The 230686-nt window shown below is 59.7% G+C and carries 205 protein-coding genes, 2 tRNA genes, 1 other RNA gene, 1 pseudogene and 1 riboswitch (2 of these 210 only partly in view); of the genes and pseudogenes, 75 read left to right on the forward strand and 134 right to left on the reverse strand.

Annotated features, from left to right (window positions below; genetic code table 11):
• On the forward strand, window positions 1-1531 hold the 3' portion of the coding sequence (locus P792_RS29680) for an efflux transporter outer membrane subunit (RefSeq protein WP_023978975.1). Its footprint begins 8 nt before the window's first position; the window shows 1531 of its 1539 coding nt (coding positions 9-1539); its start codon lies beyond the left edge, outside the window; its stop codon occupies window positions 1529-1531.
• A 95-nt stretch (window positions 1532-1626) separates the two neighbouring features.
• Here the strand turns inward: P792_RS29680 and P792_RS36620 are convergent, their stop codons facing one another.
• The 49 genes from P792_RS36620 to P792_RS29920 form a co-directional block, all read right to left on the reverse strand.
• Complete coding sequence (locus P792_RS36620; RefSeq protein ID WP_023978976.1) at window positions 1627-1800, reverse strand: DUF1328 domain-containing protein; 174 nt, start codon at window positions 1798-1800, stop codon at window positions 1627-1629.
• Between the two features lie 87 nt (window positions 1801-1887).
• Window positions 1888-2301, reverse strand: a complete 414-nt coding sequence (locus P792_RS29690) for an ASCH domain-containing protein (protein WP_023978977.1) — start codon at window positions 2299-2301, stop codon at window positions 1888-1890.
• A gap of 73 nt (window positions 2302-2374) precedes the next feature.
• Window positions 2375-3688, reverse strand: a complete 1314-nt coding sequence (locus P792_RS29695) for an MFS transporter (protein ID WP_023978978.1) — start codon at window positions 3686-3688, stop codon at window positions 2375-2377.
• Window positions 3689-4044: 356 nt separating this feature from the next.
• On the reverse strand, window positions 4045-4470 hold the full coding sequence (gene rplQ, locus P792_RS29700; RefSeq protein ID WP_023978979.1) for a 50S ribosomal protein L17: 426 nt from the start codon (window positions 4468-4470) through the stop codon (window positions 4045-4047).
• 38 nt (window positions 4471-4508) lie between these two features.
• Window positions 4509-5528, reverse strand: coding sequence for a DNA-directed RNA polymerase subunit alpha (locus P792_RS29705; protein WP_023978980.1), 1020 nt, complete (start codon window positions 5526-5528; stop codon window positions 4509-4511).
• 156 nt (window positions 5529-5684) lie between these two features.
• On the reverse strand, window positions 5685-6077 hold the full coding sequence (gene rpsK, locus P792_RS29710; protein ID WP_023978981.1) for a 30S ribosomal protein S11: 393 nt from the start codon (window positions 6075-6077) through the stop codon (window positions 5685-5687).
• 92 nt (window positions 6078-6169) lie between these two features.
• Entirely contained in the window at window positions 6170-6547 is a 378-nt protein-coding gene (gene rpsM / locus P792_RS29715) for a 30S ribosomal protein S13 (protein ID WP_023978982.1), read from the reverse strand.
• Window positions 6548-6770: 223 nt separating this feature from the next.
• Window positions 6771-7346, reverse strand: a complete 576-nt coding sequence (locus tag P792_RS29720) for an adenylate kinase (protein ID WP_023978983.1) — start codon at window positions 7344-7346, stop codon at window positions 6771-6773.
• Window positions 7343-8722, reverse strand: coding sequence for a preprotein translocase subunit SecY (gene secY / locus P792_RS29725; protein ID WP_023978984.1), 1380 nt, complete (start codon window positions 8720-8722; stop codon window positions 7343-7345). The genes P792_RS29720 and secY overlap by 4 nt, the downstream gene beginning before the upstream one ends.
• Window positions 8723-8829: 107 nt before the next feature.
• Window positions 8830-9315 carry a 50S ribosomal protein L15 gene (rplO, locus tag P792_RS29730; RefSeq protein WP_023978985.1) on the reverse strand — a complete coding sequence of 162 codons (486 nt, stop codon included), beginning with the start codon at window positions 9313-9315 and terminating at the stop codon, window positions 8830-8832.
• A 1-nt stretch (window position 9316) separates the two neighbouring features.
• The gene (gene rpmD, locus P792_RS29735) at window positions 9317-9502 is read right to left on the reverse strand and encodes a 50S ribosomal protein L30 (protein WP_023978986.1); all 186 of its coding nucleotides are present in this window, start codon (window positions 9500-9502) and stop codon (window positions 9317-9319) included.
• Window positions 9495-10076 carry a 30S ribosomal protein S5 gene (rpsE, locus tag P792_RS29740; protein WP_023978987.1) on the reverse strand — a complete coding sequence of 194 codons (582 nt, stop codon included), beginning with the start codon at window positions 10074-10076 and terminating at the stop codon, window positions 9495-9497. The genes rpmD and rpsE overlap by 8 nt, the downstream gene beginning before the upstream one ends.
• Window positions 10077-10089: 13 nt before the next feature.
• Window positions 10090-10452: a 50S ribosomal protein L18 gene (rplR, locus tag P792_RS29745; RefSeq protein ID WP_023978988.1), complete on the reverse strand. Its 363-nt coding sequence runs from the start codon at window positions 10450-10452 to the stop codon at window positions 10090-10092.
• Entirely contained in the window at window positions 10452-10988 is a 537-nt protein-coding gene (gene rplF, locus P792_RS29750; protein WP_023978989.1) for a 50S ribosomal protein L6, read from the reverse strand. The genes rplR and rplF overlap by 1 nt, the downstream gene beginning before the upstream one ends.
• Before the next feature lie 10 nt (window positions 10989-10998).
• Window positions 10999-11397 carry a 30S ribosomal protein S8 gene (gene rpsH, locus P792_RS29755; protein ID WP_023978990.1) on the reverse strand — a complete coding sequence of 133 codons (399 nt, stop codon included), beginning with the start codon at window positions 11395-11397 and terminating at the stop codon, window positions 10999-11001.
• A gap of 11 nt (window positions 11398-11408) precedes the next feature.
• Window positions 11409-11714: a 30S ribosomal protein S14 gene (gene rpsN, locus P792_RS29760; protein ID WP_023978991.1), complete on the reverse strand. Its 306-nt coding sequence runs from the start codon at window positions 11712-11714 to the stop codon at window positions 11409-11411.
• Window positions 11715-11829: 115 nt separating this feature from the next.
• Window positions 11830-12396 (reverse strand): 50S ribosomal protein L5, encoded by a 567-nt coding sequence (rplE, locus tag P792_RS29765; RefSeq protein WP_023978992.1) that lies wholly within the window; start codon window positions 12394-12396, stop codon window positions 11830-11832.
• A gap of 10 nt (window positions 12397-12406) precedes the next feature.
• On the reverse strand, window positions 12407-12727 hold the full coding sequence (rplX, locus tag P792_RS29770; RefSeq protein ID WP_023978993.1) for a 50S ribosomal protein L24: 321 nt from the start codon (window positions 12725-12727) through the stop codon (window positions 12407-12409).
• Complete coding sequence (gene rplN, locus P792_RS29775) at window positions 12727-13095, reverse strand: 50S ribosomal protein L14 (protein ID WP_023978994.1); 369 nt, start codon at window positions 13093-13095, stop codon at window positions 12727-12729. The genes rplX and rplN overlap by 1 nt, the downstream gene beginning before the upstream one ends.
• A gap of 14 nt (window positions 13096-13109) precedes the next feature.
• Entirely contained in the window at window positions 13110-13391 is a 282-nt protein-coding gene (gene rpsQ, locus P792_RS29780; protein ID WP_023978995.1) for a 30S ribosomal protein S17, read from the reverse strand.
• Window positions 13392-13404: 13 nt separating this feature from the next.
• Complete coding sequence (rpmC, locus tag P792_RS29785) at window positions 13405-13638, reverse strand: 50S ribosomal protein L29 (protein WP_023978996.1); 234 nt, start codon at window positions 13636-13638, stop codon at window positions 13405-13407.
• A 2-nt stretch (window positions 13639-13640) separates the two neighbouring features.
• Window positions 13641-14057: a 50S ribosomal protein L16 gene (gene rplP / locus P792_RS29790; protein ID WP_023978997.1), complete on the reverse strand. Its 417-nt coding sequence runs from the start codon at window positions 14055-14057 to the stop codon at window positions 13641-13643.
• 47 nt (window positions 14058-14104) lie between these two features.
• Window positions 14105-14782 carry a 30S ribosomal protein S3 gene (gene rpsC, locus P792_RS29795; RefSeq protein ID WP_023978998.1) on the reverse strand — a complete coding sequence of 226 codons (678 nt, stop codon included), beginning with the start codon at window positions 14780-14782 and terminating at the stop codon, window positions 14105-14107.
• A gap of 1 nt (window position 14783) precedes the next feature.
• A complete protein-coding gene (rplV, locus tag P792_RS29800; protein WP_023978999.1) occupies window positions 14784-15215 on the reverse strand; it encodes a 50S ribosomal protein L22 in 432 nt (143 codons plus the stop codon).
• A gap of 2 nt (window positions 15216-15217) precedes the next feature.
• Complete coding sequence (rpsS, locus tag P792_RS29805; RefSeq protein ID WP_023979000.1) at window positions 15218-15496, reverse strand: 30S ribosomal protein S19; 279 nt, start codon at window positions 15494-15496, stop codon at window positions 15218-15220.
• Between the two features lie 17 nt (window positions 15497-15513).
• Entirely contained in the window at window positions 15514-16344 is an 831-nt protein-coding gene (gene rplB / locus P792_RS29810) for a 50S ribosomal protein L2 (protein ID WP_023979001.1), read from the reverse strand.
• A gap of 16 nt (window positions 16345-16360) precedes the next feature.
• Window positions 16361-16657 (reverse strand): 50S ribosomal protein L23, encoded by a 297-nt coding sequence (locus P792_RS29815; RefSeq protein WP_171840724.1) that lies wholly within the window; start codon window positions 16655-16657, stop codon window positions 16361-16363.
• A gap of 41 nt (window positions 16658-16698) precedes the next feature.
• Window positions 16699-17313 (reverse strand): 50S ribosomal protein L4, encoded by a 615-nt coding sequence (rplD, locus tag P792_RS29820; protein ID WP_023979003.1) that lies wholly within the window; start codon window positions 17311-17313, stop codon window positions 16699-16701.
• 12 nt (window positions 17314-17325) lie between these two features.
• Window positions 17326-18009: a 50S ribosomal protein L3 gene (gene rplC / locus P792_RS29825; protein ID WP_023979004.1), complete on the reverse strand. Its 684-nt coding sequence runs from the start codon at window positions 18007-18009 to the stop codon at window positions 17326-17328.
• A gap of 10 nt (window positions 18010-18019) precedes the next feature.
• On the reverse strand, window positions 18020-18328 hold the full coding sequence (gene rpsJ, locus P792_RS29830; protein ID WP_007282720.1) for a 30S ribosomal protein S10: 309 nt from the start codon (window positions 18326-18328) through the stop codon (window positions 18020-18022).
• A gap of 123 nt (window positions 18329-18451) precedes the next feature.
• The gene (gene tuf, locus P792_RS29835; protein ID WP_023979005.1) at window positions 18452-19642 is read right to left on the reverse strand and encodes an elongation factor Tu; all 1191 of its coding nucleotides are present in this window, start codon (window positions 19640-19642) and stop codon (window positions 18452-18454) included.
• 105 nt (window positions 19643-19747) lie between these two features.
• Entirely contained in the window at window positions 19748-20224 is a 477-nt protein-coding gene (rpsG, locus tag P792_RS29840; RefSeq protein WP_023979006.1) for a 30S ribosomal protein S7, read from the reverse strand.
• Between the two features lie 14 nt (window positions 20225-20238).
• Window positions 20239-20610, reverse strand: coding sequence for a 30S ribosomal protein S12 (gene rpsL / locus P792_RS29845; protein WP_023979007.1), 372 nt, complete (start codon window positions 20608-20610; stop codon window positions 20239-20241).
• Window positions 20611-20976: 366 nt separating this feature from the next.
• On the reverse strand, window positions 20977-25227 hold the full coding sequence (rpoC, locus tag P792_RS29850; RefSeq protein WP_023979008.1) for a DNA-directed RNA polymerase subunit beta': 4251 nt from the start codon (window positions 25225-25227) through the stop codon (window positions 20977-20979).
• 88 nt (window positions 25228-25315) lie between these two features.
• Window positions 25316-29491, reverse strand: a complete 4176-nt coding sequence (gene rpoB, locus P792_RS29855) for a DNA-directed RNA polymerase subunit beta (protein ID WP_023979010.1) — start codon at window positions 29489-29491, stop codon at window positions 25316-25318.
• A gap of 238 nt (window positions 29492-29729) precedes the next feature.
• Window positions 29730-30104, reverse strand: a complete 375-nt coding sequence (gene rplL / locus P792_RS29860; RefSeq protein ID WP_023979011.1) for a 50S ribosomal protein L7/L12 — start codon at window positions 30102-30104, stop codon at window positions 29730-29732.
• Between the two features lie 78 nt (window positions 30105-30182).
• Window positions 30183-30701, reverse strand: coding sequence for a 50S ribosomal protein L10 (gene rplJ, locus P792_RS29865; protein ID WP_023979012.1), 519 nt, complete (start codon window positions 30699-30701; stop codon window positions 30183-30185).
• 298 nt (window positions 30702-30999) lie between these two features.
• Window positions 31000-31692 carry a 50S ribosomal protein L1 gene (rplA, locus tag P792_RS29870; RefSeq protein ID WP_023979013.1) on the reverse strand — a complete coding sequence of 231 codons (693 nt, stop codon included), beginning with the start codon at window positions 31690-31692 and terminating at the stop codon, window positions 31000-31002.
• A gap of 4 nt (window positions 31693-31696) precedes the next feature.
• A complete protein-coding gene (gene rplK / locus P792_RS29875) occupies window positions 31697-32131 on the reverse strand; it encodes a 50S ribosomal protein L11 (protein ID WP_023979014.1) in 435 nt (144 codons plus the stop codon).
• 138 nt (window positions 32132-32269) lie between these two features.
• Window positions 32270-33892, reverse strand: coding sequence for an efflux transporter outer membrane subunit (locus P792_RS29880; RefSeq protein WP_031240979.1), 1623 nt, complete (start codon window positions 33890-33892; stop codon window positions 32270-32272).
• Window positions 33889-35172 carry an efflux RND transporter periplasmic adaptor subunit gene (locus P792_RS29885; RefSeq protein WP_023979016.1) on the reverse strand — a complete coding sequence of 428 codons (1284 nt, stop codon included), beginning with the start codon at window positions 35170-35172 and terminating at the stop codon, window positions 33889-33891. Before P792_RS29885 ends, P792_RS29880 begins: the two co-directional genes overlap by 4 nt.
• Window positions 35169-38339, reverse strand: a complete 3171-nt coding sequence (locus tag P792_RS29890) for an efflux RND transporter permease subunit (RefSeq protein WP_023979017.1) — start codon at window positions 38337-38339, stop codon at window positions 35169-35171. Before P792_RS29890 ends, P792_RS29885 begins: the two co-directional genes overlap by 4 nt.
• Window positions 38340-38686: 347 nt before the next feature.
• Window positions 38687-40141, reverse strand: a complete 1455-nt coding sequence (locus P792_RS29895) for a HAMP domain-containing sensor histidine kinase (RefSeq protein WP_023979018.1) — start codon at window positions 40139-40141, stop codon at window positions 38687-38689.
• Window positions 40128-40853, reverse strand: a complete 726-nt coding sequence (locus P792_RS29900; protein ID WP_035439996.1) for a response regulator transcription factor — start codon at window positions 40851-40853, stop codon at window positions 40128-40130. The genes P792_RS29895 and P792_RS29900 overlap by 14 nt, the downstream gene beginning before the upstream one ends.
• Window positions 40854-40901: 48 nt before the next feature.
• Window positions 40902-42134 carry a DNA recombination protein RmuC gene (locus tag P792_RS29905; protein WP_031240985.1) on the reverse strand — a complete coding sequence of 411 codons (1233 nt, stop codon included), beginning with the start codon at window positions 42132-42134 and terminating at the stop codon, window positions 40902-40904.
• A 162-nt stretch (window positions 42135-42296) separates the two neighbouring features.
• On the reverse strand, window positions 42297-42542 hold the full coding sequence (locus tag P792_RS0119185; protein ID WP_031240987.1) for a hypothetical protein: 246 nt from the start codon (window positions 42540-42542) through the stop codon (window positions 42297-42299).
• An 84-nt stretch (window positions 42543-42626) separates the two neighbouring features.
• Complete coding sequence (locus tag P792_RS29910) at window positions 42627-43163, reverse strand: type 1 glutamine amidotransferase domain-containing protein (RefSeq protein WP_031240988.1); 537 nt, start codon at window positions 43161-43163, stop codon at window positions 42627-42629.
• Window positions 43164-43262: 99 nt separating this feature from the next.
• Window positions 43263-44441 carry an aminoacetone oxidase family FAD-binding enzyme gene (locus tag P792_RS29915; protein WP_023979023.1) on the reverse strand — a complete coding sequence of 393 codons (1179 nt, stop codon included), beginning with the start codon at window positions 44439-44441 and terminating at the stop codon, window positions 43263-43265.
• Window positions 44442-44458: 17 nt separating this feature from the next.
• Window positions 44459-45127, reverse strand: coding sequence for a glutathione S-transferase family protein (locus P792_RS29920; protein WP_023979024.1), 669 nt, complete (start codon window positions 45125-45127; stop codon window positions 44459-44461).
• A 132-nt stretch (window positions 45128-45259) separates the two neighbouring features.
• On the opposite strand from P792_RS29920, the gene minC reads away from it, so the two are divergent.
• The 4 genes from minC (at window position 45260) to P792_RS29940 (ending at window position 47589) form a co-directional block, all read left to right on the forward strand.
• Window positions 45260-45997: a septum site-determining protein MinC gene (gene minC / locus P792_RS29925; protein WP_023979025.1), complete on the forward strand. Its 738-nt coding sequence runs from the start codon at window positions 45260-45262 to the stop codon at window positions 45995-45997.
• A 110-nt stretch (window positions 45998-46107) separates the two neighbouring features.
• Window positions 46108-46923 (forward strand): septum site-determining protein MinD, encoded by an 816-nt coding sequence (gene minD, locus P792_RS29930; RefSeq protein ID WP_023979026.1) that lies wholly within the window; start codon window positions 46108-46110, stop codon window positions 46921-46923.
• Window positions 46920-47192 carry a cell division topological specificity factor MinE gene (gene minE / locus P792_RS29935; protein ID WP_023979027.1) on the forward strand — a complete coding sequence of 91 codons (273 nt, stop codon included), beginning with the start codon at window positions 46920-46922 and terminating at the stop codon, window positions 47190-47192. The genes minD and minE overlap by 4 nt, the downstream gene beginning before the upstream one ends.
• Window positions 47110-47589 (forward strand): YidB family protein, encoded by a 480-nt coding sequence (locus tag P792_RS29940; protein ID WP_408734841.1) that lies wholly within the window; start codon window positions 47110-47112, stop codon window positions 47587-47589. The genes minE and P792_RS29940 overlap by 83 nt, the downstream gene beginning before the upstream one ends.
• A 674-nt stretch (window positions 47590-48263) precedes the next feature.
• Here the strand turns inward: P792_RS29940 and P792_RS29950 are convergent.
• Window positions 48264-49445 (reverse strand): SMP-30/gluconolactonase/LRE family protein, encoded by a 1182-nt coding sequence (locus tag P792_RS29950; RefSeq protein ID WP_023979030.1) that lies wholly within the window; start codon window positions 49443-49445, stop codon window positions 48264-48266.
• 245 nt (window positions 49446-49690) lie between these two features.
• Here P792_RS29950 and P792_RS29955 point away from each other — a divergent pair, with 245 nt between their 5' ends.
• Window positions 49691-51997, forward strand: a complete 2307-nt coding sequence (locus P792_RS29955; RefSeq protein ID WP_023979031.1) for a TonB-dependent receptor — start codon at window positions 49691-49693, stop codon at window positions 51995-51997.
• A gap of 35 nt (window positions 51998-52032) precedes the next feature.
• On the opposite strand, the gene P792_RS29960 is transcribed toward P792_RS29955, so the two are convergent.
• From P792_RS29960 to P792_RS0119190, 12 genes are all read right to left on the reverse strand, one after another.
• Window positions 52033-52803, reverse strand: a complete 771-nt coding sequence (locus tag P792_RS29960; RefSeq protein ID WP_031240991.1) for a glycosyltransferase family A protein — start codon at window positions 52801-52803, stop codon at window positions 52033-52035.
• Window positions 52800-54413, reverse strand: a complete 1614-nt coding sequence (locus tag P792_RS29965) for a hypothetical protein (RefSeq protein WP_152530211.1) — start codon at window positions 54411-54413, stop codon at window positions 52800-52802. The genes P792_RS29960 and P792_RS29965 overlap by 4 nt, the downstream gene beginning before the upstream one ends.
• A gap of 247 nt (window positions 54414-54660) precedes the next feature.
• A complete protein-coding gene (locus P792_RS29970; protein WP_023979034.1) occupies window positions 54661-55593 on the reverse strand; it encodes an ABC transporter ATP-binding protein in 933 nt (310 codons plus the stop codon).
• Window positions 55590-56591: an ABC transporter ATP-binding protein gene (locus P792_RS29975; protein ID WP_023979035.1), complete on the reverse strand. Its 1002-nt coding sequence runs from the start codon at window positions 56589-56591 to the stop codon at window positions 55590-55592. Before P792_RS29975 ends, P792_RS29970 begins: the two co-directional genes overlap by 4 nt.
• Window positions 56581-57561 carry an ABC transporter permease gene (locus P792_RS29980; RefSeq protein ID WP_023979036.1) on the reverse strand — a complete coding sequence of 327 codons (981 nt, stop codon included), beginning with the start codon at window positions 57559-57561 and terminating at the stop codon, window positions 56581-56583. Before P792_RS29980 ends, P792_RS29975 begins: the two co-directional genes overlap by 11 nt.
• Entirely contained in the window at window positions 57558-58520 is a 963-nt protein-coding gene (locus P792_RS29985) for an ABC transporter permease (protein ID WP_031240993.1), read from the reverse strand. Before P792_RS29985 ends, P792_RS29980 begins: the two co-directional genes overlap by 4 nt.
• A 151-nt stretch (window positions 58521-58671) precedes the next feature.
• Entirely contained in the window at window positions 58672-59682 is a 1011-nt protein-coding gene (gene holA / locus P792_RS29990) for a DNA polymerase III subunit delta (protein WP_023979038.1), read from the reverse strand.
• Between the two features lie 6 nt (window positions 59683-59688).
• A complete protein-coding gene (locus P792_RS29995; RefSeq protein WP_031240995.1) occupies window positions 59689-60339 on the reverse strand; it encodes an LPS assembly lipoprotein LptE in 651 nt (216 codons plus the stop codon).
• A gap of 4 nt (window positions 60340-60343) precedes the next feature.
• Complete coding sequence (gene leuS / locus P792_RS30000; RefSeq protein WP_023979040.1) at window positions 60344-62941, reverse strand: leucine--tRNA ligase; 2598 nt, start codon at window positions 62939-62941, stop codon at window positions 60344-60346.
• Window positions 62942-62988: 47 nt separating this feature from the next.
• A complete protein-coding gene (locus P792_RS30005; RefSeq protein ID WP_369794246.1) occupies window positions 62989-63423 on the reverse strand; it encodes a DUF3576 domain-containing protein in 435 nt (144 codons plus the stop codon).
• A gap of 217 nt (window positions 63424-63640) precedes the next feature.
• Entirely contained in the window at window positions 63641-65752 is a 2112-nt protein-coding gene (locus tag P792_RS30010; protein WP_023979042.1) for a BTAD domain-containing putative transcriptional regulator, read from the reverse strand.
• An 834-nt stretch (window positions 65753-66586) separates the two neighbouring features.
• Entirely contained in the window at window positions 66587-66871 is a 285-nt protein-coding gene (locus P792_RS0119190) for a hypothetical protein (protein WP_146926470.1), read from the reverse strand.
• A 305-nt stretch (window positions 66872-67176) separates the two neighbouring features.
• On the opposite strand from P792_RS0119190, the gene P792_RS30015 reads away from it, so the two are divergent.
• Window positions 67177-68409 (forward strand): dicarboxylate/amino acid:cation symporter, encoded by a 1233-nt coding sequence (locus P792_RS30015; protein ID WP_235075472.1) that lies wholly within the window; start codon window positions 67177-67179, stop codon window positions 68407-68409.
• Between the two features lie 18 nt (window positions 68410-68427).
• Here the strand turns inward: P792_RS30015 and P792_RS30020 are convergent, their stop codons facing one another.
• Window positions 68428-69834: an amino acid permease gene (locus P792_RS30020; RefSeq protein WP_023979045.1), complete on the reverse strand. Its 1407-nt coding sequence runs from the start codon at window positions 69832-69834 to the stop codon at window positions 68428-68430.
• Window positions 69835-70300: 466 nt separating this feature from the next.
• Between P792_RS30020 and P792_RS30025 the strand changes: the two genes are divergently transcribed.
• Entirely contained in the window at window positions 70301-71938 is a 1638-nt protein-coding gene (locus P792_RS30025) for a dihydroxyacetone kinase subunit DhaK (protein WP_023979046.1), read from the forward strand.
• 85 nt (window positions 71939-72023) lie between these two features.
• Here the strand turns inward: P792_RS30025 and P792_RS30030 are convergent, their stop codons facing one another.
• On the reverse strand, window positions 72024-72827 hold the full coding sequence (locus P792_RS30030) for a GntR family transcriptional regulator (RefSeq protein WP_161630845.1): 804 nt from the start codon (window positions 72825-72827) through the stop codon (window positions 72024-72026).
• A gap of 111 nt (window positions 72828-72938) precedes the next feature.
• Entirely contained in the window at window positions 72939-73943 is a 1005-nt protein-coding gene (locus tag P792_RS30035) for an alcohol dehydrogenase catalytic domain-containing protein (protein WP_023979048.1), read from the reverse strand.
• Window positions 73944-74250: 307 nt separating this feature from the next.
• On the opposite strand from P792_RS30035, the gene P792_RS30040 reads away from it, so the two are divergent.
• Window positions 74251-75033, forward strand: coding sequence for a class I fructose-bisphosphate aldolase (locus tag P792_RS30040; protein ID WP_023979049.1), 783 nt, complete (start codon window positions 74251-74253; stop codon window positions 75031-75033).
• A 47-nt stretch (window positions 75034-75080) separates the two neighbouring features.
• Window positions 75081-76448, forward strand: a complete 1368-nt coding sequence (locus P792_RS30045; protein ID WP_023979050.1) for an FGGY family carbohydrate kinase — start codon at window positions 75081-75083, stop codon at window positions 76446-76448.
• A gap of 46 nt (window positions 76449-76494) precedes the next feature.
• Here the strand turns inward: P792_RS30045 and P792_RS30050 are convergent, their stop codons facing one another.
• The 3 genes from P792_RS30050 to pstS form a co-directional block, all read right to left on the reverse strand.
• Window positions 76495-77343: a fructosamine kinase family protein gene (locus P792_RS30050; protein ID WP_023979051.1), complete on the reverse strand. Its 849-nt coding sequence runs from the start codon at window positions 77341-77343 to the stop codon at window positions 76495-76497.
• Window positions 77344-77358: 15 nt separating this feature from the next.
• Complete coding sequence (locus P792_RS30055; RefSeq protein WP_031241004.1) at window positions 77359-77826, reverse strand: low molecular weight protein-tyrosine-phosphatase; 468 nt, start codon at window positions 77824-77826, stop codon at window positions 77359-77361.
• A gap of 238 nt (window positions 77827-78064) precedes the next feature.
• Complete coding sequence (pstS, locus tag P792_RS30060) at window positions 78065-79057, reverse strand: phosphate ABC transporter substrate-binding protein PstS (RefSeq protein ID WP_023979053.1); 993 nt, start codon at window positions 79055-79057, stop codon at window positions 78065-78067.
• Between the two features lie 138 nt (window positions 79058-79195).
• On the opposite strand from pstS, the gene P792_RS30065 reads away from it, so the two are divergent.
• Window positions 79196-79567 carry a DUF4870 domain-containing protein gene (locus P792_RS30065; RefSeq protein ID WP_023979054.1) on the forward strand — a complete coding sequence of 124 codons (372 nt, stop codon included), beginning with the start codon at window positions 79196-79198 and terminating at the stop codon, window positions 79565-79567.
• A 270-nt stretch (window positions 79568-79837) separates the two neighbouring features.
• Here P792_RS30065 and P792_RS30070 read toward each other — a convergent pair whose 3' ends face one another.
• The 7 genes from P792_RS30070 to P792_RS30100 form a co-directional block, all read right to left on the reverse strand.
• Complete coding sequence (locus P792_RS30070) at window positions 79838-80911, reverse strand: cell wall metabolism sensor histidine kinase WalK (RefSeq protein ID WP_023979055.1); 1074 nt, start codon at window positions 80909-80911, stop codon at window positions 79838-79840.
• A gap of 84 nt (window positions 80912-80995) precedes the next feature.
• Window positions 80996-81691, reverse strand: coding sequence for a phosphate regulon transcriptional regulator PhoB (phoB, locus tag P792_RS30075; protein WP_023979056.1), 696 nt, complete (start codon window positions 81689-81691; stop codon window positions 80996-80998).
• The gene (gene phoU, locus P792_RS30080) at window positions 81688-82404 is read right to left on the reverse strand and encodes a phosphate signaling complex protein PhoU (RefSeq protein WP_023979057.1); all 717 of its coding nucleotides are present in this window, start codon (window positions 82402-82404) and stop codon (window positions 81688-81690) included. Before phoU ends, phoB begins: the two co-directional genes overlap by 4 nt.
• A gap of 31 nt (window positions 82405-82435) precedes the next feature.
• Window positions 82436-83242 (reverse strand): phosphate ABC transporter ATP-binding protein PstB, encoded by an 807-nt coding sequence (pstB, locus tag P792_RS30085; RefSeq protein WP_031241007.1) that lies wholly within the window; start codon window positions 83240-83242, stop codon window positions 82436-82438.
• A gap of 19 nt (window positions 83243-83261) precedes the next feature.
• The gene (pstA, locus tag P792_RS30090) at window positions 83262-84131 is read right to left on the reverse strand and encodes a phosphate ABC transporter permease PstA (protein ID WP_031241008.1); all 870 of its coding nucleotides are present in this window, start codon (window positions 84129-84131) and stop codon (window positions 83262-83264) included.
• Window positions 84128-85102, reverse strand: coding sequence for a phosphate ABC transporter permease subunit PstC (gene pstC, locus P792_RS30095; protein ID WP_023979060.1), 975 nt, complete (start codon window positions 85100-85102; stop codon window positions 84128-84130). Before pstC ends, pstA begins: the two co-directional genes overlap by 4 nt.
• A 137-nt stretch (window positions 85103-85239) precedes the next feature.
• On the reverse strand, window positions 85240-86178 hold the full coding sequence (locus P792_RS30100; protein WP_023979061.1) for a glycosyltransferase family 2 protein: 939 nt from the start codon (window positions 86176-86178) through the stop codon (window positions 85240-85242).
• A gap of 150 nt (window positions 86179-86328) precedes the next feature.
• Here P792_RS30100 and P792_RS0119195 point away from each other — a divergent pair, with 150 nt between their 5' ends.
• Entirely contained in the window at window positions 86329-88833 is a 2505-nt protein-coding gene (locus P792_RS0119195; RefSeq protein ID WP_031241010.1) for a glycosyltransferase, read from the forward strand.
• Window positions 88834-88915: 82 nt separating this feature from the next.
• On the opposite strand, the gene P792_RS30105 is transcribed toward P792_RS0119195, so the two are convergent.
• Window positions 88916-90091, reverse strand: coding sequence for an MFS transporter (locus P792_RS30105; RefSeq protein WP_031241011.1), 1176 nt, complete (start codon window positions 90089-90091; stop codon window positions 88916-88918).
• A gap of 86 nt (window positions 90092-90177) precedes the next feature.
• Between P792_RS30105 and P792_RS30110 the strand changes: the two genes are divergently transcribed.
• The 3 genes from P792_RS30110 (at window position 90178) to P792_RS30120 (ending at window position 93053) form a co-directional block, all read left to right on the forward strand.
• Window positions 90178-90555 (forward strand): AtzH-like domain-containing protein, encoded by a 378-nt coding sequence (locus P792_RS30110; RefSeq protein WP_023979064.1) that lies wholly within the window; start codon window positions 90178-90180, stop codon window positions 90553-90555.
• A gap of 231 nt (window positions 90556-90786) precedes the next feature.
• Window positions 90787-91323, forward strand: a complete 537-nt coding sequence (gene dps, locus P792_RS30115; protein ID WP_023979065.1) for a DNA starvation/stationary phase protection protein Dps — start codon at window positions 90787-90789, stop codon at window positions 91321-91323.
• A gap of 299 nt (window positions 91324-91622) precedes the next feature.
• Complete coding sequence (locus P792_RS30120; protein ID WP_023979066.1) at window positions 91623-93053, forward strand: hypothetical protein; 1431 nt, start codon at window positions 91623-91625, stop codon at window positions 93051-93053.
• Between the two features lie 125 nt (window positions 93054-93178).
• Here P792_RS30120 and P792_RS30125 read toward each other — a convergent pair whose 3' ends face one another.
• The 4 genes from P792_RS30125 to ahpC form a co-directional block, all read right to left on the reverse strand.
• Window positions 93179-94162 carry an aldo/keto reductase gene (locus tag P792_RS30125; RefSeq protein WP_023979067.1) on the reverse strand — a complete coding sequence of 328 codons (984 nt, stop codon included), beginning with the start codon at window positions 94160-94162 and terminating at the stop codon, window positions 93179-93181.
• 58 nt (window positions 94163-94220) lie between these two features.
• Window positions 94221-95333 carry a DNA topoisomerase IB gene (locus P792_RS30130; protein WP_023979068.1) on the reverse strand — a complete coding sequence of 371 codons (1113 nt, stop codon included), beginning with the start codon at window positions 95331-95333 and terminating at the stop codon, window positions 94221-94223.
• Window positions 95334-95472: 139 nt separating this feature from the next.
• Window positions 95473-97032, reverse strand: coding sequence for an alkyl hydroperoxide reductase subunit F (ahpF, locus tag P792_RS30135; protein WP_023979069.1), 1560 nt, complete (start codon window positions 97030-97032; stop codon window positions 95473-95475).
• An 83-nt stretch (window positions 97033-97115) separates the two neighbouring features.
• Complete coding sequence (gene ahpC / locus P792_RS30140; protein WP_023979070.1) at window positions 97116-97679, reverse strand: alkyl hydroperoxide reductase subunit C; 564 nt, start codon at window positions 97677-97679, stop codon at window positions 97116-97118.
• 143 nt (window positions 97680-97822) lie between these two features.
• Here ahpC and P792_RS30145 point away from each other — a divergent pair, with 143 nt between their 5' ends.
• Entirely contained in the window at window positions 97823-98764 is a 942-nt protein-coding gene (locus tag P792_RS30145) for a hydrogen peroxide-inducible genes activator (RefSeq protein ID WP_023979071.1), read from the forward strand.
• A gap of 112 nt (window positions 98765-98876) precedes the next feature.
• On the opposite strand, the gene P792_RS30150 is transcribed toward P792_RS30145, so the two are convergent.
• Window positions 98877-99488 (reverse strand): hypothetical protein, encoded by a 612-nt coding sequence (locus P792_RS30150; RefSeq protein WP_031241014.1) that lies wholly within the window; start codon window positions 99486-99488, stop codon window positions 98877-98879.
• Between the two features lie 636 nt (window positions 99489-100124).
• Window positions 100125-100337 carry a hypothetical protein gene (locus P792_RS30155; protein WP_023979073.1) on the reverse strand — a complete coding sequence of 71 codons (213 nt, stop codon included), beginning with the start codon at window positions 100335-100337 and terminating at the stop codon, window positions 100125-100127.
• 178 nt (window positions 100338-100515) lie between these two features.
• Between P792_RS30155 and P792_RS30160 the strand changes: the two genes are divergently transcribed.
• The gene (locus P792_RS30160; RefSeq protein ID WP_031241016.1) at window positions 100516-100893 is read left to right on the forward strand and encodes a hypothetical protein; all 378 of its coding nucleotides are present in this window, start codon (window positions 100516-100518) and stop codon (window positions 100891-100893) included.
• Window positions 100894-100996: 103 nt separating this feature from the next.
• Here the strand turns inward: P792_RS30160 and P792_RS30165 are convergent, their stop codons facing one another.
• Together P792_RS30165 and thyX are read right to left on the reverse strand one after the other, a co-directional pair.
• Window positions 100997-101242, reverse strand: coding sequence for a hypothetical protein (locus tag P792_RS30165; RefSeq protein ID WP_023979075.1), 246 nt, complete (start codon window positions 101240-101242; stop codon window positions 100997-100999).
• Between the two features lie 4 nt (window positions 101243-101246).
• On the reverse strand, window positions 101247-102155 hold the full coding sequence (thyX, locus tag P792_RS30170) for an FAD-dependent thymidylate synthase (RefSeq protein ID WP_023979076.1): 909 nt from the start codon (window positions 102153-102155) through the stop codon (window positions 101247-101249).
• A gap of 171 nt (window positions 102156-102326) precedes the next feature.
• Here thyX and ssrA point away from each other — a divergent pair.
• Window positions 102327-102659, forward strand: a transfer-messenger RNA (tmRNA) gene (ssrA, locus tag P792_RS36625).
• 248 nt (window positions 102660-102907) lie between these two features.
• The gene (locus tag P792_RS30180; RefSeq protein WP_023979078.1) at window positions 102908-103432 is read left to right on the forward strand and encodes an SspB family protein; all 525 of its coding nucleotides are present in this window, start codon (window positions 102908-102910) and stop codon (window positions 103430-103432) included.
• A gap of 106 nt (window positions 103433-103538) precedes the next feature.
• On the opposite strand, the gene P792_RS30185 is transcribed toward P792_RS30180, so the two are convergent.
• Entirely contained in the window at window positions 103539-104069 is a 531-nt protein-coding gene (locus tag P792_RS30185) for a TetR/AcrR family transcriptional regulator (protein ID WP_235075473.1), read from the reverse strand.
• Between the two features lie 104 nt (window positions 104070-104173).
• Between P792_RS30185 and P792_RS30190 the strand changes: the two genes are divergently transcribed.
• The 3 genes from P792_RS30190 to P792_RS30200 are packed head-to-tail and all read left to right on the forward strand — an operon-like array spanning window position 104174 to window position 106302.
• Window positions 104174-104740 carry a hydrolase gene (locus P792_RS30190; protein ID WP_023979080.1) on the forward strand — a complete coding sequence of 189 codons (567 nt, stop codon included), beginning with the start codon at window positions 104174-104176 and terminating at the stop codon, window positions 104738-104740.
• Window positions 104737-105876: an AbrB family transcriptional regulator gene (locus P792_RS30195; RefSeq protein WP_051395896.1), complete on the forward strand. Its 1140-nt coding sequence runs from the start codon at window positions 104737-104739 to the stop codon at window positions 105874-105876. The genes P792_RS30190 and P792_RS30195 overlap by 4 nt, the downstream gene beginning before the upstream one ends.
• A 33-nt stretch (window positions 105877-105909) precedes the next feature.
• Window positions 105910-106302 carry a VOC family protein gene (locus P792_RS30200; protein ID WP_023979082.1) on the forward strand — a complete coding sequence of 131 codons (393 nt, stop codon included), beginning with the start codon at window positions 105910-105912 and terminating at the stop codon, window positions 106300-106302.
• A gap of 81 nt (window positions 106303-106383) precedes the next feature.
• On the opposite strand, the gene P792_RS30205 is transcribed toward P792_RS30200, so the two are convergent.
• The 5 genes from P792_RS30205 to P792_RS30225 all read right to left on the reverse strand — a co-directional run bounded on the left by P792_RS30205 (window position 106384) and on the right by P792_RS30225 (window position 109427).
• Complete coding sequence (locus tag P792_RS30205; protein ID WP_023979083.1) at window positions 106384-106608, reverse strand: hypothetical protein; 225 nt, start codon at window positions 106606-106608, stop codon at window positions 106384-106386.
• Between the two features lie 151 nt (window positions 106609-106759).
• Window positions 106760-107386: a YceI family protein gene (locus P792_RS30210; protein WP_235075474.1), complete on the reverse strand. Its 627-nt coding sequence runs from the start codon at window positions 107384-107386 to the stop codon at window positions 106760-106762.
• Window positions 107383-108009 (reverse strand): cytochrome b, encoded by a 627-nt coding sequence (locus P792_RS30215; RefSeq protein ID WP_023979085.1) that lies wholly within the window; start codon window positions 108007-108009, stop codon window positions 107383-107385. Before P792_RS30215 ends, P792_RS30210 begins: the two co-directional genes overlap by 4 nt.
• A 157-nt stretch (window positions 108010-108166) precedes the next feature.
• Window positions 108167-108784, reverse strand: a complete 618-nt coding sequence (locus tag P792_RS30220) for a YceI family protein (RefSeq protein WP_023979086.1) — start codon at window positions 108782-108784, stop codon at window positions 108167-108169.
• A 31-nt stretch (window positions 108785-108815) separates the two neighbouring features.
• Window positions 108816-109427, reverse strand: a complete 612-nt coding sequence (locus P792_RS30225) for an FMN-dependent NADH-azoreductase (RefSeq protein ID WP_023979087.1) — start codon at window positions 109425-109427, stop codon at window positions 108816-108818.
• A 171-nt stretch (window positions 109428-109598) separates the two neighbouring features.
• Between P792_RS30225 and P792_RS30230 the strand changes: the two genes are divergently transcribed.
• The 5 genes from P792_RS30230 to P792_RS30250 all read left to right on the forward strand — a co-directional run bounded on the left by P792_RS30230 (window position 109599) and on the right by P792_RS30250 (window position 114177).
• Window positions 109599-110612: a LysR family transcriptional regulator gene (locus tag P792_RS30230; protein ID WP_023979088.1), complete on the forward strand. Its 1014-nt coding sequence runs from the start codon at window positions 109599-109601 to the stop codon at window positions 110610-110612.
• Between the two features lie 81 nt (window positions 110613-110693).
• Window positions 110694-111731 carry a tRNA preQ1(34) S-adenosylmethionine ribosyltransferase-isomerase QueA gene (gene queA, locus P792_RS30235; protein WP_031241022.1) on the forward strand — a complete coding sequence of 346 codons (1038 nt, stop codon included), beginning with the start codon at window positions 110694-110696 and terminating at the stop codon, window positions 111729-111731.
• Window positions 111728-112900: a tRNA guanosine(34) transglycosylase Tgt gene (gene tgt / locus P792_RS30240; RefSeq protein WP_023979090.1), complete on the forward strand. Its 1173-nt coding sequence runs from the start codon at window positions 111728-111730 to the stop codon at window positions 112898-112900. The genes queA and tgt overlap by 4 nt, the downstream gene beginning before the upstream one ends.
• A gap of 13 nt (window positions 112901-112913) precedes the next feature.
• A complete protein-coding gene (queG, locus tag P792_RS30245; RefSeq protein WP_023979091.1) occupies window positions 112914-113975 on the forward strand; it encodes a tRNA epoxyqueuosine(34) reductase QueG in 1062 nt (353 codons plus the stop codon).
• On the forward strand, window positions 113968-114177 hold the full coding sequence (locus tag P792_RS30250) for a ribbon-helix-helix domain-containing protein (RefSeq protein WP_023979092.1): 210 nt from the start codon (window positions 113968-113970) through the stop codon (window positions 114175-114177). Before queG ends, P792_RS30250 begins: the two co-directional genes overlap by 8 nt.
• Before the next feature lie 73 nt (window positions 114178-114250).
• On the opposite strand, the gene P792_RS30255 is transcribed toward P792_RS30250, so the two are convergent.
• Together P792_RS30255 and P792_RS39680 are read right to left on the reverse strand one after the other, a co-directional pair.
• Window positions 114251-114502 carry a hypothetical protein gene (locus P792_RS30255; RefSeq protein WP_023979093.1) on the reverse strand — a complete coding sequence of 84 codons (252 nt, stop codon included), beginning with the start codon at window positions 114500-114502 and terminating at the stop codon, window positions 114251-114253.
• A complete protein-coding gene (locus P792_RS39680; RefSeq protein WP_200863478.1) occupies window positions 114499-114999 on the reverse strand; it encodes a DUF2778 domain-containing protein in 501 nt (166 codons plus the stop codon). Before P792_RS39680 ends, P792_RS30255 begins: the two co-directional genes overlap by 4 nt.
• A 226-nt stretch (window positions 115000-115225) precedes the next feature.
• Here P792_RS39680 and P792_RS30265 point away from each other — a divergent pair, with 226 nt between their 5' ends.
• The 3 genes from P792_RS30265 (at window position 115226) to P792_RS30275 (ending at window position 120479) form a co-directional block, all read left to right on the forward strand.
• Window positions 115226-118423 carry a response regulator gene (locus P792_RS30265; RefSeq protein WP_200863479.1) on the forward strand — a complete coding sequence of 1066 codons (3198 nt, stop codon included), beginning with the start codon at window positions 115226-115228 and terminating at the stop codon, window positions 118421-118423.
• A gap of 32 nt (window positions 118424-118455) precedes the next feature.
• Window positions 118456-119283, forward strand: a complete 828-nt coding sequence (locus tag P792_RS30270; RefSeq protein ID WP_023979095.1) for a TerB family tellurite resistance protein — start codon at window positions 118456-118458, stop codon at window positions 119281-119283.
• 176 nt (window positions 119284-119459) lie between these two features.
• Window positions 119460-120479 (forward strand): sulfite exporter TauE/SafE family protein, encoded by a 1020-nt coding sequence (locus tag P792_RS30275; RefSeq protein WP_023979096.1) that lies wholly within the window; start codon window positions 119460-119462, stop codon window positions 120477-120479.
• Between the two features lie 150 nt (window positions 120480-120629).
• Here the strand turns inward: P792_RS30275 and P792_RS30280 are convergent, their stop codons facing one another.
• Window positions 120630-121781 (reverse strand): aldose epimerase family protein, encoded by a 1152-nt coding sequence (locus P792_RS30280; protein ID WP_023979097.1) that lies wholly within the window; start codon window positions 121779-121781, stop codon window positions 120630-120632.
• 359 nt (window positions 121782-122140) lie between these two features.
• On the opposite strand from P792_RS30280, the gene P792_RS30285 reads away from it, so the two are divergent.
• The 3 genes from P792_RS30285 to P792_RS38005 all read left to right on the forward strand — a co-directional run bounded on the left by P792_RS30285 (window position 122141) and on the right by P792_RS38005 (window position 124177).
• Window positions 122141-122986 carry a VacJ family lipoprotein gene (locus P792_RS30285; protein ID WP_023979098.1) on the forward strand — a complete coding sequence of 282 codons (846 nt, stop codon included), beginning with the start codon at window positions 122141-122143 and terminating at the stop codon, window positions 122984-122986.
• 12 nt (window positions 122987-122998) lie between these two features.
• Window positions 122999-123616 carry a phospholipid-binding protein MlaC gene (locus P792_RS30290; RefSeq protein WP_031241026.1) on the forward strand — a complete coding sequence of 206 codons (618 nt, stop codon included), beginning with the start codon at window positions 122999-123001 and terminating at the stop codon, window positions 123614-123616.
• A gap of 321 nt (window positions 123617-123937) precedes the next feature.
• Entirely contained in the window at window positions 123938-124177 is a 240-nt protein-coding gene (locus tag P792_RS38005) for a metallophosphoesterase (RefSeq protein ID WP_023979101.1), read from the forward strand.
• A 191-nt stretch (window positions 124178-124368) separates the two neighbouring features.
• On the opposite strand, the gene P792_RS30300 is transcribed toward P792_RS38005, so the two are convergent.
• From P792_RS30300 to P792_RS30310, 3 genes are all read right to left on the reverse strand, one after another.
• Complete coding sequence (locus P792_RS30300) at window positions 124369-124887, reverse strand: GNAT family N-acetyltransferase (protein ID WP_023979102.1); 519 nt, start codon at window positions 124885-124887, stop codon at window positions 124369-124371.
• 68 nt (window positions 124888-124955) lie between these two features.
• Window positions 124956-126635: an energy-dependent translational throttle protein EttA gene (ettA, locus tag P792_RS30305; RefSeq protein ID WP_023979103.1), complete on the reverse strand. Its 1680-nt coding sequence runs from the start codon at window positions 126633-126635 to the stop codon at window positions 124956-124958.
• Window positions 126636-126718: 83 nt separating this feature from the next.
• Window positions 126719-126792, reverse strand: a tRNA-Ile gene (locus tag P792_RS30310).
• 271 nt (window positions 126793-127063) lie between these two features.
• On the opposite strand from P792_RS30310, the gene P792_RS30315 reads away from it, so the two are divergent.
• From P792_RS30315 to P792_RS0119210, 3 genes are all read left to right on the forward strand, one after another.
• Window positions 127064-127381: a SelT/SelW/SelH family protein gene (locus tag P792_RS30315; RefSeq protein WP_235075476.1), complete on the forward strand. Its 318-nt coding sequence runs from the start codon at window positions 127064-127066 to the stop codon at window positions 127379-127381.
• Between the two features lie 153 nt (window positions 127382-127534).
• The gene (gene ppa / locus P792_RS30320; protein WP_023979105.1) at window positions 127535-128056 is read left to right on the forward strand and encodes an inorganic diphosphatase; all 522 of its coding nucleotides are present in this window, start codon (window positions 127535-127537) and stop codon (window positions 128054-128056) included.
• 212 nt (window positions 128057-128268) lie between these two features.
• Window positions 128269-129738 (forward strand): carbohydrate porin, encoded by a 1470-nt coding sequence (locus tag P792_RS0119210; RefSeq protein WP_081866847.1) that lies wholly within the window; start codon window positions 128269-128271, stop codon window positions 129736-129738.
• Between the two features lie 66 nt (window positions 129739-129804).
• On the opposite strand, the gene P792_RS0119215 is transcribed toward P792_RS0119210, so the two are convergent.
• The 6 genes from P792_RS0119215 to P792_RS30345 form a co-directional block, all read right to left on the reverse strand.
• A complete protein-coding gene (locus tag P792_RS0119215; protein WP_031241028.1) occupies window positions 129805-131028 on the reverse strand; it encodes a glycosyltransferase in 1224 nt (407 codons plus the stop codon).
• Between the two features lie 164 nt (window positions 131029-131192).
• Complete coding sequence (locus tag P792_RS30325; RefSeq protein WP_023979107.1) at window positions 131193-132113, reverse strand: hypothetical protein; 921 nt, start codon at window positions 132111-132113, stop codon at window positions 131193-131195.
• 114 nt (window positions 132114-132227) lie between these two features.
• Entirely contained in the window at window positions 132228-135167 is a 2940-nt protein-coding gene (locus P792_RS30330; protein WP_023979108.1) for a glycosyltransferase, read from the reverse strand.
• Window positions 135160-136917 carry a tetratricopeptide repeat protein gene (locus tag P792_RS30335; protein ID WP_023979109.1) on the reverse strand — a complete coding sequence of 586 codons (1758 nt, stop codon included), beginning with the start codon at window positions 136915-136917 and terminating at the stop codon, window positions 135160-135162. Before P792_RS30335 ends, P792_RS30330 begins: the two co-directional genes overlap by 8 nt.
• Before the next feature lie 30 nt (window positions 136918-136947).
• A complete protein-coding gene (locus P792_RS30340) occupies window positions 136948-138402 on the reverse strand; it encodes an HlyD family type I secretion periplasmic adaptor subunit (protein WP_023979110.1) in 1455 nt (484 codons plus the stop codon).
• A 3-nt stretch (window positions 138403-138405) separates the two neighbouring features.
• Window positions 138406-140568, reverse strand: a complete 2163-nt coding sequence (locus P792_RS30345) for a peptidase domain-containing ABC transporter (protein WP_081866848.1) — start codon at window positions 140566-140568, stop codon at window positions 138406-138408.
• Window positions 140569-140873: 305 nt separating this feature from the next.
• On the opposite strand from P792_RS30345, the gene P792_RS37080 reads away from it, so the two are divergent.
• The 6 genes from P792_RS37080 to P792_RS36035 all read left to right on the forward strand — a co-directional run bounded on the left by P792_RS37080 (window position 140874) and on the right by P792_RS36035 (window position 150299).
• Entirely contained in the window at window positions 140874-141203 is a 330-nt protein-coding gene (locus tag P792_RS37080) for a hypothetical protein (protein WP_152530213.1), read from the forward strand.
• A 269-nt stretch (window positions 141204-141472) separates the two neighbouring features.
• Window positions 141473-144973 carry a methionine synthase gene (gene metH / locus P792_RS30355; protein ID WP_369794241.1) on the forward strand — a complete coding sequence of 1167 codons (3501 nt, stop codon included), beginning with the start codon at window positions 141473-141475 and terminating at the stop codon, window positions 144971-144973.
• Window positions 144974-145120: 147 nt separating this feature from the next.
• Window positions 145121-145873, forward strand: coding sequence for a YdcF family protein (locus P792_RS30360; protein WP_023979115.1), 753 nt, complete (start codon window positions 145121-145123; stop codon window positions 145871-145873).
• Between the two features lie 263 nt (window positions 145874-146136).
• Window positions 146137-146976, forward strand: coding sequence for an FkbM family methyltransferase (locus tag P792_RS30365; protein WP_023979116.1), 840 nt, complete (start codon window positions 146137-146139; stop codon window positions 146974-146976).
• Window positions 146977-147050: 74 nt separating this feature from the next.
• Window positions 147051-148298, forward strand: a complete 1248-nt coding sequence (locus P792_RS30370; protein WP_152530214.1) for a hypothetical protein — start codon at window positions 147051-147053, stop codon at window positions 148296-148298.
• A 3-nt stretch (window positions 148299-148301) separates the two neighbouring features.
• On the forward strand, window positions 148302-150299 hold the full coding sequence (locus tag P792_RS36035) for a glycosyltransferase (RefSeq protein ID WP_084331098.1): 1998 nt from the start codon (window positions 148302-148304) through the stop codon (window positions 150297-150299).
• 398 nt (window positions 150300-150697) lie between these two features.
• Here the strand turns inward: P792_RS36035 and P792_RS30375 are convergent.
• Both P792_RS30375 and P792_RS30380 read right to left on the reverse strand, forming a co-directional pair.
• A pseudogene (locus P792_RS30375) lies at window positions 150698-150925 on the reverse strand (IS5/IS1182 family transposase); the annotation flags it as partial.
• Between the two features lie 353 nt (window positions 150926-151278).
• Window positions 151279-152358: an alkene reductase gene (locus P792_RS30380; RefSeq protein WP_023979120.1), complete on the reverse strand. Its 1080-nt coding sequence runs from the start codon at window positions 152356-152358 to the stop codon at window positions 151279-151281.
• A 124-nt stretch (window positions 152359-152482) separates the two neighbouring features.
• Here P792_RS30380 and P792_RS30385 point away from each other — a divergent pair, with 124 nt between their 5' ends.
• Complete coding sequence (locus P792_RS30385; protein ID WP_023979121.1) at window positions 152483-152779, forward strand: helix-turn-helix transcriptional regulator; 297 nt, start codon at window positions 152483-152485, stop codon at window positions 152777-152779.
• 111 nt (window positions 152780-152890) lie between these two features.
• The gene (locus P792_RS30390; RefSeq protein ID WP_023979122.1) at window positions 152891-155065 is read left to right on the forward strand and encodes a hypothetical protein; all 2175 of its coding nucleotides are present in this window, start codon (window positions 152891-152893) and stop codon (window positions 155063-155065) included.
• A 108-nt stretch (window positions 155066-155173) separates the two neighbouring features.
• Here P792_RS30390 and P792_RS30395 read toward each other — a convergent pair whose 3' ends face one another.
• Window positions 155174-155557, reverse strand: a complete 384-nt coding sequence (locus P792_RS30395; RefSeq protein WP_023979123.1) for a hypothetical protein — start codon at window positions 155555-155557, stop codon at window positions 155174-155176.
• 33 nt (window positions 155558-155590) lie between these two features.
• Between P792_RS30395 and P792_RS30400 the strand changes: the two genes are divergently transcribed.
• The 3 genes from P792_RS30400 to P792_RS30410 all read left to right on the forward strand — a co-directional run bounded on the left by P792_RS30400 (window position 155591) and on the right by P792_RS30410 (window position 158764).
• The gene (locus P792_RS30400; RefSeq protein WP_023979124.1) at window positions 155591-156574 is read left to right on the forward strand and encodes an RluA family pseudouridine synthase; all 984 of its coding nucleotides are present in this window, start codon (window positions 155591-155593) and stop codon (window positions 156572-156574) included.
• Window positions 156575-156886: 312 nt separating this feature from the next.
• Window positions 156887-157801 (forward strand): RNA polymerase sigma factor RpoH, encoded by a 915-nt coding sequence (gene rpoH, locus P792_RS30405; protein ID WP_023979125.1) that lies wholly within the window; start codon window positions 156887-156889, stop codon window positions 157799-157801.
• A 306-nt stretch (window positions 157802-158107) separates the two neighbouring features.
• Entirely contained in the window at window positions 158108-158764 is a 657-nt protein-coding gene (locus tag P792_RS30410; protein WP_023979126.1) for a CPBP family intramembrane glutamic endopeptidase, read from the forward strand.
• 81 nt (window positions 158765-158845) lie between these two features.
• On the opposite strand, the gene P792_RS30415 is transcribed toward P792_RS30410, so the two are convergent.
• The gene (locus tag P792_RS30415) at window positions 158846-159721 is read right to left on the reverse strand and encodes an NAD(P)-dependent oxidoreductase (protein ID WP_023979127.1); all 876 of its coding nucleotides are present in this window, start codon (window positions 159719-159721) and stop codon (window positions 158846-158848) included.
• 123 nt (window positions 159722-159844) lie between these two features.
• Here P792_RS30415 and P792_RS30420 point away from each other — a divergent pair, with 123 nt between their 5' ends.
• Complete coding sequence (locus P792_RS30420) at window positions 159845-160627, forward strand: helix-turn-helix domain-containing protein (RefSeq protein WP_023979128.1); 783 nt, start codon at window positions 159845-159847, stop codon at window positions 160625-160627.
• A gap of 175 nt (window positions 160628-160802) precedes the next feature.
• Here P792_RS30420 and P792_RS30425 read toward each other — a convergent pair whose 3' ends face one another.
• The 8 genes from P792_RS30425 to argC form a co-directional block, all read right to left on the reverse strand.
• Complete coding sequence (locus P792_RS30425; RefSeq protein WP_023979129.1) at window positions 160803-162437, reverse strand: Hint domain-containing protein; 1635 nt, start codon at window positions 162435-162437, stop codon at window positions 160803-160805.
• An 11-nt stretch (window positions 162438-162448) separates the two neighbouring features.
• Window positions 162449-163453 (reverse strand): hypothetical protein, encoded by a 1005-nt coding sequence (locus P792_RS30430; protein WP_023979130.1) that lies wholly within the window; start codon window positions 163451-163453, stop codon window positions 162449-162451.
• A gap of 838 nt (window positions 163454-164291) precedes the next feature.
• Window positions 164292-165581: an adenylosuccinate synthase gene (locus P792_RS30440; protein WP_023979133.1), complete on the reverse strand. Its 1290-nt coding sequence runs from the start codon at window positions 165579-165581 to the stop codon at window positions 164292-164294.
• 12 nt (window positions 165582-165593) lie between these two features.
• Entirely contained in the window at window positions 165594-166733 is a 1140-nt protein-coding gene (locus tag P792_RS30445) for an ATP phosphoribosyltransferase regulatory subunit (RefSeq protein WP_023979134.1), read from the reverse strand.
• A gap of 2 nt (window positions 166734-166735) precedes the next feature.
• Window positions 166736-167896 (reverse strand): phosphoserine transaminase, encoded by a 1161-nt coding sequence (locus tag P792_RS30450; RefSeq protein WP_023979135.1) that lies wholly within the window; start codon window positions 167894-167896, stop codon window positions 166736-166738.
• A 129-nt stretch (window positions 167897-168025) separates the two neighbouring features.
• Window positions 168026-168109: transfer RNA gene (locus tag P792_RS30455), tRNA-Leu, on the reverse strand.
• Between the two features lie 105 nt (window positions 168110-168214).
• Window positions 168215-170188 (reverse strand): bifunctional diguanylate cyclase/phosphodiesterase, encoded by a 1974-nt coding sequence (locus P792_RS36040; RefSeq protein WP_023979136.1) that lies wholly within the window; start codon window positions 170186-170188, stop codon window positions 168215-168217.
• A 206-nt stretch (window positions 170189-170394) separates the two neighbouring features.
• A complete protein-coding gene (gene argC / locus P792_RS30460; RefSeq protein WP_023979137.1) occupies window positions 170395-171300 on the reverse strand; it encodes an N-acetyl-gamma-glutamyl-phosphate reductase in 906 nt (301 codons plus the stop codon).
• A gap of 67 nt (window positions 171301-171367) precedes the next feature.
• Here argC and P792_RS30465 point away from each other — a divergent pair, with 67 nt between their 5' ends.
• The 9 genes from P792_RS30465 (at window position 171368) to P792_RS0119235 (ending at window position 180638) form a co-directional block, all read left to right on the forward strand.
• Window positions 171368-172744, forward strand: a complete 1377-nt coding sequence (locus tag P792_RS30465; RefSeq protein ID WP_235075478.1) for an amino acid permease — start codon at window positions 171368-171370, stop codon at window positions 172742-172744.
• Window positions 172745-172845: 101 nt separating this feature from the next.
• Complete coding sequence (locus P792_RS30470) at window positions 172846-173697, forward strand: class I SAM-dependent methyltransferase (RefSeq protein ID WP_023979139.1); 852 nt, start codon at window positions 172846-172848, stop codon at window positions 173695-173697.
• A gap of 54 nt (window positions 173698-173751) precedes the next feature.
• Window positions 173752-174579, forward strand: coding sequence for a nucleoside triphosphate pyrophosphohydrolase (gene mazG / locus P792_RS30475; protein ID WP_023979140.1), 828 nt, complete (start codon window positions 173752-173754; stop codon window positions 174577-174579).
• Between the two features lie 681 nt (window positions 174580-175260).
• Window positions 175261-175887, forward strand: a complete 627-nt coding sequence (locus P792_RS36630; protein WP_023979142.1) for a spore coat protein U domain-containing protein — start codon at window positions 175261-175263, stop codon at window positions 175885-175887.
• Window positions 175888-175897: 10 nt separating this feature from the next.
• Complete coding sequence (locus P792_RS30485; RefSeq protein ID WP_023979143.1) at window positions 175898-176377, forward strand: spore coat U domain-containing protein; 480 nt, start codon at window positions 175898-175900, stop codon at window positions 176375-176377.
• Window positions 176371-176937, forward strand: coding sequence for a molecular chaperone (locus tag P792_RS30490; RefSeq protein ID WP_051395901.1), 567 nt, complete (start codon window positions 176371-176373; stop codon window positions 176935-176937). Before P792_RS30485 ends, P792_RS30490 begins: the two co-directional genes overlap by 7 nt.
• Entirely contained in the window at window positions 176925-177131 is a 207-nt protein-coding gene (locus tag P792_RS36045) for a hypothetical protein (RefSeq protein ID WP_051395902.1), read from the forward strand. The genes P792_RS30490 and P792_RS36045 overlap by 13 nt, the downstream gene beginning before the upstream one ends.
• A 229-nt stretch (window positions 177132-177360) precedes the next feature.
• Window positions 177361-179658, forward strand: a complete 2298-nt coding sequence (locus P792_RS30495) for a fimbria/pilus outer membrane usher protein (protein ID WP_161630846.1) — start codon at window positions 177361-177363, stop codon at window positions 179656-179658.
• Between the two features lie 11 nt (window positions 179659-179669).
• The gene (locus P792_RS0119235) at window positions 179670-180638 is read left to right on the forward strand and encodes a spore coat protein U domain-containing protein (RefSeq protein ID WP_051395903.1); all 969 of its coding nucleotides are present in this window, start codon (window positions 179670-179672) and stop codon (window positions 180636-180638) included.
• 114 nt (window positions 180639-180752) lie between these two features.
• Here the strand turns inward: P792_RS0119235 and P792_RS30500 are convergent, their stop codons facing one another.
• Window positions 180753-182018, reverse strand: a complete 1266-nt coding sequence (locus P792_RS30500) for an autotransporter strand-loop-strand O-heptosyltransferase (protein WP_081866741.1) — start codon at window positions 182016-182018, stop codon at window positions 180753-180755.
• A 224-nt stretch (window positions 182019-182242) separates the two neighbouring features.
• Window positions 182243-182788, reverse strand: a complete 546-nt coding sequence (locus P792_RS30505; RefSeq protein WP_031241046.1) for a TetR/AcrR family transcriptional regulator — start codon at window positions 182786-182788, stop codon at window positions 182243-182245.
• 266 nt (window positions 182789-183054) lie between these two features.
• Between P792_RS30505 and P792_RS30510 the strand changes: the two genes are divergently transcribed.
• Window positions 183055-183801, forward strand: coding sequence for a glucose 1-dehydrogenase (locus P792_RS30510; RefSeq protein WP_023979148.1), 747 nt, complete (start codon window positions 183055-183057; stop codon window positions 183799-183801).
• Window positions 183802-183899: 98 nt separating this feature from the next.
• Here the strand turns inward: P792_RS30510 and P792_RS30515 are convergent, their stop codons facing one another.
• Window positions 183900-185708, reverse strand: a complete 1809-nt coding sequence (locus P792_RS30515) for a DUF885 family protein (RefSeq protein WP_023979149.1) — start codon at window positions 185706-185708, stop codon at window positions 183900-183902.
• 189 nt (window positions 185709-185897) lie between these two features.
• Entirely contained in the window at window positions 185898-187487 is a 1590-nt protein-coding gene (locus tag P792_RS30520; protein ID WP_023979150.1) for an FAD-dependent monooxygenase, read from the reverse strand.
• Between the two features lie 50 nt (window positions 187488-187537).
• On the opposite strand from P792_RS30520, the gene P792_RS30525 reads away from it, so the two are divergent.
• The 4 genes from P792_RS30525 (at window position 187538) to P792_RS30540 (ending at window position 191603) form a co-directional block, all read left to right on the forward strand.
• Window positions 187538-188224 carry a TetR/AcrR family transcriptional regulator gene (locus tag P792_RS30525; protein ID WP_023979151.1) on the forward strand — a complete coding sequence of 229 codons (687 nt, stop codon included), beginning with the start codon at window positions 187538-187540 and terminating at the stop codon, window positions 188222-188224.
• Between the two features lie 166 nt (window positions 188225-188390).
• Window positions 188391-189344 carry a metallophosphoesterase gene (locus P792_RS30530; RefSeq protein ID WP_023979152.1) on the forward strand — a complete coding sequence of 318 codons (954 nt, stop codon included), beginning with the start codon at window positions 188391-188393 and terminating at the stop codon, window positions 189342-189344.
• 181 nt (window positions 189345-189525) lie between these two features.
• On the forward strand, window positions 189526-190803 hold the full coding sequence (locus P792_RS30535) for an anthranilate synthase component I family protein (RefSeq protein WP_023979153.1): 1278 nt from the start codon (window positions 189526-189528) through the stop codon (window positions 190801-190803).
• Window positions 190800-191603: an aminotransferase class IV gene (locus P792_RS30540; protein WP_023979154.1), complete on the forward strand. Its 804-nt coding sequence runs from the start codon at window positions 190800-190802 to the stop codon at window positions 191601-191603. Before P792_RS30535 ends, P792_RS30540 begins: the two co-directional genes overlap by 4 nt.
• A 47-nt stretch (window positions 191604-191650) precedes the next feature.
• Here P792_RS30540 and cls read toward each other — a convergent pair whose 3' ends face one another.
• Both cls and P792_RS37085 read right to left on the reverse strand, forming a co-directional pair.
• Window positions 191651-193099 carry a cardiolipin synthase gene (cls, locus tag P792_RS30545; protein WP_023979155.1) on the reverse strand — a complete coding sequence of 483 codons (1449 nt, stop codon included), beginning with the start codon at window positions 193097-193099 and terminating at the stop codon, window positions 191651-191653.
• A gap of 118 nt (window positions 193100-193217) precedes the next feature.
• Window positions 193218-193730 carry a hypothetical protein gene (locus P792_RS37085; protein WP_152530215.1) on the reverse strand — a complete coding sequence of 171 codons (513 nt, stop codon included), beginning with the start codon at window positions 193728-193730 and terminating at the stop codon, window positions 193218-193220.
• 243 nt (window positions 193731-193973) lie between these two features.
• Here P792_RS37085 and P792_RS0119240 point away from each other — a divergent pair, with 243 nt between their 5' ends.
• Genes P792_RS0119240 through cyoD form a run of 4 tightly spaced genes read left to right on the forward strand, consistent with a single transcriptional unit; the run spans window position 193974 to window position 197974 of the window.
• Complete coding sequence (locus P792_RS0119240; protein ID WP_152530216.1) at window positions 193974-194906, forward strand: cytochrome c oxidase subunit II; 933 nt, start codon at window positions 193974-193976, stop codon at window positions 194904-194906.
• Between the two features lie 37 nt (window positions 194907-194943).
• Complete coding sequence (locus P792_RS30555) at window positions 194944-197007, forward strand: cbb3-type cytochrome c oxidase subunit I (RefSeq protein WP_023979158.1); 2064 nt, start codon at window positions 194944-194946, stop codon at window positions 197005-197007.
• On the forward strand, window positions 197007-197660 hold the full coding sequence (locus P792_RS30560; RefSeq protein WP_023979159.1) for a cytochrome (ubi)quinol oxidase subunit III: 654 nt from the start codon (window positions 197007-197009) through the stop codon (window positions 197658-197660). The genes P792_RS30555 and P792_RS30560 overlap by 1 nt, the downstream gene beginning before the upstream one ends.
• A complete protein-coding gene (gene cyoD, locus P792_RS30565) occupies window positions 197657-197974 on the forward strand; it encodes a cytochrome o ubiquinol oxidase subunit IV (protein WP_023979160.1) in 318 nt (105 codons plus the stop codon). Before P792_RS30560 ends, cyoD begins: the two co-directional genes overlap by 4 nt.
• On the opposite strand, the gene P792_RS30570 is transcribed toward cyoD, so the two are convergent.
• The 4 genes from P792_RS30570 to P792_RS30585 form a co-directional block, all read right to left on the reverse strand.
• A complete protein-coding gene (locus P792_RS30570) occupies window positions 197971-200073 on the reverse strand; it encodes a Hint domain-containing protein (protein WP_023979161.1) in 2103 nt (700 codons plus the stop codon). The two genes, cyoD and P792_RS30570, sit on opposite strands and share 4 nt — an antisense overlap.
• Before the next feature lie 467 nt (window positions 200074-200540).
• Window positions 200541-201419, reverse strand: a complete 879-nt coding sequence (locus tag P792_RS30575) for an SDR family oxidoreductase (RefSeq protein ID WP_023979163.1) — start codon at window positions 201417-201419, stop codon at window positions 200541-200543.
• A 181-nt stretch (window positions 201420-201600) separates the two neighbouring features.
• On the reverse strand, window positions 201601-203223 hold the full coding sequence (locus P792_RS30580) for an NAD(P)/FAD-dependent oxidoreductase (RefSeq protein WP_023979164.1): 1623 nt from the start codon (window positions 203221-203223) through the stop codon (window positions 201601-201603).
• 200 nt (window positions 203224-203423) lie between these two features.
• Entirely contained in the window at window positions 203424-205112 is a 1689-nt protein-coding gene (locus tag P792_RS30585) for a M28 family metallopeptidase (RefSeq protein WP_023979165.1), read from the reverse strand.
• A 738-nt stretch (window positions 205113-205850) separates the two neighbouring features.
• On the opposite strand from P792_RS30585, the gene P792_RS39685 reads away from it, so the two are divergent.
• The 5 genes from P792_RS39685 to P792_RS30605 all read left to right on the forward strand — a co-directional run bounded on the left by P792_RS39685 (window position 205851) and on the right by P792_RS30605 (window position 210477).
• Complete coding sequence (locus tag P792_RS39685; RefSeq protein ID WP_369794243.1) at window positions 205851-206015, forward strand: hypothetical protein; 165 nt, start codon at window positions 205851-205853, stop codon at window positions 206013-206015.
• A complete protein-coding gene (locus P792_RS30590; RefSeq protein WP_369794244.1) occupies window positions 206006-206893 on the forward strand; it encodes a cation diffusion facilitator family transporter in 888 nt (295 codons plus the stop codon). The genes P792_RS39685 and P792_RS30590 overlap by 10 nt, the downstream gene beginning before the upstream one ends.
• On the forward strand, window positions 206887-207786 hold the full coding sequence (locus tag P792_RS30595; protein ID WP_023979167.1) for a cation diffusion facilitator family transporter: 900 nt from the start codon (window positions 206887-206889) through the stop codon (window positions 207784-207786). The genes P792_RS30590 and P792_RS30595 overlap by 7 nt, the downstream gene beginning before the upstream one ends.
• Before the next feature lie 140 nt (window positions 207787-207926).
• A complete protein-coding gene (locus P792_RS30600) occupies window positions 207927-209363 on the forward strand; it encodes a chloride channel protein (protein ID WP_035439999.1) in 1437 nt (478 codons plus the stop codon).
• A gap of 118 nt (window positions 209364-209481) precedes the next feature.
• Window positions 209482-210477: an LLM class flavin-dependent oxidoreductase gene (locus tag P792_RS30605; RefSeq protein WP_023979169.1), complete on the forward strand. Its 996-nt coding sequence runs from the start codon at window positions 209482-209484 to the stop codon at window positions 210475-210477.
• 138 nt (window positions 210478-210615) lie between these two features.
• Here the strand turns inward: P792_RS30605 and P792_RS30610 are convergent, their stop codons facing one another.
• The 8 genes from P792_RS30610 to P792_RS30645 form a co-directional block, all read right to left on the reverse strand.
• Window positions 210616-212448, reverse strand: coding sequence for a glycoside hydrolase family 15 protein (locus tag P792_RS30610; protein ID WP_023979170.1), 1833 nt, complete (start codon window positions 212446-212448; stop codon window positions 210616-210618).
• Between the two features lie 111 nt (window positions 212449-212559).
• Entirely contained in the window at window positions 212560-214086 is a 1527-nt protein-coding gene (locus P792_RS30615) for a carbohydrate porin (protein WP_152530217.1), read from the reverse strand.
• Window positions 214087-214291: 205 nt separating this feature from the next.
• A complete protein-coding gene (locus tag P792_RS30620) occupies window positions 214292-216742 on the reverse strand; it encodes a TonB-dependent siderophore receptor (protein ID WP_081866751.1) in 2451 nt (816 codons plus the stop codon).
• Between the two features lie 136 nt (window positions 216743-216878).
• Window positions 216879-217517 carry a histidine phosphatase family protein gene (locus P792_RS36635; RefSeq protein ID WP_081866745.1) on the reverse strand — a complete coding sequence of 213 codons (639 nt, stop codon included), beginning with the start codon at window positions 217515-217517 and terminating at the stop codon, window positions 216879-216881.
• Between the two features lie 14 nt (window positions 217518-217531).
• Window positions 217532-218851 carry a cobyrinate a,c-diamide synthase gene (locus P792_RS30630; RefSeq protein WP_023979174.1) on the reverse strand — a complete coding sequence of 440 codons (1320 nt, stop codon included), beginning with the start codon at window positions 218849-218851 and terminating at the stop codon, window positions 217532-217534.
• A gap of 90 nt (window positions 218852-218941) precedes the next feature.
• Entirely contained in the window at window positions 218942-222289 is a 3348-nt protein-coding gene (cobN, locus tag P792_RS30635) for a cobaltochelatase subunit CobN (protein WP_023979175.1), read from the reverse strand.
• Window positions 222290-222292: 3 nt separating this feature from the next.
• Entirely contained in the window at window positions 222293-223306 is a 1014-nt protein-coding gene (cobW, locus tag P792_RS30640) for a cobalamin biosynthesis protein CobW (protein WP_023979176.1), read from the reverse strand.
• Window positions 223303-223719: a DUF1636 domain-containing protein gene (locus P792_RS30645; RefSeq protein ID WP_023979177.1), complete on the reverse strand. Its 417-nt coding sequence runs from the start codon at window positions 223717-223719 to the stop codon at window positions 223303-223305. Before P792_RS30645 ends, cobW begins: the two co-directional genes overlap by 4 nt.
• Window positions 223720-223860: 141 nt before the next feature.
• A riboswitch (cobalamin riboswitch) is annotated at window positions 223861-224066 on the reverse strand.
• 155 nt (window positions 224067-224221) lie between these two features.
• Between P792_RS30645 and P792_RS30650 the strand changes: the two genes are divergently transcribed.
• The 3 genes from P792_RS30650 to P792_RS30660 all read left to right on the forward strand — a co-directional run bounded on the left by P792_RS30650 (window position 224222) and on the right by P792_RS30660 (window position 227271).
• Window positions 224222-224938, forward strand: a complete 717-nt coding sequence (locus tag P792_RS30650) for a response regulator (RefSeq protein ID WP_081866746.1) — start codon at window positions 224222-224224, stop codon at window positions 224936-224938.
• A complete protein-coding gene (locus P792_RS30655; protein WP_023979179.1) occupies window positions 224935-226362 on the forward strand; it encodes a HAMP domain-containing sensor histidine kinase in 1428 nt (475 codons plus the stop codon). The genes P792_RS30650 and P792_RS30655 overlap by 4 nt, the downstream gene beginning before the upstream one ends.
• Window positions 226363-226503: 141 nt before the next feature.
• Window positions 226504-227271: a DUF3313 family protein gene (locus P792_RS30660; protein WP_023979180.1), complete on the forward strand. Its 768-nt coding sequence runs from the start codon at window positions 226504-226506 to the stop codon at window positions 227269-227271.
• A 453-nt stretch (window positions 227272-227724) separates the two neighbouring features.
• Here P792_RS30660 and P792_RS0119245 read toward each other — a convergent pair whose 3' ends face one another.
• Entirely contained in the window at window positions 227725-228696 is a 972-nt protein-coding gene (locus tag P792_RS0119245) for a Hint domain-containing protein (protein WP_023979182.1), read from the reverse strand.
• Window positions 228696-229226: a hypothetical protein gene (locus P792_RS30670; RefSeq protein WP_023979183.1), complete on the reverse strand. Its 531-nt coding sequence runs from the start codon at window positions 229224-229226 to the stop codon at window positions 228696-228698. Before P792_RS30670 ends, P792_RS0119245 begins: the two co-directional genes overlap by 1 nt.
• A 683-nt stretch (window positions 229227-229909) precedes the next feature.
• Between P792_RS30670 and chvE the strand changes: the two genes are divergently transcribed.
• Window positions 229910-230686 carry the 5' portion of a multiple monosaccharide ABC transporter substrate-binding protein gene (chvE, locus tag P792_RS30675; RefSeq protein ID WP_023979184.1) on the forward strand. Its footprint extends 303 nt past the window's final position, so the window shows 777 of its 1080 coding nt (coding positions 1-777); the start codon lies at window positions 229910-229912; its stop codon lies off the right edge, out of view.

A 230686-nucleotide genomic window follows, 5' to 3' on the forward strand; every position in this document is an offset into this window, starting at 1 on the left:
CTCCCCGTCTCGCTCAGCCCGACGCCTGTCCCTCCTTGCTGCATGTTGCACGCCCCTGCTTTCAGGCTGCTTCATGGTGGGGCCTGACTACCATCGTCCCCATGCGGTGATTTCGGCCAAGTTCAAGGAAGCCCCCAAGCCGCCTGCAGGCTGGGGTGTCGCCCAGCCCCAGTTGGCCGAGGCGCCAAAAGGTGCGTGGTGGGAAGTCTATCACGATCCCCAGCTGAACTGGCTTGAGTCGCAGGTCGCGATCTCCAACCAGAACGTGAAGCAATATGAGGCGCAGTATCGCAAGGCCGAGGCGACCATCGATTCCATTCGCGCCCAGCTCTTCCCCACGCTTTCCGGCTCATTCAGTTTCAGCCGTAACGCCCAGGGTAGCGGCTCACGAAGCGCCAGTTCCGGGTCTGTGGTCAATTACTCCACCACGACCACAGTCAATACATGGAATACCGGGCCTTCTGCCTCCTGGACGCTCGATGTCTGGGGCCGTATCCGTCGCCAGATCCAGCAGCAGGTGACGGCCACCCAGGCGAGCGCGGCTGATCTCGCCAATGCGCAGCTGTCCTATCAGTCCCAGCTGGCCAATGCGTATTTCAACCTGCGTTATCAGGACAGCCTGAAGAAGCTCTACCTCGATAATGTGGGCTATTTCCGTCAGGCGCTCAGCATCGTGCAAAATCAGGTCGATGCCGGCGTAACGGACCCGAGTGCGCTCTGGCAGGCACGGTATCAGTTGCAACAGACCGAGGCGCAGGCCACTCAGGCCGGGATCACACGGGCCCAATACGAACATGCCATAGCCGTTCTGATTGGTCGCGCCCCTGCCGATCTGACCATTCCCGTCGGGGCTCTGCCCCTTACCCTGCCCACAGCGCCCAGTGCCGTGCCGTCGGTGCTTCTGCAGCGCCGCCCCGATATCGCAGCCGCCGAACGCAATATGGAAGGGTATAATGCCGAGATCGGCTATTATATCGCCGCCTTCTATCCAGAGATCTCGGTCAGCGCGACCTATGGGTATAGCGGCAACCCGCTTCAAACGCTGATCCAGGCAGCCACGCGCTTCTGGTCGCTCGGCGCGTCATCGACCGAGACCCTGTTCAATGGCGGCGCACGCAGCGCGGCCGTGCTCAGCGCCCGGGCCGATTACGATGCCTCGGTGGCGACCTATCGCCAGACCGTGCTGAGCGCGCTGCAGGGTGTTGAGGATAATCTGTCGAACCTGCGTATCCTTGACGAGCAGCTGGCTCAGCAGGATGTCGCCGTCAAGTCCGCTCAGGAAGCCGTCCGTGTCTCTCTCAATGAATACATGGCCGGTACCCAGACGTACACGACCGTCCTGACCAGCCAGCAGAATGCCCTGAATTACGAAGTTCAGGCTCTTGGTATTCACCAAAGCCAGGCGATCGCCCATGTTGATCTGATTGTGGCCCTCGGCGGCGGCTGGGATGTCTCGCAGCTCCCCAGCAAGGCCTCACTGCAGACCAATAACCCGCTACTGCCGGAATTCCTGTCCAAGACGAAGCAGTAAGCCCCATCCCGCGTTTTCGGCTCGGCACTACGAGCAAATAAAAAAGGGGAGAGCCTCTCGGCTCTCCCCTTTTTGCTGTGGGATCACTGATAGGCTCAAGTCACGGCCTTGCCGACAAAGACGGCAATGACCAGGAAAAGCACAAACAGGGCGATGAAGAGGAAGAACAGGATTTTCGCGATCCCCGCCGAAGCTGCCGAGATACCGGTGAATCCGAAGAGCCCTGCAATCAGGGAGATGATCAGGAAGAAGATGGCGAGCTTTAGCATAGCGAAACCCTTTTTAGTTCTGTCCGGGGTCAACGCGAAGTCGCAACGAAAGTTCACCCTGACGCCGTACTGGTGACAGACGCCCGGTCAGTGCGTGTGAGGAAACACAAACACGACAGCAAATTCCTCGCACCATAGCTCCATCGTCTCGCTGAATTGGTTTAGACGACGGAAATAACGCTCATGCTCGCCCCGCCAATAGGCGAGGCTCCGGTCGCCCTCGCCTTCCTTGGCCGCAAAAACTTCATCCACGTCACAATAGCGTCGTTTCTCGAGAGCCACCGTGCGGGTGATGACACGGGGCTGGTCCCTGCCGTCACAGACGACGCTCAACTTCCCGATATGGGTTTGCTGCCCGTCGCAGGCGGCCCAGCATGTACCGGTCTTGATCCCGCGGATAACGAGGCCAAGAAGTTCATCGGCAAGAGCCGGACTGTCGCCGAAGGAAAAGCGATCGAAGCTTTCCCATCCTGACGGCGGTGAAGAGACAGGGTCAGTCATCCAGACAAAGAAAAGGCGCCGTCGACAGATGTCAACGGCGCCTCGCCATGTCGGTACAGGAGGAATTGAACCCTTAGTGTCCGACGGCCGTCATGTTCTCACCACGGGCGAGCGCTTCCTGCGTATAACGACGCGCCTCATCCGAGATACGGAGCGTGATCGTCATACCGGCGGCTGCCAGATAGATCAGGGCAAAGGCCCAGATGATCCCTTCCATGCCAAAACCGAACACACTCTCGCAGATGCCGGCAATGGCCGGGCCAACCCAGGTGCTCGCACCGGCACCCAAACCAAGGATCGAAAGCGCAGCCGCCTTCTCCTTGGGGCAAATCTGCGGCATCAGGCCGGAGAGCGGAACGAAGGCAGCGACGGTCGCGCCGTAGAAAATGCCAACAGCCGCAGCAGCCGCGAAGTTACCGGGATACCAGACCGGGATATAATAGAAGAGCGGGATCGAAACGAAGCCACCGATACCACCGAACACCGAGACGATGAAGCGGTGTCCAAGCGCATCGGCCAGCATACCCGAGACGAGATTGAACAGGATGTTGCTGAGGAAGATCAGCGACAACAGGTTCAACCACTGGCCCTGTGTAAAACCAAGGTGATCGATGAAGAACGCCGGCATGATCGCGAGGAACGCGTATTCCGACGACGTGTCGATGGTGCGCACGATACCGGCGATCAGTGTCTTGGGCTCGCGCCACATGATGCTGATCGACCCGAAGAAAATGTCGCGTGTGCTCACATGATCGGGCAGCAGACGCTTCTTCCCGGTTGGTTCATGGGTAAAGAGCAACGCCACCAGACCGCCAAGGATTACGAGACCAAGCGAGCACCAGAACGTTGCCAACTCGCCAATTGCGGGGATGGCATAACGGGCGAACTGCGAACCGAGTGTGGGCAGACCGGCGGAGAAGGAGAACCAGAACCAGCCAGCCGCCGAGCCCAGCATCGTAGCCGGTGTCGCAGCCGCGATCCAGACGAGGAACCCGTAGGCGAAGAGCGGATAGGCGAAGCCGCGCAGCGTGTAGAAGAGGAGCGTCATTGTGAAGTTGTTCGGGCCAAGACCCAGAGCAAGAAGCCCAACCTCAAGCACGGACCAAAGGATCAATCCAATCCACATCACACGCTTTGGGCCGTAGAGGTCCGACAGCGGCCCGGAAAACCAGGCCGAAATCATGACCGTGATACCATAGGTCGTGAAGAGAAGATTCACGTCGCCCTGGGTGTGCCCGTTATGGAGCATGAATGTATCAAGGTATCCCGCCTCGACACCGTCACCGATCATGAACAAAAGTAGACCGACGAAGCCGAAAAAGAGAGGGCGTGGAATACCGAGGATCTCTGCGATCCCGCGTCTCTGGGTGGTGCTTGCCTCAGACAAAGAAGCTCTCCTGTATCTACACGCAGCGCGAGCGTACCGGGCCTCATTGCCCGGATCGGCATGGGATGCGCGGTGACTGGTCCTACGAGAGTGCTCGGACCGTTGAAAAAGCCAGATCCCGCCAACGCAGGAAAACGTCCGGATATCCATGCAGAATATCGAAACTGGCCCCCCGACCCCATGATAGGAAGGATCGGTATCGAAACTGATCAAAAATCCTGCTTTGAAAGGTAGGATTGATGTGTTTGCGTATTGGAGGATTGTTTAAACGATTGGACAGAATTTTGTAAGTCCAAATGAAAAAGGCCGGGCAGTTTCCTGCCCAGCCTCTCCATTGGCGTTCCGATCCTTCGGGATCAGGCAGCCATCGGCTCTTCACCGGACTGGTTGAACACCGGGCCGCTATCCTTGCCCTTGGCATCAGCGTCACGGTCGACCATCTCGACAACGGCCATGTCAGCGTTGTCGCCGTAGCGGACGCCGGCCTTCAGGACGCGGGTGTAACCACCCGAGCGGCCCTGATAGCGCTCTGCAATGGTCGAGAACAGCTTGGTGACGATGGTTTCGTCGCGCAGCTGTGCGAAAGCCTGACGACGAGCGTGCAGCGTGCCACGCTTGCCGAGGGTGATCAGCTTCTCGACGATCGGGCGAATTTCCTTCGCCTTGGGCAGCGTCGTCGTGATCTGCTCGTGCTTGATGATAGCCACGGCCATGTTGCGGAACATGGCTGCGCGGTGGGTCGAGGTTACGTTGAGCTTACGCCCAGCAACACCATGACGCATGATAGGGTTTCCTTACTCTGCTTTCTACCGGATAGGGCTCAGAACGTCTCGTCGAGACGCTTTGCCAGATCCTCAATGTTCTCGGGAGGCCAGGCCGGAACATTCATGCCCAGCGACAGACCCATGGAAGTCAGGACTTCCTTGATTTCATTCAGCGACTTACGACCGAAATTCGGCGTACGCAGCATTTCCTGCTCAGACTTCTGAACCAGATCGCCGATATAGACGATGTTGTCGTTCTTCAGGCAGTTGGCGCTACGCACCGACAGCTCGAGCTCATCAACCTTGCGAAGCAGGTTGCGGTTGAACGGCAGATCGTCACGCGGCTCTTCCTGACGCACCGGACGCGGCTCGTCAAAGTTGATGAAGAGCTGGAGCTGGTCCTGCAGGATGCGGGCGGCCAGAGCCAGGCTGTCTTCCGGGGTAACCGCGCCATTCGTCTCGACCGTGAGCAGCAGCTTGTCATAGTCGGTGACCTGACCCACGCGGGTCGGCTCAACCTTGTACGACACCTTGCGCACCGGGGAGTAGATCGCATCGATGGGGATGAGCCCGATCGGCGCGTCTTCCGGACGGTTGGCAGCGGCCGGAACATAGCCCTTGCCCATGTTCACGGTGAATTCCATGCCCAGCTTCACGCCGTCATCGAGCGTGCAGATGACCAGGTCGGGGTTCATGATTTCGATGTCATGACCGGCCTGGATCTGGCCTGCACGCACCTCGCCGGGGCCCGTAGCCGTCAGCACCATGCGCTTGGGGCCTTCGCCATGCATGCGCAGGGCAAGCTGCTTGATGTTCAGCACGATGTCCGTCACGTCCTCACGGACGCCCGGCACGGACGAGAACTCATGCAGCACGCCGTCGATCTGGATCGCGGTGACGGCAGCGCCCTGCAGCGAGGAGAGCAGCACGCGACGGATCGCGTTGCCGAGCGTCATGCCAAAACCACGCTCCAGCGGCTCGGCAATCACCGTGGCTGTCTGCGTGGGCACGGAGCCGGGCGCGACTTCCAGCTTTTCCGGCTTGATAAGGGACTGCCAGTTCTTCTGGAGGACCAATGTCGTGGCCTTTCAAACAACTTGTCCCGCTGGGGACCAACGGAACATCAACCGCGCCGGAGCGCGGTCAGAACGTGCCGGTGGCCTCCCCCGAGAGAGAAACCACCTACGGACGGGTGGTGACAGACAACCGGCCCCCGAAGGGGCCGGAGCCAATCAGACGCGACGACGCTTGCGCGGACGGCAGCCGTTATGCGGCACCGGGGTCATGTCGCGGATCGACGTGATGGAGAACCCGACGGCCTGAAGGGCACGCAGGGCGCTCTCACGGCCCGAACCCGGACCCGAAACTTCGATTTCCAGCGTCTCCATGCCGTGGTCGCGTGCTTTGCGGCCTGCGTCTTCGGCGGCAACCTGTGCGGCATACGGCGTGGACTTACGCGAGCCCTTGAAGCCCTGCGCGCCAGCCGAAGACCATGCAATCGAGTTGCCCTGGGCGTCGGAAATGGTGATCATGGTGTTGTTGAACGTCGAAAGAACGTGCGCGACACCGGAGATGATGTTCTTGCGCTCCTTCTTACGGATACGCGGAGTTGCGGCCTTGGCCATGATGAGGTCGTCCTGTCAAACTTGGCAATGAGCGAAGGGCAGAGGACAGCCTGAAGGCCGCCACTCGCCACGATCCGCCTAAGATGCGCGAATTAGCGCGTCGCTTTCTTCTTACCGGCAATCGCCACGGCCTTACCCTTACGGGTACGGGCATTCGTGTGCGTACGCTGGCCGCGCACCGGCAGACCACGACGGTGACGCAGACCACGATAGCAACCAAGGTCCATCAGACGCTTGATGTTCATCGCGGTTTCGCGGCGGAGGTCACCCTCGACGCGGTAATCGCCATCAATCAGTTCGCGGATCTTCACGATCTCATCGTCGCTCAGCTCGTTGACGCGCTTCGCTTCAGGTACTTCGAGCTTCGAGCAGATTGCCTTCGCCGTCGACGGACCAATGCCGTAGATGTAGCTCAGGGCAATGACTACCCGCTTGTTCGTCGGAATATTTACGCCGGCAATACGCGCCACGCCACTCACTCCCTGCCTGACCGGAAGGTCAGGCTCTCTTTCTGCTTCGACCCATGTCATGGGCCAGTTCAATCGAAACTGTTCAATCCGCCAAAGAATCGAACGCCTCACGGGCGACGATTAACGCGACTGACAGCACCTGTGTCGAGGGCGCGCAATATATCGAGCACCCCCCTTGAGTCAAATAAAACCGTTCACTTTTGAGTGATCGACCCTATCCGACTTATTTTGTAAGCCCAAGAGCCGCGACGATAGCCTGATGCACCGTCTCGACATTCTGCATACCATCAATGCGACGCAGACGCCCCGCATTCTCATAATAGGGCAGAATAGGCGCCGTCTGGTCACGATAGACCTGTATACGACGACGGACCGTGTCAGGTTCATCATCGGCACGTCGTGAGCCATCCGGCGCACGTCGCTCAGCCAGCCGGGCCACGATCTGCTCGGCATCGACTTCGAGCAGCAGCACCGCATCGATTTTCATGTCGCGCGAGGCCAGCATCGCGTCCAGCGCCTCTGCCTGGCTCTCGGTGCGCGGGAATCCATCGAGGATGAACCCGTTCGCGCAATCGGCCTGCAGGGTGCGACTTTTGATCAGGTCGATCATCACCGGGTCCGGCACAAACTGTCCGGACTCGACGATCGACTTCACATTGAGACCCAACGGCGTTCCTGCGGCCATCTCGGCGCGCAGCATATCGCCCGTCGAGATCTGCTTCAGGCCGTATTCCTGCTCGAGACGCTGGGCCTGCGTTCCCTTGCCCGCGCCAGGCGGGCCAAGAAGGATGATGTTCATCGACGGCGCACTCCCCTGCCAGCCTCAGCCTTGCCGTTCCCACGACCACGCTGCTTGCGGATAAGGCCCTGATAGCGATGAGCCACCAGATGCGACTGTACCTGCGTCATGGTGTCGATCGTGACCGACACGATAATGATCAGACTCGTTCCACCGAAGTAGAAAGGCACGTTGTAGCGGCTGATCAGAATCTGAGGCAGCAAGCAGACCGCAACGAGGTAGAGCGCACCGATGGTCGTCAGGCGTGAGAGGATACGGTCGAAATAACGCGCCGTGTTCGAGCCGGGTCGAATACCCGGCACGAAGCCACCCTGCTTACGCAGATTCTCGGCAGTCTCTTCAGGGTTGAAGGTCACCGCAGCATAGAAATACGAGAAGAACAGGATCATTGCTGCATAGAACAGCATGTAGAGCGGCTGCCCCTGCCCCAGTTCCTGACCTAGCGTGTTGAGCCAGCCCGGAAGCCCCTTGCCGTTCATGAAGCCTGCAATCGTCACAGGAATCAGCAGGACAGAGGAGGCGAAGATGGGCGGGATTACGCCAGCCGTATTGACCTTGAGCGGCATATGCGACGAATCGCCGCCAAACATACGGCTGCCGACCTGACGCTTGGGATACTGGATGACCACCCGGCGCTGCGCCTGCTCCATGAACACTATGAACGCAATGGTCGCCCCGGCAAGCACCAGGAACAGCAATACGAAGAACGGCGAGAGAGCGCCCGTGTAGCCAAGCTGGAACAGGCTGGCGAGCGCGTGAGGCAGGTTAGCCACGATGCCGGCAAAGATGATCAGCGAGATGCCGTTACCCACACCACGCGACGTGATCTGCTCACCCAGCCACATCAGGAACATGGTTCCGCCCACAAGGGTCACCACGCAGGACAGGATGAAGAACGGGCCGGGCGCCACGACCGCCAGCGCACCGGTCTTGCTGGTCATGTGCTCAAGCCCCATGGCGATGCCATAAGCCTGAAACAGGGCGATCAGCACAGTCAGGTAACGCGTGTAGGCGTTGAGCTTCTTCCGGCCCTGATCACCCTCTTTCTTAAGTGCCTCAAGCGAAGGCAGCGCCGTCGAAAGCAACTGCACGATGATCGATGCGCTGATGTAAGGCATGATGTTCAGGGCGAACACAGTCATACGCCCAAGCGCACCACCGGTGAACATATCGAACATGCCGATGATGCCGCCCTGATTCTGGTTCAGGAGCTGACCCATCACGGTCGCATCGACGCCGGGAACCGGGATGTAGGTTCCCAGACGATAGATGATGAGCGCGCCCAGGGTGAACCAGATGCGCTTTTTGAGCTCGGTCGCCTTGGAGAACGAACTCAGATTGAGATTGGCGGCAAGCTGCTCGGCTGCGGAGGCCATCCACCGGTCCTTTCAACAAAAACAGCGTCGCCGCAGGCGCGGGACGCTGTTCAGGATTACCGTCGTTCGTCGCGCACGAAAAGGTGCGCGATGAGCGTTTCGGGCGATCAGGCTTCTGCCGGAGCTTCAGCCTTGGCGGCAACCTTGACAGAGCCACCAGCCTTCTCGACAGCCGCAATCGCGGTTGCCGAAGCGCCGGAAACTTCAACGGTCACGGCGCGGGTCAGCTCGCCCTTTGCCAGCAGGCGGATACCGGCATACTTGCCAGTGCCCACCAGACCAGCGGCGCGCAGAGCCTCTTCCGTGATCGTCGCGTCTGCCTGAAGCTTGCCATCAGCCAGTGCACGGTCGATCGCACCCAGGTTCACAGGAGCAAATTCCTTGCGGAAAATGTTCTTGAACCCACGCTTCGGCATACGACGGTACAGCGGAAGCTGACCACCCTCGAAGCCGTTCAGCGAGACGCCTTCACGAGCCTTCTGACCCTTGACGCCACGACCGGAGGTCTTGCCTTTGCCTGAGCCGATACCACGGCCCAGACGTTTCTTGCGGTAACGCGCACCGGCGTTATCGCGCAGTTCATTGAGGTTCATATCAACCCTCCACCTGGATGAGGTGGGCAACCTTGCGGATCATGCCGCGAACCGAAGGCGTATCCTCCAGTTCACGAACACTGCCGATGCCGCGCAGGCCCAGACCCACGAGGGTCTCAGCCTGGCCGGGCTTGCGCCCGATAGCCGAAGCGATCTGCTTGACGCGAACAGTCTTGTTCTCAGCCATTGGTCGCCTCCACTGCCTCGTCAGACGATGCATCACGCTTTGCAAACAGCTCAGAGGCCTTCTTGCCACGGCGGCTTGCGACAGCGCGGGGGCTGCTGCAACGCTCGAGAGCGGCAAAGGTCGCCTTGACCATGTTATGCGGATTACGGGTCCCGAGGGACTTCGCAACAACGTCATTCACGCCCAGCGATTCAAAAACGGCGCGCATCGGGCCGCCTGCGATGATGCCGGTACCGGCTTCAGCTGCACGAACCACGACCTTGCCAGCACCGAAATGCCCGTAGGAATCGTGATGCAGCGTGCGGCCTTCCTTCATCGGAACGCGGATCATCGTGCGCTTAGCGCGCTCGGTGGCCTTGCGGATCGCTTCCGGCACTTCACGGGCCTTGCCCGCACCGTACCCGACGCGACCCTTCTGGTCACCAACGACAACCAGGGCAGCAAAAGCGAAGCGACGTCCACCCTTGACCACCTTGGCCACGCGGTTGATCGTTACCAGCTTGTCGACCAGATCGTCGCCTTCGCGTTCCCGCTCGCGACCACCACGGCCGCCTTCTCTTGGCTCACGTGCCATGTGTGATCCTTCCTTAGAACGAAAGGCCGCCCTCGCGGGCAGCTTCGGCCAGCGCCTTGACGCGACCATGATAGAGATACGCACCGCGATCGAACACGACCGCCGTCACGCCAGCGGCCAGAGCACGCTCTGCAACCAGCTTGCCGACAACCGAAGCCGCATCGACATTTGCACCCGTCTTGCCGGACTCGCGAAGAGTCTTCTCAAGGGTGGAAGCGCTGGCGAGGGTAACGCCCTGAGCGTCGTCGATCACCTGTGCGTAGATGTTCTTGCCAGAACGGAAGACCGACAGACGCGGCCGGCCACCGCTCTTGCGGCGAAGCTGGAAGCGAAGCCGCTGACGGCGCCGTTCCTGCAATCCATGCTGCGTAGCCATTATTTCTTCTTGCCTTCCTTACGACGGAGAACTTCGGTCTCGTAACGCACGCCCTTGCCCTTATAGGGTTCCGGCTTGCGGAAGTTACGGATGTCGAGCGCAACCTGACCAACACGCTGCTTGTCGTTCCCTTCGACCGTGATGGCCGTGGGACGGGGCGTGGTGATCTTCACGTCGGCGGGGATCGGATAGACGACGTCGTGGGAATAACCCAGGTTCATCACCAGGTTCGAACCCTGCACACTGGCGCGGAAACCCGTACCGGTGATTTCGAGCGTCTTGCTGAAACCTTCGGAAACGCCCTTGACCAGGTTGGCGACGATCGCGCGGGTTGTGCCCCACATCGTCCAGGTCTCACGCGAACGGTTACCCACCGGAAGGATCGAAACCTTGCCGTCTTCCACCTTCGCCTGAACAAAGCGGGTCAGAGGCATGCTCAGCGAACCGCGCTTGCCCTTGGCGGTCAGGGACCCGTCAGCAATGGAAACGTCCACGCCAGCAGGAATGACAACCGGATACTTGCCTACTCGTGACATGTGATCCTCCTCAGAAGACGCGGCAGAGGACTTCGCCACCGACATTCGCGGCGCGAGCCTCGATATCCGAAAGGATACCGCGCGGGGTGGACAGGATCGACACGCCGAGACCGGCATACACGCGCGGCAGTTCCTTGATCTTGGAATACACGCGACGGCCCGGCTTGGACACGCGGTGGATTTCCTTGATCACGGGCTGGCCGTCTGCATATTTCAGCTCGATGCGCAGCTGGGAGACGCCGGCGCGCAGTTCTTCCGTGGTGTAGCCACGGATGTAACCTTCGCGACGCAGCGCTTCCAGAACGTTCGCACGCAGCTTGGAAGCTGGCGCGATGCAAGCCGCGTGACGTGCACGCTGGGCATTGCGAATGCGGGTGAGCATATCACCCAACGGATCGGACAGGGACATTCGCTTCTACCTTACCAGCTCGACTTGACCATACCGGGGATCTGGCCGGTGGAGGCCAGGTCGCGCAGGGCGATACGGCTCAGCTCGAACTTGCGATAGTTCGCGCGGGGACGTCCCGAAACCTTGCAGCGCAGACGGAAACGAACACGCGACCCGTTGCGCGGCATTTCTGCCAGCTTCAGGGTTGCGTCGAAACGCTCCTCTACCGGAAGGCTCCGGTCCTTGATGATATCTTTCAACGCGGTCCGCTTCGCCTTATCGCGCGTCGCCATGTAGGCACGCTTGGCGTTGCGGTTCACGGCGGAGATTTTTGCCATGCTAAATCTTCTCCCGGAACCTGTCGGGCCAATCCCAACGGTTTTCCAAACAGCGTGTGTATATAGGGAGCCGGGCTTCCTTTGGAAAGGAAAAAACCCGGCTCAACCCGATAAATCAGGCAGTGAAGGGCAGATCGAACGCCTTGAGCAGCGCTTTTGCCTCTTCATCGCTCTTCGCCGTGGTGACGAAGATGATGTCCATGCCGCGTACGGAGTCGATCTTGTCGTAGTCGATTTCCGGAAACACGATCTGCTCCTTGATGCCCATGGCGAAGTTGCCACGACCGTCAAAGCCCTTGTTGGGGGGCAGACCGCGGAAGTCACGAATGCGCGGCATCGCGATCGTCACGAGACGATCGAGGAATTCGTACATGCGTGCGCGACGCAGGGTCACCTTACAGCCAATCGGCAGGCCTTCACGGATCTTGAAGCCGGCAATTGCCTTGCGGGCAACCGTCTTGACGGGCTTCTGACCGGAGATGGCTGCCATTTCGGCAACGGCGGCATCGAGCTTCTTCTGGTCGCCGGCGGCCTCGCCAACGCCCATGTTCAGCACGATCTTTTCCAGCTTGGGAACCTGCATGGCGTTCTTGTAGCCAAACTGCTCACGCAGCTTGTCACGGAGAACGTCGTTGTAACGCTGCTGCAGGCGCGGCTGGATGCGGGTAATGGTCTCGCTCATTGTCGCCCCCTTAGCCTTCGATCACTTCGCCGGTCACCTTGGCGACACGGACCTTGCGTCCATCCTCAAGCTGACGGAAACCGACGCGAGTCGGCTTACCGCTCTTCGGATCGACGAGCTTCAGGTTGGACAGATGAACCGGCATTTCCTTGACGATGATACCGCCTTCCTGGTTCATGCGGGTCGGCTTCTGGTGACGCTTAGCCACGGCAACGCCACGCACGATGGCCTTCTCGACCTTCGGCAGAACGGCCAGGACTTCGCCACGCGTGCCGCGCGATGAGCCGGAGAGGACCAGAACCTGGTCACCCTTCTTGATACGAGCAGCCATTATAGCACCTCCGGAGCCAGGGAGATGATCTTCATGAACTTGCGCGCACGCAGCTCACGAACCACCGGGCCAAAGATACGCGTGCCGATCGGTTCCATCGACTTGTTGATCAGCACAGCCGCATTCTTGTCGAAGCGGATGGCGCTGCCGTCAGCACGACGAACGGGGTAGGACGTGCGAACGATGACGGCCTGATGCACGTCACCCTTCTTCACCTTGCCGCGGGGAATCGCTTCCTTGACGGACACGACGATCACGTCGCCGACCGAGGCGGTCTTCCGCTTGGAGCCGCCCAGCACCTTGATGCACTGCACCTGACGTGCGCCGGAATTATCGGCGACGTCCAGATTGGTCTCGGGATGGATCATTTCTCAGTCCCCTCTTACGCTGACGCCTGAGCCGGTGCCGCAGCTGCTGCCTCAAGGGCCGCACCGTTGCGGGTAATCACCGTCCAGGTCTTGCGCTTGGAAATCGGTGCGCATTCTTCGATGCGCACCGTGTCTCCGATCTTGCACTCGTTCAGCTCGTCATGCGCCGCGTACTTCTTGGAACGACGAATGAACTTCTTATAGAGCGGGTGCATGATACGACGATCAACAAGAACGGTAACCGTCTTGTCCATCTTGTCGCTCGTCACTCGCCCTGTCAGGACGCGCCTTGGCATCGTCCGTCTCCTCTCAGGACTCTGCGGCGGACGTTTTTGCGCCCGCCTTGTTCTTCGATTGATGCGCCACCGTCTTGATGCGAGCAATCGCACGACGGAGAACGCGAACGCGTCCGACTCCCTCTGACTGGCCCGTGGCAGCCTGGAACCGGAGGTTCAGCTGCTCACGCTTCAGGTCCAGAAGAAGGGCCTGCAGTTCATCAGGGGACTTGGCGCGAAGATCGGCTACCTTGTAAGCGTCAGCCATTCTTATGCCTCCCCGATACGGGTGATGAACTTGGTCTTGATCGGCAGCTTCGCTGCGCCAAGAGCCAGGGCCTCACGTGCCACTTCAGGCGGCACGCCTTCGATTTCAAACAGCACGCGGCCGGGCTTCACGCGGGCCACCCAGAATTCGGGCGAGCCCTTGCCGGAGCCCATGCGGACTTCGGCAGGCTTCGTGGAAACCGGCAGATCCGGGAAAATCCGGATCCACACGCGACCGGCACGCTTCATCGCACGAGTGATCGCACGACGCGACGCCTCGATCTGGCGTGCGGTGATACGTTCGGGTTCAAGAGCCTTAAGGCCGAACGCGCCGAAATTCAACGTCGTTCCGCCCTTGGCCAACCCATGAATGCGGCCCTTGTGGGCCTTGCGAAACTTAGTCCGCTTCGGGGAAAGCATGGTGTCGTATCCTCATGCGCCTCGCGGCGCTTGTCATAATCTACTGCTCAGCGCTGCGGCGCTTGTTCCGCTGCACGACGGTCCTGAGCCATCGGATCATGGGCAAGGATTTCACCCTTGAAGATCCAGACTTTCACACCGCACGTACCATAGGTCGTCTTGGCAGTGGCGATACCGTAATCGATGTCGGCGCGCAACGTGTGAAGTGGCACGCGACCTTCGCGATACCACTCGATACGAGCGATTTCCGCGCCACCGAGACGGCCGGAGCAGTTGATTCGGATACCCTGCGCGCCAAGACGCATGGCAGACTGAACCGCACGCTTCATCGCACGACGGAAGGCCACGCGGCGCTCCAGCTGCTGTGCAATGTTCTCGGCAACCAGGGTTGCGTCGATTTCGGGCTTGCGGATCTCGACGATGTTCAGCGCAACGTCGGTCTTTGCCAAGCGGCTCAGATCCTTGCGCAGAGCGTCGATGTCCTGACCCTTCTTGCCGATGACGACGCCCGGACGCGCTGCATAGATCGTGACGCGCGGCTTCTTGGCCGGACGCTCGATCACAACGCGGGAAACGCCTGCACCCGAGAGCTTGCGACGCAGGTACGCGCGCAGCATCAGGTCTTCATGCAGCAGACGGGAATAGTCATTGCCGGCGTACCAGCGGCTATCCCAGGTGCGGTTTACGCCGAGCCGGAGCCCGATCGGATTGACTTTGTGTCCCATATCAGGCTGCCTTCTGCTCTGCTGCGTCCTTGCCCTTGCCCTTCGGCGCAGGCGCTTCGTCTGCAGCGCGCTCGGCAACGACGATCTTCAGGTGGCTGAAGAACTTCTCGATGCGCGAGGAACGACCACGGCCACGAGCGTGGAAACGCTTCATGACGATCGACTTGCCAACTTCTGCGGTCTTGACCACGAGCTGATCGACATCGAGCTGATGATTGTTCTCGGCGTTGGCCACGGCGCTCTCGAGGGTCTTGCGAACCTGCTGAGCGATACGGCGACGCGAGAACGTCAGCGCTGCGATTGCCTTGTCAGCCGGCTGGTTGCGGATCATCGCCGCAACCAGGTTCAGCTTGCGCGGGCTGACGCGGATGTTGCGGGCGACTGCCTGCGCTTCCGTATCAGCGAGTGTGCGAATGTGCTTCGGCTTGCTCATGATCAGCCCCGCTTCGACTTCTTGTCGGAAGCATGACCCGGGAACGTGCGTGTCGGCGAGAACTCACCGAACTTGTGCCCGACCATGTTTTCCGTCACCTGCACCGGCAGGAACTTGTGGCCATTATAAACGCCGAACGTGAGTCCGACGAACTGCGGCAGGATGGTGGAACGACGCGACCAGATCTTGATCACCTCATTACGACCCGAAGCGCGCGACGCTTCAGCCTTGCCGAACAAGTACCCGTCAACGAACGGGCCCTTCCAGACGGAACGTGCCATCTCTGTTTGCCCCCTTCTTACTTGCCGGTCTTGCGGCGACGGATGATCAGGCTGTCCGTCTTCTTGTTAACACGAGTCTTGTACCCCTTGGTCGGCTTGCCCCACGGCGTAACCGGATGACGGCCACCGGAGGTACGACCTTCACCACCACCATGCGGATGGTCGACCGGGTTCATGACGACGCCGCGGTTATGCGGACGACGCCCGAGCCAACGGTTACGACCGGCCTTGCCGAGATGCTGGTTCATGTTGTCGGGGTTCGAGACCGCGCCAACAGTGGCCATGCATTCGCCACGGACGAGACGGAGCTCACCGGACTGCAGCTTGATCTGGGCGTAACCGGCGTCCTTACCGACCAGCTGGCAATACGTGCCAGCCGAACGGGCGATCTTGCCGCCAGCACCGGGCTTCAGCTCGATGTTGTGCACGATCGTACCGACAGGCATCGAACCCAGCGGCATGGCATTGCCCGGCTTCACGTCGGTGCGTTCGCCAGCGATAACCTGATCGCCAACCTTAACGCGCTGCGGTGCCAGGATGTATGCCAGCTCGCCGTCTTCGTACTTGATCAGCGCGATGAAGGCGGTGCGGTTCGGGTCATATTCCAGACGCTCGACCGTACCGGCAACATCGAACTTGCGACGCTTGAAGTCGACATAGCGGTAGGACTGCTTGTGCCCGCCGCCACGGAAACGCGACGTGGTACGGCCGTGGTTGTTACGGCCGCCCGTCTTGTTCTTGCCTTCGGTCAGCTGCTTGACCGGCTTGCCCTTGAAGAGCTCGCTGCGGTCGATCAGTACCGTGCCACGTGTGCTCGGCGTCGTGGGATTAAAGTGCTTGAGTGCCATGGTATCCTATCCCGCGTCAGCCCAGCTTCGCGGTGAGGTCAATGGACTGACCTTCCGCAAGCTGAACATACGCCTTCTTGATGTCCGAACGGCGACCAGGACGGCCCTTGACCATCTTGGTCTTGCCCTTCTGCACCAGCGTGTTCACGGAGACGACCTTGACGCCGAAAAGCGTCTCGACCGCAACCTTGATTTCCGGCTTCGCGGCGGTCATCGCCACGCGGAAAACAACCTGGTTGCGCTCGGAGAGGGCCGTCGCCTTCTCGGTGATGAGCGGCGCGCGAACGATGTCAAACATCGCTTCACGCGTCATGCGCTGCGCCTTTGTGCGGCGCGCAAGAACGATGCCCGTGGTCATGCCAGGCGCTCCTTGAGACCCTCGAGCCCTGCGCGCGTCAGCACGAGAACATCGTGGTTCAGAATGTCATAGACGTTGGCGCCGATCGTGGGCAGCACGTCGATCTTGGGCAGGTTGCGCACAGCGCGACCGAAAGCCACATCAACGGCACCGTCGACGATCAGGGCGGAGGACCAGCCGAGAGCAGCCAGCTTCGCAGCGGCTTCACGGGTCTTGGTCACACCAGCAGCCTGGTCGATGACGATCAGCTTGCCAGCGGCAGCCTTCTGCGACAGCGCAGAAATCAGGCCGAGGCGACGCACCTTCTTGGGCAGGTCATAGCCGTGGTCGCGAACGACCGGACCATGAACGACGCCACCAGTGCGGAACTGCGGTGCGCGCAGCGAGCCCTGACGTGCCGAGCCTGTGCCCTTCTGGCGGTACGGCTTCTTGGTCGTGCCAGAAATCTCGCCCATGCCCTTGGTGCGGTGCGTACCAGCGCGGCGCTTGGCCAGCTGCCAGTGAACAACGCGTGCCATGATGTCCGCGCGCGGGGTGGCGCCGAACAGTTCCTCTGGCAGGGTCACCGTTCCGGCGCTGCCATTATCGAGGGTTTTGATATCGTATTCCATCGCCCTCAGTCCTTAACCGGCGGCCGCCGCAGTCGCTGCCGGGTACGGCGCATCTGCATGGCGGGCCTTCTTGATCGCATCGCGGATCATCACCAGGCCATTCTTGGCACCCGGAATCGAACCACGAACCATGATCAGGTTGCGTTCGGCGTCGACGGCTGCCACTTCGAGATTAAGCGTCGTGATGCGCTCGTCACCCATGTGACCGGCCATTTTCTTGCCCTTGAAGACCTTGCCCGGATCCTGGCGCTGACCCGTCGAACCATGCGAACGATGGCTGATGGACACGCCGTGGGAGGCTTCAAGACCAGCGAAGTTCCAGCGCTTCATGACGCCGGCGAAGCCTTTGCCCTTGCTGGTGCCGGTGACGTCGACCTTCTGGCCAACGACGAAATGGGCCGCAGAGAGCTTCGTGCCAGCCTCAAGCACGGCATCTTCTGCCACGCGAAACTCGACGAGAGTCTTCTTCGGCTCCACCTTGGTGCGAGCATAATGGCCACGCATCGGCTTGGTGACATTCTTCACCTTTGCCTTGCTCATGCCGATCTGTACTGCCGTGTAGCCATCACGCTCCTGCGTGCGGGCGTCCACAACCTCGACCTCGTCGAGATGCAGCACTGTGACCGGCACATGTGTGCCATCTTCCTTGAATAGCCGGGTCATACCCAGCTTCTTTGCGATCAATCCGGTACGCATCGTCTGGACCTTAAAGTTTGATCTCGACATCAACGCCAGCGGCGAGGTCGAGCTTCATGAGGGCGTCCACGGTCTGCGGTGTCGGCTCAACAATGTCGAGCAGGCGGCGATGAGTCCGAATCTCGAACTGCTCGCGGCTTTTCTTGTCCACATGTGGGGAACGGTTCACGGTGAACCGCTCGATATGCGTCGGTAGCGGGATAGGACCCCGAACCCGCGCACCCGTACGCTTCGCCGTGTTTACGATTTCCTTCGTGCTGTTGTCGAGCACGCGGTGATCGTACGCCTTTAGGCGAATGCGGATGTTCTGGTTGTCCATCTTACCAATAATCCAACTCGTTGGGGTTCGGGTCTTACCCTGCTCCCTCCTGGCCCCTCCTAAAGCCGACCCCGGCCGGATTACTCCGACCGGGGCCAGCCAAATCAGGGCCCGTGCTTACAATCAGGCGCTGATCGAGGAGACCACGCCTGCGCCGACGGTGCGGCCGCCTTCACGGATAGCGAAGCGGAGACCTTCGTCCATGGCGATCGGAGCAATCAGCTCGACGTCCATGGCAACGTTATCGCCCGGCATGACCATTTCCGTGCCTTCCGGCAGCTGAACGACGCCCGTGACGTCGGTCGTGCGGAAATAGAACTGCGGACGGTAGTTTGTAAAGAACGGAGTGTGACGTCCGCCTTCTTCCTTCGTGAGGATGTAAGCCTCAGCCTTGAACTTCTTGTGCGGGGTGATCGAACCCGGCTTTGCAAGAACCTGACCGCGCTCAACGTCTTCACGCTTCGTGCCACGAACCAGCGCACCGATGTTGTCACCGGCTTCACCGCGATCGAGCAGCTTGCGGAACATCTCGACGCCCGTAACGGTCGTCTTGACGGTGTCCTTGAGGCCGACGATTTCGACTTCGTCACCCACGTTCACAACGCCACGCTCGACGCGACCCGTGACAACCGTACCACGACCCGAGATCGAGAACACGTCTTCGATCGGCATCAGGAACGGACGGTCAACCGGACGCTCCGGCTGCGGGATGTAGGTGTCAACGGCTTCCATCAGCTCGAGCACGCGGTCTTCACCGATTGCTGCGTCGCCGTCTTCAAGCGTCACCAGAGCCGAACCCTTGACGATGGGGATATCGTCGCCGGGGAACTGGTAGGACGACAGAAGCTCACGGACTTCCATTTCGACGAGCTCGAGGAGCTCGGCGTCGTCAACCTGGTCAACCTTGTTCAGGAACACGACCAGCGCCGGAACGCCAACCTGGCGAGCAAGCAGGATGTGCTCACGCGTCTGGGGCATCGGGCCGTCAGCAGCGGACACAACCAGAATCGCGCCGTCCATCTGGGCGGCACCCGTGATCATGTTCTTGACGTAGTCAGCGTGGCCCGGGCAGTCGACGTGGGCGTAGTGACGGTTCTTGGTCTCGTACTCAACGTGAGCGGTGGAGATCGTAATGCCGCGAGCGCGCTCTTCAGGAGCAGCGTCGATCTGGTCATACGCACGGAAGGTCGCGCCGCCGGACTTGGCGAGCGTCTTCGTGATTGCAGCCGTCAGTGAAGTCTTGCCATGGTCAACGTGACCGATGGTGCCGATGTTGCAGTGCGGCTTCGTCCGCTCAAATTTAGCCTTAGCCATCATTCTCTCCATAACCCACCGCCGAAGGTGCGGCGGGGAAGATTGCTAATTCGTACCAGGCACCCCCGAAGGAGGCACCCGGGAAAATCGGTTAGCCTTTTAAGCTTACCAACGATAGTGGCTGAATGCTTTATTTGCTTCAGCCATGCGATGCGTGTCTTCGCGCTTCTTGACGGCGGAGCCGCGATTGTTGATCGCGTCCATCAGCTCGTTGGAAAGGCGTTCCTGCATCGTGTTCTCACCGCGCTTGCGCGAGGCGTCGATCAGCCAGCGGATGGCGAGGGCCTGACGGCGCTCGGCACGGACTTCGACGGGGACCTGATAGGTCGCACCGCCGACGCGGCGGGAGCGAACCTCTACGGCCGGCTTCACGTTGTCCAGAGCCGCATGAAACATGGCGACCGGGTCGGCCGTGGCACCACCACGACGACGCACGGACTCAAGCGCACCGTAAACGATACCCTCGGCTGTGGACTTCTTACCATCGTACATCAGGGCGTTCATAAAACGCGTGATGACGACATCTCCGAATTTCGGATCGGGAAGGATCTCACGCTTTACAGCGCGATGACGGCGACTCATGCCTGAATTTCCTCTTACTTCGGACGCTTCGCGCCATACAGCGAACGGCGCTGACGACGCTTGGCGATGCCCTGCGTGTCAAGCACGCCGCGCAGGATGTGATAACGCACACCCGGCAAATCTTTTACACGGCCGCCGCGGATCAGCACGACGCTGTGTTCCTGCAGGTTATGGCCTTCACCCGGAATGTAGCTAACGACCTCATACCCGTTGGTCAGGCGCACCTTTGCCACCTTACGCAGGGCCGAGTTCGGCTTTTTCGGGGTAACCGTATAGACGCGCGTGCAGACGCCGCGCTTCTGGGGGCAACCCTGGAGGGCCGGCACTTTATTCCGCTTGGCGGCAGGCTCACGGCCCTTGGCGATCAACTGGTTGATGGTCGGCATACGCCCTTCCCGATCCTTGCTCACTGCTAGACCGAGCGACGCCCGATCTGCTTGCTTCCAACAAAATTCAGCGCGCGGCAGAATGCCGCCCGCTTTTGACTCTTTCACTACCGGCCTGAGCCTCACCCGAAGGCGGCGGCACCGTTAGCGTTTGATGCTGTCTATCAACGGCTCAGACGCCTTAGGAGACGGGGGTAGCCGAGGGCGCGGACCCTATGACCGTTCTGAATGAAAGTCAAGCATACTCTAGCGTTCTGCCCGATTCTCGTCCGATTCCCGTCTCGAATCGCCGGATACGAAATCGGGCGGGTATTACCCCGCCCGATCTCAAACGTAAACTAGTTTTTCCCAGGCTACAGCGGGGTCTTACTCCGCTGCGTCGTCCGTTACCTCGGGAGTTGCCCGGCTGACACGCTGACGATCCTGAGAGGCCGCCATAGCGCGCAGCTTGTTCATCACGCTGCCCGTACCTGCGGGGATCAGACGCCCGACAATCACGTTCTCCTTCAGGCCGTTCAGTGTGTCGACCTTGCCGGCTGTTGCCGCTTCGGTCAGCACACGTGTGGTCTCCTGGAAGGAAGCCGCAGAGATGAACGACTGTGTCTGCAAAGAGGCCTTCGTGATGCCCTGCAGGATGGGCATGCCGCGTGCAGGCTCCTCACCCATCTTGACGCGCTTCTCGTTCTCGACCTCGAACTCGATGCGGTCCACCGTCTCGCCGATCAGATACGTCGTATCGCCCGGCTCGAGGATTTCCACCTTCTGCAGCATCTGACGAACAATGACTTCAATGTGCTTGTCATTAATCTTCACGCCCTGCAGTCGATAGACGTCCTGGATCTCGTTGACGAGATAATCGGACAGCGCCTCGACACCCATGACCTTGAGAATGTCATGCGGCACGCGGGGACCGTCGACTAGCGGATCGCCCTTCTGTACGAAGTCGCCTTCCTGCACCGACACATGCTTGCCCTTGGGAATGAGGTAGTTGGTCTCTTCCCCGGTCTCGTCGTTCTTCACGATGATGCAGCGCTTGGACTTGTAGTCCTTGCCGATCTCGATCCGGCCTTCGGTTTCCGCGATGATCGCGTGATCCTTCGGGCGACGGGCTTCAAACAGTTCGGCCACGCGCGGCAGACCACCCGTAATGTCACGGGTCTTCGAGCCTTCACGCGGGATACGGGCCAGCACGTCACCGGCATGGACCGTGGCGCCATTCTCGATCGACAGCAGCGAGTCGGGCGACAGGAAGTACCGCGCCTCGTTGCCGTTCGCGAGTCGGACCACATTGCCCGCCGCATCCTTGAGCTGCAGGCGCGGACGCAGGTCCACCCCCTTGCTGCCCTGCTTGTAGTCAACGACCACCTTGGAGGTCAGGCCCGTCACTTCGTCCATACGCTCGACGAGCGTGATGGAGTCGATCAGGTCGAGATATTCGACCGTACCGGCCTGCTCGGTGATGATCGGCAGGGTGTAGGGGTCCCACTCGGCCATTTTCAGACCGCGCGTGACTTCCTGGCCCTCATTGACCATCAGGCGGGCACCGTAAGGCACGCGGTAGCGTGCACGCTCGACACCCTTCTCGTCCGTCAGCAGGATTTCGCAGTTACGCGACATCACGATGGTGACGTTCTGGCTGTTCTGGACCACGTTGCGGTTGCGGATGGTCACCTTGCCGTCACGCGACGCCTCGACCATCGACTGCTCTGCACCACGCGTAGCCGCACCACCGATATGGAAGGTACGCATGGTCAGCTGCGTGCCGGGCTCACCGATGGACTGTGCAGCGATAACGCCCACGGCCTCGCCGATATTGACCGGCGTACCGCGTGCAAGGTCGCGGCCATAGCAATGACCACACACACCAACGCGACTGTCACAGGTCAGCACCGAGCGGATCAGCACGCTTTCGACGCCTGCCTTCTCAATGATCTCTGCCTCGGCTTCCTCGATCAGCGTGTTGCGCGGGAAGAGAACCGCACCGCTCACCGGATCCGTCACGTCAGCCGTGAGGGTACGACCCAGGATACGCTCGGAAAGCGAGGAGATCACCTCACCACTATCCATGACCGCACGGATCGTCAGGCCACGCTCGGTGCCGCAATCGTTTTCGACGATGATGCAATCCTGCGCCACGTCGACGAGACGACGCGTGAGGTAACCCGAGTTTGCCGTCTTCAGCGCCGTATCCGCGAGACCCTTACGGGCACCGTGAGTGGAGGTGAAGTAATCGAGAACCGAGAGGCCTTCCTTGAAGTTCGCGATGATCGGCTGCTCGATGATCTCGCCCGAAGGCTTGGCCATCAGACCACGCATACCAGCAAGCTGCTTCATCTGGGCTGGCGACCCACGCGCACCGGAGTGGCTCATCATCCACACCGAGTTTGTCGGCTTGCCGATAACCTGACGGGAAATTTCCTTCATCATCGCCGCCTGGACTTCGTCCGTGCAACGCGACCAGGCATCAACCACCTTGTTATAGCGCTCGCCAGCCGTGATCAGACCGTCCTGATACTGCTGCTCGAATTCCTTGATCTCGGCCTGCGTACGCTCGACCAGCTCCTGCTTCTCGACCGGGATGATCATGTCATCCTTGCCGAAGGAGATACCGGCGCGCGCGGCGTGGCGGAAACCGAGGCCCATGAGACGGTCACAGAAAATGACCGCTTCCTTCTGGCCGCAGTGACGGTACACGGCGTCAATCACGTCCGACACGTTCTTCTTGGTCAGCTGCTTGTTGACCAGCGAGAACGGGATGGCCGCGTTGCGCGGCAGGATCTGCGCGATCAGCGCACGGCCCGGCGTGGTCAGCATGGTCTGACGAACGGGCTTGCCGTCGGCATCCAGCGTATCCATGCGCAGACGGATCTTGTCGTGCAGCTTGAGCGTGCCCTCGTTCATGGCGAGCTCGATCTCGGCCACCGACGCATAGGCAGACGGGCCAGCCTTTACCAGGCGACCTTGTGCATCATACTCGGCCTGATCCGGCGTCGTGTGATACTCGGGGACCTCAAGGCTCAGATAGTACAGGCCAAGCACGATATCCTGCGACGGCACGATGATCGGCTTGCCGTTCGCGGGGCTGAGGATGTTGTTGGTCGACATCATCAGCACGCGGGCTTCAAGCTGGGCTTCGAGCGACAGCGGCACGTGAACGGCCATCTGGTCGCCGTCGAAGTCGGCATTGAACGCGGTGCAGACCAGCGGGTGCAGCTGGATCGCCTTGCCTTCAATCAGCACGGGCTCGAAAGCCTGGATGCCGAGACGGTGAAGGGTCGGTGCGCGGTTCAGCATCACGGGATGCTCGCGGATGACCTCTTCAAGGATATCCCAGACTTCCGGACGCTCCTTCTCCACCATGCGCTTTGCAGCCTTGATGGTGGTGGCGTGACCGTATTTTTCGAGCTTGCTGTAGATGAAGGGCTTGAACAGCTCGAGCGCCATCTTCTTCGGCAGGCCGCACTGGTGCAGCTTCAGCTCGGGTCCGACCACGATGACCGAACGGCCCGAATAGTCGACGCGCTTGCCGAGAAGGTTCTGACGGAAGCGGCCCTGCTTGCCCTTGAGCATGTCGGAAAGCGACTTCAGCGGGCGCTTGTTGGCACCCGTGATGGCGCGACCACGACGGCCGTTATCGAACAGCGCGTCAACGGCTTCCTGAAGCATGCGCTTTTCGTTGCGGACGATGATGTCCGGCGCACGCAGCTCGATCAGGCGCTTCAGTCGGTTGTTACGGTTGATCACGCGGCGATAGAGATCGTTCAGATCGGACGTCGCGAAACGACCGCCGTCCAGCGGCACAAGCGGGCGCAGCTCGGGCGGAATGACCGGGACGAGGTCGAGAATCATCCATTCCGGGCGTGAACCGCTCTCGGCGAAGGCTTCGAACAGCTTCAGGCGCTTGACGAGCTTCTTGCGCTTGGCTTCCGACGTGGCTTCACGCAGGTCTTCACGCAGCAGATCGCCGTCAGACTTGTCCTGATCGCGACCGTCACGGTCGATCAGGCCCGGACGATCGGTTTCAGTGGAAAGCAGACGGGCCTTCCACAGGATCTTCTTGACCGCTTCGGCGCCGATACCGACTTCCAGGCCTTCATCAGCATAGTCGTCCATCGCGTCGAAATACTGGTCTTCCGACAGCAGCGAATAGCGCTTGAACGGGCTCGTGCCGGATTCGAGAACGATATAGCTCTCGAAATACAGAACCTTTTCGAGGTCCTTCAGCGTGATGTCGATCATCGTCGCAATGCGGCTCGGCAGCGACTTCAGGAACCAGATATGCGCAACTGGCGATGCCAGTTCGATATGGCCCATGCGCTCGCGGCGAACCTTGGCGAGCGTGACTTCCACGCCGCACTTCTCGCACACGATGCCGCGGAACTTCATGCGCTTGTACTTGCCGCACAGGCACTCATAGTCCTTGATCGGGCCAAAGATACGCGCACAGAACAGGCCGTCGCGCTCGGGCTTGAACGTACGGTAGTTGATGGTCTCCGGCTTCTTGATCTCGCCGTAAGACCAGGAGCGGATCTGCTCGGATGAAGCGAGCTGGATTTTGATCTGGTCGAAAGACTGGGTCTGGCCCGTCTGACCAAGGATCTTCATGAGTTCGTTCATGCGCCGAAATCCCATTTCACGGAGCGGGCCGGAAGACCGGCCGCGCCCGCGTTAGCAACAAACACAGAGGAGGCAGAGACAAAGCGCATCAGATTGCGCTCTGCTCCAGATCGACATTCAGGCCGAGCGACTTCAGTTCCTTGATCAGAACGTTGAAGCTCTCGGGGATACCGGCTTCGAAATCGTCCTGCTCACGCACAATGGCCTCATAGACCTTCGTACGGCCGGAAACGTCATCGGACTTGACCGTGAGCATTTCCTGCAGGGTGTAGGCGGCACCGTAAGCTTCAAGAGCCCAGACTTCCATTTCACCGAAGCGCTGGCCACCGAACTGCGCCTTACCACCCAGCGGCTGCTGCGTGACGAGCGAGTAGGGACCGATCGAACGGGCATGGATCTTGTCGTCAACAAGGTGATGCAGCTTCAGCATGTAGATGTAGCCGACTGTGGTGCGACGCTCGAAAGCCTCACCCGTACGGCCGTCGATCAGCTGCGACTGGCCCGACTTGTCCACACCGGCCTTCACCAGCATATCCTCGATATCCGGGATCGACGCACCGTCGAACACCGGCGTTGCGATCGGCACGCCCTTGCGGAGGTTACCGGTCAGCTCGAGAAGCTGCTCGTTCGGCAGGGTTGCGATATCGCTCTCGAACACGGCATCGCCATAGACATCACGCAGGCTCTCAAGCAGTTCGAGCTTGCGCTCACCCGTGCGCTGGTAATCATCGGCAATCTTGCCGATGTTCTGGCCGATATTGGCACAGGCCCAGCCCAGATGGGTCTCGAGAATCTGACCGACATTCATGCGCGACGGCACGCCCAGCGGGTTCAGAACGAGATCGACAGGCGTACCATCTTCGAGGAACGGCATGTCTTCAACCGGCACGACGCGCGAGACGACACCCTTGTTACCGTGACGACCGGCCATCTTGTCACCCGGCTGCAGCTTGCGCTTCACAGCCACGAAGACCTTGACCATCTTCATCACGCCCGGCGGCAGCTCGTCACCGCGCTGCAGCTTCTCGACCTTGCTGTCGAAACGGGCCTGAATCTTGCCAACGGCAGCGTCGTATTCGCGGCGCAGCGTTTCCAGCTCGGACATCACGCTGTCATCGCTGACCGTGATGTTACGCCATGCGCCACGCGGATGCTCGTCCAGAACCTCGTCGGTGATGACGGTGCCTGCACGGATACCCTTGAAGCCGGCAGCCGCTGTCTGGTTGAGCAGACGCTCACGCAGACGGGCTACGAAGCTGCGCTCCTGAATGGCGCGCTCGTCGTCACGATCCTTGGTCAGACGCTCGATCTCGGCGCGTTCGATCGCCATAGCGCGCTCGTCCTTGTCCACGCCACGGCGTGAGAAGACGCGCACGTCAACGATCGTACCGCTCGTGCCCGGGGGCAGCTTGAGCGAGGTGTCGCGAACGTCAGAAGCCTTTTCACCGAAGATGGCGCGCAGAAGCTTCTCTTCCGGCGTCATCGGGCTCTCGCCCTTCGGTGTGACCTTGCCGATCAGGATGTCGCCCGGGTTCACCTCGGCGCCGACATAGACGATACCGGCTTCGTCGAGGTTGCGCAGGGCTTCCTCACCGACATTAGGAATGTCGCGGGTGATTTCTTCCTGACCCAGCTTGGTGTCACGGGCCATGACTTCGAATTCTTCGATATGGATCGAGGTGAACACGTCATCACGGGCGATACGCTCGGAGATGAGGATCGAGTCTTCGAAGTTGTAGCCGTTCCAGGGCATGAACGCGACGAGCACGTTGCGGCCCAGAGCCAGTTCACCCAGTTCGGTGGACGGACCGTCAGCAATGATGTCACCGGCATGAACCGTGTCACCCACGCGCACCAGCGGACGCTGGTTGATGCAGGTGGACTGGTTCGAACGCATGTACTTGCGCAGACGATAGATATCGACGCCCTGGGTCGACCCTGCTTCGTCGGTAGCACGCACGACGATACGCGCACCGTCGATCTGGTCGATCACACCATTGCGCTTGGCAACGATGGTCGCACCCGAGTCATGGGCCACAGCAGCTTCCATGCCCGTACCGACCAGCGGCGCATCGGCGCGCACCAGCGGCACGGCCTGACGCTGCATGTTCGAGCCCATCAGTGCGCGGTTGGCGTCATCGTTCTCGAGGAACGGAATGAGCGCTGCGGCGACTGAAACAAGCTGCTTGGGCGACACGTCGCAGGCCGTGACCTGCTCGGGCGGCACCAGGCGGAAGTCACCCGAACGACGGACAGAAACGAGTTCGTCGGTCAGACGGCCCGTGCTCTTGTCCTGCGCGGCATCAGCCTGGGCGACGATCAGCTTGTCCTCTTCCATGGCGGAGAGGTACTTCCAGCCGGCCTGCAGCACACCGTCCTGAACAAGGCGGTACGGTGTTTCGATGAAGCCGTATTTATTTACCTTCGCATAAGTCGAGAGCGAGTTGATCAGACCGATATTCGGTCCTTCAGGCGTCTCAATCGGGCAGATACGGCCGTAATGCGTCGGATGAACGTCGCGGACTTCGAAGCCTGCACGCTCACGGGTCAGGCCGCCCGGGCCAAGCGCCGAAAGACGACGCTTATGCGTAACCTCAGAGAGCGGGTTGGTCTGGTCCATGAACTGGCTGAGCTGCGACGAGCCAAAGAACTCACGCACGGCAGCAGCAGCAGGCTTCGCGTTGATCAGGTCATGCGGCATGACCGTATCGACATCGACCGAACCCATACGTTCGCGAATGGCGCGCTCCATGCGGAGCAGACCGACGCGGTACTGATTTTCCATCAGCTCGCCAACGGAGCGGACGCGACGGTTACCGAGATTGTCGATATCGTCGATCTGGCCGCGGCCATCCTTGAGCTCGCACATGATCTTGACGGTGCGCAGGATGTCTTCCTTACGCAGCACGCGCATGGTGTCCGGCGCATCGACTTCAAGACGCATGTTCATCTTGACGCGACCCACAGCCGAGAGGTCGTAGCGATCGGCATCGAAGAACAGGCCCTGGAACATGGCTTCTGCCGTTTCCGGGGTCGGCGGCTCACCGGGGCGCATGATGCGATAGATATCGATTAGCGCTTCGTCGCGGCGGTTGTTCTTGTCCACGGCCAGCGTGTTGCGAATCCAGGGGCCATGCGAGGAGTCGACGGCAAGCATCGGCAGCTCGGTGACGCCCGATTCCTCGAGCGCTTCGAGGCGCGCTTCGGTCAGCTCTTCGCCGGCCTCGGCGTAGATCTCGCCGGTGTTCTCGTTGACGAGATCCTGCGCGATGAAGCGGCCCAGCAGATCGGCGCGACCAACGAGCACGTCCTTGGTGGTTTCCGCGATCTTGCGGCACATGCGCGCGGTCAGCTTGGCGTCAGCCTCGGCCACGACTTCACCGGTATCGGCGTCGTACAGCGGCTCAAGCAGCTTCATGCCACGGAAGGCTTCGGGGTCGAACGGACGGGCCCAGCCCTTCGGCATGCGCGTGAACGGCACGGTGCCATAGAAATAGGCCAGGATTTCATCCTGATCCATGCCACGGATGCCAAGCGCCTCGACATCACCACCCTCGGCAGCCTTGGCGGCGCGGGCAGCTATGGAGTGCTCGCCCTCAAGGGCATAGAGCAGGGTCGTGACCGGCAGCTTGCGCTTGCGGTCGATACGCACATAGATCAGATCCTTGGCGTCGAATTCGAAATCGAGCCACGAACCACGGTACGGAATGACGCGGGCAGCGAAGAGATACTTGCCGGAAGAATGTGTCTTGCCCTTGTCGTGATCGAAGAACACGCCGGGGCTGCGATGCATCTGGCTGACAATGACGCGCTCGGTGCCATTGATGATGAACGTGCCGTTATCGGTCATGAGCGGCATGTCGCCCATGTAAACCGGCTGCTCCTTGATGTCGCGGATCGAGCGCGAGCCCGTATCCTCATCCACATCCCAGACGATCAGACGCAGAATAACCTTCAGCGGCGCGGCAAAGGTCAGCCCGCGCTGGATGCATTCCTCGACATCATATTTCGGCTCTTCGAGTTCATAGGAAACGAACTCGAGACGGCCACGTCCCGCAAAATCGTTGATCGGGAAAACCGACCGGAACACTTCCTGAAGACCCGTCTGCTGACGGCTGTCAGGCGCCACGTTCATCTGAAGGAACGTCTCATAGCTTGCGCGCTGCACGTCAATCAGGTTGGGCATCGGCGCCACTTCGGGGATCCGCCCGAAGCTCTTGCGAATCCGCTTGCGTCCTGTGAACGATTTGGTGATTGCGTTCATCTATCCCTGCCCTCTCGCACCAGACCTTCGGGTCGTCCACATGCCAGGAGACCTGTCATGGCGGGCGACCGGAACGACCGGTACCGTGAATTCAAATTGTTGTTGCGTGACAACCGGCCCTTATACAGGGTTTGTCCGCAACGGCAAATCGGGCGGAAACCCGAAAGGATTTCCGCCCTGACCTGTCTCAATCCACAACCGGCCCCGCCCAAAGGCGAGGCGCGGTCCGTGGGCTTGATTACTTGACTTCGACCTTGGCGCCGTTGTCTTCGAGCAGCTTCTTGATCTTGGCTGCCTCGTCCTTGGAAACGCCTTCCTTGACGGTCTTCGGTGCGCCTTCGACCAGGTCCTTGGCTTCCTTCAGACCCAGGCCCGTGATGCCACGGATTTCCTTGATCACGTTGATCTTCTTGTCGCCGGCTTCGGCGAGGATCACGGTGAACTCGGTCTGCTCTTCAGCAGGAGCAGCGGCAGCAGCCGGGCCAGCAGCAGCAACGGCAACCGGAGCGGCAGCGGAAACGCCCCACTTCTCTTCGAGCAGCTTCGAGAGTTCAGCAGCTTCGAGAACGGTCAGAGCGGACAGTTCGTCAACGATTTTGTTCAGATCGGCCATGATGATGGTCCTATATGGTAACTGGTTTTCGATTCACAACCCGCGCTCCTGAAGAGGAGCGGTGCTGCGTGAGACAATTCAGGCGGCTTCGCCGGTCTTGGCATAGGCGCCGAAAACGCGAGCAAGCTGGCCGGCCGGAGCCTGGACAACGCCTGCGATACGCGTAGCGGGGGTAGAAATCATACCCACCAGCTGCGCACGCAGTTCGTCCAGCGACGGCAGTGCGGCAAGAGCCTTGACACCATCCGCATCGAGCGTCTGGCTACCAAGGGCGCCACCGAGCACCACAAGCTTCTCATTCGTCTTGGCGAACTCGACGATCGCCTTCGCGACTGCAACCGGATCCTCAGACCACGCAAGCGCGGTCGGGCCCTTCAGCAGCGGAAGAATCCCGTCGAATTGGGTCCCATGCAGAGCGAGGCTGGCCAGCCGGTTTTTCGCAACCTTGTACGTCGCACCCGCCGCACGAACGCGTCGACGCAGCTCCGTCACATCAGCTACCGTGAGACCTTTGTTTTCGGTCACGACAACCATGGACGTGCTGTTGAACACGTTGGCGAGGAATTCGACGAAGGCCCGTTTTTCCTGACGGTCCAAATCCATTCTCCTCGTCAGTCCGGAAACCTTGGCTTCCAGACCGGGTTACCCATGGCACTTCCCCGCAATTGGAAAAGTACCGCTCGCCTGTCCATTCAATCGGAACCCAGCATTCCGGCAGGTTGCCCCACCCTTGTCTGCTGGCGCCCCGTCTCCCGCTCGCGGATCTCTCTCAAGATCCCTTAGACTGCCCCTTGGAACAGCACGCCCGGTCTCGGACAGGTTCGGAAGCGAGGGATTTCCCCCCCCCCGCCCCTGCGCCACCGCACGACCAGGTCGCGCGGTGTCATCTCTCAAATCAGGCCGTGAACGACGCTACGTCGACGCGTACGCCCGGACCCATCGTGGAAGACAGGGCTGCCTTCTTCAGATAGGTACCCTTGGCGCCAGTCGGACGAGCCTTCTGGACGGCATCGACCAGAGCCTTGATGTTCTCAACCAGCTTGTCTTCACCGAAGGAAGCCTTGCCGATACCGGCATGGATGATACCGGCCTTCTCGGCGCGGTACTCGACCTGGCCGGACTTGGCTGCCTGAACGGCACCCTTCACGTCCATGGTCACCGTGCCCAGACGGGGGTTCGGCATCAGGCCACGCGGGCCGAGGATCTTACCCAGACGACCGACCAGTGCCATCATGTCCGGGGTCGCAATGCAGCGATCGAACTCGATTTCACCGTTCTGGATCTTCTCGGCCAGATCTTCTGCGCCAACAACTTCCGCACCGGCTGCCGTGGCTTCTTCAGCCTTCGGGCCGCGGGCGAACACGCCAACGCGCAGGGTCTTGCCCGTACCGTTCGGCAGCGAGATCAGACCACGAACCATCTGGTCAGCGTGGCGAGGATCGATGCCGAGGTTCAGCGAGATTTCGATGGTCTCGTCGAACTTGGCCTTGGCGTTACCCTTGACCAGGGCAACAGCTGCGGACAGGTCGTACTGCTTGTCGGTGTCAACCGTCGCGCGGGCGGCGTTCAGCCTCTTGTTCTTGGCCATAGGATCAGCCCTCCACCACGTTCAGACCCATCGACTTGGCCGAACCGGCCAGCATGCGCACAGCGCCGTCGATGTCATTCGCGTTCATGTCCTTGAACTTCTCTGCAGCGATCTCGCGCAGCTGCGCGGTCGTGACAGAACCAACAGCGGCAGCCTTGCCGACTGTCTGGCTGCCCTTGGAGACCTTAGCGGCCTTGAGCAGGAAGTAGGTGTTCGGCGGGGTCTTTGTGACGAAGCTGAACGTACGATCCGCATAGGCCGTGATAACGACCGGGATCGGCATGCCAGGCTCGAGAGTCTGCGTCTTGGCGTTGAACTCCTTGCAGAACTGCATGATGTTCAGGCCGCGCTGACCCAGGGCCGGACCAACTGGCGGCGACGGATTCGCCTTGCCTGCCGGGATCTGCAACTTGATGTAGCCAACGACTTTTTTGGCCATATCCGGGACTCCTTGATGGTTTGCCCGAACCGCGGTTCCAGTGAGGCGTTTGCGATCTCGCGACCGCTCATGCCTCTCCCGCGTTCCGAATGGGAGCGGCCCCTTAACGCCCTGCGGTTGGGGCTGTCAAGTCTTTCATCATCGCGCGGTGCCCGTTGCCGACAGGGGAGTGACCGCCGGAACGGCGGGTGTCGCACCGGTCAGGTTCACATCGCTGGCGCTGTTGCGCGTATCCACATCGCCTGCGGGTCGCGGGTGATGCAGCCCGTCATATTGAAGCACACCGAACGGATCGATGGACTTGACCGAAGGCAGGGCCGAACGATCCCAACCACCGCCAAGCGCCTTGATAAGGCGGACACTGGCCTGAAGCTGGATCGTCTGGGCCTGAACCGCATCAATACGCGCCACAAGGGCCGCCTGCTGCGCCACAACCACGTCGAGGTAATTGGTCAGCCCGCCCGTGTAGAGCGCCATGGTCATGCGCTGCGTCCGCAACGCTGCGTCCACCGCCGCATATTGCTGCTTCTGCTGGTCAGCAAAGGCACTTGTCTGCGAGAGGCCGTCTTCCACATCCTGAAAAGCGGACAGCACGGTAGAGCGATAATGATCGGCACTTTCGCGATACTGGGCCCAGGCACGCTGCAAAGCCGCACGACGCAAGCCTCCGGTAAACAACGGCTCCACGGCCTGCACGCCGTAACTCCACATCGAGTTACCAAGACTTGCGAGGTCGAAACCGTTATTCATGAAGCCACCATTCAGGCTGAAGGTGACATCCGGATAGAACGCAGCCCGCGCAACGCCAATGGCGCGGCTGTTCGCCGCCAGATTGCGCTCGGCGGAGGCAATGTCAGGGCGTCGCTCCAGAAGCTGCGAGGGCAATCCGCTCGGGATACGCAGGATGGAATACGGCAGAACCTGCTTGTTGGTCGGGGCGATCTGGAAGCTGCCCGGAATGGTGTTCACCATCACCGCTATGGCGTGCTCCAGCACCTGACGCTGGGCACGCACATGGCTCTGAGAGGCCATCGTGGCGTAGAGCTGGTTCTCGGCTCGCGAGACGTCGAGCCCCGCCGCAATTGCTCCGGCCTGACGAAGCTGGGTGATCTTCACGGCGGTCTGATAATAGCGAATCGAGTCGGCATACACGGCATACTGGGCATCCAGCCCGCGCAACCCGAGATAGTTCGATGCCAGCTCCGCCTCGAGCATCAGGCGCAGATTGGCGTAGTCGGCCGCACTGGCCTGCGCCATGTTCTTTTGCATACGTGTGGAATTGCGGATGCGGCTGAAGAAATCAGGCTCCCATGTCGCGGCACCGCTATAGAACACGCTCGACTCGGTTGTCGGCGAATTGGCATTGGCCCCGCGCCACAGACGGGTGAGCGACGTCTTGTTGTTCGACATCCCCGCTGAGCCATTGAGCTGTGGCGCCAGTTGCGCCTCTGTCTCCCGTGCGATGTCGCGTGACTGCGTGAACACCTCCGCCTGAGCCTGCAGGTCAGGATTGGAGGCCAGCATCTTTTCTTCAAGGGCGTTCAGCTGGGGGTCATGAAAGACCTCCCACCATTTACCCTTGGGCACATCGTCGGCCGGTCTGGCGTCCACCAGAACCCCCTTCCCTTTCCATCCATCGGGATAGATGAATTTCGGGGCCTGGTAGTGCGGCGCGAGATCGCAGCCGGAAAGCAGGGCGAGGCTGAAAACAGCACCAGCGGCACTGCCACGCAAGGCGCGGCGCCTGGATCCTGCCCTCATCGACGCGCCCCGTTCTCGTTGGTGCCACCATCGTCATCTTCCGGAACCGGCTGATGCGGCGCAGGAGCCACATTCTTGCGCGGTGCGGCTGTCGCATCGTTATAGCCGCGCGTTGCAGGCACCACCTTCACCTCGTCACCTTCGAGCATATCTGCCGTGGGATTGGCCACGATCTGGTCCTTGGCCGCAATGCCGCCAAGGATCTGGATCGTCATGCCATAGTTGATGCCCGTTTTCACGTCGATCAGATGAATACGGTTATCGACCACCGTGGCGAGCTGTGTGCCTTGGGCGCGAAAGATCAGCGCATTGACCGGCACGATCAGGACACCAGGTTCGCCGGGAGCGGTGAAATGGGCGGTAGCGTAGGAATCCGGCCAGAGCGACCCATCCTTGTTATCCAGCTCAAGCTCGGTCGTGACCGTTCGCGTCGAGGCATTGAATGCCTGCGCGGTGGCCAGAAAGCTTGCATTGTAAACGCGACCGGGGAATTGCGGCAGGGTGAGCTTGGCCGCGAGCTTGTCGGAAATCACAGCCGCATAATCCTGCGGCACCGACACGAAAACACGCATGCGATGCGTATCCGCCACCGTGAAAAGCTCGGACGCACTCCCGCGGGAGTTCAGATCACCGCCGCCTGCATTTACGTAGTCGCCTACATTCACCAGACGCGACGTTACGATACCATCGAACGGTGCCACGATGCGCTTGAAGTTTTCCAGAGCTTCAAAGCGCTCGACCTCATGCTGTGCCTGATCGACCTGCGCCTTCTGTGCCGCAGCGTTAGCAGCCTGCACATCCACTTCCTGACGCGACACGGCCTGTGTGTCACGCAGATCAGCCCAGCGCTTGGCGGTAATCACGGCCAGCTTGTAACGGGCCAGAACCACGTTGTAATTCGCCTTGGCGGCCTCGTACTGGGCATCAAGGCTTGGCGTACTGATCTCGGCCAGCAGGTCGCCCGATTTCACATGCGCGCCGTAGTCCTTGTACCACATCTTCACGTAGCCCGAGACCTGCGCATAGATCGGTGCCTGATACCAGGCGGCCAGATTGGCTGGCAGATCGAGATGCCGCTCGGCCGGGCCGGCCTGCGGGTTGATCAGGCTCACACGCGCTCGGGCATTGTCGTCTGCCTCCTCGCGCAGGGTGCCGTAATGCATCGAACGCTCGACGATTCCCCAGACGGCCAGAAGAACGGCAACACCCAGCACGATGAGAATGATAAGGCGGCCCCGCTTGCGGTTCGGCTCGGCACCTTGTTTTGGGTGCTGGGTCATGCGTGGGCTCCCTCATCTCCGCGTTCACGCGGCTTTCTGTAATGGACAATGGCAAAAACACAGGGGACGAACAGGAGTGTCGCCGCCGTCGCCACCAGCAGGCCACCGATCACGGCCTTGCCGATCGGGGCATTGTCGGAATTGCTTATGGACATCGGCACCATGCCGATAATCATGGCCAGCGCTGTCATCAGCACGGGGCGGATACGCTCATAACCTGCTTCGAGCGCCGCCTTGAGCGCGTCACCATGGATCTCCATCCGCTCACGCGCGAAAGAGATGACAAGAATGGCGTTGGCCGTGGCTGTACCCATGCACATAATGGCGCCCGTCAGAGCGGGTACCGAAAGCGAGGTATGGGTCAGGAACAGGCTCCAGGCGATGCCACCGAGCGCTCCGGGAAGCGCTGTGATGATCACGAACGGATCCAGCCAGGACTGAAAGTTCACAACGATAATCAGATAAACGAGCGTGATCGACATAGCGAGGCCGACGATCAGCTGCGAATACGCATCCGTCATCGTCACCGCCTGACCACGAACCACCAGATGCGAGCCGCGCGGCAGCTCCGAACGCATCGAGTCCGCAACGCGCTGTACGGATTTGGCCACAGTGCCAAGATCGATATTTTCGTTGGCTGCGTAGATATCGAACACCGGCATGATGTTATAGTGTGCAACCTCCGCCGGGGTGCCTGTCTGCTCGATTTCGGACAAGGCGCCCAGAAGCTGGGGCTGGGCATTGGTCGGGTTACCGTCACCACGGTCAATCGGCACGGTCTTGAGATCATTGAGCGTCTGCAGATAATTCGCAGGCGTCTGCACGTCGATCAGCTGGGCGACACCTGAACTGTTCAGGAAGTACACCTGCCCGACCTGCGCCGAGCCCGAGAGCACGACGAGCGCGTTCTGGGCGATATCCTGCTCGGTAATACCGGTGCCCAGAGCAAAGCTCCGCTTCGCGTTGATACTGAGCGTAGGCTGCGTCATAGGCTGCTGGATCGAGACATCGGTGATGCCCGGGATCGTGGCCAGCTTGCGGCGGAGCTTTTTGGCAAAGGCGAAATTGCCATAAAGGTCACGGCCCACAACCTGCACGTCCAGCGGCGCAGGTAGCCCGAAATTCAGGATCTTGGCCGTGAGGTCGGCAGGCTGGAACGTGATCTGTGTGCCGGGGAAGGCCTCGATCAGGCCCGCGCGAATCTTGCGACGGTACTCGGCGGTCGGGCTCTCGTCATTCTTGAGCGAGACAGTGATATCGCAGTCTTCGGTCCCTACGGTGGGGGTCGGGATAAAGGCCTGATTCAGCTGCGAGAACGGCAGGCCGCAATTGTTCAGTACGGCGTCGATCTGCCCGGGCAGGATCTCGTGCATCTTCTTCTCGATCAGCACGGAAATCTTGCCGGATTCCTCCAGACGCGTCCCGATGGGGGCACGCATATGGAGTTGCAGTGTGCCGGACTTGATTTCAGGGAAGAAATCCTCACCCACGAAGTAGTAGAGCCCCGTAGACAGGATCGACACGCCCATGAAGAACGGGACGAACTTCACACGTTCCTCGATCAGACCGGCCAGCACGATCTTGTAGCGCTCGCGGAAACGAAAGAACCCGCTCTCGAAGCCGCGCTGGAAGCGGCCGAAAAATCCCGGCTCCCTGCCGTCATCACCATGCTCATGCGCGGCGACCTGCGCGGCCAGCATCCAGTTGGCCATGGTCGGCACCAGCGTTCGCGACAGGATGAACGAGGCGATCATGGCGAAGATAATCGCCTCGGCCATCGGCATGAACAGCCAGCCCGCAACACCTGTCAGTTCGAAAAGCGGAAGCCACACAATGCAGATACAGGTTGTCGAGACGAAAGTCGGGACCACGATCTGATTGGCCGCATCGATAATGGCCATTTCCAGATCCTTGCCCATTTCGAGATGAGCATCGATATTCTCGATCATGACGGTCGCGTCATCGACGAGAATACCCACCGCCAATGCAAGACCGCCAAGCGTCATCACATTGATGGACTGACCCGCAAGACTCAGCCCGATGACCGAGCAGAGAATGGCGAGAGGGATGGAGGTCGCGACAATCAGGGTGGAACGCCATGACCCGAGGAAGAGCAGCACGGCAAGAGAGGTCAGAAGCGCGGCGATGATCATCTCGCGCACCACGTCCTCGACCGAATCCTTCACGAAGCCGGAGGCGTCGGTCAGGATCTTGATACTCGTTCCCTTGGGCAGCGTATCGATAACCTGAGGCAACAGTTTTTTGACGCCTGCCACCACATCGAGTGTCGAGGCATCGCCGCTTTTCATGATGACCATCATGACGGCCTGACGGCCCTTCACCAGCACCATGTTGGCCTGTGGCGGGCCACCGCGATGCACATATGCCACATCACGCAGATAGACGACTGAATTGCCAACCTGCTTCAGCGGCAGGTTGTTGAAGGTCTCCACCTCGCGGGGCTGCGCATTGGTCCGCACCATGTAGTCGAACGGCCCGATACGCTGATCGCCCGCTGGCAGCACGATGTTCTGCTTGTTCAGCGCCGTACTGACATCCACCGCGGACAGGTTATGCGCCATCAGCTTGGAGGGATCGATATCGACGGTGATGTAAGGCGCCAGACCACCATAGGGATTCGGTATCGATACGCCGGGTACGGAAACGAGCTGGGGCCGGATCAGGTTGGATGCCATGTTGTACAATTCGGAGCCATTGAGCTTGTCCGAATTGATCTGCAACGTCAGCACCGGCACCGAGGAGGCGTTATAGGCCAGAATCAGCGGTGGCGTCGCCCCGGTGGGTAATTGCTTGATAACCGTCTGCGAGACCGAGGTGATCTGGGTCTGCGCCACCGAGGTATCGGTACCGGGCTGGAAATAGACCTTGACGATACCGCGGCCGTAATAGGAGCCACTTTCGATGTGCTCGATATTATTGACCGTCGTGGTCAGGGTTCGCTCGTAGTAATAGACGACACGCCCTGACATGTCCTCGGGCATCAGACCCAGATAGGACCAGACGATCGCCACAACCGGAATATTGATGTTCGGGAAAACGTCTGTCGGCGTCTTGAGAACCGAACGCACACCGAAAATGACGATGAAGATGGACAGGACAACGAAGGTGTAGGGCCGCTTAAGCGCGGTAATAACAACCTGATTCATGCAGTCGACCCATCACGCAGTATGGAAACCGCCCTTCGCCTGTGCTGATTGCCCGGCGTGAGGAGTCCCCATCCGTTTCCCGATATCATCAAGGACATTCCTTTTCCTGTTACGGCCAGAAATACAAATACGTCGGATGCCGACAAGGAAAATTCCTTTTAAGTTCCGGTTTGGAACGACCTTTCACCTGACTGTCACATAGCGCGGCCAGTCATCGTCCCTTAAGCTCCTGTGCCCCCCAAGCCCCTCGGTAGAGAAAGGGCGACGCCATAAGAAAGAAGCCCTGTCATCCCGAAAACGCCTATGTCACGAGGTTTTTCTCGACTGGCATAAGACAGGCATCGATATCAGCAGGCTGTTTCAGGCGACTCCGAAACTGGAAACACCATTTCAAAGGCACAGCCCGGACGTTCGGCCGCTCCATCACCATCCGCGATTGCCAGATCAACCCCATGCAACCTCAATATGGCCATGACGAGGCTGAGTCCGAGGCCGCTTCCCGGGACATGGCGACTCTTGTCCGAACGGTAAAAACGCCCGAGAACCGCCTCTCGTTCCGCTGCCGGAATACCAATGCCGGTATCGGCCACGCGCAACTGGATAATCCCCGGCCCGGGAACGGCTGAAATCGTGACACGCCCGCCCGAAGGTGTAAATTTCATCGCATTGTCGAGCAGGTTGGCCAGCACCTCCACCAACAGATCGCGATCACCGAATGTGATCATCGGGTCAGGCACGCGCTCGCCCGGCCGGGTCGATGCGGCAGATGGCAGAACCGGCATGACCGCATTGGTCAGAACGAGACCATTGGTCTCGGCAATCGGCTCGTAAAGATCGACAATGTCCGCCACCAGATCAGCAAGATTGACGTATCCAAACCCGGCACGACGCCGGCCATTCTCGATCTCGCCAATACGCAGCAGCGCCGTAATGACCGAAAAGCACTGATCGAGGTCCATCGTGGCGCGCTCGATCACCGAATTCAGATAATCGGCATCGTGCGGGCTCGATGTGGCACGCTCCAGCCGGGCGCGCACGCGTGTAAGAGGCGTACGCAGATCATGAGCAATATCGTTGCCGACATCGCGTATCTCATCCATCAGGTATTCGAGGCGGTCGAGCATCCTGTTGACCGAACCGGCCAGACGTTCAAGCTCATCCCTCTCGCGCGCTGCGGGCAGACGCTCATGCACATCGCCCTGCATGATGCGATCAATGGCCTCGTGCATGGTCTTGACGCGGGCCAGCGCCCGATGGCTGAGCACGACACCTGTCAGCAGCGCAAACATGACGACCGGGAAGACCGACAGCAGCGCGCCACGACGTATCATGTAGTGAAGTTCGGACAACAGGTGCAGCGAATGGGCCAGCACCAGTATGCGACCGCCCGGCACCTTGACCGCCAGAAAACGCATCTCGTAGGGCGCGTCATCTGTGGGTGAGAGCGTCAGGCGGTGAACCTTGCCATCAACCTCCAGCCCCTCGGGCCAGGCTTTGAGGTCACCCGCGATATGGTGATAGTGACCATCGAACAATCCAGCCCAGTTGATCACCACGCGCAGTTCGTTGCTTGCTCGCTCGCGTACCTGATATTCCAGACGCTCGGGCGTTTCCTGCACCAGTACATCGGCCTCCCGATGCAGGATACCGCTCGATCTCTCAGCCTCGAAATGCGTCATCTGCACGAAAAGCAGAACGAATTGCAGCACCATGCCGCCAATGATGGCGGCCACGAAAGCCAGCGTCAGACGGAAGGTCGCGGTACGGAAAACGCCAAAGCGCGGATTGTCAGAGAGCGACACGCAGCATGAACCCCGATCCCCTGATGCTGTGGATCAACGGCGTTTCACCGGTGGCATCGATCTTGCGACGCAGCTTGCCGATATGCACGTCAACCAGATTGGTCTGGGGAATGAACCGGTAGTTCCAGACATCCTCGAGCAGCATGGTGCGGGTGAGCACCTGGTTCGGCCGGCGCATCAGATATTCGAGCAAGCGGAACTCACGCGGCAGCAATTCGATCTCCCGCCCTTCGCGGGTCACGGTGCGGTCGATGAGGTCCATGTCCAACGGCCCGACGCGCAGCATTGTCGCGCGCGTGTCGTTGGGCCGCCTCAGCAGGGCCTCGATGCGCGCTACCAGTTCATCCATGGCGAAAGGCTTCGTGAGATAATCATCGCCACCGGCCTTGAGACCGGTCACGCGATCATCCACGGCCGAGAGTGCCGACAGAACAAGCACAGGCGCGTGGATGTTCTGGTTGCGAAGCTTCTCGATAACTGAAAGCCCATCGAGCAGGGGCAACATGCGATCAAGAACCATCAGATCATAAGCGTCGCTCGTGGCTGCCTCGAGCCCGGCCTGACCGGTGGAAACGTGCGAGACAGCAAAGCCGCGCGCGGCCAGTTCCTCAACAACTTCTTTTGCAAGCGTGTCATCATCCTCAACAAACAGGATGCGTGTTTTTGCAGACAGCTCTGGCGAAGCAGAAGAGAGACTATGATCCGGTTTCATGATGTCATTTCTGCCTAATCCCGCCCCGCTTCGATAGTAAAATTCAGCTTAAAGCTCATCCAGCGTTTCAAGGTCGTCACCCGGCCCCTGCCCGTCAAGCCCACGAAGCTTGCGCCCCAGAACACGGGTGCGCCGCCTCGCCTCATCGATCGTATTGCTCATGGCACCTGCGCCACGGGAGAGTTTTTCAAGCACACCGTCCATGCGCAGCATTTCCTGCCTGGTGAGCCCCAGAAGCCGTGCGATGGCGTCCGTGCGTTCCTCCAGCGCCAATGTCACATATCCGAGATGGACTGTACGCAGCAGGGCGGGAATGAGGGAAGGCCCCATGATGATAACGCGGTGCACACGCCCAACCTCATCGATCAGCCCCGGTATGCGCGCAACCTCCATGTAGAGCCCATCCGTTGGCAGGTAGAGCACGGCGAACTCGACGGTAAGCGGTGGATGGATATATTTCTCGGCAATCTTGCGCGCCTCCAGACGCACCGCGTTATCGAGCGCGCGCCGCGCGATACGCTCTGCTGCCTGATCGGCGCGATCCACCGCATCGATCAGACGCTCATAGGCTTCGGTGGGGAATTTGCTGTCGATAGCTAGGCGCGGCGGCGTGGCGCTGCGCACCGGCATGCGCAGGGCAAACTCCACAACCTCACCACCATCGCCGATCCGGTAGTTACTGTCGTAGGATTCTGCGGGCAGAATATCGTCCAGTATCGCGCGCAGCTGGGCTTCACCCCAACCGCCACGCGTCTTGACGTTGCCAAACAGCCTTTTCAGATCGCCAATTTGGGCTGTCACGGCGGAGACTTCGCCGATGGCCTTCTGCATGGCTGAAAACTGCTCGACTACACGCTGGAACGAGGTCTGCATCTGTTTTTCAACAGTGACGTGCAGCTGCTCACTCACAGAGGCCCGGATCTGGGCAAGCTGCTCAGCATTTTCACGCATCATGTCGCGCAGCATCTGCGCCTGAGCCAGCCGTGTCTCGGCAAGCTCCTGACCGAGGCGATGACTCAACCCGGCCAGACGATCGCTCATATCGCTACGCTGCTGTTCGAGACGCGAGGACAAAACCCGCTCGGTCTCGATCAGGGCACTACGATGGAACTCACTCTCGCTGCCGCGTTCGGCTGCGTCACGCTCAAGCAGCACGTAGATGCGTGAGAGAAGGTCCCTGTCAGTGCCACGGCGCGAGAGCCGTGACCACAGAAACACCGAGATAGCCAGGGCGATGACAGCCACCAGCCAGGGGAAAAAACTGAAGAAATCCTGCGACAAATCCGGCTCCGCTTTACCTCCCCTGTATAGGAACAAAATAGGAATAGCGGAAGGTGTTTCGCTGCAAGCCTTTCTACCTCAGCCCGCGGCGGCCAGATTGATTACAGCAGGGATAGAGCCTCCCTGATGCAGATAATCAGCAGAGAGGCCCTTCAGGCAGAATCAGTGGATATTGCCGTAGGAGGCGGCACCAATACCCGGGCAGGAACATGGATTACCCAGCGGCACCTGTGTCGGCATCTTGCAGGTATAGATACCTGCCTTGCAGGTATAGCCGTACCCAACGACCTGCGCACCCGGCGGCGTGGGGCCAGGTGCCGCCGTTCCCTCACAGGCGGCAAGCATGAGCAATCCGGCAAGGCCGCCGAGAACACGGGCAGAACGTCTGAAGTTTGTCGGGTTCGTCATGGTTTACACCTTTCTTGTTTGCTCCCGGCTCTGAAAGTCGCCGGTTTTCTCGTTGGCCAGAACGACGCAGAAACAAGGCAGTTTTCAGGCGGATTTGTCACGATATTGCGCCACCAGCGCCTCGCAGAATGCCGGGAGATCGTCGGGATTACGCGATGTGACCAGATTGGCATCGACCACAACCTCGCGATCAACCCAGTTTGCCCCGGCATTGAGCAGATCCGTCTGAAGTGACGGCCACGACGTCAGGGTGCGGCTTTTGACGCCACCCGCCTCAATCAGGGTCCATGCACCGTGGCAGATGCTCGCGATTGGCTTTCCCTGAGCAACGAACCCGCGCAGGAACGCAATTGCGGCCTCGTTGATACGCAGCGCATCGGGATTCGTTGTCCCGCCAGGGAGAAGGATGCCAGCGAACTCCATATCGGCAGCCTCGCCGATGGTCGCGCCAACCTCGATGGTCGAGGCCGGGTGCACGTCGCCCTTCATGGACTGGATGGTGCCTTTCTCTGGGGCGACGACCAGCGTCCTGAAGCCATTTGCCTCAAGAGCCTGGCGTGGCTGGACAAGCTCACATTCTTCAACGCCATGTGTGGCGAGGATGGCAATGCACGGATTCATGAGATGATCTCCTGATACGACGCGCCCACAGCCCGGCATTGAGCCTTGTCAGCGCATGATGTTCTGCCATGACGCTGCACAGGCTCGAGGGTTCGCTACTCAGCGCTTTGCGGCAATCGCCCGGCCGGCGGCCACGCCACTCGACCACGCCCACTGGAAATTATAGCCGCCAAGCCAGCCAGTCACATCCACCGCTTCCCCAATCGCGAAGAGACCCGGCACATCGCGGGCCTCCATGGTCTTGGACGACAGTGCGCGCGTATCGATCCCACCCTTCATGACCTCGGCCTTGGCGTAACCCTCTGTACCCGACAACCGGGGTCGCCAGGACGCAATCCGGGCAGCCAGCTCGACGATGCGTTTGTTTGGCAAGTTTGCAAGGGTGCAGGTCACATCCGCGAGGCTGATCCCCGCAATATGACGCGCCAGACGTTGCGGCAGGTCCGCCAGCAGCGAGGCAGGCTCGGCGCGAGGTCGTGCCTTCTTGATGGCACCCAAAGCCTCGCGGGCATCCTTGCCCGGCATCATGTCGATCAGCGGCGCATCGAGCGGACCGTCCTGATAGGAGGAAATCTGTAATATCGCGGGACCGGAAAGACCTCGATGGGTGAACACCATCCCATCCGTGAAGCCGGTTTTGCCAAGGCTCGCGCGCACAGGCAGCGACACGCCGGCAAGATCGGGCAGCGGCGTTTCCAGCGTAAGAGGCACGAGGCCGGGCACCGTCGGCACCACATCCAGCCCGAATTGCCGTGCAAGACGCAGCGAAAGATCGGTCGCACCAAGCTTGGGGATGGAAAGCCCCCCTGTTGCCAGCACCAGATTGCGACCTTCGATCTCACCCCGGTCTGTCCTGACGATAAAAGTCTCGCCTTTTGTGACCGCCTGGATGCGCGTGTCGAGATAGAGCGTGCAGCCCTCGGCCTCACGCAGCAGCAGCGTCACGATGTCACGGGCCGACTCGGCACAGAAAAGCTGGCCTTCCGCCTTCTCCTGCCAGCCAATCCCGTGGCGCTCGACAAGAGCCAGAAAATCGCGCGGCGTGTAGCCTGCCAGTGCGGAGCGCATGAAATGACGATTGGCAGAAAGGAAGTTCTCGGCGCGCGCATCCAGATTGGTGAAATTGCAGCGCCCACCCCCTGAAATCAGGATCTTGCGGCCGGGCTCGGACGCATGGTCGAGAATAGCCACCGACGCCCCACCCTTGTGGGCCGCCGCCGCCGCCATGAGCCCGGCAGCGCCGGCGCCGAGAACGACCGCATCAAACAACTTGTCCATCTGATACCCTGCGTCGCTCAGAAATCGAGATCGGCGTAATGCGCGGGCGGATTGAATCCGTTGACCCGGTCATTAAGCAGGGAGCGGAAGCTTGGGCGTGATTTCATGCGCGCATACCAGTCCTTGGCCGCAGGTGCCTTCGACCAGTCGATATCTCCAATATAGTCGAGGCAGGACAGATGCGCTGCTGCCGCAAAATCGGCCATCGAGAGCATGTTACCTGCCAGCCAAGCGCGTGTTTCGGCCAGCCACCCGATATAATCGAGATGAAAGCGCATATTGGCATAGCCCGCACGCAGGGCCGTTCCGTCCGGATTACCGCGCCCGGCCAGACGCTTGTCGACCTTTTCACCCAGAAGATTGCGCGAGACTTCATGGCCGAACTTGCCCTCGAACCATGCCATGAGGCGACGGACCTCGACGCGCTCTGCCAGGGTGCGCCCCATGAGCGGCGTGTCGGGATAAGCCTCCTCAAGATATTCGCAGATCACCCATGCGTTCGGGATGGAAAGGCCGTTCTCCTCCACCAGAAGCGGGACATCACCCGCCGGGTTCAGGGCGAGATATTCAGGACGGTTTTCCCAGACCTTTTCGGTCTTGGGTTCATAGGGTAACCGTTTCTCGGCAAGAACGAGCCTGACCTGACGGCTTTGCGGCGAGAGCGGCAGATGATACAAAATGCGCATGCAGTATTCTTACGCATCTGCCATGCCGTGAAGCAAGAGAGCTGCAGCGTTCCTTTGCGCCATTTTCTGCCCCATCTTCGATCCTGATCTCTCAGGGTCTCCCCAGAGCGTCCCCCGATCATGACAGACCAGATGACCCGCGCTGAAACCGACCTTGCCGCCGCTACTGCACCCATGCGTATCCGGGCGCGTGGCCGCTCTTTTCTCGCCCTTGTCCTGTCACCCGAGGCCCCGCTGGCCGACTGGCTGCTGGGGCTGGATAACCAGATCGCCCGCTCGGTCGGTTTCTTTGCCGGTCGCCCCGTCATTCTCGATCTCGGCCTTCTTGCGCCAGAGGCCGAGGGGCTGGACAGCCTGCAGCAGGATCTGGAAGCGCGCGGGATACATATGATCGGCATCGAGGGAGCCGATCGCAGCTGGGTGCAGCTTAAGGAATGGAATTGGCCTGCCGCGCTTGGAGGCGGCAGAGCCAGCGGCGCCGTCGAGTTTCCCGAGGCCGAAGGCGATACCCCTCCCCCCGTTATGGCCCCGACGCAACGCGCCGAGACCCTGATTATCGATCGGGCAATACGCTCGGGTCAGAGCATCATGCATCTGGATGGCGATATCGTGATCATCGGCTCAGTGGCCTCCGGGGCCGAACTGATCGCCGGAGGCTCCATCCATATCTACGGGGCGCTGCGGGGTAGAGCCATCGCCGGTGTGGGCGGCCAGCCCGGCGCACGCATCTTTGCCAGCCGTATGCAGGCGGAATTGCTGGCTATCGACGGGTTTTACATGATTGCCGAGGAGATTGCCCCCGACCTTCATGACCAGTCGGCCCAGGCCCTCCTCAGCGAAGATCGCGTGATCGTCACCCGACTGGGCTGATGGAACTATTTGCGATCTGGTGATTGCGGCACGAACCTATTCGTCAGTAGTATTGTCTCTGGTCGCCTGACGAACGCGCGATCGTTTCATGGAAGTTTGGTGGAGCGCACATGGCTAAGGTGCTGGTAGTCACATCCGGTAAGGGCGGGGTCGGCAAAACGACCACGACAGCAGCACTGGGTGCCGCGCTTGCCCAGTCGGGTCAGAACGTGGTGGTGATCGATTTCGATGTCGGGCTGCGTAATCTCGATCTCGTCATGGGTGCCGAGCGTCGCGTTGTTTTCGACTTTATCAATGTGGTGCAGGGCGACGCCAAGCTCTCACAGGCGCTGATCCGCGACAAACGCGTTGAGACCCTTTCCATCCTTCCCGCCTCGCAGACACGCGACAAGGATGCACTGACCGCCGAGGGCGTTGCCAAGGTCATCGACGAACTGCGCGAGAAATTCGACTGGATCATCTGTGATAGTCCCGCCGGTATCGAGCGTGGAGCCCAGATGGCCATGTACCATGCAGATATCGCAGTCGTCGTGACCAATCCCGAAGTCAGTTCCGTGCGTGACAGCGACCGTATCATCGGCATGCTCGACAGCACGACCGAGAAGGCGAAGAATGGCGAGAAGGTCGAGAAGCATCTTCTGATGACGCGCTACGACCCGTCGCGTGCCGCCAAGGGCGAGATGCTCAACACCGAAGACGTGCTCGAAATCCTGTCCATCCCGCTGCTTGGCATCATTCCCGAGAGCGAAGAGGTCCTGCGCGCCTCGAATGTCGGTGCTCCTGTCACCCTTTCGAACCCTGAATCGGCCCCGGCGCGCGCCTATTTCGATGCGGCTCGTCGCCTCCAGGGCGAGAAGCTCGAAATCCAGATACCGATCGAGCGCAAGGGCATACTCGACTGGCTGTTCAAGAAGAGGGTCGCATGAGCCTGTTCGGACTTTTCACCAAGCGCAATACAGGCGCTGTGGCGCGTGACCGCCTTCAGATCCTTCTGGCGCATGAGCGTTCCGGTAATGGCAACTCTGAACTGATCAGCCAGTTACATCGCGAGATCCTTGAGGTGATCAAGCGCCATGTGGCGGTCGATCAGGACAAGGTTCAGGTCAAGCTCGATGGCGGCCTCGACGGATGTTCGGTGCTTGAAATCGATATCGAGATGCCGCAAATCGACAAGGAAACACGACGCTCGGCCTGAATTTACAGGCCAGCGTCAAGACTGGAGACAGGGATTGAGCGGTTTTTTTGGGTCGATGATCAACTCTGCGCTTGGGTCCATGGGTGACAAGCTCAAGGAAAAGCTGGGCGGCAGTATCGGTGAGTATCTCACCAGCGAGCAGGGTATCCAGACCCTCGTCGAGCAGGCCCGCAAGGCCGGTCTTGAGGACAAGGTAAGGTCGTGGATTGGCTCCGGTGAAAACCTGCCGATCTCTGCGGACGAACTGCGCGCCCTGCTCACCGACGATCAGATTCAGATGCTCGTTTCAAAGACAGGTCTCCCTGCCGGTGCATTGCTCCCGGCGCTCGCACAGTTCCTGCCTGGCGTGGTGGATCACCACACAAGTGAGCAGGATCAGCCCCCAGCCGCAGGCTGAGGCCCCGCCATTACTTCACCAGACAGTATGGTCTGATAAGCAGCCGGGTCGGATATCGATCCGGCTGTTTTGCCGTTCACGGTCTTTATCCACCGCGCTTCAGACCACCGGCAGCCGACCTGACCTGCCGCCTGGTCAATCGCTCCGGGGACTTCTCTGCCTCATGGACATACCCAATCGCGCCATGAAATGCATCGAGGCTGCCCTGGCGAGAGAACTGAGAAGTCGCAACCGTGCCAGGCTCGCAACCCTGGCCAGCATGATCATTGCATCGAGCCAGATGCTTACCTCAAACGTCGTTAGCCAGGTAACAACCTCCGGGAGAGCACTGGCGGTAGTACGCATTATGTCGCGCTGCCCATACCAAATAATCATGCTCCCGAGACACAAACCGATAACCATGGCGAGCCCGTACAGGGGTGTGATCCGGCTTATCAACGCGGCAGGCAGGACGACCATCAGATGACCCAGAAATTCTGCTGTGGACGTTCCGCGAGATACGGCCAACATGGACCAGAGTGTGAGGAAAACCGCCAAAGCCATCACAGCATCTCCTGCGTCATGTTTACCTGCTCCTCGCCGCTCTACCCGCTTCCGTCCTCGCCTGTCCCGTATCAATCTTCAACTTTGCTGAGCTACCTGACTGTAGGAGTCGCCGCAGCGTTCGAGAAACCTTATCGCTGTGAAGAAGCCGGAAGCGCATCGAGGGGCGTGAGCGGCTCGACAGGAAAACGGATCAGCAGATAAGGCGGCTCACGCCGGTTATGGCCCTCATTGAATGACGGCAGGCGATTCCACTGCCCAAGCGTACAATAGATCCAGTCACGCGTGGCACAGATGCCATCAGGTGACAGGATACGCGCATCCCTGACAGCCATCGCAAACGACCCGTCGGAGTCACGGCGCAGGATGCAATCATGCTCGTAATTCGTGGTGTAGAGCCGGCCATGCTGATCGAAACATAGGCCATCGGCTGTGCCCTTTTCGCCCTCATCCCGTATCTGGGCAGCCAAGGCCTCATCCGACAGGCTTTGATCGGCCAGTGTGCGCGTCGGTATGCTGTAAAGGCGCCGGCTTGTCAGCGGTGCGTAATACAGGCGGGATTCGTCAGGCAGCAAGGCAATACCATCCGCCCCCCCTGACACCATCTGGGGATGATGCGGCACGTAGCGTCTGGGCTCTCCTTCCACAATTGCCATGAACCCCGGTACGGCCTGGGTCGAAACATGATGCGCCAGAACCCGCTTGGTCTGGCCAGTGGCAATATCTGCAACAATCATGGCAGGCTCATCGCCGAATGAGGAATCCGTCACGAAGACGGTTCCCTTGGCACCGACCGACAGGGCAACGCGCAGATCATTCATATGACTGTTCGGCAGCATGACCGGGGATTTGAGCAGGATCTTGTGCGTGACGCGGTTGCTAACCGGGTCGATGCAAACAATCTTGGCCGCCCCTTCAGGAATGTCGTGGCCCGCAAGTTTGCCATCATCGATCACCCATAGCCGTCCGGCAGAATCATGGGCGATGCCATGGACAGACATCAGGCGATCTGCCGGGGCCCTGTCGGATGGGAGGCTGAGCTCGGCTGACGGATAGGGCACCACCACGCCCCCCTTGACCTCACCCAGTGTGGCACCGGCATGGTTATCGGCGTGACGCGGAAAGCTGACGAACATGCGGCCATCGGGCAGCACGGCAACGCCAGATGGCCCCGGTCCAACAAACTTGGCGACAATGTCGAACTCACCGCTCGAACTCGTCCCATCATCGGCATTGCCTGAGGCAAGGGCCGGACCAGCCACCCCCAGCAGCGGTGCAACGGAAGCAGCAGAAAGAAAGGACCGGCGTTTCATGGCAGGATTCACCTCGATCAGGACGGGACGACTTGCTTGAAACGCTATGCGACGGGTGCGGCTTCGTCCTTAAAATGCTTTTCATAAGGGGCTGAATCCCCCTTTGGCTACCCCCCTCACCTGTCGCCAATTTGTCACAGTTCGCAACAGAGCCGGTAGACGGAGATTAAGAAAGAGTTGTTATGTTATATCATACAGAATAGGAACGAAGGCGATTTGTTCCGTCTTCAACCTGTTGGGTAGTCATGATGTCATCCCGATCCCTGTGGTCGTCCAGCCTGTTTCTGTCATGCTCGGTTCTGGCGCTCACCACGCCCGTTCACGCTCAGACTGCAGTGCCCTCCCCAACCACGACGACCCCGGTTGTGACGCCCGTGACAACCCAGTCTGGCACGCCAACGAGCGACCAAGCGTCCAGAACCTCCTTTGACAACACAGGTGATACAGCTTCGCAGGGCGTGAACGCCCAGAAGGAAGAGCATATCATCGTCAATGCGCGCCTCGATGAAATCCGCTCCTCGCTCCAATCCTCCACGGGTGCGACAACCTATCGCTTCACCCGCCGTGATATCGAGAATAACCCGGGCGGCGATAATGCGCCGCTTAACACACTGCTCCTTCAGGCACCTGGCGTCGCGCAGGACAGCTTTGGCCAGATTCATGTTCGCGGCGATCACAACGAGGTCCAGTTCCGCCTCGATGGCGTGCAGCTTCCTGAAGGGCTGAGCGTTTTCGGTCAGGCGTTGATGACACGCTTTGCCCATTCCGCCTCGCTCACCACCGGCGCGCTACCCAGCGAATATGGTTTTCTGCAAGCCGGCGTGATCGACATCACCACCAAGAACGGTAGCGCCGATCCGGGTGGCGATGCCTCGATCTATGGTGGTGCGCGCGATTATTTCTTCCCGTCGCTGCAATATGGGGGCCATGCCGGGAAATGGGATTTCTTTGCCACCGGTGACTTCGTGCATAATCGGGTGGGTGTTGAAAACCCGACATCGAGCTTCAACCCGATTCACGACCTGAGCAACCAGTATCATGCGCTCGGTCATCTGCGTTACACGGCCGATGAGAATACCCGTATCAGCCTCACCGGAGGTGTGTCGAACGCTCAGTATCAGCTCCCCAACAACCCGGGTCAGCAACGCCAGTTTGCCAATCCGAGCTTTCTCGATTCTGCCCTGTCACAACAGGTTTATGGCAGCGTGGACAGCGCCAGCCTGAACGAGCGCCAGAAAGAGATCACGGATTTCGGTATTCTCTCGCTCCAGAAGGACATGGGCAAGGTCAGCCTGCAGAGTTCGGTTATCACCCGCTACTCGTCGCTCGGCTACTCGCCCGATCCGCTGGGCGATCTGGTCTATAACGGAATCAGCCAGCACGCAGCGCGTTCGGTTTTCTCGACGGGCTCGCAAACCGATGTCACATGGCACGCCAACCGCCAGCATACTGTGCGCTTCGGTTACCAGGTCTATGTCGAGCGTAACAGCTCCAAGACGGATTCCATCGTCTATCAGCAGACGGGCGCCGAGGATGACGGCACACCCATCTATGATGGCACGACCGCCAATGTGCATGACGGCAGCGGCCGCACCGGCTGGATGTACGGGCTTTACGCTCAGGATGAGTGGCGCCCGGTGCGTGATCTGACCATCAATTACGGTCTGCGCTTCGACGGTGTCGATGAGTACACGCACTCGAAACAGGTCAGCCCGCGCATCAATATCGTGTGGCGCGCATGGCGGGGTGGTGTGCTCCATGCCGGATATTCGCGCTATTTCACCCCCCCGCCCTTCGAACTCGTCGCCAATACCTCGCTCAGCAAATATGTCGGCACATCCAACGAGCCGCAAACCTTGCAGAACAATACGGTCAAGGCGGAGCGCGACCATTACTTCGATGCTGGCGTAACGCAGTCCATCCTGCCCGGCTGGCACGCCTCTTTCGATGCCTATGTGAAGCTTGCCAAAAACATGATCGATGAAGGTCAGTTTGGCGCACCGATCATCCTATCGGCGTTCAATTATCGTCGCGGGCAGGTGAATGGCTACGAACTCTCGACCAATTACGAGCATGGCCCGCTCTCGCTCTACGGCAACGCGGCCTGGTCTCGGGCAATCGGTAAGGACATCACCACCGCGCAGTGGACGATGGACCCGGAGGATCTTGCCTATGTCCAGAATCGCTGGATTCATCTCGATCATGACCAGCGCTGGACGGCATCCGCAGGGGGGAGCTATTCCTTTTTCTATCACACAGGCCACCCCACCCGTGTTTCAGCCTCGATGGTCTATGGTAGCGGCCTACGTGCCGATGGTGTGGTGCCCAATGGCCGCTCTGTCCCGATCTATGCCACGTTCAACCTCTCGTTGGTCCAGTCCTTTAAGGATCTGTTCCGCGTGCCATTCCTCAAGCGCACCGAACTGCGTCTCGATGTGCTGAACCTGTTCGACAAGAGCTACCAGATCCGCGACGGATCAGGCATCGGCGTCGGGGCACCCCAATACGGCCTGCGTCGCACCATCCTGACCGGTATTTCGCAGAGGTTCTGAATATTGATGAAGAACCTCGCTAATCCGGAACATTCCTAGCCCAGCGGGGGCAAACGTAACCAAGGGTGCCGCAGACTCATTTCAATATTGATGCTCGCGTAGCGTGATACCGTCTCGCTTCGCAGCATAGAGGTGCCATGTACGCGATATCTGCCGAGGATCTCGGGTACAAACCCTCCGGTGAAGCCACATTCAACGAATTTGCACCAGAAATCATAGTCTTCCCACCCCCCTTCGATATGGGTGTAGCCTCCTACGTCAGCCCAGGCTTTGCGGGAAACAAGAGCCATGGCATCGACGTAGTTGCCTTCATAAAACCCTTCCGGCGACCATATGTCGCCGTATCCCAGTTGCCGTTGATCACCAAAGAGTTCGAGCTGGCTATAAGTCGCCTCGCAACCCGATTCATCCATTGCCTCCGAAAGACGTCCTAGGCAGCGAGGATAGATTTCGTTGTCCGCGTCAATAACGAAAACGCGCTCGGTGCGGGCGTGTAAGAATGCCGTGTTTCTGGCTTGAGCAAGGCCTTGATTGTGAAGATGACGAAGCAGGAGAACACGTTCAAACCGGGCGTAGTTCTCTTCGAGCCATCTGCGGGCAGTCCCCACAGAATCGTCTATTTCTGAGCGATCATCAACAATGATTAGCTCGATTGGACCATGAGTCTGAGCTTTTACGGAGTCCAGACAACTAGGCAGAAATTTTCCATAGTTGAACAGGCTAACTGCGACCGTGATTGCACGAGGGGAGCATTCGTCAGCAAGCGTTTTCTCAAATAACTCTTCTTTCTCTACGCGACGAGTCACAACTCACCCCCCAGGAAAGCGCAGTATTGTTCCTCTCGTATACCTGACATTTTTCGATGACAGATCTCGTCGTTTGCTTGGAGTATTTGATTGGCGGCTTCCTCTCCCTCCCTTGTCTTGAGCAGCCATTCACACAAATCAGGCATATGTCTCTTGTTTTCCAAAAAGTAGTTTTTCCCAGCTTCGACGCCGTAGGCATCGATCTCTCTATCCGATATAAGCACCGCCCTGCCGTGCAGCGTCGCTCTGGCGATATCGCTCGGGAAACCATCACCAAATTCGTCAGCCCCAATGTTCAGGACCACTTTTGAATGCGCGAAGATATGAGTTCTCAGTCTTCGTAGCACTTCATCCCCATCAAGCGACGACCAGGCCACCCGTCTGTGACGACAATAGATGAATGCTTCATAAGCCGCGAAGCAGGCAGCATGCCGTGCAAAAAAACGCTCCCGCGCCGGACTACTCTCGCCTATGAAACTTACCTCCAAGGCCCGTTCTTTCCAGGGTGCAAGCAGATCTGCTATCTCCTTCACACGCCGGGGCAAAGTTTTGAAAAGTGGATGCTCCCTATCCTCATCGGTAATACTTTGCGGTTTAACCACGAGGCTGGGTTCATAGCTGGTTGCATCGACGCCAGCGCGCTGCAAGAGGCGTGTCGTCTGGCTGCTCAGCCCGACAACGCCCCGAGCCATAAGCAAATAGGGCAGCGCTCGTGAGAAGCCGGGAGTCTGCACTGGCTCAGTGTTTAACAGATACGCTTGCGCCAAGATATCTTCTCTCAACCAACATGCGCCTGAACCGAGGAAAAAGAACTCATGTGGCGCGATGATAAGCTTATCTGATGCGCTGGCCTCTGGTGGGGTCGTTTCGTCCAAAAGCTGAGCGGCGATGCCCATGATCGCGAGATCTGCGACAAGTTCTCTGGCGATCATTCTTACGGGGCCGCTTGCTAGGCTGCTGCAATATACCTGTAGAGGATATACAGATTCGCTCAGAAAACGAAGTGGCGAGGAAGACGCTTTGGGTACGAGCTGATCTATAGCACCCACCGCACGTGCCACAGCTTCGTCGCGGAACAACGCTCTCCCCTCTTGTGCCCCGTACCTTACGGCGTGCCAAGCGGCGGTGACCCCGGTCCCCCTTATATCGCCGTGCATCACGAAATACTGCTCTGGGTCAAAAGCGTCGAATTTCGAGAGCTTCTGTTCGGCCAAGGCTAGAGTGTGAGGATTAAAGTTTGGGAAGCTCGTCGCCGCGTTGGAGAGCTCAGAATCGAAGCCTTTGCCGTCCAGCGACAACGAAGAACGACGACGTATTTCTTTTATAAGCCTTAGCGACAGGGTCCACCATGTGAGCTTCGCCGATCGGCGTACAAAACGCGCCAGTGGCACGGGGACTTTCCTGGCCAGGAACCACGCGAGTGAATTGTCAATCTCATCGAGCCGGGCTTGCAGGGAAGACAATGCCGTCTGTTGCGCATCAATCATTGATGCATCGGCAACGTTCCGGAGCGTCAAATTATCTATCTGCCTCCGAGCGTCGCGCAATTCGCGGCTTAGAGAGGCCACAATCGCAAGATTTCCCTCAGCGATGGGACTGGCGTCATCCATTGTTTCACCGTCTCGTTCAATTAACGCGCCGATCCGCGTCTGCGTAAGTTCAGTAGCTCTCGTGCGCTGAATGCTACCGTCTAGCACCCGAAACGCGCCGAGGCGAAGCCGCAGTTGTTCGAAGCTTAAGACATACATTTGAGACCTGAGAGGTGGACCCACCCGTTCGGACAGTTTTGCAGGCCTGATAAGCTATAGCCGGTTGTTGTCATGCTGCCTGTTTGACGGGGTTACGCGTGAGCCTCAGTCAGACCAAAGGGTAATGGCACGCCGCCCGGCGCCCTGCTCCGTAATCCGTAAGGATCGGCCTCTCGATCGCACAACGGGGGCGTGCAATCGGGCAGCGTGTGTGGAAACGACAGCCCGGTGGCGGGGAAAGAGGACTTGGCACATCGCCCTGCAAGGGCGCCGCCAGCGGTTTGCCCGGTTGAGGCACAGCCTCTACCAGCGCCCTTGTATAGGGATGGAGCGGTCGCGAAAGCAGGGCGAGCGTCTCCCCTTCCTCGACAATCGCGCCCAGATACATCACCGCCACGCGGTCCGAAATCTGTCTCACCACCGCCAGATCATGCGAGATGAACAGACAGGCCAGACCCATCTCGGCCTGAAGCTGGCGCAGCAGATTGACAATCTGTGCCTGTACGGAAACGTCCAGCGCCGAGACAGGCTCGTCCGCGACGATGACCTGCGGTGAGAGCGCAATGGCGCGGGCAATGTTCAGCCTCTGCCGCTGCCCGCCAGAGAGCGCACCGGGATAACGGGGCAGATAATCCGCCGACAGGCCCACGCGCTCGAGGAGCGCCGCCAATGTGGCCGTGGACCACTCACGCCGATGGATGCGAAACGGCTCCGCCAATGTATTACCGATTGTCCAGCGCGGATTGAAGGACGATCCAGAGTCCTGAAAGACCATCTGCAGATGGCTGCGCAGATCGCGCAGGGCGCGCCGCCCCATTTGCGCCATATCCTGCCCGTCAAACAGGATCTCTCCCTTGTCGGGGCGATCAAACCCCATCATGAGATGGCCCAGGGTAGATTTGCCGCAACCTGACTCACCGACGAGGGCAAGGCTCTCTCCATGCTTCAGGGCGAGCGAGATGCCATCGACGGCCCGCAGCGTCCTGCCGCGCCCCAACTGATACGTCCGGGCGACATCACGCGCCTGAAGCAGTTCCGTCATTCGTAGAGCACGCAAGCCACCTCATGGCGCTCCTCTTTCTGCGCCTCGGCTGAGGTGGCAAGCGTAGTCCCGTATCCGTCATCGATGACGGGACGCATCGCCGGGCGTACCTCACATGGCTGCATGACATGGGGGCAGCGCGGCGCGAAAACGCACCCGCTGGGTCGTGTCTGTGGCGAGGGAGGAGCGCCCTCGATCACGGGCAGTCTGGCCGGGCGCGGTCCTTCGAGCGGTGGTATGGCCTGCAACAGGGCCCGTGTATAGGGATGGCGCGGGGCCGAGAGAACAGCCGACACCGGGCCGGTCTCGATGACGACCCCGGCGTAAATAACGGCAACATGCGTGCAGCTTTGCGCCACCACCCCCATATCATGGGTGATCAGCATGACACTGGCCTCACGCGCGCCAATCTCACGCAGCAACGCCAGAATCTGCGCCTGAACCGTGACATCAAGTGCGGTTGTCGGTTCATCAGCAATCAGCAGATCCGGCTCACAGGATACCGCCATTGCAATCATGGCGCGCTGGCGCAGCCCGCCGGACAGTTCATGCGGGAAACGCGAAGCGGTTTGTGCGGGAGACGGTACGCCCATACGCCCTAGCAGTGTCACCACACGCTCATTCGCCTCGCGTTTCGATACAAGCTGGTGCAGCCTGATCTGCTCGGCGATCTGGGCACCAATACGCCGAACCGGCAGAAAAGCCGTCATCGGATCCTGAAAGATCATAGCGGCCCGCCTGCCGCGAAAATGCTGCCACGCTCTCTCGGTCTGGGATCGCAGATCCTGCCCGTCGAAAATCACCTCACCGGACAGGATGCCGGGAGGTTGCAACCCGAGCACACTCAACCCGGTCAGGCTTTTGCCCGAGCCTGATTCTCCCACGACCCCGAGGATCTGACCGCGCTGCAGCGAGAGGGTCACGTCATCGAGCAGATAGCCGGCTCTGGGGTGTTTCAAGCGCAGGTTGCGCAGGGACAAAAGCGGCTCAGTGCCCATTTTTCCCTCCCCCGATGCGCGGGTCGAGCAGGCGATACAGCCCGTCGATCAGGGCATTGGCGACCACCACGAAAAATGCCGCATAGAGCACGGTTGCCATAATAAGCGGCAGATCCAGTGTGCTCAGGCCCTGATAGGTCAGATGCCCGACACCGGGCAGCGCAAACACGACTTCCGTCAACAGGGCACCGCCCCCGAGCAACTGGGCGAAATCGAGACCGAACAATGAAAGCGCGCTCAGACCGGAAAGGCGCAAGGCGTGGAAGAACCAGAGGCGCCACGGCCCTGCCCCTTTCGCACGTGCCGTGCGCAGCGCGTCTTCCTGCATGGCACAAAGCAGGTCCGAGCGCAGAACCCGACTGTAAAGGCCGATGAAAGCAACAGCGAGCGTCAGACCCGGGAGGATCAGACATTTCGTCCAGCCAAGAACGCTTGTGGAGAGTGGCACATAGCCCAGTGGGGGCACCCAACGGAACAGCCAGGTGTCATGCAACCGGCTCTGGCTCACCAGATTGACCATCTCGCCCAGCCAGAAAACCGGGACGGACAAACCAACCATAGCCAGCACAGAAAGGAGACGGTCCAGCGCACCTCCCTGATAGGCCGCACCAATGATACCAAGCACCAGCGCGCCACTCACCCAGAATAACGCCGCCCAGAGCACAAGCGAAAGCGTGACAGGTGCAGCAGCAAACACCTCCGAAACCACATTCTGCCCGTGATTGACGTAGGAGGTCAGGTTTCGCGAGATGAACAGATGATCCATCATTGTGAGATAACGGACAGGTAGCGAGCGATCGAAGCCATAGGCATGGCGAACACGTTCGATCACCTCCGGGCTCGCGCCGCGCCCCGCAATGCGGGCTGAGGGGTCCGACCCCGGTGTTGCGAAAAACACGGCAAACACGAGTATCGAAATACCGAACAGCACGAGTAGCATCTGCCCGAGGCGGGAGAGAAAGCCCCTCATCTGCCGCCCCGCCTGCGCAACGCCGTCTGCGCAGCGTCACCCAGCGTGTTCAGGGCCAGAACAGTCACGATGATGGCCAATCCCGGCGCAATGGCGACGACCGGGCGGCTGTAGATCAATCCTTCGCCATCATGAATAAGGCTCCCCCACGAGGCGGCAGGAGCCTGCACACCGAGGCTGAGAAAAGACAACGCGGACTCCGCAAGGAGGCAAAGCGCCATGATGAGCGGTGCCAGCACAAAGACGGTTTCCGCCAGCAGGGGCAGGATTTCGCGCAGAATGATGCGCAATGACGACGCCCCCAGCCCACGCGCAGCCAGAACGAAGCCGGCATTTTGCAGGCTTTTCGTCCGGGCCCGGATGGGCCGCGCCGCATAGGGCACGTAAATGAGTGCAATGATCAGAACAGGCAGCAGAAGTGAATCTGCCCGCAAGTGGATCGGGCCAAAGGAGAGATCATGGCCGATTGTCACCACGCTGAGGCTAATGGCGAACAGATAAACCGGCACCGCCCAGAGAATATCGAGCGCGCGCGACAGGATCAGATCGACCCATCCCCCACAATATCCGGCCGCCAGACCGCAAAACGTTGCGGCGATCAGGCACAGACAAGCGGCTGAAAAAGCGATGACCAGCGAAGATCGCGCCCCGTAAAGCAACCTCGCAGCAATGTCGCGCCCTTGTGAATCGGCCCCAAGGGCATAAGGTCCCCAACGCCATGACGGACCAATGGGCGAGAGGCCCAGGTGGAGGGGGTTGTCATTGGCCTGCATGATGTCCTGCGCATGCCCGTTGCGCATGACGGTGCCGGCCAGATTGGAAGCCATTGCATCGACCCCAACGGCTCGCGCATAGAGCGGCGCGGCGACCGCGCCAAGCACCAGAAGAAGCAAGGCACCCATCGCCAGCAACACCGCGATATTCCCGTGCCAAAGGGCTGAGCCTCTCGTGTTTTTCATTGCCTGTGCAAGCGCGCATGCGGCGGCGGAATGAGCTGCCCTGCGATTGACATCAGCGGGCTAGCCGGCAGCGTGCCGGTCGCCGTAATCGCTTCTGGGTCGCAGGTCAAAATCTTCATCGCACCGATCGTGGCAAAACGACGCGATGATTTCAACGCTGGAATGATCGCGGCCCGAGACAAAGCTGGGCAATCAGACGACGTGACAGCGCCAGATCGGGGCTGCCCGTCTGCTTGCAAGCCAGCTCGAAACCCTGCACGGCATCGGAGGCTCTCCTGAGACCTGTGCGATCCCAGCGCTCAAGGGCTTTGGTGAAGCTCTCGGTTTTCTTGAAAAACACCGGGGGGCGAAGCATTTTCATGGCTTCCTGACGCGACTTGCCCTCATCCATCCAGTCCAGCACCCGCAGCAACCGGTTCATGAGCGACAGACAGGCGCGCGCCAGAGCAATGGGAGACAAACCATCGGCAAGCGCACGCTCCAGCGCAATGTCAGCAATGGTTCGATCACCAGCCATCGCAGCGCTTGTCGCATCATCCAGCGTGGCACTGGCAGAATCACCGATACATTCCTGACAGTCGTCGAGCGTCAGGCGGCCACCTTCCCCGGCAAAAAGAACAAGCTTCTCGACCTCGCTCCGTATGGCTGCCCGGTCGGCTCCCATGACAGAAGAAAGCCAGAACAGGGCGTCGCGGTCGATCGTAACCGAGGCTTCTCGAAAGAGATCCGCCAGTGAGGCAATAAGGGTCTTACCCTCCTCCGGATAGCAACCGATGGCGGCAATCGCGGCATGGGCTTCAAGCGAGGTTCGCAGCTTCGCGCGTGAGGCAAGCCCTGGTGCTTCGATGACCAGAACCGTATCGCTGTCGATCGCAAGCGCCGCCATGACTCTGGGCAACACCGCGTCCTGTGCATCGCGCACCCATATGGCACGACGCCCCCCGATCAGTGAAAGCGCGCCCATCTCCTCTTCGAGGCGACCATGCTGGTCCTGATCGAGCACTGCCACACGGAACGGGTCATCCAGAGACTCCGCCACCAGCTTGACGCACTGGGCGGCCCGCTCGCGTATCAGGCCAAGATCATCACCATAGAGCAGGACCCCGCGCCACCGGCCAATTTCAGCCAGTGTGCGGGAGGTCGAGCGGGCATCGATCTTCATGCGCGATCAGTTATCCGTACTGTTGAGATCCGTACGCCCCGTTGCCGCAGCCGGGAAGCCATCAGGGCCTGCCTTCTCGTAAGGCTGGCCATTCTGGGTCGGCATGGCGTTTGGATCGAAATAGGAAGGCAGATCCGCTGCATTATTACGCGATGGCTTGATCTGGGTCTTGAACCAGATGGCAATCTGCTGACGGATTGATCCCGCGAGGGTCTGGGCAATACGGGCCCGCACAGTTTCGTCATTGAGGGTCTGTGCGAGATACTGCTCGAAGGTCGCATTGAAACCATCAAGCTCGTTCACGTCGCCTTCAGCCAGGAATCTCGGGGAGGGCTCTACGGTATAGAGGCGCCAGTGCGCCGTACCCAGTTCGCGATAACGACCGGCAGTGTTATCGCTATGGATATCAATAACCGACGCATTGACGCCATAGCTCACATTGAGCGTGTAGCCGTCTGGTGCCTTGGTGCTGCCACTGCCCAGTTGCTCCTGAAGTGCGAGCCGCAATTCCTGCCCCTGGCGCTCGGGGATGTTGGAGACATAGATACGCTGCATCTCGTGCATCACGCGGACGCCGCCATCTCCGTTGCTTCCATAAAGCGGCTGAAACCCGCAACCGCTCAGAGCCAGAGAAGCAAGCAGGATAAGACGACGCATCGGTTCAGCCTGTCACTACGAAATTGACGATACGGTTGGGCACGTGGATACGCTTGACGATACGCTTGCCTTCCAGTATCCGCGCCACATTCGGCTCGGCCTCGGCCAGCGGAAGAACCATGTCAGACGGCGCGTCGGGTGGCACCTCGATCGTGCCACGCAGCTTTCCCATGATCTGTACGCCCAGCGTGATGCTGTCACGCGTGAGGAACGCGTCCAGCGCTCCTGGCCATGCGCGCTCGACAACCATAGCCCCCTCGGGTTCAAGCAGAGCCACCATCTCTTCCGCCAGATGCGGCATCATGGGTGCGACAAGCAAGGCAAGTGAGAGAGCGGCCTCGCGACGGGCTGCGCCAATACCGTCCTCGGTCGATTTCTCGGCCTCCGACAGGGCAGCACTCAATTCGTGCAGGCGCGCCACGGCGACATTAGGTGTGAAGCCCTCAAGCGCCTCGGTCACAGCCTTGATGGTGCGATGCGTGGCCTGACGCAGGCCGCGACCGCCCTCAGTGAAGAGCGCTTCCTGCGGCACCTGCGCCGCGACATTCTGCACCAGACGATAGAGACGCTGACCAAAACGGGCTGAAGCGGCAACGCCGGACTCGGTCCATTCCATATCGCGCTCTGGCGGGCTGTCGGACAGAACGAACCAGCGCGCCGTATCCGCACCAAAGCGCTCGATAATCGCCGTAGGCGAAACCGTATTGCGCTTGGATTTCGACATCTTCTCCAGGCGACCGAGCTGCACGGGCTGGCCATTGTCACGACGCACATAGCCTTCGCCCGAGCGCACCACGTCCTCAGGCGCGAGCCAGCCGCTCTCATCGCGGTAGCTCTCATGGGTGATCATGCCCTGGGTGAAGAGACCATCGAACGGCTCATCGACATTCAAATGACCCGTCTCGTGCATGGCACGCGTGAAGAAGCGCGCATAAAGCAGATGCAGGATCGCGTGTTCGATACCGCCGATATACTGATCGACCGGCAGCCAGCTATCCGCCGCAATCGGGTCCGTCGGGGTGCTGGCATGGGGCGCCGTAAAGCGCGCGAAATACCATGAGCTATCGACGAATGTATCGAATGTGTCAGTTTCACGACGTGCCTTGGCGCCGCATTGCGGACAGTCCACATGCTTCCAGCTCGGATGGTGATCGAGCGGATTACCGGGGCGGTCGAAGGTGACATCCTCGGGCAGCTTCAGCGGCAACTGGTCGTCCGGCACAGGCACTGCACCACAGCTGTCGCAATGGATGACCGGTATCGGACAGCCCCAGTAACGCTGGCGCGAGATACCCCAGTCACGCAGACGCCAGTTCACGACGCCACGGCCGATCCCCATACCCTCGAGACGCTCGATAGCCTTGCGCTTGCCTTCGACAATATCCAGTCCGTCGAGGAAGCCGGAATTGATGAGCGTGCCCTCACCCGTGACGGCGGTCTTGCCCACCGTAAAACCAGCCTGCTGCTGGCCTGTCGGCAGAATGACCGGACGCACCGGAAGGTCATATTTACGGGCAAAATCAAGATCGCGCTGATCGCCACAGGGGCAACCGAACACAGCGCCTGTGCCATATTCCATCAAAACGAAATTGGCGATCCAGACCGGCACGGTCTCGTCAGGCGCAAACGGGTTGCTGACACGCAACCCGGTGTCGATACCGCGCTTTTCGGCTGCCTCGATTGCTTCCTCGGACGTACCGAGACGCTGACATTCCTCGATGAAGCTGCGTACGGCTTCGTTATCCTGACCAACCTTTGCAGCCAGCGGATGATCGGCGGCAATGGCGACGAAGCTCATACCGAACAACGTATCCGGACGGGTGGTAAACACCTCGACCGAATCCAGGTCTGTGTCGAACCCTTCGGGGGGTGCATGAAGCGCAAAGCGGACACGAGCGCCTTCCGAGCGGCCAATCCAGCGCTCCTGCATGACGCGCACACGTGCCGGCCAGCGATCAAGCTTGTCGAGGCCTTCAAGCAGAGGTGCTGCAAAATCCGTAATCTTGAGGAACCACTGCGACAGGCGCTTTTTCTCAATCAGCGCACCCGAACGCCAGCCACGCCCGTCAACCACCTGCTCATTGGCGAGCACCGTGTTGTCCACAGGGTCCCAGTTGACCGAGGATTCACGACGCTCGACCAGACCCTTGCGCCACATATCCAGAAACAGCTTCTGCTGATGCCCGTAATATTCCGGCAGGCAGGTGGCGATCTCACGCTCCCAGTCCAGCGAGAAACCGAGGCGCTGCAGCGTGCCGCGCATGGCCGCAATGTTGTCCAGCGTCCACTGCCCCGGATGCACACCGCGCTCACGCGCTGCATTTTCTGCCGGGAGGCCGAACGCATCCCAGCCCATGGGATGCAGAACCGAGAAACCACGCGCGCGCTTGTAGCGCGCCACCACATCGCCCAGCGCATAGTTGCGCACATGGCCCATATGGAGCTGACCCGACGGATACGGAAACATCTCGAGCACGTAATATTTCGGCTTGTCGGCAGCAGGATGGTCATCAGCGGCGAAGGCACGCACGCCGTCCCATTTCGCCTGCCATTTAGGCTCAGCCTTGCCGAAATCGTAGCCGAGTGTCTCTTGTTCCGTCATGATCTTCTGTCGTCTGTTCGTGTCACGTGATCTTCAGAGCGGGGGTGTCAGTCCCGGTTGCCGTTATCGGCACGAAGCTGGCGCGCACGGGCTAGAATACGCGTGGTGATGTCTGACGTGGTATTGGCTGCAACGGGAGTATCGACCCATTCGCTTCCCTGCTTTTCCTGGCGGAACACGGAAACACGCAGCGCATCCGAACGCAGCCGACGATCCAGGATATAGGCAGCGATTTTGAAGCGCTCATTGGTGCTGGCAGGCGGCTGGTACCAGTCCGTCAGGATCACGCCGCCATTGGCATCGGCAGAAGCGAACGGCATGAACGACAGGGTGTCGATAGCACCACGCCAGAGATAGGCATTGACCCCACCCTGAAGCTGGTCGTCTCCACCGGTCGCGCCACGGTCGACGCCAAGCAGATGGTTGCGGGGCTGGGTCAGGCTGTCGGGATCACGCCCACCGCCACAGGCGCTCAGCGCCATAAGGGCGCAGAGCGGCAGAACGGGGAGGAACCGTCCCTTGAATGACAACGCCTTTAAGGGCGCGTTGAGAGGGGCGATCGGCTGCAAACGAGGTGTCATGTTGTCCCTATTAGACTGGCACTGGCCGCGTGTCGAAATCCCCGATCGCGGTACCCGCGTCCGGCTTCAACATCGGTTCATATCGCGCCCGCCCGGTCCCGCCAAGCGGGGCAACAATTTATCCTTGCGGGAGGCTCACACGGGTGAGCATTTCGCGCAGCCAGAGCTGCATCGATTCCGGCAGGAAATCATGGCGAGAGAGCACGCCAGAGATGGTGACATCAGGGACGAGGCGCAGGAGATGGCGTTTGACGCGCTCTGTTTCCTCGCCCATGCCGTGTGAGGCCAGCGCCACGAGATAGTAAAGCACTCCCGTCGCACTGCGGGGATAAAGGCTTACGAACGCTGCACCAGCCTGGCGGGCTTCCTCGTTATTGCCTGACGCCTCCAGCACGAAAATGCTGAACGGCTCCGACAGAACGGCCAGAGGCTGTGAGGCCCGCAAGGCCCGGAATTGCTGGATTTCCTCAAGCGCGACCGCTTTCTCTTCGGACAACAAAGCCTGAGCGGCCTTGAGCGCATGAGTGGACGGCGAGATGGCAATGGCAGGGAACACACCGGTAGCGCCGGTATATTCGGCCGTGAGCGCCTTCGCTTCATCGAGCTGTCCGGGCGTGAAGGTACGTGTCATCATCGACAACCATACGCCAAGCGGATTAGCCCGCAGCTGAATGGCAACATAGCCCGCCGCAGAGGCAATATCCTCGATCTCTTCCTGCGACGAAGACGACCAGTTCTCCTGATAAAGGAAAAAGCGGATCAGCGAGCGCACATACAGCACGAAGACCGATTCCTGGTCGGACTGATAAGCGCGCTCGACCAGATCACGCAGCTCTGTGGACAAGGTGACATCGCAGCGCAGAAGAAGCGTCAGGGCGCGCACCGCCATCTGAAACGCTGAAAGCTCGGCAATCGGGCGCGACATCATGCGCTGCCCTTCCGAAACAAACAGCGACCATTGCAGCGACTTCATGACATAGAAAAGCAATGCACGCTGGGCTCGCGTGTCCTTGGGCAGTTCGAACCGATCGGCCCACACAACACTGCCTTCCTGCCGCAGACTGAGAAGGCGAATGATCACATACCCTTCGCTGCTCTCGCCGTGCTCCGTATTGGCGCGCACCAGACCCGAAATTACATAATCGGTTCCGGGATTGTGAGTATTGCCCAACAACGGACCCGTGTCAGCCTGCGCCGTTTCAGGGAAAGGCACGACCGTGAAGGTCTGCAACCCGACCAGCTTGACTTCCAGGCGCTCGGTCAGCTCGGCTGCGAGCGTCTCGGCATGGGCACCGCCAGCCGCCTTAAGTGGCGCTACGGCAATGGAGCCCAGCGTACGGGTCGAGACCGGCGAGGCAAGGTAGGCGACATCGCCACTCACGGGTGGGAAGATCTTCCCACCTTCGGGCTGCATATCGGCATGGACAAGCGCCGCGTCCATCTCGGCTGAACCACCGTGATGCGCTTTGGCATAGGAATCAAAGGCAATCCGCTCCTGGAGACTACGCACAAGCCCCATTGTCGCGGGGCCGGGAACGGTGCCCAGCTGGTCCTGGAAAAGCTGCACAACCTGATCGCCAAGCGCCGCAGCCTGCGCATATTCGCCCTTGGTCACCCAGGCCTGGATGCGTGCGCGCCACGCCGCCTCATTCAGCCCGTCACGGACCAGTAGATGATCAGCCGTGTCGAGAATGGCGTCAGGATCGACCTGTGTGCGCAATGCGCTTTCAAAAAGCTGGTAGATATGACGGTTAAGACGCGTACGCTGCCCCTCGATCCATTCATTGAACGCCGGGTCGATGCCATTAAGCTCGCCAAGCAGCACTTCACTGGGGGGCGGCAACTCACGGAGGATGGATTTGCCACCATTGAGTATACGCTCCACATCGACCGACGTCAGGGCAGGCTTGAGCGCGAGCGTGTGGCGCTGAACATCGATGACGTCGACACCCAGCGGACTAAGGGCGTCAAGCAGACGATGAATTTCCTGACGCAGCGATGCGCGGGCGAGATCGTCCGGACGACGGCTCCACAACAGTTCAGCAAGATGAGAGCGTGCAACAGGCTTGCGATCGGACAGCGCAAGAATGGCAAGTAATCCCTTCGTCTTCCCGCCTACAGGAAGCACGCTTTCACCCGTCAACGTCGTTGCTTCCATACGACCAATCAGTCGCAGACGCAGCAGAGTGGAATCGGTTTTTGCAACACCACGAAGGGCCAGATCGAACATTACTTCACGCTTTCTTTTCTCAGAGCCTTATATCACATCCCTATCTCGGTTTTTTTTACGAAACGTATTCTCCACTCGGCATCGCGCGTAGTTGAAGGAAAACGAATATGCCGAGAACGTGACTGCCGCTGGTGCCCTTAGGGAAAGAACTAAAGTAAATCTCTCAACATGCCAGCATAAAAGAGTTTAATCTTCTCCATGCGCGCACACATACGGACTTACTAACAAAAGCAATCTTAGAATGACTTGTGAGTATTGCAACCGATCACAGGGTACAGAAAAAATTGAAACCCGCCCTCTTGCCTGCTTCGCGGGGCAGAACTAGAATAGAAACGATGGTCCGCGTAGCTCAGCAGGATAGAGCACAGGATTCCTAAAATTGGGCGCCATGCTTGGAAACATCATGGTGGATCTGCTCAAATTCGGGGAACGCTCTGGTGTCTAGCCGTGCCAATCCCGAGCCAAACATGCGTCCGAAAGGTAGCATGGAGGTGTAGAGACTGTACGGGCAGCGCCTGTCGTCCGGTTGTCCGGGCTATGGTGAAGAGACAGTCCAGACCACGAACGGTGCGTTCTGCGCGCCGGCGGTGAAAGCCGAAGTGGTATGAATCCTGGGGCCGTGGGTTCGAATCCCGCCGCGGACACCATCGCAATCACGCAACAAGACGGGTCTTGCAGGGTCCCAGCCATGCCTCCTCTACGAGCCAGGTTCTCCTTATGGCCGTATTCCCAAGCCAAACCCCCGTCGTGCTTTCCTTCTCCGGCTACTCACGTCCCAAGCGGGCACAAGGTAAGCCCGTGCACATGTGAGAGCCCAATCCTCGCCTTCAGGCCCTAGATCGTGACGCCTGTCATTTCCGGCGCGAACAGGGCGTGCAAAAGCAGGGCCAGCAGCACAATCGCAATCAGCAAACCGAACAGCTTCCCGAACAAACGGAAGGAGACAACAACCAGCAGCAGGAGCAGCAGCGCCAGGAGCGACGTCTGCACCTGATGCGGGACACCAAGTGCCTGCAACCCTCTGCGGGCGGCCTCCTCAATAACGGCAATGATCGACACAATAAGGGAAAACAGGCCGATAATCAGGCCAAGTATCACCGCAATAGCACTCTGAATCACGCTTCTTTTCCCCCGGAACGCCGCAAGGTCTGGCATCTCGAGCTGGCATGGCACACGACGCTGCCCATACCAGACCCTGCCATCGCTGCATGCGATGCGAATCATATGACCGAGATCATATCGCGCGACAACGCCGCAAGACGACGCAGGATCGCATTGCGCCGCAACATCGACACCAGCCGACAGGGTCTTGCGTGGCGCTCATGACCCGGGGTGACTGTTCCAGATTTGATATGACAGGGTGTTATGGCCTAGACCCGGGCTTCCCCCGCTGTTTTGGAGCTGCCCCAATGAAGCGCATGAGCATGACCACACTCATCATCATCGCGATGCTGCTTGGCATTACGGTGGGTGGCCTCGCCCATGCCTGGATCGCTGATTCCGTACAGCAACAGCATTTCGCCCATTACATCTCCATCGGCTCGACAGTCTTTCTGCGCCTGATCAAGATGATCATCGCCCCGCTGGTTTTCTCCACCCTCGTGGTGGGTATCGGTCATATGTCGGACGCGGCTTCGGTTGGTCGTGTTGGCGCAAAGGCCATGATCTGGTTCGTGCTGGCCTCGCTGTTTTCGCTGACGCTCGGCATGATTCTGGTCAATCTTTTTGGCCCCGGTGTCGGGATGCATCGCCTGCACGGCATCACAACATCCCCCATCGCCACCGATGGCATGTCGCTCGACAGCTTCGTCAAACACATCGTTCCGGATTCTGTCTTCCGCGCCATGACGGATAACGAGATCCTGCAGATTGTCGTGTTCTCGGTCTTTTTCGGCGTCGCCTGCGCCTCCATGCCTGAAAAGGCCAGGGTGATCATGGAATGGACAGAGAGCCTGTCACAGATCATCCTCAAGGTAACGGGCTATGTGATGCTCCTGGCCCCGCTGGCCGTGTTCTGCGCCATGGCTGCGACCATCACGACCAATGGCCTTAGCGTGCTCATCAATTACGGCAAGTTCATGGGCGAGTTCTATATCGCGCTCTTCCTGCTCTGGTGCTCCCTGATTGCAGCGGCCTTCGCCATTCTCGGCCGTCCGGCGCGCCGTCTGATCCGACTCATGCGCGAGCCGTTCCTTCTGGCCTTTTCGACAGCAAGCTCGGAAGCCGCCTATCCGCTGATGCTCGACCAGCTTTCGCGGTTTCCCATTTCACGCCGCATCTCTTCATTCGTCCTGCCGCTGGGCTACTCGTTCAATCTCGACGGCACGATGATGTACTGCACCTTCGCCAGCATCTTCATTGCTCAGGCCTATGATATCAGCCTGCCCTGGAGCACGCAGATCATCATGCTGCTTACCCTGATGCTGACCAGCAAGGGCGTTGCAGGGATTCCCCGCGCGTCACTGGTCGTGATCGCGGCAACGCTCAGCCAGTTCAAACTCCCTGAAGAGGGCGTTCTGCTGATCCTTGGCGTCGATACTTTTCTGGATATGGGCCGTTCGGCCACGAATGTCGTCGGCAACTCCCTGGCGACGGCTGTGGTGGCCAAATGGGAAGGGCAGTTGCCGGCAGAACCTGCCCAGCCCCGACTGGACTGAGCAGGCCGTCTTGTTTGGTCAGGCTTTCTTGCGGCTCAGGAGGATCAATCCCCAGCCACCGGCGAGAAGCACCGCAATGAACGGAATGGCAAACACCGTATAGGTGCCCTCGGGATAATCCAGACCCATCATGACAACCACAAAGCCGAGAAAACCCAGCGTCAGCCACGAAGTGAACGGCGCACCCGGCATACGGAACCCGGCGCTTTCGACCTCGCCACGATTAACCAGCTGGCGCAGGCGTATCTGGCAGATCAGAATGAAGCTCCAGGTGCTGATGATACCCAGAGCTGCCACATTGAGCACAATCTCGAACACGCGGGATGGAATGAGATAGTTGAGACCCACCCCAACCAGATAGACCGCAACGGTTGTCAGAATCCCGACATAAGGGACCGACTGCTTGTTCATCCGCGCCAGGGCGCGCGGCGCCGAGCCCCCCATGGCAAGGGCACGCAGAATACGCCCGGTCGAGTACAGGCCCGAATTCAGGCTCGACAGGGCCGCGGTGAGCACCACGATGTTCATGACCGTATCGACATGAGACACGCCAAGGGCCTGGAAGAAGGTCACGAACGGGCTGACGCCCTTGTGGTAGGCATTCCAGGGCAGCAGACAGACCAGCAGAATCACCGACCCGACATAGAACAGGCCGATACGCCAGATCACGCTGTTGATGGCACGCGGAATGATTTCACGCGGGTTGGCGCACTCACCTGCCGCCGTTCCCACCAGTTCGATGGCCGAATAGGCGAACACGACGCCCTGCATTAGGAACAGGGCCGGCATGATGCCGTGGGGGAAGATGCCACCATTCTCGGAGATCAGATGAAAACCGGGCACAGTGCCTGCCACCGGCATCTTGAGGCCTAGAACGACGCAACCGAAAATCAGGAAGAGGGCGAGTGCAATGACCTTGATAAGCGAGAACCAGAACTCCAGCTCACCAAAATAGCGCACGCCAATCATGTTCATGGTGCCGACAATGCCCAGCGCCACGAGCGCAAACACCCATTGTGGCACATGTTCGAATGTGCCCCAGAAATGCATGTAAAGCGCAACCGCCGTAATATCGACGATACCGGTCATGGCCCAGTTCAGGAAAGAGAGCCACCCGGCCGCATAGGCCGCCTTCTCGCCCAGAAACTCACGGGCATAGGAAACGAAGCTGCCAGCGCTGGGGCGGTACATCACCAGTTCGCCAAGCGCGCGAAGGATGAGGAAGCAGAACATACCGCAAACGAGGTAATCGAGCGCGAGAGCCGGGCCCGCCTGCTGTAACCGCGAGCCAGCACCAAGGAATAGCCCCGTGCCGATAGCCCCGCCGATGGCGATCATCTGGACCTGACGGCGCCCGAGATCCTTGTGATAGCCCTCATCGACTTGCGGCGGGGGATGAAGATGCGACTTGGATGGAATGTCCAAAACTCTGTAATCCTGACCCTGTTGACGAAAATTCTTGTCTAATCGTAACGAATTCCCGGACCGCTGCCAATCGTTTCGATCAGCCTCCGAACCGGATGCAACAATTCGGAAATGCACGGCAGCGCACCGGTTGTGTCAAGTCATTGCCCATATTCAGGTGACCGAGCGCGGCAATCAGCACTTCTTTACAACCTGTTGAGCCTAAAAGATAACAGAGGGCTCGTTGGCTCTGATCCGACGCGGCCAATGGACCCATACGGCCTGAACGCCAACGCAGAGGCGCGATCCCTGCCACCCGCATGCGGTTAAATCACGCCCGATCCCGCAGGAATGCGATCAACGTCACATCAATGTGTCTCTTTTCACATAGAAATGTCATGTCCTCCGACCGTTGACGATTCTAGCCTGACCCAACCGAGCGATAACAGGGGCCGCCACAGCCCCGCGATCAAGGCGGAGTTCGTCCATGAAGCGCTTTTTCAATTCCCGTGACACAATCGTAGCCGAAGGCATTGAGGGGCTGCTGCGCTCCTCAGCGGGAAGCCATCTGTGTCGGCTAGAAGGTGCCGACGATATCCATGTCGTCCTGCGCAAAAACTGGGCGAAAAATCGCGTGGCCATCATTTCTGGCGGTGGTTCTGGACATGAGCCCGCCCATGCTGGCTTTGTGGGAGAAGGAATGCTTACGGCGGCGGTCTGCGGTCAGCTTTTCGCCTCGCCGGGTGTCGATGCCATTCTTGCGGCCATACGCGCTGTGACCGGTCCGGCCGGATGCCTTCTTATCGTCAAGAACTATACTGGAGACCGGCTCAATTTCGGCATCGCAGCCGAACAGGCAAAGGCGCTCGGGCTTGATGTCGAACTCGTCATCGTAGGCGACGACATTGCCCTTGGCCACACGGCTAAGGCACGCGGCATTGCTGGCACCGTTCTGGTTCACAAGATCGCTGGCTACGCCGCCGAGACTGGCCGCCCGCTTGCAGAGGTCGCCGCGCAGGCCCGGAATGCTGCGGATGCGCTTCGTTCCATCGGCCTCGCCCTGAGCGACTGCAATGTCTATACGCCCGACCAGCCGCCCCGCCTTGGCGAAAACGAGGCCGAACTCGGGCTCGGCATTCACGGTGAAGCTGGCGTCGAACGTATTCCGATGGCCCCTCTCGACAAACTGGTTGCGCTCGCAGCGGACCGGCTCCTGTCATCCCTGTCAGAGAGCGATGCCAACGGCACGACCAGGCAGATTGTCCTTCTCAACATGCTGGGCAGTGTACCGCCCCTTGAGGCTCTGGCACTTCTCGACGGTTTCTCCCGCACGTCACTGGCCGCCCGGACAGCATGGATTGCCGGTCCATCCCCGGTCATGACGGCGCTCGACATGAACGGCTTCTCCCTGACGACGCTCCCTGCAGAACCCGCCTTTATCGAGGCGCTTGCTGCACCAGCCGAGCCTCACGCATGGCCCGGTCTGGCCGCTTTCGGCCCGGTCGCGACCCTGCCCGTGCCCGCGCTGCCCGAAACCTTTACGGATGCGCCCTCTGACAATCCGTTGCTCAGGCACCTCATCACAAGCGGCGCGGATGCGTTGATCGGGCACGAAGCCGCCCTCAATACGCTCGATGCCAAATGCGGCGATGGGGATGCAGGCTCGACATTTGCCGAGGCCGCGCGACAGGTTCTGCGCGCCATCGACCGCCTTCCCCTTGCCTCGCCCCAGGCGCTCATGGCCACAATCGGCCGCCTTCTGGCCCGTCACAGCGGTGGATCGAGCGGCGTTCTGCTGTCCATTCTCATGACCACGGCGGGGCATGATGAAAACTGGCGCGAAGGTTTGCATAACGGTGCCGCCCGCATGCAGGCCTATGGCGGGGCAAAGCCAGGTGACCGCACCATGCTCGATGCGCTTCTGCCTGCCATCGCTGCGCTGCAATCCGGTCAGTCACTCGCGCAGGCGGCGGTCGCAGCGCGCAAGGGGGCCGACGCGACACGGAGCATGAAAGCGCGTGCCGGCCGCGCTTCCTATATCCCGCCCGAGCAGCTGGCCAATATCCCCGACCCCGGTGCCGAGGCCATCGCCGTGCTCTTCGAAACCGTGGCGGCATCAGCCTGAAAACTCACCCCCCCTGTTCCATCCCGGGTCATCCCCGTGAACGGGATAGGGGGCAGAAGCGAAGAAGTGGGTCAATGAGTCGCGCTCAGATGGCGCTGACATCCACCTCAAGCGGTATGAGGTCGCTGCGTACCCAGGCCTCATACACATCAAAACGCATGTTATCGCGGCGCCAGGACACCGAGCGCACCCGCAACAGGGGTGAGCCCGTCCGTATGTCCAGATGCGCCGCAATATCGCGCGGCGCGGCCATAGCGACAATTGAACGATGCGCCCCCTGAAGGGCAAAGCCTGCCTCTGTCAGAAGGGCGCTGAGGGACGAACGCCCCTCGAGGACATTCTGCCCCCGTCCGATCACGTCCATCAGGTCCGGCGGACTGTAATTGATGCTGTAAAGCGCCGGCAGCCCCCGCAGGGAACGGAGACGCACCAGTTCGAAGCCTTCGCTCGCCGCAGGAATGTCGAGCAGCGCACAGATCGTATCAGGCAGGGTCACAGCCCCTGCCCTCAGCACCGCTGTCGTCACATCGAGATGCCCATGACCAAGCGCTGTCTCTAGGAAGCCCTTGCGTCCCTGGATCATCCAGCCCTGCACGGCATCGCCGGCACTGACAAAGGCCCCGCGTCCGGCAATGCGCTCGACAAGCCCCCGGCTTTCGAGCGTCTGCAGGGTCTGCCGAACGGTTGCGCGCGAAAGATCGTAACGCGTGCATAACTCGTTCTCGCTGGCGAGGCGGGCGCCGGGTTTGCGCACCCCCTTGCGGATTTCAGCCTCCAGATGGTCGGCAAGCTGGGCGTAGTAAGGCGTCGTTGAGAGACGATCGATGATGAAACCGGCCTGCCCGTCACCCGCCGAGGCAGGCGCAGGGGCAGCTGTACGGGAAGGCATCACAGGCTTCTTCATACGCGGATCGTCTTCCTTCCCTCAGCGGTGACACGGCTCGCAACCTTACTAGCACGCCGCTATCCTGCTGACAGCCGCCGCCTTTCCCGTGTGCTCTCAGATCCCGGCAGCATCGCAACGGATCTGCACTTTCCTTGCTGTTTCGGAACGCGCCATCGCGAAAGCCTCCGGCGCCTCCTCCAGATCATACACATGACTGACGATCTTCTTTGCAAGATCAGGCAGCGCAGCCGTAATCCCGATCGCCCGCTCATAGGCCCCTGACAGGGATTGTGAACCGATGATTGTCAGTTCCCGATCGAACAGGTCGAACGGATGAAGCGCAATGGTCGCCTCGGGAGAACAGACGCCCATCTGGATCAGCACGCCCCGCGGTGCAAGTTGCTCCAGAGCGTCCGCTACAGCCAGAGGATGGCCGCTCGCTTCGATGACGAAACCGATATCACGCGCGATGCGCCGCGCGCCCGGCGCAAACACGCCATCCGCCCCCAGATCGAGTGCCGCATCACGGCGCGTGGCACTCGGCTCGACCACCTCGACACGCGCGGCCCCATGATGCCGGGCAAGGGCGATTGCCATCAATCCAATGCTCCCCGCGCCATAGATCAGAACCGATCCACCTCGCAGGTCGGGCGCACGCTCCAATGCGTGGACAACGCAGGCAAGCGGCTCGATCAGCGCACCCGACGCCATATCGAGATGAGCCGGCAATCTATGCACAATCTTTTCAGGTACGGCGACACGCTCGGCAAAGGCCCCGTCAATCGTGACGCCCACCGGCACGAGATCGCTGCACAGATTGGGCGCGCCGGCACGGCACATCGCGCATTGACCGCAGCTGATATTGGGATCGATGCATACCCGATCCCCCGGCGCAAAGCGCGAGACCGTGGCCCCGACAGCTACAACGCGGCCCGCAAATTCATGGCCGGCTATGCGTGGAAAACGAGCGAGAGGATAATCTCCGGTCAGAAGATGCAGATCGGTGCCGCAAATACCGACACGTGACGGCGCTATAAGCACGGAATCATCGCCAAGAGAGGGCTCTGCCCTGCTCTGCAATGACATTCCACCCTGTCCATCGAATACAAGTGCGCGCATGGAGAATCCTCTAGGTAGACGCAATCCCGATGCCGCATCGACGGCAGGGTAGAAAAACCATAGCGCTAAGTTCGCATCGAGTCTGTCTGTACGTACAGTCCGTTCTATCATCGTTTTGTGATAGCTGCGCTCAGCGCAGATTTTCTGTTGTTTTCTTAGCCTACGCACCGCGACAAGGGTTGCGTGACCAAAGGATAGGGTTGACGGCTTTTCTGCAAGATAGTCAGTTATTGTACGTACAGACCGTACATCATCTGACTATCCTATCTCTCCCCATTCCGGAGAGATCCCAACGGAGTCCTTTTTCATGTCCATGACCTATCGCCTGCGCCGCACTTTGCCGAGCCATCGCGCTGCCATCATCATGCCTGTCGATCATGGTCTGATTTTCGACCGCATCGAAGGCCTCGAAACACCCTCATCGCCTTTCGCTCGCTGGGCAGGCAAAGGGATAACGGGTTTCATGCTCACGCCGGGGCAGGTGCGCCAGACCGAGAGCTTCTTTGCAGCACATCCCGAGCTCACGCGCGTTCTGACCATCGATACCTATTACGATTATCGTCAACTCGATGGCGCCGGCTCGCATGACCTGATCACCACCGTTGAGGACGCCGTCCGGATGGGCGTGGACGCCGTAAAGATGCTCTTCCCGTGGAATATGTCGAACAGGGAACGCGTGGCGCTCTGCCATCGTATCGGCAAGGTGATTTCTGCCTGCGATCGCTGGGATATCCCGCTGGTGCTCGAACCTGTCCTGATCGGTGCCCCCCGCACGGAAGAGGTCATCATCGAAGAAGAGAAGATCGCCCGTATCGCCTATGACCTCGGCGCGCATGTAATCAAGATCGCCTTCCCCGGCGAAGCCCGTACCAGGCGAATGGTCGAGGAACTGCGCGTTCCCCTCGTCATTGCCGGTGGCCCCCTTGCTGGCAGCCCGGCTGATACGCTCGACGCCGTCGGTCAGACGATACGTGCGGGCGCACGCGGCGTCATCGTCGGGCGCAATATCTGGCAGCGCGACGAAAAGACTGCCGGTGATCTGCTCGGGCGGCTCGATGCCCTGAGCCGCTCAGTGCGCTTTGCCGACTGAGTGTATCGCGGTAGCGTGGATGGCCTTCCAGCGACGGAAAGATCGTCATGGGTTTCGATCAAGTGGCTGCCGGTATCGATATCGGCAGCACCAATCTCAAAGCCATCATCATCACCCCTGAGGGGATGGTCGTGGGCCGCGCCTCGGTTCCCACACCCAGACGCCCCGACGACCAGATGATCGATGCCACATGTCTGTTCAGCGAGGTGAGTGGCCTGCTGAACAGGCTGTGTGGCAGCCGCTACCGGATACGAGCCATAAGCACGGCGGGCATTGGCGAGGATGGCACGCTTGTGGACGCGCAGCTGCGGCCATTCTCTGCCGCTCTTCCCTGGTTTGCCACCGAGCGACAGGCGCTATTCGAGATGTTGTCTCCGTCGCTTGCGCCCTCACCCCTGACAGGAATCGACCCTGATCCGTTTCGCACCCTGACGGGCTGGTACTGGGCGGCCAGACAGGAGGGACATGAGCGCGCCTATGCCTGGCTGGCTTTGTCGGATTACGCGGCGGCCCAGTGGTGCCAGTCCGCTTTCATGAGCGACTCACTGGCCGCCCGCACAGCGGCCTACCTCCCACAATCCGGCGCATGGGACGACGCCCGCGTGACAGCCACCCTTGGTAAACGCGGTCTCCTGCCCCCTGTCGTCCGGACGGGGCATATTGTCGGCCCCGTTACCCGCACGGGCCCGGAGAATTCGGTTTTCGCCCCCGACGCCCTCGTGGTAGCCGGGGGGCACGATCACCCGATAGGCGGATGGGGCATCACACAGCTGAGCCCTGCGGCCATTCTTGACTCGATGGGGACAGCGGAAGTCGTCGTCACGCAGAACGCGCCGTATCCTGTGCCCTTCCCGGCAGGCATCGATGTCGCACCAGGCATCCTGTCGCAGGGCGCAACGCTTCTTTGCGTGGAAGAGCTCGCCCGCAACCTCGCCTGGGCCTCTCAGGACAGCGCGACCGGCGCAATGATTGCGGGATTGTTCTCCGGTGTCAGCAAGCCGGATTCATTTCTGGAGAGCGGCTGTTTCATTCCCGGCTCTCATGGTGGACATGCCCCCGCCTTTACAGACGATGCGCCGCTCGCCCCCCTCTCGCGAGCCTCTGCTGTTGTCGGCGCGCTGGCGCGTGCCGGAGAAACCGCAATTGAGAGAATCAACCAGCTCCGTGCCGCATCATGGCAGGCAAATCCTGCTCAGCCCGATGTCGGGACCACGCAACCCGACCTCTATCTTTCGGGCGGATGGTCGCGTGCGCCCGGCTGGGTGGCCATCAAGCGCCAGCTTGGATCACACCCTTTCAGGATCGTACGCGAGCCAGAACTGACTGCAGCAAGCGCTGCGCTCCTCGCAGCCCGTGCCTTGGACTGGACACCATCGGTCATGGATCTGCTCATGCCCGAAGAACAGCACCTGTGAATCGGCGAGGGTCGCAGGCTTTACAGCCTGCGCAGGGTCAGCGGCCTCAAAGCTCCAATGTATCGAGCAGGCTCTGCACAAGACCCAGATAGGTGGCCCCGAACAGACGGTAATGCACGAGTGCAGGCCAGAGACGATAGACATTGATGCTGCGTTCATACTCTTCCGGCAACGGACCGTAACTGCGCCAGAACGCCTCTGGCGGCGTCGCAAAAAGCGTCAGTATGGCGAAATCCGCACTCGCATCGCCGATATAACAGGCAGGATCGATCAACACGGCGCGTATCCCGCCCTCAGGCGCGGGCGAGGTGATGAAATTGCCGGTCCAGAGATCACCATGCAAAAGCGTGGGGCGCGGGGCCGAGGGCAGAAAACGATCGAGAGTTTGCGACAGGTGATTGACCCGTGCCGCCACTTCCCTGGGGAGGCTATCGAGGAAGGGCCTTAACCGGCAATCCCGCCAGAAATCACGCCAGTCGAGCGTCCAGTCATTAATGATAGGCACCGCGCCAAAAGCGTAATCCTCGTCCCACCCATAACGTGGAGGCTGCTTCACCTCATGCAGGCAGCGCATCGCCTGCCCCAGCGCCGACCACGCCTCGTCGCCTTTACCGCCCTGACGCACATAGCCCAGAGCGAGCAGATCACCCTGCACCGCCAGAACGGGCGGAACAGCGACACCTGTTGCTGCCAGCGCATCGAGCATGGCCGCCTCAGTGGCGACATGAGGCCCATTCTTGACAACGACACGGCGCCTGGACGCGAAATCGAGCTGCCAGATGTCAGACAGATCGCCTCCACCAAGGGATCTCACCTCGAAGGCGCCCTCCTCCCCGATCAGGGCCGCAATCTGAGCAAACCGGGACGCGGCCTGTTGAGCGGGGTGAGTTGTCATCAGGGGAGCCCCTTTTCAGGAATCCAGCGTGAAACTGGCCAGATGCACGCAGCCTAGAGCAATTTCCTGCCACGCCGTCTCGAAATCGATGTCCTTGCCATAGAAAGGATCAGAGATTTCCTCACCAGCGCGCTCAGGCACATAATCCATTAGCAGGCGGATACGCTCCTGTTCCGCCTCCGGGGCCAGACGACGCAGGGCACGCAAATGCCCTGAATCGAGCGCGATGATATGATCGAAACGCGTGAAATCGTCTTCCTGGACCTGCCTTGCGACATAGGTATCGATATCGAGCCCGTGCTTCTTGGCAACGCGCCGCGCACGGCTGTCCGGGGCTTCGCCCACATGCCACACACCGGTGGCCGCCGAGTCGATATCCAGAGTCAGACCCCGACGGGCCGCCTCGGCGCGCATGGCCGCCTCGGCAAGGGGAGAGCGGCAAATATTGCCCGTGCAGACAAAAAGAAAGGAAGGCAAAGGCATAGGATCATTCCCGCAGAATCTCTGGTGCCGTTCCCAAACCGGCTGTTACTCACCGGCCTTGGAAGGATCTGAACCAGAATAGACAGCCCGTGACGCTTGGAAATGCCATGGCCTATCAAGACTTTGCTACTGTGTGGCAAGGGAACTTTCAGCCCCCGGCCCTATCAGGCGTCAGAGAGACCCTTTCACGAAATCTGCGCCAGTCGTGTCGGTTCGTGCAACGTTCTGGCAGCCGGGTTCAGTGCGGCCAGCCAGCCAGAATATCGTCACGCACCGCATCGGGCACAGTGATGTAGTCGAGCTTTCGCGCTTCCTGCTCACCCTCGCGCAAGCCGATCTCGAAGAAACGCCTCGTTTCCGGCTTCACCCCAATCGGCACGATGGCGTAGGTCGCGCTCATGATCGGCCAGGCATTGTCGCCCGCACTATCGAGCAGATCCACCACATGGTGGCTGGCATGGGCCCAGTCGGCCTGCGAAGCGGCGGCCATGAAGCTTTGAGGCGAGGCCGTGACGTAGGCACCGTCATGGCTTTTCATACGCGCCATCGGAATGTGGTTGTGGCTGGCATAGGCATATTCCACATACCCAATCCCCCCCACGGTCTCCTTAACGCTGGCCGCGACACCATCATTGCCCCGTGCGCCTGCGCCATCGCGCCATGCCACAGAGGTCCCCGCGCCGATATGAGCTTTCCATTCAGGCGAGACGTGGGAGAGATAGGAGGTAAAGACAAAGCTCGTTCCCGAGGCATCGGCACGATGGATCGGTGCCACATCCGCATCTGGCAGATTCAGCCCGGGATTCTGTGCCTGGATTTTCGGATCATTCCATTCGGTGATGCGCCCGTCATAAAGGGCCGCCAGGGTCGGTCCGTCGAGTTGCAGCGCCCCGGCCGGAATACCGGGAACATTCACGATGACCACAATCGCCCCAAGCGCCGTGGGGAACTGGTAGAGGTGATGGGCATCGAGCAGGGCAGTCGCTGCGGGCTTGTCCGACGCGCCGAAATCGACCGTACCGGCCACGACCTGATTGAGCCCCGCGCCCGAACCCACGCTCTGATAGTTCACCCCAAGCCCCGCCTTTGCCTTGGCGATTTCGCCCCAGCTTTCATAAAGCGGCGCTGCAAAACTCGACCCGGCACCGGTCACGCTCTGGGCGTGTGCGGCGGGAGCGGAAATGACGGCTGCCAGACCGAAAAGCAGAAGGGAGCGGGAAAGCGAAATCATGACACCGATCGATTTTCTGTAACCACAATGTTGCTCTTCAGGATAGCCTGAACGAGCGGGCTGATGATACGATACCATATCCCGCCAACAGGCCTAATACCGCATCGGCCCGACAGGATTTCAGGAGCGACTCCTTCCATGCAACCGAGCTTTACACAAACCTGGCCTGCTTCGCCCCGAAGCGACCGTGCAAGACGCTGGGCCTGGATCGTTCATATCCTTTTCATCGCCTCGTTCTTTTTCGGCATCACCAGCATACCCGGTGTGATTGTTGCCTATCTCAAACGCGGTGACGCGGTGGGGACGATCTATGAGAGCCATTTCATCTACGCCATCCGCACATTCTGGCTCGGACTCCTGGGGGCCATCGTGGCAGGACTACTCTGCCTCGTGATGATCGGTTATGTCTTGCTTGGTCTGCTTTTTGTCTGGTGGCTGGTCCGGGTCATCCGCCCCATCGTCGCACTCGTTGATGAGTCACCCATGCGCAATCCGCGCGGCTGGTTCTGAGATCGCGGCCGCAAGGCCGGTCCTGATGGTGCAGATACTTCCTGCCTTTCTACCCTAGAGGAAGGCAGGCCTCACCTCTTGGCTCGCCCGCATCAGTCAATGAGGAACCCGTATCGCGGTGCCGCGCCCCGGTGAGGTTTCGAGATCGCCTCCCCTCGCCCCTGCCAACGACGCGCTTTCCGGTATCTGAACCGAGCAGCCTCAGCCATTGCGCCAGATTTTCCGCCCTTCACCGTGAACCTGAACGGGCCTAAACCAGCTCTTTGCCGCTCAGCTCGTTCGGGGCAGCCAGATGCGGCAAGTCATCCCCTTGCCCGGTGCGCTCTCGATACGCAGGCGGCCGCCATGCCGATCCACGATATGCTTGACGATTGCCAGCCCGAGCCCCGTACCGGATTGCGAGGCGGTGGCGCGCCCCTCGACACGATAGAAGCGCTCGGTCAGGCGTGGCACATGTTGGCTATCCACACCACGGCCATTATCCGCAACGGTTATCTCGATACCCTTGCCGTTCTCTGCGGTGATCCCGACCTTTATCTCAATGGCGGGGCCGCCATATTTGAGGGCGTTTTCGACCAGATTGAGCAACACCTGAACGATCTGGTCCTCATCAGCCGGGAAGAAAAGGTCATCCTCGGTCGGCAGAAGGATCAGTCTGGCATCGGATGACCGTATAAGGATCTGACTGTCTTCCAGCAGGCGATCCATAAGGTCCTGTGCGGACACCATGTCATGAGGCCGCATGTGTTCGAGGCGCTGCACACGCGACAGATAAAGCAGGCGCTCGATCAGCCGCTCCATACGCGCAGCCTGCGCCGCCATGATCGCCAGAAATTGCTGCTGTGCCGCAGGATCATCGGCCGCAGGACCCTGAAGCGTTTCGATAAACCCGATGAGCGATGCCAGAGGGGTACGCAGTTCATGGCTCGCATAGGCCACGAAATCGGCGCGCATCCGATCCACGACCTCGAACTCCGAACAGTCTTCCAGAACGGCGAGCACGCCCTCTTCCCAGCCTATGGCGCTGGCAAAGCGCTCCGGCCATTTCCGGAAGGTCACCTGCACGATCCGACGCACCGGCACGTCAAGTTCGACACGCGTGACGACACCCGTCTCAGGGGTCAGCGTTGCAAGGACAGATTGCACTGCAGGGTGACGGATGACCGCCCCGAGCGCATCACCAAAGACAGCATGCGCGACACGATTGGCATGAAAAATGCGCCCGCCTGCGCCAAGTAACACAGCGGGAATAGGCAGGAGTTCGCAAAAGACCGGGGCCTTCGGAGCCTCCCCCGGCTGGGTGTTCACCAATGCGACTGGGGTCGGCAGACGGGCGAGGCGCAAACGTGACTGTCGCCATGTAAGCCCCCACCCAACACATGAGCAACCAAGGAGGATTGCAAGCAGAGCCGTCAGGGTCTTGGTCTCTCAGGCCTGATCGTCAAGGGCATAACCGGCAGAACGTACGGTTCTGACGTAATCGAGTTCCGTGTCGAGATTGAGCGCCCGACGCAATCTGCGGATATGCACATCAATGGTGCGCAGTTCCACATGCACGTTCGAGCCCCATACTTTCTGAAGCAGATCCTCGCGTGAGAACACCCGGCGCGGATGACGCATCAGAAACTCCAGCAGGCGGAATTCGGTCGGGCCGAGGGTCAGGGCACGGCCATTGCGCTCGGCACGATGGGTCTGCAGATCGAGCGTCAGATCGGCAAAGCTCAGGACATTCTGCTTGACGGGCTGCGTTCGGCGCAGCAGGGCGCGCAAGCGGGCGTCGAGCGCCTCGATGCTGCAGGGCTTGGCAATATAATCATCGGCGCCGCTGTCGAGCCCGCGAATACTGTCCTGCTCATCGGCGCGCGCCGTCAGCATGAGCACAGGCAGGTCATGCAGCGAGGCTGTTCCCCTGATGCGGCGGCACAGATCGATGCCCGACATACCCGGCAGCATCCAGTCCAGCACCATTGCATCCGGACGGGAGCGGGAGATGAACTCCCAGGCCTGTTCCGCCTCGGGGAAAGCCGATACGTCATAACCGAGCTTGTCGAGGTTATAGCGGATCATGAGTTGCAGGGAGGGATCATCCTCAACCACAACGATTTTCACCAGAGAGCCACTCATCGCGAAACCAGATCATCCCCGGCTGCCAGACCACCGCGCGGGCGCACCGAAGGCAGGTTCTCCCCTGTCACGGCGTAATAGACGCGCTCGGCAATATTGGTGGTGTGATCACCGATACGTTCAAAATTCTTAGCAATGAACAGCAGATGGGTGCACGGGCTGATGTTGCGCGGGTCCTCCATCATGTAGGTGACGAGTTCGCGGAACATGGCCGTGTAATACTCGTCCACCTCACGATCGGCCTGCCAGACTTCGGTTGCGCGGTCGGCGTCCTGCTGGGTCACGGCATCGATCACGCGGCGCAGGTTCTCCTGCACGAGTCGCCCCATGCTGCGCAGACCCGAAAGCGAGATCTGGCGATCGACCAGATCGAAACGCTGGCTGCGACGGGCGATCGAGGCGGCATAATCGCCAATACGTTCAAGGTCACCGGTGATCTTCAGCGCGGCCACGATCTCGCGCAGATCGCCCGCCATAGGGCTCCGCAGCGCCAGAAGGCGGATCGCCAGGGCCTCGACATCGCGCTCGAGCATATCCACCTGCGGGTCCTGCGCAGGGGCCGCCTGAGCGGCGTCCTCATCGTGCTCGGTCACGGCCGCTACGGCCTGCGCCACCTGACTTTCGACGATACCGCCCATACGCGCCATCATGGCGCGCATCCGGTCCAGTTCCTGCTCGTAGCTCTTGACTGTGTGAAGGCTGTCCGCTGGCATAATTGCGTATCCCTACCCGCTTGGGGAAAACTTAACCGAAACGCCCGGTGATATAATCCTGAGTCTGCTTCTGACGTGGATTGGTGAACATCCGGTCAGCGCTGTCCATTTCGATCAGGGAACCCAGATAGAAAAAGGCGACCTGATCCGCGCAGCGTGCTGCCTGCTGCATGTTGTGCGTCACGATGGCAATCGTGAAATCCTGCTTGAGCTCGTCAAGAAGCTCCTCGATACGCGCGGTCGAAATCGGGTCCAGCGCCGAAGTCGGCTCATCGAGCAATAGCACCTCAGGCTTGGTCGCAATGCTGCGGGCAATGCACAGACGCTGCTGCTGCCCACCCGACATGCCCGCTGCGGGTTCCTTGAGACGATCGCGCACTTCCTTCCACAGGGCCACGCGCGTCAGTACGTCCTCAACACGCGCATCCATTTCCGAGCGCGAGAGCTTCTCATGCAGGCGCACACCGAAAGCGATGTTGTCATAGATCGACATCGGAAACGGGGTGGGCTTCTGGAACACCATACCGATACGCGAGCGCAGCATATTCAGGTCGAGCGCCGGATCAAGAATATCGGCCCCGTCGAACAGGACCGATCCTGTTGCCTTCTGCCCCGGATACAGATCGTACATCCGGTTGAAGATACGCAGCAGCGTGGATTTGCCGCAGCCGGAAGGGCCGATCATGGCCGTCACGTTCTGCTTGCGAAAATCCATCGTGATGGATTTTAGGGCCTGTTTCTCGCCGTAGTAGAAATCGAGTTCGCGCACGGCCAGAGCCGCCTCCGGCGTGGCCGGAGCGGACGATGTATGGGGGAAATCCTGCAGGGCTTCGCTCATGAGCGTGTCGTCCTCTTGCTTATGACTGTTTGCTGCGGAAGCCGAACCGCACGATGATATTGATACCCAGAACGCCAAGCGTCACCAGAAGCGCGCCCGTCCAGGCCAGACGGACCCAGTCATCATAGGACGCGCCAGCATACTGGTAGATGGCGATGGGAAGGCTCGCCATGGGCTTGTTGAGACTGAACGACCAGTTCTGGTTACCAAGCGAAGTGAAAAGAAGGGGCGCGGTCTCACCGCTCACGCGGGCAAGCGCAAGCAGGATGCCCGTCAGAACGCCCGGTGCTGCCGAACGCAGGCACAGGAAGAGCACGACGCGCCAATGAGCCGCCCCAAGGGCCGAGCCAGCCTCACGCATAGCCACGGGCACGAGGCGCAACATATCCTCGGTTGTGCGCACGATGATCGGCACAGCCAGAATGGCCAGCGCCACCGATCCGGCGAGCCCGGAGAAGTGGCCGAAAGGGGCCACAAGTACGAGATAGACGAACAGCCCGATCAGAATGGACGGTGCCGAAAGAAGCACGTCGGAGACGAAGCGCACCGACATCGCGAATTTCGAGCCGCTGCCGAACTCTGAAAGATAGATCCCGCAGCCAAGCCCGACCGGTGTTGCGATGATGAGCGCCACCGCTGTCTGGATCAGGCTGCCGAGAATGGCATTGGCCAGACCGCCATTGCTGCCCGGCGGCCCCATGGGGTGAAGCAATGCCGCCAGAGACAGCCCTGCAAGACCGTTCCAGAGCAGAGTCCAGAGAATGGAAACCAGCGCCAGCACGAGGATGCCCGTTGCGGCAAGGCTCATGACAGTCGCCAGACGGTCCATCACGAGGCGCTGTGTGGCGCGCGGGTCCTTGCGCCATCCCGCTCCCATTGCCTTGCTCATGCGCGTTTCTCCCGCAGCAGCCAGCGTGCAATGGCGAGCGTGGTGAAGGACAGCAGCATCAGGATGAAACCCAGAGCCAGAAGCGAGGAGAGCTTGAGGCTGCCTGCCGCACTCTCGGGAAATTCGAGCGCCACGAGAGAAGCCACCGTGTTGCGTGGCGCAAACAGTGACCAGCCGATCGTATTGGCATTGCCGATGACGAAGGTGACCGCCATGGTCTCACCGAGGGCTCGCCCCATGCCGAGCACCACACCACCAATCATACCGGCGCGCGACCAAGGCACGATCACCCGGCGCATGACCTCCCAGCGTGTGGCGCCCAGCCCGTAGGCGCTTTCCTTGAGCATGGGCGGCATGACCGCAAACACGTCACGCATCACGGCCGTCACGAAGGGTGTGATCATGACAGCCAGAACGAGACCACCTGTCAGCAGGCCATAACCGAACGGTGCGCCATGCACGAGCCAGCGTATGCCGGGCACATGGCCGAAATGATGCCGGAAGAAAGGCTGCACGTGCTGCGCCATGAAGGGCACGACGATGAAGAAGCCCCACATGCCGAAGATGATCGAGGGCACCGCGGCGAGAAGCTGCACGGCAGTCCCGACCACACCTGCCACCATGGGCGGGGCGATATTGGTCAGCCAGAACGCTGCCCCGAAGGCCAGCGGCACACCGATCAGTATGGCGATAAGCGTCGAGCCGATCGTGCCGAATACCGGAGCCAGGGCACCGTATTCATTGGTGACGGGGTTCCATACATCGTGAAAGGCAAAGCCTGCACCGAAGGTGCTGAAGGCCTTGCTGCCTCCCATAGCCATGGTCAGAACAAGCCCGCCCAACGATACGAGCACCAGCAGGGCGCACGCCCCGACCAGCAGCCGGAAGAGACGATCGCCCTTCCAGAACGGGGTTTTCCGGGCTTCCTGGAGCGGTGCAGGCTGGGTCCGCGGCGCGGCAGCACTAGTCATACGGTCGTTGCGTCCTGGCTCAAACAAGGCGGTGACAGAGGTCAAAGGCATCTTCTGCCAGTCTGTCGTGTAGCTTTCCAGCCCCTGTGAGACAACAAGCCTGTTCATGGCAGGCCTGTGAATATTTCATGACAGGGTCAGAAACTGCGCCCCTCGGCCCAGCCGTGAAGCAGATAATGCATCAACGGGCCGGGTGCCCAGCCCCGCACGTCGGGCTGGGCATCTTCATAGGCAGCGGCTGACCAGGGGCGGGTCATGCTTGCATCCTGAAACAGGATCGGCCCATTTTCGACATGCGTTGGCAGCGAGGACGCTGATTTTGCCCATGGAACATACGCCTGGAGCAACCCGTCATACCGGGACAGAAAATGCCGCTCGTCCTCCAGAAGAACACCGACAAGATGACGCCCCGGCAAATTCGGGGTCGCGGCATAGCGCATCAGGGCCGGTCGGTCATCCGGATCGAGAAGTGAATTAGAGAGCTTGAGACGAGCGCGACGCTGCATCTCTCCATAATCGTGATTATGCCAGTGCAGATAGGTAAAGCGTGTGAGCGCAAAGCCCGGTGCGCGCATCGATGTCGGGTTGTGCTGGCCGTTATCGACGACACCAACGCTGCGTGACGGCAAAAACCCCTTATAGAATCCCGTATCGACAGCAAACCACCCGCTACGCGCCGGCACATTGAACAGCGATGTAGCAATACGGAGGGCACGCGTCTCGCCGAGATGATACGCAAACTCACGCTGGATGACTGAAGGTTCTGTGGAGAGCCCCTCATCCCCCACCACGGCAAGAAACTCGTCGCAATCGACGGGAAGCGCGAAGTCATAAGGCGCGCCACGGTCCCACTCGCGTATCTGTTCGGCGAAATGCAGACCCTTGCCGTGGAAATCACCAGGGTCATCGCAGTCGCGTCGTACCGTGACACCACATCGTTCAGCCTGCGTCAGCAGATGAAGGGTCAAGGGGTCACGCGACCCGTTATCGAAGATCGTGAGGTTAGAAAACCCAAACACCCGCCCGTAATAGGACAGCCACGCCATAAGCATGGCGCCTTCGTCACGCTGCATCATCAGGACGCGAATTCTTGGAGCGAATGTAATGAAATATCTCCCGGACGGACAAAGCGGGGCATTTACCTAGCCATAACGCCGTATCTGCGGCATTGCTGACGCCAACGACCGGGATAAGGTCAACGATGCGACTGGCAAGAGAAACAGATCATGAAAACTGCCCCAGCCAACAGCCCCTTTATTGGTTATTGCGAAGGGCTCCAGAAGGAGACCCTGATTGGTTGGGCCGTCAACCGGCTTGATCCTTCAACGCCGGTGCGTCTTCATATCCTGATCGACGGGCAGGAAATCGCGCAGATCCTGGCCGACCAGTCCCGCAGCGACGTTCAGAATGCTCTGCGGACACCTCACGACAGACTGGGTTTCACCTTCTCCATTCCTGCAAAATTCATGGACGGCGCGCAGCATGATTTGTCCATTCGCCTCCAAGACCGAAATTCTTTGCCGATAAAGAACGATTCTTTACCTGAAGGAAGGGATTTAGTCTATAGATTTACTCTGGAGTCCAGACCTGAATACACAAGCTGCGTCGATGGCATCAAGCAAGGCTCTCTCAAGGGCTGGATCCTGCAGAAGATGCCGACAGACGCAGACTGGCGCGGTGACTGCATTGTTTCGGTAACAGCCAATAATGTCCTGGTCGCCCAGGTGCGTGCCGATCGCTATCGTGGCGACGTTGCTGCCGCTGTGGGCTGCAATCCGAATTGCGGGTTCGAAATTCCCATCCCGCAGCGCTTTCGCGGCTCTTCGCCAAGAAGCTTTTCGGTCAAAGTCATGCCTGAGGGGGAACACCTCATGGGCAGCCCGTTCACAAGCTCGATTGCCGATGACGCGCTTGAAACGCGTCTTCTCGATATTGCCGAGACAATCGACCGCCTGCACCGCGAGCTGACCAAGCTGCGCACCGAGATACGCGCTGCCATCCCCCAGGCAGGATATAATCTTGGCAATTATGACCGCTGGGCCTCGCTCTATTATCCGGCCCTGCGCGAGCGCACAGCGCTCCTGCGCGTCAAGGCCCCGCTTGCAGATGAACCGCTGATCAGCATCCTTTGTCCCACTTACAAGCCTCTGAAGGCAGACTATGTCACCGCCATCAACTCGGTCCTGAACCAGACCTATCGCAACTGGGAACTTCTCCTGATTGATGACGGCATGGTCTGCCCCCAGACGACAGCGCTGATGGAGGAATATGCCGCCAAGGACAGCCGTATCCGCGTTCTCCCGCTTGCGGAAAACCAGGGAATTTCCGGCGCTACCAATGCTGGCATGGAAGCTGCCAGGGGCGCCTACACAGTGTTTTTCGACCATGACGACATGCTGGTCGATGTCGCGCTTGAAGTCATGCTGCGCAAGGCACAGGAGAGCAATGCGCTCATCATCTATTCAGATGAGGACAAGGTTGATCTGGCCAATAACTGGCAATCCCCCAATTTCAAGCCTGATTTCAACTACCGCTATCTGCTGGGCTGCAACTATATCTGCCATCTCACGATGGTTGAAACCGCGACCATGCGCGCCATTGGCCCGCTGCGCGCCGAATATGATGGTGCGCAGGATCACGATTTCATGCTGCGTGCCTGTGAAACCGTTCCTCATGATCGCATCGCCCATGTGTCAGAGCTGCTCTATCACTGGCGCATGACGCCCAATTCGACCGCGGTGACGGTGGGCAACAAGAATTACGCGATCGCCGCCGGGGTGAAGGCCGTCTCGGACCATCTGACACGTCGGGGCTTCTCGGCCGATGTCTCGTCCATCAATGGCCTTACCCTTTACCGGGTGGACTGGCGGCTCGATGCCGCCCCCAGTGTCTCGATCATCATCCCGTTCAAGGATCAGATCGACATTACGCGCCGCTGCCTGGAAACCCTGCTGGAACGCACGGATTATCCGGATTTCGAGATTGTCCTGATCGATAACTGGTCAGTCACGCCCGAGGCACATGCCTTCATGCGTGAGTTCGATGACCAACCCAATATCCGCTTTCTGACAGTGGAAGAGCCTTTTAACTATTCGAGGCTCAACAACCTTGCCGCGGCCGGATGCCGGTCCGACTATCTCGTGTTCATGAACAATGATGTGTTCGTCGAACACCCCAACTGGCTGCGCCTGATGATGAATGAAGCGCTGGCCGATACGGGCGTCACCGCCGTTGGGGCGCGCCTGCTCTATCCCAACCAGACCATACAACATGCCGGTGTCGTGGTTGGCCCTGCTGGTGTCGGGGCCCATGCCCATCGCGGCTGCGGCCCTGAGGATTACGGCTATATCGGTCGTATCCTGCTTAGCCATGAGGTCACGGCGGTCACCGCCGCCTGCATGCTCGTGAAGCGCTCGGTTTTCGAGGAGGTCGGGCAGTTCGATGAGACCCATCTGAAGATCGCCTATAACGATGTCGATCTTTGCCTCAGGATCCGGGCGGCCGGTCATCGCATCATCTATTGTGCCGAGGCACTGGCCTGGCACCATGAGAGCATCTCACGCGGCTCGGATGATGTGCCGGAGCAGGAAGCGCGCTTCTTCGAGGAAGGGCAGGTCATGCAGCAGCGCTGGGCCGGACACCCACTCTATGAACGCGACCCCGCCTATCCGCGCTTCTTCACCGTCGATCTCCAGCCCTTCTTCGATCTGGTCGATCCCCAGCGCACCTGATCGGAACTACCCGCATGAAGGGCTCGCGCCCGTGACAAGGCGCTTGCCCGCGGGAGAGGGTGTTCCCCTCTCCCGCCCCGGCTCACACGCGGGGTATGTTGTTCTTCTTGGTTCTGAATTCGTCGGCAATGCTCAGCACATAGATGCCAAACCCGCCAAGCGAGAGCGCGAGCCCCACCCAGCCGACTGACGTCCAGCCAAGCCCAGCCGAGATGGCAAGTCCACCCAGCCAGGGGCCGACTGCGTTGGCGATGTTGAAAGCACTCTGGTTCAGTGCGGCGGCGAGGCCTTCCGCGCCAACCGCCACAGTCAGCAAGCGCGCCTGCACCACAGTGGCAAGACCGCCGCTGGCACCGATCATGAACACGTTGATGGCCAGAGGCACGAATTTATGCGCAGCCTCAGGAAAGCCCGCCATCGATGCCGCCCCCATGAGCAGCACACCCGCAAGGGTTGGCATCATCTTGTGATCGGCAAGCCAGGCACAGACCAGCGTGCCGATTGTCATGCCCACACCGAAAACCGCCAGCATGATCGGCACATAGGATTCCGGCACCTGCGTTACGTTGATCATGATTGAGGCGAGATAGGTATAGACGCAGAACACACTGCCAAAGCCCACCGCACCGATGGCAAGCGTCAGCCAGACCTGTCGCAGCTTGAGCGCCGTGAATTCGTTGAGAATACTGGCATCCTTGCGCGGCGCATCCTTAGGAGCAAAGATACTCAGCAGAACGGCAGTGCACAGCGCCAGAAAGGCAATGAGGGCGAAAGCCCAGCGCCAACCGACAATCTGACCGATACCATTCGCCAGCGGCACACCACCGATGGTGGCAATGGTCAGGCCCAGAATGACACGGCCCACAGCCTGGGAGCGCTTGTTAGGCGGCACGAGTGATGAAGCCAGAATGCCGGCAATGCCGAAATAGGCGCCATGCGGCAGACCACTGATGAACCGACAGGCCAGAAACAGCAGATAGTTCGGTGCGATCGCACTGACACCATTACCGATCATGTAAAGCAGCATCATGCTGATCAACATGGTGCGTCGGCTGATCCCGGCGCTGAAAAGGGCAATGGTCGGCGCCCCGACGCACACGCCTGCCGCATAGAGCACGATGGCATGACCCGCTTCGGGATCGGTCACCCCAAAGCTGTGGGCAATCATGGGCACAAGGCTCATTGCGGCAAATTCTGCCGTGCCGATTGCAAAGGCCCCGAGCCCAAGACTAAAAAATATGATGCGAATGTCGCGCATCGACCGAGCCAGATCGCCAGATCCCAAGCTGCTCATGCCACCCTCAGCCAGTATGAAGAATGATTCCCGTGAATAAGGGCGCGCCCATGGACCTTACCGCATACCCCGAGACGATTTCTGCCCTTACCCTAGCTTCGGACCAATACGAAGAGGCTCTGGCGCAAAATGATGTCACCGCCCTTGATGCGTTGTTCAGCAATCAACCGAACGTGATCCGCCTCGGCGCGACTGAAAACCTTTTCGGACCGGAAGAAATCGCTGCGTTCCGCCGTGAACGCACAGGTGGCGCGCCCCCCCGTGAACGCCTGCGCCGCGACATCATTTCTCTTGGTGCCGATGCCGGTTGTGTCACCATCCTGTTCCGCAATCTGCGTACCGGGCGCATCGGTCGTCAAAGCCAGACCTGGATCAGGCAGGACGCGACGTGGAAGGTCATTGTCGCGCATGTCTCGTTTCTCACGTGATCGGCCTGCATCAGAGCGCTGAGTATTGAAGGCATGAGAGACGGGACCTGGTTCGGAACGCATCAGGAATTACCGTGACTGACGACCGCGTCCCTCACACCATGATGAACTATTCGACATGAATAAGAGCCCCAGTTTGACGGGGCTTTAGCGCAACCGGCTCCCCTCAGGCACGTTTGGAGATCATCGCTTTGCGCGAATGTCCGACATCAAACTTGTTAGGGTAGATCAATGACCACGAAACACGCGATGCATACGACCCAGAATGCTCTGAAGTCCAACGCCAAGACCGTGTCGATTGAAACGCTCAATGCCCGCCTCGCCGATCTGATCGATCTGGCGCTGATCACGAAGCAGGCACACTGGAACCTCAAGGGGCCGCAATTCATCGGCGTGCACGAAATGCTCGATGGCTTCCGCGACAGCGTTGACGATCTGGTGGACAAGGTTGCCGAACGCGCCGTCCAGCTCGGTGGCACCGCCTACGGTACAGTGCAGGATGTCTCGAAGAATTCAGCCTGCACGCCCTACCCCACTGACGTGTATAAGATTGCCGATCATATCTCCGCCCTGATCGACCGCTACGCAACGGTTGCAAACAATGTGCGCGAGTCTATCGACGTGACGGACGAAGCCGGCGATGCCGATACGGCCGATCTTTTCACCGAGGCGTCGCGTGCGCTCGACAAGCATCTGTGGTTCCTCGAAGCACACACGCAGGAGCCGACGGGCGAGATGCGCGATGGTGACCATAAGGGCGCGCGATAAGTCCTGCCGGCCTTTCTGACAGGAAGAAATAATGAGAGCCCCATCGTAAACGCTACGATGGGGCTTTTCCATGACCTAGCAGTCAGATTCGGGGCAGAATCTACTCTATGCTTCTGTAAAAGCAACGATTATCGATCACCGACCAACCGTTATTTTATCGTTTTATGATATTTAACGGTTACATCGGATTACTTGCCATTAAATATCTTAAAATAACGTAACTGGTATAGTTATCTAGCAATCTTTAACGGCACAATCCTCCTAGCGCCCCCGGGCTTTTTTTTAGAGGGTGAACCGTTTTGACCATTGTCACGATTGTAGGCACATCAGGTACAGCTATTCAGGTCACTGTCGGGGGCGGCAAGGCACAGACCCTCGCCCAGACTTATGCCCAACAGATGTCCGATGCCTATAAACGGAACGATCTCAAAACAGTTCTTGTGACCGACTCTACCGCCCGGACAATCACCACGGGTAATACGCTGCTTGAAGGCTTTGTCACCACCGGTGGCAGCTTTGCGCCTCTCGGCACCTACGATTTCATCGGTGTGGGTGGGTGGGCCGGGAGCGGCATTCAGTCAGGCGAGACATTGCTGAATGAGCGTGTGACCATCGACGGTAGCGGTGTGACGCCGACTACGACCCTCTCGGTCCTGGGCGGTAGCACGGCAGGTCTGACCTATGAGGCTGGAAGCGGCAACGGTAGCTTCCTCGGCCTCTCCGGCGACAACTATTTTAACGGGAACACCCAGAGCGCCAGCTGGACCATCCTTACCGGCGACGGCAACGATACGATCCTCGCGACCAACGGCATCAACACCATCGATGCCGGAACCGGTCGCAACGTCATCCAGCTTCAGCAGGGCACGAACTATGTCGCCTCGGAAGGGCAGGACACGATAACAGGTCAGGAAGGCGGCAGAACCGTTCTGACGCTGACTGGCGGCAACGCCCTGGTCACTCTGGGCAGCAACAGCTACGTGAGCGACGAGGCGACGATTGGCAGCCATATCACGATAGGTGATGACAGCACTGTCCAGGCGGGTCAGGGCTCGACCATTGTCTTTTCAGGCAAGAATGGCACAATTTCCGGGGTGCATAACGATACGGTCTCGGCGCTCGGCAATCTCACAGCCCTGAGCGGTAGCGCGCAGACCCTCAGCGTGAACGGCGCACTTCAATTCATTGCAGGCACTGGCGCAACCCGGATCACTGCCGATCAGGCCACGCTGTGGGGCGCCGATGGCCTGAGCGCCAACATCGACGTGAACAAGGCCTCTCTCTGGACCGGTAACCAGTCCGGCAGCAGCAGCGCCGAAATGATCAACGCTTCGTCATCGAAGGGATCGTTCGAGGCCTGGACCGGCGCAGGGCAACAGACGATCATTGGCAGCGAGGCCTCGGATCATTTCGTGTTCGGCACCCGTTACAGCGGCAATGAGGGCGAGACCTACGTCACGGTGACAGGCGGCAATGTGGCGGCAAACACCTTCGGCGTGCTGGCTGGTCACACGGCAGGCGACGTCACCATCACAGATTTTTCGGCTGTCAGTGGCAACAAATTCTTTATGTATAACTACAAGCCGGCGGATGCCGAGGCTGCTGCGAAGGAGTTGCTGGCCACGGCCACAGTGTCAGGAGGCAACACCGCCATCATGCTCGATAACAACATGAAGGTGACCTTCATGGGTGTGACCGATCTGAAGGCCAGCAGCTTCGATATCAGCTAATCCAACCCCGGCTGACGACCGGAGGACGGCCCCACGTCATCGCCTGCCAACCACGACGGGACGCGTGAACAATTACCGATCACCCACCCTGCGCTGTCCGTCACGCAGGGCGGGCGTGCGTTTGTTCAGCGATTGACCAAAGCCATATTGCTCTCATTGTAGCGCAGGCCTGTAACGGTCCCGGCGCTAAGCGCCTTGTCGAGCACAACCATATCCTCATCACCAAGACGCACGTCCAGTGCACCCAGATTCTCATCCAGATAGCTCTGTCGCTTCGTGCCTGGAATAGGCACGATGTCCTGTCGCTTTGCCAGCAACCACGCCAGGGCAATCTGGGCCGGTGTCGCGTCATGCTGGCTGGCAATCACACCCACAATCTCGGCTGCCTTCTGGTTCGCTGCAAAGGCTTCACCCTGAAAGCGCGGGTCAGTATGCCGGAAATCGGTCGCCGGATAGGATTCCGCGGGCTTCGCCGTCCCGGTCAGGAAGCCACGGCCCAGCGGGCTGAACGGCACGAAACCAATCCCCAGTTCACGCAGGGTAGGCAGGATATCGGCCTCGACATTACGCTCCCACAGCGAATATTCGCTCTGTACGGCTGTGACGGGATGCACGGCGTGAGCCTGCCTGATGGCCGCTTTACCAGCTTCCGACAGGCCGAAATGCAGAACCTTCCCCTCCTCGACAAGCCGTGCTACCGCGCCCGCCACATCGGCCATGGGCACGGCCGGGTCCACACGATGCTGATAGAGCAGGTCGATATGGTCGGTCTGCAGACGTCGCAGCGACGCCTCGACCACTTCCCGGATATGATCGGGGCGACTATCGACGCCGCAGGATTTTCCATTGTCGATTTTGAAGCCGAATTTTGTGGCGAGCTTCAGGGCACTGCGCCGTCCTGCCAGAGCGCGGCCCAGCAACTCCTCATTCAGAAACGGCCCGTAGACCTCGGCCGTATCGAACAGGGTAATGCCACGCTCTATCGCGCGGTCGAGTGTGGCCAGGCTCTCGCGTTCATCGGCAGCACCGTAGGACTGGCTCATCCCCATGCAGCCCAGCCCCAAAGCCGAGACGCGCAGCCCTGATGCTCCAAGAACGCGATATTCCATAGACCGACCCCTTTACCTGCAAAACTTTCAATCCGGCAGAAACAAAGCGGGGCGCGGGTCAGGGTTTCTTGCGAGACGATGGTCTTTTGGCAGGTTTATCGAGCAAGCGGCTCAGATACCCCACCATGAGCGCCTCATCGGCGCTCAGGCTGGTGCGTGCGCTCTCCTGTTCCAACAGGGTCTCAGCCTGACGAGCAAAGGCTTCGCGCAGGCTTCCGTCTAGATAACCGGTCAGGATCTGCGGATGGATATAGCATTTGCGGCACACGGACGGGGTGTTCCCCAGTTGGGACGCGACATGCTCGATCGTGCGCAGGATGTTTTTCTTGGCCCTGGCACGGCTGTCGCTTGCCTCGAGGCTGGACAGCGTGAGCGCTGCCAGATGGGTCGCCGCCCAGGTTCGGAAATCCTTGGCAGTGATATCCTCTCCGCTGATTTCCTGCAGATAGGCATTCACGTCCTGAGAGTGGATCTCGTGCGGTTCGCCCTCATCATCGAGATACTGGAACAGTTTCTGTCCGGGCAGATCCTGCAGCCGTGAAATCACGCGGACGAGTTTGGGGTCGCGCACGTCAAGATGTGCCTCGATCCCGTGTTTGCCCCTGAAGTCCAGCGCCAGCTTTCCTCCCTCGATATGCGCGTGCCGATGCCTGAGTGTCGTCAGGCCAAAGCTGCGATTATCCCGGGCGTAGGTCTCGTTGCCGATACGCGCCATTGTGCGCTCCATAAGCCGCACCACAGCGGCCAGCACGCGCGCCCGGTTGAGGCTGGGATGTCTGAGGTCGTCATCCACGCGCTGTCGTATCAGAGGCAGCTTGTCGCCAAAGACCAGCATACGCGCAAATTTGTCCTCGTCACGGATCAGGCGCCATCTGGGGTGGTAGCGATATTGCAGCCGGTTCCGGCTGTCCTTGCCCACCGCCTGCAGATGCCCCTTCGGGTTGGCGCAAATCCATACGTCCCGATAGGCAGGAGGAATTGCGAGCCCCTTGATTCGTGTGAGTTCCTCTGGGGCTGTGATACGATCTCCCGAAGGGTCACGATAGAAAAACCCCTTACCTGCGCGGTGGCGGGTGATACCGGGGCCGGAGCGGTCCACATAGGTCAGGCGAGCGGACCGGGCATGTTGGCGCGCCTCCTGCTCGGCACTCGCTGTTGTCTGGCTTTGCATGGCACCCATTCTCCCGCTTCGCGCGGGTTGGTCCCCGTGCATGGGTGGAGAAAAGCGCAACAGGGGCAGGAGGGTTCCCCCTCCTGCCCCCGCCCTGCAAGTCCACGGCCTGACCCGTGCCCGATTGTCCCCGCAGGCGTTACTCGGCAGGCATACGGATCAGATAGTCGAAGGCGGAAAGGGCGCTCTTCGCTCCCTCGCCCACGGCAATCACGATCTGCTTGTAGGGCGTCGTCGTCGCATCGCCTGCGGCAAAGACGCCCGGCACAGAGGTTGCGCCGTGATCATCGACCTTGATCTCGCCGAAATCGTTCAGTGCCAGAGTATTGCGCAGCCACTCGGTGTTGGGCAGCAGACCGATCTGGACGAACACGCCTTCGAGCTCGATCCTGTGGTCCTTGCCATCGCCACCACGATAGGTCAGGCCGTTGACCTTGTTACCGTCACCTTCAATGCGGCTCGTCAGTGCCTCGGTCAAAACCGTCACATTGGGCAGGCTGCGCAGCTTGTCCTGCAATACCTTGTCGGCCTTGAGCTTGGAGCTGCGCTGCAACAACGTGACATGCCCGACGATACCGGCCAGATCGATGGCCGCCTCGACACCACTATTGCCGCCGCCAGCCACGGCAACACGCTTGCCCTTGTAGAACGGGCCATCGCAATGCGGGCAATAGGCCACACCCTTGGTGCGATACTGCTCCTCACCCGGCACACCCAGCTGACGCCAATGAGCCCCTGTGGCCAGAATGACTGTACGGCTGTGCAGGATCGCACCGCTCTCAAGCGCTATGCCATGCAGCCCACCCGGTCGCGCGGCGGGGAAGAGTTCCTTGGCACGCTGACCGGAGATGATCTCCACATCATAGCTGCGCACATGGGCTTCGAGCTGGGCGGAGAGCTTGGGTCCCTCGGTTTCCTTGATCGAGATGAAGTTCTCGATCCCGGCCGTGTCCATGACCTGACCACCGAAGCGATCAGCCACAAGCCCCGTCCGCAGTCCCTTGCGTGCTGCGTAGATGGCAGCTGACGCGCCAGCAGGGCCGCTGCCGATGATCAGCACATCGAAGGCAGGCATGTCCTTCAGACGCTCTGCCGCACGACGCGGGGCGTCGTCATCCAGCTTGGCGAGGATCTGGTTCACATCCATGCGGCCAGAACCGAAGGCCATGCCGTTCAGATAGACCTGTGGCACAGTCATGATGTTCTTCGATGCCACTTCCTCCTGGAACAGGGCACCGTCGATGGTCGTGACATTGATAGCCGGGTTGAGCACGCTCATGGCGTTCAGGGCCTGCACCACATCAGGGCAGTTCTGGCACGACAGCGAGACGAAGATCTCGAACCGGAACTCGCCTGCAAGCCCCTTGATCTGCTCGGCAATTGCCGGCTCGATCTTGGGCGGATGGCCACCCGCCTGAAGCAACGCCAGCACGAAGGAAGTGAATTCATGCCCCATCGGGATGGCCGCAAAATTCACGCCATGTCGGCTGTCGCCACGACGGATCAGGAAGGACGGACGACGCTCGCTGACACCGTCTTCCGAATAGGTCACTTTATCGGAAAGGGCAGCAACTTCCTGAAGGAGTTCACCCATCTCCCGCGCTTTCGCGCTCCCGTCGAGGGACGCTTCAAGCACGACCGGGTGGCCCAGATTGGCGAGATAGGTCGAAAGCTGTGACTTGATGGGGTCCTGCAACATCAGGCTGATCCTGCTCTTTCCGAAAAACTGCGCCGGATGATTCCGGCGGGGTTGGCCCGGCATGAAAGCCGGGCCAGGCGACCTCAGATCTTGCCGATCAGGTCGAGCGACGGGGACAGGGTGGCTTCACCCTCTTTCCACTTCGCAGGGCAGACTTCGCCCGGATGCGACGCCACATACTGGGCTGCGCGGATCTTCTCGATCAGCTCGGCAGCCGAGCGACCGACGCCACCGGAAGTGACTTCGATGTACTGGATCTTGCCTTCCGGATCGATCAGGAAAGTGCCGCGATCGGCCATCCCGGCTTCCTCGATCATGACATCGAAGTTGCGGCTGATCGTGCCCGTCGGGTCGGCCAGCATCACATACTTGATCTTGCCGATGGCCGGCGACGTGTCGTGCCATGCCTTGTGTGTGAAGTGCTTGTCGGTGGAGACCGAGTAGATCTCGACGCCAAGCTGCTTGAAGGTCTCGTAATTCTCGGCGAGGTCTTCAAGTTCGGTCGGGCAGACGAAGGTGAAGTCAGCGGGGTAGAAGAAGAAGACAGACCACTTCCCTTTCACATCGGCTTCAGACACCTTGATGAACTTGCCATCATGATAGGCGTCGGTCTCGAAAGGCTTCACGGTCGAATTGATGCGTGGCATGCGATATGCTCCCTTTTCACATCTCTGTTTGATGACGGGCTCGTTGTCCCACGAACACGAACGCCCCGGAAATCGTTTCTGTCAATGGCAGATATAGGAAAAACCGCTTTCACAAACCGGTCGCATTGGTCCTATCTATGGATATGACCTATATTCCTCTTTCCGGGCTTTCCCTGCGTGACATCGAGTATGTGGTGGCTGTCGATGATCTTCGCAATTTCTCGCGTGCCGCCGAACGATGCGGTGTCAGCCAGGCCGGATTGTCGGAACAGGTCCGCAAGCTTGAAATGCTGCTCGATGTCACATTGTTCGAGCGCTCACGCCGCCATGTAGCCCCTACGCCCGATGGTATCCGGCTCATCGCTATGGGCCGCGAAGTTCTGGCGTCTGCACGCGCCATGATCGAGGCCGCCCGCGCCCGCACGGGTCCGCTGGAGGGATTGCTGCGCATTGGTGTCATCGCAACGCTGGGCCCTTATTATGTGCCGAGCCTTCTGCCCCTGTTGCGCCGGTCCTATCCGGAACTGAAATTGCAGCTGACCGAGAGCCTGACCAACACGATGCTGGCCCGCCTGCGCCAAAACGAGTTGGATCTCGTCTTTGCAGCCTTGCCCGTCTCGGGAGAGAGCTTCGAGACCGCGCCACTGTTCGAGGAGCCCTTTCTGGCTGTTTTCCCTCGCATGCACCCATTGGCAGAGCGCGAAACACTCGCCATGCAGGATCTCGCGGGTGATCATGGCGAGAACGGCTTGCTACTGCTCGAAGACGGCCATTGTCTGCGCGACCAGGCGCTGGCTGTCTGCGGCATGATGCCCATGCGCGACCAGCAGCGCCTTGCCACCAGTCTGGAAATGCTCTGGCACATGATCGGTGCCGGCGAGGGCTATTCGCTCATTCCGCAACTGGCCCTGCGCAACCGTGCCGAATGGGACGAACTTGTGGTCACGCGCGCGCTTCCCTCGGCCAGCCGTCAGATCGGTCTGGTCTGGCGCAGTTCAGACCCGCGTGGTCCGGCCTTTCGCGAATTTGCGTCCTTCCTCAGCCAGCATATCCCCGAAGGTTGCCGTCAGGCTGGCGCTGCCTGAGACGGTCCGTGGAACGGCATAACCCGTTTTAGCGAGTACCGAGTCTGCCGCCTTTCCGGCGGCAAGGTATCGAGCACGATGAGGTCGTCACTCTTGGTGGCCTTGGCTCGGCCTAGAAAAGCCAGCTCCAGAATCCCTTGTCCTTGAGGTCGTTCTCACAGCTGGCATATTGCGCGGCATAGACGTTGGCCCGTGCACCTACCTTGCGCGCGACGGTCATTAGCCACCCCTTGCTGGCATAGGATCGCTTGCGGTACCCGCCCCAGCCCTCGTGATAGGCCAGATATTGCCGCATCCCATCCGTCACGGGCACTCGGTTCTGCTTGCGGGTGTTGGTTACGTACCAGTTGATGAAATCGAGCGAGTCGGCGAAATTCTCACGACTGGCGCTGGTATCGGTCGCCTTCTGATAGTCCTGCCAGATATCCGTCTTGGCCTGCGGGTACCCGTAAGCCGTGGTGACGTAGCCCCAGGGGATGAACCACAGAATGTAGGTGCGCTTCGTATGCAGATTACTATGGTACCCGGATTCCTGATACATGATCGCCATCGGAACGGAGAATGGCACATTCCATTTCTTCTCCTGACGCAGCGCCGCATGATACCAGCCCCGCTTTTCGTGAAAGACCGAGCAGATATCATCAGGATGAGCAGGCGGCGCGGGCGTACAGGCAGCGAGGCTCAAGGGAACGAGGCAGCCGCCTGCGAGGCCAAGACGCCTCACCGATTTCCTGGACGACAAGATCGACACCACCCCTCGGAACCTGTTGCCACACCACGCCCCGACATGCCGTCCGGGTACTTCTCTCATAGCACAAATTATGTCGGGCTTATGGTTGATCGGCTGGCACAGCACCATCGGCGGAATCGTCCGGTGCCGTGCAGTGCCCTTGGAGAGATGCTAACCCGATCGCCCTGACACTCCCTCATACAACGCAGAGACTTAAGCCCCTTACTATCGTATCAGGTAACGGGTCGAATGGGGCGGCGGCGGCGCCCCCCTCGTGATCTCGTGAACTGGACCGGGCTCAAGAACAGGCGTGCAGCAATGTCTGATCTCCTGGGGCTTATCCCAGCAAGCAGCGGAGCAAAACCACAGTAGCTGGAAGACGTCATCCAGGGCTGGATAAACCCGGAGAGATTTGATGCCTCCTAAGCAAAGCCCCTGCCCTGACCGACGACATCTGGAGCTTCAACGCCCTGTCCATGTTCATGACGCGGCGAAACCATCCGCCTCCTCACGCTGGGGTTCGGGTTCTGGGATCTGAAGTATGAGGCCTGACCTTCGCATCTGCCTCGACAACGAACCACTGTCTCCCGATCAGTCCGAGCCGACAAGCCGGGAGGCTCACTGCGCGGTTCAGCGCTCCGTCGTGACGCCGCGCCATTCATCACGGGGGACGAGCGAGAGATCAGCAGCGCAGCTGCCCACCATGTAGCGATCTGCGTCCCAGGACCAGATTTCAGGGGCGTTTAGCGGCTCCTCTCCGCCATAGGTGGGAAGCGAGGATGTCAGGCCAACTGCGCCAGTCTTTATTGCCTCGTACAGGCTGTCCAGTGTCGGATACATCATGGGATTTTGCCTCCTTATCGAGCCTTCTTGTTCATCCCCGGTATTGTTTTCCGGGCTGGATGCAGAACCAGCAGCAGGCTTAGGGGTTTCGGTCAGACCCACTGCGGAATCCCTCACTTTTCCGACAGCGTCACACAGGGGGATCGTCGCACGCCACCCTTGAGCAGTAATGAAAACCATGACCAGAGACCCAGCTTCCACGAACCCGGCCTCCGCCCATGACACCGTTCATTCTGAAGGCCAGAAGAGCAAGGCCGATCGTGATGAAGCCGAGCGGCAACGTCGGCTCGGGCTGCTGATCGACCGGCTACCCGCACGCCTCGCGAAAACCGTGCGCTGGCTGCTCGCACCGTCGCGGATCTGGATCCGTATCCCGGCGGGGCTTCTCTTCATGGTCGGTGGCTGCCTGGCTTTCCTGCCCGTCCTTGGCGTCTGGATGCTGCCTCTGGGCTTTTTTCTGGTGGCGGAAGACATCCCTCTTCTGCGTCGATGGAGCGGCAGACTTCTCGCCTGGATCGAGCATCGTCATCCCGACTGGATGGGCCTCGATTCCTGATTGATGCCTTGCCGACACAGGCAGGGTGGGGCATGCATTCCGCGCAGGGATAATGAGGTTGTCCGGCCATCAGCAGGCGCACCGCCGGGTGGCCGGAGCAAACTCAGTGCGTCGGGCTACCCGCTGGCGCCGGTACGGGATTGGTACGCACACAAGCCGTCTGCGCCTTTGCAGAAGGATCGCAGCGCGGCAGTTTCTCAGCGGCGGGAATGGGCCAGAACAGCCTTATGCCAAGCGAGATCAGCACCAGAACAAGCGCAACGATTGCCCAGGGCATGATCGAGGGGAGTTTGCGCGGCGGATCGGGGTCAGGCACCCCGTCCTTCATGATGCGGTACAGATCGTTCACCGGGTCAGCCCTTCACCAGAACAGCCTGCATTTCGTCCCATTCGCGCTTGCTCAGCCCTGAATCGGCCTGTTTCACAGTCTCACCGGCCAGCTGGCGCTGCAGCACGGCAATCATGCCTGCCGAGAAGGTGAACGCACCCAGTCGATAGTCCTCGAAGGCCGATGCCGTGATGGGCACCCAGGCACGCAGGATATCGAGCATCGCCTCGGCATAGACCCGGATCTCATACTGCGCGTGGCTGTCAGCACGCAGGCTCAGGAAGTGCAGCAGATTGTGGAGGTCGATCTTCCAGTACCACTGCGTGTAGGTGTTGAGCGTCAGGTTCATGCGCGCAAGCTCACGCGCCAGACCATAGCCCTCAGGGTCGAGCATCGTCTCGTAATTGTCGTAGCAGCGCGAGGCGTCCTGACGCAGCAGGTCCAGCACCTCGGCGGCCTTGTCGGGCGAGAGCGCCTCAGCACGACCCTGACGGTTGGAAACGCTCTGAGCCGAAACCTGCTCGGGATCGGGCAGATAGAACTCGCGGTCGAGAATCGAATAACGCGCCGAATACTCGTTCACGTTCGCCATACGATGGCGAATCCACTGGCGCGCCACGAATACCGGCAGCTTCACGTGGAACTTGATCTCGCACATCTCGAACGGCGTCGAATGACGATGACGCATCAGATACCGGATCAACCCGGTATCCTCGGACACCTTCTTGGTGCCGCGCCCATAGGACACGCGCGCAGCCTGTACCACCGCGCCATCATCGCCCATGTAATCGACCACACGAACGAAACCGTGGTCGAGCAGCTCGATCGGATTAAAAAGAATCGCCTCCAGGGCAGGCACGGTCGGCCGGCTCGTCTGAGAGGGCGTAAGGCGGGAGGCGTCGATCTCGGCGCGTTGTTCTGGTGTCAGCGGCATAGGCCGAGGCTTACCACAGGAATACCGGCTTAGACACCAGCACTTCGCCTCGCGAGACAATTTGTCCGCTTCCGACACCCCTACATATCAGGCGCCATAAGGAAACGGGCACTCATGGTTCATCACGATTCAACCGGCTTGGTGTGACGCACGGAACGCGGCGGCAAACCACCCCTTGCCGGGCGCACAGCAACACCCTATATGCATCGGTGCCGGAGGGCTTGCCCTTGGCTATGGCGATAAACGGTAAGTGGAATAATCGTTACGGACCCGGGGGCAGTGCCCGGCGTCTCCACCATTCCTTCCCGAGGGCTCTGCCCAACGGAAAGTAAGGGGACGAAACAGGCTCGACGTGCGTGGTAAAGACTTATCTTTTGCCCGGCATTGTACCGCCGTTATCGGGCTAAATCACAAGTGCCAATGATAACACAAAGGTGCTCGCTGTCGCTGCATAAGCGATAAGCGCGGTTCGGGAGGGCACCGGGCAACAGAAGCCCTCCCACTTTTCAAAGCAATATGAATTCCGCATGGCCACCCCAGAGGCCAGTTCTGCCTGAACAGCCGTCGCCCGAAGTGTCAAATGTCGCGCTCCCGCAGAAAGCGTCCTATGATGCGACAGGGCCACACCATGCGGTCGGGGCGGGTTCAGGCTACGCATGGGTGAAATACCACGTCTCCCCGCAAGGCCTTGCCATCCCGCATGAAACGTCGCATCCCTGCGTGATCAGTTTTCGCAAGATGGATCTTCCAGAATGAATGATGATCAGGGTGACGGCATGGATCACGAACTGCCAGAAAGCCTGCTGCCTTACGATGAGTGGGTCGAAGACGCCTATCGCGAAGTCATGCTGCGTGCGCTCGATTATGCGGGTGCCGAAGGGCTGCCGGGCGAGCATCATTTCTATCTCACCTTTCTGACCGATTATCCGGGCGTCATCATTCCCGATCGTCTGCGTGCGCAATACCCGCATGACATGACAATCGTGCTGCAACACCAGTTCTGGGATCTCAAGGTAGACCGTGACGCCATGACGGTATCCGTCGGCCTCTCCTTCGGGGGGATCGGCAGCGTTCTGGTCATTCCCTTCGCCGCCATTACGGCCTTTGCTGACCCGCATATCCGTATGGCCCTGCGCTTCACGGTTGCACCGGGCGAAATGGCCGCTGAAACCGAAGAGCCCGAAGCTGAACCCGAGGAGGCAGAAGCCACCCACCCAGCAGCCAGCGAGGATGGCCAGGTTGTCAGTCTCGACGCTTTCCGCAAGCGCCCTCACTGAACGTGGCTACCGCGCTCTGACAACACCATCCCGAAAGGGCGCCCTCACGGCGCCCTTTTGTCTTTCAGTCGTTCTGACCAGCACGGCGACAAACCCGGCTAGTCCTTCAAGCCGCGTTGACTAGCCCCAGAACGAGCTTTTCCATTTCTGTCCTGACATCCTTGTCGGCCTCGCTCCTGACCAGTTGAGGGGCGAGTTTGAGAAGGTGCAGCAGCACGACGCCACGTGCAGCGGCACTGGCTTGCGCTCCGGGTTCTGCCTTCTCCAGAATACGCACCACGCGGCCCTGAAACTGGGCGCGCCACTGCGCCGTATGGTGCTCGGCATCGGGTCGTGCTGCCAGAAGCAGCGTCGTGTAATCACGCTCCTCCCGCTTATCCAGCCAGACATCGAGCAGCGCACGGGCCATTTCTCCCCCCGCTCCGGGCTGGACGATCTCGCAAAGCTGATCGAGCACGGCGAGACGGTCATGGATAAACCGCTCAAGAAGCGTCGCGGCAATGCTCTCCTTGGTGGGAAAGAACCGGTAGAGCGACCCGATCGCCGTGCCCGAGCGTGCGGCAATCTCGGTCATGGTCGTCCCATCGACCCCTTTTTCGGCGAAAACCGCCCCGGCAGCATCGAGGATACGCGCCACTCTCTCGCGCCCGCGCTGCCTCTTGGGCGCAATTGCGTTTGACTTATGCGAGGATTCCCTCGCATAAGTAGCGGGTGACGTTTCCATCAGAGAAGGGTTCTCCCATGCTTGCTCTCGATCCCAAGACAACGGCGCTCGTGCTGATCGATCTTCAGAAAGGCATATTGAGTATGCCCGTCACCCCCCATACGGGCCAAGAGGTTCTGTCGCGCAACATGAAACTTGCGGAGCAGGCCCGTCAGGCCGGTGCCCCGGTCATTCTGGTGCATGTCGGCTTCGCCCCGGATTTTGCCGATGCGCCGCCCCATAACGTGGACAAGCCTCTCGCCTCCTCCAGCCCCCTGCCCGCGGACTGGAGCGACTTTGCCCCGGACCTCCAGCAGCCCGGTGATCTGGTTGTGCTCAAGAAGCAATGGGGCGCCTTCACAGGAACCGATCTTGATCTGCAACTCCGCCGCCGGGGCATCCGGACGATCATCCTCGCCGGTATCGCCACGAATTTCGGCGTGGAGTCGACCCTGCGTCACGCCTGGGAACTTGGCTATGATGTGGTCGTGCCAGAGGATGCCTGCACCTCGCTCAATGCCGATCTGCACAGCATGGCGGTAACCCATGTCTTTCCGCGCCTGTGCCGTGTCACACGCAGCGACGAGATCGCGTTCGACGCATGAAAGGTAGGGCGTCGCTCTGGCTGGGGCTGATTGCCCTTTCCGCTTTGCTGGGTGGCGGGCTCACCCTGCTGGGCCTGCCTGCTGCCCTGCTGATCGGCGCGATGGTCGCGGCCATTGCTGTGGCCATTTCGGGCCGTGTCATACCGCTGCACCGCACGCTGCCTGTTGTCGCTCAGGCAGTCATCGGGCAGCTCATGGCGCATAGCCTGACCCTTGGCGTTCTGCGCGAGATCCTGTCCCAATGGAGTATCTTCCTGGGCGGGGTGTTCTCGGTCATCGTCATGAGCTTTGCCCTCGGCTGGGTGCTGGCGCGCTTGCGCGTCATGCCCGGCAGTACGGCCCTGTGGGGTGCCTCTCCGGGGGCTGCCACGGCCATGCTGCTGCTTTGCGAGGCCTATGGCGCGGATCAAAGGCTTGTGGCCTTCATGGTGTATCTGCGCGTGTTGCTGGTAACGCTCACGACATCAATCATTGCCCATATCACCAACGCGCACCGCCCTGTGCCGCATGATGCCAGCACCTCTGCCTCGAGCCTGACCAGTCAGGTCGGGATACCGGAAACAGTCCTTCACCTGATCGGCCATGAAGCTACGACGCTGTGGCCCTGCCTCGCCGTCATCGCCTGCGCGGTTCTACTGGCGCGTTTCGTGCGTCATGGTGCTGCGCCTTTGCTGCTGAGCATGGCGGGCGGGGTTATCCTTCAGGCTGGTTTCGGCGTGCATTACGCCCTGCCCCATTTCCTGCTCGTCCCGAGCTATATGGTGATTGGCTGGATGGTCGGGCGACGCTTCACGCGCGATGTCATGCACCATGTCTGGCGCACCCTGCCCGCCGTCACGCTTTCGACGCTCATCCTGATTGGCGGTTGCGCCCTGCTGTCCTGGCCCCTTGCCCATATTGCCCATGTGGATGTGCTGAGCGCCTATCTGGCGACGAGCCCCGGCGGCGCTGACTCGATTGCCATTATTGCAGCCACGACACCCATCAACATGCCCTTCGTCATGGCCATGCAGGTGGCGCGCTTTCTGTCGCTGCTGGTGATTGCGCCGCGCATTGCGACAACACTGGCCCGGTTTCTGCCCCCCGAGCCCGATGCTATCTCTAGTCAGACGGCCCGGAACACTGATAGTGCTTGACATACGCCCCCGCCAGCCGAGGTTCGATCCTTCATGCGCTTCACTGTTGATCGTCTAGACCATATCGTTCTTACGGTTCGTGACCGTGCACTCTCCGCCAACTGGTATCAGCGTGTCCTTGGGATGGAGATCGAGGAATACGGTCGCAACAACCGTGTCTCCCTGAGCTTCGGTGGCCAGAAGATCAACCTGCGCCCTATGGAGTCAGAAGGCTGGACGACCGCGGAATCCGCAGCTCCGGGTGTCAGCGATCTGTGCTTTACCACCGCCATCGACTCGGAAAACATCATCCGTCATCTGGATAAATGCGGTGTGGCGGTCATCGAGGGACCGGTTACCCGTATCGGCGCCCTTGGGCCCATTACGTCGGTCTATATTCATGATCCTGACAGGAACCTGATCGAAATCGCTTCCTATCAGGGGTAAGGCGTTACCCTTCTCTCGGATCACGACCACACGTTCGGGCACTGGCCATTATCGACCATGCCCTGACCCGTGAGGCGTGCCTTACCAGTTCTTGCTGATCAGCCAGAACTCTTCCGAGGTAAGGGTCACAAGCCCACCACCCGGCAGGCTGGTCTCGGCAGCGGCGCTGGCCAGCGCTTCGATACGTTCGACCATGATCGTCTTGCGGACATGGGTTTCGGACTGTTCCTTCACCTGACCCAGCGCAGTGAGGGCGGATTTGGACGCCTTGGCGACACGCGCGGCATCGAGAGCAGCATAGGACATGGTTTACCTCCGTAAGAAACGTTCCCCCAATCTAGCGGAAAACAATCATCACTCCACCCCCCGATACGGGGGTGGTTTTCCATGCTGACATAAAGAGAAGGAGATGGCGTCTGACGCGGGAAGCATTAACCGTTCCAGGAGTACCCAGGCCTCAGCCCGCGCGATGCGCTGTCAGATCGAAAACCACCGACACCTCGAGCGCTACCCACTGCCCTGTTGACCAAGGCCCCTGTCCCACGCCGAAGCGGCTGCGCAACAGATCGGCATGGCCTTTCGCATGAGCGGTCTCCCCTGTGACATCCAGGGTGAAGTCCAGCGTCACGGGTTGCGTGACACCACGCAGAGTGAGCGTGCCGCTGGCCTGATACTGATCGCCCTGAACACGGCGGATTGCGCTCGACACAAAATGGGCTTTCGGGAACGTCGCTGTGTCGAACCAGTCCGATCCGGGCAGGGCCGTGTCACGTTGCCTGTCGCCGGTTTGTGCGCTGGCCAGATCGATTGTCATGTCGATCCGCGCTGTCTCAGGGTGGGCAGGGTCGAGCGCTATCTGCAGCTCATACTGCGTGAAACTTCCCCGAAACGGCGTCCCGGTCTGGGTTCCGGTGAAACCGAACCGGCTATGCGCCTTGTCCACCACCCAGCTTGTGGACAGCCCCTTCGCAGAGGGGCCGGTGACATTCTGCGCACTGGCGAGGGTCGCTCCTGCCATGGGCAAAAGAACTGAAAACAGGGCAATCATCTGCCGCACAGGCAAGGGGCGAAACTGAACATTCATCGACGGGATCTCCGCAGAAAATTCGGCAGCATGCGGGCAAGCACCTCGTCATGCAGCACGAAATGGTGGCGCAGGGCCGCAAACCCATGCAGCACAATGAGCGCAATCAGCAGATAGGCCCCATAGGCATGGATCGCCGAGAAAACAGCCTCGACCGGCTTCTTGTCAGGCAATGATGAGAGCCATGGCAGATCAGGCCAGGGGATGACGCCAAACAATACGGTCGGAATGGCAAACACCGAACTCGACACAACAGCCCAGCCCGTAAGCGGCAGCCCGATCATCTCGGCATACAGGGCAAGATGGGCCAGCCCTGCCAGACGCCTCTCGCCCGGCGCCATGTCCGGGGGCAAAGGCGGTGGCGGACGAACGAACCGCCACATCAGACGCAGACAGGCGGCGATCAGGATCGTGATGCCAATCGATTTGTGCAGCTGATACAGGGCAAACACTCTGGATGGGCCAAGCGTGAGGTGGACCATGACCAGCCCGATGCCGATCAGCGTGAGGATACCAAGAGCCATGACCCAGTGAAGCGTTATGGCAACCGGGTCATAGCGCCGCATGGGCCCCGCCCCGTCTGCGGGGCGGCTTGTGCTCTGCGATGCGTCGCGACGAGTCATCTTCTTTTTACCCAACTGACCTGACCCATGCCGGCGTCATGCCGTCCGATCGGGGATCGGCACCGATCCACTCCCAAGAGCCCGGATATCCCGGGCCCTTGTCAGGCGCGTTATCCGGCATGGGTACCGGGCCTGACCGAGGGGCGTTATGCCCCGCTCAGGACTGGCGCTCGAAAGCCGCAGCGATGTGCAGGGTTACGGCATCGCCCACCAGCGGGACGTAGCGCGACACACCGAAGGCGCTACGAGAGATTGTCGCATTGCCTTCAAACCCGACCGTCTCCTTCTTGTCGAGCGGGTTGACGCCACTACCGATCAGCTTCGCCTTGAAGGTGACAGGACGCGTGACACCATGCAGGGTGAGATCACCACTGATGCTCGCCATGCCTGCGCCATTGCGTACGATATGCGTCGAAACAAAATGCGCCGTCGGGAACTTGTCGGCATCGAACCAGTCCGCGCCCTTGAGTTCACCATCCAGCTTGGCCACCGTGGTCTGGACCGAGGCGATCGGGAGGGTCACATCAAGCTTCGCGGCATCGATATGAGCCGGGTCGAGCGTGAGCGACCCCGATGCCTGCGAAAAGAACCCCGAGAAATTGGTGAACCCCATATGCAGGAGCGTAAAGCCGACCTGCGTATGATAGGGCTCGATCGCATAGGTGCCGGCCTGCACGGCCTTGGGGTCGGGGTTCCCGCCCTTCTGGGCATGAGCCTGCGGCAACGCCGCCAGAAAGGTAACGAGCGTGAGACCGGCGAGGAAAGACTTGTTCACAACCGATGATCCTTGCGTGAGGGTTGACTGATCAGAAAGAGAGGGCGGCGATCTCGGCTCGGGCGGCCTTGAAGGCGGCCTCACGGGCTTCCGGCCCGCGGCTCAGACCTTCAGCGCGGATCCAGGTGATGTCCTTCAGACCCAGAGAGCTCAGAAGCGCACTCATATAGGGCTCCTGATGATCCAAAATGGCTGCCGGATTGCCCGGCGTGTAATTGCCGCCACGCGTCGAAATCAGCACGACCTTCTTGCCCTGCGGCACTAGGCCGACGAGACCGTTCTCGCCATATTTGAATGTCTTGCCTGCCACCACGATACGATCGATCCAGTTCTTGAGCTGGGCCGGGACGGTGAAATTGTACATCGGCACGGCAATGACAATGATATCGGCGGCAAACAGCTCATCCACATGAGCATTGCCACGCGCCAGATCGGCCTGGATCGTCTCGTCGGTCACCTCAGCGCCGAACCGCGCTGCAACATGATCGGCGCCGAGCACCGGGATCGGATGCGCAGCCAGATCGTGATAGGTGATCTCAGCACCAGGATGCGACGCCTTCAGATGAGAGATCGTCTCGGCCGTCAGGACCCGGCTGGCCGAATTGTCACCAAGAATGCTGGAATCGATATGAAGAATCTTCATGGGCTACGCTCCTGAATACAGATTCGATAAGGCGACGGGCGGCCCGCATCGGGCCTCACCTGCCGCCGCAAGGAGCGCACCGTCCCATATGTTGATCCATCTGGACACTTGATATATTCCGATAGATAGTATCGCTTCAGGTTATGGGTAATCAGGCTAGGAAGACGCGCAATGCTGGACCGTATCTCGCTCGATCAGCTACGCGTTTTCATTGCCGCCGCCGATGATGGCAGCTTTTCCGCCGCAGCCAGACGCTTCCGCCGGTCGCAACCCGCCATAAGCGAGATGATCGCCACGCTGGAATCCCAGATGGGTGTCGCACTTTTTGACCGTATGGGGCGCTACCCGCAGCTCACCAAGGCAGGCGAGACCCTTCTGGCGGACGCACGCGGCATCGTACTGGGCGTGGACCACATGAAGGCACGCGCTTACGGCATGTCTTCGGGGATCGAGCCCGAATTATCGGTCGTGGTCGATGTGTTCTTTCCCATGGATCGCATGACGCGCGTGGCACGTGGCTTTCGCGAGACCTTTCCCCACACGCCGCTGCGCCTTTATGTCGAGGCGCTTGGAGGCGTGTTCGAGCCGATCCTCGATTCACGGGCCCGTATCGGCATTGCAGGCCCCCTCCCCGATCTGCCCGACGCGCTCTCCTCGGAAGTTCTGGGCGATATCCGTTTCATGATGGTGGCCTCGGCCGAGCACCCCCTGGCCCGTCACGAAGGTCCCATTCCACGTGAGGAGCTCGCCCGGCATGTGCAGCTTGTGCTGACGGATCGTACCTCCCTTTCCGCCGGGCGCGAGCGTGGCATTTTCTCACCCTCGACCTGGCGTCTGGCCGATCTCTACGCCAAGCATCACTTCCTGCTTGGCGGGCTTGGCTGGGGCGGCATGCCGGTCCACAGCATCAGGGCCGATCTGGACTCCGGCAGGCTTGTCGAACTCAATATTGACGGCTTCATCCCCGGCGGCTCGGCCATGCCCATGACCGCTGTCTACCCAACAGCCGAGCCGCCCGGCCCGGCGGGGCGCTGGCTGATCGACCACCTCAAGCTCTGTCCGGGCCATCAGGCCAAGGCTGAGAGTGCCGGTTCGCTCCGGAGCGATCACACACACCCCGACGAGCGGCTTCAACCACAAATCGCGAGCGGGGCCTGCCGCTCCACGCAGCCGGTTCTCCCGTGACGACGCATGCGACGGCGGGGAAGAGGAAGCGATTATTTGCACTGGCATTTCAGGCCGGATCTGGCCTAAACGAAGCCGCCCATGCAGATATCCGATTTCGATTTCGATCTTCCGCGCGAGAATATCGCTCTGGAACCCGCCCGCCCGCGTGACAGCGCCCGTCTGTTGCGCGTTGCTGCCGGTCAGAATCTGGCCGAGACGCGTATCAGCGATCTGCCCAGCCTGCTCGAACCCGGCGATCTGCTGATTGCCAATGATACGGCGGTCATCCGTGCCCAGCTCGCGGCACGACGCGGTGAAGCCAAAATCGGGATCACGCTCGATCGTATCCTGAGCGATGGCAGCTGGCATGCACTGGCGAAAAACGCCCGTAAGCTGAAGCCGGGCGACACACTGCATTTCGGCTCGGATTCCGTAACTGCTGAAGTGGTCGAGAATGAAGGCGATGGGGCAATCTCCATGCGCTTCTCCGCCGAGGGCGAGGCCTTTGACGACTTCCTCAAACGCGCTGGCGTTCTTGCCCTGCCGCCTTATATCGACCGCCCCACCGGCCCGACGGCGCAGGATGACAGCGACTACGCCACGATTTTCGAGCGCTACAAGGGCGCCGTTGCGGCACCCACGGCAGGGCTGCATTTCACGCCCGAGGTCCTGGCCGCCCTCGATGCGCGCGGCGTAAAGCGCCACACCCTCACCCTGCATGTGGGAGCGGGCACCTTCCTGCCCGTGCGTGACGAGATTGCCACCCACAAGATGCACGCCGAATGGGGCCGCATCGACGCCCAGACGGCACAGCTCATCAATGACACCCGCGCCAGTGGCCGGAAAATCGTGGCCGTGGGCACGACCAGCCTGCGTCTGCTTGAGAGCGCCGCCGATGAGCGGGGCGTCGTGCATCCGTGGGAGGGGGAAACCTCCATTTTCATCAAGCCAGGCTATCGTTTCCGTGCGGTCGATCGGCTGATGACCAATTTCCATTTGCCGCGCTCGACCCTGTTCATGCTCGTCTGCGCCCTGGCCGGAACCGAGACCATGCGCGAGGCCTATCGTCACGCGATTGCCGAAGGCTTTCGCTTTTATTCCTACGGAGATGCCTGCTTGCTGGACCGCGCCCCATGACCGAATCCCCCACGAAAATGCAGTGGAAGGCCGAGGCCTGTTGCGGTCAGGCGCGTGCAGGCCATCTGCATACCGCCCATGGCACGATCCCGACGCCTACCTTCATGCCGGTCGGCACGGTGGGCACGGTCAAGGCCATGACCATGGATGCCGTGCGCTCGACGGGTGCGGGTATCATTCTGGGCAATACCTATCACCTCATGCTGCGCCCCGGCGCCGAGCGCGTGCGCAAGATGGGCGGGCTGCATCGCATGATGGACTGGTCCGGCCCGATCCTGACCGATTCAGGCGGGTTTCAGGTCATGTCGCTTGGTGCGCTGCGCAAGCTCGATCAGGACGGGGTGACGTTCAATTCCCATATCGATGGCTCGAAGCATCGCCTGACGCCAGAGAGCAGCACCGACATCCAGCACGCGCTGGATGCCACCATCACCATGTGCTTCGATGAATGTCCGGCCCTGCCCGCCACGCCGGAGCGCCTCGAATCCTCCATGGAATTGTCCATGCGCTGGGCAGCGCGCTCGCGCGAGGCCTTCGTGCAGCGCCCCGGCTACGGACAGTTCGGCATCGTGCAGGGCGGCACGGAGCGCGATCTGCGCGCGCGCGCGGCCAAAGCCCTGACTGATATCGGTTTTGAGGGTTATGCCATTGGCGGTCTGGCGGTGGGTGAAGGTCAGGAACTCATGTTCTCGACGCTCGATTTCACCACCCCGCTCCTGCCGCAGGACCATGCACGCTATCTGATGGGCGTGGGCACCCCCGATGATCTGCTGGGCGGTGTGGAACGCGGTGTCGACATGTTCGATTGCGTCATGCCCACACGTGCAGGCCGCACGGCGCGCGCCTATACCGAGCGCGGCACGCTCAATCTGCGCAATGCCCGCCATGCGGAAGACAACCGCCCGATCAGCCCGAACTGCGATTGTCTGGCCTGTTCGCGTCATAGCCGCGCCTATCTGCATCATCTCTTCCGCGCCAACGAAATTCTCGGCCCGATGCTGCTGACCTGGCATAATCTGGCCTATTACCAGCGGCTGATGCGCCAGATACGGGTTGCCATTGTCGACGGCACTCTGCCGCAGAAAGCCCTCGCCCTGCGTGCCGGCTGGGCTGCCGGAGACTGGACGCAGGACGAATTCCCCCAGCCGGACTGGCCACCCGTCCCATGACGCCCTCTGTCCCATGAGCAAGAGCATCGAAGACCGCATCGCCGACCATGCGCGGCATCTCGGCTTCGATGCGATCGGGTTCTGTGACGCCACCCTGCCCGAAGAAGCCCGCACGCGCCTGAAGCAGTTCGTGGAAGACGGGCGCCACGGCACCATGAGCTGGATGGAACAGCGCATCGACCAGCGCGGCGACCCCAAGGCCCTTTGGCCCGAGGTTCGCAGCGTGATCTCACTCGGCCTGTCTTATGCACCTGAAGCCGATCCCGCCGAAACGCTCGACCAACCCGATAAAGGCACGATTTCAGTCTATGCCCGCCATCGCGATTATCATGATGTGCTCAAGGGCATGCTCAAGCATCTGGCGCAATTCGTGGTGCGTCAGGAGGTCGGTGGCGATGGCACACAGGTGAAGGTGTTTGTCGATACGGCGCCGGTCATGGAAAAGCCGCTGGCCGAGCAGGCTCAGCTTGGCTGGCAGGGCAAGCATACCAATGTCGTCTCCCGCGATCATGGGTCGTGGCTGCTTCTGGGTGAAATCTACACCACGCTCGACCTCACCCCGTCACCACCACGCGCCGGGTCATGCGGCAGCTGCACGCGCTGCCTGACCGCCTGCCCCACCGACGCTTTTCCGCGCCCTTATGCGCTCGATGCGCGACGCTGCATTGCCTATCTCACCATCGAGCATGACGGGCCAATTCCAGTCGAATTCCGCAAGGCCATGGGCAATCGCATCTATGGCTGTGACGATTGCCTCAATGCCTGCCCGTGGAACCGTTTTGCCGCGACCTCGCGCCATATGAAGCTCCAGCCCCGTGCCGATCTGATGGCGCCCCGGCTGGAAGATCTGGCCCGTCTGGACGATGCCGGATTTCGCAGCTTTTTCTCCGGCTCGCCCATCAAGCGCATCGGCCGCAACCGCTTTGTGCGCAATGTTCTGATCGCGCTCGGGAATTCGCACAACACTGACCATCTGGCCCTGATCGAAACCCTGACCGGGGACGAGAACCCGATGGTGGCTGAAGCGGCAGAATGGGCACGAGCCGAGTTGCTAGGTCAAGAAGACAATGAGTGATCTCGTCAAACGCAGCTTTACGCTGTCACGCCACCGCACCAGCATCGCGCTGGAGCCGGAATTCTGGGCCGTGCTGGAGGAAATGAGTGCCGGCAATTCGCTGGCTTCCCTGATCGCCAGTATCGACGCATCCCGCCCGCCGGAACGCCCGCTCGCCTCGGCACTGCGCGTCGCCTGTCTGGCCTTTCTACGCAGTTCCTGAGCGCAATCCGGTAACGCTCAAGGCGTCCCGAATTGTCACGGCTGCGAACACTGCCTGCTGTACCCTGCGGAATTCAGGCCTTGCGGCGGCTCATCAACGCACCCAGCCCTGTCACGATGACATAGGCCAGGATAAGGCTGACGAGCATCATGGTAGTCATGATGATGCTTGCCTGACTCAGACCCAGCGCGAGAGCGTCATTGACGTAAAAGACGGGCGACAGGATCTTCCAGCTTCGACCCGACCAGGCAAAGTAGTGATAGGTCGCATTACCCAAAGCGAGATAGACCAGAACGGCGACCGGCAGGGTGACAAGCGCTTTCATCTGACGTCCAGCGTCCCGTAAGACCGCATCCCGTTCATATAGGCCGGCGATTGAGCGAGCAGGAATTCACGCAGGCGATAGAAATCATGGGTTTCAGGCAATGTAATGCATCCCTTGCTGATCCCCCAGAACCCAACGGGATGCAGCCGGAAAGCCCCGCGCCTGATGCCGTCTATCGATGTCTGATCGTCTATGATGCCGTCATCACGGTAGAGGGCGAACCAGTCCTGACGATGGGTACCTGCGAAGAAATCACCGACATGATTCCTGACGACACCCACTCGACCTCCGCACTGCCGATCGAGGATATGGTAAAGCCCCGGTGGGAGAGGACCATTATTCCGGTTGCTGGCCGCCGCGGACGGTTGGTGAAATCGCCGGACCCGGAATAGGCAGGAAAAGAGCCGAACCCCACGCAGGTAAGTACCGAAACGTCTCTCTCGTTGAGGTAGAATACGCAATGCGCGGCCAAGTGATTTGTCTCCGATATCAGGCACAGAGCGATCTGCTCGAGTAATTATTTCTTTTACACTTTTCGGGATGCAGGACCATCGCTGCAGGTCTCTGCATAGGCGGCTGCCAGTGAGGTTTCAGGCGCCCCCACCATCATTGCAACACCTCTCACCTGACCGTGAGCAAACCTCTAGCCAATGATGATCGTTGTCGATATCTAACGACAACAACATAATGCTCACCTTCGTGATGCTGGGGCTTCATCGATCCATGACGTCTTGCCCATCTGGCACTGCCATTTCTCCTGACAGCCTCGAAGCCTTTATCGAAGCCGAGATCACGCGTGGCAGCTTCGCGAGTGAGCGCGCCATGATCGAAGCTGGCCTGACCCTGCTGCGTGAGAAAATGGCCACTTCCGCCAAGCGGGAGGGAGTCGCCTTTCCGCCTGCTGGTGGTCAATGCGGTGCGCTGATCCGTGGGCTGGACTGGAAACAGCATGCCGTTGGCCCAACATGCCGATGGTCTGATCCGCTACGGGCAACGATTACCAATATCGTCAATTCCCCCGTGGCCAAGATGCTGCTTTGGGGGCCCGAGCAGATCCTGTTCTACAACGACGCCTTCAGTCTCATCGCAGGCGACCGCCACCCCTGCGCACTTGGAACGCCGCTCACAAAAGCCTTCCCCGAACTCGATGAGTGGACAAGACCCGTTCTCGAAGCCGGACTGCGCGGGGAAGCCGCAAGTTTTCAGAATCGCAAGATCAGGCTCAACCGACAGGATCAGGTCGAAACGCTGATTCTAGACTTCTATTTCACCCCCGTTTACGAAATGGGCGAAGCGCCTGGCGGCGTCTTGTGCACCATCGTCAACAACACCGAGCGCGTTCAAGCCGAGAAGCGTCTGGCCTCAAGCGAAGCGGAATTACGGTGCGTTACCGATGCGACGCCCATGCTCGTTTCCTATGTCGATCAGGCGCATGTCTATCGCTTTGCCAATGCCGCTTATGAATCCTGGCTTGGCCTGCCGCTTGAGCGCATCGTCAACTGCCCCGTCATCGAGGTCTTGGGGGCGCGCGTCTATGAAGACAGGCGCCCCGACCTGGAAGCTGCGCTCTCTGGCCGGTCTCTCACCGCAGAGACTCTCCTGCCTCATCAGGACGGCACAGAGCGTCATACAGAGTTCCGATACGTGCCGCATATCGACGATGATGGGGTCGTACACGGCGTGCATATCCTCGGCATCGATATCGAGGACCGGGCACGGCGTATCGCCGAGGTCGCCGCGAGCGACAGACGTTTCCGCACCGCGATGGAAGCCGTTCATGGTGTGCTGTGGACCAACAGCGCCGATGGCCGCATGACGGGCGAGCAGCCGGGCTGGGCTGCACTGACAGGCCAGACAAGCGAGGAATATCAGGGTTTTGGCTGGGCCAACGCCGTTCATCCGGACGACACCGCCGCCTCGGTTGTCGCATGGAACGCCTCCGTGTCGTCACGCAGCATGTTCGTGCATGAGCATCGCGTGCGCAACCGCGACGGGCAGTGGCGCAATTTTGCCATACGCGCCCTGCCCATCCTCGATGACTCAGGCGAAATCACCGAATGGGTGGGGGTTCATACCGACATCACCCATCAACGCGCCGCAGAAGCTGCATTGCGCGATCACGCGGAAGACCTGTCCCGTCAGGTACGCCATCGCCAGCGGGCCGAAGAACAGCTGCGCAAGCTGAACGAGACGCTCGAAAACCGCGTGATCGAGGAAATCACGGAGCGACGTCAGGCCGAGACCCGGTTGGCTCAGGCGCAGAAAATGGAATCCATCGGTAAATTGACTGGCGGCGTGGCGCATGATTTCAACAACCTGCTTCAGGTGATCAGCGGCAATCTGCAACTGCTCGGCAAATATGTGATGGGCAACAGCCGGGCCGAACGTCACGTCAGCAGCGCAATGGGCGGCGTGCAGCGTGGTTCACGTCTGGCCAGCCAGCTGCTTGCCTTCGGCCGCCGTCAGGCACTCGAACCCAAGATCGTGAATGTGACCCGCTTCGTGCGTGGCATGGATGAAATGCTGCGCCGTGCAATTGGTGAAGGGATCGAGATCGAGACCATCGTCTCGGCTGGTCTGTGGAACACGTTCATCGATCCGGCACAAATCGAAAATGCCCTTCTGAATCTTGCCATCAATGCCCGCGATGCGATGGATGGACAGGGCAAGCTGACGATCGAACTCGGCAACACCCATCTCGATGACGCCTATGTGCGTCAGCATGACGAGGTCAAGGCCGGGCAATATGTGCTTCTGGCCGTCAGCGATACCGGCACGGGTATGACACCCGACATTCTTGCCAAGGTGTTTGAGCCATTCTTCTCGACGAAGGCAGAAGGCAAGGGCTCCGGGCTTGGCCTCTCGATGGTCTATGGCTTCGTCAAGCAGTCCGGCGGTCACATCAACATCTACTCCGAACCGGGCGAAGGCACGACCATCAAGCTCTATCTGCCCCGTGCGATGGACGCCGAGGATGTCGAGATCGAACATCACATGGCCCCTGTCACCGGCGGCAGCGAGACCGTGCTGGTAGTGGAGGATGACGATGAAGTGCGGGCCACTGTGGTCGAGATGCTTTCCGACCTCGGCTATCAGGTTCTCAAGGCCACCGATGCCGCCAATGCGCTGGTGGTGATCGAAAGCGGTATGCGCATTGATATCCTGTTCACCGATGTGGTCATGCCCGGAACCCTCAAGAGCCCGGAACTGGCCCGTCGCGCCAAGCAGCGCCTGCCGGACATCGCTGTGCTTTTCACTTCCGGCTATACCGAGAACTCAATCGTGCATGGCGGCCGTCTGGATGCCGGGGTAGAGCTGCTTTCCAAGCCCTATACGCGCGACGCGCTGGCGCGCAAATTCCGCCATGTTCTGGCCAATCGCCAGCAGCGCGTGCAGGCAACAGCGCCGCGCCAGCCGGACCCATCGGAAGCCTCGTCTGCCAGCGCCGGACAGGCGGCCCTCATTTCCGGGGCAGAGTCCGTCGGAATGGGCAACGCCCCGGCCCGCACGCTTTGCGTGACGGTACTGCTGGTTGAGGATGACCGTCTGATCCGTCAGGCTACCTCGGAAATGCTCAAGGAATCGGGCTTCCTGACCGTTGAGGCCGCCGATTACGACGAAGCCCTGATCGTGCTGCAAACCATGCCGGTTGATGTGTTGCTGACAGATGTGAACCTCCCGGGCCTCTCCGGGAAGGATCTGGCTGCGCAGGCGCGCCTCCTCAGGCCGGATATCGGGGTCGTTTTCGCCACAGGTGATGTCCATGCCGTCGAGGGCGATCCGTCTGTCGTCGTGCTGTCCAAACCCTATGACCTCACAACGCTCACTGCGTCCCTCTCGCGCAGCCTTCCTCGCCTTCCGCCGCAGGCGCAACCGGCTGACGACACGGCTCCGGCCAAAGATCGCCCCGCCACTGTTTGAACTCTCCCCTGTGCTCATGCTACCGGTAGGGAATGGCATTCTGGGGAAAGATGTTCGGTGGCGTGGCCGGTTTCGCTGTTGGCGGACCGATGGGCGCGCTCATGGGTGCGGCGCTGGGCCATGCGGCCGATCGCGGCTCGCTGCTTGAAACACCAACCGGGGGATGGCACGAGCACTGGCGCACCAAGGGACAGCCTGATCCCAATGGGGCCGCTTTCATGGCCGCCGCCAAGATGTCCACCCTGCTTGGCAAGACCGATCAGCTTTATGCCATCGGTCTGGTCGCCCTCTGCGCCAAGATGGCCAAAATCGATGGTCCGGTGAACAAGGCCGAGATCAGGGCCTTTCGCTCGCTCTTCCAGTTTCCGGCCGATAACCTGCTTGAAGTGGGCATGTTGTTCGATCGGGCCCGTGACCGCACGGATGATTTCGAGATGTATGCCCGCGAACTGGGCAAGGGCTTTACCAAGGACCGCGCTCCGCTCGAGCAACTGCTAATGGCGCTCTTCGTCATCGCACGGGCGGATCTTCCTCCCGGCGCCGATCTGCATCCTGCTGAAACGGCTTTCCTGAAAAAGGTCCATGCGGCTTTTGGCCTGCCGCCCGGGGCATGGGACAGGGCCGAGACGGGTCGCTCCGGGTCAGCCAGCAACGAAAATGATGCCTATGTGGAGTTGGGCCTCACCCGTAGCGCCACCGATCAGGAAGTCAGGACGCGCTGGCGTGTGCTGATCAGGGAACATCACCCCGATGTTCTGGGTCAGAAAAACCTCAGTCCCGATGCCCTGGCCAAGGCTGGCGATCGCGTCGCCCGCATCAACGCGGCGTGGGACCGGATCAAGCGCGACCGCAAATTGTAGCCCCTGCCTGCACTGTACCCAGCTCCTGTCACGTCGAGTTGCGAGCGGTACGGCACAAGCGGACCTCCCCGACATGATTTGATAATTTGTTGAGAGTAATTCTCATATATAAAAGACCCTCATGAGCCCGGCATATGCTGCTTGCCGGTGCGCCTTGCGGAAGCGGTTTCCCGGCCATGATGGTTTTTCTGCTCCTTTTCTGCCTCTCCTGTGCTGCCTTTACGATCTCCTCCGTCGCAGGCGGGGGCGCTGGCCTCGTGATCATGCCCGTGCTGGGCCTTGTGCTGGCCACACCCAAAATTCCGGCAGCGCTCTCCATCGGCACCATGTGCAGCACGGTCGGGCGCATCGTCACCTTCTGGCAAGTCATCAACTGGCGGGTTGTTCTGTTTTTTACCCCGGCCGCCCTGCCGGCTGCCGCGCTGGGCGTGTTCTGCCTGCGGCTCATGCCACCGGTTTATCTCGAGCTCATTCTTGGCCTGTTTCTTAGCGGCAATGTCTTTCTGCCCCTTCGCCGCAGCCCGCCCGCAGAGACCGATCAGCGCCAGTGGCGCTACCTGCCTGCCATAGGGTTCGCAGCAGGGTTCGTTTCCGGGTTCACCGGTGCGACAGGCCTCCTTTTCAACCGGTTCTACCAGAAGCTGGGCCTTCAGAAGCAGGCACTGATTGCCACGCGCGCAGCCAATGAGGTGCTGCTGCATGCCATCAAGCTGGTGCTCTACGCGCAGTTTGGCCTGTTTGATCGCGGGGTCTTTCTGGCTGGGGTTTGCGTGGGTGCAGCAGCGCTGGCCGCTATCAAGGTGACACAGTGGGTCCTGCCTCTGCTGACCCACGCCCAATTCTGCCGGATCGGCCATGCCGCGGCTGCGGTGGCAGGAGTTCTCATGCTGAGCGGTGCCGCCCGCCAGATTGTTCAGAAGGATGCGATGTCGCTCAGCTACGGGCGCGCCCATGGCGAGACGGAGCTGGCCATGACATGGCGCAGCCACCGTCTGGCGCTGGAATTCGAGCGGCCCCTGGAACTCGAGGTCAAACATCGGGTGGCCAGCGTGATCGACCCGCAGACAGGCCGTTCAGGCGCGCGTCTGACGGTGCTGCATCTCGCAGCCAATCGTGGCCTGTTCATCACACGGCGCGGCCTGCACGGTGATCATGAGTACGGCTTCCACCACGGGCGCCACCGGCAGGACGCATAGCGACGTACCCACGACATGACGGGACCCAATCAGGGCTCCTGAGACCGTGAACGCCGTGCCTCCCAAGCCCTGTGGCCGTAGCACCAGGCGTAAAAAAACCCCGCACGCCCGGAGACGTGCAGGGTTCTTTCGGGTCGGGCCGCAGGAAGCCTAGCGCGTACCGAGCTTGAAGATGGTCGTGTAGTCGAACTTCTGCCCCGGACGGAGTTCCGTGGTCGGGAAGGACGGATGGTTCGGGCTGTCGGGATAATGCTCGGCTTCAAGGGCCAGCGCGTCGGTCTGACGATAGGCCCGATGGGAGATCCCGGCATATTTTCCGGTTAGCGAATTGGAGGTGTAGACCTGCAATCCCGGCTGGTTGGTCGAGACCTCGAGCGTGCGACCGGAAGCCGGATCGAAAATCACCGCAGCAGGCCGCGGGGCTTTGCCATAGGTACCATCGACAATCCAGTTATGGTCATAGCCACGAGCAATCAGCATCTGCGCAAAGTCGCTGCGCAGATGATCACCGATCCGCATGGGCTTGCGGAAATCAAGCGGCGTTCCCGCCACTGTGGCCAGCTCGCCCGTCGGGATCGAGGTGCCGTCGGTCGGGGTATAACGCTCGGCGTTGATCTGCATGACCTCGTTCTCGATCGAGCCTGAGCCTTCGCCATTCAGGTTCCAGTAGGAATGATTGGTCAGGTTCAGCACGGTCGGCGCATCGGTCGTGGCCTGGTAGTGCAGGCTGAGCGCGTTGTTTTCATCCAGCGTATACGTCACGTTGGTCGTGAGCGTGCCGGGAAAACCCTGATCGCCATTGGGGCTGACGAGACGCAGCGTGACCGAAGCACCCTTGGCGTTCTTTTTCGTGTCCACCAGCGTCCAGACATGCTTATCGAAACCGATTTTTCCACCGTGCAGGGCGTTTGGCGGGTCGGTCAGATCCGTATGATAGCTCTTGCCATCAATGGTGAAGGTGCCATGAGCCAGACGATTGGCGTAACGGCCGATCATTGCCCCGAAAAACAGGCCGCCCTCAGCCGAATCCTTTGTGTAGCCCTCAAGCGTGCCGAACCCCAGGACCAGGTCCTGCACATGACCTGCGCGGTCCGGCGCTTCCACAGACTGGATGATGCCGCCATAGGTGATGACACGGACCGTCATCGCATGATCGTTGGTCAGGGTGATGATTTTGACATCCTCACCGGCAGGAGTCTTGCCCCAGGGCTGGACTGTCACAGCTGGCGCAGCCTGCGCCGCACCGTCCATTATCCCCGCAAGCGCCACCAGACATACGGCGCTCTTCACTAATGCTTTCATGGACAAGGTGCTTCCATCTGTTGATTCGCCGCCACACTGGTCGGAGAAATGATCTGTGTCAAAGTATATAAAGTTCATTTTCCTCAACCGCAGCCCACCTCAAACGCTACGCATACGGCATGAGTTGGCATCTACGGTCTGGCGTCTGACAGACATCGTGCTAGAAAACCACGATGCTGCGTCTCTCGCGAGACAGCACGGACATTCTCTTCCCGCCGGAGAGGATGTTTCCTGCTGAATTGTGGGTGACGCGATGAGGTAACAGGACCGGAGTTGAGTGACGGCTCCGGATAAACGATCGTGAGCAGGTGCGCAGTATGTGGCGCGACCGAGCGCGCTGACACGACTTGGGGATTGCGATGACCGCACCGCTAGGTGATTCCGATAACCGGCCAACTGCCGGAACTGCCGATTCAAGCCGTAAGAGACGGCGCGAGCAGCGCAAGGGCGGCCGTGTTCTCATCGGGCTGAGCGCCCTTCTTTCCCTGAGTGCCTGCGCCAGCTGGCGCAACCCGCCGCCGAAAGACCCCGAGGCGCTGGCGGACTACAAGGAAGCCAACGACCCCTACGAGCCGGTCAACCGCAAGATGTATGGTATCCAGATGTGGGCCTATCATCACGCGCTGCGTCCAGTGGGCAAGGCCTGGGCCTGGGCCGTACCCAAGCCGATCCGAAACTCGATCGATAACCTGAACCAGACCTGGTACATGCCAACGGTCTTTTTCAGTGATGTCGGCGCAGGCAAGCCACGCCGCGCTGGCGATGACTTCATGCGTTATGTCATCAACATGACACTTGGCGCTGCCGGGTTCATCGACGTTGCAACATCGCTGGGCTATCCGCATCATGACAGCGATCCGGGTTTGACACTGGCGACATGGGGTGTACCGAGCGGCCCCTACCTCTTCCTGCCGGGCCTCGGCCCCAACACGCTGCGCGATGCTGGCGGCTACGCCATCGCGCAGGGCCTGTCGCCCATCAACTACGTGCCACGCGGCTATGGCCTGCTGACCTTCAACTGGGCCTATAACGTCGCTGGCGTGCTGGGCGGATTCTCGTCTCATATTGACGAGATCGATCAGGTCGAGCAGGATTCACTCGATCCGTACGCGTTTATTCGTAGCGCCTGGCAGCAGAACCGCGCCAGCCAGGTTGACTCGCTCCGCAACGACCACCGGGCGACCGTGCCGGACTGGTACAATTAAGGACCTCCCGACATGTTCAAAACCTGCATCTCTTTCTCCCGTCGCGCAGCGCTTGGCGTTCTGACCACAGCGCTCGTTTCCGTCGCAGCCCTGTCCACCCCGGCCCATGCTGAAGATGCACAGGGCTTCGTGACCGCTTTCGGTAGCAAGCTCGTCGGGATCATCAACAGCGACAAGGGCTTGGCTGAAAAGCGAGCCGAGGTTCTGCCGCTGCTTCAGAGCAATGTAGACATTGCCACCATCGGCAAGTTCTGCCTTGGACGCTACTGGCGCACGGCCACCCCTGATCAACAGGCCCAGTACCTGAAGCTGTTCCATCAGGTGCTGGTCAATGCCGTTACGGACAAGATCGGTGACTATCGCGGCGTGAGCTTCAAGGTGACCGGCGAGACCAACACCCCAAACGGTGAACTCGTCAGCGCCCAGATCATGCGCCCCGGCCAGCCGGTTGCCGATATGGGCCTTCTGATTGCCCATGACGGCGGCATGAAGATTGTGGACATGATCGGCGAAGGGACGAGCCTGCGTCTGACCCAGCGTCAGGATTACAGCTCCTATCTCGCCCGCAATGGCGGCAATGTCGCTACACTGATCAGCGCGCTCGAGCGTCAGCTCTCGCATCGTCACTGACGACACATCCTTTTCGTCGGGAGTTGTGATGCTCCCGACGAAAAGACCTGCTTCATGAAAATAGCCGTCCTTTCGGACATACACGGCACCTGATGCCGTCCTGACCGACTGCGCGTTGCAGAACGTCGACCAGAGGGTCATTCTGGGCGATCATTTTTCTGGTCCGCTCCTGCCCCTCGAAACAGCCCAAAGACTGATTTCCCTCGCCCCGACTGTCATAGCTGGCAATCACGAGTGGCAGCTTCTCACGCGATCATTTCATGAGATGGGGGAGGCCGACCGCTTTACCTGCGGACCCTCGCCCCTCATCATTTCGACTGGATGACGAGGCTTCCGACAACGCTTCGGCTGGAAAGCGATATCCTGCTCGTTCATGGCACCCCCACCAGCGGCCCGGCCTATTTCCTTGAAACTGTCGCGGTCGGGGGCCTGCGTCCCGCTACACGGGCAGAAATCGTCGCCCGCCTCATCCAGTGCGGTCATACCCATATCCAGCGCATGGTGGCCTTCGGAAAAGGGAGACTGGTACTCAATCCCGGCAGCGTGGGCCTGCCTGGCTGAGAGGATGACGAACCGTTCCCTCATCAGATCAGCAATGCCTCTCCACACGCGCGTTACGCGCTGCTCAACGGCGCAAACGGCAACTGGACTGCCAGCTTCCATACAGTCACCCATGACTGGGAACAGGCGGCACAAACTGCAGAAAGAAATGGCCGGCCAGACTGGGCCAAGGCACTGCGTACCGGGCGCCTTTAGGCCAGAGCAGGTTGCTTATCCTGCCTGATTTCGTAAACGAGCATCAAATACCCATCGCGCTTGAAGCTTTCCACATGGTGCATGCCGATACTGCCCAGCACGATGCGTGAGGGCATGTTGTCCTCGCGGGTGACGCCCACCACGCGTTCGACGCCGGCATCCAGCGCAAAACGCAGTGCAGCGCCCGCTGCCTCACGCGCGATACCACGCCCGGCGGCCTCGGGTACCAGTGCGAAGCGCAGGCCCAGACCGCGTCCGTCCGGACGCTCATGCAACCCCGTGATGCCCACGAAGCGATTATTTTCGCGAATGGTGAAAATACCGATGCCGCGCTTTGCCCAGAAAGCGAGGTCATCGGCCATTTCGTCCTCGACCTGCCGGAGCGAGCGGACACCCCCCAGCATACGCCCGAATGAGGCGCCATTGGTCTTGAGGCGAATCATGTCCTGCATATCGTGCCAGCTTACGGGCTGCAGCACGAGTCGCTGGGTCCGTATCTGACGCCCAAGCGTCACGATACGTACCCGGTCATGACATCGGCAAGAGAGATGTCAGAGAGGAACCGCTCCGACATCTTCATCCCTTAGCGTGCGATGGGGCGATACTTGATACGGCTCGGTTCGGTCGAATCCGGGCCAAGGCGACGACGCTTGTCTTCTTCATAGTCCTGGAAGTTACCCTCGAACCATTCGACATGGCTATCGCCTTCGAAGGCGAGGATATGCGTGGCTAGACGGTCGAGGAACCAGCGATCATGCGAGATGACCACGGCGCAACCGGCGAATTCCGCAAGAGCGTCTTCGAGTGCACGCAGCGTGTCGACATCGAGATCGTTGGTCGGTTCGTCGAGCAGAATGACATTGCTGTCCTTCTTGAGCATCTTGGCCAGATGCACGCGGTTGCGCTCACCACCTGACAGCACGCCTACGCGCTTTTGCTGATCGGAGCCCTTGAAGTTGAAGGCCCCGACATAGGCGCGTGACGGCACCGTGCGCTTGCCCAACTGGATGACATCCGTGCCGCCCGAGATTTCTTCCCACACCGTCTTGCTGTCGTCGAGCGAGTCGCGTGACTGATCGACATAGCCGAGCTTGACCGTGTCACCGATCTTGAGTGCACCGCCATCCGGCTGGTCCTGACCCGTGATCATCTTGAACAGCGTGGACTTACCCGCACCGTTCGGCCCGATCACACCCACGATACCACCCGGCGGCAGCTTGAAGTTCAAGCCGTCGATCAGCAGACGATCGCCAAAGCCCTTGGAAAGGTTCTCTGCCTCGATGACCGTGCCACCCAGGCGGGGGCCGGGGGTGATAACGATATCGGCCGTTCCACCGGCACGCTCCTGACTGGCGGCCAGCATTTCCTCGTATTTGGTGATACGGGCCTTGCTCTTGGCCTGACGGGCCTTGGGCGAGGCGCTGATCCATTCCTGTTCGGCGGCAAGGGCACGCTGGCGCGAGCTCTCTTCCTTCTCCTCCTGGGCAAGACGCTTGCGTTTTTGGGTCAGCCAGGAGGAGTAATTGCCTTCGAACGGATAGCCACGACCGCGCTCGATTTCGAGAATCCAGTTCGTGACATTGTCGAGGAAGTAGCGGTCATGGGTGATGACCATGACGGTGCCCTGATAATCGCGCAGGGTCTTTTCGAGCCAGGCCACGCTCTCGGCATCGAGATGGTTGGTCGGTTCGTCGAGCAGCAGCAGGTCGGGCTTTTCGAGCAGCAGGCGGCACAGGGCCACGCGACGGCGCTCACCACCGGAAAGCATGGTGACGGGGCTGTCGGCAGGCGGGCAGCGCAGAGCTTCGAGCGCGATCTCAAGCTTGCGGTCCAGCTCCCAGCCATCGCCAGCGTCGATCTTTTCCTGCAACTCTGCCTGTTCGGCCAGAAGGGCAGTCATTTCATCGTCGGTCATCGGCTCGGCAAAAGCCATCGAGATCTCGTTGAAGCGATCCACCGCGTGCTTTAGGTCACCGAAGCCGAGTGCCACGTTCTCACCGACGGTCAGGGACTCGTCGAGCTTGGGCTCCTGCTCCAGATAACCGATGCGCGCACCTTCAGCGCCCCAGGCCTCACCACCATATTCCTTTTCGATACCGGCCATGATCTTGAGCAGAGTCGATTTACCGGCGCCGTTCACACCGAGCACACCGATCTTGACGCCGGGAAGGAAGGACAGGGTGATGCCCTTGAAGACCTCACGGCCCCCGGGATAGGCCTTCGTCAGGTCCTTCATGACATAGACATACTGATAGGCGGCCATGACGGATCTCCTGATGGAATGGTCGGACGGAATAGGACGAGAACGCGGCTCGAGTGCGCTCCGCATAGGAGCGTAAAAACCCCTGCGCCCGGCAGGACTCGAACCCGCAACCAAGCCGTTATGAGCGGCCTGCTCTAACCAATTGAGCTACAGGCGCACAGGTTGTGCAGGAAATCGCGCAATTCGGCCCCATTTGCAAGACGACATGACAAAGAAATAGGTCTGTTCGTCATTTTGTCTGTCATTGCCTGCGAGAGGTCTCCCGCCGCATCACTGGCATCTCCCCAGCCTCGTACGATCGTGGTGCTTCAGGACAAGGGTATTGCACGAGCACCAAGATATGACTGGTTTCCACCCTGACCCATCCCTAAATCTGCCCACACATCAGAAGACGACCTGATCGGACGGTCATGACAGGGACAATAACGATGCCAGACAATACGACAGCACAAAGCCCCATGCCGCTCCCCTCGGCCGGGATGCGTATTGCGATACGCTACTGCACCCAATGCAACTGGATGTTGCGCTCCGCCTGGATCGCCCAGGAATTGCTGCAGACCTTCGGCACTGAGTTGGCAGAAGTCGCCCTCATTCCCGATACCGGGGGGCACTTCAGTATCATGGCGGGTGATCATCTGATCTGGGAGCGCAAGCGCGACGGGGGTTTCCCCGGCCCCAAGGACATCAAGCAGCGCGTTCGCGACGTGATCGCCCCGGAGCGTGATCTGGGCCATGTTGATCGGTAAATCACGGGCAAAGAGCATGATCCTCATCACATCTGCCCATAACCGTGACCAATAGAACAACATGGACGGTACATAACGTTACGGCGTCTGTGCAGGGAGGAAACGAGCGGTTAAGATAAGGCGATCAATTCACCCCCACCAGGACATGTAGTGATGGACGTCAGCAAGATCTCCCCCGGCAAATCCGTTCCCGATGACATCAATGTCGTGATCGAGATCCCGCAGGGCTCTTCGGTCAAATATGAAGTGGACAAGGAAAGCGGCGCCGTTTTCGTCGATCGCTTCCTTTTCACCCCGATGTACTATCCGGCCGCGTATGGTTTCATTCCGAATACGCTGGCTGCTGATGGCGACCCGGCCGATGCGCTGGTTCTGGCACCGGGGCCGATCGTTCCGGGTGCGGTCATTCGTGCGCGCCCCATTGGCATGCTGAAGATGGAAGATGAGAGCGGACAGGATGAAAAGATCATCTGCGTGCCTCACGACAAGATCCACACGCAGTATACCGATGTAAAAACGATTGACGATCTGCCTGAAATCACTCTGAAGGCAATCGGTCACTTCTTCGAGCGTTATAAGGACCTCGAGCCTAACAAGTGGGTCAAAGTCTCGGGCTGGGCAGGACCAGAAGAGGCCAAGAAAGCGATTATCGCTGCTCTTGAAGCCGTCAAGTAACACCACCACGCTGCAATAAACAGTGACCGGAAAGACACAGCGTCTTTCCGGTTTTTTATATCACAGCGCTGTGAGCCTAATCCGGCTTTCTGCCCCATTGCCAAATATAAATTAGATGTAATAAAAGGGTCATGTTGGGATAAGGAATGAAATACCTCATCCCGGAAAGTCACGGAACCTCGCGTTTTTCATCCGACTGGCGGATTGCCCTCATGTCTCTTCCCCGTATCTCCCCTAAGGCGCTGGGTGTCGTCACCACAGCTCTCGCTACCCTTGCTGCCATGCCGTCGGCCCAGGCGCAGTCGCCTCTGGCTGGGGGTGCGCCCAACGGCACAGGCCTTGCACCTTCGGTGCGTGTCTCGAGCCCGATCGGCACAGTCAATTTCCAGAATTCATCCGTCCCGCCCCTGCCCCATCCGGAAGCCATTTTCGATGATCCATGGGGATGGAACACCTGGCTGCGCCAGCATGGCGTCGCGATCCTTCTGGATACGACCAACGAATTCGCGGGTGCCATCACGAGCCCGACCAAAGGCCTGGGCCTGAGACAGGGCAGCAGCAATGCCGGTCAGTATGGCTTTGAAAACGATATCGACTGGGAAAAGCTTGCCGGTATTCGCGGCTTCTCGACCCACGCCGTGTTCGTCGGACGTTACGGTATTCCTGCCAGCCGCATGTTTGGTGACAACCTGAACCCCAGCCAGGAAATCTATGGTGGTGGCGGCAACGTGGTCGTTCACCTTGTCTATATCTACGGTGAAGAAACGCTGTTCAATGGTCACCTCGACATTGCCGCCGGTCGTATTCCGCTGCTGACCGACTTCTCGTCGAACCCGCTGTACTGCAACTTCATGAATAATGCCTTCTGCGGTAACCCGAAGGCCTCTTCTGACAATACCAGCCATTCATCCTACCCGGATTCGAACTGGGCAGCGCGTGTCCGTGTTCGTCCGTCGCAGTACACCTATCTGCAGGCCGGCGTTTACTTCAACACGATGGGCATCTACGGCGTGCAGCAGATGCGCACGGGCTTCAAGTGGAACGGCGCGGATATCAACGGCGAGGCCGCACCGGTCGAGTTCGGCTGGGAGCCGATCTTCGGCAAGGACAAGCTGCCTGGTCACTACAAGCTTGGTGGTATTGTCGATACGGCACCCCACCCGGACGTATTGTACGATATCAACGACAATTACTGGGCTGTGACGGGCCAGGCCCGCAAGGTTCACAACAACTCGTGGTCTGCCTATGCTCTGGCCGATCAGATGATCATGCGTCACAAGGGCAATGGTCCCGATGCCGGCATCACCCTGCTCGGCGTGTTCTACAACAACTCGCCTGTAACCCAGACGCGTGAACGTCAATACTCGATCGGCGTGCTCGATCGTGGTTTCTGGAAGTCCCGTCCGCTGGACGCCTGGGGTGTGAACTTCAGCTACATCCAGGTCTCCAAGAAGGTCAAAACCGCTCAGGAAATCCAGCAGAGCCTGGGTTATCAGACCCTGCTTAACGGCTCGTTCTTCCCGCAGACCAACGGGATGGTCATCGAAGCGATGTATCAGATCCGCGTCTGGCGCGGCATCACCTTCGCTCCTGATTTCCAGTACTTCATCCGTCCGGGTGCCCAGCAGGGCCTGAAGGATGCAGCAACACTCGGCTTCAAGTCGCACATCGAAATCTTCTGATCCTCACACGCCCCTGCCTCGCAGGGGCCTCGATCAACCTGCGCTATACACGCCCTTATTGCCTTTTCATCCCACGATGGAGGCGATAAGGGCGTCGTAGTTTTCGAGATAGCCCTGAAGCGACAGCTCGGCTTCCGCATGTCGACGGGCTGCCCGGCGCAAGCGGGCCGCCAGCTTTCGGTCCTCAAGAATTTCGAGGATAGACTCCGCAATGCGATCGGGTTCGAGAAACGGGGTCAGCAGCCCTGTCCGTCTATCCGTAATGAACTCTTCCACCGGAGCCGTCTGGCTTCCCACGATGGCGCACCCCGTTGCCATGGCCTCACGCAAGGACCATGAGGCGACGAAGGGATAGGTCAGATAGACATGCGCATCAGAGCGTCGCAGCGTAAGCCTGAACGTGTCGTAATCGACCTTGCCCAGAAAATGCACCCGATCGGTGTCGATGCGTCCCGCCACTTCCTTCAGGAAGATATCGCGCCAGCTTCCCGCATCTGAAGGAGGCGGCGCACCATAGCTTGTCCCGTCGCCACCGATCAGGACGATCCGTGTGTCGGGGCGTTCATCGAGAATACGCGGCAGAGCCCGCATGAAGCTATGGATCCCGCGATAGGGCTCAAGGTTGCGCGCCACAAAAGTCACAAACTTGTCCCCGGGGCGGATCACCTGGTCGCCGATAACGACATCGCTTTTGAACACCGCTTGATCTGGCGCACAGAGATCGAGATTGACCCCTTCGCGCAACAGGTTGATGCGGCTATGCGCCCAGTCGGGATACGTTCCTTTCTGAAACAGCGTGGGGGTCTGACCATGCTGGTTCAGGTTCAGGGCAAGGAGATTGATGGCGTTCTTGACCCGGACATTGGGCGCCAGATCGGGCCGGGGTGGAAATTCCGGATCAAAATCAACGTCATTCTTGTCAGTATGATAGAAGAACTCGAAATAGCCGAGAATGGGCGTCGAGGGATAAACATCGACCAGGTTGAGCAGTTCGCCCCAGCCATGATGCCCGATAATGATATCAGGGGTGTATCCAAGACCCTTGAGTGTCTGCGCTGCCCTTGCAACGGCTTCCGCTCGGCTCAGCCCCATCTCAAGTTCGCGTAGCGAAGGATGGGTATGAGGCGATACCACACGTTCCTGACGATAGAGAACGCGCCTGACCCCCGGCAGATATCCTTCATTGGCCTCGGAGATGAAAACGATCTCGTGGCCTCCCCGCTCATGAAGATGCCTGACCAGATGAAGAAACTGACCCGGGAAATTCTGGTGCACGAACAGGAAACGCAAGACGACAGAGCCTTCTGGCTGGCAGGGACACAGGGAACAGCAGGGCAGCATTCGCGCGCATCGATGCGGGACGCAGTTTCAGCCATTCGTCAGATCTGAGAGTGACAGGAAATCACAGCAAAAAAACAGCCCCGATACCGACCGGTACCGGGGCTGGCCCAAACTCAGGCGTCGCTCGTCTTGCGACGCGAGGCGGGCTTTTTAGCAGGTTTGGCGGCTCGCTCTTCCTTGGCAGCAGGGGCCACCGCACCGTTACGGGGCAGGATTTCAAGATGGAATGCCTCGAGCGGTGCAAGAGACTCGGCTTCCAGCGTTACGCCACCCGCGACCGGCCCGATGCGCGTGCCATCCGTGAAGGTCGCGCTGATCGCGATATCGAATTTTTCCTCGGCACCGTTCTTGAGACGTACGCATAGACCCAGAATCGGCAGGGCCATGCCACGCGATCCGCAATATTGACCGGCCTCGGCCCAGGGGGAGAGCCAACCCTTACCAAGAACAGCCTGATACTCGATATCTTCAGGTGCAACGAGAGATTGCGGCGCAATGCCGAAACCCTCAATCCAGTTCTGGCTGCCCGGCTCACCCATCCATTCCCCGATCTGGGCCAGTACGTCGCCACGACGCTGCACATGGGCGGCAAGCTCAGGCTTGAAATCAGGGTTGCTCGCAGCAGCAGGTGCAGGCTGGGCAGCGGGCGCAGCAGCCGGCGCGGCGGCCGCCGGATCGCCCGAGAGACGCGCCACCTGGATGCCAGGGGCAGGCAGCGAGCTGTCAGGCGCCTGGTATGTCGTCACCATAACCTGAGCAGGACCACGCGCGACACGAACAAGCGCCGCACCGGCACCTGCGCCGTGGCTGCTGCTGATCACACCATCATCTTCGAAGGTTTTGATCGTCACAATGCCGTTGGGCATGTTCGGCGCCTGCGTGACGGTCACCGCGGGATAGCCATTAACGCTCTGGACCGCGTATTCCGGCGGCAGGAACACACAAAAAAGACCGGCGTCAAAGGTCATCAGAGAAGCGTGAACCTTGAGCTGAACAACCTGCTCCGTCCCTGAAGAACTCGCGGAATTAGACATCTATATCGACCCATCTTTGATTTAGGTGTGCATTTGGGAATTTTGCACAATGTGGCTACAGAACTCTCCAAAGGAATAATCGGATGTATAGCACTACATACTACTCAGTAAAAGCTATATCATTTGATGTGAAAAGTGTAGCAACACATTACTCAATAGGGACACAGGCATACCGAGCGGCACCACAGACCCCCTGCCCTCACGCTGTATTCGCTCCGATTGCGCGCCAAGGTCGAAACTTACGGCGCGTAGCCGGGCATTCCAAAGATTGGAGAGCGCGAAACACCAGGTTTCCGGCCATATGGAGGGAATGAGGCCCAGATCGCATTCAAACGACTCGATAACGCTGACAGCCTCGTCTTCACGATACTCACCGGATATCTGGACATGACCCGTTGCCATGAGCCGGTCATCGTCGATGGTATAACCCGCGATAATATAATCGAGAGGCAGATTACGCTTTGCCGCATCCTCAGCCAGTTGCAGCACAATATCATAGCCCTTCTCCCGGCCGATCGCGCCAGGCACGCAGATACGCCGCCTCCCGCCATCCAGCGCGCGAGCGGGCTTTAAAGGCGGATAGTTACCGGTCTCCAGCGGTTCGAGCGTGATGTCCAGCCCGGCAAAATGCCGCCTGAAGCGTCTCTGCAGATCGAGCGATCCGGCCACGACCCTGTTGGCCTGCCGCAGACTCTGCTCGGATTGCGCCACGAGTTCCGCCACTGAGAGGCGCTCGTCAATCAGCGAGCCCTGCTGCGCTACGCACGCTTCGCATCCGGCCAGAGCAGGCTCTCCACAATAATGGTCATTCGGACCAACCAGGCAGATACGCGGGCAGAACCAGATATAATCGTGCAGGACGACATCCCATTTCATGCCCAGCGCACCCGCAAGATCATGCATGACCGGCGCGTGACCGAGCAGATGGTGCCATTCGATACGATCAGCTTTCATGCGGCGCAGGATCGATACGAAATCCAGCCATTCCTGCGGCAAATCAAAAACGAGATTGACCGTATCCCCGCCGCAATCCTCAATGCGACACCCCCGTTCGTGGGGACGCAGGATCAGAACCTGCTCCTTCCTCGCCTCTGCCTGCTGACGCCGGTGACTGATCACCCGCTCAACCCCTCCGCCGGAATCATGCGTTACCATGATCAGACAGGACGTCGCCGATTTGCGCCTTGCGATCATCCGCACAAGCCCGGCATTGCGTCGTATCAGACGCAGGGGGTCTTCAGCGATGAACACAGCGACCTGCTCATCATAACCAGGATGCAGCATGTTGAGCATGCGCAGATTGCGTTCCAGAAGCAGGCTGCGTGTCCGACCGAACGAGACCGAGCCGACATGCCTGACAAAAAGATCCGTTGCTGCCACATGACGCCACCCGAGGGCTGAGGCACGGCAACAGAAATCATTCTCCTCACCGTAGCCCTGCGCGAAGATATCGACATTCAGCAGCCCGGTTTCTTCGAGACAATCCCCGCGTATTGCCATGCAGAATCCGTTACCGGTCGGCAGATCGATAAGCGCAGTTTTTGGAAGAGAGGCAAACACCTTGTCCAGCGACAGGGCTGTACGCCGATCCGGCACAGGGTTCGGCCGCGCTACACAGGGATAGGACAGGATGCTCGCATCGTTGGAGAAAGGGGTAACCGTGCCAACACGATCTGCGCGATCAAGCCATGCCCGCAGACGGGCAGCTCCCCCCTTGGGCAGCAGGGCGTCACTATTGAGCAGGATCACGTCGCGCCCTTGTGCGCAGGCCAGCCCGGCATTGGCGCTGGCCGTGAAGCCACGATTCTCTTCCTGAATGATAAGTGTTATCGCGCCCTTTGCAGCAAATTCTGCGAGCATGCTGCGCAAAGCTGGCTCAGGAGAGCAATCATCGACGACCAGGCATTCCAGATCGTCGCTCTTGTCGGTCAGCACAGCCTCTATACAGCGTCGGGTCAGATCATGATCGCGATAGGCGGGTATGACCGCGAGGCATCCCGGCACACGGCGTCCCATTGGAGGATGGCGCGGCCGGTTGGCAACGACGACTTCATCCTCAGGCGCCTGAAAGGCTAGCGTCGTACCAGCATGATCGAGAAGCGCCATCACCGCAGGCGCGAGCGGACTACCCGTCAGGGATTGACCGTAACGATCGCGCAGGTGAACCACCCCCTTAGGCAAGGTGTCGAGCGCAAGTGCGAAATGGCGTGGCCGTGCGAGCGGTTTTTCAAGCAATGTCGCCTGCTCGAGCTGCGACGCCGTGAGATCGAAATGGCTGTCGCCGGCCTCGACGATGACATGGGGCGTGAAATCGGGATCTGCCGGATACCAGATCCAACCGTCCAGCGCATGGCGACGCACTGACACAAAACCCTGCATATGGCGTATGGCCGTCAAATCGATCGGAGCGCCATAAAGCAGCTTGCCGCCGCACTCCGCGCTCAACAACGACGCCTTCATCCACCTCTCGGGCAGAACAAAGGGAAGCGCGACATCAGTGGCAACGATCTCACCATCGAGGCTGATCGTAACCGGCCCCTGCGCTTCGCCGCGCATGACCCCCTCATTGCTCGTCGCGCACCAGCCAGGGCAGCCCGACCGGGCAGCAAAATGCCGCGTCCAGGGCAGCACCTCATCGGCGGGGGCATAATGCGCCAACATACGGCCGAAGATACCGACGGCTTCATCCATGCGGCCGAGATGAGACAAGGCGATGGCCTGGCCCACCAGCGCCTTGCGCATGACAAAGCGCTTGGCGATCCACGCGAAACGCGTGACCGCCTCTTCCCACCGAGAGGCCGAAAGCAGCGCCATGCCATAGGCAAAGATCACATTAGGATCATGATGCGCCATGCGGGCTGCGCGCCCGAGCCAATAAAGAGCCGCCTGTGCGTCGCCGTTATTCGAAGCATCCGTGCCGCGGCGATAAGCATCCTGCGCCCGGGCGTCGTGCCACCTTTGCCAGTCGGCCCGGTCTTTGGCTGTCACCACATGGCCATAGCCCGACTGGACCGGAGGTGGCCGGCGGGTTGAGGGCTTGCGCCCTTCAGCCATGTCTACCCAGACGGCGTTCGAGCTTCGCAAGTTCTACCGCAGCATCATTCACGCCCTGAGCCTGGGCACGCTCAAGCCATATACGGGCCTCTACCGGATTGACCTCACCAGCAAGACCCCGCTTCAGATAACGGCCCAACATCAGTTGACCAAGCGCATGGCCACGTTCGGCCGCGCACCTGAACCAGCGCTGCGCCTCGCGGCGGTCAACCGCGACATCGTGGCCGCCACCCAGCATGGCACCGGCAGAGAACATGGCATCGACATATCCCTGCTCGGCAGCCTGTCGATACAGAGCAAGCGCGCGCTGATGATCTTTCCCCTCAGGCGCCCGACCCGAAACCAGGATCTGCGCGAGCAGAGTCATGGCTTCAGACATGCGCGCCTGCGCAGCCCGATCAAGCCATCGCAAGGCGAGATCCATGTCATGCGGGACACCCCGCCCCTCCAGATACATGCGCCCCAGCCAGTATTGCGCATTCACAACGCCATCGGCTGCACGCTGCATCCAGTATGCAGCCTGAGTGTCATCGCGGTCGATCCCGACCCCCTCGGCGTAGCATACGCCGAGATTGAACGCGCCCACGAGGTCGCCCTTCTCGGCCGCCTGAAGGAAGCGTTTGCGCATGGCATCACGGTCCTGCTCGGAACCAACACCGGTCAGTGCAAGATTGCCAAGATCGGCATCGGCCACCCGGTCGCCGCACTCGGCAGAGACACGAAACCACTTTGCAGCTTCATCCGGGTCCCGCTGCACCCCTGTGCCAGTCAGATAGAGCAGCCCCAGCCCTCGTGCAGCAGCCCCATGACCCAGTTCGGCAGCAATCTGGTACCAGGTTGCTGCCTCCAGATAATTCGGGGCCATTTCCTCACCCCGAATATGCAGATCGCCCAAAAGCGCCGCAGCTTCGGCGTCCCCCCCCATCGCAGCGCGGCGAAGCCAGGTCTCCGCCCGGTCCAGCCTGCGTCGAACGCCCTTGCCTTGCAGAAGATAGAGCGCATAGCGCGTTTGTGCCTGAGCGACACCGCGTTCAGCAGCCTTTTCGAAATAGCCGGCGGCTGCGGTGAAGTCAGCCTCCTGCCCGATGCCTTGCTCGTTGATCCAGGCAAGGAAATAAAAAGCCGTCGCAAGCCCTGCCTGAGCGGCGAGTTTGAGCTCGGCGGTGCCTCGTGCCAGATCATTGTCTGCGGTCGGGTTGGTATGAAGAGCCATACCCAGACCAAGATGCCCCTGGGCCGAACCCGCAGCCGCAGCTTTTTCATACCACTCCCGCGCCTGTGCAGGATCGCGCAGATCTTCGGGGCCGTTTGTCAGTATATAGCCAAGTAGCGCCTGAGCATCGGGCTGGCCCTCATTGGCTGCCAGACGGCTCCAATGCGCCGCCTGATGAAAGTCAGGAATCCGTTTGCGTTCACGGTTGTCGATCAGGATTGCCGGGCGGTTTTCGTCAAAACCTTCGGGAAAGCCCATGAGATAGAGTGTGCCCAGCATGAGCCGGGCCTGCACATGACCGTCTTGGGCAGCCTTGCGCATCCATTTCGTGCCATCCTCAAGACTGGGGGGGGTTCCCCAGCCCTCCAGATACGCCTTGCCAATGCGATACTGTGCCTCGACGCTCCCCTGCGTCGCGAGCGGGCCGAGCAGAGCAAAACCCTGAACGGCGTTTTCGCCAGACTCGATCTGGGTGATCGCATAATTGAGTCGCGCATCACGCGAGACCATTGATGCGAGACGTGATTTTAAAGCCACCCTGCTCTCCTCTGGAGAAATCGTCTTCGGTTAGTTTGGCTCGCGCAAGCCGGTCGACACGGCGGGGATAACCCTGCTGAACATATATTGAAGCAGCGTGCGCTTACCGACCTGGATATCTGCCGAAACCGACATACCCGGCGTAGGATGGAAGAAGCTTGGAACACCGTGCAGTGTATAGCGGTCGATACGCAATCGAACGCGATAGAACCCACTCTCGGAAGGATCTGCATCCCCGGAGGGGGCCTGTCCGGTCGCAGCGCTCTTGGCGTCGGCCGCTGTGAATGCGTCGGCACTGATCAGACGAACCGTACCCTCAGCGCCACCATACTGCGTATAGGGGAAGGTCGAGAACTTCAGCAAGGCATGGTCACCGAGCTTTACGAAACCGGCGTCATTTCCTTTGAGAACCGCCTCAACTTCAAGCGCAGCTCCAGTTGGCACAATCGACATCAAAACCTGAGCAGGTGAGATCACCGAGCCAACCGATAGCTTCGCAATGTTCAGCACTACGCCATCGTCAGGGGCTTTCAGTAGTACCAGTCTATTACGCATGGCGGCTTTGTCGTAATCGCCGATTGCTTCATCAAGGTGATGCTGCACTTCTGCAATCTGGGTGTAGACCTGCGCCTTCCAGTTCTGGATGTAACCGTCGCGTTCTGCCTGAATGGCAGCCAGCTTCGACTTCGTGGAGGCTGCAGCCTGTTGCGCCTCAATCTGCGCTCTCTCGGCTTCCATCAGCTCACTTTGCGCAGCAAGCGTCGACAATTTACTGCCCACCTGATCCGCCTGCAGGCGACGACGCATCTGCAGCACTTCATTCGCAACACGACCACGACTCTGATGCATGGCCGCGCTGGCAAGAGAGCCATTGATCTGGCTCTGCAAGGCTGCAATCTCCTGGTCAAACTGACTAACCTTAGCAGTGTATTCGGCCTTGCGCCGCGCATAGGATGCCGCCTCACGCGCAGCGTAGCTATCATTCAGGTCAGGAACATAGGTTGTACCATCAGCCTCGGCATGAAGCCGTGAGATGGTGGCATGATAAGAATCACGCTGCGCCTTGAGGTTGACGATATCTGCCTTGGTGATCGTAGGGTCAAGATGCGCGAGCACCTGACCCTTCTTCACATACTCACCCAGCTCGACATCAATCGATCGGATGATGGAGATCTCCATAGGCTGAATCACCAGATTATTGCTGACCGCAATCAGCTTACCGGGCGTGCTGACAACTTTATTAAGCGGAAATACCGCAGCAGCCACTAACCCCGAGAGGAACAATGCCCCGACGAGCCATATGATGTAGCGTGCTGACGCTGTAGGCGGCAAATTGACAAGAGCCGCACTCGGGGAGTGAAACTCCAGCAGCGCCAGAGGCAGCCCCTGGGGAGAGAACGGATCATCAGCCGCCCGCGGGACGTGCTGCTGGACTTCAGTGATTTCCTGGTTCCCGTCTTCGGGAACAATATCCTTATTGCTCATGGCTTATTCCTCATCCATCAGCATGGGATCATCATTCTGATCGGTGTTCTTGTTATGGGCGGAATGCTCGTGACGATTCTGCTGCATCCAAAGCATGCGATAGATCTCGCAGCGTTCAAGCAGCACACTATGGGGCGCCACATCGACCACCTTGCCCTTGTCCATGACACAGATCTGATGGCAATCGACCAGGGAGGACAGACGGTGGGAGACGATCACCATCGTACGGCCCTTGCCGATACGCTGCAGATTGGCATTCACCAGCGCTTCACTCTCAGGGTCGAGCGCCGAGGTGGCCTCATCAAGGATCATCAGTTTCGGGTCGCTGATCACGGCGCGTGCGATGGCCAGACGCTGCCTCTGACCACCCGAGATGTTGGTAGAACCTTCCTCGATCGGGGTGTCATAGCCGGCGGGCATGCGATCAATGAATTCCTCTGCCCCTGCCAGACGCGCGGCACGGATCACATCGTCCATTGTGTAGCCGGGACGTCCGGCGGTGATATTGTCACGCACTGTGCCACGGAACAGGAAGTTATCCTGCAGCACGACACCAAACGAGCGGCGCAAATGGCTGAGATTGATCTCGCGCAGTTCCACGCCATCGAGACGCAGATAACCTGTATAGCTTCGACTCACGCCTTGAAGCAGACGGGTAACGGTCGATTTACCCGAACCTGAGCGCCCGACAAGTCCCAGCATGGTGCCAGCAGGAATTTCAAAGTTGACGTTGTTAAGCGCCTTGATCGTGGTCCCTGGATAACTGAAATCAACCTGCGTAAAAGAGAGAGCGCCCTTGATCGGCGGACGCAGCCCGGATGTAAGGGCCTTGGTTTCAGTCGGCTGATTCAAGACCATACCCGCCTCATTGAGGGAGGTCATAACCTCATTCACATCTTCGAGAATTTTTGCCAGACCAACGAGCGGTGCCGCGACACGCCCACCAAGCATCATGAACGCCATCAGGGCGCCTGGCTGGATGCTACTCGATCCGGTCAGGATCAGATAAGCTCCTACCAGGATGATACCGCGGTTGATGAACATGTCGAGTGGCATGACGAGAGTAGTGGGCCAATTCTGCATACGCCCCGCAGCGAGCTTCCATCGAATGACTTCGGCCGTGGTTTCGTCCCACTTTTCGCGGCGCGTAGGCTCCAAGGCCAGCGTTTTGACTGTACGAATACCGGCCACCGTCTCATAGAGGATCGAGCTACGATCCATCTCGGCTCGGATCATCTTGTTATAGACGCGTGTCATCGGGCCGAGGAAAATCACGATGATAAGACCAATCAAGCCTGCGCACGCCACGGTCATCCAGGCAAGCGTCGAGCTCATCCAGAACAGGATCGGCAAGATTACAAATAGAGTAAACATATCCAGGAAGGTGGACATGAGCTTACCTGTCAGGAAGTCACGCACCCTGTAGATGGCCATATAGCGGCCCAGAATGCGTCCTGTTTGTTCACGCTCATAGAATTCGAGCGGCAAAGCCAGCAGACGATTGAACGCATGAAGCGAAATTCGCGTGTCTACTCGCGTACTCATGACGAGTGTGAGCTCGCGACGCCCATAGGTCAACAAGGTTTCATAGAAGCTAAGGATCAGCACAATTGCCGTGATCGATACCAAGGTCGACATCGAATGGTAATTCACCACACGATCAATGACCTGCATGACGATCATGGCCGGGAAAATCTGCAGAATTGCCAGCACCATCGAGGCGAAGAGAATATCACGGAGTGACTGCTTCTCACGCATCACGATGCGGACAAACCACATCAGATCGAAGGGCGCATCAGCCTCCGACAGGTCCCGACGACGCTTGACCAGCAGGATGTCACCTGTCCAGACTTGTGTCAGTCTGAGCTCATCCACTGCAACGGGAATGCTTCCCTCGTCACCCAATGGATCACGGAGCCAAACGATATTTTTTTCTGGATCAGCGCGCACCATAAGCGCGGCAGAGCCATCGCGAAACATCAGTACGATGGGCGGTGTGTTCTGCATGCGAACAAGATAGCGCCACTTGATGCGCATTCCCTTCGCCACGGCACCGTTCTCGTTCAACCATCGTGCCAACGCCGCTGGTGAGGGCGAGTCCTCGCCCGGCTCAGCAGCGAAATCACGCATGTCGAGGTCCAGCCCATGGTACTTGGCTGCAGCCATGGCGGCGCGTAGTCGGATATAGACGGGGTTCTGGTTTTCGCTGTCCGCAGCGACGCCATCACGATGCTTCACGAAGCTTCCTCTTGTGTTTCACTAAGCCGCTCAGACTTCAGGCTGCCCGAATAGCGCGAATACCCCTCCCCCTGTCGAGCGAGAATCTTCGATTTTTACCATAAGTCATAGAAATCACTGAACTTGGCGTGAGGTCACTACATATTCCGTCAAAGTTACTATGTAAATTCCAAACCAACCGGCCAAAAAATACATAGAATTTAAATTCGGTAACGTGATCTGACCATTGCATCTTGTTGCAGCAACTCCATCAGATCCGCCAAGCGGCCTACTCCGCAGATGATGACTACGAAGACAAAGTGCGCGGACGTCCCGCGTATCCGGTCGAGAAAGAGCTGGTCAAGGGCAGAGGCAACAGGGCTGCGCCCGGCACAGCATGCGCAAAACCGGGCATGAACCCGCCCCGGCAATGCGTTTGCGGCGATGCGCCGATAGACTGCCCAGCCGCCCGGCCGCTCAGTATCAACGGCCAGGCAAGCACCCTCACCCTGAACCCGGACCAGTTCCTGCGGCATCGCATCGCGCTCACTCAGTATATAGAGAGGGATGCGTCCATCACCTGACATGGCTGTCTCTTCCTTTGCTGGGGCGAGCCGGCGACTATGAAGCCCCTTTCGAGTGCGCCGAACAAGTTCCGAAGGGCTGCTCCTTGAGGCGCCAATCGGCCTCAGGCTTATTCTGTCTCCTCCCGCTTCGTCACAGCCGCATGAGGATCAAGCCTCGCATCATACTGGACAGACGCCGTAGCCTCTGAAAAAAGGCAGGCAGCCGTAGCGCCCAGTCGCGGCTTCGCCCCTGCCGTCCGACCCATACAGCGAGACTGACCGCCATCATGACACGTCCTCATCTTCTCGACGCCCTGCGTGACCATGTCCTGCTTTGCGACGGCGGGATGGGGTCACGCATCCAGATGCTCGATCTGGAAGTGGAACGCGATTACTGGGGGCAGGAAAACTGCACCGAGATCCTGACGCTGTCGCGACCCGAACTGATCCGCGAGATTCACCGCGGATATTTCGAGGTCGGCGCGGATATGGTCGAGACCAATACGTTCGGTGGCTCGATCGTCACCCTTGCCGAATTCGGCTTGCAGGACCGCGCCCGCGAGATCAACCGCAAATCGGCCGAGCTGGCGCGCGAGGCCGCCGAGACATTCAGCGACGGGCGTCACCGTTATGTTGTGGGCTCCATCGGCCCGGGCACCAAGCTGCCCAGCCTCGCCAATATCGATTACGATACCCTCGAGGCCGGGATCATCGAGCAATGCCGCGGCCTGATCGATGGCAGGGTCGATGCCTTCCTGATCGAGACCTGCCAGGACACGCTCCAGATCAAGGCCGCCGTCAATGCCGCCAAGGCCGCAAAGCGAGAACTGGGTTCGGATGCACCGATCTTCGTGCAGGTGACGGTCGAGACCACCGGCACACTCCTTGTTGGCCCCGATATCGCCGCGGCCGCCACCACCATTCATGCGCTGGACGTGCCTCTCATCGGCATGAACTGCGCCACTGGCCCGCAGGAAATGGCGGAGCATGTGAAATGGCTGTCCGAGAACTGGCCCGGCCTGATTTCCATCCAGCCAAATGCAGGCCTGCCCGAGCTGGTGAATGGCACGACGCATTACCCCCTCACCCCTGGTGAAATGGCAAGCTGGGTCGAGCGCTTCATTGTGGAAGACGGGCTCAATCTGGTGGGCGGATGCTGCGGCACCTCCACCCCGCATATCCAGGCGCTGGACGGGATGCTTCGCAAGCGCGGCGGGACCAGTCATCGCCCCGCCCCGGTCAAGCGCATCCATCATTGGGTGCCGTCTGTCGCAAGCCTCTATACCCAGACACCGCTGCGTCAGGAGAACTCCTATTTCTCCATTGGCGAACGCTGCAACGCCAATGGCTCCAAGAAATGGCGCGAGTTACAGGAAGCGGGCGACTGGGATGGCTGCGTTGCCGTTGGGCGCGAACAGGCCGCCGAAGGCTCCAATGCGCTTGATCTCTGCACAGCCTTTGTTGGGCGCAACGAAATTGCCGAGATGAATGAGGTCGTCACGCGCTTCACGTCTTCAGTGAATGCGCCCCTGGTGATCGACTCAACGGAGACCCCGGTCATCGAGGCCGCGCTCAAGCTGCATGGCGGCAAGCCCATCATCAACTCGATCAATTTCGAGGACGGTGAAGGCCATGCCCAGGACCGCATGATCCTGGCGCGCAAATTCGGCGCCGCGGTGATTGCGCTCACGATCGATGAAGTCGGCATGGCCAAGACGCCGGAAGACAAGCTGCGTATTGCCGAGCGTCTGGTCGATTTTGCCTGCACCAAGCATGGTCTGCCGCAATCCGATCTGATGATCGATCCGCTGACCTTCACCATTGCCACAGGTGTGGAAGATGACCGCAAGCTGGGTGTCTGGACGCTGGAAGGCATCCGGATGATCCGCGAGCGCTTTCCTGACATCCAGATCATTCTGGGCCTGTCGAACATCTCCTTCGGGCTCAACCCGGCAGCGCGCGCTGTGCTGAACTCGGTCTTTCTCGATCACGCGGTCAAGGCCGGCATGACGGGCGCCATCGTGCATGTCAGCAAGATCCGCCCGCTGCATCTGATTGCCGCCGAGGAGGTGAAGGTCGCCGAGGATCTGATCTTCGACCGACGCAGCGAGGACTACGATCCGCTCCAGAAACTGCTGGAACTCTTTGCAGGCCGGAAGGCGGCTGATGCCGTTCAGAAGCGTCGCGCCGAGACACCGGCCGAACGTCTCAAGGATCGTATCGTTGATGGCGACCGCAAGGGCATCGAGGATGATCTTGCTGCGGCAATGGAAGAGATGCCACCGCTCGACATCATCAACACCGTGCTTCTGGATGGCATGAAGGTGGTGGGCGAGCTGTTCGGCGCAGGAAAGATGCAGCTTCCCTTCGTGCTGCAATCGGCCGAGACCATGAAAACCGCCGTGGCCTGGCTCGAACCCTATATGGAGCGTGTCGAAGGCCAGGCGCGTGGCACCATGGTCCTCGCCACCGTCAAGGGCGACGTGCACGATATCGGCAAGAACCTTGTCGATATCATTCTGACCAATAACGGCTATCGGGTCATCAATCTGGGCATCAAGGTGCCCCTGGCTGACATGATCACCGCAGCACGAGAGCATAACGCTCAGGCTATCGGCATGTCGGGCCTGCTCGTGAAATCCACCGTGATCATGCGCGAAAACCTAGAGGAGATGGCGCGTCAGGGTATCGATATTCCTGTCTTCCTCGGTGGCGCAGCACTGACGCGCAACTATGTGGAAGATGAATGTGCCCGCTCCTACGGGATCGAGACCGCAGGGCGCGTCGCCTATGCACGCGATGCCTTTGACGGGCTGTCGCTCATGGACAAGGTGGTGAACAACCAGTTTGACGACTATCTGAGCGCCATCCAGACGCGTCGGGCGGGCAAGCAGCGCAAGGTCGAGCGAGCGCCCGAGCTGGCCGAGACACGTGGCTTCGCGCCCATCGACAAGGAAGCGGCGCGCGCCCGTCGGGCCCGCGTGGCCGGAACGCAGCCTGTGCCTGTGCCGCTCTTCTGGGGCGCCCGCGTGGTCGAGGCGACGCCTGCCGCTGTACTGCCCTTCCTGAATGAACGCTCACTCTATCAGTTCCAGTGGGGCTTCCGTAAGCAGGGACGCTCGCTTGACGAGTTCATGACCTACGCCAAGCAGGAGCTGCGCCCTGTGCTCAAGCGTATGCTGGCACTTTGTGCGGAAGAAGCCATTCTCAAGCCTCAGGCCATCTATGGTTACTGGAAGGCCGCGGGCGAAGGGAATGACCTCGTGCTCTTCCACGAAGATGGCGTGACCGAGGCCGCACGCTTCGCCCTTCCCCGCCAGCCCCGTGAAGATGGCGAGTGTATCGCTGACTTCGTGCGGGATATCGATGATGCCGAGCGCGACGTGGTGGGCCTTCAGGTCGTGACAGTGGGCCAGAAAGCGTCCGATCTGGCGCGGGACTGGTTCGAGGCCAATCGCTATCAGGATTATCTGTATCTGCACGGGCTTTCGGTCGAAATGGCCGAAGCCATGGCAGAATACACGCACAAGCGCATACGTGCCGAACTCGGTTTTGCGGGTGAGGATGATCGCGACATGGAAAAGATGCTGGCGCAATCCTATCGCGGCTCACGCTACTCCTTCGGCTACCCGGCCTGCCCGCGTCTGGAAGATCAGGAACCCATTCTCAAGCTCCTCGATGCCGAGCGCATCGGGGTTTCGCTATCGGATGGCTATCAGCTTCACCCCGAGCAATCGACGTCTGCGCTCGTCATGCTCAACCCGCGGGCCAAGTATTTCACGGTCTGACCCGAGTGTGATGCCGCGTTTTCCCAAGCGCGAGAGCATACTTACCGGGAATTGAAATTGGCCCCGCATCTCTTCAGGAGCTGCGGCGCTACCCTGGCCGGCCACTCCCTTGACCGGTGAAGGGAGAGAGAAGGCGTTGGGACAGAGATGACACATCCGGATTTTTCCGCTTTGGAACAACCCGAGATCAGAGAAGCCGCCGATCGCATCACTGGCTATCTGGCTCTGACAAGTGTCGATGATGCGCCAAACCGGATCGACCTCGTCTGTCTTGCGGGCAATGGCGTGCTTGCCTGTGTTGATCATGCCACGAGCCTGGCGCGCCAGCACGACTGCCTGTTGCTGATCACTGGTGGTATCGGGCATTCGACCCCGCCGCTTGTGGCGGCTCTTGCCTCGCGCCTCGACTGCGCGCCCTCTGCCCTCGCCGATCTTTCGGAAGCCGAATTGATCTCTCGCCTGATTGCAGCAGATTCCCTGATCGCACGTGACCAGATCATTCTGGAGACTCGCTCGACAAATACGGGCGAGAACGCGGCTTTTACACGCGAGGCACTCGACGAGCTTGGACTGAAGCCGCATCATGTTGTTCTGGTTCAGGACCCGCTTTTGCAACGCCGCACAGATGCGACGTTCCACCATGTCTGGCGCGATCAACCGACCCTGTTCTTTTCGTCCCCGCCTTTCACGCCCCGCCTCGGAGAGGCGGTAACGTCAGAGTCCTGGACGGAGGAGCGCTATCTGTCCCTGCTTCTCGGGGAAATTCCCCGGCTACAGGATACGGCCACGGGTTATGGCCCTGCGGGGAGAGGATTTATCGGGCATATCGATGTGCCTGAGGCAGTTATAGAAGTGCATCATAAGCTAGACCGTGCCTTCCTCGATATGAGGCGTAGGTAGATTACCATGGTAAATGCCAAAAGCACCCTAATAGCAATCACATCCAAAAAGCTGGCCGGAGTTGAGCGTATGCGGGAATTATAGTCTATCTCATTTACGCTCGGAGCACGCCAAGGCAAAGCCTAGACATACCTAGACACTTACTGATAAACTTCGGAAAAGTTCCGTAACGCCATTCTTGGTGAGACCCAGGACGTAATCGCCAGGCGCATCTGGCAAAGTCGGTGGAGAGCTATCTCACTGATTGAAAGAGCATAGGCGAGATGAAACATCAGACGCTCTTCGAACAGCTTTGGTTTACCTGGCGTGTCAGACAAGGCCAAGACATCGCTAACTGCGGCGAGGACGAAATTCTGCCTCAGTGGGAAAGGGAGACCCTCGCAGGCGTCTTCTTGAACCTGCTCGACCGAGAACGAGACCTTGAGGAAACTCACAAAGATATCATCGATTTCTACCTATTCTGTAGAAATAATCTTGCACAAAGCAAGGCCCAGATTTACCAGGATCTTTGGGTACTCTTCATGACCGAAGAAAAAACCAGTGGATTCTTTGTGGAATTTGGAGCTTGCGACGGTATTTTCATGAGCAATACATGGCTCCTCGAAAAAAAATATAAGTGGAGTGGTATATTAGCGGAACCAAATCCTCATTGGGCTGATAGTCTTCTCTTAAATCGCGAAGCGCACATTGACCATTCTTGCGTCTATCGATCGACGGGAGATGTCGTTGAAATGCGATGCGTGACGCAGGCACCGGAATTATCACACGTGGCTGATATCGTACCTTCCGATATCCATCAGCGCGAAGGCAACCGTGAGAACATAACAGTCGAACAGGTCAACACTATCTCGTTGGAAGATCTGCTGCGAAAATACAACGCTCCTCATATCATTGATTATCTATCTATCGATACCGAGGGGTCTGAGCTTGAGATATTGCAAAGCTTCCGTTTCGATCGTTACGACGTGCGCTTGATATCTGTCGAACATGCGGGAGACGAGTCAAAGCGGGAGGCCATACGCGAAACTCTTGAATCTCGCGGATTTCAACGATGGTATCCTGAACTAACACGTTGGGATGACTGGTACATAAATATGCAGTGAGTTTGCCGCCATGAACGATACCTCAGACTAAAACATCAAACTCCCATATACGACACTTTAACTGGTGGCCCAAATTGGAAAACGAAATCAATCGCTTACGGCTAGAATTGGCCTCCATTCATGCTTCACGCAGTTGGAAATTTACCTCCATCCTTCGTACAATTACGAGAAGTGCCCTAGGCGATCGCGCCAGCCTCAGGCGCAAAGCTCTTAGAAAAATTTTGTTGAGAAACACTGCGCAGGTCCTGCCTGCGGGCCCTCACTTCACCGGTATGCCGCCCAGCCTAATTTCGACCGAATGCACAAATATCGAGACAGCAAACGTCAACACATGCGCACCTGAACGCTTGGAGAACGAGCGGAAGAGCTTTCTTGCCCCGACAGGGTGCCGTGAGTTTCTCGAACTCCAACTTGTAGACCCAGCAGCCAGCGACGCTGATAGCCTTCCGAAAGTCTTCGGCTTTCAACCCTTCCAAAGCTCTATTCCCAACGGGGCCTCTCGTGCCGAGTGGCTTAATGAGAATTATCAAGCCGCCGCGCTATGGTTTTCTAGCGTGATCGAGGGTATGGATGTTGTATCCTGCGACGTATTCGATACTGTCCTGTTGAGGCATAACAAATCCGAAGCCGAACGAAATCTCGATATATGCGAATATATCATCAACACTTTGCGTACCGGCCCCCTCTCTTCCCATGTGTCGCACATCGACCCTATGGCATTACTATTGATGCGCAACACGGCAATGAGCCGCTCTTACGGCAGCCGTAGGGCAGTCAAAGGATGTCGCGAAGGCTCCATACTCGAAGTCGTTGAGAACATGGCCCGAACCCTTGGCGGTGGCGATACACTAGCTGAAGCATTTCTGCATTGTGAACTAGAGTATGAGAGCAAGTTTTGCCTTGAGGCAAATCAACCATTGATTGAGACGTTGCGTCGATTCTGTGAAAGCGGCGGCCGGGTAATTCTGGTGAGTGATATGTATCTCCATAGGGATCATATCCACACATTGATAGAAAAAGTATCGCCCGGCTCAGCTAATTACGTCGACGAGATTTACAGCTCTGCTGACACGATACTGTCCAAACGTAGTGGACAACTCTTTCCCTACATCATCGGACGTAGCGGCATTTCGCCTTCGCGGACGCTTCATATAGGCGACTCTTTCTTTTCTGACGTCCAGAAAGCACGTGAAGCGGGGATCAATAGCCTGCATTTCCCTATAACGCGCAGTGAGACGATTATGCGCCAATTGTCGCTAAACACTGTCATCGATAGATTCGACAATATTGGCATTGATGCACGAGAGTGGGCGAAGATCTAAGTCATGAAAACACGCAAAAGCGCGATTAGCGACACCGATATGTTTCGTTTGGGAAGAGACATTATTGGACCCGTTGTTGCTCAATACATACAAAATCTTCATCAATCTCTACTATATTTCGAGGGAGCGCAGAACGCGAAGATTTTCTTCATGGCGCGAGCCGGCTTAAGGATCCGGCAGGCTTTAGAAGTGTATCTCTCACGTGTCGGTCGAGAAGTCCCATCAGGTTGGGATTATCTTTGGGCTTCCCGAATGATGATCGCGAAGGGTCTATGGACTAGAACACCGCTCGAATCTTGTGCGCTTTTCGATGACGCATACGCTTATACAGACATCGACATCGCCAGAAGATGCATTGTCGGGGAACACACTGGAAATCCTCGTAACATTGATTTGGAACAGTGGCACTGGACTAGCGATCGTCTCGACTTGGGAGGAATGATTCTCCGCAATGCTCCGCAGACAGCTCCCATACGCGCACATCTCGAAGAACAGTCGAATCTGTTCCTTTCCCGCGTACGAGCCTCCCTTGGCAAACATGACACCGCTGTACTTGTCGACTCAGGCTGGGCAGGGACGAGCCAGAAAATGTTGCAAGCAGGCCTGCCCGATATCGACTGGTGGGGTCTCTATTTTGGGCTAATTCCCGACGAAGATGGGGGTAAAATTGCGCAAGCCGAAGGTCTTGTATTCGAAGCGAACCGTGTCGATTGGAACCGACCCGAAACATGTATTATTTCTCATCGACATCTGATTGAGGATCTTTTCGAAACCCGAGCGCCGAGCATTGAATCCTATTATCGTGACGATTTAGGCACAATATTAGCTGTTGGTGAGAAGGAGAACCTCGCCTCACTCAACAATAATGGCGCTGATCATATATATTCCGGGGTGTTATATCATCTTGCGAGAGCGCCTGTAGACCTACTGACGCTCAGGATCAATGCTGAGCACGCCATGAAGCGATTACAGCAGTTTCTTCTCGTGCCCACCAAGAGTGAGGCCGAAGTGTTGCTGAAGCAACGGCGCTCAGCCGATCTCGGAAGGTCTTTTTCGGTTCCGGTGCTGATCAGCCCGGATGGACCAGAAAAATCCGAGGAACGCATCAGCCGCGCATTGTGGAAGAACGGTCAGATTGCTTTGGAGTACCCAGCGGACATGGCCGCGCCTGTGCAACGTTCGTCGGCAGGCCTCAGATATCCGTCCACACATAAACGTCCTTGCCCGGACGTGCTGAATGCCACCCTACCGACAGTCGCAGTCATCACGCGAACAATGGATCGGTCGTTGTTTCTACGACGGGCTCTATTGAGCGTATCAAGCCAAAGCTTCAGAGATTACGTGCACGTGGTTGTATGTGATGGGGGCGATGCGGAATTAATAAAGAAAACGATCGTCGAAGCCAACATCGACCATAGCAAAATCATTTTTGTTGAGTCTCCGATCAACATAGGAATGGAAGCGGCATCAAACCTAGCGATTTCTAAATCTACATCCGAATTTATTGTTATCCACGATGATGACGATTCTTGGCATCCCGATTTTCTCAAAAAGACAATCGATTACCTCCGCTCTGCAGAGGGTCGCAAATACGGTGGCGTCGTCACACAAGCACTTCACGTGTCAGAAAGCGTCCATCCCGATGGAATCCAAACTCATAGCACTAAATTGTACAGAGACGATTTTTTTGCCCCCAACCTCGAAGAGATACGGCGGTGTAATACCTTCGCTCCGATCTCGTTCGTATTTCGGCGCACATGCTATGACGAGGTGGGCGGCTATAATGAAAAATATCCGGTTTTAGGCGATTGGGACTTCAATATAAATTTCTTATACAAATATGATATTGGATATATCAGAGAAACTCTCTCCAATTATCACCATCGTGACGTTCGAGAACAAAACGTTTTCGGAAATAGCATCATCTCCGGTCGGGATAAACATATCGAATATAACCCGATACTCCTCAATGATCTGGCGCGAAAACACCGTGTACCTTAAGTGTCGGGGAGCGGAATGACGCGCAGCACAAACGGCGCCTGACGCGGTGTTAGGCACTGCAGCAGGTATGTGACAGCGATGGCGAGGCAGAGATCCGATGAGTAGACGTTTGAAGAGCGATCAGCACCTCGTTCACTGATCGCCTAAAGGACATAGGAAATATACCGGAATCAGCGCGACTCCTCTCGCTCACTTGTCTACCCTTCGGTAGGCGGCATCGTCACCAAGGCGGCTGCCTTCGCCGCATACCCCATCCAGCCACAGGTGGAGGGATCGAAGAACCGTTGGTTGATGCGCTTGGCCCATAATTTCTGGCTTTTGCATATTTGATTGCCGGTTCTTTGAGTAGCTTTTGATCTGCGTTTTGAGCAGACCAGACGCTGTTTCCTCCGGGATGACTACGCGCTCGCGTTCAGTCTTTCGAGGAAAAGGACGCGGCGCATGTTGTAGACAATATTGGCCAGCCCGATCCTCATGGTGGCTCGGGGGATGCCGACTGTTCGGGTGAACAATCCCATCTGTGACTTCTGATCAGCAAAGATATACTCGACACGCGACCGGATTACTGACTTCCCTGCGTTGGACCGCTGGATGTGACGGGGCATGGGCTTAGAATGCGGCTTCTTACCAGCAAATCTGTTTTGGGACTACAGGCTGGGCTCGCTTCATGGCACTTCTTACGGCGGGCAGCGTCCGCATTCGGCATAGACTTATGGTACGTCCAATAAGACGTACCATGATGCGCCAACGCCACTGCCGCCCGTAGTAAATTTCGGACCGAATAGCCAACAGAGACACTGTCGCATAACAGCATGACCACAGCCGGAATCAGCAAGAGTTTAACAGGCTCTGCAAGCAAAACGAACAGGTGAAACCATTGCTTTGTGCGCATCGGGGTTCCAGAAAGAAACGAAATGTATCTTCCTGAAACCCGAGCAAGTTACGAGGTCAACACACCTCGGCAGGCTTTATGGCAAAGTCAAGATTCGTTATAAAAAGGGTAATCGATGTATCCCTCGTCCCCACGACTGTACCACGTCTTGATGTCGTCTGACTGAAGCGGAAGATCCTCAGACAAACGGCGCGGAAGATCAGGGTTGGCGATGAATTTACGGCCAAATGCAATGGCATCGGCCGTCCCGTTGGCAACGGTTTCAAGAGCCTCCTCACGTGTGTAGTCCTGATTCAGAACCAGAGGGTTCCGGAATACTTCACGAATCGGGCCATGCAGCTTGGGCTGGTCAGTCTTGCCAAATGTACCGTTCGTGCCGGGTTCACGCAGCTCGAGGAAGCCGATGCCGAGATCGTTGAGCAGCTTTGCCGCCGGAACGAACACGGTTTCGGGCGCGCTATCGATGCAACCCTGCGTATCGCCATTGGGTGAAAGACGCACGGATGTCCGTTCTGCCCCGATGGTGGCGATGACGCGTTCTGTCACTTCACGCAGGAAGCGGATGCGGTTTTCAGGCGATCCGCCATACTCATCCTCGCGATGATTGGTGCCGTCACGCAGGAATTCATCAATCAGATAGCCATTGGCGGCGTGGATCTGCACGCCATCGAACCCGGCTGCGATTGCATTGCGGGCAGCAACCTCGTACTCGCCCAGAATACGCGTGATATCGGCCTTGGTGAGTGCGCGTGCCTGCTCTGGCTCCTGCTTGCCATCATAAGTGTGCAGAGGTGCGGGCGCAGAGGTGGGCGAGCTGGAAACCGGCTGCTGACCCGTTACGCTGGAATGCACCATGCGCCCCATATGCCAGAGCTGGACAACGATCTTGCCACCCTTGTCATGCACCGCCCTGGTGATCGGCTTCCAGGCCTCGACCTGTTCCTGCGACCAGATACCGGGTGCGTAGGGCCAGCCCAGTCCCTCGCGGCTGATACCGGTTGCCTCAGAGATGATCAGTCCGGCGCTGGCGCGCTGGGCATAGTATTCTGCCATGACCGGCGTCGGCACATGCTCACGTGTGCCACGGCCACGTGTGAGCGGTGACATCAGGATCCGGTTCTTCGCGTCGATGGCGCCAAGCTGGATCGGATCGAACAGAGTTGTCATAATGCTAAGTCCTCATGAACCCGTGGGGGTTTAATTCGATTTTTGTCGAATAATATCAGGAATGGGAATGCGTCGTCGTGACGACAACCCCTCCCCTCCTGTTTTTTGGAACCGGACAGCCCAGATGCCTGACTACGATCACCCCCCTGTGGAGAGCCTCACCCTGCTGGGAGTCCTGCGGGGATTGGCAGATCCGATCCGTCTTGAAATCGTTCAGCACCTCGGTTCGGTTCCCGAAGCGAGTTGCGCCGCACTGCTTGGTGATCGGCCACGCTCAAGTATGTCTCACCATTTTCAGGTACTGCGTGAGAGCGGGCTGCTCCATACGCGCATACAGGGCGTGCAGCATTTCAACTCACTCCGCAGAGACGATCTCGATGCGCGTTTTCCCGGATTGATGCAGGCCGTCCTCGCGGAGTAGATCGCCCGGAACTCTTGAGGGCCTTGATGTCAAACGCGCTGTGCGACAACGCTGCAACACGAAGAACAGAACAGGCTGCTGCACAACCCGGCGCCAGGAGATCTTTCACCTATGGCCATGATCCTGCTCACCTGGCATGGCGCCGTTGTATGTTCTGGAGGCGGCCGCCTGTTTCCCGCTCCCATCGCGGACGTGCTGTCCGGGAATGCCTTGCCCGTCGATCCCGGATACCGGGCGCGTTCTGAATCCGCGCCCCTTCCGTTTGAAGTTGTAATCATAGCCCCTGCACCGGGCATGACCATGGACAATACGCCCGGTCATGGCAGCATTGTTGCCCTGCGGGGAGGTGCGCTCACAATCAGCTGTCGCGAGGGAGAGACATTCCGTGCCGTCGGCCACTGCGCGCAATGGGAGCATTTTCTCGCCCTGGACGCCAGGCATCTGAGCGTCCTGCATGCCGCGCTTTCACGGGACTGGAAACTCGATAACGGCGAGACGATACGCCCCGGACGAGACGGCTTCAGCCTGATCCTTGGTCAAACCCGTTTGGGCCTGAGTGACCTCTCCCTGACGGAAGACGGACAAACCCTCTGCGCAGCCGATAAGCGAGTTGCCACTGCCTGGCCTGATGCTGCCTTTCATCGCGCCATAGAGGCTGCGACACAGGCCATGCAGGATCTGCAGGCGAATGCTGTCAGGGGTCGCTCACCCTGGGGCGAGCCTGACGATTTGCCCCGGCAGCTTCTTCTGACCATCACAGACTATAACGAACCCCGTCATATGATGTTTCTGGCGCGGCTCTGCCTCCTCATCGGGTTGGATGACGTCGCCCTGCTCTGCCTTGATGTGCTCGAAAACAGCGCCCTCCGGACAGACGCGCTTATCCTGCGGGCCATCCTCGCACGCCTGCAGCATGACGAGCCCGCCTGCCAGGAAGCCCTGATTGCGGCTATCACCTGTGCACTGCCAGAGGATGCTCAGACCCCTGTCGTGATCGACCGGTTTCGGGCGCGCCTTGCCGAGCCCGAAACCTTTCTCACGCTTTGGCCCACGCTTGAGCGTGCGATAGGACGGCCGCTCTATCCGTCATACGAGGATCTGCTCGTCCCGGGCTGGCTTCCTGCTGACGCAGGCTTTGCCGAACAGACGCCTTATTACCATCGCCTCGAGGAAAAATGGACACAATGTCCGGCAGAACGGCGACAGATCTTCCTCAACGAGGAGCGACGCCTCAATGGTCCTTCTCATGCCCTCGCTATACTGGAAGGCCACAAACACTGGCTCGATGGCGAGCAGGAGGAAGCCAATGCCCTGTATGACACGGCACGCAGCCTCTCGTTGCAGAACCAGCGCTATTTCATTCACTTCAACGGTGGGGTCTATACATGGCAAGGCCACGCCACGCGTCCGGCTGACCCGCACCCACTCAGCATCGACTCATGGCGCTGGGCGGGACTACCCGACGAAGAACAGGATACAGGCGGTTCGAGGCCGGTACTCACCCTGATCGCAGCTGGAGACAGGCGCTATTTTGCCTTCATTCCTGGACTGATCGCCTCACTGGTCCAGGCCTGCGATGGCGCTGAGGCGCCAGGACATGTGAGACTGGTTCTCGGCGTCGCCCATGCCTCGGACGAGCAGGTTGCGTTCCTGAAAGACGTCGCTTCGGCCCTGCGCAGAGAAAAAAGCATGGTCTCGCTGGTCTTTGCCTATGGCAGCCTGTCGCATTCCGATGGCGCAAGCTTTTCCTGCATCCGCTATCTGATAATGCCGCGGATCGCCCGTCTCGCTGATGGACCGATCATGACAATCGACATGGATGCCATGATCCCGGTCGATTTCCTGTCTTTCGCACGCGACATGCTGAAGACTTATGACTACGGCTTCAGACTTTATGCCTATGATCGCGACGGCCGACAGTGCGGTGGTGAGCCGTGGGGGTTCGGCGCTGGCGTATCCTATTTTGGCGAGAAGCCTCTTTTGCCCGTCATCGCACAGGCGCTGAGCGACTACATCATCAGTGCCTATCATGGCGCCAATCCAACCAACTGGTGCATCGAGCAATGTGCGCTCTCGGCCGTCTATCACCGGCATATCGCGCCGCGTTGGGCAACATTACGCATCAAGTTCATGGATGATCCGCCACCGCTCGTGATGATGCCGCACCATCTGGGCATGGACAAGAAAAGCTTCAGCGAGTGGACGGGACTTGTCGAGATGGGGCCGGTGTATGAGCGCCTTGGCCTCGAGGCGGGGCGTGCCGAAGCTCTCGTCGTACTGACCTGACTAGAACCGGCGGGACGTTTGGGGCGCGTCGTATCGCGTGCGAGACCACACTCCGGAGCATCCATTATGGTGTCTCCCCCAGGCTCCCGGCGCGGGAGGAAGATCATCTCAGGGACTTAGCGCGAAGCGCGCCATCACACGATTGGACTCAGGGCTCCAGATGACAATCTGCTCGCCTTCGGGGGTGGCGATCAGCAATGACAAACTCCCATCGGGGCGTACGATCTGTGAGAGCACATGCCCGCCACCGTGAAGGGTGAACACTGCGGCCCCATCCCCCCGTTTCTGACTGCCCCCGGATTCCACGATGTTGCCTTGCCCCGGCATTGGGGAAGCAGGAACCCGTCTCTCTTGCAGGGTTGCCTGATGGGGATGCATGGCACGATGGACCACAACGCCAATCAGCCCGGCCGTGCCGATGACGATCATCACGCCCATGCCGATAACCGCAGCCATCAGAACACGTGAAACAGGGGGCGGCGGCGTAGTCATGGCGGCAAGTGATCCTAATTGCTAAAGGGGCGCATGACCGATGCCCATGTCCCCGATGAAAACCGATTCGAGTTTGTTGTCACGCCAGAGCAGGCAGGGCAGCGGCTCGACCGCTTTCTGGCCGATTCCATCGGCACGCTCTCCCGTTCACGCGTCAAATCCCTGATCGAGGCCGGGCAGGTTTTCTGCGACGGCGCCATCATACGCGAGCCTTCGGAAACCACCAGAGCCGGGCGACGCCTAGTGCTGATCGTGCCGCCAGCCACCCCTGCCCGCCCGCAGGCCGAGGATCACGCCCTGCCGATCCTGTTCGAGGATCGCGACCTGATCGTGCTCGACAAGCCCGCCGGTCTGGTGGTGCATCCGGCGCCGGGTAATGAGACAGGTACACTGGTCAACGCCCTGCTGGGTCATTGCGGTGAGGATCTGGAGGGAATCGGCGGCGAAAAGCGCCCCGGTATCGTGCATCGTCTCGACAAGGATACGTCGGGGCTGATGGTCGTCGCCAAGACGCCGCTCGCGCATAATGCGCTTTCCGATGCCTTCGCCGCCCGTGATATCGATCGAGCGTACAAGGCGCTGGCCTGGGGACTTCTGCCGGCCACCATCAGTTATGACGGTGCGATTGGACGGGACAAGCGCGACCGCAAACGCATGACAGTCGTCACCCAGGGGGGCAAGCACGCCCTGACCCATGTGCGCTGCCTCGAAGCCTTCGACGCTTCCGTAAGCCTGATCGAGTGCAAGCTCGCGACGGGTCGTACTCACCAGATACGCGTGCATCTCTCTCAGGCTGGCCATCCGCTGCTTGGCGATCCGGTCTATCTGCGCCGCATCCCCGCGGCCGCACGTGGGTTGCCCGAGGCAGCAAGAAGGACAGCGCTCGACTTCCCTCGTCAGGCTCTGCACGCGGCGCGGCTCGGTTTCACCCATCCCCGGACAGGAGAGAGCCTCCTATTCACCTCAGAGCCGCCAGAGGATTTTCAGTCACTCCTGCGTGCGCTGCGAGGGCGCTAATCAAAGCGCGCTTTCATCCTGCTTCAGGCTGGATAAGGACTTGCGCACCCCGTGGACTATCGGTCGGGTTAAATAGGAGTAATGTGGTACGTTTTCTTGACTCGGAAAAGGCTGTATGATCCACTCATAGCCAATCCGACGAGCTGACGCGCCGCCGGAACGGACGTGCCGCCTGATATCGCTCAATGGGAGGGTATCGCGCGGTGACGTAAGTCCTTCCTTATCCATGCGTCACCCGCCAGCGGGAACCAACGGGGTGAATACCCGTATATCTGGTTCCTTCTCTGTCCGGGCGAAAGGAGTTGCAGCCCAATGGCCTCTTCCGCCGTCATGTCAATCGGCCCTGAAAACAACCTCACACGGTACCTTCAGGAGATCCGTAAATTCCCCATCCTGTCGCCGCAGGAAGAGGTCGAACTTGCCCGCCGCTGGCGTGACAAGGAAGACGACGCTGCTGCCCACAAGCTCGTTACCTCCCATCTGCGCCTCGTTGCCAAGATTGCCATGGGCTATCGTGGCTATGGCCTGCCGCTGAACGAACTGATCAGCGAGGGCAATATCGGCATGATGCAGGCCGTCAAACGCTTCGATCCCGATCGCGGCTTCCGCCTAGCTACTTACGCCATGTGGTGGATCCGCGCAGCGATGCAAGAGTACATCCTGCACTCATGGTCGCTCGTGAAAATGGGCACCACCGCGTCGCAGAAGAAGCTGTTCTTCAACCTGCGTCGTCTGAAAGGCCAGATGCAGGCCATCGATGATGGTGACCTGAAACCGGAGCAGGTCGATAAGATTGCTACGACGCTTGGTGTGCCTGAGCAGGATGTAGTGTCGATGAACCAGCGCCTCTCGGCGCCGGATCACAGCCTCAATGCCCCTCTCCGTAGCGACAGCGAAGGCGAGTGGCAGGACTGGCTGGTTGACGATCAGGAAAGCCAGGAGACGACGCTGGGTGAGGCGGAGGAAATGAGCGGACGTCAGGCCCTGCTGACCGAGGCCATGAAATCGCTGAACGACCGTGAGCGGCATATTCTGACCGAAAGACGCCTCAAGGACGATCCGTCGACACTCGAGGAGCTCTCACACGAATATGGCGTGTCGCGTGAGCGTATCCGCCAGATCGAGGCGCGTGCGTTCGAAAAGCTTCAGAAGGCGATGGCCGTCGAAGTCGAACTGCGCCGCAAACAGGATGAAGGCATCTCCTTGCACCATCGTGTGCAGGCCTGATCTGATTCAGCCGGGTTTGCAGTTACTCTGCAGCCCCGGCGACAGGGCTATCTACTCCTGTCCAACCTGCTCAGCGCTACGCATCACCTGAGTATCAGGTTGCCCCAACGTCTAGAGCACTCCGCTGCTTTGTCGTTCCTCTCCCGACGATGGCACATCAGTTGCGAAAAATGCCGCATAACCGGTGCCGTTCACCGCACCCGCATTGGTCGCAGCATTTCCAACGCCACTTGGCGCGGCCTGCTCCCCTCCGACCGGGCGTTATCATCACGCCGGTGACAATCTGTCCCGAAGAGGGGTAAAGCCATGACGCCCGTCCACCCTGCCCCCTCAAAGCGTCTCCTGCCTCGGGCGCTGCGTCTGGGTGAATTTTTCGCACTCTACGGCGGTGGCCCGCTTCTTGTGCTGGCCCTGCGTCAGCCGGGAATACTGTTCGCTGGGCTATGGGTTGGCGCGATCATCGCGTGGCTTTCCATACGTGGGCGTCTCCCTGTGTCGCATGACGTGCACAGGGAGATACGGGCTATCCTTGTACGCTTCGGGATTTTAGGGAGCGCGCTGACAGTTCTGGCCTATTTCCTCTGGCCCACCCATTTCCTCGACCTCCCCCGACATCGCCCGGGCTTCTGGCTGGTCATCATGGGCCTCTATCCCCTGCTTTCCGTCTGGCCACAGGAAATGCTCTACCGGGGCTTCCTGTTTCATCGCTATCAGTCACTGTTCGTGACCCCAACGCGTCGGATACTGGCCAGCGCGATCACCTTTGCTTTTGCTCATGTCATCTTCCTCAACTGGATTGCCATAGCCCTCACCTTTGCCGGCGGCTTTCTGTTTGCCCGCGATTACGAGCGTCACCGCTCGTTGCGCCTCGCCTGTCTGGAACATTCCCTTTATGGCTGTCTGATCTTCACCATTGGTATGGGGCGATTTTTCTACACGGGCGCGGCCTGGCATCACGGCTGAATGACAGGGCTGCGCATGGCGGACCGGCAGGGAGGAAATCCTGTTGCGGGATCGCCTCCCCCTTCACATACCGGCTCAGCCTTATTTGAGCCCTGCCTTGACCTGCTCCTGCAGAACCACAAAGTCCCGCTCCCCGTTTCCCGCTTCGATGGAGGCCGCCATACGGTCATGCACGATATCGGCATAAGGCAGGTCCAAGCCGAGTTCATGCCCGGCTTGTAGGAACATTTTCACGTCTTTGAGGCCCAATGTGACAGGTGCCCCCGGATAATCATAGGCGCGGTCAACCATGAGCTGACCGTAATTTCTGTGCACCGGGGCATTGCAGAAGCTGTTGGTCATGATCTCGAACACCAGTGCCGGGTCTGTCCCCATCTGCTCGTTGAGTGCAAAGACTTCCGCCATCTGCTCAATAGTCGAGTAGATCATGAAGTTGAGACTGAGCTTGACGAGATTGGCCTGCACCGGGTCATTCCCCACCCGGAAAATCCGCTGGCTGAACGCTTCCATGACCGGGGCGACGCGATCCAGCACAGCCTGTTCACCGGCAATCATGGCATAGAGTTTTCCAGCCTCGGCGGCGGGCGGCCGGCCCAGCACATTGGCGCTGACATAATGCTGACCACGCGCCTCATGACCATCGCGCAGCCGGCGCGCCTGATCGAGTGAGAGCGTGCTGCAACAGACATGAACGGCGCCTCCACGCATGGCTTGCGCAAGTCCATCTGGTCCAAAACTGGCTTCCTGAGTTGTGGCATCGTCAAAAAGCATGGAAAATACGACATCTGCCTGCCTGGACACCTCGGCAGGTGTGTCGGCCACCACGGCGCCGTGCGCGACGAGGGCGTCGGCCTTTGAGCGGGTGCGGTTATAGACCACCAGATCATGCCCGGCCTCGAGCAATCTCATGGCCATAGCGTGCCCCATGGCACCAAGGCCGATGAAACCTGTCTTCATAAGCGTGTCTCCCGAATGATCACCTCATGACACCCAAAGGCGAATGAGCTGAGCCTAGCGGCTTATTTGCTGGCGTTCCCGCGCCTGTGCGCCATAAATCAGTGCATGGACGCCAAATGCAGCATGGTCCCGCACGAAGTCACAGCGCATGACGCCCCCTGGATTCTCGGGGGCCATATGGAACAGGGCGAGCGCCGTGAGGCCCGTCCGCATGTCCATGAACGCGGGCAGATTTTCGGGATTGCGAATGGCGTTATGGCGCTGCGCACGCAGGCAGCCCAGTGGTTGATCGGCCCTGGGCAGCTTCTATGGCTGCCGCCATCCCTGACTCACGAAGCCCGCTCCCACGGCGCGGTCATGGGCTGGAGCCTTTATATCCATCCTGAGCGATGTCAGGCCCTGCCAGCCTATCCATTTTTGTCGCGCGGGAGCGATCTGCTCAATGCACAGGCCGTGCGCCTCGCCCGTCAGGCCCGCAATCCGCTATGGACACCGGTGGTGGCACGACTGGCGGAGAGTTTCTGGGATGAATTCCTCTCCCTGCCGCAAGACACGGGAGCCCTTCCTTTCCCGCAGGATGCACGGCTCAGGCGTGTGGCGCAGGCTTTGACAGACAACCCGTCGGACCGTCGAAGCCAGCCAGAATGGGCACGACTGGCCAATATGTCGCAACGCTCTTTCGTCCGTCATTTTGCAGATGATACAGGCCTGAGCTTCTCAGCATGGCGGCAACGCCTGCGCATCGCGCATGCCTATGAGAAGCTGGCCCAGGGAGAAAGCGTCGCCAGCGCAGCGATGAGTGCAGGTTATGAGAGCTTCGCTGCCTTCTCGAAAGCCTTCACCCGTCTTACCGGCGTGCTTCCGTCAGGCGTCAGAGGCGAGGCCCCTCCAAGAGGTCCTCGCTGAAACCGCCCCGAACGGTACGGGGATGGGACGCTGCGTGAGGGCGATGAATGAGGAGGCCGTGCAAAGACAGGTTTTTGCGCAAAGACCGCCGCGCCATACCCAGAAGCATCTTTCTAAGTCTGAAGCGCTGAGATCAGGATGCTCGATAAGCGAGCCTCCCGACTTCAGCCTTTTTTCAGCCCGCGATTGAGGCTATCCCAGCCTCATAGGGCTCGGACACATACGGACCTGCCGCGATCACCTCAACGCACAGGATAACCGAATTCGTTACTCCACCCTCATCCGTCAGTGGCAGCCAGCCGAACCCATCTGTCCAGCGATAGCCTCCCTCTCCCGGATACCATCCCGAGAGGGTCTCAGCAGTCAGATGAGAGGTCACGGCCTTCTGGCCATCGCAGGAAAAGCCTGTGATCGCGCCAATCAACACGCCGAGGCGACGGCGATCATCAACATAGGGTCCGATGCTGTCGCAGGGGCGCGATGCCCGTGAGGCGATATGAACCCCGGTCGTGCCGGGCGGAACCTGGAACACATATTTCGCACCGTCGCGGCGCACGGGACGGATCTCGCGCCCTGCCGCATCGACAAGGCGCAAGTCAGGCTCGCCGGTGACAATCGGTGTTTCGACGTCCGCCGTCTTACGGGCAAAACGCTCATAAAGCGGCTGTGCATAGGCACGATCAACGCATAGCGGCAGGGCGTAACGCAGCGCCGGCTCAGGACGCAGCGCGACAACATTGCCAGACTCCCTGAAAATATGCCGGTTTCCGGTGTCGAGATAGCTTTCGGTCGGGGTGTTCTCAGCGAGGATGATCGAGTGCTCCGAAAGTTCGATATGGAAATATTCGTAGCTCTGGATCGCGATGTCATAGCGTATGCTCCTGCCGTTCACGAGCATACGGATCGGCAGCATCCGCCCTTCAAATGCAAAACAGTGTTCCGGGGTCACGAGAAGATCGCGCGAGGGTATGCCGGGCTCGAAGGCATTAGCCTCGATCCGCACCGGATAGCCCGCCAGATCGACAGGCTGCCAGGGTTCGAGGCGGTTGAACCGGCTACCAATCCAGATAATCGGACGAAAGACCGTCTGACCGTTCACCAGACACGCAACAGCCTCACCAAGCTGGAGCGCCTCGACAGGGATTTCGCCACGGGCTGTCAGGATATGCGTTCCCTCGAGGAAGCAGACTTCAGTCGCAGCCTTGTCAGCCACGAGATAGCCACCGCTTCCCACCGAAGGATCCTGAACGACGGAGCCCGACACAGCGGAGAGGATACCCCCTGACCCGACCTGACCGCCAATCAGCGTGCCACCGGCCTGAACAAGCGTGATGTTCTTGTCATAGCCACTCTTATAAAAAATATCGTTGACGGAGCTACCCCCTCCGGCAATCGTCACAGGGTCCGAGTTGAACTGGTTACCGCTAGTGATACCACCCGACGAAACAAAGACAGAGCCATTGGCGAGATAGGATCCAGCGAGCGTTCCACCGCTTTGAACATAGACTGTGGTGGCATAGCCCGAGAGGCCGCTGGCCGTCGCACCGCTCGTAACCCAGAGCACCGCCCCGTTTCCGAGCGTGGCAGGAGCCTGCACGAACGTCGCACCGCTCTTATAGACTGTGACTCCGCCGGAGCTGACGGCACTCCAGGTACCGGTCAGGACCGTCCCTGGAGGCGTTGCGGGCGTTGATGGCACAGTAACCGTACCGCCGATTGACGTGTATGTGGCAAGGTAGGTCCCGGCATCGGAATGAAATCCCGAAAGATCGACATCTGCCGCGATGACGGCAGACCCGCCAGAAGCCACATGAACGCCGTTTAGGGTTGCTCCGGTGGCTGCGCTGATGGTCGTGTTGCTGGTGACATCACATTAGTGATGGTGGCGCCGCTGGCCACCTTGACGCTCTGCACGGCGAAACCATACCAGGAATAGGTATCGTCGGTTGAACGCGCGCCCGTGCTCAGCGTGACATCGCAACCGTCAAGCTGGTTATCGCTGAGAACACCTCCATTATCCACACGCACATAGGTACGGGTAATGTGGGAATCGAGCACGGTTCCGCCCGAGTATATGCTGATTGTCGGGATGGTATTGGAGATACAGGTGAGACCAGAAACTACAGCCCCGCTCGCAACATAAAGCGTGGCCCCGTTGAGGATCACAGGATCACTGACTGTCGTCGTGGCGTTTTGGTAAACCGTCTTGCCGTTAACGTTGACCGCCGACCATACCCCGTTCAGGATTGCGCCAGTCGAAACCGTGGTTCCATTGCCAGCATAGCCGGAGAAGACCATCGTCCCTGACTGAAGATAGCCCCCATTGACTGCATGAAATCCGTTGGTTGTCCCCGCGGCAAGAGAGGCGGATCCGCCATCGGCGGCGGTGATGTTCGATCCGGTGGCGCCTGCCTGCAATTGCAGATATCCGCCGCTTCCTACGGTTGCGCCTGTCACGGTCGCACCGTTGAGGGCGTAGGACCACGTACCCCCTGCCGCACCCTTCAGATAAGTATCGTTGATGGACTGGGCACCAGAACTCAGGGTGGTCGCGACACCGCTCAGAATATTCCCGCTCAATATGCCGCCGCTGGCAACTCTTAGCGTACCGGCTGTCAGGGTGGCGTCCGTGACGACACCGCCCGCCTGCACAGTTATCGTCAGTGACGTTCCCGAGAGCGATGTGACGGTTGCGCCGTTCGTAACCGTAATGGATGCATTGGCGGCGAATGACGCAGGCTGTCCTACGGTTGTCGTACCGCTCTGGTAAACTGTCTGACCGCTAATGTTCACCGCCGACCACGTGCCGGACAAAGTTGTCGCCATCACAGCGTTCCTTATGCTTTGTCGCCCAATCGCTGAACCCGAATGGCACCTGGGCTGAAAAAGGGCATTTCTCGAGATGCATGCGCATCGCTGGGTTAGGAGCACCCGGGACAGATCAATGCCGTAAGGCCAAAACCTAAATTTTTTTGAAAAATTTAATAAACACCCAATGTATATCAAAGCTATTGATAGAAAAATCACGAAAATGTAATATAATATGTGATTATGATGGTTCTCATTAAAATAAATATATCAAGAAATACTACTTCAAATTCATTTCGTACTGTGTCGATGCATGTATCTTTGAATGCAAAATGCTCACGCTATCCAGAGCGGTGGAAGGAGAATTTTGATTTCCCGATGACATCGCTGATCGCCACTCATGCAGCAATCTCGATGAACTTCACCGGAAAGATCGACAAGATATGCAGGGGAAGTGCATGCGCACGGCTTCTGCCTGTGCGTCCCGTAGCGAAAACGCGGTAAGCGGTGAGCGGCGCTTACCCAATCACAGAGGGTTCATATCAGCACGGCGGAATGACGAGGCCCGACATGAAGCGGGAGGCGGACCAACCAGGACGGCCACGCTGTGTGCCAGATGTCGCGAGGCACATTACAACACGGTGATTGCAGCGGGGCTATCGCCTTGCTCCGTCACGGTCTCGAAAGCCCGTGCGGATCTGATAATGGCGGGCGTCATTGCCATGACGCTCTGGTCATGCGTCTGTTCAAGTGTCGGCCCTCCTTTGAGAGGAACTGACTGCGGCATCATGGCGACAGAGCCAATGACCCGCTTTGTACCGGATGGCTACGGGCCTTTCGGCCCGCGCCGATAGGCTCAATCCTCGAAGGGATCGCGCATCAGGATTGTGTCATCGCGCTCGGGACTGGTGGAAAGCAGCGTCACCGGTGCTTCAATCAGTTCCTCGATACGGCGAATATACTTGATGGCTGCCGCCGGCAGATCAGCCCAGCTACGCGCACCGAAGGTCGTTTCCTGCCAGCCCGGCATGGACTCCAGAACGGGCTTTAGCCTTGCCTGAGCTGCAGGGCTGGACGGGAAGGAGGTGATTACCTTGCCATCAAGCTCGTAACCCACACAGATCTTCACTTCCTCGAAGCCGTCCAGAACGTCGAGCTTGGTCAGGGCGATACCGCTTACACCGCCAACGCGGGCAGCGCGACGCACCAGCACGGCATCGAACCAGCCGCAACGACGGGCACGCCCGGTGACCGTGCCGAATTCACGACCGCGTTCGCCAAGATCCTGCCCGACCTGATCGAACAGCTCGGACGGGAACGGCCCCTCTCCCACGCGGGTGGTGTAAGCCTTGGCAATACCGAGCACGAAACCCACCGTGCCGGGGCCGACACCACTGCCACTGGCCGCGACAGCTGCAACCGTGTTGGAGCTGGTCACGAAAGGATAGGTGCCATGATCGACATCGAGCATGACGGCCTGCGCCCCTTCAAACAGGATACGACGGCCCGCACGACGGGCCTCGTCCAGACGCTCCCAGACCGAACAGGCGAAGGGCAGCACGCGCGGGGCCAGCTTCGCCAGATGATCCAGGATTTCCTGCTTGGTGAAAGTCGGCGCGCCGAGACCAGCAAGAAGCGTGTTGTGATGGAGCAGCAGCTCATCCAGCTTCCAGTCCAGCGTCTCGGGCTCGGAGAGGTCACACAGGCGGATGGCACGACGGGCCACCTTGTCCTCATAGGCCGGGCCGATGCCACGCCCCGTGGTCCCGATCTTGCGGTCGCCGCGTGCAGCTTCACGCGCGCGGTCGGTCGCAACATGCAGCGGCAGGATGAGCGGCACGTTGTCAGCCACCCAGAGTGTCTCGGGATTGACCACAAGCCCCTGCGCAGACACGCGGTCAATCTCGGCAAGCAGCGCTTCAGGGTCGACCACCACGCCATTGCCGATCACACCGGTCTTGCCGCGCACGAGGCCGGAAGGCAACAGGGAGAGCTTGTAGACCTGATCGCCCACCACCAGCGTATGACCGGCATTGTGACCGCCCTGAAAGCGGACGACGATATCCGCACGGCTGGCCAGCCAGTCCACGATCTTTCCCTTGCCTTCGTCACCCCACTGGGTGCCGATGACGGTGACGTTGGACATGCTCTTTTCCTTTTACAGCGTGATGAGTTCGTCAGCGACGAAAACAAAGGGGCAGTTCAGACGACGCGCTTCAGCAGCCAGATCCTCGACGCTGTCGAGACCGGCAACCGTGGCATAGCCCTCCCTGCGCAGTCGTGCCGCTCCCTCGGAATCCTGCGATTCCGGTGCGATATAAACCCGCGGACGGAGTGTGATCGGTCGGGCCGCCCGCAGCAGGACCTCCGGGCGGAATGTCAGACCGCAGGCAGGCTCCTCACCCTGCGCCTGATAACGCCCGCCACGGCCCAGCTCTTCGCGCTGGCTCCGGGCAAACACGGTCATGCAGACACCGGTATGATACTGCCAGCCCCGGAATTCAGCCGGGTCGACGGTCAGGCGCAGCCCCGGTGCACGGGCATGAATGGCGCGTACCACAGCCATCAGACGCTCGGCATGGACCCTGATCTCGGGCGGCAATTCGAGCTTTTCCAGAATAGCCAGCGCCGCATCGGATGGGCCGCAGGCTTCGACCAGTGCGGTCAGCACGGCAGCGACAGGACCGCCCAGCTCCGCAACAGCGGCCATATCCTTGCGATCGAGCGCATGAACGAGTGCGGCGCGCCGTGTGCCGGTATAGCCCGAGAGCTGGACAAGCGCCTGAACAAGGGCGGGGCAGGAGAGATCGAAGGAGTAATCCGCAATACCCAGTCGTTCGAGCGCCTCGGCGGCAATCAGCACGATCTCGCAATCGGCCTCGACGGAATCGACCCCGATCAACTCGATCCCGGCCTGGCTGATCTGACGCTCACCCTCTCGCCCGGGCGTGCCGACCAGAATACAGGCCCCAGCATAGGACAGACGCAGCGGGCGCGCCGTTCCGGCAAGGCGTGTGGCCGCAATGCGGGCGATCTGGGTCGTCATGTCAGGGCGCAGGGCCATCATGCGACGGGACTCTGGGTCCATCAGGCGAAAGCTCTGTTCCTCAAGCGCCTGACCGGCACCATGGAGCAGGGACGTCTCGAATTCGAGCAAAGGCGGTCTGACGCGCTCATAGCCATGAGCGGCAAACACATCCATTACGGATTCAATACCCTGCGCCTCAGCCTCGGCCTCGTGCTGGAGAAGGTCGATAAACCCCGAGGGCAAAAGAGCGGTATCAGGCTCGTCAGTCATTTTCATGCGGCGTATTCCATGCTGACCGTCTCATAGGCCCAGTCGAGCCACGGTAGAAGAGCCTCGATATCGGCGGCGTCGATCGTGGCACCCCCCCATATGCGCAGCCCCGGCGGTGCATCGCGATAGGAAGCGAGGTCAAAGCCTGCACCGGCTTCAGCCACGAGGCCCGTCAGCGCCTTGACGATCTTATGCTGGGCTTCGACCGGTTGTGCGGCAAACCAGGGCGCGACAATACGCAGGCAGATGGAGGTGCTTGAACGCTGCGCCGGATCAGCTGCCAGAAACGCCACCCAGTCGGTTCGCTCGACCCATTGGGATACAATATCGAGATTGGCACGCGAGCGGGCCTTCAGCGCCGGCAGCCCGCCGATGGACTGAGCCCATTTGAGGCTGTCGAGCGCATCCTCGACGCAAAGCATGGAGGGCGTATTGATGGTATCGCCCGAGAAAATGGCGTCGATCAACCCCTTGCTGTTGGTCAGGCGAAAGATCTTGGGCAGCGCACGGGGCGTTGCAGCCTCAAGGCGGGCCACTGCACGGGGGCTGAGGGCCACCATGCCATGCGCGGCCTCACCGCCAAGGGCCTTCTGCCACGACCATGTCACGACATCCAGCCGATCCCAGGGCAGGTCCATCGCAAACGCCGCCGAGGTAGCATCGCAGATGACCAGCCCCTCATGCACTGCCGGAACAGCCTCGCCCCCCGGCAGGCAGACGCCTGAGGTCGTGCCGTTCCAGGTCAGCACCACATCATGCGACCAGTCGATGCGCGTCAGGTCGGGCAGTTCCCCGTAAGGGGCCTCATGCACGACAAGATCATCAAGTTTCAGCACATCGCGCAGGTCCTGCGCCCAAAGCCCCGAAAAGCTCTCGAAAGACAGCACCTCGATCGGCCTGTCACCCGCCAGCGCCCAGAGGATCATTTCCACAGCACCAGTATCGGAAGCCGGCACGATACCGATCTTCCAGTCTGAAGGTGCACCCAGCACTTCATGCGAGCGATCAATGACGTCCTTGAGCCGTGCACGCCCCTCCGGCGCACGATGGGACCGGCCGAGCAGCGCGCCATCAAGCGCGTTCAGCGTCCAGCCCGGACGTTTCGCGCAGGGGCCCGATGAGAAGAAAGGGCGGGCGGGTTTTCTGTCAGGGCGTTGGGGCATGATCGGTCCGGTAAACTGGCAGGCAGGCAAACTGAAAGAAAGTTTGCGAGATATGCCGGACCCGGACAGCAAGGCGCAAGTCACGGCCCGGTCAATAGCCTGTTTTCAGCCTGTTTTCGGTGAAAAATCTGGTACGAGAGGGGGGATTCGAACCCCCATGCCTTGCGGCGGTCGATTTTGAGCCGACTACGTCTACCGTTCCGTCACTCTCGCCTGATGGCCGGATTGTTAGCGAGTATCCGGACAAAAGGCAATCTATACCCTCCTTCGTCATGCGTTACCCGACAGAGCCCCAAGACACGTCGTGGCGAAGGAAGGTCACGGTATCAGCGAGCGCCCCTCAGAGAGCAGTCGCGCAAAGCCGCTTGATGCCACGGGTGGAGAAAACAGATATCCCTGCCCGATGGGACAGCCGATGCGCTGGAGAATAGCCAGCTGGTCAGCAGTCTCGATGCCCTCAGCCACAACCTCGACCGAGACGGCCTCGCCGAAGCGGATGATCGCTTCCACAATGACCTCCATTGAGGGCTCTGTGCAGATCTGACGGACAAAGCTGCGGTCGATCTTGATCGACGAGATCGGGAAATCACGCAGAAAACTGAGCGAGGAATAGCCTGTTCCGAAATCATCCAGCGTGATGCGCATCCCTGCGCGGCGCAGCACAGTCAGGGCGCGATGCAGATAATGCTCGCTGTTCTGATAGAGAACATGTTCGGTCAGTTCGAGCTCGATCAGCCGGGCCGAGAGACCGAACCTGTCCAGACGGGCAAGCAGTTTCTCGGCATAGTCATCCTGCATGAACTCGACCGGGGCGACATTGATCGAGATATGGGGTGGCTCAAGGCCTGTCCTGCGCCACAGGGCGATGTCCTGAAATACCCGCTCCTGCACCCTGGCCGACACACGCGTTGCAAGATCATAGGAGCGGAAGATTTCAGGGAAGGATTCCGGCCCGCAATCCACCACACCGTCGCGGTACCAGCGCATCAGGGCCTCGGCCCCGACAATATGCCCATCAATCAGACTGACCTTAGCCTGATAGGCCGGGTAGATCAGATCATCGCGCAACATGCCACGGATCAGGTTTGATTGGGCGGTCACGCCATCGCCGAGCCTGATCATGGACGGATCAAAAAGCCGGTATCCGCCGCGTCCACGGGCCTTGACGTCATTGACCGCCAGCAGGGCGTGGTGCTGAAGCCGTCCAAGTGTGTCGCCATCGCGAGGGTAGAGCGAGGCGCCGATGCTGAGCCCGAAGGTGATCTGTTGCGTCCCGATACGCACGGGCAGATCAACGAAACTCAGGAGCGCCTGGGCATGAGCGGCAAGTGTGGCTGCATCGACGCTACCTGTCACAAGAACCGAAAACTCGTCATCGCCACTGCGGGTAATCAACCCCTCGCCAGCCGTCAGCAACGTCAGGCGGTCAGCGACCAGCCTGAGAACGAGATCACCGATATCACGCCCGTACAGATCGTTGAGATCGCCGAGATAATCGATATCGACCAGCAGGAAACCGAGGTTCTCCCCGGAACCGGCCGCGTGCTCGAAGTGCCTGCCTGCCTCCCTCTCGAAATGACGCCATGTGGGAAGGCCGGTCAGCACATCATGCGTAGCCCCCTCGTGCCGACCTTCGGCAGAAAGCCCTGTGACGGTGCCAGTAGAACGATCCTCTCCAGCCGCGTCACCCGATGGAGACCGCATCAGCCGGTGCGTTGCCGTCGCCCGCCGCTGAGCGTCGAGAATATCGGGGGATGAAAGAGGCAGGGTAAGCCCGCCAGGATCGCTGCCAGCACTGCTATCAGAGGCGAGACCCGATGCCGCGAGACCTGCATGAACGGCAGGCAGGTGAGCGTCATGAACCTGGGTACGAGGATTCTCTGCCGCCCCGGTTTGCGGCGCGGTGGTGCGAGGTGAGAAAGCATTGAGCAGAGGGAAATCTGCCTCGGGATGACCAAAAAGAAGCCAGCCCCCTCCCTCGTTCATGCCCAGCTTTTGCCAATGCAGATCCGTCTGAACGGGCGCACCATCATGGTGCCGAAGAGTGACATGGCGCTGAACGCAGTATTCCGTCCTGTCCGGACAGCGACAGGGAAGCGACTGCTCCGAACTGTCGATCAGATCGGTCCAAAAAAACGGGGCAACACGCCCTTCAAAACCCGAAAACCGTGACCAGTTCCTGTTGAGATAGGACACACGTCCATCAGGATCGACATGACATGCCAGAAGCGGCAGCCAGTCGAGCACATGACCTCCGGGTTGGATTACAGTGTTTGCCGTTGTGTCGCTCATGCACCACCCATCATGCCGCACAGAGTCATTCGCATGACGTACCCCGCGCGGACAACGGCACCCGGGCATCGTTCTCTCACGATGCGGTCACGATTTCTGCGCTCGATGGGGGGTGGGAGCATAGGGATATCATGCCTCAATCGAGATCAAACGCGCAGCCACGGTCCAGGGTTTAACGCCTATTATTGGGATCATTAGCGGATAGTTCAGCACTCCAGCCCGCACATGATAGAAATATTTTGTAACGCCGCTCCGGCAGCCCCCTTACCCAGATTATCGAGACGCGCCGTCAACACCACATGACGCCAGGTTTCGCTGCCATGGACGCGCAGTTCCATCGTGTCCTGATCAGCAAGCGCAGCGGCGTCGAGGCGCGCCACATCGGCTGATTCGACACTAATCTGACGCGACCCGGCATAGTGATTGCGCAGACAAGCCTCGATATCGGAAATGCGCACATAACCGGGCAAATCAGCCAGTTGCAGGGGAATTGAGACGATCATTCCTTGGGCGAAATGCCCAATGGACGGCACGAATAGCGGTCGCCGGGTCAGTCCGGCATAATGCATGATCTCTGGCACGTGCTTGTGTGCAAGTCCCAGCCCGTAAAGCTCGAATGCGGGCCCGCCATTCTGTTCATGGGCCTCGATCTCGGAGCGTCCTCCGCCACTATAGCCGCTGACAGCGTTGATGGTGATGGGGTGATCGGCCGGCATCAGGCCTGCATCGATCAGGGGGCGCAGCAATCCGATTGCACCGGTCGGATAGCATCCCGGATTCGCTACGTGACGCGCCGTAGCGATGCGCGCCGTCTGCCCGGCATCGAGTTCTGGGAAACCATATTCCCAATGCGGGGCGATACGGTGCGCGGTGCTGGCATCGAGGATGCGTACGGTATCCAGAGTCGCCGTGAGGGACACAGCCTCACGGGCCGCATCATCTGGCAGGCACAGAATCACAAGATCGGCACCCTGCATCATTTCCAGTCGTGCCTGCGGGTCCTTGCGTTTGGCAGGATCGATCGAGAGAACCTCGACAGGCAGGCCGCGCAGGCGATCCCTGATGCCCAGTCCTGTCGTTCCAGCCTCACCGTCGATGAAGACCCGTGTCATCAATTCATTCCTTCTTTAAAATATTCCATCTGGACGAAGTAAGCATTTACATGGCTTTGTCCAACATATGATGGAAAAAGATAATCTTTCACACCATGGATTTTCGCGCGAGGGTGAGCCGCCTCTTTTGCATGGCGGCAAGCTGAAAGACCGACATATTGCCATGATCGCCCTTGGTGGCGTGATTGGTGCAGGGCTGTTTATCGGCAGTTCAGCCGCCATCGCAGCGGCAGGTCCGGCTATCCTGCTGACCTATATCGGCACCGGCCTCCTCGTCGTCATTGTCATCCGCATGCTGGGCGAGATGCTGCTTGCCAGACCCGGCATCGGTACGTTCATCGACTGCATCCGCACAGCCCACGGGAACTGGGCAGGGTTCCTCTCGGGCTGGCTCTACTGGCTGTTCTGGGTCGTCACCATTGGCGCCGAAGCCATTGGCGGTGCCATTGCCATGCAGGACTGGGTAGCACTCCCCGTCTGGGTACTGGCACCTACCCTCATCATAGCGGTCAATCTCATCAATCTTGTCTCGGTGCGTGTTTTTGGCGAATGCGAATTCTGGCTTTCGCTCATCAAGGTCGCGACCATCATTGCCTTCTGCGCCCTGGGTTTGCTCAGCCTGAGCCACTTTGTCGGCCCGCATCCACGCATCGTGCATAACGTGTTCAGCCATGACGGCTTTTTCCCGCATGGCTGGGGCGCCATTCTGGCGACCGTTCCGACCGTGCTTTTCTCCATGATTGGTTCAGAGTCCGCCACTGTGGCAGCAGCGGAATCGGAAAACGCCGAAGAAAATCTGGCCCGTGTAACGCGCACCATCGGCGTGCGAGTCACCCTTTTCTATATCCTGTCGGTAATCCTGATCCTGACACTTGTACCCTGGACAGCCATCGAGCCGGGTTATTCTCCGTTCGTGACTGTCATGCGTCACATCGGCGTTCCGGGTGCGGCGACCCTGATGCAGATCGTGGTTTTCACAGCCATTCTCTCCTGCCTGAATTCAAGCATTTACATCACGTCGCGCACTCTGCGCGGCCTTGCGGAGCTGAATGACGCGCCAGCTTGGTTTGCCACGCTTTCCAAAAGCCAAGTTCCCCAGCGTGCCGTCACCTTTTCCAGCATTATCGGTCTGGTCGTGGCCTTCTGTTCGATCCTCTCGCCCAAGCTGATCTTTGCCTTCCTGCTGGGCGCGACGGGCGCTGTCATGCTGCTTATCTACGGGCTGATCGTTTCGTCGCATCGCATCCTGCGCCTTGAGGACCCGACCAACAGGGCTTTCACCCTGCCTTTCGGCTCGGTCCTCAATCTCGGCACGCTTGGCGCGATCGGGCTGGTTGTGCTCGCCATGATGGCGCAGGCCGCGCAACGCCAGACCATTCTTGCGAGCCTCGCCAGTGTCGTGATGATCCTGGGTCTCTATGCCTTGTGCAGACGGGGCAGATAAGACAAGCTTCACCCTCTCCGGTTTTCATGTCCGCGGCGTGGACTTGGCAGATTTTCCACTCCCCTGTCCCGCGCCCGGACTTCACTGACAGGATTATACCCATGAAGGTTTCCCCTCTGCGACGTGGTGCCTTCAGGGCATCAATCATTATCCTGGGGAGCGTGCTTGCGTCAGGCGCCCAGTCATTGGGCGCCCCTGTGCTGGGTGGCATGGCCCTTGTCGCTGAATCGTCAGGCCGGGGACAGGTCGCCCTGCAAAAGTCCGACGCAGGGCTGCTTGCCTCACCGGCGCGCCCCGATACAGATCGTGCACGCGATGCACTGCGCAAGCCGCTCGACCTGCTGGCGCTCGTGCCATTGCCCAAAGGAGCCGCCGTCGCTGACCTCATGCCCGGCAGCGGCTATTTCACCCGCCTGCTAAGCCTCGAAATCGGCGCGTCGGGTCATGTGTTTGCGGTTATCCCTGCTGAAATGGCCGCGCGTCATCCCCAGCTTTCCCAAACAGCGCAAGCCATCGCTACCAACCCCGCCTTCAGCAATGTCTCGGTCGTCGTTACGCCGATCGTGGATTTCCACGTTTCGCAACCGCTCGATCTGGTCTGGACATCGCAGAACTATCACGATGTGTATGGCGGCATGGGTCCCGAGACAGCCTTGCGCATGGATCAGGCCATCTTTCTGGCGCTCAAGCCGGGCGGATATTATGTCGTAATCGACCATGTTGCCTTGGCTGGCACCGGCATCGTGGCGCCGACCACACTGCACCGTATCGATCCCGCCCTGATCACGAAGCAGGTCGAGACAGCCGGTTTCCGTCTTGTCTCCAGCAGCCCTGTCCTGCGCAACCCGACCGATGATCACACCCTGCCTGTGTTCGACAAGAACATCCGTGGACATACGGATCAGGTCACGCTGATCTTTCAGAAACCCTCGCCCAAGGGTGATGGAAACTGAGCCAGCCGGGCCCTATGATCCGGTGAGCCATTTCACCGGACTGGAGCCTCCCCTTTGAGCACCCCTCTTCCACCCCACCAGGTCGCCAGCCAGACAGCCGCAGCGGAACTCGATCGACTGATCGCCATCATGGAACGGCTGCGCGATCCACATACCGGCTGCGCCTGGGACAGGGTCCAGACTCATGAGACGATTGCTCCCTTCGCCATAGAAGAAGCCTATGAAGTGATGGACACGATCGCCCGCGAGGACTGGGAGGCACTGCCAGACGAGCTGGGCGATCTGCTGCTTCAGGTGGTTTATCAGGCGCGCATCGCCCAGGAGGCCGGGCGTTTCGATTTTGCCGATGTCGCGCGGCTGATCAGCGACAAGATGGTGCGTCGCCATCCCCATGTCTTTGCTGACCAGACGCTCGACCCCGATCTGTGGGAGCGCAACAAACAGGCTGAGCGTACCGCCAAAGCCGAATATGGGTTGCTGGCAGGCATCGCCCCTGCCCTGCCTGCTTTGATACGCGCCGAAAAGCTGGGCAAACGCGCAGCGCGGGTCGGCTTTGACTGGGACAGGCCGGAACAGGTTCTCGAAAAAATCGAGGAAGAACTCGACGAAGTCAGGGCCGAACTCGACGGGGGTGACAAGGCCCGCCTTGAGGACGAGATTGGTGACGTACTGTTCACTGTCGCCAGCCTGGCACGCAAGCTCGGGCTCGACCCGGAAGCCTGCCTCCGGCACGGCAATGCCAAATTCACGCGTCGCATCGAGACAATGGAGTCCGTACTGGCTGAAACAGGCAGCACACTGGCCGATCTCGATTTGCCAGCTCAGGAAGCCCTGTGGGGTGAGGTCAAGATCCGCCTGGCCACATCGCCCTCGCGCCGCTGAGCCAGTCGACAAGGAAAGCTGAACGCCGCGCAGGGGGACGGGCGATCTTCCTGACTCCTCGCGCCTCATTGCAGGCCAAGCAGCCGAGGAAAGTGGCGTCGCCGGGCAAAACAGGCCGTTTCCGTTTACCCCTGCCGTGGGGGCAAAACGCTACGGCCTGTGCGCATCGCCGCTCTACTGCCGGGACCAGGCGAATGCCTCGTCAATTCATCATGCCGTACCCAATCAGACTGAAATCACGAACATGATGATTCCGCCAGGGATAGTCGCGGAGCGGGCCAGAGCTGCATAAGGCGACGGGACAACCGGAAATGGGCGGCGGCACTATCCTGCTTCGCACCCCTCCCAAAAAGCTGCCCCAGATAGCGTAATGATCGGAACAGTCACGACGCACCGTGACAATTGACACCTGAACACCCGCCCTATGGCCGATAACGAACAATAACGATTATTCGTTTATTTACTGAATTTAACAAATCTGTCGATAACTTGTTTACGGGATAAAACGATTTATTGACGAATATTAGGTTAGATGGAAAAAGGCTCACACATTGCCTGAGGCGTCGCGCTGAACCAAAGCGAATCACGATCCTCAAGGTCCATGTAATTGATACGTGCAGGACAATTGTTAACGGTCATCCGTGACAACGCTGATCATCCTGTACTGGCAAAGAGGATGATATGACGCAGAATAATTCCGGGGTTATTACAGCCACACGGTCATCTTCCAGCCTGTCCGCACGGCCTGTCGCATTATCCGCCCGGTACGCGCTCCTTGCTCTGGGTTTGTTCGGCTTCCGCCTGTCATCGCCATGTAGGGCAGAAAGCGAGACCTACACCGGTACGATTGGCGTCTCGCTTCACCTGGACTCTGCCTGTCAGATTGGAGGGACAACCCCTACAGGCAATACCGCAATGGGGCTCTTGGCTTTCGATACCCAAACAACATTTTTCAAGCAGGTAGCGAACCGGGTGCTTGCTGCGGGCTCGAATAGTGGCGGCGACATTACCGTCACCTGCTCGCCCGGTATCACACCAATGCTCACTGTAATCAGCGGCACCCACGACGCCCAGAAGAGTGGCGGCCATAATCATGCGTTGGCCAACGACTCATCCTACATTGCCTATGACCTGTACACCGATTCCAGTTTTGCCACGGTGGTGCAGAACAATACCCCGTTTTCCCTCACCGCCCACGACTCCACCTTTACGGTTGGACTATTCGGGCGGGCTTTCGGCGCAGACGCCACATCCCCCCTGCAGGCGGGTGACTATGCTGACACGATCAACGTAACCATCTCGTTCTGAGCCCACAGACATGCGCATTCGCAGCATGTTTTGCCTGTCTGTCATCGTTATTGGGCAGATCCCGTACGCCAGCGGAGCGACAACAACCTCCGTGTCGGTCAGTGCCCAGATCATCGGCGGCTGCACCATCAATGGTGCTGTTCCTGCGTCGGGCGGCGCGGTCGGTTCGTTCGGCACACTCGATTTCGGCTCGGCCATCAGCCTGAGCTGCACGCCCGGCATAACGGTCATGATGAGTCTCGATGATGGCCAGCACCCGCTCAACGGCAGTCGCGCCATGATGCGCAATGGCGGAACGGAACGTGTGACGTACAGCCTGTACCGCGACAGCAGCTACAGCATTGCCCTGCTACCCGGCACCCCTTTCACCCTCGATACGAGCCACTCCCCCGCCCCCCTGGACTCTCCCGTCTACGGGCGCGCCACCCCGGATGGCACCACGCCGCCCGGCCAGTATTCGGACATAGTGACGGTAACGATCCAATGGTAACTCTCCTGCGCAAGACCTGTGCTCTTGGCTTTCTCGCTGCCCTGATAGTGCATCAGGCGCCGGCTTTCGCGGCCTCGTCCGTCACCATCTGGCCGGTCAATCCGGTACTTGGTCGTGATAGCGAGGCCAGCGCCTTGTGGCTCGAGAACAACGACCGCAAGCCGGTGCTACTGCAGATACGGGTGTTCCGCTGGACCCAGGCGCAAGGCGACGACCGCTACGACGAGCAGTCAGACATTATCGCAAGCCCACCGATGGCGACGGTGCAACCCGGAACGCGCCAACTCATCAGGCTGATGCGCACCGGCGGAAATAACCATGACAGCGAGGCCGCCTATCGTGTCCTGATTGACGAAATTCCAACACCGGATGCCCAGCCGAATGCGGTTGCAGGTGCCTCTCAGATCGCGATCCAGCTGCGGTATTCGATTCCGCTTTTTGTCTGGGGCGCCAACGCGCCTGCCGATGCTGCCAACCCGTCCATGTCGAGTGACCTGAGGAAAAACCTCATCTTATCGCGCGTCTCGACCATCGTGATGGCCATACGATGCTGGTGGTAAGCAACACGGGCAGCATCCATGCCAAGCTGAGCCGGGTGTCGCTCGGCCACACCCAGATGGCCACCGGGCTTCTGGGGTATGTTCTGCCGGGCTGTGAAATGGCCTGGCCCCTTCCGACGGGCGCCGCGTCCGGCGCCTTGCAGGCCTTCATTAATGATTCGCGCATGAGCGAGACCATCCCGCTTCGCCTGTGAAATGCCAGCGCAACGTAAACATGCTCTGCCTTCAACCCGGCTTTCACAATACCTGCCGCCCCTGCCCTCCCTACGCAGGACTCACCCGGGCAGGGGCACTTCAGAAAGGCATTTCCCCACTCGGCCAGGGTTGTGCGCCATGCTGATACTGGCCTTGTGCCCGAGAGATGCGAGAGCCGCTCTTCCCCCACCGCCGCGGCCGGCCGATCTAGCCGGTCTGGCCGCGAAGATGACGCTATATCTCGCCCCCGTTCTCAACGGGCATGATACTGGCCTCGTGATACCTGTCACCATGCAGAAGACGCGTTATCTGATCAGCCACGCGGCCCTGCGTCGCCTCGGCCTTGGCGATCATATCCTCCAGCGTGCCCCCGACCCGGCCGATCCGTTGAAAATCGGCGCTCTCGCTGTCCGCTACGAACCCGCGACACAGCGCCTGATCCTCGATGTGCCGCCACAATGGCTTCCCCGGCAAATCCTGACGCGTAAGGACCAACAACGACGCGAGGCAAAGGCACGGGCCAGTCTGGGCGCCATTATCAACTACGACGCCTATGCGTCCCAGGCTGCCCATCTCTCCAGCTTTTCGCTGTGGAGCGAACAGAGAGTTTTCGGCCATTTTGGCACCTTGTCGAATACGGGGGTGACGCAGTTCGGCGCTTCAGGTGGATTATTTCGAGCAGGCAACGATGTAACCTATCGTCGTTACGACACCACATGGAGCTATTCCGATCAGACGCATGTTCTGACAGCCCAGGCGGGCGACATTCTGACCAAGGCGCTTGCGTGGTCGAACACGATGAGGCTGGGTGGTCTGCAGATCTCACGCAATTTCGCGGTACGCCCGGATATCATCACCTATCCCCTGCCGCAGTTCTCGGGACAGGCATCGGTGCCGACGAGCGTCGATCTGCTGATCAACGGCGTGCAGACCATGCACAACAACGTCCAGCCCGGCCCCTACAGCCTGACCAATATTCCCTATATCAACGGCGCCGGTGAGGCGACGGTCGTTACAACCGATGCGCTGGGCCGCAAGACGGAATCCAGTGTGCCGTTCTATGTCGCCAGCACCCTGCTACGGCCCGGATTCAGCGATTACACCGTCTCACTCGGTGCTCAGCGTAAACGTTATGGGCTGCGCGACATGGATTACGGCCCCCTGAACCTCGATGCCTCGTACCGGCGCGGCATCCTGTCTGACCTGACACTCGAATCCCATATCGAGGGAGCCCCGCATCTTGCACTGGGTGGGCTTGGCCTGCTTGCACGGCTTGGCCCACGTTTCGGTGTGCTCAACCTGGCCGCAAGCCTCAGTCACAGGCCCGACCACACCGACACCCCGGATACAGAGCGCCTGCCTGAAGAAGGGCATCAGTTCGTCGCCGGGTATCAATATACACAGGGCCATATCACGATTTCCGCGCAGAAAATCTGGCGCAGTCAGGGCTTTGCCGATCTTTCGACCTACGAGCCTGGCTTCACGCGTCTTCCGCGCAAAAGCCTGCAGGCCAATGCCAGCCTCCTCCTCCCACATTTCGGCTCGTTCAGCGTCGGATATTTCGATGTTACCCCGTCCACAGGGGCAAGAACCCGCTTCGCTACGCTGGGTGACACGCTTCCACTCTGGCGAAGCGTCAGCCTCTCGCTCATGGCCAATCGTTATCTTGGCGGTCACGAGGGTGGATGGGCCGGTTACGCCCAGATCGTCATACCTTTCGGCACTTACGGAACGGCCAGCGCCGGCTGGAGCCGACAGCCCGGCGGTGGCAGTATCGCGCAGCTCTCGGCAAGCCGGTCAGTCTCTCCAGGCGGGGGTATCGGCTGGAATGCCAATTATCAGCATGCCGGCCCGGGAAATCAGACATCCGCACCGGGGTCCATGCAGGCCTCGCTGACATGGCGCAACCGCGTCACCCAATTGCAAGGGGGACTCTATGGCCCGCTGAACGACACCACACGCTGGGCCGAGGCGCAGGGATCGCTTGCCGTCATGGATCATGCGGTTTTCGCTGGCAATCGGGTGTCGGATGCCTTCGCAGTCATCAGCACGGACGGTGTGCCCAATATCCCGGTGCGTTACGAGAACCAGATCGTCGGCAGGACCGACAAGAATGGCCACCTTCTCGTTCCTTATGCAATTTCCTATTATCCCGCCAAATACGAGATCGACACCCTCTCTCTTTCGCCCGATCTGCAGGCACGCCAGGTCGAACGGCGCGTGGCCATACAATATGGCAGCGGCTATCTGGTGCATTTTCCGGTCAGGCATACAAGCGCAGCGCTGTTCCGCCTCAATGACGGGAAAGGTACGCCTTTGCCCGTCGGTACGCGCGTCAAGGCTGGCCATGACGTGATCTATGTTGGCTGGGGTGGGTTGACTTACGTGCCTGACCTGACGGGTGTGGATCGCCTGACAGCGTTTCTGGCCTCGGGCAAGACCTGTGCAGTCAAGATCAGTTCGTCGCCCGCTGTCACAAAGGGGATGCGACGGCCCACCCCCCTTTTCTGCAGGCAGAAATCATGAGGGTAGGAACCATGAGAGCACTCGCCATTCTGGCCATCGGCCTGTGTTGCGGACTCATTACCCCCGCCGCCAGAAGTGCCTGCGCCGTGACACAACCCGGCACAACGTCTCTAGGGGCACTTTCATCGCTCTCGCTCAGCACACAGGGCAACACAACACTGGTCGCCTCGGGATTTGCCTGTACGGGCGGATTACTCTCCGTGGCCTATACCCAGGAAGTCGCGGCAAGTATCCAATCCATCACGGCATTGACCAATGAAAAGGGCGATACCCTACCCCTGCAGATCTGTGACTCAGCCAGTTGCGCCTCCCCCTATGCGGCGGGGCAGGTGATTTCCTGGCGCGCCACCAGTCTGATCGGACTGCTTGGGCTGTTCAACGGCGTGGGCGGAACGCTGCCGCTTTATCTGCGCATTCCCTCTGGCCCCTATAGCGTGAGTGCCGGTACCTATCACGGATCGATAACCATCGGCTGGACATGGGATGTCTGCTGGGGCCTTGGCGTACTTGGCTTGTGCATCGGGCAGGACATCCAGCGAACACCTGTCCTGGTCACCATACCGGTCGAGTTCACCCTCACCGCCGATTGTCGTCTTACCGCGCCCGATGTGGTGTTCACGCCGAGCCCGTTCGTTGCAAGCTTCGGTGACGTGCATCAGTCCCTCAGCGTGGGGTGCACGAGAGGCCAGAGCTATACGGTAGGTATCAGTCCCGGCAATCACGCAGACGGCACAAGCCGGGCCATGAGCAGCAGCGCTGGCGCGTTGCTGCGCTACGACATTTACAAGAAGTCAGGGAGCGAGGTCAGGGGTGCCACTGGATCGGCCCGTCGCAGCAGCGCGACAGCCGAAACCAATGCCGACAAGCTGGACGGCATCGCCGTGCAGAGTTTTGCCTACACAGAGCATGTACTCACCAATCAAGCGACCCCCGCGACGGGAAATTACAGCGACAAACTCGTTATCGATGTACAGTTCTGAGCACGACCAGCATTCGGGCGCTTTGCACGACAGCGAGGGCGTCAGCGATATCCATGTCCCTCTGCACATCGTGGCGAGAAAGGGGGAGCGCCTTCCCCCGTTCAAGTGAAATGCTCAGGCGTCCAGAGCGAGCGCGATATTCTTGGTCACCACGTCAGTCGATATCAGCTTGGAGCATTCGAACTGCCGATCGGTATTGGCGTGACGGGGACACCACAGGAAATCGTTGTGATTGAACTGATGCCGGGGGTCGTTCCAGCATGAGTTGCAGGCATGCCATGAGATGACGCGCCAGGGCGTGTAGAATTCATTGTTCGGATGCGTGAAGCCCGAGATCATCAGAGTCTTTGTCCCTGCTGCCCAGGCAAGCCAGGACAGACCCGAGCTCACGCCGATGAACAGATCGGCATGCTTGAGCCAGCGCGCCCGTTCGGCGAGCGGCCTGTTGCCGGTCTCGTCCTCGGCTCCGTTCGGAATCTGATTCCAGACGATACCAGCCCCGCTGAAAGGCTTCTGATCAATACAGATGACGCGATATCCCCGCTTTTTGAGAAAAGCGATCACGCCGAGCCAGCCCCCGGGATTGTTCCAGTATTTGCACTGGGCCGAAGCCTGCGTGGCGATACAGACATAAGGCTCTTCGATCGGACGCGTATCGTCCTCGAGGACGAGTTTGGGCGCTTCCTCGGTGGGATCGACCCCCAGGATATAGCCTGCGGTGCGATGCAGCCCTACGTACCGGAAATCGCAAGGTTGATATATATTGTCGGTATCATCAAAGAACAGACCGATATTATAGGTTGCATAAACCTGCGAGCGCAGCGGACTTGCCTCGAAATCCTCTTTCGTCGTCAGCTGGATGTTGGGATATGCGTCGGCAAAGAGCGGAATAAACACCTTCGCCAGGCAGCAGATGACCCTCGCGCCACTCTGCTCGGCAAAACGTGCCACATAGGGAAACCACCCCAGCGTATCGCCCAGCGTACCAACCGGCAGTTGCACCAGAATCAGCTTGTCACGCGCATCGTATTCATGACGAAGCACTTTCGTCTCGGTGCCATCAGTCGCGATGCGCACCACATCCACCGCAAAGCGGATGAAGAATTTTTTGGTGGAGGACAGGTGGCCCTCCTCCAACTCACCTTGGAATATGATCGTCGAATTATCGAGATCCGTCAGCGTTGCGCGCCAACGTCCATCAGGCCTCTTAGGCAACAGGACGCGTGCCCCCCAGTTAAAATCGAAATGGATGCCCTGACCCGCATCATTATTCGGCACATCAGGCGGCATTATATAAGGGTTGGGCGCGGAGGCCTGCTGAGGCTGGGGAACGGGCACGGTTTCACCGTCAGGAGCTGGGGCTGAACTCTCAGTGGACATGGGCCGCGTCGTCACCTTTCAATACAGTCTATGAACTATAACAGAGACAAGACAAGCCCCAACCTAACGCCTGAGACATTCTGTAAAGATTATCGAGCTCGCTATAGAGCGATATTTAAAACCCGAAAGGCAATCATTCAATGCGGGATTGGCTTTCTTCTCTTTCAAATAGTATCGGACACTTAACGTATCCCGATCTTGACTGATCTTGATGAGAATTTTTCTCAAGTCGCGCCATTTGGCAGCATATTCAGAGCCATTCTCCCAACCAGACGCAGCTTCTCGCGCGATGCCCCGTCGCGGGCCTGAATACCCATGCCCCCCAGAACCGCTCCGTAACAGGCCGCCATGGCATCGGGATCGATGGAATGAGGCAAATCGCCCTCCTCCACCCCCTGCTCCAGCCGGGCATGAATGGCCTGTTCGGCCAGATGACGCTGGTTGATCATCAGGTCACGCAGACGAAGCTGGGCCGGTGAACATTGAGTAGCGGCCACGGCAATCATGCAGCCAGCCGGTGCATCTTCACGTGTGAACGCTGTCGCTGCCGCATCGAACATGGCGGCAAAGGCCTGGAAGCTGGTCCCCCTTGTCGACAGGGCCTCGACAAACCAAGCCCCCTGCTTTTCCGCATAGGCTTCGATCGCCTCGACATAGAGCGCCTCTTTGCTGGCAAAGCTGTTGTAGAAGCTCGACGCGCTGATCCCCATGGCTGTGATCAGATCATCAAAGCTCGTGCCCTCATAACCTCGGTCCCAGAACAGTTTCACCGCCTTGGAAAGAGCCGTGGCACGGTCAAAGGCAGGGGGTCGGCCTCGGGGTCGACAAGGGCCTTCGCTTTTTTTTGGTGTCATCGCTCCATAAATCCTTGAAACCAGGCTGCGCCCTATCATATGCATGATGTTGGAGCGATTGCTCCACAATTAAAGTTTCAACGCCTCCACTCTCTCCCATTTTATCCGTCACCTGTGCTGCCCGTATCGATCCCCCAACGGGGCACTGGCAGCCGTGACCGAACCGGACAGGTCTGAAGATCATGAGCAAACTTGCAGGAAAAGTCGCTGTTGTGACCGGCGCCTCGAAGGGTATTGGTGCTGGCATTGCCAAGGCACTGGCCGAGGCAGGTGCGTCGGTCGTCGTCAATTATGCTTCAAGCCGCGAAGGCGCCGACAAGGTGGTTGCGGCCATTACCGCATCGGGCGGCAAGGCCGTGGCCGTGCAGGGTGATGTGTCACACAAGGAAGAGGCCGCGGCCATTATCGCGAAGGCCATCGAGAGCTACGGGCGTCTCGATATCGTGGTCAATAATTCCGGCGTCTATGAATTTGCCGGGATCGAGGAGATCACAGACACGCATTTCCACCGCCTGTTCAATATCAATGTGCTCGGCCCGCTCTTCGTCACCCAGGCAGCCAGCCCGCATCTGGAGGCAGGGGCCAGCATCATCAATATCAGCTCGATCGTGACGCGCGTCACCCCGGCCCACGCTTCTGTCTATAGCGGCACCAAGGGCGCGCTGGATGCCATTACCGGCTCGCTCGCCAAGGAACTTGGCCCGCGTCAGATCCGGGTGAACGCCATCAATCCGGGTCTGGTCAAGACCGAGGGGACGAATACGGCCAGCGTCATCGGCTCGGAAATGGAACAGGCCATCATTGCCCAGACACCGCTCGGGCGCACCGGCGAGGTGCAGGATATCGCACCGCTTGCCGTTTTCCTGGCCTCGGATGATTCACGCTGGCTGACCGGCGAGATCCTGCTCGCCTCGGGCGGCCTGCACTGAGGGATCTTCTGGCGCAGCACGCCTTTGTGCTGCGCCAGAGAACTGACGGCCTTATCGCGGCCGGGTCAGGCCGGTTGCGATAAGGCGATGTGACGCGTTCAGGGTTTTGCGTGGCGGTTTTCTGCAATCCAGTCCTGCACGCGCTGGCGCAGCAGATCGAGCGGCATCGCGCCCTCATCCAGCACCAGATCATGAAAGCGCCGTTCATCGAAGCCGGTACCCAGTGCCTTCTCTGCCTGATGACGCAAATCGAGAATGGTCATCTCTCCAATCTTGTAGCCCAGAGCCTGACCCGGCCATGAGATATAGCGATTGGTCTCGTTCTGGATATTCTTCTCGGCAAGGGCCGTGTTGTCACGCAGGCAGGAAAGCGCCTCCTCTCGCGTCCAGTTCTTCCAGTGTATGCCAACATCCATGACCAGACGGCAGGCGCGCCACATCTCCATGGAAAGCTGCCCAAAACGCTCATAGGGCGTTGGGTAAAGCCCGATTTCGCTTACCATCTGTTCGGAATACAAAGCCCAGCCCTCGACGAAGGCGGTCGTGGCATAATCACGACGAAAACCCGGCAGATCGGTCATTTCCTGCGCCAGCGCGATCTGGATATGATGGCCGGGCACCCCCTCATGCGCCACCAGTGAGGGCAATTCGTATAGCGGCCGCTGGTCCAGATGGGAGGTGTTGATCATCAGCCCACCCGAAATGCCAAGCGCCGGACTGCCCGGATCGTAGCGCCCTGTCGTATAGCCCTCTTCAATGGCGCGGGGCACTTCACGCACGCCATATGTCAGCCGAGGCAACTTGCCGATCAGACGGGGCAGTTCGTTGTCGATCTTCTTGGCCAGAAAACTCGCTTTTTCCAGCAGGGCAAGCCGTGTCGTGACATAGAACTGCGGGTCTGCCTTCATGTGAGCCACAAAGGCCTTGAAATCGCCCTTGAACCCGACGGCATCCATCTGGCGCTGCATCTCGCGATGGATACGGGCAATTTCGGATTGCCCAAGCGCAAAGATCTGGTCCGGGCTCAGGGTGGTGGTGGTCTCCTGTCGCACCAGATAGGCGTAATAGGCGCGCCCGTCCGGCAAGGACGATGCCCCCAGGGTTGATCGGCTGGCAGGCAGATATTCCTTCGCAAAGAACGCCGCCAGAGCCTTTTCCGAAGGCTTGATACGCTCATGGACGATGCGCTCTCCCTGCGCACGCAGTTCGCGACGCGTGGCTTCCGGCATCGTGGAGGGGAGTGAGTCGAAAGGCCGCAGGGCCGGGTTTTCACGCTCGGGCAGATCGGCCTGGGCCTGCACGGTATGGGCGGCGATATCCGCAATCGGCCTCGGCTGGACAAAGCCGGTGCGGATGCCGCGCCGCATATTGGCAATCTGCTGCGCATTGAAATCAGGAATACGGTCCATGCGCACCAGCCAGTGGCGCGCATCTGCCTCGCTGCGCAGGGGCGTGTTATCGGCGGCGTAGCCGACTTCCTGATAAAAACCCTCATCACTGGTGAACGGCATGCGCGAAGGGTCGAATTTCTGGCTCTCGATCGCCAGATCATTCTCCCAGATCATCAGGCGGGTATTGAGCAGATCCTCACCATGCAGCGCCTTCTGATCGAGCGCCGCCAGTCGGGTTCTGAACGCCAGACGTTGCGCAAGCCGCGTCTGCTCGGCCTTCGGGCTGTCATCAGGCCAGAGTTCGGCGGCAGCTTGATCACCGCGTGAAGCAGCAGAAACAGGGTCGAGCGTGGTGGTAAAGGCATCGTAATCACGGACAATATGACCAATATCATCGGCCAATGCTGCGCCGGGAACCCCCAGAAGGACCATGCTTCCAAGAGCCACGCCCCCAAGAGCCACACTCTTGAGCCGGGCCAGCCTGCCCCTTGCCGAGATCCCGTTCTGATTGCGCATGATGCCTCCTGAAAAACCGGTTCGCCCGCATAACGAACTGATCATCCGCATCCGTCAACGCCTCCCGGACGCATGAGACGACGGAGGACCAGACGATACCGTGCCGTCCGCCCTCTGGCGCGGCGGCCCCGATAAGAGTTGGAGGGTGCGCGGCGTACAGGCGCACGAATTGTCAAAAAGCCGACCGCGTCACCTCTGGGCCGATGATGGCATACCGAACCAGCGTGACAAGGCGCGGGTCAGAGCGGGGGTGGCCTCGCTACCTCGCCAGACGAGGCAGCCATCCGGGCGGTACAACGCGCTGTATTCCTCAAGCGTGTCTGCGAAGACTAGATTGGGGGGCAGAACGGATAGACCAGCCCCCTGCCGCATGGCGGGAGAGAGCACGAATACCCCAGCCCCATGCTGCATCAGGTCATAGAGCGGCTGGCCGTTGGCCAGAGTCCTGTCCCCCGCGAGGCCCCCAAGGGTATTATCGTCGCATGCCATGCCCTTCTCCGGTGCGTCCTCATCCAGCGCGTAGCGCATGGAAAACCCTTTCATGTCTGCGCTCAATTCAGCGGCGATATCCGCATTGGCCAGCATAGTCGCCATAACATCACGCAAGGCGCGTGACCGTGGATCGGGCCTCGTGAGGGCGGCCTGCGCCAGCGTGTTGGCCAGCACGGACTCAGCCACCGGGCGCCGTTCTGTCTCATAGCTTTCAAGCAGGGCTTCGGCCTCGGCACCCGTTACAATTCCCCGCACCACTGCGGCGAGTTTCCAGCCCAGATTGGCCGCGTCGACCAGCCCAAGCCCAAGCCCCTGCCCACCGAAAGGGGCGTGGATATGCGCCGCATCACCGGCCAGAAACAATCGACCCTTGCGGTAGCGATCTGCCAGACGGGTATGGTCAGCCCAGCAGCGCCCACCGTGATAAGCGGCCAGAGGCACAGCCCGACCACAGATGCGCGCAAGGGCCGCCTCGACATCGGCACGGTCGGGGATTTCCTCTCCCGCCTCCGGAGGTCCGGAAAAATCGATCATGAAGAGCCTGCCGGGAACGGGGCCATAGGCCGTGACGCCACCCGGCTGCATCTGCCAGCCAGAGGGAAACGTGCTGTCAGACGCGGCAAACGTGACCGAAACCTGATAGAATTTTAGGGTGGGAGGCGTGCCATCGAAGGTAAAACCACCCTTCTTGCGCAGCGTACTGCGGCCACCGTCGCATCCCACCGCATAGCGTGCCGCGATCTGTGCCGGTCGTTCCCCGTCTGGCCCGTGGACTACGAGAGTAACGCGCTCGCTGTCGCTCTGGACATCGCACACCCTACAACCACGGCGAATGACAATGCCGCGGGAAGACGCCTCGGTTTCGAGCGCCTGTTGCAGATAGCGTTGGTCAATCAGCCGTGTCGGGCGACGTGCATCGACAGGCTGGGCAGGCAGCGGGATGCTGCCAAAATGCCCTGCAAACCGCTTCTTCCGAGGCCGCATGTCCGCAGGCGCATCTCTATCCTCGCGGAAGAAAACGCCCTGCGCCCAGCCACCGCGGTTTTCAGCAAGGAAAGGGGCAACCAGAGCCTTCGTCTGCGCCTCCGCCGCATCGAGCGCCTGACTCATCCCTCGTCGCATCATGGCTTCGACGCCCAGCGGGCCAATGGACAAGGCCTTCTGCACGTCCTCGGCAGTGTCACGGGCCTCGAGCACCACACAGTCAACCCCTGCTACCGAAAGCTCGATGGCCAGGAGCAACCCGACAGGCCCTGCGCCTACGATGACGACATCGACATATTCCATAGACCGAATCCATAATTGTACCGGGTATATTTTTCTGATATGAAGGCGGTATGTCAACATCCATCAGTCGGCAAGGCCGAAAACGTCAGGCCACGCGTCAGCGCATCTCCGATATCGCCACGGCGCTCTTCGCCACCCATGGCTTCGATCACGTGACGATCGATGCCATTGCCGAGGCTGCGGATGTAGGCCGGATGACGGTTTTCAATCATTTCGCCCGCAAGGAAGATCTGTTTTTCGATCGTGAAGATGAAATCAGGCAGATCATACGCAATGCGCTCACGGGGCCGCTTTCAGGCCACCCCCTCGATGTGCTGCGCCAGCTGGCTCATGAGATGGTCTCTAAAAACGCGCCTTTTCTGCGCTTTGCCCCCCAGACCCAGGGCTTCATCGACACGCTGACAGCCAGCGAAACCCTGAAATCACGCGCACGCGCCCTGCGCGATGTCATGACGGATGACCTGCGCGAGGCATTGTCTGCTGCCCTGCCCTGCCCGCCCGATAACCCTTCATTGCACCTGGCTGCGGCGCTCCTTGTCACAGGCTGGACGACAGCCTTCATCGAGGCGCTGCGTCTCTATCGGCGCGAAAACGACAGCCGATCAGCCCAAACCCTGTTCCTGTCACTCGTCGATACCGGCACCGTATCGGCGCTTTATGCCCTGCGCCAGATCGACACCTTGCCCCAGATGAACCGGGCGTCGCCACACGCCGGAAAGACGGGGGCACCTGACTGAAATCGTGCCCTTTCAACACGCGAGGATCGGCCGCACTGTCACCAAAACTTAACCCTGCCTCCTTGCATGGCGGGCTATGGCTGCCGGTCTGTTATCCCGTGCGCGTCAGATTTCGCTTCGCTGCATCCTGTCACGCGCCTCAACCTGATTGTGCAAGGTGCTTTCGATGCTGCTACCCAGACGCCGGTTTCTCCGTTCCGCCGCCCTGACCGGCCTTGCAGCGGGCACTATCGGCCTGACAGATCGCGCACTGGCGCTCGCACCGCAGCGCCCGGCCATGCTCGGGCATGATGATTTCTCGTTCGTGTTCCTGACCGACACGCATATCCAGCCTGAGCTCGATGCCTCGAAGGGTTGTCTCGACTGTTTTCGCCAAGTGCGCAGCGCCAATGCCGATTTTACCCTGCAAGGCGGCGACCACGTTTTCGATGCCCTTGGCGTTCCCAAGTCACGCGCCCTGAGCCTGATGGATCTGTACAAGCAGACGGCCGACACACTGGGCCATCAGGTTTACAATACGATGGGCAATCACGACGTGATGGGCATCTATACCAAGAGCGGCATCGAGCCGAGTGACCCGCTCTATGGCAAGAAATACTACACCGATAATTTTGGCGCGCCCTACTACGCCTTCAACCACAAGGGTGTGCATTTTGTGGTGCTGGACTCGATCGGCATTACGGCTGATCGTTCCTATGAAGGGTTTATCGATCAGGCGCAGATCGACTGGCTCAGCCGCGATCTCGCGGCCATGCCAGCGGGTATGCCGGTTATCGTGTCCACGCATATTCCGCTCGTCACCGCCGTCGAGGATTACGCTCCGCCACCGGGCAAGGCCCCGGCCCATCAGGGCACACGCGTCAAGAATGCGTGGCAGGTGCTGGAGCTGTTCGACCATTACAACGTGATCGGCGTGTTTCAAGGTCACACCCATGTGCTCGAAACCGTCACATGGCATGGCGTCCCCTATATCACCGGGGGCGCAGTCTCGGGTAACTGGTGGCACGGGACCCGCCTTGGCACGCCAGAAGGCTATCTGGTGGTGCGTGTCGAGAAGGGCCGCGTCATCCCCGATTATGTCACCTATGGTTTCAGGACCATCGACCCGAAAAACACCTGATCAATCTGCTGCATCAGCCAGCGTCGGATTTGAGGAACCAGCCGGACCAGCATGGTTCTGCCCAATTTCTGGACGGGACCATTCAGGCGCGGTAAGGCCGATTGATGCGGCATTTCACCCACTCGTCCTGTGTCCCTGGTGCTTCCCTCTTTGCGAGACGGCATCCGCAGGGATTTATGTGATGCTGGAGCAGGAACTCCCCTGGCGCTCGCCCGACTCATTCATCGCCCGTTATGGCGATGAGGCCTGGGCGGTCATGCTCGATAGCGGCGGTCCCGCAGGCGCACGCAGCCGCTGGAGCTTTTTCTGCTGCCGGCCTGTCACGACGCTCACCACGGATGACAGTGCAGCCTGGGCGAAGCTCGATGCGCTGCTTTCTTCTGTCCCGCCGCAGGGCACCCTGCCATTTTCAGGCGGCGTCATTGGTCTGGCGAGCTATGAGGCCGGGCTCGCGCTCGAAAACATCGTCTCGCGTCATAAACCCTTCATCCCCGGTGTCAGCGCAGCGCTCTATGAAGGCGCATTCGTCTTTGATCGTCAGGAAAAAAGGCTCTGGTGGAGCAGCTATTGCGATGCGGCCATGCCAGTCCCCCTGCCCCAGTGTTCGACACCGCCCGTGCCCTTGCCGAAACTCGACTTCGTGGCCGATGCCGACCGCGAAACCTATTGCGAAGGCGTGCGCCAGATCATCGCACGCATCAATCGCGGAGAGCTTTTTCAGGCCAACCTCACCACGCAGTTTCGCGCACGATGCGCTTCCCCGCTTGCCGCAGGGGCCGTCTATCGTAAGCTGAGGCGGGCCTCTCCCGCACCATTCGGAGCGCTGTTCACCCTGCCCGGCTTCTCGCTGCTCAGCGCCTCAGTCGAGCGCTTTCTGAGCATGGACCGTGAGGGCCGTATCGAAACCCGTCCGATCAAGGGCACCGCCGCCCCCGGTCGCGATGCGGCGGAAGATGCCACCATTGCCGACGCTCTGGCTCGTGACGAAAAGGAATATGCCGAGAACCTGATGATCACCGATCTGATGCGTAATGATATCGGGCGTGTGTCACAGATCGGTTCCGTGGATGTGCCCGTGCTGTGCGAGGTCGAGCGCTTTGCCCATGTACATCATCTCGTCTCCTCGGTCACGGCACGTCTGGCACCGGATATGACGGCGCTCGATCTGCTGCGTGCCACGCTTCCCCCCGGTTCGGTCACGGGAGCACCCAAGCACCATGCGCTCAAGGTGATTGACCAGACGGAACACGCTGCCCGTGGCGCCTATTGTGGAACGCTGTTTCGCATCGGGGCCGATGGTGCGCTCGACAGCAACGTGATCATTCGCAGCCTCGTGCTCAAACCCGACACCATAAGCCTCGGTGCCGGATGCGGCATAACCACCCTGTCGGACCCGGAACGGGAATATGACGAACTCTGCCTGAAGGCGGCCCCCCTGCTCGGGCTTTTTGACGCATGAAACAGGCCTGGCTGAATGAGCGTCTGTGCCCCGTGGCGCAGCTTCAGATCGATCCCGCCGACAGGGGCTTCACGCTGGGTGACGGGCTGTTCGAAACCATGAACCTGCATCAGGGCCGGGTGCTTCGCCTGCACGCGCATCTGTCGCGTCTGGCAGAAGGGGCTGCGTTGCTTCATCTGCCGATGCCAGGTGAACCCGCAATTCGCCACGCACTGACCAGCCTGATCACGGCCAATGGTGAAACAGAGGGCGCCCTACGCCTTACCCTCACACGCGGTGCCGGACCACGCGGCATCATACCGCCTGCCAACCCACAACCGACCCTATTGATCACCCAGGCGCCGCGTGCGGCGGCGCTGCCGCCCTGCGCCCTTCATGTCAGCCGCTATCGGCGCGACGGGGCCTCGCCGCTCTCGCGTGTCAAACATCTCAACTACCTGCCGCAGATCCTCTCACGGATCGAAGCGCAGGAGGCCGGCGCTGACGATGCCCTCCTCCTGTCATCGGATGATCTGCACATTGCGGAAGCGAGCGCGGCCAGCCTGATCGTCCTGCAAGACGAGCGCCTGCTCACGCCGCCCCTGATGGATGGCGCCCTGCCCGGCACGGTACGCGCGGCTCTGATAGCAGCCGGCTTGTGCCACGAATTCCGCCTGACAACCGCATCCCTCATGGGCGTCGAAGCGGCATGGCTGGTCAGCAGCCTGTCCATCCGTGAGGTCGAATTCGTCGAGGGCCATGCACTGCCGCTTCGCCCAGACTGGACAGCGCGACTCAACGCGACGCTATTTACAGATTGACGGGCAAACGCCTCGGAGCGAGGCGTTTGCCTGATTCACGCAGTCTCTTAAAGAACCGGGCCAATCATCGCGAGGGTGTTGTGCCAAAGCTGCCGGTACCACGGCCAGGCACATACATCGTCCAGCGTGATTTCGACCGCAGCATCCAGGTAGCTTTGCTGACGCTCGCGTATCTGGCGGGTGAAATCAGGGTCGGCAAGCAGGATGTTATTCTCGAAATTGAGGTCGAAACTGCGTCGGTCGAGATTGGCCGAGCCAATGAGCGCCATGGCGCCATCGAGCGTCAGGGCCTTGGTATGAAGCAGACCAAGCGGATATTCGAAGATACGCACCCCGGCCTCGAGCAGCTCCTTGTAATAGCTACGGCTTGCACCGGCGACGATCCATGAATCGTTTCGCTTCGGCACTGTCATGGTCACCTTCACACCCCGTCGGGCCGAGGCGCAGAGGGCGGCCTGAATGGGTTCGTCGGGCACGTAATAGGGCGTCGTGATGGTCAGCTCATCTGCCGCAGCATTCATGAGCGAGACGAATATCTCGGGCATGGCCGCATAGCGCAGGGCGGCACTCGTGCCGATCACCTGCGCCACAAACCCCTCACCTTCGTTCAGAGGGGCAGAGGCCAGAAGCAGACCAAGATCCTCATCCGTATGCGCCATCCAGTCCGTCGCAAAGAGATGCTGGTTCTGCAGCACGACCGGACCTTCAAACCGCGTCATCAGATCGACCCAGGGCGCGAATTTCGCCTTCACGCGAAATTCCGGATCGGCGCAGTTCTGGCTGCCGCAATAGGTGACCCGGTTATCAATCACTACGATCTTGCGGTGATTGCGCATGTCCATGCGGCCATGGAGGGGCCAGGTCACGATGTTGCCTAGGGGCATGGCACGCACCAGATGCGCGCCGGCCTGCTTCATGCGTGCCCATGCCTCGTTATGGATCAGGCGACGCGAGCCAAGATCATCGGCCATCACACGGCAGGTCACACCGCGCGAGGCGGCACGACAGATCGCATCGATGATCTCGGTACCGTTATGATCGGTCAGCCAGATATAGAAGCAGATATGAACATGATCACGGGCCGCATCGATATCACGTACCATCGCGTCGATGGCACTGTTGGAATCTGGAAGCAAGCGCGCCTTGTTTCCTCCCTCGGGCGGGTAGCCGCTCGCTGACTGGCCGACCCTGAAGAGCGGCGCAAGGCGCGGTGGCAGGTGATATTTCTCTTCAGCATCGATCAGGGCTTCGCTGGTCTTGCCGGGAATACGGAGTGTCTTGCGGGCTTCGGTGATGCGGCTCACCAGCCTGCTGCCCATATTGGTCTCGCCCAGCATCAGATAGGCGAGCGTACCCAGAATGGGCAGCGCCGCAATGATCGCGACCCAGGCTACTCGTGAGGCAGGCTGACGGTGCGGGCGCATCAGGGCGCGCCCGATAAAGATCATCTGAACGATGAAGCTCAACGCTGCGCCAGTCAGGCGCCAGCCGGTCATTTCCATCCGCAAAAATCTCGATTGCTGAGGGGGTCAAGAAAAGGGGACAAGACAACGGTTTAGGTCCTGCGAACCGGGTAGCCCGCCCTCTACCCCGGTTCGGCAACTGACGCGGTTCTTATTGGGCCGCTAGCTTTTCGGTCTTGTCCGGCAGGATTCTGAAACGTAGACGCATTACAGAGGCCCCGACATGGGCACCCTTGATGCTCATGGTCAGGTTGAGTTTGACGCCATACTGGTTCTCGAGCACCGCAGCCCCGACACCGGAGCCAATGGCGGCATCTGCCTTGACCGTCCAGTACGTGCCATCGAACTGATCAAGGCGGGCCAGATCCTTCACCGTGCCGGTACCTTTGACGGTGATATAGCCAAGAGACGCGATCCCGCCCCCGCCGATCTCAAAAGCATAATCCCTGCCATTGTGGTGGAGGGTTCCCTTGCCCCATTCATACCCCAAACCACCCCCGATTTCTTTCAGACTGAAGGAGATGGTGGAGTCAGTCGTGACGGCGTCGGCTGGCTTTTCCTGCGGCAGGGCGGATGTCGCCATACCGGGCAACGCATGAGCGGTCGTGGCGAGGAAACACAGGGGGAGTGACGCGGCAAAAGCCGCAAAAGAACGTGGGGTCATGACCTTCGCCTCCTTTTTTGTTCGCTCAGGCTTGCTGTTCAGACGCCCCAGCCACCGCGCAGTTGCCTGAGGCCCAGTGTAGCGCCGAAAGAACAGCCTGCCTATCGCCCAGCCGGCAGGCATTCCAACGCCTCGAGGGGAAAAAACATCAGACATGAAAAGACATTTTAAGGAGAAAAAAGGGAAACACTGATCACGATTCAGAGTTATCAGCCCGAACCCTTGCCATGGAACACGCCCCACGTGCCACGCCTCGCCCCGAACAGGTCGGCCCTGCGCCCTGGCCGACGTGTCCTTGCCCTGATAGTCATGGCGCTGCCCCTCCTCCTGCTCGGCGGATGTCAGACAGACCATATCTCTTTTCTCGCCCCCGCAGGCCCAATCGCAGCATTTCAGCGACACTGGTTCGAGCTTCTGGTTGCAGGCCTGATTCTGGTCATTCTGCCCGTGCTGATCGGCGTGCCGTTCTGCCTGTGGCACTACCGGGCTGAAAACAGACGAGCGACCTTCCGACCGGACTGGGATTTCGCCCTGCCCCTCGAATTTCTCGTCTGGGGCTTTCCTGCTGTTGTTGTGATTGCTTTCTCCCTGCTCGTATGGGGGCCAGAGCGTCGTTACAGCCCGGAGCAGCCAATCACCGACGGCGCCCCGCTCAGCGTGGATGTGGTGGCCCTGAACTGGAAATGGCTCTTCATTTATCCCGATGCGCATGTCGCGAGCCTTGACCATCTGGTACTGCCCAAAGGACGCGAAATCGTCTTTCACCTTACCTCCGATGCCACCATGCAGTCGTTTCTCATCCCGTCTCTGGGCAGCCAGATCTATGCCATGGCGGGCATGGTCACCCGGCTTCATCTGTTGGCCGACCGGCAGGGCCGGTATCTGGGCGAAAACACCCAGTTCAACGGCATGGGCTTTCAGGATCAGAAATTTGCCGTCGATGTGGTGCCCCCTGCCCAGTTCGAGCAGTTTCTGACGCAGGCCGGACAGAGCGCCCTGCATCTCGATACCCAAACCTATGACGCCGTGCGCAAACAGGAAAATGGGCGCAAGACAGCGCAGACGCTGCTGCATGATTCCAATGCCACCATGGCCAGCTTTTCGGCCGTACCAGACACCTTCTTTCATGACATCGTCAGCCGCTACGACGACTCCATGCCCCATGATCACGGCTGAACTGCCGTGACCCTGCCGTTGTTCACGCAACGCCCCCATGACCGGAGACCCGCTTTTGCGCCATTTCCTTTTTGGTGAGCTCGGCTATGACGCCCTGCCATTTTATAGCGCAATCGCAACGGTTGCCGCGTCGGTGGTGTTGCTGGGGGCTTTGGCCGTGCTGGTCTTTGTCACCTGGCTGAAAGGCTGGAAGGCGCTCTGGACCGAATGGCTGACAAGCGTGGACCACAAGCGCATCGGCATCATGTATGTGGTGGTCTCATTCGTCATGCTGGCCCGTGCAGTGGTCGAGGCCGCTGTCATGCGATCGCAGCAGGCCGTGGCCTACAACAACCCCGGCTTCATTCCGCCGGAACATTTCGCCCAGCTGTTCACCACGCATGGCACGATCATGATTTTCTTCATGGCCATGCCGTTCCTGATTGGCGTGTACAACTTCGCCATGCCGCTCCAGATCGGCGCGCGGGATGTCTCCTTCCCCGCTATGAACTCCATCAGTCTGGGCCTGACCAGCGCGGGTGCGGTGCTGATGATGGTTTCGCTCTGCGTGGGCAAGTTCTCGACAGGAGGCTGGACCGGTTATCCCCCTTATACGGAGCTGTCATTCAGCCCCGGCGTGGGGGTCGATTACTGGATATGGGCGCTCACGCTCAGCTCCATTGGCAATACGATGACCGGCATCAATTTTGCCGTCACGATATACAAGAAGCGTGCGCCGGGCATGACCCTGTTTCGTATGCCGCTTTTTGCCTGGACGGCGCTGTGCATCTCGATCCTGATGATCTTTGCCATGCCGCCGCTTACGGTCGCGACACTCATGCTGGCGATGGACCGCTATTTGGGCATGCATTTTTTTACGAACGAGCTTGGCGGCAATATGATGAACTACATCAACATGTTCTGGCTGTTCGGTCACCCCGAGGTCTATATCCTCATTCTGCCCGCCTTTGGCGTCTATTCCGAAACCATCGCGACGTTCTCCAACAAGCGCCTGTACGGTTACACCTCGCTGGTCTGGGCCACGATCTCCATTGCCGTTCTGTCCTTCACGGTGTGGCTGCACCATTTCTTCACCATGGGGCAAGATGGAAACGTCAATGCGGTATTCGGCATTGCCACCATGCTGATTGCCATTCCGACCGGGGTGAAGGTGTATGACTGGCTGCTGACCATGGTGCGTGGGCGCATACGGACCAGTGTCCCGATGCTCTATGCCTGCGCCTTCATGGTGCTCTTTGTGGTCGGTGGCGCAACCGGTGTCATGCTCGCCAATCCGGGCTTCGATTATCAGGTGCACAACACCCTGTTTCTCGTCGCGCATTTTCATAACATGCTCATTCCCGGCCTGCTTTTCGGCATGCTGAGTGCCTATCACTACTGGTTCCCCAAGGCATTCGGGTTCCGGCTGCATGAAGGCTGGGGCCGGGTGATTTTCGGCTGTTGGGTCGGCGGCTTCATTCTGGCTTTCATGCCGCTCTATATTGTGGGTGCGCTTGGCATGCCGCGACGGAGCCAGGAGTTTTTCGAGGCAGTTTACCGTCCTTATCTCTGGGTCGCGCTTTGCGGCGCATTGCTCGTCCTGTGTGCGCTGGCCAGCATGGTCATTCAGCTCTGGACCAGCATCCGTGATCGCCAGCGCCTCGCCGTGCCGGCCGGCGATCCTTGGAATGGTCGCACCCTGGAATGGTCGGTGGCAGCACCGCCACCTGAATACAACTTTGCGCTTATTCCTCAGATCGACAGTGTCGATGCCTTTCATCAGGCGAAGAAGCAGCATACGGCGTGGCGCGCACCCGAGCATTATTACGATATCGAACTGCCTTCGAGCACGCCGGTCGGGTTTGTCTGCTGCGTGGCCAGTGGCGTGTTCGGCTTTGCGCTTGTCTGGCACATCTGGTGGGCGGTCCTTCTTGGCGCAGCGGTGTTTTTCGGGGCGATTATCGTACGCAGCTTCAACCGCAATACGTCCTACGTGATCCCGGCTGCGGAGATACGGGCGACCGAGGAACGCTGGCTGCTGACCCTGCGCGAAAGCCCGGCCATTTCCAATGATGCCATGTTTGCGACCGCCAATCGCGGTCTGGTCAGGGAGCCTGTCTGATGGCGGCGGATGTTCACGGCAAAGGGCCGAGCCATATCGGTATCCGTCTGAGCCATTCAGCACCGGAATCACACCAGGAAGCTGTGCGCTCCCAGGCCGAGGAAGCCCTGTTCGGGTTCTGGGTCTTTCTGATGAGCGACCTCATCATCTTTTCGATGCTCTTCGCCACCTATGCTACAATGGGGCATTCTCTCGCCGGTGGGCCCGGCCCGCATGAGTTGTTCGATCTCTCCTCCGCAGCGTGGGAGACCGTGGCTCTCCTTCTGAGCAGCTTCACCTGCGGTCTTGCCACGCTGGCCATGCGTTATGACCGCTCGACGGGCAAGACATTATTCTGGTTTGCAGTCACCCTGGCGCTGGGCATCGTGTTCCTGTCGCTGGAATTGCATGACTTCATCAGCATGGCGCAAAAAGGCGGTGTCCCGTCGCGATCCGGATGGCTCTCGGCAAGCTGGGCGCTGATCGGCACACATGGCCTGCATGTCACGAGTGGCTGCATCTGGATGCTGATCATGTTTGCGCAGGTCGCGAAATTCGGCCTCGATCCGCTGGTGCAGACACGCTTCATGCGCCTGGCCCTGTTCTGGCATTTTCTCGATATTGTCTGGATCGGGATCTTCTCGATCGTCTATCTGCTGGGAGCCCTGTCATGAGCGATCGTCATGCGCAGGAGCGCCGTCAGGAACTGCACGGCTACATCATCGGCCTGGCCCTTGCACTACTCCTGTCCGCCATACCTTTTGCGGGGGTCATGCTGGGACTGTTACCGCGCCCGAGCCTGATATGGATCATCGCCCTGCTGGGGCTCACTCAGGTCGTGGTGCATTTCCGGTTCTTCCTGCACATCGACCTGTCGCGCTCCCATCGTGACGACCTGCAGCTGATCCTGTTTTCGCTGCTGATCGTCATTCTGATGGTGGGTGGAACGTTATGGGTGCTCGGCAACCAGCGCCATATGATGGGCTAGGGCCGCCAGTCAGACAGCTCGTGCTTACGAATGACCTGCCTGTCGCAATACGGTCCGGCGGCGACAATGCGTACGCTCAGCAGTGCAGGATCGTCCTGCACGGGCAGGTCGAGCGGCAAGGTGGCGTGACCCAGCGTCCAGCGACAATCCCCGCCCTGTGCCCCGTCCCATCCCGGGAAGGCGTCCTGTTCCAGATGGGTCCGGATGTCATGCGTACCATCCGGGCGATAGAGCGTGATATCACCGACCAGCACACCGAGTTCGCGACGGTCATCGACGAAGGGCCCCAGCGTATCGAATGGTCGCGCAAGGCGTGACACAAGCCTGACGCGCTCTACCCCCGGCGGGAGAGCGAACAACACCTGATCGCCAGCACGTCGCCGCTGCTCGATACGTCGCCCGCCGTCAGTCACAAGATACAACCCGTGATCATGATCGAGAGCGTCTTTCGCTGTCCGTTCACTGCTGCACCGCGCCAGAAGAGCGTTGTATATCGGCTCGACAAAAGTCCGATCCACGCGCAAGGGCGCTGCCCCGTGAGACGCCCAGCTGCGATAGCGTGTCAGACCCTTGCCTTCGCGATCATGCAGCGGCGTGACGGTATCAAGATAGCTCTCGGTAAGAACGTTATTGGCGCAGATGATGCCATGTCGGGACAGTTCGACATGGTAATAATCATAGCTTTCGTATTCGCGCGCACAGCGAATGGACTGCCCGTTGACGAGCATCCGGGCCGGTATGAATCCGCCATCGAAATAAAGGCAATGCTCTGCCGTTACCAGCAGATCCCGGTCGGGTATGTTCTGCCCGAGACTATGAGCGCTGATCCGGAGCGGGAAACCGGCCATATCGTCATCATGCAGGTTCTCGACGATGGCGCCCGCTTTACAGACGCGTGAAACTGTCTCGACACAACGCACATCATCCCGATAGACCACGACTTCCTGTCCTGCCCTCAGGGCCTCGACGGTGCAGGGGCCTTGCGGCGTCTCGATCATGGCACCCGCAAGAAAGCAGGTTGTGGCGGTACCGCCGTAAATCGAGAGCTGGCCGCCGGACGTTACCACCGGATCAATGATCGTCGCGCCACTGCTGATAACAACAAGTGCCCCTGCCGAAATCGTCGGGTTGATGAGAGTCGCTCCATTGAGGGCGTAAACCGTATCAGCCGTGTAGCCGCTATTGAGAAAGATATTATTGACCGAACTTGCGCCCGCACTGTAGCGCACCGGGTTCGAATTCAGCAGGTTGCCACTCGTGATCCCGCCCCCATCGACATAGACATACCCGTTATTGATCTGGAAATTGAGCAGGGTTCCTCCGTTGAACACCGAGACGACAGGCGTCCCCCCCAGAACGAGCAGCCCGGACAGGGTCGCACCACTGGCAATATAAAGCGTGCCACCACTCAAACGGAGGGGAGCCTCGACAGCCGTACCGGCAGCGTTTTTGTAGATGGTCTTGCCGCCACTCAGCACCGCCGACCAGACACCTGTCACCGTTGTCACCCCGCTTGTGGGCATGACAGGCGCTGAGTTCACTGGCGTACCAACAATCGTACTGATGAAGGCCGAGCCACCCGGCTGAATATTCAGCCCTGAGACAACCGAACCCGCACTGAACGTGACAACCCCGCCGGACGACACGGTGACTCCATTGACCGTAGCACCTGAGTAGAAAATCATCGGGCCACCAGCAGATGTCGTGGCGTTGGTTACAATCGAACCTGCACTGAAATAGGCGGTATCGGCACCATAACCGCCACCAGCGTAATATGAGTCGCCAATCGACTGGGCGCCACTGAAGTAATAGGCCGGGTCGGAATTGAAAACGTTACCGCTGGTCGTAGCCCCCTGAAGCGCGGAGACATAACCGTTGGTGATGGTTGAGCTGAGCAATGTGCCGCCGGAGGACACAATGATGTTGGGGATATTGCCAGAATTGGACACACCGGCAGCGGTTGCACCACTTGTCACATAGAGTGTTGCCCCCCCGACAAGCTGTACCGGGCCTTCCTGGATCGTCGTGCCGCTTTGATAGACCGTCTCACCTTTGTCGTTCAAAACTGCAGACCAGGTTCCCGTGATGTTGGTGGCCACTCTCGCATTCCTTCAGCATCCGTGCCGCCTGCGACAACCATGACGCACGCAATCACACCGGGAAATTGGAGAATACGTCAAGACTTACACAAATACAGACATAAAGTATATAATATTATTACGCAGAGATAAAATATGAAGTAGAGATTATACCCCATACATACATCAACGGATTTGCATTGATTGCATTTTAACAGTCATTAATAATAACAAACAATTTATATGAGTTATCGTATCAAGTGCGTCAAATTATTATTTCTTATACTTATGAATGACTATGTTTGAACTGACCGTTCTCGATTAACTCATTATTTGGGAAGAGTTCCATATTCAGCCAGATAGGTCGCCTCTGCAAGCGCGGGCCGCTCGTCCAAGCTGCCAAACCGATCCTGATTACCTGCAAAAACACCCGATGCAGCGATCATACCACATCGGGTGTCAGTTCCTCGGTGGACTTATGCCCGACCTCAGAGTTGCGGCATGCCGCCATGCACCGGCAGCAGGGCTCCTGTCGTGTAGCTGTTATTCGGGTCTGCCAGATAGACATAGGCACCGGCCAATTCGGCCGGCTGGCCAGGACGCCCCATGGGGGCCTGCGAGCCGAAATCCTTATGCTGTTCGGGCGGCATCCCGGTTGCAATGAACGGTGTCCAGATCGGGCCGGGGAGTACTGCGTTTACGCGTATACCCTTCTCGACCAGGCTTCCGGCAAGCCCAACGGTGAAATTGGCAATTGCCGCCTTGGTCATAGAATAGGGAATGAGAATGGGCATCGGCGTGCGTGTGTTCACCGATGAGGTATTGATGATCGAGGCCCCCGGCTTCAGATGCGGCAGGGCAGCCTTGGTGATGTAGAACATCGCGTGGATATTGGTGTCGAAATGGCGGCGCCATTCCTCATCCTCAATATCAAGAAAATTCTCTCTTGGATGCTGGAAAGCGGCGTTATTGACCAGAATATCGAGCCCGCCGAAGGCCTCAACCGTTTGGCTCACCAGATGCTCGCAATGGGATTTTTCGCGGATATCGCCGGGCAGGAGCAGGCAACGACGACCGGCCTTCTCCACCGATTGCGCAATATCCTGCGCGTCCTGCTGTTCGGCTTCGAGATAAGACAGGGCAATGTCCGCCCCTTCCTTTGCATAGGCGACTGCCACGGCGCGCCCGATGCCGGAATCACCCCCTGTAATCAGGGCGACAAGACCGCTCAGGCGATTACTGCCCTGATAACTATCATCACCGTAATCGGGCTCGGGCTTCATCCTTGCGGAGACACCCGGAAATTCCTGCGGTTGCACCTCGAAAGGAGGGCGGGGATAACGCGTGCGGGGATCGATAAGGGTCATGATGGCTCAACTTCTCGAAAGATGATGAGCCTGCAACGACGGCCAAACGACGCGGTTCTGCCTATTTATTATCGCGCTGCCATGCAACTCGTGGGCCGGACCGCAGGCGCAGTGAAATTACCCCGCTCCATGCAGAGCAGATGCTACCCCTTCGTATGAGCGAATATGCCGCCGCCGAGACTCAGCCCTCGGCACTGGCCTTAGCGCCCTGATGATCCCCGATCACCCATTCGGCGGCGCGTATGCCATCGATACCCGCCGAAAGAATACCCCCGGCATAGCCTGCGCCCTCACCAGCCGGGAAAAGGCCGACCAGCCCGGGGCTCTGCCCCGTTTCGTCACGCGGCATCCGGATGGGCGACGAGGTACGTGTTTCCACGCCGGTCAGCACGGCATCGCCCATCGAGAACCCCTTGAGCTTGCGCTCGAAAGCCGGCAGCGCCTCGCGAATGGCCTCGACCGCGAAATCTGGCAGGCAAAGCGACAGATCCGTTGGTGTTACACCCGGTTTGTAGGAGGGCACGACCTCCCCCAGATGGGTCGAGGGGCGGTTGGCCAGAAAATCCTCAACGCGCTGGGCGGGCGCGCGATAATCCCTGCCACCCGCAACAAAGGCAGCCCGCTCCCAGTGGCGCTGGAACGCAACGCCGCCCAGCACATCCCCCGGATAGTCACGCTCGGGCGAGACATCCACCACAATTCCGGCATTGGCGTTACGCTCGGCGCGCGAATACTGGCTCATGCCATTTGTCACGACCTGCCCTGGTTCGGAAGTAGCGGCGACAACCGTGCCACCGGGGCACATGCAGAAGGAATAAACTGCCCGCCCGTTTTTTGCATGATGCACAAGCTTGTAGTCGGCAGCCCCCAGAAGCGGGTGGCCACCCTGGTCGCCAAAGCGTGCGCAATCGATCAGCGATTGCGGATGCTCGATACGCACCCCGATGGAGAATGGCTTGGGCACCATGGCCACGCCCGCATCCCGCAGCATCTCGAACGTATCACGCGCGCTGTGACCCACCGCCAGAATGGCGCGGTCGGTATCGAGCGTGCTGCCATCGGAAAGAACGAGCCCCGTCAGGCGTCGTGGTTCGCCCCCGGTACGCAGACCATCCACGCGCACGCCAAAGCGATACTCTCCCCCCAGACGCTCGATCTCGGCACGGATATGCTCCACCATTGAGACCAGCCTGAATGTCCCGATATGAGGTTTGGAAACGTAAAGGATTTCCTCCGGTGCGCCTGCCTTGACGAACTCTTCCATGACCTTGCGGCCCAGATGGCGAGGATCGCTCACACCGCTGTACAGCTTGCCATCCGAAAAAGTCCCTGCTCCACCTTCGCCGAACTGCACATTGCTTTCAGGAGTCAGTTCAGAGCGACGCCAAAGGGCAAACGTATCCACCGTGCGCTCACGCACGATCTTTCCGCGCTCGATAACGATGGGCTTGAGACCGGCCTGCGCCAGAACCAGCGCTGCCATCACACCGCAGGGCCCGGCGCCGATTACCACGGGACGAAGAGGGCCCGGTTCCGCCGAAAGCGCCTTGTAGCTTATCTCTGGTGTCGGCATCACCGAGACCGTGTTTTCATGGGCGGCGAGAACGGCGTCTTCATCCTCGACGGCGCAATCGATGCTGTATATGAGCATGATGCGCCCGCGCTTGCGGGCGTCATAGCCACGCCGGGCAATAGTGAATGCGGTCAATGCCTCGGATGGCACACAGAGACGCTGAAGAATGGCCTCGCGCAGGGCATCGTCTGAATGGTCGAGAGGGAGCCTGAGTTCTGTTAGCCGGATCATGTGGGCTGCAAGTCACGAACTGGGCGTGTCTTGTCAAGAAGAATAGCGCGATCTGCCCCGATCTGACGGGCTATACTGGCAGGACGAGGTCTGCTCTGCACAATGTCGCCTTGTGCCAGCGTCATCGGGATACGTACCCACTGCATTGCTGATAGCCCTATGGCAGGCAGGGCTGCGGCCGTTCCCGGCCTCCATACTCGTCAGAGCGCGGGGCGCTGCGACTCCGTGCGCTCACGGATCGCCTTGAATTCCGAACCCTGCTTCCAGCTTGGCCACATACGCGAAAAGGCCAGACTTCTGCCCACCTCGTAAAGCGCGGCGGCGTCCTCAGCCGCACCGCGCAGATCCCAGCTGGCGCTCCAGGCATCGCAGGGCTGATGATAGCAGGCCATATAGCCCTCAAGCCATTTGCGACCCGCTGGAACACCGCCGTTTACGAGGTCCGGGTATCCGGCCAGATCCATGATCGGCAGCACCGGCACACCGGCACGGGCAAAAGGCAGATGATCGGCGCGATAGAAGGCCCCGCGTTCAGGCAGGGCTTCGTTAACGGTCACACGCCCCTGCGCGGAAGCGATCGTCGCGAAGTCATCCTGCAGACTGTCCTGCCCGGCCCCTACGAGGAAGGCATTGCGCGACAGCCCACCCATTTGCAGCACGTCGATGGTGAAATTCGCAACCGTCTTGGGCAGAGAGATGAGGGGATGCTCGACATACCAGGTCGACCCCAGAAGCCCACGCTCCTCAGCCGTCCAGGCGCTGAAGAGAATCGTCCGCTCCGGCTGAGGGCCGGATTTGAAGGCACGGGCAATTTCCATGACCGCCGCAATGCCCGAAGCGTCGTCGATGGCACCGCGCCGTATCAAGGCCTCGCCATTGGGGCCGCGGCTTTTGCCGAACGCATCCCAATGCGCACCGTAAACGATCGTCTCGTCAGGATGCGTGCTGCCCGGAAGCTTGGCTAGAACATTCCGGCTTTGCAGATGCGACGTGGTGACATCCAGCGTCGTGGTCATGGTGACACCCGGCAGGGTGACAGGCGTGAAATCGGTGCGACGTGCCTGCACGCTCAGCTTGTCCAGATCGAGACCCGCACGAGCAAACAGGTCACGGGCGGCCTGCCCCTCCAGCCAGCCTTTAACGACCAGCGATTCCGCCTTGCCCTTGCGCTCGAGATCGAAGGCCTCTCCGCCCGCCGCAATGACGGTGCTCCACGGATAGGAAGCGGCCTCTGTATCATGGATGATCAGCGCGCCAACGGCGCCTCTGCGGGCCGCTTCCTCGTATTTGTAGGTCCAGCGACCGTAATAGGTCATGGTCCGACCGCCGAAACGACCATGCACGGGCTCATCCGCCATAGCCTTGAAGTCAGGATCGTTGATCAGGATGACCGCAATCTTGCCCTTGAGATCGACATTCTTGAAATCATCCCAGTCGCGGGCCGGTGTAGTGACGCCATACCCGACAAACACGAGCGGTGCGTCCGTAATGCGTATCTGGGACGACGGTGTCCCGGTGGTGAGATAAATCTGTTCCGATTGATGGAAATCGAGCCCTTCCGCCCCACCAGTCTTAAAATGAACCAGGGAGTCGGGCGCGATCCGCGTGTGGATCATCGGGACTTCCTGGGTCCAGCTCCCGTTATCCCCCGCTGGCTCCAGACCAATCGCCTGAAACTGGGAGACGATATAATTGACCGTTCGGATCGCCCCCATCGTGCCAGGTGCACGTCCCTCGAACGGATCTGAGGCAAGCGTACGAATCACATCCGACATGCGGCCGGGCTCCATCGGCGCATAGACCAGCGGTTCAGCTGCACGGGCTGGCATTCCGGTCAGAACCGTTCCGATAATGAGGGCTGCAACGGAAGGGCGTAGCGATCGCATCATGTTTTCCTTGCTTTTATGGGACGCGATAACGTCTCGGTCACGCTGTTCCGCTGAAAGCGGTACAGTAGTGATAGGGGGATGAGCGGCAGTTCCGCTCCGGATCCTGTGTTTTATTTCCGCCAGAGAGGACGCATCGCCCTTCCGGGAGTGAAGAGATCCGGCTGAAGCCGGACATGGAAACTGTGACGCCGCAGCCCCTTGGCGCATCTGCCCGACGGACGACCGGAACTTGCCGCGCACGGCCGGGACTGTCCTTTCGGAAGCTGGAAGACCCGAGGCGCAAACTCGGAAAAGCTGAGAGACCTTCACCAAAATACCCAATAACGTTAAAAGCTCATTAACGGCCAGTAGCCCAACTCCGTGCCACGCATACCACCCCAATAAAGCCGATAATTCAATAACGAAATTGAATGATTCGATGACAAACCCTTTCTGGACGGAATAACCACCCGAATCATTCACTTTCCATTCTATTCTTTTATCAGAAACCGGGCACATACATGTCGTTAAACAATCGATGCATTACAATTTGACTAAGTGTTTCATAGTAACGATTTTAGAATTACGTTAACTTTTGAGACAGAATCGCCCATATTGTGCGCCGCCCGTCATTTCTCGCTCACAGTCCGGCTTCGCCTTGGCGGGTATCGTGTCGATGCCCTATATGATCCCTGACCAGCACAATCCCTGTGGCAATTTCTTTCGAGAGCAATTTCATGGCCGAACACGCCTGCGACCATGCCCACCACCATGATCATGACCCGCATGGACATGACGCAGATACGCATGAACACGGTCATGACGATCACGAAACACATGGGCATGGGCATGGGCATGGGGGACACCACCATGTTCATGAGCCCGCAAGTTACGGCAGTGCATTCCTTCTGGGGATGGCGCTGAACATTGCCTATATCGTTGCCGAGACCATCTGGGGATTATTGGCTCATTCCCTCTCGCTCCTTTCGGATGCCGGGCACAATCTATCCGATGTGCTCGGGCTCGGGGCGGCATGGCTTGCCCATAGTCTGGCCCGGCGTGCGCCGACCACGCGCTTTACCTATGGGCTCAAGCGCTCCACCATTCTCTCGGCCCTTGGCAATGCGGTACTGCTGCTGCTGGTAACCGGCGGCATCATCTGGGAGGCTATCACGCGGCTTGTCGCGCCGGGAGAAGTTGCCGGGCGCGTGGTCATGCTGGTGGCGTTCGGGGGGATTCTGGTCAATGGCGCGACAGCCCTGCTTTTCATGCGGGGCGGCAAGGATGATCTCAATCTGCGCGGGGCCTTCCTGCATATGGCCGCCGATGCACTCATGTCCTTTGCTGTGGTCATTACGGGTTTCGTCATCATGATGACGGGCTGGACCATTCTCGACCCCACCGTGAGCCTGCTGGTCTGTGTCTCCATCATCATCGGTACGTGGTCACTCCTGCGCGCCTCACTCGATATGGCACTCGATGGCGTGCCCGAGCAGATCCGGCTGGATGAGGTCGAAGCCGGCCTGCTGGGGCTGCCCGACGTTGAGGGCCTCCATCACCTGCATGTCTGGTCGCTCAGCACGACTGAAACCGCGTTGACCGTTCATCTTGTCAGCGATGCCGACGCCACGAGGCAGGCTGGTATCCTGCGGGAGGCAACCACCATGCTCGCCAGGCGCTTCAGGATCGGCCATGCGACCTTTCAGATCGAGGCCGCCGGATCACCTTTCCCCTGTAGCCCTCATGATCACGGGACGACATGCGGCGACAATCCTGCCTGCCAGGGTGCCGTTTCATGCTGAAGCAGCCCGAAAAGATCGTTTTCGGCTGGTTCTCGCTGCTCGTCAGCCTCGTTGCTCTCGGGCTGAAATACGTGGCCTGGCGCGTCAGTGGCAGTTCTGCCCTGCTGTCGGACGCGCTTGAGACGATCATCAATGTTGCTGCCGCTCTGGGGGCTCTGTGGGCACTGAAAGTGGCGCAGCGACCGGCGGATGAGAACCATACATACGGGCATGACAAGGCCGAATATCTTTCTGCCGTCAGCGAGGCTGTTCTGGTGGTGCTCACCGCCATAGGGATCGCCTGGGTCGCGTGGCAGAGCTGGTGGGCGCCCAATCATGATCTTGCCCCGTGGCGTGGCATCGTGTTCAACGCGCTTGGCGGTGTGGTCAATCTGGTCTGGGGGCTCGTTCTGGTGCGTCAGGGCCGCATGCGCCGCTCGCCCGCCCTTACAGCCAATGGTCGCCATGTCATTTCCGATGTCTGGACCACAGTCGTCCTGGTGATTGGCATCGCGCTCATTCCGCTCACCGGCTACACGCGCCTCGATGCCATTCTTTCGGCCCTTGTGGCCGTGAACGTCCTGCGCGTCGGATTCGACATGATGAAGCAATCCATCGCCGGTCTGATGGACGAAGCGCCGGACACGGACACACTCCAGATGATCCGCGCAGTCATCTCTGAACATGCCAGCGGTGCGATCGAGGCCCATGACATCCGGGTACGTACCGCAGGCAGTGTCAGCTTCATCGAATTTCATCTGGTGGTGCCTGGCACCATGACGGTATCGGACTCGCATGATATCTGCGACCGGGTCGAACACGCCTTGCGCCGTCATATCGGACGCGCCCTTATCCATATCCATGTCGAGCCTGAAGAAAAGGCCAAGCAGACCGGCATCCCGGTGCTGGCCTGAAACGATGAATGGGCGAACCAGAAAAGGCGCCGCCCGTTACGTTTTTTCGTGACAAGAGTTTCTTGACCAGTTGCCTGGGGTGCTGGCAGGAGCGTTCCTCATCGGTCGGGGCTTCCTGACCCTCAGCCAGGCGAGAACCTATGCGCCCCAGCACCGCTTTGCGGCAAAAGAACCGGATTCTGCATCTGCGCCGCTCTGCGCGCCGAACCACCACGCAATGGCGACGCACCCTCACCTACTGGCTGGGCGCCGTTCTGGTTGGCGTTGTGGCTGTCGCTTTCGCTGGTACGGCGGACTGGGCCGCACGCGCCCGAGGCCGTCTGCTGCACTGGGATCCCTATGTCATGCTGGTGGTCGTACCCGCGGGTCTGGCCCTTTCAACCTGGCTCACCCGTCGCTTTTTTGCAGGTGCGCAAGGCAGCGGCATTCCTCAGACCATCGCCACACTGCATATCGAGAATTTCTCGATCGTTAATCGTGTTCTCTCGCTGCGCATCGCCTTCGCCAAGATCATCCTTACCTGTTTTGGCCTGCTCGTTGGCGCATCCATCGGCCGCGAGGGCCCTACGGTGCAGGTTGGCGCCGCGATCATGCACGGCTTTTCGCGGTTGCTTGGCATCTCGAACGTGGCAGCCCGTCGCGGCGCCATTCTTGCTGGCGGTGCCGCCGGTGTCTCGGCTGCCTTCAATACGCCTCTGGCAGGGATTGTTTTTGCCATTGAGGAACTCTCGCACTCCTTCGAGCAGAAAACATCGGGCACCATGCTGACCGGTGTTGTGCTCTCCGGTGTGACGGCCATCGCTCTCGTGGGCAATTACTCGTATTTCGGGCATACGGATGTCGATGTCCCTATTGGCACAGCCTGGATTGCGGTGCTGACCTGCGGCATCGTAGGGGGGATTGCGGGCGGAACATTCTCGGCCCTGCTCATCCGCTTCTCCAAAGGCCTGCCAGGGCGCATCGGGGCGCTGATCAAGGCACGACCAGTTGCCTTCGCGGCGTTGTGCGGTCTGGTTCTGGCACTGCTTGGGCTGGTATCGCACGGCGCGACCTACGGCACAGGCTATACCCAGGCACGCGCGATCATTGACGGCTCAGAGCATTATCCGGCGTCGTTCTTCGTGCTGAAATTCATCGCGACCGTCGTGTCCTATTGCTCGGGTATTCCGGGCGGCCTCTTTGCCCCTTCCCTGTCCGTTGGTGCCGGAATCGGCGGCTGGATCGCACAATATCTGCCCCATACGACAGCCGGCGCCGTGGTGCTGCTGGGTACGGTGGCCTATTTCTCTGCCGTGGTGCAGGCTCCGCTGACAGCGACGGTCATTGTCATGGAGATGTGCGACAACCAGCAGGTGACGCTTGCCCTGATGGCCACGTCCTTTCTCGCTTTCGGTGTCTCGCGCATGATCTGCAAGCACGCGCTTTATGGCGCGCTGGCCGACCGCTTTATGGAGGCAGCGCATAGCGCCGCCCCTGCCCCGATCTATACGCGTAGCAGCCCCAACCCCAGCCCTGCCATCGAGACTCTGGTCGAGGAAAGCGACCGGAAACCGGACGACAAGCCCCACGAAGCCTGATCCAAGGCCGCATTTCGGCGATTACGCGCCCCGCGATTGATCTGATACACCGCGAGGCTGCACCCCCGGATCACTCCGGGGGCTTTCAGAGCGCCAGACAGCATCCCATATCGGGATCATGACACCGCTCTCAGTACTCGATCTCTCCTTCATCCGCGCAGACGGCACGGTTCGGGATGCTCTCCTTGAGTCCCGCAATCAGGCAGTCCACGCGGAGGCCCTTGGCTTTCATCGCTACTGGGTGGCCGAGCATCATGCCATGCCCGGCATAGCCTCAGCGGCCACAAGTGTTGTGATCGGCCATCTGGCCGCAGCCACGCGAACAATGCGTATTGGGGCGGGGGGCATCATGCTGCCCAACCACGCGCCGCTCGTCATTGCCGAGCAATTTGGCACGCTTGAGGCGCTCTTTCCCGGGCGCATCGATCTGGGGCTTGGCCGGGCACCGGGATCCGATCAGCGCACCATGCGCGCGCTGAGGCGTCATATCGACCACGCCGAACGCTTCCCCGATGATGTGCTCGAGCTCATGGCCTATCTCTCGCCAGCAGGCAGCGCCAATGGCGTGGTGGCTACGCCGGGCGCTGGAGCGAACGTGCCGGTCTGGCTACTGGGGTCATCGCTGTTCTCGGCGCAGCTTGCTGCGGCGCTGGGGCTGCCTTTCGCCTTTGCATCGCATTTTGCGCCGCAGATGATGGAGCAGGCGATCGCGCTTTATCGTCGCGACTTCCAGCCTTCGGCCCATCTGGCCGCACCCTATGTAATGCTTGCGGTCAACGTGATTGCCGCCGACACAGCAGAAGAAGCCGATTACCTTGCTACGTCACGGCGCCTGTTCGTGGCAGCCCTGCGTCAGGGGAAACCCGGACGCATCCTGCCCCCTGTCCCGCCAGAAGATCTCCCCTGGCCTCGAGAGGTCAGTGCACAACTCGATACGATGCAGGGCACCAGCCTGATTGGCACAGGCGAGCAGTTGGCTGAGGGCATGGAGCGATTCATGGCCCGCCATGCGCCCGATGAACTGATGATCAGCGCGCCAATCTATGCCCCCGCAGCCCGTCTGCACGCACTGACACTTGCCCGCGAGGCGTGGAGCCTTACGGGGCGCGGCTGATTCTCCCCTGAACGCGGTCAGTCCTAAATTGCGTGCACTATGCCTGGTAACGGACCGACAGGATGCGAGGCCGTGAGAATGAGCCGTCCAGCCCTGATCGGAACGTGAACGGCCCATCCAATCGGTGAAGTGCCCGCCTTACGACAGATCGAAAGCCTTCATCCTGTTGCCTGCGAGCGCACAGGCTGCGTGGATGACGCCGAGATGGCTCAGCCCCTGCGGCGTGTTGCCCAGATACATTCCCGTCTCAGGGTTGATCATCTCGGCCATGATGCCGGTATTACTTGGCAGGCGTTCGAGGAAACTGGCGTAGAGCCTTTCGGCCTCATCTTTCTCCCCCAGAAGATACAGCGCCTCGACCATCCAGCAGCTACAGGCCAGAAAGGCGCCCTCCTCCTCACGCATGCCGGTATAGCGGAACAGGAATGGCCCGTGGCCAAGCTCCTCTCGTATTGCACGCAGGGTCGAGAGCATACGATCACGCCTGTCCAGACCAAAGGGCACGGCAAGCGCGATCGATGCGTCCAGACCGTCCGATCCGGGGTAGAAGAGATAGGCCTTGCGCCTGTCGCACCAGCACTCACGGTCGATCCATTCCAGGATACGCTCTTTCTCACGCGCCCAGCGCGGCGCGCGGTCCTTGGCCAGATGCCCACGCTCAGCCATCTGGCATGCGCGATCCAATGCCTGCCAGCAGCTGATCTTGGACATGGTATAGTGCTGGTCCTCGGTCAGCTCCCAGATCCCGGCGTCTTTCTGGCGCCAGTGATCGGCGCAGCGATCGGCAAGATCGGCCAGAAGCACGGCGGTCTTCTGGTCGAGCAGGTTGCCACGTGAGACGAACAAGGCTGCCGTCTCGAAGATATCGCCGTAGATCCCATGCTGATGCTGGCCCGCCGCGCGGTTGCCGCTCACGACAGGCTTGATGCCGCGATAACCCTCGACCTCATCATAGACAATCTCGTCATCGACACTCTGCCCCGAGAGGCCATACATCACCATCGGGCCTGACTCGCCGAGGTGATGCACGAGCCAGGCCAGTGCGGCCTTGACCTCTGCCACCGCGCCAAGCCGCAGGAAGGCATTCGCCACATAGGCGGCATCGCGTATCCAGGCGTAACGGTAATCCCAGTTCTTGCCGTCCTTCAGACGCTCGGGCAGCGAGGTGGTGGCTGCCGCCGCAATAGCCCCGCTCGATGAATAAAGCAGCAGTTTGAGTGCCAGCGCGCTGCGCCGGACCTGCTCACGATAGGGGCCGTCATAATGGAGCGTGTTGGCCCAGCTGCGCCAAGCCTCATCGCTGGTCTCGATACGCCCGTCGATCTCCTCAACACTCGGCACGGCAAGAGGCTCGTTTTCGGTGGCGACCAGCGCAACGAGGGCATGGGTTTTCTCACCCACCACGATCTCGGCCTCGATGGCCTCATCCTCTTCGCGGAGGATGCGCATGTTGGGCGTGTGCACCATATGGGCGAGCACAGACCCCACATGGAAGATATTGCCGTTCTGTGTGGTCTGGATCCAGGGCGCGACAGTGCCACAGCGCGTGCCGAGCCTGAAACGCACGATGAATGTCATGCGCCCCGTCAAACCCTCGATACGCCGTGCAAATTCGGTCCAGGGCAGACGCCCGGCGAAGGTACTGTTGAGCGACTCTGTAAGCCTGGCCGAGCCCGTCTCGGTTTCGATCAGGGTTTCGAGAACGTTGCTGTCCTCACGATAGCGCCGCGTGGCTTTATAGGCGCCGACAGGGCGTATCTGGAAGAAGCCGCCCGCACGATGCAGGAGACGATCGAACATCGGAGGCGAGTCGATATTGGGAACGCAGAGCCAGTCCACACTGCCATCCGGCGCCAGAAGCGCCACACAACGGCCGTCGCCAAGGGCTGCATAATCCTCGATTGGCCAGAACCCGTCGAGGGGCCCTGCGGGAGAGAGCTCCCTGGCCAGTGCGGGAAGGTCGTGCGTCATGGGCGCTTCTCTCTCGATCATGCTGAGCTGACAGGCCGCGGCGATGGCTAGGCAGTCTCGTCGGGCCATTGCAACAATCGAGAGAGGGGCAAGGTTGCCCCGCGGTATTTTTCAGAAGATTTCTATGTGGCTCTTGAAGCCCAGCATGGCCTGATCGCGCAGCTGTTTCTGGGCACCCGGATTGAAATAATACTGGAAGTCAGGCGCGAAGGTAACACCGCGCAGCACATGGATCTGATACATCGCTTCCACCACATACGCGCTGGTCTGCGGGAACAGCGAACCATTGGGCAAAGGCAGGCCCTGCGCTGCGTACAGACGCTGGGAGCGCGTCAGATCATCCGACACATGTGTCCATGAAAAATTCACACCGACCGCATCGAGCGGGCGCGACTTCCAGAAACCGCGATCGAGCACACCGAACGAAAGCTGATCGGCGCGCGTCTGTGTCTGGGCCTTGTTGAAATAGGCGGCCCCGATCAGGGTCACACCAGCATCAGGGGCCTGGCCGGGATGATGATAGACCATCTGGTCAACCAGCCCCCAGGCGGCCCAGGCACCATGCACATCGCGTGGCTTGAGCCCGCTCAGGGCGAAGGGATTGCCGTTGCCGTCGTAGTAATTGTCCTTGTGGTCTGCCGTGTCATAGGCGAAGCCCGCCTTGTAATGGCCCGGCAGGGAATGATCATGGCCGAAACGCGGCTCCCAGATGAACTCGACCGGCATGGCCTCGCCATCGATCGTCGCGCCATTGAACTTGAAGCCCGTGCGCATCTGGGCATTGCCGTAAATGGCCTGTGTCTGGGTGAAATAGACACCGAACTGGAAGATCGTGTTGTCGGTCGGTCTCAGGCGGAAGCGGGCTGCCCAGTTGGCGTCGGGATAAGAGGCATGGGCGGTGTTATCGCTCGACGCTTTCGGATTGCCGCAGAACGCATTGTTCATGAAGTTGCAGTAGAGCGGGTTGGCCGAGAAATCTGACAGGAAGGACATGCGCCCCGCTGCGACATCGAAGCGGTCGTTGAACATGGTCTCTTCGCCATAGGCGTAAACAAGGTGGACGAATACGTTACCACCGCCGCCATAGATTTCCTGACTGGGGTTCAGATTGTCCCCGAACATGCGGCTGGCGGGAATACCGTAACGCCCGACAATCACGTCATGGGTGGAGAAGCCGGTCCAGCCTGCCAGACGCTCCCAGTCGATATCGTTTTCCATCGAATACTGACCGGCATTGCTGGCGCCTTGGCGCAGACCGAGGCCTTTTGTCGGGGCATTGAGCATGCCTGACATTTCGTTCGTATTGTCGAGCAGGATCGCTATACCGCGTTCACGCAACCAGGCATTGATGCCCAGAGGATTGACGAAAATTGCCTCCGGCTTGGGCAGAGGGGCGACCGTCGTGTCCTTGTGCAACTCCGACAGCGATGTCTGGGTCAGGGCAGAGGGCTGCTGCCCTGCATTGACCGCACCGAGCCCGGCCGGTGCAGGAACGGCGTTCGCCGCCACGGCGGGGCCGGTCTGTGCGGATGCTACGGCCGTTGTCGACTGCTGTGCGTGAGCCACGGGGGTCAGGCAGGAAACGGCAAGGCAGGCGGAAAAGAAGCGCAGGACGGTAGAAGACAATGTCTGGCTCAAGCTCCCTGTGAACAGATGACCGTCTTTTAAGAAAACTGACAGGTTTTTTGGACCCTGAGAGTCGTCATTTTATGCCGGTTTCGTGAGCAGACCACCACTGACGGGGAAAAAACACCGTTAAATCTGATGCAAAGCCCTCATGACAAATCATTGCTGGACCGGCATAGCCGGTCGCAGCAGGGGGGACGTCGCGTTAATCGCCGATTCAGAGATCGTAATTCACGCGGAAATAGTAGTAGCCGCCGTTAATGCCGAGCTGTGACGTGCTCATGTAATATTGCGGCGCACCCAGGTAGCGGTTTCCGTCAGGCACGCGGCTGGGATAGGCCGAGAAAATGTTGTTGCCACCGATCGTGGCCGTCCAGCGCGGGGTGATGCGGTAGGACACATCCAGATTGGTCGTCCATTTCGGCTTGTTCTGGTACTCCAAAAAATGAGTCGTGCTGAACTGATAAGGGCCCGGCGCATAATAGGTCAGCTGGTTGGTTGTCTGGCCCCAGCGGATCTCGTGCAGGCCGACGATCCACTTGGCGTGTGTCCAGTTTCCACCAAAGATGATCTTGCTGCGCGGATAGGCCGTCGTCAGATAGGCAATCGACGCTGCGTTGAGCAGCGGCGCGCCCGTGACGGGGTTGCTCGCCTGATGCGACAGACGCGTGCGGTTGAGGTTGATCGCGGCATCCCAGTCGATACGACCATAGGCGCCGAGCTTCGTCAGATAGGTGACCGTGATATCCAGACCCTGTGTGCGGGTGCTGGCCACATTGGCAAACCAGTTGGCCGTGATCGCACTCTGGTTCCATGTGCTGATATCTGCGGGCAGCGCAAAGCCGTTCATCTGCATGGCGCTGATGGCCGTTGCACCCGAGATATTGCCCCCCGGCATGATCCGGTCGCGCATGTTGATCTGATAGATATCGGTCGTGACATGCAGATTGCGGATCGGCTCGACGATAAACCCACCCTCGGCATTGGTCGAACGCTCCGGCTTCAGGCCAGACGAGCCATTGGCCAGCGCACCGGGTGAGCCCGCACCGATCAGGCCACGCGCTGCAGTCGGCGAGATATTGAGGGCCGAGTAGTATTTCTGGGCCAGTGTCGGCGCATGAAAGCCATTGCTGATCGTGCCACGCAGCGCGATACGGCGCGTGATGTCATAACGCAGCGAGACCTTGCCGTTCTGGGTGTTGCCTACATCGGTATAGTGCTCGTACCGCCCGGCCAGGTCGAGTTGCAGTCCCTTGGCGAGATAGGTCGAGATATCGAGATAGCCCGCCGCAACATCGCGGCTGTAATTGCCCGCATTGCCCGGATTGGTACCCGCCAGAGCGTCGGAGCCGTTACCATAGAGCGAACCGGGCGATCCCGTTCCCACGGAATAGCCTTCATAGCGGTAGGACGCGCCACCGGCGAAATTCACGCTATGCGGCCAGCCGCTGAACGTGAACTTGCGGCTGAAATCGAAATCATTCGTCCATTGCTGGTTGTTGAAACCCTGGACATTGAATGAGGTCGGCGTGGCGCCAGTCGCCTTGTTGGTCGAGAGATTGACCGAGTTGATCAGCCCGATATCGTCGTAATCGCGGCCATAGACGCTCGACACGTCCCAGTGCCAGCCACGGAAATCACCCTTGATGCCGGCCTTGAGTTCATAGTCGTTTTCGTTGAGCGTCTCGACCGGCGAATAGCCCCAGGGGTAGATCGCCTTGTAGGCGGGATAGGCATTGAGCGATGAGGCCAGACGGTAGTTCTGGTAGGATTGCGCATAGCGATGGGCATAGGTGCCGAGCGCGTAAAGCTGGATGTTGTCCGTCAGATCATAGCCTGCATTGACGGCAACGCTCTCGCGCGTCTGCTCCGGCTGGCTCAGGATATTGTTCTGATAGGTACCGGTGCGGTTATCGGCAGCGCTGCGATAGGTGTGATCCTGATGGACGAAGTCACCGCTAACATGCACGAAGCCGCGCGAGCCCAGACCGGCCCCGCCATCGAGATAGACACCCTGCTGGAAGCCATCGCCTTCTGACGTGATGCCGGTAATGTTCTGAGCGTGAAAACCACGCGCCTGCTTCTTCAGGATGATGTTCACCACCCCTGCCACGGCATCCGATCCGTACTGGGCGGAGGCACCATCACGCAGCACTTCCACATGGTCGATCGCCGACATCGGGATCATGTCAATGTCAGATGCCGTCGAGCCCTGCTGCGGGCCAGGGTTGGAATAGATATTGGCCGTGTTGTGACGGCGCTTGCCATCAACAAGTACGAGCGTCTCGTTGGGGTTGAGGCCACGAAGGCTGATCGTGTCCGTCATCGCACCCGCATCGAAACCGGCGGTCGGGGTGGTGAGCGACGGCAGAAGAAGCGAGAGCGCATCGCGCAGCGTGCCCTGCCCGGTGGCGGCAATCTGCTTGTGCGACACGATATCGAGCGGCGCGATGGAATCACGCGCCTTCTTGCCGATCTCGCGCGTGCCCGTCACCACGATGGCCTCACTGCCACCATCGGCATCGCCAGCGCGAACCGGCGCAGACTGGCGCGTGCGCAGCGCGTTTTTCTTGCCAGCATGGGTAGCTGCCTGTTTGGCCGGGGCCGCCATGCTGCTCGCGGAGTCTGCTGAGGCTGTTTGCGCCAGCGCCTCACCCCCACAGGACATCAGACACGTCGAGGCAATGAGGAAAAACACCCCCTTGCGCGCAACTGATGGCAGGAGGGTATGGGAGCGTAACAGCATGACAAACCTTACCGTTGATTCAGGATTGCCCCACTCCTCATTCGTCTGTTGCAGTTTGTCAACGGATCGGCGGCTTTTGCGCAACAAACCCACCGGGATTGTTGAAAAAATGCAACAGAATTGCCGCACCCGGTGCAGGGGCAGGGTCTGACACCTCGAAAGGGCGGCGCTCCGCCAGCGCCAGCATCACGCGCAACGGCCCACCATGCGTGACGATGCAACAATCCTGCGCCGCCGCCATGCGCTCCTGCCAGAAACCCGTCACACGGTGCGACAGGGCCTGCACGGTTTCGCCCCCACCCGGCGCATACCCCATCGGGTTGGCCGCCCATTCATCCAGCGCGTCGCGGGGCACGTCTGACCACAGACGGTTTTCCCAGTTGCCAAAATCCAGCTCGGCCAGACGGGAATCGCTCTCACACGCCATCGGCCTTTGTCCTGCATGAGCACCCTGTCCGGATACCTCGACCAGTAACTGAGCAGAGAGCGCGCAACGTGATGCGGGCGCATGAAACACCCGGATTTCAGAGGGCAAAGGAGCCCCCGTCGTGCCTGAGGATCGCGCGACCATTCCTTCGCACCAGATACGCTGCCAACCGGCAACACAGTCCTGCCAACCCGCGGCCAGATCAACGTCCAGACGCCCGTAGCATAGCCCCGCCACCACCTGCACCGCAGGGTGGCGCGCCAGCAGCATGGAAAAAGCCGGTGTCACGTGTCTGACGACGGTCTGGGACCAGACAGCATGTGAAAGAACGTGCCTGAAACCAGACCACGTCGGCTGCCCGCCTCACCCAGATCCTGCCCCTCACCATCACGCAGCGTCACGAGAGCCTCGTCCGAGCCACGATCCGTAACGCTTGCATAATGGAATTCATGCCCACGCAGCACCTGTCCGGCCGCGCCGAGCAAGCCGTCATGGCACAGCCGCGCTTCACGATAGCCGAGCACCATCCTGCGGCGTGCGAAGGAGGTCCGGTGGGATAACAGCCCCAGCATGGGATGGGTCGCGCCCGATGCATCCTCGAGACCCGCGCCCAGCACCATATACCCGCCGCACTCGCCATGGACCGGTCGTGTCTCCGCAAAACGCGTCATGCCTGCCCTGAAGCGGCTGGCTGCTGCCAGTGCCGCCGCATGCAATTCCGGATAACCACCGGGCAGCCAGCAGCAATTCGCATGCTCCGGTGGTGCTTCGTCAGCCAGGGGTGAAAAGGTCAGGATTTCCGCCCCGGCCTCACGCCATGTCCGGGTGTGATGGGCGTAAAGGAAGGAAAAGGCAGCATCATCAGCCAGAGCGATAACCTGCCCCGGGGGCCTGAGCGTAGCCCTGTCCTGCGGGGCAGCCGGGCGATACACCGCAGCCATGTCGAATATGGCGTCAAGATCGAGCTCGGCCTCGGCCTTGTCTGCCAGAGCCGCAAAAAATCCAGCCAGATCGCCACGCTCGCGCGCCTGCACCAGACCCAGATGGCGCTCGGGCAGCACGATACCCCTGTCGCGCCGGAACATGCCCATAGGAGGATGCCGCAAGGCGGCGCGGCAGAGCCTTTCATGACGGTCCGAAGCAATATTGTTCAGAACGGTGCCGGCAATGCGCACATCAGGCATCCACCCCGTCATACCCTGTGCAATGGCACCCACGGTCTGCCCCTGCCCGCTCGCATCGAGCACCAGCAAAACCGGCATGGCGAAAAGCGAAGCGATATCGGAGGCGGCCCCACGCGCGCCGTCCTCAAGGGGGAGACCATCGAACAGCCCCATGGACGATTCCACGATGACCAGATCCGCTTCTTCCGCCGCCTGAACCAGCCCTGCGGCCATCTGGCTTCGTGTCATCGCCCAGCTATCAAGATTGGCGCAGGGTGCCCCTGATGCCTCCTGATGAAACGCGGGGTCGATATAGTCGGGGCCTGTCTTGAGCGCCCGCACCGTCAGCCCCCTGCGGCGGAAGGCGGCTATGAGCGACAGGGTGAGCGTGGTCTTGCCTGAACCGGAGCGCGGGGCTGCCACCATCAGCATACGGGTCATGGACTCTCTCTCATGGTGGATGCGTTCATGAGCCTAACCTTCCTCAACAGAACCGCAGACGTGCTGGACCGGGGTTGCCCTCTTTTCAGATCAGACAGGCTCATCGTCGCTCGCCAGCACTCTCGCGACGGCATTGCTGCGCGGCCGCCACAGATCGCGATCGAGCAGATCGGCAAAACGGTGCTTCATGTCTGACAGCGCCTCCGGGTTATGGGCCTCCAGAAACGCGGCACATTCCTCGTTTTCCAGCAGCGCCGAGAAGGCGAGATCGATCTGTCGGTCCAGCCGTGTGGGCAGGGTCGCCGCCCAGCCCTGAAGCGCTGCGACACCACGCGCCATTTCCGCAGCACCCCGATAGCCATGGCGCATCATGCCCGCAATCCAGCGGGGATTGGCCAGTCTGCCCCGCGCCACACGCGCCACTTCCTGCGCCACATCGCGCAGCCGGGGCGTATCGGGCTGGCTGGTATCGCCATGAAGCAGGATCGGTGAATTCCCAAGGCTGGACGCTGCGGCACCAAGCCCGCCTTCATGCGCTGCCATATCAACGCTTTCGAGCAGATCTGTCTCGGCATGGTCCTGCATGTGCAGCACGACCTCTGCCCGGCCGAGACGACTGGCAAGCTCCGCCCCGGCCCTGACGCCTTCTCGACCGCCGCCATAGCTCCATTGTGACCCCTCAAGATAGCGACGACCAAGCTCGTCCCTATCCTTCCACCCCCCCTGGCTAAGTGACGTCTCAAGTCCTGTGCCATAGGCCCCCGGTGCCGCACCGAATATGCGCGAGCTGTCAGGGTCGAGAGTGAGCGGGTTCCACGCCGCGTCTTCAGCACGCGCGGCCACAGCACGTGAGGCCTGATCGAACAGATCGATCAGCCCCGGAAACGCATCGCGAAACAGCCCCGATATACGCAAGGTGACATCCACACGGGGCCGATCAAGCACGGTGAGCGGCACGATCTCGAAGCCGCAAAGCCTGCCACTTGTGGCATCCCACCGGGGCTGCACGCCCATGAGCAGAAAAGCCAGCGCCATATCCTCTCCCCCCGTGCGCAGCGTGGCGCTGCCCCACAGATCGAGCACGAGATGACGCAGGTTTTCGCCTTCCTCCTGAATATGCCGTGCCAGCAGCAGCTCGACCGTGCGATGGGCCAGAAGCAGGGCGGCCCGCGTGGGCACCATACGCGGGTCGGTCGTTGTCAGGTTGCGGCCTGTCGGCAGCACATCCAGACGCCCGCGTGTCGGCGCGCCAGAGGGGCCGGGGGGGATGAAACGACCATCGAGCGCCGCCAGAAGAGCCAGACGCTCGGCCTCAGGACAGGCATCCAGACGCGCCCGTACTGCCTCGGAGGGGACATGGGCTGTTTCGGACAGCATCGCGACCAGCGCATCATGGCGGGGCGGCGTACAGCCGAAAACATGCAGGCCATCACGTATCTGGAGGTCCTTGACGTCGCACAGATAGGCATCGAGCCGTGCCAGCGCCTCAGCCTCATCCGCCGGATCATCCTTGGGCGTCCCCAAGCGTACATTGCGCCCCTCAGCCCCTTGCTGGCCCGCAGCGCATGAATGGCTCTCGGCCAGCACCCCCAGATCGGCAGCCCGATCGAGAATCTGACGGCGCAGCATGGTGCCGCGTCGCTTGTCCAGCCCGTCTGCCTCCGCATATTCGTCGATCAGGCGTTCGAGGGACTCCATGGCGCTGTCGAGCCCCGCACGCTGCACGGGCGGGGTCATGTGACCGATCATCACCGCACCGAGGCGCCTCTTGGCCGCAGCGGCTTCACCGGGGTTGTTGACAATGAAAGGGTAGATGACCGGTACCCCGTCCAGCAGTACAGCGGGGGCACATTCGGGTGAGAGCGCCACAGCCTTGCCGGGCAACCATTCCAGCGTGCCATGCGTGCCCAGATGCACCATCGCACTGATATCGCCTACCCGGCGCAGCCAGAGATAGAAGCCGATATAGGCATGGCAGGGCGCAATATCAGGGTCGTGATACTGTGCCTTGCGATCAGACTCCTGACCCCGACCGGGCTGAAGGGCGAGAATAAGAGCGCCGACGCGCAAAAAGCGCACACTGACCGGCTGAGAGGGCATCCCCCATGTCGTAATGACTTTTTGCCGGAACGACTCAGGCAGGGTGTCGAAAGCCGCCCGATAGGCGTCGGCACTCATGATGAGAGTGGGGGCGGCGCGGCACAATCTGTCTGGCAGCTCTGATGCGACGAGAGGTGGCGCGTCGTATCCTGCACCGGCAAGCATGGTGGCGATGGCCTCGACACTGGCCAAACTGTCCAGCCCAACAGCGTGGGCAGCCTGCCCTTCGGCACCGGGATAATCGGAGAGAACCAGCGCCAGACGCCGCTCGCCCGGCGTTTCGGCTGCCAGACGCAACCAGCCCTGCATCTGGCGCACAATTTGCGCGATACCGGGGGCATAAGCCACGCGCCGGGCTGGCAGGCCGGGCAGTGCCTCATCGCGAAACGATATGGGTGCCCCTGAAAGACGACCGTCAAATTCGGGCAGGACGATCTGCATGGCAAGATCGGACGGGGACAGCCCCCGGGCGGCCTTGCGCCATCCTTCATGCGTCGTGCCCGGCTGAAGCAGCTGGACGATGGGTACACCCGCGGCCTCAAGGACCGATGCCCCGCCATCATCCCCACGCGAGGCGAAGAACGTGGCATTCAGAATGATGTCGGGAGGCTCGTCCACAAGCCACCGGTCGAGAAAAGGCACGACTTTGGCCGCGCGGAGGGACGAGACATACACCAGATCGACTCCGCATCCGGCGGCTGCGATCGCCTCTGCCAGCGCATCGATCCCATCGAGATCGGCAGAAAGGAGGTGGGCGCGGTAGAACACGACCAGAGCCCGACTGGAGACATCCATGTTCAGGCGACGGTAAATTCCGGCCTCAGGCAGCTTTTCGGCCTCGGCCCCGTCATCTGCATGTAATCCGGCAATGGCCCCCATAAGGGTGAGCGCACAGCGCAGATTGCGTGTTCCGCCCTCGCGAAACAGGCTGTCGAGCCGGGCCCATTGGGCGGGCGCGATGGTCGAAAGGCTTTCGAGTGCGGTATTCGGTGTGGCCTCGCCGGTGATGAAGGCCAGTGGAATAGCCTTCTCCCGGCAGACGAGCCTCAGTTCATCCACGCCGTAACGCCAGTATTCGGTACCCCCGAGCAAGCGCACCACCACACAACGCGCATGGGCAATCGTCTGCTCCAGATAAAGATCGACCGACAGGGGATGACGCAGGCGTGACAGGGTGGCGACCTGCAAACTGGGGTCTGACGCCCCGTGCACATCGCGCAGGCCCAGCAGGTCACTTTCGGAAAACGACAGCAGGACAAAATCGGCTGGCGCGTGGGCGAGGTCCTCGGCCACGGCCTGCCCATCCAGATCATGCGTTTCCCGAAAGAGAATATGCACGGCTCAGCCTGCGTCGAAGCTGCGCTGCACAGCCTTGGGGTCAAGCCCGTGCAAACCGATCACAACCAGCCTGCCCTCTGGCGCCTCGCCCTGCTCATAGGCATGTCGGATACGCGCGCCCACCGCCTGCACGCCCAGACGAAGGCTCTTGCCTGCCACGCGGGCAAAGCCTTTCATACGCAGCACATCATGCTCACGCGCCACCTTCTCGAGTCTGGCGACAAAGGCTTCGGCACTGGCCTGTTCGGGCAGGCTCAGCACGAAACTCGTGAAATCGTCATGCTCATGCTCATCTGCCCCGTCATGATGCGAGGGGCGTGCTGCCAGATCGTCCTCTGCCGCAGCGGCAAGGCCGAGCAGCACAGCCGGATCGACACGCCCTTCACGGGCACGAATTACGCGCACCCGACGCTTGCGTGCACCAAGACCGGCCTCGACCGCAGCGAGGGCGGCGTCATCCAGCAGATCCGTCTTGTTGAGGATGACCAGATCGGCTGAATCCAGCTGATCCTCGTAAACCTCTTCCAGCGGGTTGTCGTGGTCGAGCGACTCATCTTCCTCGCGCTGCTTCGCCACGGCCTCCGGGTCATCGGCGAAGCGGCCATCGGCCACCGCCGGGGCATCCACCACGGTAATCACGCCATCCACCGTCATGCGCGTGCGCACGCTCGGCCAGCCGAACGCCTTGAGGAGCGGCTTGGGCAAGGCAAGACCCGAAGTCTCGATGACAATGTGATCGGGCGGGGTCGGACGATCGAGAAGGGCTTCCATGGTGGGGATGAAATCATCCGCCACAGTGCAGCACAGGCAGCCATTGGTCAGTTCGACAATATCTTCCTCAGGGCAGTTCGGAATACTGCACCCACGCAGGGTCTCGCCATCGATACCCAGAGACCCGAATTCATTGACCACGATCGCGATGCGGCGGCCATCCGATTTCTCGATCAGATGACGCAGCAGGGTGGTTTTGCCCGCGCCGAGAAAGCCGGTGATAATGGTAACAGGAATCTTGCTCATGACAGTCTTTCAGATGCGGCAGGTTGGGCAGGTGCAGCAGGTTGAAGAGATTCGCCTGACGGCGACAACTGGCCAGGAAAACGCCCCAGAATAATATCGCGCAGGCTTTCAGGACGCTTTGAGGGCATGACCGTACCTGAGCGCGAGTGTTCATAGGCCTTGGCATAGACCATCAGATCCTCCGCCAGTTCAGGCCTCAACCCTCCCAGAAGCCAGGACCATTTGCCGGGCATGGACAGGGTGGCGGTGCAGCCCCGCTGGCACGCCGCAAGGCATTTGACCCCCTCGACACGCACACCGGCGGTGGTCGCCTGCTGCAAGAGGGCCTCATGCAGCGCCTCACCCCCGTTCCTGCAGGTGAGGCAGACATGAATGACGGGAGGCGTATCGCAAGATGTTATCGGTTCGGCCATGAACAATCCCGGACCAGGCCCGCAAAACGGGCGCAACAGGGCACAAGGATGATTGCCGGGGTACCCGGCCCGCCATAAGCCGCCCCTTGATGACGGGTGCGGGTTCATGGTCTGTCGCGCTCCGGGCACCCCGCCGGATCGTGAAATCGGTGACGCGACGGCAGGTCTCCTGGCTCATGGTCCCGGTTGCCCGGCATTGCCGCCCCCTTCCCGGCATGGTCACCAGTGGGCTGCGACGGCAATGACATACCACCTACAGTTGCGGGGGCAGCGCAGGACTGATGCACATGGCACGAACCTGCTTCCCTTTTCACCCCTTGCGAGGCACCGTCGCTCATTTCCTAGCAGGTTTGTCAAAGGAGATGCAAAGCCCGGGGAAGACAGGGCGACGCGCGCCTTCACCCTGTGACCCGGAGCATCGCTCCATCCGATTGTTTGCAACTTGAAACATCATGTCCGTTGCTGACATCATACGGACGAGCCTGCGTAATACGACCGAGGGATGACCCCAATGCCTCATCTTCTTCTTGTCGATGACGACCAGGATATCCTGACCCTTCTCGGCAGTTTTTTGCAAAAGCATCACTATCAGGTCTCCACGGCCGAAACGGGCGAGACCATGTTTGCCATTCTGGACAGGCAACCGGTCGATCTGGTGATTCTCGATATCATGCTCCGCAATGAGGACGGGTTCAGCCTGTGCCAGCGCCTGCGTGCGCGATCCCGCATCCCGGTCATCATGCTTTCTGCCATGGCCGATCTGACTGACCGTATTGTGGGGCTCGAGATCGGGGCCGATGATTACCTGACAAAGCCATTTGACCAGCGCGAGCTTCTGGCCCGGGTCAAGGCGGTGCTGCGTCGTGCAGCCACGCCGGGCGAGACACCCCCGTCGCTGCGCCCTGTCCTTCGTTTCGGTCGCTGGGTTCTGGATGTTGCCCGTCGCGAGTTGCGCGCGCAGGACCAGTCGCTCGTCCCGCTCTCGGGGGGGGGGGAATTCGATCTGCTGCTGACTTTTGTCGAACATCCGCAGCGCGTCCTTACGCGGGACCAGCTGATGGACATGGCTCGTGGTCCCGATCATGCAGCCTTCGATCGCAGTATCGACGTGCAGGTCAGTCGCCTGCGCGCCAAGCTGGAGGACGATCCCAGAAATCCAACCCTGATACGCACCGTGCGCAATGGCGGCTATATGTTCACCGCTGCGGTGAAACGATGAGATGGGCGAGGCTCCCCCCCGATCGCGCTTTCACACAGGACACCATCTCCCGCCGCCTGATTGTCACAGTGGCCCTTGCCGCCGGGATAACGCTGCTGTTGCTCGCGATCTTTGTCGAATTTGGCGGCCAGTGGAGCAAGCCTGATATCGAGGCCACCGGTATGGTGAGAGAGGTTGGGGCTGTGCTTCGCATGGTGCGGGTCGCCCCCGCCACGGACAGGGAAACGCTGCTGGCGGCGGCACAGACCAGACAGATCCATTTCGGGTGGTACCCGGAAACGTCGCCGCTCGCGAAGGCTCTGGCCGCGGGGCATTACCGTCGCAGCGAGATTGAGGAGAGCTGGCATTTCCTGAGCCCGTTTCTGGGGCAAAGGCCTCCTGCCATCGCAGTGTTCCAGGAAGATAACCCTGTCTCTACCCTACCCGGCCTGCCCTATGACCGTTCGCTGTATCACGACGCGTATTTCGTCGGGATCCAGCTCGATGACGGCAGTTGGGTGCTTTGCGTTGCCCTCCAGCGTTTCTGGGGGATTTACGCCTTTCAGCGCCTCATGCTGGAAGGCATGATGCTGTTTGTCTGGATCATCGCGGTGTCACTCATTGCCTCACGCCAGCTTTCACGCCCGATCGAATATCTGGCCCATGAAGTCCGCCGGCTCGACGCGCAGCCAAATTATGCGCGCGTCAGTGAAGCGGGGCCCAGAGAGATCCGTCAGGTGGCGGTGACGATCAACGCCATGCAGGCGCGTATCGCGAAATTCATCCTTGATCGCACCACGATGCTTGCTGCCATTTCGCATGATCTGCGCACGCCGCTCACGCGTATCAGACTACGCGGAGAATTCATTGATTGCCCGACGCAACAGAAACTCCTGTTTCGCGATGTTGACGAGATGCAGGCCATGATCGATGGCGCCTTGTCGTTCTTCCGCGACGATGCCTCCCATGAAACACAGACGGCTTTCGATCTTTCAGGGCTGCTTGAAACCGTCGCCTATGATTTCTGCGATCAGGGTCATGATGTGCGGTACGACAATCCGGGTCGGGTGGGATATCGCGGTCCGGTCAATGCCATGAAGCGCGTTTTTACCAATCTAGTCGAGAACGCGATCAAATATGCAACGCCACCGCAGATTATCCTCGCGCCAGCCGATATGACAGACGCACCACCTGCAGGGATTCGGGCAACGGGCTGGGTTGTCACTATTCTCGATCACGGTCCAGGGATTCCACCCGACGCGCTCGATGCCGTGTTCGAGCCGTATTTCCGGCTGGACAAATCGCGCAACCGGCAGACTGGCGGGGTTGGGCTTGGCCTCACATCGGCCCGCACCGTCATGCGCGGTCTGGGCGGCGATATCATCATCGAGAACCGGGCGGAAGGCGGATTGCGTGTGCTTGTCCTGTTGCCAGCTTCCGACTGAAAGACGCCAATATTTCCACATGGCCACAGACGGGACATAACGCAGAAAGACGCGACCGGCAGAAAGAGGGAAATCACCCGGCCCGTCCCCTGTCTGTCAGGAGATTGCGCCGCCTTTCCTGCCCGGGAGACGCGCCTGACCATGTTTCGCCTGCCTTACGCCATTCGTTCCCTCACCCGTTCTCTGGCCCGCAAACCCGCCTCACCACGGCGGATCAACCCCGGATTTCTGTATCCCGTCCTGATAACCGGCATGATGGCGCTGAGCGCCTGTGCCGGACAGGGAACCACGAAGACCGGCTTCATTGCGCCTGAGACCTATGGGCTCATGGCCCATCCTGACAATCACGGTGATGATCTGGTTTTTGCTCCTAAGGCACCGGCCGGAATCGTCTACCGTTATGCAGTGATCGAGCCAGTGCAATGGCGCCCGACGAACAAGGCCGCCCATCTCTCCCCGCAAGCCCAGCAACGCGTGATACGCGCCTTCGAGGATGAGTTGCACAAGACACTGGGCAAGGATTTGGTGATCCTGAACGAGACCAGCGTCGCCACCCTGCCCCCCGGAACAATCCGCATCAGAGCGGCCATCACCAATCTGCGGCGCAGCCAATGGTACTACAATGCCTTGCCCATCATCGCCGGATTTGCGGCTGGCGCGGCAGGAGGCGGCTTGCCCCCCATTCCCCCGCCAGCCCCAGGGGGCGCCAGCGAAGAACTTCTGGCCATCGATGCAAGCAACGGCAGCACGCTTATGGCCATCGCGACCTATAATAACGGCATGCCGTGGAACATGATGGGGCAATGGCTGCCCTACGCCCATGCCCGGCGCGCCTTCCATCTCGCAGCGAATCTGATGGATGAGGAGATGCACAGATCGGGCCTCATCACCCGACCGCTCTCCGGCTGATTGCCGATGCCTTCCACAAGTCCATCGTCCAGAGCGCAGGGGAGGCGGTTCGGCATTGAGACCCGCGCACCCTCATCCCCCCATCATATGTCCCGATGAGACGAGGAGTGTTTTCTCATGCACCCATTACGCCTTGCCGTCAGGCGACACTGGCCCCTGCTCGGCCTTATCATCAACCGGGACGTGCTCACCCTGACCGAGCATATCCTGTCGGCCATTTTCAATGGTGTCCCGCGGGGCTCAGTCTGGCCATCCCGCCTGTCTCGATCGCCCTGTCGGCTTTCTGCCCCATGGCGAAACAGGGAACGATCAGCCTCCCTGAAGCAACAGATGGGCTGCCTTTTACACCGAGATCACGCGGCACGAGAACATGATACCTGATGTCGCCCATGTCGTGCAGGACAGGCAGGCAAAAGGCAGGAGATTCTGCCTTCTGCCCCATCCGGATTCACGTTAGGCTGCGACCTGTTCGCTGGCGACCGTCCCTGTCGAATAATCCTGGAAATACAGTGCCGTCTCCAGCACTTCGATCGTCATAAGAGCCTGTGTTCCCAGCGCCTCACCGAGGGGCAGCAAAGCCCGGCCATTCGTCCAGCGCGACTGTGCGCCTGCACCCTCATCATGCCAGCCTGCAACAGCATGACCGTCGAGATGGGCTGTGACAGAGCGCGTTACGTCAGACCCGAACAGGGTGACCTCGCCCACGCGCACCCCAAGGTCGCGTCTGTCATCCAGGTAGGGGCCATGTGTGTCACAAGGGCGCGCATGACGTGAAACGATCTGCACGGCATTCTGCCCCGCGGGCAGGGAGAACACCGCCCAGCGCTGATTGAGGCGGATCGGGTTCAGGCGACGTCCATCCGCCAGAACCAGATGAAGGCCGGCATCATGCTCAAGCACTCTCATATGGGTCTGCGCCTGCAAACCCATAGCCGTAGCCTGCTCATTCAGGCGGGTATGAATGGTACGGGCCAACCCGTGATCCGTGCAGAGAGGTGCCGCAAACGCCGCCTCGGCCGAAGCGTTCAGCCCTGCCCCCTCGGCATTCCCCCCGGCACTGCGACGCACAAACTGGCGCACGTCATCACGCAAGGTTTCGGTCAGGATACCATTCGCCCTGACAATGGCATGACCTTCGGTCTTGAAATGAAAATAGGGATAGCGCGTCAGATCGGTCAGATAGAAAATAGACCGGTGATTGACCAGCATTCTGGCCGGAAGCAGCACGCCATCGATCAGGAAACAATGTTCGGGTGTCACAGACAGGGTCTTATGCGGCAGGCCCCCGCCAAACGCATTTTCGAGAATGCATATTGGCCTGTGATCAATGTCATCATGCCCGGTATGCCCGACCTGGCCCGTATCGCGCCCTGCCCATGTGATTTCACGCAAACCCATCCGTGCACCCTGCGCGTCATAGGTCATCACGCTCTGGCCTGGGCAAGTTCTTCAACACGGACTTCACCGCACTCGGTCTCGATCAGCGCGCCTTCAAGGAAGCAATAGGCCGGGCCCGCACTATACATTTCCGTGCCGGGAGGCAGAAAGCCATTGGGTCCATAGGAGTTGCTGAAGGGCCGTCCGGGCAGGACGAGCTCGATGTAGGAAGGCTCGCCTGACATGTTCTTGGTACTGAAATACATGCTCGTCGTATTCGCCTGACGGTCATAGCTCGTCGAGACCCAGATGGAGTCACTGGCGTTGTTGATCACGCGAAAATAGAAATCGACCCCCGTGCTACCAGACGGCAGATTGACGTAGATAATCCAGTACTGTCCGGGCGCAGTAAGAGCGTTGATGTCCACATCGACTGTTCCCCCTCTCGCCCCGATATCCAGCTCATACTGGTAAAAAGACTGGCTGCGCGGCAGGTCGGAGGCCCTGATTGAGAAGATACCCCCGTCAATTGCATAGTGAGAACTGCCGTCAAACCGGCTGTCGGTAGGTGTCTGCATGAATTGGATATCTCTCGCTCTTGCCGTCGATTGGATGACCAGGAATGGACTCCTTATTTTCATAAAGTAACAATATAAACAGAAATAATATATACTATATTCTGAATTATTTATAATATATATTGTTTATTATGATAAACACGCTCGTTTGTTTATATTTTCACAACTATAAATCCAATACTCATTGTATTAATTGAGCAATATTTCTACTATAACCCTGAACCAACATCTCTTTTGATCGTGAAATACCACGAGAGCACGGTCGGTGAGCACGGGACACGTAAATAACTGTCATGCCCTGCGCCGATCTTGCCAGGCTCATGCCCCGCCTCATCGAAACAGCCCTGTGCCGAGAAAACAGCAGCATTGTCACGTTACCGTGAAACGTTAATTATGTTATTTATAACGTCAAAATGATATGTTTAACTTGTTGCATGTTACGACCTTTCGTTTCGTGAGGCGTGACATGACCATCTTTGCAGAAAGCTTTTTGCATACAGGGATCGCCCTCCCTGCCGGATTTTCTCTCAAGCGTCGGTCTGTCTCTCGATCTGCCTTCGGGCCGTTCAGGAGCTTTCCGACGCACCCTTTCATCAAGCTTCGACCTCTCTCCCGCCGTTGTCTCTGTCGCAGCCCGCATCATGCCCAGCGCGGCTTGTGACCGGAATTTTGGACGTCACGTCATGAGCAGAATCAGTACCGGTCTTGCCTCTCTTGCCCTCGTTACCACCGCGCTTTTTGGCCCGGCCGGTCTGGGGAGCGCCAACGCCGACGACAAGCCCACTGTCGGCATCGCCATGCCTACCAAGTCGTCCGCGCGCTGGATTGCGGATGGCAACAACATCGTCAAAACCCTGCAATCGCGCGGCTATCATACCGATCTGCAATATGCCGATGATGACGTGCCCAACCAGGTCTCGCAGATCGAGAACATGGTCGCCAAGGGTGACAAGGTTCTGGTGATCGCTGCCATCGACGGCACCACATTATCCGACACACTGCACAAGGCCGCACAGCGTGGTGTGAAGGTCATTGCCTATGACCGCCTGATCCGTAATTCACCCGATGTGAGCAACTACGCCACTTTTGATAATTTTCAGGTAGGCGTGCTTCAGGCGAGTTCGCTGGTAAAGGCCCTCGGGCTGCCCGACGCCAAGGGACCGTTCAATATCGAACTCTTCGGCGGCTCACCGGACGATAACAACGCCTATTTCTTCTTCAATGGCGCCATGTCGGTGCTCAAGCCCTATCTGGATAGCGGCAAACTGGTCATTCCGTCCGGCCAGAAAACCATGGACAAGGTTTCAACCCTGCGCTGGGATGGCGCTACAGCGCAATCGCGCATGGATAACCTGCTGAGCGCCTATTACACCGACCGTCATCTCGACGCCGTGCTCTCGCCCTATGACGGCATTTCCATCGGCATTATCTCCTCGCTCAAGGGCGTAGGCTATGGCAGT

It is taken from the genome of Asaia sp. SF2.1, assembly GCF_000505765.1.
Taxonomy (GTDB): domain Bacteria; phylum Pseudomonadota; class Alphaproteobacteria; order Acetobacterales; family Acetobacteraceae; genus Asaia; species Asaia bogorensis.

Excerpts from the sequence above, each read along its gene's own strand:
- P792_RS30250 (WP_023979092.1), top strand. The coding sequence starts at position 113,968 with ATGAGTGATCTCGTCAAACGCAGCTTTACGCTGTCACGCCACCGCACC.
- pstB (WP_031241007.1), bottom strand. The coding sequence starts at position 83,242 with ATGAGCGAAGCCCTGCAGGATTTCCCCCATACATCGTCCGCTCCGGCC.
- P792_RS30595 (WP_023979167.1), top strand. The coding sequence starts at position 206,887 with ATGCTGAAGCAGCCCGAAAAGATCGTTTTCGGCTGGTTCTCGCTGCTC.
- leuS (WP_023979040.1), bottom strand. The coding sequence starts at position 62,941 with ATGACGGAACAAGAGACACTCGGCTACGATTTCGGCAAGGCTGAGCCT.
- P792_RS30030 (WP_161630845.1), bottom strand. The coding sequence starts at position 72,827 with ATGCCTTCCCGTACAGCTGCCCCTGCGCCTGCCTCGGCGGGTGACGGG.
- P792_RS30630 (WP_023979174.1), bottom strand. The coding sequence starts at position 218,851 with ATGACCCGTATGCTGATGGTGGCAGCCCCGCGCTCCGGTTCAGGCAAG.
- P792_RS30395 (WP_023979123.1), bottom strand. The coding sequence starts at position 155,557 with ATGACTACGCCGCCGCCCCCTGTTTCACGTGTTCTGATGGCTGCGGTT.
- rplC (WP_023979004.1), bottom strand. The coding sequence starts at position 18,009 with ATGCGTACCGGATTGATCGCAAAGAAGCTGGGTATGACCCGGCTATTC.
- P792_RS30015 (WP_235075472.1), top strand. The coding sequence starts at position 67,177 with ATGACCACACTCATCATCATCGCGATGCTGCTTGGCATTACGGTGGGT.
- P792_RS30560 (WP_023979159.1), top strand. The coding sequence starts at position 197,007 with ATGGCGGCGGATGTTCACGGCAAAGGGCCGAGCCATATCGGTATCCGT.
- tuf (WP_023979005.1), bottom strand. The coding sequence starts at position 19,642 with ATGGCTAAGGCTAAATTTGAGCGGACGAAGCCGCACTGCAACATCGGC.
- minE (WP_023979027.1), top strand. The coding sequence starts at position 46,920 with ATGAGCCTGTTCGGACTTTTCACCAAGCGCAATACAGGCGCTGTGGCG.
- P792_RS30180 (WP_023979078.1), top strand. The coding sequence starts at position 102,908 with ATGAATGATGATCAGGGTGACGGCATGGATCACGAACTGCCAGAAAGC.
- P792_RS29900 (WP_035439996.1), bottom strand. The coding sequence starts at position 40,853 with ATGAAACCGGATCATAGTCTCTCTTCTGCTTCGCCAGAGCTGTCTGCA.
- P792_RS29720 (WP_023978983.1), bottom strand. The coding sequence starts at position 7,346 with ATGAACATCATCCTTCTTGGCCCGCCTGGCGCGGGCAAGGGAACGCAG.
- P792_RS29965 (WP_152530211.1), bottom strand. The coding sequence starts at position 54,413 with ATGGATGACGCCAGTCCCATCGCTGAGGGAAATCTTGCGATTGTGGCC.
- P792_RS29815 (WP_171840724.1), bottom strand. The coding sequence starts at position 16,657 with ATGACGCGTGAAGCGATGTTTGACATCGTTCGCGCGCCGCTCATCACC.
- P792_RS30515 (WP_023979149.1), bottom strand. The coding sequence starts at position 185,708 with ATGCGCAATCAGAACGGGATCTCGGCAAGGGGCAGGCTGGCCCGGCTC.
- phoB (WP_023979056.1), bottom strand. The coding sequence starts at position 81,691 with ATGAGTGGCTCTCTGGTGAAAATCGTTGTGGTTGAGGATGATCCCTCC.
- thyX (WP_023979076.1), bottom strand. The coding sequence starts at position 102,155 with ATGCCGCTGACACCAGAACAACGCGCCGAGATCGACGCCTCCCGCCTT.
- rplV (WP_023978999.1), bottom strand. The coding sequence starts at position 15,215 with ATGAGCAAGCCGAAGCACATTCGCACACTCGCTGATACGGAAGCGCAG.
- queA (WP_031241022.1), top strand. The coding sequence starts at position 110,694 with ATGCAGATATCCGATTTCGATTTCGATCTTCCGCGCGAGAATATCGCT.
- rplD (WP_023979003.1), bottom strand. The coding sequence starts at position 17,313 with ATGGAATACGATATCAAAACCCTCGATAATGGCAGCGCCGGAACGGTG.
- P792_RS30205 (WP_023979083.1), bottom strand. The coding sequence starts at position 106,608 with ATGTCCTATGCTGCTCTCGATGCCGCGCGTGTCGCCAAGGCGTCCAAA.
- P792_RS30315 (WP_235075476.1), top strand. The coding sequence starts at position 127,064 with ATGCCAGACAATACGACAGCACAAAGCCCCATGCCGCTCCCCTCGGCC.
- P792_RS29880 (WP_031240979.1), bottom strand. The coding sequence starts at position 33,892 with ATGAGGGCAGGATCCAGGCGCCGCGCCTTGCGTGGCAGTGCCGCTGGT.
- P792_RS30155 (WP_023979073.1), bottom strand. The coding sequence starts at position 100,337 with ATGATGTATCCGACACTGGACAGCCTGTACGAGGCAATAAAGACTGGC.
- P792_RS30195 (WP_051395896.1), top strand. The coding sequence starts at position 104,737 with ATGAAAGGTAGGGCGTCGCTCTGGCTGGGGCTGATTGCCCTTTCCGCT.
- rpsE (WP_023978987.1), bottom strand. The coding sequence starts at position 10,076 with ATGGCACGTGAGCCAAGAGAAGGCGGCCGTGGTGGTCGCGAGCGGGAA.
- P792_RS30390 (WP_023979122.1), top strand. The coding sequence starts at position 152,891 with ATGGCCATGATCCTGCTCACCTGGCATGGCGCCGTTGTATGTTCTGGA.
- P792_RS30100 (WP_023979061.1), bottom strand. The coding sequence starts at position 86,178 with ATGATGCAGCGTGACGAAGGCGCCATGCTTATGGCGTGGCTGTCCTAT.
- P792_RS29915 (WP_023979023.1), bottom strand. The coding sequence starts at position 44,441 with ATGGACAAGTTGTTTGATGCGGTCGTTCTCGGCGCCGGCGCTGCCGGG.
- phoU (WP_023979057.1), bottom strand. The coding sequence starts at position 82,404 with ATGCCAGCGGACAGCCTTCACACAGTCAAGAGCTACGAGCAGGAACTG.
- P792_RS39685 (WP_369794243.1), top strand. The coding sequence starts at position 205,851 with ATGCCCACCACCATGATCATGACCCGCATGGACATGACGCAGATACGC.
- P792_RS29890 (WP_023979017.1), bottom strand. The coding sequence starts at position 38,339 with ATGAATCAGGTTGTTATTACCGCGCTTAAGCGGCCCTACACCTTCGTT.
- P792_RS30620 (WP_081866751.1), bottom strand. The coding sequence starts at position 216,742 with ATGTCCTGTGGGGGTGAGGCGCTGGCGCAAACAGCCTCAGCAGACTCC.
- rpsC (WP_023978998.1), bottom strand. The coding sequence starts at position 14,782 with ATGGGACACAAAGTCAATCCGATCGGGCTCCGGCTCGGCGTAAACCGC.
- P792_RS30465 (WP_235075478.1), top strand. The coding sequence starts at position 171,368 with ATGATGGAAAAAGATAATCTTTCACACCATGGATTTTCGCGCGAGGGT.
- rpsL (WP_023979007.1), bottom strand. The coding sequence starts at position 20,610 with ATGCCGACCATCAACCAGTTGATCGCCAAGGGCCGTGAGCCTGCCGCC.
- cyoD (WP_023979160.1), top strand. The coding sequence starts at position 197,657 with ATGAGCGATCGTCATGCGCAGGAGCGCCGTCAGGAACTGCACGGCTAC.
- holA (WP_023979038.1), bottom strand. The coding sequence starts at position 59,682 with ATGAAGATCGATGCCCGCTCGACCTCCCGCACACTGGCTGAAATTGGC.
- P792_RS30410 (WP_023979126.1), top strand. The coding sequence starts at position 158,108 with ATGACGCCCGTCCACCCTGCCCCCTCAAAGCGTCTCCTGCCTCGGGCG.
- P792_RS30190 (WP_023979080.1), top strand. The coding sequence starts at position 104,174 with ATGCTTGCTCTCGATCCCAAGACAACGGCGCTCGTGCTGATCGATCTT.
- P792_RS36040 (WP_023979136.1), bottom strand. The coding sequence starts at position 170,188 with ATGAGCGACACAACGGCAAACACTGTAATCCAACCCGGAGGTCATGTG.
- P792_RS30340 (WP_023979110.1), bottom strand. The coding sequence starts at position 138,402 with ATGAGCAATAAGGATATTGTTCCCGAAGACGGGAACCAGGAAATCACT.
- P792_RS0119245 (WP_023979182.1), bottom strand. The coding sequence starts at position 228,696 with ATGACCTATGACGCGCAGGGTGCACGGATGGGTTTGCGTGAAATCACA.
- dps (WP_023979065.1), top strand. The coding sequence starts at position 90,787 with ATGACCACGAAACACGCGATGCATACGACCCAGAATGCTCTGAAGTCC.
- P792_RS29885 (WP_023979016.1), bottom strand. The coding sequence starts at position 35,172 with ATGACCCAGCACCCAAAACAAGGTGCCGAGCCGAACCGCAAGCGGGGC.
- P792_RS0119185 (WP_031240987.1), bottom strand. The coding sequence starts at position 42,542 with ATGACGAACCCGACAAACTTCAGACGTTCTGCCCGTGTTCTCGGCGGC.
- P792_RS36045 (WP_051395902.1), top strand. The coding sequence starts at position 176,925 with ATGCTGGTGGTAAGCAACACGGGCAGCATCCATGCCAAGCTGAGCCGG.
- P792_RS29920 (WP_023979024.1), bottom strand. The coding sequence starts at position 45,127 with ATGCGCATTTTGTATCATCTGCCGCTCTCGCCGCAAAGCCGTCAGGTC.
- P792_RS30110 (WP_023979064.1), top strand. The coding sequence starts at position 90,178 with ATGGACCTTACCGCATACCCCGAGACGATTTCTGCCCTTACCCTAGCT.
- P792_RS36035 (WP_084331098.1), top strand. The coding sequence starts at position 148,302 with ATGAAAACACGCAAAAGCGCGATTAGCGACACCGATATGTTTCGTTTG.
- metH (WP_369794241.1), top strand. The coding sequence starts at position 141,473 with ATGACACGTCCTCATCTTCTCGACGCCCTGCGTGACCATGTCCTGCTT.
- P792_RS30345 (WP_081866848.1), bottom strand. The coding sequence starts at position 140,568 with ATGGCTGCAGCCAAGTACCATGGGCTGGACCTCGACATGCGTGATTTC.
- P792_RS29995 (WP_031240995.1), bottom strand. The coding sequence starts at position 60,339 with ATGCGTCGTCTTATCCTGCTTGCTTCTCTGGCTCTGAGCGGTTGCGGG.
- P792_RS30105 (WP_031241011.1), bottom strand. The coding sequence starts at position 90,091 with ATGCGCGACATTCGCATCATATTTTTTAGTCTTGGGCTCGGGGCCTTT.
- P792_RS30650 (WP_081866746.1), top strand. The coding sequence starts at position 224,222 with ATGACCCCAATGCCTCATCTTCTTCTTGTCGATGACGACCAGGATATC.
- P792_RS30590 (WP_369794244.1), top strand. The coding sequence starts at position 206,006 with ATGGCGCTGAACATTGCCTATATCGTTGCCGAGACCATCTGGGGATTA.
- P792_RS30130 (WP_023979068.1), bottom strand. The coding sequence starts at position 95,333 with ATGCAAAGCCAGACAACAGCGAGTGCCGAGCAGGAGGCGCGCCAACAT.
- P792_RS29970 (WP_023979034.1), bottom strand. The coding sequence starts at position 55,593 with ATGACGGAACTGCTTCAGGCGCGTGATGTCGCCCGGACGTATCAGTTG.
- P792_RS30200 (WP_023979082.1), top strand. The coding sequence starts at position 105,910 with ATGCGCTTCACTGTTGATCGTCTAGACCATATCGTTCTTACGGTTCGT.
- P792_RS30450 (WP_023979135.1), bottom strand. The coding sequence starts at position 167,896 with ATGCCCCAACGCCCTGACAGAAAACCCGCCCGCCCTTTCTTCTCATCG.
- rpmD (WP_023978986.1), bottom strand. The coding sequence starts at position 9,502 with ATGGCTGAGAACAAGACTGTTCGCGTCAAGCAGATCGCTTCGGCTATC.
- P792_RS30010 (WP_023979042.1), bottom strand. The coding sequence starts at position 65,752 with ATGTTCGATCTGGCCCTTCGTGGTGTTGCAAAAACCGATTCCACTCTG.
- P792_RS30535 (WP_023979153.1), top strand. The coding sequence starts at position 189,526 with ATGCTGGAGCAGGAACTCCCCTGGCGCTCGCCCGACTCATTCATCGCC.
- rpoB (WP_023979010.1), bottom strand. The coding sequence starts at position 29,491 with ATGAACGCAATCACCAAATCGTTCACAGGACGCAAGCGGATTCGCAAG.
- P792_RS38005 (WP_023979101.1), top strand. The coding sequence starts at position 123,938 with ATGACGAGGCTTCCGACAACGCTTCGGCTGGAAAGCGATATCCTGCTC.
- P792_RS30495 (WP_161630846.1), top strand. The coding sequence starts at position 177,361 with ATGACGCTATATCTCGCCCCCGTTCTCAACGGGCATGATACTGGCCTC.
- P792_RS36635 (WP_081866745.1), bottom strand. The coding sequence starts at position 217,517 with ATGCTGCTGGCGCGCCACCCTGCGGTGCAGGTGGTGGCGGGGCTATGC.
- rplQ (WP_023978979.1), bottom strand. The coding sequence starts at position 4,470 with ATGCGTCATGGTGTTGCTGGGCGTAAGCTCAACGTAACCTCGACCCAC.
- minD (WP_023979026.1), top strand. The coding sequence starts at position 46,108 with ATGGCTAAGGTGCTGGTAGTCACATCCGGTAAGGGCGGGGTCGGCAAA.
- P792_RS30655 (WP_023979179.1), top strand. The coding sequence starts at position 224,935 with ATGAGATGGGCGAGGCTCCCCCCCGATCGCGCTTTCACACAGGACACC.
- P792_RS30045 (WP_023979050.1), top strand. The coding sequence starts at position 75,081 with ATGGGTTTCGATCAAGTGGCTGCCGGTATCGATATCGGCAGCACCAAT.
- minC (WP_023979025.1), top strand. The coding sequence starts at position 45,260 with ATGACCCGCGCTGAAACCGACCTTGCCGCCGCTACTGCACCCATGCGT.
- queG (WP_023979091.1), top strand. The coding sequence starts at position 112,914 with ATGAGCAAGAGCATCGAAGACCGCATCGCCGACCATGCGCGGCATCTC.
- P792_RS30125 (WP_023979067.1), bottom strand. The coding sequence starts at position 94,162 with ATGGAATATCGCGTTCTTGGAGCATCAGGGCTGCGCGTCTCGGCTTTG.
- P792_RS30050 (WP_023979051.1), bottom strand. The coding sequence starts at position 77,343 with ATGACAACTCACCCCGCTCAACAGGCCGCGTCCCGGTTTGCTCAGATT.
- P792_RS29985 (WP_031240993.1), bottom strand. The coding sequence starts at position 58,520 with ATGAAAAACACGAGAGGCTCAGCCCTTTGGCACGGGAATATCGCGGTG.
- P792_RS30555 (WP_023979158.1), top strand. The coding sequence starts at position 194,944 with ATGACCGGAGACCCGCTTTTGCGCCATTTCCTTTTTGGTGAGCTCGGC.
- rplX (WP_023978993.1), bottom strand. The coding sequence starts at position 12,727 with ATGGCTGCTCGTATCAAGAAGGGTGACCAGGTTCTGGTCCTCTCCGGC.
- P792_RS37085 (WP_152530215.1), bottom strand. The coding sequence starts at position 193,730 with ATGACCCCACGTTCTTTTGCGGCTTTTGCCGCGTCACTCCCCCTGTGT.
- rplP (WP_023978997.1), bottom strand. The coding sequence starts at position 14,057 with ATGCTTTCCCCGAAGCGGACTAAGTTTCGCAAGGCCCACAAGGGCCGC.
- pstS (WP_023979053.1), bottom strand. The coding sequence starts at position 79,057 with ATGATTTCGCTTTCCCGCTCCCTTCTGCTTTTCGGTCTGGCAGCCGTC.
- P792_RS30610 (WP_023979170.1), bottom strand. The coding sequence starts at position 212,448 with ATGACGCACGACCTTCCCGCACTGGCCAGGGAGCTCTCTCCCGCAGGG.
- cobW (WP_023979176.1), bottom strand. The coding sequence starts at position 223,306 with ATGAGCAAGATTCCTGTTACCATTATCACCGGCTTTCTCGGCGCGGGC.
- rpsG (WP_023979006.1), bottom strand. The coding sequence starts at position 20,224 with ATGAGTCGCCGTCATCGCGCTGTAAAGCGTGAGATCCTTCCCGATCCG.
- rplB (WP_023979001.1), bottom strand. The coding sequence starts at position 16,344 with ATGGCACTCAAGCACTTTAATCCCACGACGCCGAGCACACGTGGCACG.
- P792_RS30645 (WP_023979177.1), bottom strand. The coding sequence starts at position 223,719 with ATGGCCGAACCGATAACATCTTGCGATACGCCTCCCGTCATTCATGTC.
- rplK (WP_023979014.1), bottom strand. The coding sequence starts at position 32,131 with ATGGCCAAAAAAGTCGTTGGCTACATCAAGTTGCAGATCCCGGCAGGC.
- P792_RS36630 (WP_023979142.1), top strand. The coding sequence starts at position 175,261 with ATGACGCAGAATAATTCCGGGGTTATTACAGCCACACGGTCATCTTCC.
- P792_RS30670 (WP_023979183.1), bottom strand. The coding sequence starts at position 229,226 with ATGCAGACACCTACCGACAGCCGGTTTGACGGCAGTTCTCACTATGCA.
- P792_RS30035 (WP_023979048.1), bottom strand. The coding sequence starts at position 73,943 with ATGCGCGCACTTGTATTCGATGGACAGGGTGGAATGTCATTGCAGAGC.
- P792_RS30575 (WP_023979163.1), bottom strand. The coding sequence starts at position 201,419 with ATGACCCTTATCGATCCCCGCACGCGTTATCCCCGCCCTCCTTTCGAG.
- P792_RS30225 (WP_023979087.1), bottom strand. The coding sequence starts at position 109,427 with ATGAAGATTCTTCATATCGATTCCAGCATTCTTGGTGACAATTCGGCC.
- P792_RS30325 (WP_023979107.1), bottom strand. The coding sequence starts at position 132,113 with ATGTCTAATTCCGCGAGTTCTTCAGGGACGGAGCAGGTTGTTCAGCTC.
- rplL (WP_023979011.1), bottom strand. The coding sequence starts at position 30,104 with ATGGCCGATCTGAACAAAATCGTTGACGAACTGTCCGCTCTGACCGTT.
- P792_RS0119195 (WP_031241010.1), top strand. The coding sequence starts at position 86,329 with ATGAAAACTGCCCCAGCCAACAGCCCCTTTATTGGTTATTGCGAAGGG.
- P792_RS30430 (WP_023979130.1), bottom strand. The coding sequence starts at position 163,453 with ATGGCGACAACTTTGTCCGGCACGTGGTCGGCGGTGAACATTAGCGGT.
- rpsN (WP_023978991.1), bottom strand. The coding sequence starts at position 11,714 with ATGGCAAAAATCTCCGCCGTGAACCGCAACGCCAAGCGTGCCTACATG.
- rpsS (WP_023979000.1), bottom strand. The coding sequence starts at position 15,496 with ATGGCACGTTCCGTCTGGAAGGGCCCGTTCGTTGACGGGTACTTGTTC.
- rplE (WP_023978992.1), bottom strand. The coding sequence starts at position 12,396 with ATGAGCGAGACCATTACCCGCATCCAGCCGCGCCTGCAGCAGCGTTAC.
- P792_RS30285 (WP_023979098.1), top strand. The coding sequence starts at position 122,141 with ATGACCGCACCGCTAGGTGATTCCGATAACCGGCCAACTGCCGGAACT.
- P792_RS30380 (WP_023979120.1), bottom strand. The coding sequence starts at position 152,358 with ATGACAACTCTGTTCGATCCGATCCAGCTTGGCGCCATCGACGCGAAG.
- P792_RS30065 (WP_023979054.1), top strand. The coding sequence starts at position 79,196 with ATGCAACCGAGCTTTACACAAACCTGGCCTGCTTCGCCCCGAAGCGAC.
- pstC (WP_023979060.1), bottom strand. The coding sequence starts at position 85,102 with ATGACTAGTGCTGCCGCGCCGCGGACCCAGCCTGCACCGCTCCAGGAA.
- P792_RS30580 (WP_023979164.1), bottom strand. The coding sequence starts at position 203,223 with ATGATCCGGCTAACAGAACTCAGGCTCCCTCTCGACCATTCAGACGAT.
- ahpC (WP_023979070.1), bottom strand. The coding sequence starts at position 97,679 with ATGCCACGCATCAATTCGACCGTGAAGCCTTTCGAGACCGACGCCTAT.
- P792_RS30265 (WP_200863479.1), top strand. The coding sequence starts at position 115,226 with ATGACGTCTTGCCCATCTGGCACTGCCATTTCTCCTGACAGCCTCGAA.
- P792_RS30005 (WP_369794246.1), bottom strand. The coding sequence starts at position 63,423 with ATGGCGCTGAGCGCCTGTGGCGGTGGGCGTGATCCCGACAGCCTGACC.
- ettA (WP_023979103.1), bottom strand. The coding sequence starts at position 126,635 with ATGGCCGCCTATCAGTATGTCTATGTCATGAAGGACCTGACGAAGGCC.
- P792_RS0119210 (WP_081866847.1), top strand. The coding sequence starts at position 128,269 with ATGTCTCTTCCCCGTATCTCCCCTAAGGCGCTGGGTGTCGTCACCACA.
- P792_RS30275 (WP_023979096.1), top strand. The coding sequence starts at position 119,460 with ATGATGGTTTTTCTGCTCCTTTTCTGCCTCTCCTGTGCTGCCTTTACG.
- P792_RS30470 (WP_023979139.1), top strand. The coding sequence starts at position 172,846 with ATGAAGGTTTCCCCTCTGCGACGTGGTGCCTTCAGGGCATCAATCATT.
- P792_RS30445 (WP_023979134.1), bottom strand. The coding sequence starts at position 166,733 with ATGACTGACGAGCCTGATACCGCTCTTTTGCCCTCGGGGTTTATCGAC.
- rplA (WP_023979013.1), bottom strand. The coding sequence starts at position 31,692 with ATGGCCAAGAACAAGAGGCTGAACGCCGCCCGCGCGACGGTTGACACC.
- P792_RS30360 (WP_023979115.1), top strand. The coding sequence starts at position 145,121 with ATGACACATCCGGATTTTTCCGCTTTGGAACAACCCGAGATCAGAGAA.
- P792_RS29910 (WP_031240988.1), bottom strand. The coding sequence starts at position 43,163 with ATGAATCCGTGCATTGCCATCCTCGCCACACATGGCGTTGAAGAATGT.
- P792_RS30660 (WP_023979180.1), top strand. The coding sequence starts at position 226,504 with ATGTTTCGCCTGCCTTACGCCATTCGTTCCCTCACCCGTTCTCTGGCC.
- P792_RS30365 (WP_023979116.1), top strand. The coding sequence starts at position 146,137 with ATGAAACATCAGACGCTCTTCGAACAGCTTTGGTTTACCTGGCGTGTC.
- P792_RS30040 (WP_023979049.1), top strand. The coding sequence starts at position 74,251 with ATGTCCATGACCTATCGCCTGCGCCGCACTTTGCCGAGCCATCGCGCT.
- P792_RS30605 (WP_023979169.1), top strand. The coding sequence starts at position 209,482 with ATGACACCGCTCTCAGTACTCGATCTCTCCTTCATCCGCGCAGACGGC.
- rpsK (WP_023978981.1), bottom strand. The coding sequence starts at position 6,077 with ATGGCCAAGGCCGCAACTCCGCGTATCCGTAAGAAGGAGCGCAAGAAC.
- rplF (WP_023978989.1), bottom strand. The coding sequence starts at position 10,988 with ATGTCACGAGTAGGCAAGTATCCGGTTGTCATTCCTGCTGGCGTGGAC.
- P792_RS30210 (WP_235075474.1), bottom strand. The coding sequence starts at position 107,386 with ATGAATGTTCAGTTTCGCCCCTTGCCTGTGCGGCAGATGATTGCCCTG.
- P792_RS30510 (WP_023979148.1), top strand. The coding sequence starts at position 183,055 with ATGAGCAAACTTGCAGGAAAAGTCGCTGTTGTGACCGGCGCCTCGAAG.
- P792_RS30585 (WP_023979165.1), bottom strand. The coding sequence starts at position 205,112 with ATGATGCGATCGCTACGCCCTTCCGTTGCAGCCCTCATTATCGGAACG.
- pstA (WP_031241008.1), bottom strand. The coding sequence starts at position 84,131 with ATGAGCAAGGCAATGGGAGCGGGATGGCGCAAGGACCCGCGCGCCACA.
- P792_RS30490 (WP_051395901.1), top strand. The coding sequence starts at position 176,371 with ATGGTAACTCTCCTGCGCAAGACCTGTGCTCTTGGCTTTCTCGCTGCC.
- rpsQ (WP_023978995.1), bottom strand. The coding sequence starts at position 13,391 with ATGCCAAGGCGCGTCCTGACAGGGCGAGTGACGAGCGACAAGATGGAC.
- rplO (WP_023978985.1), bottom strand. The coding sequence starts at position 9,315 with ATGAACCTCAATGAACTGCGCGATAACGCCGGTGCGCGTTACCGCAAG.
- P792_RS30415 (WP_023979127.1), bottom strand. The coding sequence starts at position 159,721 with ATGAAGACAGGTTTCATCGGCCTTGGTGCCATGGGGCACGCTATGGCC.
- cls (WP_023979155.1), bottom strand. The coding sequence starts at position 193,099 with ATGACCGGCTGGCGCCTGACTGGCGCAGCGTTGAGCTTCATCGTTCAG.
- ahpF (WP_023979069.1), bottom strand. The coding sequence starts at position 97,032 with ATGTTGCAGGACCCCATCAAGTCACAGCTTTCGACCTATCTCGCCAAT.
- P792_RS30400 (WP_023979124.1), top strand. The coding sequence starts at position 155,591 with ATGACCGATGCCCATGTCCCCGATGAAAACCGATTCGAGTTTGTTGTC.
- P792_RS29690 (WP_023978977.1), bottom strand. The coding sequence starts at position 2,301 with ATGACTGACCCTGTCTCTTCACCGCCGTCAGGATGGGAAAGCTTCGAT.
- P792_RS29940 (WP_408734841.1), top strand. The coding sequence starts at position 47,110 with ATGGCGGCCTCGACGGATGTTCGGTGCTTGAAATCGATATCGAGATGC.
- P792_RS30145 (WP_023979071.1), top strand. The coding sequence starts at position 97,823 with ATGACCTATATTCCTCTTTCCGGGCTTTCCCTGCGTGACATCGAGTAT.
- P792_RS0119235 (WP_051395903.1), top strand. The coding sequence starts at position 179,670 with ATGAGAGCACTCGCCATTCTGGCCATCGGCCTGTGTTGCGGACTCATT.
- P792_RS30230 (WP_023979088.1), top strand. The coding sequence starts at position 109,599 with ATGCTGGACCGTATCTCGCTCGATCAGCTACGCGTTTTCATTGCCGCC.
- secY (WP_023978984.1), bottom strand. The coding sequence starts at position 8,722 with ATGGCCTCCGCAGCCGAGCAGCTTGCCGCCAATCTCAATCTGAGTTCG.
- P792_RS30540 (WP_023979154.1), top strand. The coding sequence starts at position 190,800 with ATGAAACAGGCCTGGCTGAATGAGCGTCTGTGCCCCGTGGCGCAGCTT.
- rpsH (WP_023978990.1), bottom strand. The coding sequence starts at position 11,397 with ATGTCCCTGTCCGATCCGTTGGGTGATATGCTCACCCGCATTCGCAAT.
- ppa (WP_023979105.1), top strand. The coding sequence starts at position 127,535 with ATGGACGTCAGCAAGATCTCCCCCGGCAAATCCGTTCCCGATGACATC.
- rpmC (WP_023978996.1), bottom strand. The coding sequence starts at position 13,638 with ATGGCTGACGCTTACAAGGTAGCCGATCTTCGCGCCAAGTCCCCTGAT.
- P792_RS30440 (WP_023979133.1), bottom strand. The coding sequence starts at position 165,581 with ATGTCCAACGTCACCGTCATCGGCACCCAGTGGGGTGACGAAGGCAAG.
- rplR (WP_023978988.1), bottom strand. The coding sequence starts at position 10,452 with ATGGCTACGCAGCATGGATTGCAGGAACGGCGCCGTCAGCGGCTTCGC.
- P792_RS30520 (WP_023979150.1), bottom strand. The coding sequence starts at position 187,487 with ATGGAATATGTCGATGTCGTCATCGTAGGCGCAGGGCCTGTCGGGTTG.
- P792_RS30485 (WP_023979143.1), top strand. The coding sequence starts at position 175,898 with ATGCGCATTCGCAGCATGTTTTGCCTGTCTGTCATCGTTATTGGGCAG.
- rplN (WP_023978994.1), bottom strand. The coding sequence starts at position 13,095 with ATGATCCATCCCGAGACCAATCTGGACGTCGCCGATAATTCCGGCGCA.
- P792_RS30330 (WP_023979108.1), bottom strand. The coding sequence starts at position 135,167 with ATGGCTGAAGGGCGCAAGCCCTCAACCCGCCGGCCACCTCCGGTCCAG.
- P792_RS36620 (WP_023978976.1), bottom strand. The coding sequence starts at position 1,800 with ATGCTAAAGCTCGCCATCTTCTTCCTGATCATCTCCCTGATTGCAGGG.
- P792_RS30280 (WP_023979097.1), bottom strand. The coding sequence starts at position 121,781 with ATGAAAGCATTAGTGAAGAGCGCCGTATGTCTGGTGGCGCTTGCGGGG.
- P792_RS30525 (WP_023979151.1), top strand. The coding sequence starts at position 187,538 with ATGTCAACATCCATCAGTCGGCAAGGCCGAAAACGTCAGGCCACGCGT.
- tgt (WP_023979090.1), top strand. The coding sequence starts at position 111,728 with ATGACCGAATCCCCCACGAAAATGCAGTGGAAGGCCGAGGCCTGTTGC.
- P792_RS30290 (WP_031241026.1), top strand. The coding sequence starts at position 122,999 with ATGTTCAAAACCTGCATCTCTTTCTCCCGTCGCGCAGCGCTTGGCGTT.
- P792_RS30025 (WP_023979046.1), top strand. The coding sequence starts at position 70,301 with ATGAAGCGCTTTTTCAATTCCCGTGACACAATCGTAGCCGAAGGCATT.
- rpsJ (WP_007282720.1), bottom strand. The coding sequence starts at position 18,328 with ATGGACAACCAGAACATCCGCATTCGCCTAAAGGCGTACGATCACCGC.
- P792_RS29980 (WP_023979036.1), bottom strand. The coding sequence starts at position 57,561 with ATGAGGGGCTTTCTCTCCCGCCTCGGGCAGATGCTACTCGTGCTGTTC.
- P792_RS30055 (WP_031241004.1), bottom strand. The coding sequence starts at position 77,826 with ATGCCTTTGCCTTCCTTTCTTTTTGTCTGCACGGGCAATATTTGCCGC.
- argC (WP_023979137.1), bottom strand. The coding sequence starts at position 171,300 with ATGACACGGGTCTTCATCGACGGTGAGGCTGGAACGACAGGACTGGGC.
- P792_RS30420 (WP_023979128.1), top strand. The coding sequence starts at position 159,845 with ATGGTCCCGCACGAAGTCACAGCGCATGACGCCCCCTGGATTCTCGGG.
- P792_RS29975 (WP_023979035.1), bottom strand. The coding sequence starts at position 56,591 with ATGGGCACTGAGCCGCTTTTGTCCCTGCGCAACCTGCGCTTGAAACAC.
- P792_RS29950 (WP_023979030.1), bottom strand. The coding sequence starts at position 49,445 with ATGAAACGCCGGTCCTTTCTTTCTGCTGCTTCCGTTGCACCGCTGCTG.
- P792_RS30215 (WP_023979085.1), bottom strand. The coding sequence starts at position 108,009 with ATGACTCGTCGCGACGCATCGCAGAGCACAAGCCGCCCCGCAGACGGG.
- P792_RS29955 (WP_023979031.1), top strand. The coding sequence starts at position 49,691 with ATGATGTCATCCCGATCCCTGTGGTCGTCCAGCCTGTTTCTGTCATGC.
- rpoC (WP_023979008.1), bottom strand. The coding sequence starts at position 25,227 with ATGAACGAACTCATGAAGATCCTTGGTCAGACGGGCCAGACCCAGTCT.
- P792_RS30500 (WP_081866741.1), bottom strand. The coding sequence starts at position 182,018 with ATGTCCACTGAGAGTTCAGCCCCAGCTCCTGACGGTGAAACCGTGCCC.
- P792_RS30530 (WP_023979152.1), top strand. The coding sequence starts at position 188,391 with ATGCTGCTACCCAGACGCCGGTTTCTCCGTTCCGCCGCCCTGACCGGC.
- P792_RS30385 (WP_023979121.1), top strand. The coding sequence starts at position 152,483 with ATGCCTGACTACGATCACCCCCCTGTGGAGAGCCTCACCCTGCTGGGA.
- P792_RS30255 (WP_023979093.1), bottom strand. The coding sequence starts at position 114,502 with ATGAAAGCGCTTGTCACCCTGCCGGTCGCCGTTCTGGTCTATCTCGCT.
- rpoH (WP_023979125.1), top strand. The coding sequence starts at position 156,887 with ATGGCCTCTTCCGCCGTCATGTCAATCGGCCCTGAAAACAACCTCACA.
- P792_RS30270 (WP_023979095.1), top strand. The coding sequence starts at position 118,456 with ATGGCATTCTGGGGAAAGATGTTCGGTGGCGTGGCCGGTTTCGCTGTT.
- P792_RS30600 (WP_035439999.1), top strand. The coding sequence starts at position 207,927 with ATGCGCCCCAGCACCGCTTTGCGGCAAAAGAACCGGATTCTGCATCTG.
- P792_RS30160 (WP_031241016.1), top strand. The coding sequence starts at position 100,516 with ATGACCAGAGACCCAGCTTCCACGAACCCGGCCTCCGCCCATGACACC.